Genomic DNA, 223726 nt, shown 5'->3' with positions numbered 1-223726 from the left:
CGCAACAAGCTCAAGACGCTGCTGCAGATGGCGATCGTGCTGACGTACGCGGGCAAGGTGCCGGTCGTGAAGATCGGCCGGGTCGCGGGCCAGTTCGCCAAGCCGCGTTCCAAGGGCAGCGAGACCCGTGACGGGATCGAGCTGCCCGCCTACCGGGGCGACATGGTCAACGGGTTCGACTTCACCGCCGAGTCGCGCCGGCCCGATCCGTGGCGGCTGCTCAAGGCGTACCACTCCTCGGCCGTGACCCTCAACCTCGCCCGCGCGTTCACCAAGGGCGGCTACGCCGACCTGCGCCAGGTGCACGCGTGGAACCAGGACTTCGTGGCCGAGTCGCCCGCCGGGCGCCGCTACGAGCAGCTGGCCAGGGAGATCGACCAGGCGCTCGCGTTCATGCGGGCCTGCGGGGCCGATCCCGAGGAGTTCCACACCGTGGAGTTCTACTCCTCGCACGAGGCGCTCATCCTCGACTACGACCGCGCGCTCACGCGCATCGACTCGCGTACGGGGCTGCCGTACGACGTGTCGGCGCACATGGTCTGGATCGGCGAGCGCACCCGCCAGCTCGACGGGGCGCACGTCGACTTCTTCGCCCGCATCCGCAACCCGATCGGCGTCAAGCTCGGGCCCACCACGTCGCCCGACGAGGCCGTGGGCCTCATCGAGAAGCTCAACCCGGGCAACGAGGCGGGGCGGCTCACGTTCATCACCCGCATGGGCGCCTCCAAGATCCGCGAGCACCTGCCGGCCCTGGTCAAGGAGGTCACGGCCACGGGGGCGCGGGTCGCGTGGATCTGCGACCCGATGCACGGCAACACCTTCGAGGCGCCCAGCGGGCACAAGACCCGCCGGCTCGACGACGTGCTGGACGAGGTGGCGGGCTTCTTCGAGGTGCACCGGTCGCTGGGCACGCATCCCGGCGGCATCCACATCGAGTTCACCGGTGACGACGTGACGGAGTGCGTGGGCGGCGGGCACGAGATCGCCGAGGACGACCTCGCGACCCGCTACGAGACGGCCTGCGACCCGCGGCTCAACCGCAGCCAGTCTCTCGACCTCGCCTTCCGCGTCGCCGAGCTCTACCGCGGCTGACCTCACCGCGCATTCAAGGGGACGCGCCCGCCTTCCAGGCCCGCGTCCCCTTTCTGCTGCCCGCCCCACTTCGACGCCTGCCTTGCCGCCCGCCCCACTTCGACGTGCCGCCCCTGCGCGGCCGGGGGTGCGGTGGCGGGTGGGATCTCAAGGGGCCCGCCGGGGGGCTGTGTCACGGGGTGCGAGGGATGTGGGGCGGGGGGTGATGGTGATACGTGATGTACGTCTCACTGGTGCTGCGAGTAGAACCAAATTCCGGGGAAACCGGGTAATCCACGGCTATGATCGCCCGCAAATAGGGCGATATTTCAGGAGAAATCGTGGACAGTGCCCCGGAGGGGGTGGACCCTAACGTCCCCAATGTCGCGCGGATGTACGACTACTTCCTCGACGGCAAGGACAACTTCGCGGCCGACCGGGCAGCCGCCGAGCAGATCCTGCAGACGTTCCCCAACACCAAGGAGGGCGCCCGCGCGAACAGGGCGTTCCTGCGCCGCGCCGTGCGGCACCTGGTCGATTCAGGGGTGCGGCAGATCGTCGACCTCGGCGCGGGCCTGCCGACCCAGGGGAACACGCACGAGATCGCCCCTGAGGCGCGGGTCGTCTACGTGGACAACGACCCCGTGGTCTGCGTGCACGGCAGGGCGCTGCTGGCCAGGACAGAGGACGTGCACTTCCTGCAGGCGGACGTACGCGAGACCGACACGCTGCTGCACAAGCTGGGCGACGTGATCGACTTCGATCGGCCGGTGGCGTTCCTGATGCTGGCGATCCTGCACTTCATCCCGGACTACGTCGCGTACGACATGGTGGCCAAGCTGCGGGCGGCGAGCGCGCCCGGGAGCCGGCTGGTGATCAGCCATGCCATCGACACCACGCCGGACACCACCCCGCAGGCCATCGAGATCTACCGGCGGGCCACGGCCGCGCTGAGCCTGCGGACGGGTGAGGAGATCCTGCGCTTCTTCGAGGGGTACGAGCTGGAGGAGCCCGGGCTGACGTACCCGAACGGCTGGAGGCCCGACGACCCGGACGCGCCCGGCAACGGGATCACATTCGGGTACGTCGGGGTCGCCCGCAAGCCCTGAGACCCCTGGGAAGGGTCAGTTCTGCTTCATCTCCTCGGCGAGCTCGGCCCTGATGGCGTCCATGTCGAGCGCCCGCACCTGCTTGATCAGGTCCTCCAGTGCGGGCGCCGGGATGGCGCCGGCCTGGGCGAAGACCACGATGCCGTCGCGGATGGCCATGAGCGTCGGGATCGAGGTGATGTCGAAGCCCTGGGCGAGCCCCTGCTCGGCGTCGGTGTCGATCTTGCCGAACGTGATGTCCTCGTGCAGCCCCGAGGCCTGCTCGAAGATCGGACCGAACTTCTTGCACGGCGGGCACCACTCCGCCCAGAAGTCGAGCAGCACGATCCCCTTGTCGGCGATGTCGTTGAAGTTCTGCTCTGTTACTTCGATGGTCGCCACAAGTGGCTCCTCGTCCCTCGCTGAAAACTGTCCATCGTTATGAACCCCTACCCTCTCACCGGCATTCCAGTGTCCAGGCAGACGGCCGCAGAAGGCCGGGGTCGGGCAGGACCGCGCGCCTGACGTCGTGCATCGGGGATCGGGTGCCGTCAAAGACGACCTCCCGCGGGGCCGGCTCCCTGATCAGCCGCGCCACCTCGCGCGTGCCCGATTGATCGCCACCGTCGTAGGTCCCGACGCGCGGCGCGCGCGTCCGGGGTCGATCAACGTGCGCCAATGCAGGCTCACCCTCTCCCAGGGGGGTTCGGAAGATCCATCTTATTTGCGCTGCCCCGCGCGAGACCTGGGCGGGCGGGCGTTGTGACATTCATCACCCCGGCAGGGTCAGGCCGATGACCAGCGGGTCGTGGTCGGAGGAGCGGAACGCGTCCGGCCGGTAGCGGCCGAGCGGGTTGTACTCCTGGTCGGTCCGCTGGAAGTCGCCGGTGACGACGCCCTCGACCCGTACGGTCTGGCCGGGCAGCGGGGTCGCCTCCCCGCTGCCCTGCACCTGCGCGATCCGGTGGGTGGCAGGGGTGTCACAAGGGGGTGCGGGAGCCGCCACGGCGGGCGAGGCGGAGAGCCACCACAATCAGGGCAGCAAGGGAGGCTCTGGATAAAGCGCGCATGCCGGGCACTTTAGAGCCTATTTAGAGCGCATATTTCCACATAAAAGCGGATAGAACATTAAAACATCGAACCTTGACGCCGTCTCCGGCGGGTATGACCTCTTCATGGACTGGGTCACCTGCGCGCATTCCGCTGCCTGCACCGGAATCGCCAGCCGGACGACCGGCTTCTGCCTCGCACACCTCGCACCCGACGAACTCCCCCAGGCCCTCGACGAGATCTCCCCCGGCCGCCTGCTCGACCTGCGCGGCACCACCGTCAGCGCCGAGTTGCTGTCCCGGGTGCTCCAAGCCGCCGACGGCAGGCCCGGCAGAGCCCGGCTCGACCGGGTCAGGTTCACCGGCGACGTACGGCTGTCCGGCGTGACGTTCACGGGCGACGTGTCGCTCGACGGCGCCAGGTTCGAGCGGCTGGCCTCGTTCTTCGGCGCCCGCTTCGAGGGCAACGTGTCGCTGGCCGGCGCCAGGTTCACCCGCGAGCTGTCCTTCCACGGCGTCACCGTGCGCGGGCACGTCTCCCTCGACCGGGCCGTGATGTCCCGCGACGCGCTGTTCAGCCAGGCCGTCTTCGGCCACGGGCTGTCGTGCGAGCGGGCCAGGTTCGACGGGTACGCCACCTTCGACGGGGCCAGGCTGGGCGACGGGGCCGCCTTCAGAGGGGCGCGCTTCGGCCGTACCCTGTCCTTCCGCAAGGTCAGCGGGCACGCCGGGTTCGAGGCCGCGCACTTCGCCGCCGACGCGTACCTCTCGGCCACCGGCAGGCTGTCGGCGGCCAGGGCCCGCGCCGACGGGCTCCTGGACGTGGCGGTGTCCCGGTGCGGCGTCGACCTGCGCGGCGTCGAGGTGGCGGGCACGACGACGCTGCGGCTGACCGACTCCCAGGCCGACCTGGAGGGCGCGGTGCTGCGCGGCCCCGCCACCGTGACCGGCCGGGGCAGATCCGTGCTGACCTCGCTGCGGCAGGTGAACGCGAGCGACCTGGCACTGTACGGGCTGGACCTGTCGGCCTGCAGGTTCGCCGGGCTGGCCCATCCGTCGGCGGTGCGGGTCAAGGACTGCACGTTCGCGCTGACGCCGCGCGGCCTGCGGGTGAGCCTGCGCTGGCCGATGCTGCGCTGGTTCTCCCGCCGGCGCGCGCTGGCCGACGAGCACACCATGCGCGGCTGGGAGGCGGCGGGCGACCCCGGCGCCACACCCGACCGGCTGGCCGACCTCTACGCCGGGCTGCAGCCCAGCGACCGCGCCACCTCGGCCGACTTCGCGTTCGCGGCCATGGAGATGCGGCGCCAGGCCGGTCACCGCTGGTGGCTGTCGGTCTCCTGGCTCGTGTGCGGGTACGGCATGCGCATGGGGCGGGCTGCGGGCTGGTTCGCGCTGCTACTGGCGATCACCACGGCCACCGTGATGTGGACGTCCACCTAGCACGCCGAACGCCGGGCGGAGCCGCCGAGCCCGGCCCTGAACCCTTAGGCGTCCAGCTCCTCCACGACGGCGGCGATCGCGCGGAAGTGGCGCGAGCGCCAGCCGCCGCCCATGATACGGCGGGAGAGCTGCTGCAACTCGTCGCCCGGGTCGAAGCCCTCATGGTCGAGGAACAGCCGGGTGCCCTTGCCCTCGGGCTCCAGCCGCCAGGTGACCGTCCAGTCGGCCCGCTTGTGATCGCTCCAGCTGATCTTGAGCAGCTTCTCCGGCTCCAGCTCCAGCACCTCGCAGTAGACGATCCCGTCGAAGCCCACCTGCGGCTTGGGCTCCGTGGTGAACGTGAACCGGTGCCCCACCTCCGGCTTGAAGTCGTTGGGCATGAGCCAGCGGGCGACCAGCTCGGGCTCGGTGAGCGCCCGCCACACCTTCCTCGGGGGATGCGCGATGAACTGGTCGATCCTGATCGCGCGCAGGTCCTCGGCCGCCGTGTCACGGGGCATGGTCGTCGTCCTCCATCTCGTCCAGCAGGGTCGTGAGGTCGGCCAGCTTCTCCCGCCAGAACCGTTCGTACGGGGTGAGCCATTCGCGGATCTCCATGAGCGGTGCCGCCTCCAGCCGGTAGTGCCGCTCCCGCCCCCTGCGGCTCTCGGCCACCAGCCCGGCGTCCCTGAGCACCTTGAGGTGCTCCGACACGCTGGGCCTGCTCATGTCGAACCGCTCGGCCAGCCGGCCGGCGGGCTGGGCGCCCTCGTCGAGCAGCAGGCGCAGCAGCTCCCGCCTGGCCGGGCTGGCCAGCGCGGTGAACACGTGGTCGGCCGTCATGCCTGGCTGACCACGAACCCGTTGCCGAACGGGTCCTGGAACAGCAGCTGACGCCCCCACGGCTCGTCGCTCGGCCCCTCGAACGAGACGCCGTGCTCGCGCAGCCGCGCGGCCAGGACGTCGAGGTCGGGCGCGGCCACCACCAGGCCGCCGATCGGGGCCATGCCGGGGAACCAGGAGGCCAGCAGCAGCGCGGTCCCGGACCCCTTGGGGGCGACGGTGAGCCAGCGGCCCATCGGGAACGGGTTGTCGGTGCGCACCTCGAAGTCGAGGACGCCGGTGTAGAAGGCCAGCGCCCGCTCCTGGTCGGCGACGGGCACGGTGATGGTGAGGATCTGAGATATCGGCATGTCGGACACTATACGTAGGAATTTTCCTACACATCAACCCGGCCCCGGAAATATCGGGGAATTCCCCGATGGGAGACCGAGATCGTCCTCCGTAGACTGGGGTCCATGCGTATCGACGACTACGTGGCGGAGCTCGACAGCGCCCTGGCCGGCCCGCAGGGGGCGAAGCGCGATCTGGTCGTCGAGGCGCGCGACAGCCTGACCGACACCGCCGACGCGCTGGAGGCCGAAGGGCTCGCACGGGCGGAGGCGGAGCGGGTCGCGGTGGCGGAGTTCGGGGAGGTCGCGGAGGTCGCCCCCGGCTACCAGTCCGAGCTGACCGCCGTGGCGGGGCGCCGGCTGGGCTTCCTGCTGTTCATCAGCGTGCCGATCACCGCGCTGATGTGGTCGGTGATCTGGCGCATTTATCCCGGCGACGACCAGGCCTGGCGCCTCGCGCCCGCCTGGTACCGGCCCGTCTCGCGCCTGCTCGACGTTCTGCAGCTCTGCGTCGGGCTCTACGGCGGGCTCGCGCTGTTCGCGCTGAGCCGGGGCGCCCGGTGGATCCGCCGGCCGCGGCTGGTGACCAGGTCGCTGGGCGTGCTCGTCTGGGGCATGCTGCCCGTCACCGTGGCGCTGGGCATGCTGCTGACCCTGGGCTCGAACGGGGCGAGCCATCTGGACGTCCTGCCCTCCATGCTGGCCAACGCGGTGACGTCCGCCTGCTGGGGCCTGCAGATCTACGGCGCGACGCGCTGCCTGCGCATCAGCCGGCCGCCCTTCGCGCGCCGCTGACCTCCCCGGCCTCCACGGCGTCCGCGCGGAGCACGCCGCCGATCACGCTGGCGAACTCCTGCCACGCCGAGCGCTCCCCTTCGAGCTGCTTCCTGCCCGAATCCGTCAGCCGGTAGGTACGGCGCTTGCGCCCGCCCACCGTGGCCCACTCGCTGGACAGGTAGCCGATGCGCTCCAGCCGGCGCAGGGCCGGGTAGACGGTGCCCGTCGGCACGTTCAGCGCGCCGCCGCTGCGCTCCAGCAGCGCCTCGATGATGGCGTAGCCGTGCAGCGGCTCCCGCTCCAGCACGGAGAGCAGGAGCGCGTCCATGTGCCCGCGCAGCGCGTCCGGATTCATGATTCCGATCCTAGACACCGCACGGGCGACCCGGCATGCTCCGCGCCCCGCCCCTCCGTCCGAGGGACATCGGCCGAAGTGCGGACGTGTGCGCTCATGTAGGCAGTCTACATGTAGGCTCTCTATATGTAGGCAGACACAACAACGGAGTTCGCGATGGATGTACTCGAACTGGCCCGGACACAGTTCGCCGTGACGGGAAGCCTCCACTTCCTGTTCGTCGTGCTCACCCTGGGCCTGGCGCCACTGGTGGCGATCATGAACACGCGCTGGGCGATCTCGGGCAAACCGCTCCACGAGGCCATGACCCGCTTCTGGGGTCAGATCTACGTCGTCAACTACGCGCTGGGCATCGTGACCGGGCTGGTGATGGAGTTCCAGTTCGGCCTCTCCTGGAGCGGCCTGTCCCACTACGCCGGTGACGTGTTCGGCGCGCCGCTGGCCATGGAGACCCTGGTGGCCTTCTTCCTGGAGTCCACGTTCCTGGGCCTGTGGATCTTCGGCTGGGGACGGCTGCCGAAATGGGCGCATCTGGCCTGCATCTGGCTCGTGACGCTGACCGCGTACGCGAGCGCCTTCTACATCATGCTCGCCAACTCGTTCCTGCAGAACCCGGTCGGCTCCGTCGCCCGCGGCGACCGCCTGGAGCTGGTCGACTTCGGCGCCCTGCTCACGAACAAGAGCCTGGTCTTCTCCTTCCCGCACGTCATCGGGGCCGGGCTGTTCACGGGGGCCATGGTGCTGGTGGGGGCGAGCGCGTACCAGCTGCGCCGCCGTACCGAGCACGTGGAGTTCTTCACCAGGTCGCTGCGGACCGGCGTGGTCGCGGCGGCGCTCGGGATCTTCGTCACGATCGGGTTCGGGTATGCGCAGTTCGCCGGGATCCAGGACGGGAAGTTCAGCGACAACGTGGGCGCGGCGGTCGCGCTCGGGATGATGATCGAGTTCGGGCAGTTGCTCGCGCTGGTCGTGCTGTTCGTGATGCTGCCGATGATCGCCGTGCTGCCGCGGTGGCGGTGGACGCATCCGCTGCTCATGCTGATGACGCCGCTGCCGTTCTTGCTGGCGATCATGGGCTGGCTGGCGCGGGAGGTCGGCCGGCAGCCGTGGATGATCTGGGAGAAGCTCACCGTGGCCGACGCCATGTCCCCCGGGCTGACCTCGGGCATGGTCACGGCCTCGCTCGTCGGGTTCGCGGGCGTGCTGGGGCTGCTGGCGGTCGTCGACTACGTGCTCATCGCCAGGATCGTCCGGCGCGGGCCGCGCGACGTGGCCCTGGGCGCCGTCCCCGCCGGTGAGACCCGCTCCCCCGCGCTGAGTTACTGAGTGAGGTGCCGACATGGAAGTGATCTGGTTCGTTCTCTTCGCCGTGCTGCTGGCCGGATATTTCGCCCTTGAGGGGTTCGACCTGGGGGTGGGGCTGCTGCTGCCGCTGCTGGGCAGGACCCGCGAGGGCCGCGACCGCATGGTGGCCGCGATGGCGCCGTACGTGCTGGCCAACGAGGTGTGGCTGGTGGCGGTCGCCGGGACGCTGTTCGGCGTCTATCCGCTGCTCGAGGGCGAGGTGCTGTTCAAGCTGTATCCGCTGGTGGTGGCCATGCTGCTGAGCTGGATCCTGCGGGACGCGGGGCTGTGGTTCCGGCGCAGGCTGGACGGGTTCAGGTGGCGGGGGTTCTGGGACGCGATGATCGCGTTCGGGTCTCTGGGGCTGTCGTTCGGGTGGGGCATGACGATCCACGCGGCGGCCACGGGGTTCGCGGGCCCGGTGGTGCACCCGGTGGGGGTGATGCTGGGGGCGGTCGTGACGCTGCTGTTCGCCTTCCACGGGTGGACGTTCCTGGCGTGGCGGGCGCCCGGGGTCTTCGGGGCGTCCAGGTCGGGGCGGGCCCTGGTGGTGTCCGGGGTCGTGGCGGCGGTCCCGGCGGTGGGCGTGCTCGTGGGCGCGATGCCGTACCTGCTGGCCAACAGCGCGCCGGCGGCCACGTTGAATGTGCTCAGTGTCATGGTGCTGCCGTTCGCACCCATCGTCCTGGGCGCGCAAGTATGGGTGTGGCGCACTTTCCGCCCAGGGAAGGACGCCGTCCCGCTTCCGTCGTTCTTCTGAGGGCTCGTGCACAAGGATCTCCTACGGCTCATGCGGGCCGAGCGGTCGGTCCGCCGCCACCTGGCCGTGACCATGGTCGCGGCGGTGCTGGCGGGGCTGCTCGTGCTGGTGCAGGCCGAGTTGCTGGCCGGGGTGCTGTCCGGCAGGTTCACCGCCGTCGCCCTGGCGGGGCTGGCGGCGGTGGTGGGCGTGCGGGCGCTGCTGGCCTGGACGCAGGGCGTCTTCGCCGGGCGCACCGCCACCGGCGTGAAGTCGGCGCTGCGCCACCGGCTGCTGGCCCGGCTGCGCGACCTGGGCCCCGGGCGGCTCACGCAGCACCGCTCGGGCGAGCTGGTCACGCTCACGGGGCGCGGCCTGGACGGGCTCGACGCGTACCTGACCGGCTACCTGCCGTCGATCGCGGTGGCCGGGGTGGTGCCGCTCGCGGTGCTGGTACGGCTGTTCGCCGCCGACCTGGCGAGCGCGCTCATCGTCCTGATCACGCTCCCCCTGATCCCCGTCTTCGGCGCCCTGGTCGGCATGACCACCAAGGCCGTCACCGAGCGCCAGTTCCTGGCCCTGTCGCGGCTCGGCGGCCACTTCCTCGACGTGGTGCGCGGGCTGCCCACCCTGCGGGCCTTCGGCCGGGCCCGCTACCAGGCGGGCGTCATCCAGCAGGTCGCGGACGCGCACCGGAACGCGACGATGCGGACGTTGCGGGTGGCGTTCCTGTCGTCGCTGGTGCTGGAGCTGTGCGCGTCGCTGTCGCTGGCGCTGGTGGCGGTGCCGATCGGGCTGCGGCTGCTCGGGGGGTCGCTGGATCTGACGACGGCGCTGCTGGTGCTGCTGCTGGCGCCGGAGGCGTACCTGCCGCTGCGGGCGATGGGGACGCGCTTCCACGCCTCGATGGAGGGGGTGGCGGCGGCCGACGCGGCCTTCGCCGTGCTGGACGGCGCGGACGAGCCCGAGCCCGCATATGGGCGGGTTTATCCGGCCGGGCAGGGGGCACCGGAGATCCGCCTGGAGAACGTGACCGTGCGCTATCCCGGCCGTGACGTCGCGGCTCTGGAGGACGTCTCGCTCACGATCGGCCCGGGGGAACGCGTGGCGCTGGTCGGCGAGAGCGGCGGCGGCAAGAGCACCCTGCTCCATCTCGTCCTCGGGTTCGTCCGGCCGTCGGAGGGCCGGGTGCTCGTCGACGGCACCGATCTTCGCGAGCTCGACCTGGGGAGCTGGCGGGCGCGGCTGGCGTTCGTGGCGCAGCGGCCCCACCTGTTCGCCACCTCCGTGGCCGGCAACATCCGGCTCGGGGCTCCCGCGGCCTCCCCGGAGGAGGTCCGCAGGGCCGCGGCCGCCGCGCACGCCGACTTCGTGGACGCGCTGCCGCAGGGGTTCGACACGGTGGTGGGCGAGCGCGGCGCCAACCTGTCCGCCGGTCAGCGGCAGCGGATCGCGCTGGCGCGGGCCTTCTGCCGGCCCGCGGCCTCGGTGCTGCTGCTCGACGAGCCCACGGCCCGCCTGGACGGGCGCAGCGAGGCCGCCGTGGTGGCGGCCACCTCGGACCTGGCCCAGGGCCGTACGGCCGTCATCGTCGCGCACCGCCCGGCCATGATCGACCTGGCCGACCGCGTCATCCGGGTGCACGAGGGCCGCGTCGTCTCCGACACCACCCGCGTGCACCAAAAGGCCGAGCCGGCGGCGCGGCGGGGCGAAGGGAGCGGCCGGTGAACCGGCGCATGGGCACGCGGCTCCTCTGGGCCGTGCTGGCGGGCGCGGCGGCGGACCTGGCGGGGCTCGGGCTCATCGCCGCCGCCGCCTGGCTGATCACCAGGGCCGCGCAGCAGCCGGGCCTGGCCGCCCTGAGCGTGGCCATCGTGGCGACGAGGGCGTTCGCCACGAGCAAGGGCGTCTTCCGCTACGCCGAACGCCTCACCGGCCACGACGTCGCGCTCCGCGCCCAGGCGGGCACCCGCGAGCAGCTCTACCGGGCCCTCATCCCGCCCCAGCAGCCCCGGCACGGCGGCGCGGACCTGCTCAGCCGCATGGTCGACGACACCGAGGCCGTACAGGACCTGCTCGTGCGCTGCCTGCTCCCCGCCGCGGCGGCGGCGCTGGCGGGGCTGGCGGCCGTCGTCATCGGGCTGGCCGTCCTGCCGGTGACGGCGCTCGTGCTGGTGGCCGGGCTCCTGCTGGCCGGGGTGGCGCTGCCCGCCGGTACGGCCGCCGCGGCCCGGCGCTGGTCGGCCAGGATCGCCCCGGCCAGGGCGGCGCTGGCGGGCCGGGTGGCCGACCTGGTGCACGGCTCCGCCGACCTGGCCGCCTACGGCGCCGACGAGGAGGCGCTGACCAAGGCGCTGGCCGCCGACGAGTCCCTGGCCGCGCTCGAACGCCGCCAGGCCCGCGTCCACGCCGCCGCCCTGGCCGGGGGCACTCTCGTACAGGGCCTGACGGTGGCGGCCGTCGTCCTGCTCGCTCAGGGCGCGGGCGCCGGCTCGGTCGCGACGGCCGTGCTCGCGCTGACCTCCCTGGTGGCGTTCGAGCCGGTGCTGCCGCTGGCGGCGGCGGGCGAGCGCCTGGCCGGGATCACGGCGGCGCTGCGCCGCCTGCGCGAGGTCCGCGCCGCCACCCCGGCCGTCGCGGAGCCCGCCCGGCCCGCGCCCCGGCCCGAGGCCCCGCTGACCGTCGAGATCGACGACCTGGTGGTCCGCCACGGGTCCGCGCGGGCCGCTCTGGACGGCGTGTCGCTGACGCTCACGCCCGGCAGGCGGGTGGCGATCGTGGGCCCCAGCGGGGCGGGCAAGAGCACGCTGCTGGCCGCCCTGATGCGCCTGGTCGAGCCGGAGTCGGGCAGCATCCGCGTCAACGGCGTGGACGTACGCGACCTCGGCGGCGACGACGTGCGGGCGCTCATGACCGGCCTCACCCAGGACCCGTACATCTTCCGCGCCAGCCTGAAGGACAACCTGCGCCTCGCGGGCCCGGAGGCCGGCGAGGAGGAGCTGGAGCGGGCCGTACGCGACGCCAGGCTCGACGGCTGGGTCGAGCGGACCGGGTGGAACGCCGAGCTGGGCGAGGACGGCAGGACCGTGTCCGGCGGCCAACTGCAGCGCCTGGCCCTGGCCAGGGCCCTGCTGTACGACCCGCCGGTGCTGCTGCTCGACGAGCCCGCCGAGGCGCTCGACGAGGAGACGGCCGACCGGCTGATGGGCGACCTGCTCGACGTCACGCGCGACCGCACCACGCTCCTCGTGACGCACCGGCTCAAGGGGCTGGAGAGCGTGGACGAGGTCGTGGTGCTCGAAGAGGGCCGGGTCGTCCAGCGGGGACGGCATGACGAGCTCGTCTCGGTGCCCGGCTACTACCGCGATCTGTGGGAGTCCGAGGTCCTGACCAGGCGCTGAGTCCCCCGACGAACACGGGATTGAGTTGGCGCGGCAAGCTGGTTTAAAATACAAACCAGTTTGAGAGACCGAGGAGTTTGCGATGACGAGCGACGACGACCAGGTGACCAGCCCTGAGGAGATGCTGCGCGTCATCGAGGAGCAGCGGGCCGCCACCACGAGGTGGCTGTACGGCGACCCGCTCCTGCTCTACGCCCCCTGGGGCATCGCCTGGCTGCTCGGCTTCACCGCGTTCTTCCTGCACTACGGCCTCGACGGCCGCCCGTACGCGCCGATCTCCCAGATGCAGGCGCTGGCGGTGCTGATGGGCGCGCAGATCGTGGCCGGGGCGGTGGCCGCGTTCGGGATCGTACGGATGAACAAGGGCATCCGCGGCGACCACACGGCCAGGGGCACGATGTACGGCTACGCGTGGTTCGCCGGGATGATGCTCGTGGTCGTCATCGCCACCAGGGTGAGCGACCTCCTGCCACCCGCTGAGAGCGGCCTCGTCTGGGGAGGCGCGTCGCTCATGGTCGTCGCGGTCATGCACATGGCCGGGGGCGCGATCTGGCTCAACTGGCCGATGTTCTTCATCGGGGCGTGGGTCGCGGGCGTCGACGCCGTAGGCGTGCTCCTCGGCGCCGGCTGGCACGCGCTGCTGACGGCGGTGCTGCTGGGAGGCGGCTTCATCGTCGCGGGCCTGTGGCTCAGGCGCTGCCGGTGAGCACGGACAATGCACCGCCGGAGCTCGACCCGGTGATCCACGCGCAGGCCAGGCTCCGGGTGGTCGCCGCGCTGAACGTGCTCGGCGAGGGGAACGAGCTGGCCTTCCCCGCGCTGAAGGACCTGCTGGGCATGACCGCGGGCAACCTGTCGGTGCACCTCAGCAAGCTGGAGGACGCCGGATACGTCCAGATCACCAAGACGCACAAGGGCCGCACGCCGGTCACGTTCGCGGCACTCACCAAGCGCGGACGGCTTGCCTTCGAGGACTACACCAAGGCGATCCGCGCCTTGCTCGACAATGCTGGAGGAATCTCATGACCATGCTCGCCAGGGCGATCGAGGTCACCCGTCGCTACGGCGACGTGCTCGCGCTCGACGGCGTCTCGCTCGACATCCGGGCGGGCGAGCTCGTCGGACTGCTCGGCCCGAACGGCGCGGGCAAGTCCACCCTGATCAACCTGTTCGTGGGGCTGCGCCGCCCCACCTCCGGCACGGTCGAGCTGCTCGGCGGCTCCCCGCAGGACCCGGCCATGCGGCGCGGGATCGGCGTGACCCCGCAGGAGACCGGGTTGCCCGAGTCGTTACGCGTCGGCGAGATCGTCGACTTCGTCTCCTCACATTTCACGAAAAAGGCGGATAAAGGGGAGCTGCTGGCCCGCTTCGGCCTCGACGACCTGGCCAAACGGCAGGTCGGCGGCCTGTCCGGCGGCCAGAAGCGGCGGCTGGCCGTGGCGCTGGCCTTCGCGGGCGACCCGCAGCTGGTCTTCCTGGACGAGCCCACGACCGGCCTGGACGTCGAGGCCAGGCGCTCGCTGTGGGAGGGCGTCAGATCCTTCCACGAGGGCGGCGGCACGGTCCTGCTGACCAGCCACTACCTGGAGGAGATCGAGGCTCTGGCCGAGCGGGTCGTGGTGGTGGGCCACGGCCGCGTGCTGGCCGACGACACGGTGCGGGCCGTGCGCGACATGGTGGGCGTGCGGCGCGTCTCGCTCGTCGCCGAGAACCTGCCCGAGCTGCCCGGCGTGATCGGCACCGAACACGAGGACGGCCGGACCCACCTGGTGACCACCGACCCCGACCGGCTGGTCGTCGAGCTGGTGCGCAGCGGCACCCCGTTCTCCGGCCTCGAGATCAGGCCGACCACCCTGGAAGAGGCCTTCCTCACCATCACCTCGAAGGAGACGGCCCATGCCTAGCCTGGTCCTCGCGCACACCCGCTACCTCATGCTGGAGCAGCTGCGGGTGCCCATCAGCCTCCTGGCCAGCGCGTTCTTCCCGGCCGTGTCGATGCTGGCGTTCGTGGTGCCGTTCGCGGGGCAGGATCCGAAGGGGGCCACGATGGCGACGGCGTCGCTGATGTTCTTCGGGGCCATGTCGGGGGCGTTGATCGGGCTCAGCATCACCGTCGCCCAGGACCGCGAGCAGCCCTGGAACCCGTACCTGCGCACGCTCCCGGCGGGCCCGTTCCCCCGCTTCGCCGCGCGGATCCTGACGACGGTGGCCGTCATGCTGATCTCGGTGATCCCCGTGCTGCTGGTGGCGGCGTTCCTCACGGAGGCCACCATCACGCCGGTGAAGCTGCTGCTCGGGCTGGCCGTGCTGGTCGTCAGCGGGATCCCGTTCATGCTGCTGGCCCTGTTCATCGGCTTCCGGCTGAGCTCGAAGGCGGCGATCGCCGTGTCGCAGATCCTGTTCTTCCCGCTGGCGGTGCTGGGCGGGCTGCTGCTGCCGCCCCAGGTCCTGCCCGGCTTCATCGAGGCCGTCTCCCCGTACGTGCCGACCCGGGGTGCGGCGGAGCTGCTCTGGGCGGTGACCGCGGACCGCGCCCCGAACGTGGTCGCCGTCGTCATGCTGGCCGTCTGGACGGTCGTCCTCGCCCTCGCCGCGGGCTGGGCCTACCGCCGCGACGAGGGCAGACGCTTCTCCTGAAATGGGGGGGTGTGCCGCCGAGTCCGCAGCGATCTCAACGGCACACCCGTCCGGGAGGGGGTCCTTGTTACTTCTTCTCTTCGAGGGTCACGGTGACGTCGGCCGTCTTGCCGTCCCTCATGTATGTGATCTTGACCTGTTGGCCGGGTTTAAAACCTCTGACCTGCCCAACTACAGTATCTCCCCCGTCAACCGCCTTGTCACCGATCTTGGTGATCAGATCGCCCTGCCGCAGTCCCGCCTTGGCCGCCGGGCTCCCGTCGGTGACCTGCCTGACGAGGGCTCCCGGCACGTCGCCGGTCGCGTCGGTGACGCTCACGCCGAGGAACGCGTGGCTGACCTTGCCGCTGCCGATGAGCTGCTCGGAGACCTGCTTGGCGGTGTTGACCGGGATGGCGAAGCCGACGCCGCCGCCCGCGGCGTCCGAGGCGATCGCGGTGTTGATGCCGATCAGCTCGCCCGCGGCGTTCACCAGCGCGCCGCCGGAGTTGCCGGGGTTGATGGCGGCGTCGGTCTGGATGGCGCCGGCGATCGTGGTGGTCCCGCTCCCCTGGTCCTGCTGCTGGCCCCAGCCCCAGCCGGGCGGGATCTGCTGCCGCTGCTCGCCGCCGACGGTGAGCGTGCGGTCGAGCGCGCTGACGATGCCCGCGGTGACGGATCCGTCGAGGCCGAGCGGGCTTCCGATGGCCAGTACGGGGTCGCCGACCTTGACGATGTCGCTGTCGCCGAGCGTGGCCTTGCTCAGCCCCGACACGCCTTCCGCCCTGATGACGGCGAGGTCGGTGGCCGGGTCGGTGCCGACGACGCTGGCCTTCGTGGTCTTGCCGTCGTTGAACTTGACGGTCATCTGCCCGCCGCCCTCGCCGGCGCCCACGACCACGTGGTTGTTGGTGAGGATGAGCCCGTCCTCCGACAGCACGACGCCGGAGCCCTCACCGGTCTGACCCTGGATCATCACGACGGTCGGCTGCACCTTGGCGGCCACCTGCGCGATGGTGAGCTGGTTGGAGGCCGACTTGAAGACGGGACTCGGCGTTGCGCTGCTGGCCAGCTGCGTCGGCTGGAAGGCGTTGGCGACGACGGCCCCCACGACGCCGCCGCCGATGGCCGTGGCCGCCAGGGCGAGCCCGGCGACGGTCTTGCGACCCGCGGCGAAGCCGAGCTTCTTCGGTGGCGAGGAAGGCGGGGCCGGCTGGTCCATGATCTGCGTGTCCCGCCGGGGAAAGCCCCCGGCGGCCGGCGGGTTGCTGCCGAACTGGCTCCACCCGCCGGTCCCCTGCTCGTGAGGCTCGTTCGCGTTCATCTGTCATCTCCCTCGAGTACCGATGACTCCAGGGTGCCAAGCGACGCGTAAGCGCACGTTAAGCCGCTGATCAGAGCTTTATGAGAAGTCTGAACGGGCGCCTTATCCGCCAAGGTGAAACCGTCGGGGACGGTCCGGAGGAAATGCGGAAAATTTACCCGGAAGCCGGCCAGTACTCGTCTCTGAGCAGGCGCTTGTAGAGCTTGCCCGTCGGGTGGCGGGGCAACTGCTCGCGGAAGTCCACCGACTTCGGGCACTTGTAGTGGGCCAGGCGCTCCCGGCAGTACGCGATCAGCTCCGCCTCCAGCCCCGGGCCGGCCTCGGCCATGGAGACCGGCTCGACCACGGCCTTGACCTGCTCACCCATCTCCTCGTCCGGCACCCCGAACACCGCCACGTCGGCCACCTTCGGATGCACCGACAGGACGTTCTCGGCCTCCTGCGGGTAGATGTTCACGCCGCCGGAGATGATCATGTACGAGCGGCGGTCGGTGAGGTAGAGGAAGCCGTCGGCGTCCAGGCGGCCGATGTCGCCGAGCGTGGTCCAGCCCCTGCCTTGAGGGTCTTCCGCGGAGCGGGTCTTGCCCGGGTCGTCGTGGTACTCGAACCGGCCGCCCTTCTCGAAGTAGATCGTGCCGTGCTCGCCCGGGGGCAGGTCGTTGCCGTCCTCGTCGCAGATGTGCACGATGCCGAGCAGGGAGCGGCCGACCGTGCCCTTGTGCTGGAGCCAGTCCTGGGAGTTGACGTAGAGGAAGCCGTTGCCCTCGGTGCCCGCGTAGTACTCGTGGATGATCGGGCCCCACCAGTCGATCATCTGCTCCTTGACGGGGACGGGGCAGGGGGCGGCGGCGTGGATCGCGTACGCGAGCGAGGAAATATCGTACTTTGTCCGGGTTTCCTCGGGCAGTTTGAGCATCTTGATGAACATCGTGGGCACGAGCTGCGCGTGCGTCACCCCGTACCGCTCCACCAGCGCCAGGAACTGCTCGGGGTCGAAGCGCTCCATCACCACCACCGTGGCCCCGAGCCGCTGGAACGTCAGGCTGTAGCGCAACGGGGCGGCGTGGTAGAGCGGGGCCGGCGAGAGGTAGACGCTGCCCGCCGACGGCGCGAACAGCGCCTGGACGAGCTGGAGCAGCATGCCGGGCTCGGTGAGCGGGCCGTGCGCCGAGGGGATCTTGACGCCCTTCGGCCGTCCCGTGGTGCCCGAGGAGTAGAGCATGTCCACGCCCATGCACTCGTCGTCGATCGGGGTGGCCGGCTGCTTGGCGACCGCCTCCTCGTACGACGCGAAGCCCTCGGCCGTGCCGTCCAGCATGAGCCGCAGCTCGACCCCGGGCGTGGCGTCGGTGACCGAGGTGGCGACGGCGGCCAGGTCGGCGCTGGAGATGAACGCCCGGGCGCCGCAGTTGCCGATGATGTAGGCCAGTTCGTCGGTCTGCAGGCGGGAGCTGATCGGCGTGTAGTACAGCCCCGAGCGCTGTGCCGCCCAGGCGACGGCCAGGAAGAGGGGGTGGTTGGCGAGCATGAACGCGATGTGGTCACCGGGCCGCAGCCCGGCGGCGCGGAACAGGTGGGCCAGCCGGTTCGACTCCTCGTCCAGCTCGCGGTAGGTGATGATCCGTCCGGAGCCCGCCATGATCACAGCGGGCTTGTCTGGGGTGACTGCTGCGATGGCTCCCGGATACATGACCGAACACTATTCGGTGCCCCGCGCCCACGCCAGGCCGCGCGCCCGCCCATCCCCTTTGCGTGTCGGCGGGACGGGCGACGCGGCTTCGCGCGGGTGGGGTCACTCGGCGGGGATGACGGAGCCCTCGTACTTCTGCTTGATAAAGTCCTTGACCTTCTGGTCCTGCAGCAGCTTCCCGAGCGTGACGATGTTGGCGTCCTTCTCGTGGCCGGCCTTGACGACGAGGCCGTTCACGTACGGGTTGCCCTCGGTCTTCTCCAGCACCAGCGCCTGCGAAGCCGGCTTGAGCCCCGCCTCGATGGCGTAGTTGCCGTTGATGACGGCGGCGTCCACGTCCTCGAGCGAGCGCGGGAGCTGAGCGGCCTCGAGCGGCTTGAACTGCAGCTTCTTCGGGTTGTCCACCACGTCGCGCTCGGTGGCGGCGGTGCCGACGCCGTCCTTGAGCTTGACCAGGCCGTTGTCGGCGAGCAGCTTGAGCGCGCGGCCCAGGTTGGTGGCGTCGTTCGGGACGGCCACGGTCGCGCCGGCGGCCAGCGCGGACACGGAGGTGATCTTCTTGGAGTAGAGGCCCAGCGGCTCCAGGTGCACCGGCGTGACAAAGGTCAGCTTGGTGCCCTTGGAGGCGTTGAAGTCGTCCAGGTACGGCTTGTGCTGGAAGAAGTTCGCGCTCAGCTGGCCCTCGTCGAGCTGCACGTTCGGCTGCACGTAGTCGGTGAACTCCACGACCTCGAGCTTGAGCCCGGCGGCCGGGGCCAGGTTCTGCTTGACGAAGTTGAGGATCTCCGCGTGCGGCACCGGGCTGGCGCCCACCTTCAGCACGGTGTCGGCCGACTCGGCGGCCGACCCAGTGGCCGTCGTCGCGGACTGCGACGTTCCGCATGCGGCGAGCGACAAGGCCAGCGCAACAGCACCCGCTATATAACGAAATTTCATGATTTTTCCTTATTTGTGAGATAGGCGCCGAGCGACCCAGTCGCCCAGGCTTTGCAGAAGTTGCACGATGATGAGGAGCAAGACGACGGTCACGATCATCAGCAGCGTCTCGAACCGCTGGTAGCCGTACCGGACCGCCAGGTCGCCCAGCCCGCCGCCGCCGAGCGTGCCGGCCATGGCGCTGTAGCCGATGAGCGCGACGACGGTCACGGTCAGGCCCGCGACCAGCCCGGGCAGCGCCTCGGGCAGCAGGACCTTGCGCACGATGGTGGCCCGGCTCGCGCCCATGGCCTGCGCGGCCTGCACCACGTCCGGGCCGACCTCCCTGAGCGCCGTCTCGACGAGGCGGGCGAAGAACGGCACCGCGCCGACCGTGAGCGGCACCACGAACGCGGCAGTCCCGATGGTCGTGCCGACGACGAGGCGGGTGAACGGGATGATCGCGATCATCAGCACGATGAACGGCAGGGACCGCCCGATGTTGACCACGAACCCGAGGGCCGACTTGAGCGCCGGCGCCGGCCGCAGCCCGTTCCGGTCGAACACCACCAGCGCCACGCCGAGCGGCAGCCCGAGCAGCGCCGTGAACAGCGTCGACCAGCCGACCATCTGCGCCGTCTCCAGCGTCGCCGGACCGAGCAGCGGCAGGATCTCGTCCCAGTTCATGCGCTTTCCTCCACGATCAGGCCCGCGTCACGCAGGTACGCCAGCGCGGCGGCGGTTTCGGCGCCGTCGAGCGCGACCCGCAGCCGGCCCACCGAGCCGCCGGCGAGGTCCTCGATCGAGCCGCCCAGGATGCTCAGGTCCACGGAGAACTTCCTGACCACCTCCGACACCACCGGCTGCCGCGGGTCGCCGGTGAACGTCAGCGTCACCGAACCGGCCGGGGCGGGCTCGGGCAGCGGGAAGATCTCCCTGGTCAAGCGGGATCCGGGGGTACGGATGAGGTCCGCGATGGCGCCCGACTCCTCGATGCGCCCGTTCGCCATGATGGCGACCGAGTCGCAGACGCTCTTGACGACGTTCATCTCGTGGGTGATGAGCAGGATCGTCAGGCCCAGCTCGGCGTTGAGCCGCTTGAGCAGGGCGAGGATCGACTGGGTGGTGGCCGGGTCGAGCGCCGAGGTGGCCTCGTCCGACAGCAGCACGGACGGGTTGCCCGCGAGCGCCCTGGCGATGCCGACCCGCTGCTTCTGGCCGCCGGAGAGCTGGTTCGGGCGGTCCTTGCCGCGGCCCGCGAGCCCGACCAGCTCCAGCAGCTCGGCCACGCGGCGGTCGCGCTCGGCCCTGGGCACGCCCATGATCTCCAGGGGGAAGGCGACGTTGCCCGCGACCGTGCGCGAGTTCAGCAGCGCGAAGTGCTGGTGGATCATGCCGATGCGCTGGCGGGCGCGGTTGAGCTCGGCGCTGCGCAGCGCGGTCAGGTCCTGCCCCGCGACGGTGACGGTGCCCGCGGTGGGGCGTTCGAGCAGGTTGACGCAGCGCAGGAGCGTGCTCTTGCCGGCGCCGCTCTGGCCGAGCACGCCGTAGATCTCGCCTTCGCGCACGTGCAGATCGACGCCGTCCAGCGCCACGGTGTCCCCGTACTGCTTGCGCAGGCCTGAAGCCTGGATCACGGAATATCCCCACGACTGATAGCGGCCCGTCGGCGGGCCGCGCGGAAACGTACATCACATGAAGGAAGAAAAGGGGGCCGGCGTCAGCGGGTGCCGGGGTGGAAGGGCAGGTGGCTCAGCCTGCGCAGCACGAAACAAGGTGCGATCATGGTGACCTTCGAGGAGGAACGGGCGGATCTCTGCTTCAGCTCGGCATTCGCCCCATACGACAACACGAGCCGTCCCGGTGGGCGCTCGTGTCGTACGCGTATGCCTCGTTCACGCCCGATTCAACGGATCCCTTGACTCCCCTTATTCCCTACTTCTTTGGTGATCTGAGTCACGATGCGCCAGCCGTGGCCTGGGACCACGGCCGGATCCCCCCGATCGTCCTGGAAGGCGGCCCGCGCGTCGCCGATGAGGAAGCTGTGCGGCTGGTCGCCGAGGTTCAGCAGCGTCACGACCTCCTCGCCGGGTCCCCCGCGGCTGCGGAGCGCGACGGTGGTGTTGGTGAGCTGTTCGGCGGTGGTCCGGGCTCGGTGCAGCCACGGGTGGCGCCTGCGGAAGCCGATGAGCCGCTGGTGAAGCCGGTAGACCTCGGTCCCGTACGGCGGCAGGCCGCCCGGCTCCGCGGGGAACGCCGGTCTGATCGCGTCGTCGCCGCCCGCCCGTTCCTCCTTCAGCCCCTGGAACGCCTGCTCGTCCCCGTAATAGACGCTGGGCAGGCCCGCGACGGTGAACAGCACGGCCAGCGCGTGGCCCAGGTGGCGGGGGTCGTCGAGCCGGGTGGCGAGCCTGGTGACGTCGTGGTTCCCGACGAACGTGAGCGGCACGAACGTGTCGAGCAGCTTGTCGTGGCGGTCGAGGGCCCAGGCGAGCTCGAAGAGGTTGCGGTCGTTGAGCGAGCTCCAGATGGCCTTCCACAGCTCGTACTGGGTGACCGAGTCGAGCCCCGACTCGCTGACGTAACCGGCGTAATCGCCGTGAATCACCTCGCCGCCGAACCACGCCTCGGGGTGCCGTCGGCGTACCTCCGGCAGGATCTTCCGCCAGAACCACGCCGGCACGGCGTACGCGGCGTCGAGCCGCCACCCCGAGGCGCCGCGGCGGAGCCAGTGGTCGAGCACGCCGGCCACGTACGTCTGCACGGCGGGTTGGGCGTGGTCGAGCGTGACGAGCCCGTGGTGGCCCTCGAAGACCTCGTAGCCGCCGGCGGCGCGCTTGAACCATCGTTCGCCGGCCGCGAAGGAGCGGCCCACGTGGTTGAACACGCCGTCGAGGACGACCCGCAGCCCGCGGTCGCGCGCCTTGGCGACGAGGGAGTCGAAGTCCCGATCGTCGCCGAGGCGCGGGTCGATCCTGAGGTGGTCGACGGTGTCGTACCCGTGGGACTCGGCGGCGAAGATCGGGCCGAGCTGCAGGCCCGAACAGCCCAGCTCGACCGCGTAGTCCAGCCATGACTCGAGATGCCGCAGCCGGTGCCGCACGCCCTCGGCAGGCTCTGCGGTGGCGGGGGCTCCGGCGAAACCGAGCGGGTAGACGTGCCACCAGATCGCATGTTCAGCCCACGACGGCACGAACGCTCCTTTCCCGGCGTACCACCCAGGGCAGATACCCGAGCCCCAGGGCCAGTACGCAGCCGATGGCCGTGTCCGCCAGCCGGTACCCGATCGTGGCGGGTGGCACACGTGCGCCGCCCTCCATGAGCAGCAGGACGAGCGGGGTCATGACGGTCGCGTACAGGGTGTAGTTGCGCTCCTTGAGCGCCGGCCTGACCGCGGCGAGCGCGGCGACGAGCAGCACGAACAGCCACGACGGCGGCACCCACAGCAGCGCGGCGGATCCGGCGACGACTCCGGCGGCGGTGCCGGCGGCCCGCTCGACCGACCGCCTGGCCGCGCCGTCCAGGCGGCGCCGGACGACGATCACCACGGTGACGGCGATCCACGACGCGGCCGGCTGCGGCCACAGGAGACCGACGGCCTCGGCGGCGGCGAGGCAGGTGGTCAGGCGGATGGCGTACTGCCACCCGGGCGCGCTCCCCAGCGTCCGCCACCAGCGCCGCAGCAGCGCTCTCGCCGGAGGAGGAGCCGGCCGAGGCTCCCCCGGCTCGGCGGGCCCCTTCCGGGCGTGGAGGCAGAGCGCGGTGACCAGCAGGCCCCAGGCCGCCCCTCCGGCGAAGAGCACGGCGGCGGCGACCGGCTCGACGCCCTTGGCCACGCCGGTGCTGATGACCATGAAGACGATGAAGCGGGTGCTGTGCTCGGCCATGGGGCGGCTGATGCCGCCGGCCACCGCGAGCAGGCCCGCGATCAGCACGACGGCGACGGCGGTGAGCCACCCGCGCCCCGCGACCACGACCCCGGCGAACCCGGCCACAGCCGTGCCCGCCACCGCGGCGGCGCCATGGACCAGGCCCGGCCGGGCCTCGTTTCCGAAGAGGCCGCTCACGGCGAGGGCTCCGATGGCGGCCAGGGCGCCGGACGCAGGCTGCCCCAAGGCGACTCCCCACGCGACCGGCCCGCCGAGCCCCAGCCCGGCGGCGACCATGTGTCGCAGCTCGATCCGCACGTCGGCACCTCCCGACGCGGGAGCCTACCCCAATTTCCTAAGCATTGCGTAGCAAGTCAGCACGCTTTCGGCGCTTGATGCTGTCGAATTAGTAAGTGCTATCGTAATAATCATGGACGACGAGGAACTGCGGGCCACAGCCGTGGCACTCCGCCGGGCGACCATCGGCCTGGCGCGGCGGCTGCGCGACGAGCGCCCCGCGCACGGCCTCGGCCGCCTGGCCCTCTCCCTGCTCGGCCACCTGCACCGGCGCGGCGCGATGACGGCGGGAGAGCTTGCCGCCGCCGAGCACCTCCAGCCCCAGTCCGTGACCCGCGTGCTCGCCTCGCTGGAGGAGCAGGGCCTGATCCGCCGCTCGCGCGGGGAGACCGACCGCCGCAGGCACCACATCGTCCTCACGGAGGACGGCATGGCGGCGCTCACCCAGCAGGTCGGCACCACGGATCTGTGGCTGGCCGAGGCCATGGCCGGCAAGCTCACCCCCGCCGAGTGCCGCATCCTGGCGGTGGCCGCCGACCTGCTCGAACAGCTCCGCTAGCGGTAGGGGTCGCGCAGCGGGGTGACGCGCTCGGCGAAGTCGGCCTTGATCCGCTCCATGCGGGGCCCCGGCGCGTAGAAGCGGCCCTTGGTCTCGCCGTACGGCCGGAGCCAGCCCTTGGCGGCCAGGTCGCGCAGGTCACGCGCGGCCTGCCCCTGGCTGAGGCCCTCGTCGGACTGGTAGCGGCTCCTGCGCAGCCGCCTGTTCACGAAGACCTCGTAGAGCGCGGAGACGGTACGGCTGTTGAGCCCGTCGGCGTCGACCTGCTCCTCCAGGAGCATCCAGATCTCTCCGGCTTCGGCCAGGCGCTGGCGGACCCGCTGGGCCTGCAGGTGGTGCGCCTTCAAGCAGAACCGCACCCACGGCAGCGTGTCCCCGTGAGGGCCCCATCGCCGCCCTCCTACCTCGCCCAGCACGTCGTAGTAGTCGAGGGTGACGCGCTGCTGGCCGAGCCACTCCTCGATGGAGCAGAACTCGGGCAGCAGGATCTGCTCCCGGCCGAGGACGAGCGTCTGCAGCGCCCGCGACATCCGGCCGTTGCCGTCACGCCACGGGTGGATCTTGACGAGGTTGAAGTGGGCCATGGCGGCCCGGACATAGCCGGGGACGTCGAGGTCGCCCTCGTTCAGCCAGGCGACCAGCTCGTTCATCGCGCCGGGGACCAGCTCGACGTCAGGGCCCTCGTAGACGACCTCCCCCGTGTCGGAGTCACGGATGAAGATGGCTCCCGGCCGGACGACGCCCGGCCCCTTGTTGCGATGGTGACCGATGACCATGAAGTTGAGCGCGTTGAGCATCCCGGCGTCGTAGCGGAACACCGGCGCCCGCGACAGCACCTGGATGTACGTCAGCGCCTGCTGGTAGCCCGCGATCTCCTGAGCCACCGACATCGACGTCTCCAGCGGCTCCTCACCCGCCATGATCGACTGGATGTCCTCGACGCTGGCCTGGTAGCCCTCGATCGAGTTGGAGCCCTGGATCGCCCGCGCCTGCAACTGCCTGCGCAACTGCCCGTCCCACCGATGGGTCTCGGCGAGCCGGTACTTCAGGTCGCGCCGCATCTCCTCGATCTCCTCGAGGACTGCTTTGTCCGCGGGCTCCAGCGCCGGGGTCTCGTACAACATGCCCACATAACAGCATGGGCGAATCATCCAGTCAAACGACTGAATGATTCGCCCATTTATGCCCCGATTAGGCGGCTACCGTGGCGGCCACCTGCGCCGGGGTCAGCGCGATGTCGAGGACCTCGCGCACGTCGCTCACCGCGTGGATGGTCAGCTCGTTGCGAACCTCCTCGGGCACGTCGTCCAGGTCCGGCTCGTTGCGGGCCGGGATGAGGACGGTCGTGATGCCCGCCCGGTGCGCGGCCAGGAGCTTCTGCTTGACGCCGCCGATCGGCAGGACCCGCCCGGTCAGGGAGATCTCGCCGGTCATGGCCACGTCACTGCGTACGAGACGGCCCGACAGGAGGGAGGCCAGCGCGGTCGTCAGCGTCACACCGGCCGAGGGGCCGTCCTTGGGCACGGCGCCCGCCGGGAAGTGGACGTGGACCGAGCGGTCCTTCAACGCGGTGACCGGCAGCTCCAGCTCCGCCCCATGCGAGCGGAGGTAGGACAGCGCGATCCTGGCCGACTCCTTCATCACGTCGCCCAGCTGGCCGGTCAGCGTGAGGCCGGTCTCGCCGGTCTCCGGGTCGGCCATGGACGCCTCGACGTACAGGACGTCGCCGCCTGCTCCGGTGACCGCCAGGCCCGTGGCCACGCCCGGCACCGAGGTGCGCTGGGTGGACTCGGGCAGCGACGACTCCGGCACGAACCGCGGCCGCCCGAGGTAACCCACGAGGTCGCCCTCGCCGACCCTGACGGGCAGCTCGTCCTTGGCCGCCACCTTGCGCAGGATCCTGGCAACCGAGCGCTCCAGCGACCGGACGCCCGCCTCGCGGGTGTACTCGGCGGCCAGCCTGCGCAGCGCGTCGTCCTCGACCTTGACCTCCTCGGCGCTCAGCCCGGCCAGCTCCAGCTGCCTGGGCAGCAGGTGGTCGCGGGCGATCGCGACCTTCTCGTCCTCGGTGTAGCCGTCGAGCGTGACGATCTCCATCCGGTCGAGCAGCGGCCCGGGGATGGCCTCGAGCACGTTGGCCGTGGCCAGGAACAGCACGTCGGACAGGTCCAGCTCGACCTCGAGGTAGTGGTCGCGGAACGTGTGGTTCTGGGCCGGGTCGAGCACCTCCAGCAGGGCCGCCGTCGGGTCGCCTCGGTAGTCGGAGCCGACCTTGTCGACCTCGTCGAGCAGGACGACCGGGTTCATCGAGCCGGCCTCGCGGATGGCGCGGACGATGCGGCCGGGCAGCGCGCCGACGTAGGTGCGCCGGTGGCCGCGGATCTCGGCCTCGTCGCGTACGCCGCCGAGCGCGACGCGTACGAACTTGCGGCCCATCGCGCGGGCCACGGACTCGCCCAGAGACGTCTTGCCGACTCCGGGAGGGCCGGCGAGGGCGAGCACGGCGCCGCTGCGGCGGCCGCCCACCACGCCGACACCCTTGTCCTGGCGGCGCTTGCGCACGGCCAGGTGCTCGATGATGCGGTCCTTCACGTCGGACAGGCCCGTGTGGTCGGTGTCCAGCACGGCCCGCGCGCCGGTGATGTCGTAGTTGTCCTCGGTACGGTCGTTCCAGGGGATGTCGAGCACCGTGTCCAGCCAGGTGCGGATCCAACCGGTCTCAGGCGACTGGTCGGAGGTCCGCTCCAGCTTGTCGACCTCCTTGAGCGCGGCCTCGCGCACCTTCTCCGGCAGGTCGGCGGCCTCGACGCGGGCCCGGTAGTCCTCTTCCTCGGTCTCGGTGTCGCCGTTGAGCTCCTTGAGCTCCTTGCGCACGGCGGCGAGCTGCTGGCGCAGCAGGAACTCACGCTGCTGCTTCTCCATGCCCTCCTGGACGTCCTTGCGGATCGTCTCGGCGACGTCGAGCTCGGCGAGGTGCTCGCGGGACCACTCGATCAGCCTGGCCAGCCGTTCGGCGGGGTCGGCGGCTTCGAGCAGCTCGACCTTCTGCGCCGTGGTCAGCCAGGGGGTGTAGCCGGAGCTGTCGGCCAGCACCGAGGGATCGTCGATCTGGTTGACCTGGTCGACCACCTGCCAGGCGCCGCGCTTCTGGAGGATCGTGGTGGCCAGCGCCTTGTACTCCTTGGCCAGCTCCTGAGCGCGCTCACCGGCGGCGACGGTGTCGATCGTGTCGGCCTCGACCCACAGCGCGGCACCCGGGCCCGTCGTGCCGGTGCCCACGCGGACGCGGTTGACGCCCCGGACCACGGCGGCAGGCTCGCCGCCGGGCAGCCTCCCGACCTGCTCGACAACGGCCTGCACGCCGATGGCGCCGTAACGGCCGTCGATCCGGGGAACGAGGAGGACCCGCGGCTTGTTGCCACCGGATGCACGGGCCGCGTCGATGGCAGCCCGCACCTCGGAGTCGGACAGGTCCAGCGGAACCACCATGCCCGGCAGGACGACCTCGTCGTCCAGCGGCAGGACCGGAAGGATCAGGCTCTCACTCATGCGAACTCCAAAGGTTGAGTTATACCGACTCAATTCATTGGAGCCCTCCGTTGTTCCCTCTCTTGCCGATGTTCGCTCACGGCGATCGTAATTGTGTAAGCGATACCTGAGGGGGACGTGCGGGATCAAACCCTGGTGTGACGCCTGGCGGGGCGGACGCCCGTACCCTTGACCAGGTGATCTCCGTCCCCCGCCGCCGCTTCCTCAGCCGCCGCCGTGGTCGTGGCGCGGCCGCCGAGGAGCAGGCCAGCGCGCCAGGCGGGAGCGGCGAGGAGCGGGCAGGCGTGCCAGGCGGGGGTCGCGACGAGGCGGCGGCCGAGCCGCACGACGATGACGTGGCAGCCCGGCGGCGTGGTGGCGGGGAGCGTTCGGGCGAGCGGATCGGCCGGTCACCGTCCAGCACGGACGGCGAACGGAACGGCGGCGAACGGAGCGGCGGCGAACGGGGGCTCTTCGGGCGGCTCGGGGCGTGGGCGGCTCGGGGGTTCCTCGAGCGGCAAGGGGCGTCGGCGGCTCGGGGATTCCTCGGGCGGCTCGGGGCGTCGGCGGGACGGGCCGTGTGGGCCGTTTCGGGGGCGGTCGGGCTCGCCTTCTTCCAGGGCGACGCCGATCCGCCGCCGAAGGTGCGGCGGCTGGCGTTCGGGGTGCCGCGGCGGCTCAGGCTGCTCGTCCCGTTCACCGTGATCAGCCTCGTCCAGGTGGCGGAGCTGATACTGGCGCTGCTGCTCTACAGGCAGACGCTGAGCACGGTGTGGTCGTGGTACCTCGGCCCACAGATCGGCCCTTACCGACAAGGGCCGATCTGGGAGGGCTTCGTCTACCTCACCGCCGTGGCGGTCGCGCTGCCCGTCGCCCTGCGCGACCGGTGGCCGCTGGCGGCCTGGCGGGTGTCGTTCGCGCTGATGCCCGTGGCCGTCGGGGTGACCAGGACGATCGGGTTCCCTCACGGCGAGATGCCGTACATGACGTGGCTGATCGTCTCCTATCTGCTGGTCCTCTACTCCGTGGCCGTGCGCTGCGACCGGCGGATCACGGTGGCCGTCTGGGTCGTCACGTTCCTGGCCACCTGGATCATCGACCCCAACTCGATGCCGGTCGCCATGGTCGTCGTGTCGGTGGCGGTGCTGTTCGGCTACAACGTGCGGGTCCGCCGTTCCGCCACGGCGAAGCTGAAGACGGAGGAGCGGCGCACCCGGCAGGCCGAGAGCGCGCAGGCGGTGCTGGCGGAGCGGGCCCGCATCGCCAGGGAGCTGCACGACGTGGTCGCGCACCACATGTCGGTGATCGCGATCCAGGCGGAGGCGGTGCCGCTCAAGGCCAGGGGCGATCCCGCCCAGTTGGAGGCGGGGCTGGCGGAGATCCGAGGGCTGTCGCTGGAGGCGATCGCCGAGCTGCGCCAGGTCCTCGGCGTGCTGCGCGATCAGGACGGACGCGTCGACACCGCCCCTCAGCCCGGGCTCGACCGGCTCGACGAGCTGGTCTCCAACGCCCGCGCCGCCGGGCTGGCCGTGCTCGTCAAGCGCGCCGGCCCGCTCGACCGGCTGCCTCCGGCCGTGGGGCTGTCGGCGTACCGAATCGTGCAGGAGTCGCTCAGCAACGCGATGCGGCACGCGCCCGGCTCGACGGTGGCGCTGGACGTCGCACACCGGCGGGGTGAGCTGCGGCTGCGCGTCGCCAACGGCCCGAGCGTCGCGCCCGGCGCGGGGCCCGGCGCGGGTCAGGGGGTGGTGGGCATGCGCGAACGGGCGACGCTGCTCGGCGGCACGCTCGACGCCGGTCCGGTGACAGGTGGAGGCTTCGAGGTACGTGCCACGCTGCCCGTCACCGACGCCGACGAGGAGGCCCATGAGCACCTCATCACAGGGGACGACGTCGGATGACCATAGAGAGGGAGAGGGCTTGATCCGGGTTCTGATCGCCGATGACCAGGGGATGGTGCGCACGGGGTTCACCGTGTTCCTGAGCGGGCAGCCGGACATCGAGGTCGTGGGCGAGGCGGCCAACGGGCGGGAGGCCGTGGAGCGGGCCTCGGCGCTGCGCCCCGACGTGGTGCTCATGGACGTGCGCATGCCGGTCATGAACGGCCTGGAGGCGACCAGGGAGCTCCTGTCGCGTGGCGGGGCGCCGAAGGTGCTCATCCTGACGACGTTCGACCTCGACGACTACGTCTACGAGGCGTTGCGGGCCGGGGCCAGCGGGTTCCTGCTCAAGGACGCCTCCGCCGCCCAGCTCGTGGAGGCGGTGCGGGTGGTCGCGGCCGGGGAGGCGCTCATCGCCCCGGCGATCACCAAGCGGCTCATCCACGAGTTCGCCAAGCTGGGCGCGCCGCGACCGGTGACGGGCAAGCGGCCGGCCGAGCTGACCGAGCGCGAGACGGAGGTGCTGACGCTGGTCGCGCAGGCGCTGTCCAACCAGGAGATCGCGGAGAAGCTGTTCGTGGCGGAGCAGACGGTCAAGACGCATGTCGGGCGGGTGCTGATGAAGCTCGGCCTGCGCGACCGCGCCCAGGCGATCGTCTTCGCCTACGAGACCGGCCTGGTCCGCCCCGGCGAGTAACCCTGGGGGGTGCCCGCTCCTTTGCGCGGCCCCGTTCCCCCTCGCCCGACCAGCATCCGTGCCGGCCTTCCCGCTGGCGCCCCTCCCTTACACAACCCCCGTTCCCCTTCACGGGCCGCCGCCGTACAGTCGGCGGATGGACCCGGTTGAGCTCTTCCATCAGGTGGCGGCGACCGTTCCCGCCTACAGGACCTTTCTGGCGGAGAACCACATCAACCCCGAGCAGATCTCGACATCCCAGGATTTCGTCGGGCTGCCGATGACGTCCAAGGAGAACTACACCCACCGCCACCCCCTCCCCGATCTGTGCAGGAACGGCACGATCGGGGACATCATCGCCGTGTCCTCCGGCTCGACCGGTGTCCCGTCCTTCTGGCCGCGCTCGGCGGCGGACGAGCGCGTGATCGCCGCCCGTTTCGAGGAGGTCTTCAGAGACTCCTTCGACGCCCGCGAGCGCCGTACCCTCGCCGTCGTCTGCTTCGCCCTGGGCACCTGGGTCGGCGGCCTGTTCACCGTCAACTGCTGCCGTCACCTGGCCGAACGCGGTTACCCGATCACCGTGGTCGCCCCCGGCACCGACCGGAGGGAGATCCTGCGGGTCATCCCCGAACTGGCGCCCCACTTCGACCAGGTCGTGCTCCTGGGCTACCCGCCGTTCCTCAAGAACGTCATCGACACCGAGGACCTCCCCTGGGCCGACTGGAACATCAAACTCGTCACGGCCGGTGAGGTGTTCAGCGAGGAGTGGCGCACGCTGGTCGCGCGGCGGGCGGGGATCGCGGACCCCGTCCGGGGAATCGCCTCCCTGTACGGCACCGCCGACGCGGGCGTCCTGGGCAACGAGACCCCGCTGTCCGTCGAGATCCGGCGCTTCCTGTCCACGCGCCCGGACACGGCCAGGGAACTGTTCGGCGAGTCCAGGCTTCCGACGCTCATCCAGTACGACCCGCAGGTCCGCTTCTTCGAGGAGCACGAGGGCACCCTGCTCTTCTCCGGCGACAACGGCATCCCACTGATCCGCTACCACATCGCCGACGAGGGCGGCGTGGTGCCGTACGAGGACATGCTGGGCTTCGTCCGGCGGCACGGCTTCGAGCCGGCGGCCGGAGGGCCGGAGCGGCCGTTCGTGTACGTCTTCGGCCGCAGCCACTTCACCGTGTCCTACTACGGCGCGAACGTCTACCCGGAGAACATCGCGGTCGGCCTTGAACAACCGGAGGTCAGCGGCTCGGTCACCGGGAAGTTCGTGGTGGAGGTGGTGGAGGACGCCGACCGGGACCGGCACCTGACGATCACGGTGGAGCTGATGCCCGGCGAGAAACCGACCGACGAGATCGCCCAGGCGGTGGGAGGGTCGATCCTGGCCCAGCTGCGGCGGCTGAACAGCGAGTTCGCCAACTATGTGCCCGTCCCGCAGCAGGTGCCGTTCATCCGGCTACGGGAGTCCGGCGACCCCGAGTACTTCCCCCTGGGCGCCAAGCACCGTTACACCCGCTGACCCAGGCGGGGCGATGCGGAACTCCACGACCCGCCGCTCGGCCCTGGCCAGGTCGGAGTCGTGGATGGACGGTCTCTCGCGAGTACGCACGCAGGCCGTCGCCGTACACAGTGCTCGGCACTACCGGTCGGATCGCGGCTGGGCTGGGCGGGGCGGGGTGACGGGGTACGGGCACCCGTTCCACACGACTCCACACGGCGTTCTCCGACGACGCGAGGCGACGCAGGAAGCGGCGATCTGTGGCCGGCTCGCCGAGCTGCCCTCCAAGCCTGATCCGAAGCGCCGCCGGAACGCCGCGCGCTTCCACACGCCGTTAGAAGGCCCCGGACGGGTACGCCGAGGCGGAGCCCCGTTCAAGGCGATCGCCGGGCATTAGGCCGCCGGGCACGCACCGTAGTCCCGTATCCCCCTCCGGTACTACGGGAAAGGTCAAACCCTGCGGCGACGCGGACGACAGGCCACTCTCCGTAACGTTCCCAGCATGCTCAGAAACCTTCTCCTCGCAGGGCTCGTGACGGTGGGGGCGCTCATGGTGTGGCCGGGGCAACCGGGCGGGCGGCTGGTGCGGGTCTACGGCGACCTGGCCACGGCCGACCGGGTGGCGGTCATCGTGCCCGGCGCCGACACGACGGTCGCCACGTTCGACGACGGCACAAAGCGGCCCGGAGGCGCGGCGAGGGCCCTGCTGGCGGAGGCCGCGCGGCTCGCCCCGCGCGAGCGACTGGCGGTGGTGGCCTGGCTGGGCTACGACTCCCCACCTACGCTGAGCCTGGGCGTGCTCACCAGCGACGCGGCGGTCAAAGGTGCCCGCGCACTGCGCCGCACCATCATGGAGCTCCACGCGCGCACCCCGGCTCCGATCGCGTTGCTGTGCCACAGCTACGGCTCGGTCCTGTGCGCCAAAGCCGTCCCCGGCTTACCCGTGACCGACCTCGCGGTCTTCGGCAGCCCCGGCCTCGACGCACCCTCCGCCACCGCCCTGACCCAACCAGCCCGCCCCCCGGAGACCACCCGAGCCGCCGCCCTGACCCAGCCAGCCCACACCGCGGAAGCCACCCGAGCCGCCGCCCTGACCCCTCCGGTCCGCGCCGCGGAGACGGCCCGAGCCGCCGTCAGCGCGCCGACCGCAGACACCACTCGTGGCATGACAGGCGGACACGACGCTCAAGGTGCAACAGACCCGCAGGACGCCCGCGGCACGACTGGCGCGCAGGACGATCAGGACGCGGCAGACTCATACAACGTCCAAAAGGCGACAGGCTCGGTCGGCGCACAGGATCCCAAAGGCGCGCAGGAGGCGGACTCGCCGGACACCACAGGCACGCCAAGCCCGCCCGATGCCGGGGACGCGGCAGGCTTGCCGGGCTCCTGGAGCACGGCACGCGTAAAGGGTGCTCAGGGCGGCGCGAAAGGTGCGGCGGTGGTGCCACTGCGGGTGTGGGCAGGGCTGGGGGAGAACGACTGGGTCAGGTTCGTGCCGAAGGTCAAGCTCGGGCCCGTGGGCTTCGGCGCCGACCCTATGAGCCCTTCGTTCGGAGCTCGTGTCTTCGCGGTGGGCTCGGGCGGTCACAGCGACTACTTCACCCCCGGGACCCCATCACTGCGCAACCTGACCCTCATCGCTCTCGGATACGAAGGCGAGGTGACCTCTTGACGTGGTGTTTCCTGGGTACGAGACAGAAGAACCGGATTTTGATGACATGGTGTCGTCATCAGCTTGACGCCGGATGCCGATGTTTGTGACACTTTGTCATGAAACTTCCGTGCGAGTTGAGGTAGGCCGTGAGCACCCCGTTCTCCGAAACCCTGAAGAACGCCACCTGGGCTGACCACGAGTCCGCCGAAGGCGAGAGCTATCTCGCGGAGCTCATGGGCGGCCGGCTGAGCGAGCACGAATACGGCGAGATGGTAGCTCAACACTACTTCGCGTACATAGCGCTTGACGGCGTGTCACGCCAACTTGCCGATCATCCGATGGCGGGCCGGTTCGTCTTCCCTGAGCTGTATCGGGAGCGAGCGCTGGAGCGGGACCTTGCGACGATCTACGGTCCGAGCTGGCGGAGCCGGATCGTGCCGTCCAAGGCCACCCGCACGCTGGTAGCGCGGATCCACCAGGTGGCCGATTGGCCGAGCGGCTACATCGCCCACCACTACACGCGCTACCTGGGCGATCTGTCCGGTGGTCAGTTCATCCGCATGGAGCTGCAGAAGATCTACGGGTACGGCACGGGCGGGGGCGTCGACTTCTACATCTTCGACGGGCTGGGCAGCCTGCCGAGGTTCAAGAACGAGTACCGTGCGCGGCTGGACGAGCTCGAGCTGGACGACCGGGAGCGTCAGCGCATGATCCGCGAGGTGAAGCTGGCATACCAGCTCAACACCGAGGTACTCGCCGAACTCCTCCACGTCGTCAAGACCGCCGCCTAACCACCAGCACCCCGCCGCCACGACCGCCGCCCAACGCCCGGCGACCGGCCTCACCACGCGGTCACAACTGCCAGCCGATTAGCCACGGACGCCCCTTACGTGCGCCGCCCAGCCACCAGCGGCCCTTCGTCACGGCCGCCACCCGACGACCGACGGCCCGCCCCGCCACGCCTCCGCGGCTGGCGTCCAAACACCGGCAGGCACCCTCACCACGCCACCGGAACCGGGGCCCGACCCCCGACAGCCGGGCCTCCCCCGACGTCGCAAGCACCATCCACCCCCAGCAGCCCCTCGCCACGGCCGCCACCCAACATCCGGCGGCCAGCCCAGCCACGCCTTCGCGGCTGCCATCCAAACACCGGCGGGCGCCCTCATCACGTCGTCAGGACAGCCCACCAACCACCGGCGTGCATCTCACCACATCATCAAGACCGACCACCAGCCGCCGATGGATGCCCTCGCCACATCATCAAAACAGCCCACCAACCACCGGCGCACACCTCGCCACGTCATCAAGACAAGCCACCAACCTCCGGTGGAAGCCCTGGCCACGTCATCAAGACAGGCCACCTATCACCGGCACGCACCCCCACCACATCATCAAGACCGACCACCAACCACCGGCAGGCGCCCCACCGCATCATCAAGGCAAGCCATCAACCGCCGATGGGCCGTTCTCGCTGGTCCGGTGTCCGTTGGCGGTGGGGGGATTCGGAGGGGAGGGTGAATGAGGGGAGTGCGCGTCGGCTTGTGACGATCCCGGCCTACGATGGGCGTATGCCTCGGATCTCCGCCGCCACGATCGGCGAGCATCGAACGCAGACGCGAGACCGGATCCTGCAGGCCGTCTCCCGGCTGTCCAGGGTGCACGGTATCGACGCGATCTCGATGACGGACGTGGCCGGCGAGGCCGGGATCACCAGGACCGTCCTGTACAACTACTTCCCCGACAAGGCGGCGCTGTTGCTGGCGTTCACCGAGCGCGTGACCCAGTACTTCATCGACAGCTACGAGCAGGAGCTGCCAGGCGGTGCCTCACCGGCTGATCGGCTGCGGGCGTTCGTGCGGCTGCAGTTGACCGGGCTGGTCGCCCATCCGCACCCGGGTGCCGCTGATCTCAGTGCCGCGCTCGGGCCCGACGCCTACCAGCAGCTGGCCGAGCATGTCGCGCCCATGCAGCGCATTCTGGTGGAGATCCTCGAGAGCGGGGTCGAGTCCGGCGATTTCCGGGTGCTCGACGTGCAGGCCACAGCTCGCATGATCCTCGCCGTCGTCGGCGCCGAGCGGGTTCCGCTGATCAGCGGGAGCGTGACGGTGGACCGGGCCGGGGAGCTGGTGTCCGAGTTCGTGCTCCGGGCCATCGGCGGACTCGCGTGAGCGGTACGGCTGACGGCCCGGGGACGGCGCCCGTGAACGGCCATGTCCAACTCGGGTCCGCCCGCGGCCGCTGGATCCTGGCGGCGACCGTGCTCGGCTCCGGGCTGGCGCTGCTCGACAGCACCGTGGTCAACGTCGCCCTCCCGTTCCTGGGCAAAGAGCTCAACGCGGGCATGGACGGCCTGCAGTGGACGATCAACGCGTACACGCTCACCCTCGCCGGACTGATCCTGCTGGGCGGGTCGCTGGGCGACCGGTACGGGCGGCGGAAGATCTTCTTGATCGGCACGGTGTGGTTCGCCGTGGCCTCGGCGCTGTGCGGGCTGTCGCCGAACATCGAGTTCCTGATCTCGGCCCGAGCCCTGCAGGGCGTCGGCGGGGCGTTGCTCACGCCGGGTTCACTGGCGATCATTCAGGCGTCGTTCGTGCGGCACGACCGGCCCCGGGCCGTCGGGGTGTGGTCCGGGCTGGGCGGTGTGGCCAGCGCGATCGGGCCGCTGCTGGGCGGCTGGCTGGTGCAGAGCGTGGGGTGGCGCTGGGCGTTCCTGATCAACCTGCCGTTCGCGGCGCTGATCGTGCTCGTGACCCTGCGGCACGTGCCGGAGAGCAAGGACGAGGAGGCGGCGGGGCGGTTCGACGTGCTGGGGGCGGCGCTGGCGGCGCTGGCGCTGGCCGGGATCACGTACGGGCTGATCGAGACGGGCGCGCCGATACCGCTGATCGCGGGGCTGGTGCTGGGCGCGGCCTTCGTGGTGACCGAGATCCGCAGGTCGCCCGACGCGCTGGTGCCGGTGGAGATCTTCCGCAACCCGGTCTTCACCGCCGTGAACGTGGTGACGCTGATCATGTACGCGGCCATGGGCGTGGTGTTCTTCCTGCTCGTGGTCCAGCTCCAGGTGGTGTCCGGGTTCGGGCCCATCGCGGCGGGGCTGGCGATGCTGCCGACGACGATCCTGATGCTGCTGCTGTCGCCCCGGGCCGGAGAGATCGCCAAGCGACGCGGGCCACGCTGGCCGATGACGGGCGGGATCCTGCTCGCGGCCTGCGGGTTCCTCGCGATGAGCACGATCGGGCCGGGCGCCTCCTACGCGCTGCAGGTCCTGCCCGCGGCGACCCTGTTCGGGCTGGGGCTTTCGGCGACGGTCGCGCCGTTGACCTCGACCGTGCTGGCCACCGCCGAGGAGCGGCACGCCGGCACCGCCAGCGGCGTCAACAACGCCGTGGCCCGTACCGGGAGCCTCCTCGCCGTGGCGGCCGTGCCGCCGCTGGTCGGGCTGGTGGGTGACGCGTTCAGGAACCCGCCGGTGTTCAACGCCGGGTTCCACATGGCGATGCTGGTCAGCGCCGGGATGATGGTGGTGGCGGCGCTGATCACGTTCTTCACGATCAGGACGAACGTGCTGGCGGTCGACGACGACCAGCCCGACTGAGTCCCGTCACGGCGTCAGAAGGTGAACGGCTGAGCGCGGACGCTGTTGTCGAAGTTCGACAGCAGCAGGTCGGGCTCGCCGACCGAGCGGATGTCGGGCAGCCTGGTCAGCAGCTCGCGGAACATCGTCCGCATCTCCTGCCTGGCCAGGTTGGCGCCGAGGCAGAAGTGCGGCCCGGGGCCACCGAAGCCGACGTGCGGCTTGGTCTCGCGGGTGATGTCGAACGTGTCGGCGTCGGGGAAGACCGACTCGTCCCGGTTGGCCGATCCGTAGAACAGGACGACCTTGTCGCCCTTCTTCAGCTCCAGCCCGCGCAGCGAGTAGTCCTCGGTGACCGTGCGCCGGAACTGCATGATCGGCGACACGTACCGGACCATCTCCTCGATCGCGCCGTTGATGTGCGTGTCGAAGTCGCTCATCAGCAGCTCGCGCTGCGCCGGGTTGTCGGTGAGGAGCTTGATGCCGTGAGCCATCGTGTTGCGGGCCGTCTCGTTGCCCGCGACCAACAGCAGCGAGAAGAACGAGCCGAGCTCCTTGTCGGCCAGCTTCTCCCCGTCGGGGTTGGCGTTGACCAGCAGGGACACCAGGTCGCCCTTGGGGTCGGCGACGCGCTCGTGGCCGAGCTTGATGACCATGCGCTGCAGGGCGAGCAGGGCCAGCATGTTCTGGCCGGCCATCTGGACGCTGCGGGCCAGGCTGGGGCGCACACCGGTGTACGCGGTGGAGATGTCGACGTGCTGGTGGACCTTCTCGCGCAACTCCTGCGGGATGTCCAGCATGTCGCAGATGACGTGGATGGGCAGCCGGGCGGCCACCTGGGCGACGAAGTCGCGCGGCCCGTCCCTGACGACGTCGTCGACGATGCGGGCACAGGCGGCCTCGATGTCGCTCTGCAGGCCGGCCAGCATCTTCGGGCTGAACGAGCGGGTGACGATCCGGCGCAGGCGGGCGTGGCGCGGGTCGTCCATGTTGACCATCGACTCCCCGAACACCTGCTTCACCCAGCCGGGCGGCTCCGGGTTGGTGACGGCGGGCTCGCTGGAGAAGATCTTGGCGTTGCGGCTGGCCTCGACCACGTCCGCGTGCCGTACGAGGGCGTAGAAACCCTTGCCTGAGCGCAGGAACGGCACCTTCTTCTCGGGGAAGAACACCGGATGCTCCGCCTGCCGGAGCCGGGCGAACGCCTCGTTACGCTCTTTCGGCGGCTTACGCCAGAAATCCAGATCCGCGAGATCGATGTCCACGCGTCTATCCTGGCACGTTCCCACCACGCCGTGGATCGCCAAGCGATGTGCATCCGGCTCTCCTGGGCCGTTCTCGCGCTGTTCAGGCACGGTTCGACCTGTGTGGACATTACTTCCGTTATGAACCTTCTCCTCGCCGCCTGCCTGGTTCTCCCTCTCGCCTCCGGCACGACTCCCGCCGCGGCACGGGCGTGCGGCGGGCACCCTCTCGACTTCGACGGCGACGGACGGCCCGACCTCGCCGTGGCCGCGCCCTACGACGACTCCCGGGCCGGGTCGGTGACCGTGATGTACGGGTCCGGGAAGAAGGTGAAGCTCACCCAGAACGGCGCCGAACCCGGTGACTCGTTCGGATCGGCGCTGGCCGTCGGCGACTTCAACGGGGACAAGTGCGCCGACCTGGCGGTCGGGGTGTCGGAGGAGTTCGTGGGGGCGCGGGTGCCGGGCGGAGACGGGAACGGGGTCGTCCAGATCTTCAACGGCTCGGTCGGCGGGCTGGTCCCGGGCAAGGAGCTGGCGCCGGCCAAGCCGTCCAGCGACCGGTTCGGGGCGGCGCTGGCCGCCGGTGACCTCGACGGGGACGGCAAGGACGAACTGGTCGTCGGCGCGCCCAGCCACCGCTCGGGCGGGGCGGTGACGGTGTACTGGATGAAGGGGCGCAAGCCGTACCAGATCACTCAGAAGACGTCGTGGGTGCGGCAGGCGGCGAACGTGACCGACCAGTGGGGCGCCGCGCTGGCGACCGGGGACTTCGACGGGGACGGCAAGGACGAGCTGGTCGTCGGCGCGCCCGCCGACAGCGTCACGCTGGACGGGCAGGGGTCGGTGACCGTCGTCGACGTACGGGCGAAGCGGGCGCGGCTGCTCACCCAGAGCAGCCCCGGCATCAAGGGGGCCTCCGAGAAGTGGGACGCGTTCGGGGCCTCGCTGGCCACGGGCGACTTCAACGGGGACGGGCGGGCCGACCTGGCCATCGGGGTGCCGAGTGAGGGGCTCAGCGCGAACCAGCGGGCGATGGACTACGGTGACGGCACCGTGGACGTCCTGTACGGGTCGCGCGGCGGGCTGACCACCCGCAAGAGCGAGGCGTGGTCGCAGAACACGCTCAAGGGGGTGCCCCGGTACTACGACCGGTTCGGGGCGTCGCTGGCCGCCGGGGACTTCAACGGGGACGGGCACGACGAGCTGGCCATCGGCGTGCCCGGGGAGAAGGCGGTCCAGGTGCTGGCGGGGCGGGCGTCCGGCGGGCTGACGCGGGTGGGCAACCTGCTGATCAAGGGCGAGGGGCGGGACTTCGGGGCCGCCCTGGCCGCTTTGCCGCTGAGTGGGCGTTATCGGGCGCTGGGGGCGCGGCGGCCGCTGTACGGGCTCGTGGTGGCGGCGCCGGACCAGGGGCTGGTCATGTACGCTCCCGGGTCCCGGAAGGCGGGGCTGAAGCTGGGCAAGGTGCGCCGGCTCAGCAAGGGCACGGGGCTGTACGGGTACACCTTCGGCTGAGCCGCTGACGTGCTGAGTTCCAGGGGACGGTGTGGGGCGGGGTTCGGGCCGGGCGTGACGCGGGTGGTCAGGTGGGGGGTGCGGTGGCGGTGGTGGGGAGGATGACGCGGAAGAGGGCGCCCTTGCCGGGTGAGCCTTCCGCCATCACGATCCCCCCGTGCGCCTCCACCAGCGTCGCCGCGATCGACAACCCCAGCCCCGACCCGCCCGCGCTCCGCGCCGGATCCGCCCGGTAGAAGCGCTCGAAGACGCGTTCGGCCACCTCCGGCGGGAAACCGGGCCCCTCGTCGGCCACCTCCACCACGGCCTGGTCCCCGTCCAGCCCGACCCGCACCTGGAAGGGCGTGCCGGGCGGCGTGTGGGTGAGGGCGTTCGTGACGAGGTTGTTGATCACCTGCCCGAGCCGCGACTCGTCCCCCGTCACGGTCACGTCCCCCTCACCCCCGAACAGCCGCACCAGCTCGATCCTGCGGTCCGGCGCCAGCGTCTGGGCGTCGATGACGGCGGTGGCGGCCAGGCTGAGCAGGTCCACGGGCCGCCGGGCCAGCTCCCGCCGCTGGTCGAGGCGGGCCAGCTGGAGCATGTCCTCCACCAGCAGCCCCATGCGGGCCGCCTGCCCCTCGATGCGGCTCAGCAGCCGTACGGCCTCCGCCAGGTCCTTCTCCTCCCCCAGCCGGTACAGCTCGGCGAACCCCCTGATCGACGTCAGCGGCGTGCGCAGCTCGTGGGAGGCGTCGGCCATGAACCTGCGCATCAGCTCCTCGGAGCGCCGGGCGGCCGTGGCGGACTGTCGGGCCGACTCTGCGGCCGCCTCGCGCTCGCGCGCCGCCGACTCGATCTGCGCGAGCATGCCGTTGAGGGAGCGGCCGAGCTTGCCGACCTCGGTGGTGGCCGCCCACATGGGCACGCGGCGGGACAGGTCGCCGCCCGCGATGTCCTTGGCCGTACGCGCGATCTCGCGGAGCGGGCGCAGGCTTCGGCGTACCAGCCAATAGCAGGCGAACCCGAGCACCACCAGCGTGCCGCCGCCGGCGACCCCCACGATCAGGGCGAGCTGCGAGACCGTGGCGTCCACGTCGTTCAGGTTGACGGCGATCACCCGGGTCTCGCCGTCCCGGACCGGCACGGCGGTGACGCGCCAGCTCGGGCCGCCGGCGGCGCGCGACTCGACGGTGAAGGGGTGGCCGTGGAGCTCCAGGACCGTGGCGAGGTCGAGCTTGGGCAGGGCGGGCGTGTGGTCTTCGGTGGACTCGCTGAGCGTCCTGATCGGGGCGCCGGTGGAGTCGAGGATCACGGCGTAGAACAGGCCGAAGAAACGCTGCGGGCGGGTGCCGGGACGGGGCTGGTCGGTGGGCGGCGGGGGCGGCTCGCGCAGCGGCCGGCTGGCCGCGAGCAGCTGCTGGTCCACCCGCTCGACGAGGTAGCCGCGCATCAGCCGTACGGCGAACAGGCCGGTCACGGTGATGGCGAGGGTGACCAGCAGGAGGGTCGCCGACACCAGCCGCAGCCACAGCGGGGACCTGGCCAGGTGTTTGCGGACCGCCGCGCCCTTCGCGCGGAGGTGTCGAGCGGGAGAGACGGCGCCGCTCATATGCGGGGCGGGCGCAGGATGTAGCCCACCCCGCGCAGCGTGTGCAGGTATTTGCGGTCCCCCGTGTCCACCTTCCGCCGCAGGTAGGAGACGTACGACTCGACGAGCCCGACGTCGGTGCGCCAGTCGCCGTTCCAGACGTGGTCGAGGATCTGCGTCTTGGACAGCACCCGGCCCACGTTGAGCATGAAGTACCGCAGCAGCCTGAACTCCGTCGGCGACAGCTTCACCGGGATGCCGTCGCGCCACACCTCGTGGCTCTCCTCGTCCAGCTCCAGGTCGGCCACCCGCATCCGGTTGGGCGGCGGCACGCCGCGCCGGGTGCGGCGCAGCACCGCCCGGATCCTGGCGATGACCTCCTCCAGGCTGAACGGCTTGGTCACGTAGTCCTCGCCCAGGCCCAGCCCCGCGATGCGGTCCTCGGGGGTGTCCTTCGCCGTCACGAACAGCACCGGGACCCGGCGGCCGCGGGACCGCAGCCTGCCCGCGACCGCCAGGCCGTCCAGGTCGGGCAGCATGACGTCGAGCATCACCAGGTCAGGTGAGCTCTCCTCGGCCACCCGCAGCGCCTCCATGCCGTCGGCCGCGGTCAGCACCTCGAAGCCGGCCATGCGCAGGCTGGCCGAGAACAGCTCCCTGATGTTGGGCTCGTCGTCGACCACCAGCAGCCGGGCTTCGGGCTCGCGCGTCATCGCGGGCCTCCTCCCAGGTTCCCCTGCGTGATCGACGTCGCGGTCACCGAACCGTCGCCGCCCTGCCGGCCGCGGACGACCACCGTGGTGCCGGTCTGGAGGTCGGTCACCTTCCCGGGCTTGGAGATCTGGACGGTCGTCTGGTCGTCGGTGGCGACCGTGACGGTGGAGCCGTCCATGGTCTTCACGTAGACCTTGCCGCCCTCGACCTTCTCGACGGTGCCGATGGTGCCTCCCCCGCCGCCGCCCATCCGCTGGCCTCCACCGTAACCGGGCGGCTGTCCGGATCCGCCGCGCTGCTGGCCGAAACCGCCCTGCTGCTGGCCGTACCCGCCGCCCATGGGGCGCTGCTGCGCCCCGGCGGCGGAGGCGGCCGGCGAGCCGAACAGGTTGGCGGCCTGAATGCCGATGAGGATACCGGCCACCAGCACGACGCCGGCGGCCAACGCCAGCGTGAGCTTGGAGGCGCCCTTCCGCGGCTGGACGGCGAGCTCCTCCTTCAGGTCGTCGGGGTACGGCGAGGAGTCGTCGAGCTGGGCCATGTCATTCTCCTTACTCGTGGCGCAGGGCCTGGATCGGCCTCAGCTTGGCCGCCCGGTTGGCGGGATAACTGCCGAAGAACAACCCGATCCCCACCGACACGCCCAGCGCGAGCGCCACCGACGACGGCACGAGGACCGGTTCGATGCCGGCCACGGTGAACCTGGTCCCGATGAACGCCACCAGCACCCCGGACAGCCCGCCGACCAGGCTCAGCAGCGTGGCCTCCAGCAGGAACTGGCCCAGGATCGCGCTCCTGGGCGCGCCGATCGCCTTGCGGATGCCGATCTCGCGCGTGCGCTCCGTGACGGTCACCAGCATGATGTTGGTGATGCCGATGCCGCCCACCAGCAGCGAGATCGCGGCCACGGCGCCCAGCAGCACGGTGAAGGTGCCGGTCGCCGCGCTGACGGTCTCCTGCAAGGTGGCCTGGTTGAGGATGCGGTAGTCGGCGTTGTCGTTCTTGATGCCGTGCCGCTGGTTGAGGATGGCCGTGACCTCGGCCTGCGCCGCCGTCGTGGTCTCCGCCCCGGACGCCTGCACGACGATCGAGTTGAGCGAGCCGAACCCGCTCAGGCTCTGCTGTACGGCGGGCAGCGGCGCGATGGCCACGTCGTCGGCGTCCTGCATGCCGGTGGACCCGGCCTCCTTCAGCACCCCGACGACCGTGAACGGCACGCCGGACACGCTGACCTGCTTGCCGATGGGATCGACGGTGCCGAACAGCTCCTCCACGACGGTCTGGCCGAGCACCACGACCTTCCTGGCGGCCAGCACGTCGTCGTTGAAGAAGTACGTGCCCTTCGTGACCGGCTTGTTGACGGCCTCGAAGTAGCTGGGGTAGGTGCCGACGAACTGCGAGATCGCGTGGCTGGCGGCCCCGTACGTGGCCGTCGAGGAGGAGGCGGTCACGACCGGCGAGACGCTCCTGACGGAGGGCGCCAGGGTCTTGTCGGTCAGCGCCTTGGCGTCGGTCAGGCTGAGCTGCCTGGCCTGGGTGCGCGGGCCGGTGTTCGTGCCGCCGCCGGACGCCCGCATGACGCCGCCACCACCGCCGCCGCCACCGCCGCCCGAGAACTGCGGGGAGATCGTCAGGGTGTTGGCGCCGAGGCGCTGGATGTTGCGCTGGATGCTCTGCGAGGAGCCCTCGCCGATGGCGACCAGCATGATGACCGCGGCGACGCCGATGAGGATGCCGAGCGTGGTCAGCGAGCTGCGCATCTTGTTGGCCAGCAGGCCGCGCAGCGCGAAGCGGAGGATCTCGAGCTGGTTCACCGGGCCGCTCCCGCCATCCGGGGCGGCGGGCCGTCCACCGGGCCCTGGCGGCGGTCCTCCACGATCTCGCCGTCCACCAGCCTGATCACCCGCTTGGCGTGCGCGGCCACGTCGTTCTCGTGGGTGATGAGCACGATCGTGCGGCCCGACTCGCTGAGCCGGTCCAGGATCTCCAGGACGTCGTGCGTGGAGGCGGTGTCGAGGTTGCCGGTCGGCTCGTCGGCCAGCAGCAGCGCGGGCGCGGTGACCAGGGCTCTGGCCACGGCCACACGCTGCTGCTGGCCGCCGGAGAGCTGGTTCGGCTCGTGGTGCACGCGGTCGGTCAGCCCGACCTGGTCCAGCGCCGCCAGGGCCCGCCTGCGCCGCTCGGCCTGGCCGATGCCGCCGTACACCAGCGGCAGCTCGACGTTGGCCAGCGCGCTCATGCGCGGGATCAGGTTGAACGACTGGAACACGAACCCGACCCTGCGGTTGCGCAGGATGGCGAGCTGGTGCTCGTCCAGCTGTCCCACGTCGGCGCCGTCGATCAGGTACGTGCCGGAGGTGGGGATGTCGAGGCAGCCGAGGATGTTCATGAGGGTGGACTTGCCGGAGCCGGAGGCGCCCATGATGGCGACGTAGTCGCCGCGCTCGACGTCCACGCTGATGCCGCGCAGGGCGCGGACCTTCGCGTCGCCCTCGCCGTACTCCTTGACCAGGTCCTTCACCTGCAGGACAGGGGGAACGTCCGGGGCCGTCATCGCCCGCCTCCCGGACCGCCGCCGCCGCCGGGCACCCCGCCGCCGCCGGGGAAGCCGCCCCCACCGCCGAAGCGCAGGTTGCCGCCCGTGGTGCTCGTCGTGGTCGCCGGGGGCACGATCTGGTCTCCCTCGGAGACGCCCGACTTGATCTCGGTCAGCGTCGTGCCCTGCACGCCGACCTCCACCGGGGTCCTGGTCTGCGTGCCGTTCCTGATCAGGGTGACCGTGGTCTGGCCGCCGCTGGTGGAGACCGCCGTCGAGGGTACGGTGACGACGTTGTCGGCCTGGCCGACCACGACCTCGACCGTGGCCGTCTGGCCCAGCCGCACCTGGCCCGGGACCTTCGTGAACGTCACCGTGACCGGATATTGCACGACATTGTTGCTGGTGGAGGCGACCGGCTGGATCTGGGTGACCTTGCCCGTGGCGGTCACCCCCGGCAGGGCGTCGAACGTGACCGTGGCCTCCTGGCCGTTCTTGAGCTTGCCGACGTCGGACTCGGTGAAGGTGCCCACGAGCTGCAGCTTGCCGGTGTCGGCCAGCTCGACGAAGCCGCCGGAGCTCTGAGTGCCGCCGGAGCCCGAGGACTGGCCCGTGCCCTGGCCGGAGGCCGCGCTCGAACCCGACCCGGAGCCGGATCCGGAGCCCGATCCCGAGCTGCTGCCGCCGACCGAGCCGTTCACCGCCGTGATCGTGCCCTTGAACGGCGCCTTCAGCACGGTGGCCGCGACCGTGCGCTGGGCCTCCCGGTAGGCGTTGCGGGCCTTGATGTAGGAGGCGTAGAGCTGGGCCGTCGAGGTCCCGTCGTCGACGGCCTCGTCATACGTGGCCTTGGCCGCCGACAGGCTCTCCTGCGCGGCGTCGTCGTCGATCCTGGCCAGGAGGTCGCCCTTGCTCACCTTGTCGCCGGCCTTGACGTAGACCTTCTCGACCGTCCCCGTCGTACCGAACGAGAGGGCCCTGGACTTGGAGCTCTCGACCGCGCCCGAAGCGGACACCGAGGCCACCACGGAGCCGCGGCTCGCGGTCACGGTCCTGACGGCCGTCTGGCCCGCCGCCTGTCCCGTGCCGAGCTGGGCGTACGCGAGCGCGGCACCGCCCAGCAGGAGCACCACCAGCGCTCCGTTGGTCATCAGCGCTCTGCGCCGTGTGGACACCTTCACAGGCGGTGACCCTTGCACACCAGGCTGCGCCGGAGCCGCGAGCGAGCTGAACGTTCGCTGACAACCTGAGGGTCCCTCCAGGTACACAGGTAACTCTTAGGCTGCTCGCAGCCTGGCGCGAGCCGGCTTCGCCAGGATGGGCCGCCATGAGACCGACTTTCGCGCTGGGCGGCCTCGCCCTCGCCGTGCTCGTGGCCGGGTCCGGCCTGGCGCTGGCGCTGCGCGACGACGCACCGCCCACCGTCCAGGTACGGCTCGCCGCCGCGCAGCGCGGCCAGGTCACGGCCACGGTCAGCGCGGCGGGCAACACCGTGGACGGCTCGCGCAGGGACCTGGCGTTCGGCTCTTCGGGGACGCTGACCAAGGTGTACGTCAAAGTCGGGACCAAGGTGAAGAAGGGGCAGGTGCTGGCCAGGGTCGACGGGCGGTCGGCGCGGGAGGCGTACACGGCGGCCAAGGCCGATCTCGCCGCCGCCGAGGAGGCCCTGGAGGACGCCCAGGAGAAGGCGGCGTCCCCGACCACCGCCGCCAGCCCCGCGGCCTGCACGCCGTCCGGGAACGGCGCCACGCCGGCCACGTCCGCCGGCGGGACACCTGCTGGTTCGGCGACACCCACCAGAGGCGCGACCCCCACAGGCACGGCGACATCCACGAGAGGCGCGACCCCCACGGGCCGGGCGAGCGGTGGCGTGGTCGGCGGCAACGGGGCGCTCGGGCCGACGGCGCCACCCGCCCAGGGCGTGTCCCTGAACAACGGGAGCCCGGCCACCGGCTCCACCCCCCGCCCCACCGGCACGCCGACCTCCGTGCCCACGGACCCCGGCCCCACCAACCCTGGGCCCGAGCCGCAGCCCATGGTCACGGTCACCGTGACGGCCACTGTGACGGCCACCGTCACCACGACCGTCACCGCCACCCCGACCGGCGGCGCTCCCCAAGGCGGCACCCCGGGCGGGGGCTCCGACCAGTCCGGGAGCCGTCCCACCTCGGACGCCACCCCGTCCGCCACGAGCTCCGGCAAGCCGTCCACCGGCGCGAAGCCGTCGGCGACCGGCCGCCCCACGGGCAGCGGCAAGCCGTCGGCGAGAGCGAGCACCAGGCCGACCGACGGCGCCGCCCGGCCGAACGCGCAGTCCTCCTGCAACCGCGGTACGGGCTCCGCGGGCCAGAGCCAAGGCCAGGCTCAGGGTCAGGGCGGCGTCAGCGAGGAGCAGGCCGGCGCGAACGTGGACCGCGCGCAGGCCGCCCTCGAACAGGCCGCCGACGCCGTACGGGCGACCCGCATCGTGGCCCCCGCGGCGGGCACGGTGCTGTCGCTGGCGGGCGCGGTCGGCGACCAGGCGGGCACCGGCACCTTCGTCAGCCTCGGCGACCTCAACGAGCTGCAGGTACAGGCCATGGTCACCGAGTCGGACGTGAACCGGCTCAAGCTCGGCCAGAAGGCCCGGATCACCCTGGCCACCCGGAACGGCCGGCAGTACGAGGGGACGATCACGGCCATCGCGCCGACCGCGACGGTGAGCGGCCAGCTCGTCCGCTACTCGGTCACCCTGGCCTTCGACGAGCCGCCCACCGGGCTCATGCTCGGGCAGACCGCCTCGGTGACGGTCACCACGGACACGGCCGCGGACGCGATCTACGTGCCCGCCTCGGCGGTCCGCAGCAGGTCGGACGGCGCCCAGGTGGTCACGATTCGGGCCGGCGGGCGGGACTCGGCGAAGGTGGTGCGGACGGGCGTCCGCGGCGACCAGTACGTGGAGGTGACCTCAGGGCTGCAGGAGAGCGACGAAGTGGTCATGTCGGGCGCGACGGACGGCGAGTTCCCGGACGCGAGCTGGCCCGGCGCCTAACCCCTGGACCGGCGCTTGACCCCCTGGACCGGCCCGGCACCTCCTCTCCCGCCGGGTCCCGGGCAGGGCCGCACGTGGCGCGTGCCGCCCCGGCCCGGCGCGCCCACCGGCGGCGCCACCCGGCGCCTCCGGTGGGCGCGGCAAACGCGCCCGGGAGCGCGGCCGGCCCGCCAGGCGTGTGCGCGGTTGAGCGGATTTTCAGGCTGCTCCCAGCAAACGTTCAGCCGACGCGCGGTGCGCCCGCCCGGCCGGCGGCCGCGGGACCGGTGGTCGCGGGGATGGTGAGCCGGTGAGCGGTCTTCGCCTGCGCGCCCCGCCGGGAGATGTAGTCCAATGTCCGGTAATCGACGGAAAGCTCATCCCGGGTCAGCCGCGCCATCAGATACCCCCGCCGCTGGTCGATGAAGGAGATGTGCGGGTTCTCCTGCAGCGCCTCCGCGATCCACGTCCGGTCCCGGTACCCGTCGCCGTCGCTCGCGATCGACGAGGCGATCAGCTCCTTGGCCACCACCGGCGAGTCCGGGTCGTCGAAGTCGGTCTTGAGCTCGGCCAGGTGGTGCATGTGCGCGTCCCCCGTCAGCACCACCGGGTTCTCGGTGCCCGCCAGCGACCCCAGCAGCCGCGTCCGCTCGGCGGCGTACCCGTCCCAGGAGTCCAGGTTCACCTCGCGCCCGGGCCCGACCTTGTAGTCGCGCTGCGCCATCATGATCTGCTGCCCCAGCAGGTTCCAGCGGGTGGTCGAGCCGCGCAGGCCGCTCTCCAGCCAGCGCCACTGGTCGGACCCGAGCAGCGTCCGCCCCGACGCCAGCCGGTCGTCGCACCCGGCCCGCACGCCGTCCAGGCACGCCTGGTCGTCGCGGAACTGCCGGGTGTCCAGCAGGTGGAAGCGGGCCAGCGTCCCCCAGGAGATCCGCCGGTTCACCCTGAGCACCGCCCCCTGGAGGCTGGCGCGGCGCAGCGGCATGTTCTCGTAGTACGCCCGGAACGCGTGCGTCCTGCGCGTGGTGAAGCCGGGCGCGTTCGTGCTGGAGACGGGCCCGGCCCAGTTGTTCTCCACCTCGTGGTCGTCGAACGCCACCAGCCACGGCGCCACCGCGTGCGCGGCCTGCAGGTCATGGTCGCTTTTGTACTGGGCGTGCCGCAGCCGATAGTCGGCGAGCGTCTCGCACTTGCCGGGCGTGTGGGTGCGTACGCGGCCGGCCAGCGCCGTGTAGCCGCTGGGGCCGTACTCGTACATGTAGTCGCCGAGGAACACCACCAGGTCGGGCTCCTGCTCGGCCAGGCGGCGGTAGGCCGTGTAGTAGCCGTGCTCGTAGTGCGCGCACGCCGCCACCGCGAAGTTGAGCGGTGTCTCCCCGGCGGGGGTGGTCCTGGTGCGGGCCGCCGGGGAGAGCCTGCCCTCGCTTCTGAAGCGGTAGAAGTACTCGCGCCCCGGCTCCAGCCCGTCCAGCTCGACGTGGACGCTGTGGGCGTCGCGCGACCTGGCGGTGGCCGTACCGGACCTGACGATCTTGGAGAAGCGCTCGTCGGCCGAGACCTGCCAGTCCACGTCCACGTCACGGGCGGGCATGCCGCCGCGGCCGTCGCCGGCCAGCGGGTCGAGCGCCAGCCTGGTCCACAGGACGAAGCCGTCGGCCGACGGGTCGCCGGAGGCCACGCCCAGCATGAACGGGTCGGATCTGAGGGTTCTGGCCGCTGCCGCCGGTGTGGCGGTCTGGGGGAGGAGGAGTCCGGCTGTCGCCGCTGTCAGGAAGGCTCTGCGGTCCACGTTCACAGGTATGTCCGCCCGCGCTGACCCGGCCGTGACAGCCGAGTCAAGCACGGGTGAACAGCATCAGTCGTCCTGTTCGCGAGGTTTGGCCTCGGCCGATGACCTCACTGAGCGTTCATCCGATGGCTCCGTGAACGCCAGACAACGTTCCGCGGAGCGTGGCCGCGTCCGTGAAGTGCACGCCGGTCATGCCCGCGCGCTCGGCGCCCTCGACGTTCTCCTCACGGTCGTCGATGAAGACGACCTCGGACGGGTCGGCGCCCAGCGCGCGGGCCATCGCGTCGTAGATCTCCCGGTCGGGTTTGACCAGGCCCATCCTGCCGCTGTAGAAGCGGTGGCCGACCTCGGCGATCCAGGGCAGCTCGTCCAGGCCGTCGCCGACGCAGACGGGCATGTTGGACAGCAGCGCCACGTCACGCCCGGCCCCGATCAGCTCGCCGAGCAGGGTGATCGTGCTCTCGTTCGGGTACGCCCAGCTCGCGACGTCCATGGCGACCAGGCGGGCGAGCTCGGACCGGGTGACGGGCCGGTCCAGCACGGCCGACCAGTAGTCCAGCGGGCCCAGGCTCCCCCGGTCGAACTCCAGGCGGTGCTCCCAGTAGCCGTGCCGGAACGCGTCCGGGTCCGCGCCCACCGCCCGCGCCATGGCCTCGTTGTCGGACTCGAGCTGGGGCAGGCACAGGACGCCGCCGTAGTCGAACACAATCCACGTCATGCCAGGAATGGTCGCAGATGCGGGTCGAGCGCTGGGCAACCTAGGTACTTCTCGACCGTGTGAAAGTCGATCCAGTCCAGGTTGACCAGCTCTTCGGCGTCGATGCCGGTGAAGCTGACGGCCAGGTTGGGCGGGATGGCGGCGATGTCGTCCTTGTCGGCGATGTTCACCCAGCGCCTGACGCCCGGGGGGCGTTCGCCGTGGCCGTTGATGGGGGTGGGCAGGAGGCGCTCGAAGACGACGTTGCGCATGCCGAGCGGGCTGCCCAGGGTGATCAGGAGGTCGATCCGGAGGCTGGGGTCGCCCCACAGCGTCTCGTACGCGACCACGCTGCCGAGCGAGTGGGCGATCACCACCTTGGGCCGGTTGCGCCTGATCGCGTCGGCCACGGCCTGCCGGCACCTCTCGCGCTTGCCCTCGTCCGTGAGGTACGCCGCCACCTCCGGCGCGAACAGCTTGGCGAACGCCGCCGACCTGCCGTCCAGCCGGTCGAGCAGCCAGCCGGTGAACGACTTGAGCGCCCCCGTCACGTGCTCGCCCACGCCCAGGTTCTTCGCCCAGGCGACGAGCACCTGCTGGATCTGGCCCTCCGTCGCCGCGGCGGCCCTCGCCTCCTCCTCGCCGCCCTTGCCGCTGTGCAGGTGGTGCGAGAAGTAGGCGACCTCGCTGAAGTACGGCCGCGCCTCGCCCCCGAGTGCCACCTGCAGGTAGCGGTCCCACTTGACCCGCATGGCCTCGGCCGCCCCGGTCGCGGACCGCCCGGCCTCGAGGTAGTAGTTGTACTTGCCGATCCCGTGCACGCCGACGATCGCGGTCACAGTGCCTCCCCCACCCGTGATTTTCACGCGCGATAGTGGCACACGTCACTTGCAGTCCGCCATCGAGAAAACCGGGAAAATGCCGTTGCGCGCGGCATAGATCGCCCCATTTACTGTTAATGCTGGTGAGAGAACAGGAGTCCCGCCCATGCCCGGCCCGCTGATCGTCAACGACTCGATCGTCATTCCCGACGTCGAGCTCGTCTGGCGTTTCTCACGTTCGTCGGGCCCAGGCGGCCAGGGCGTCAACACCACCGACAGCCGCGTGGAGCTCGTCTTCGACGTGGCCGCCAGCACCGCGCTGCCGCCCGCGCTGAAGGCCAGGGCGCTCGACCGGCTGGGCTCCCCGACGATCACGATCGCCGCCTCCGAATACCGCTCCCAGCTGCGCAACCGGGAGGCCGCGGCGCACCGCCTGGCCCAGCGCCTGCGCGAGGCCATCGCCCCGCCGCCGAAGCGCCGCCGCCCGACCAAGCCCAGCCGCGGCGCCGTCGAGCGCCGCATCGCCGCGAAGAAGCAGCGCTCCGACCTCAAGCGCCTGCGCCGCGAACCCTAGCGGGGCCGTGAGCCCCAACCGAGCCCCCAGCCCTAACCGGGCCCTGAGCCCTGGCCGATCAGGCGGGGCAGGTCCGTGATGGTGGTCGACAGGTAGTCCGCCACCGGCTCGGGGACCAGGTGCCGGGACGTGATCTCCGAACGGTTCAGCCGTACCCGCTCCACCTCGTACAGCCCCCGCGACGGGTCCTCGAACTCGGGCCCGTGCCGCAGCCCCGGATCCATCGCCACCAGGCGGCAGCCGTAGACGTGCTGCGTCTTGAGCTCGCCCTTCCACGGGTACGACAGCGTGACCAGGGGTGTCACCGCCGAGACGGTCGCGCCCAGCTCCTCGAGCAGCTCCCGGTGCAGGGTGTGCTCCAGCGTGTCGTCCCCCGGTTCGACATGCCCTCCGGGGATGCTCCAATAGACGTCGCGTCCCGGAACCGTACGACGGAAGATCACCAGCCGCTCGTCGTGGTCGAGCAGGACACCGCGGACACTGGGTCGCATAGGGACACCCTATTTGACCGGTATGTCCTTCCGGTAGCCTAACCTACGGTACCGTAACCTGAAGGAGAAGATCTTTTATGGCGATGACTCAGACGGAGCTGCTGCACGAGCTGGAGCCCGTGGTGGCCGTGGAGCTCGACCGCCATCACACGATGGCGAAGGAGTGGTTCCCGCACGAGTACATCCCGTGGAGCGAGGGCCGCGACTTCGACGGCATCTACGGGGGCGAGGCGTGGCAGGAAGGCGACTCCAAGATCCCCGAGGCGGCCCGCATCTCGCTCATCGTCAATCTCCTGACCGAGGACAACCTCCCCAGCTACCACCACGAGATCGCCAGCACGTTCGGCCGCGACGGCGCCTGGGGCACCTGGGTGCACCGCTGGACGGCCGAGGAGGACCGCCACGGCACCGCGCTCCGCGACTACCTCACGGTCACCCGCGCCGTCGATCCCGTGGCGCTCGAGCGCGCCCGCATGCACCACATGGAGAACGGCTTCACCACCGAGTACGGCACCATGCTCCAGCAGCTCGCGTACGTCTCCTTCCAGGAGCTGGCCACCCGCATCGCGCACCGCAACACCGGCAGGGCCTCCGGCGACGAGGGCTGCGAGCGCCTGCTCGCCAGGATCGCCGCCGACGAGAACCTGCACATGCTCTTCTACCGCAACCTGCTCAAGGCCGCCTTCGAGCTGGACCCCAACCAGACCATGCGCGCGGTGACCGACGTCGTCACCACGTTCCAGATGCCGGGCTCGGGCATCGAGGGGTTCACCCGCAAGGCCATGATCATCGCGAACGAGGGCATCTACGACCTGCGCCTGCACCTGGACGACGTGCTGATGCCGGTGCTGAAGCAGTGGTCGGTGTTCGACAAGACCGGGCTGGACGCCGAGGGCGAGCAGGCCCGCGAGCAGCTGTCCGCGTTCCTGGCCAAGACCGAGACCACGGCCGCCAGGTTCGTCGAGCGCCGCGAGGAGCGCCGGGCGCGCGCCGCCGCCCGCTGATCGGGCCCCCAAGGCACGTCGCTGACATCTGGCGAGGAGCGCCGCCGTGGAATGATCCTGCGCTATGGATCTCCCCACCCAGCTGCTCCTCAGCGTCTTCACGCTCCTGATGATCATCGGCCTGGCCACGGCGGCGCAGCGCCTGCTGGGCGTCAGGTTCGGCAGGCTGCGCACGTTCCTGGCTGCGCTGGTCGCCTTCGGGCTGGCGCAGCCGATGCTGGAGCCGATCCTGACCTCGCTCGGCCCCATCGGCCGCGAGAACCCGCCCGCCGCGCCGGCGCTGGGGATCCTGCTGCTCATCGTCATGAGCGTGGTGCTGATCCCCATGGTGATCCTGGTGATCGCCGAGGCACTGGTGCCGCCGGGCTCGGTGCCGGGGCCGCTGGAGCTCGTCAGGTCCGTACGCGGCCGCCTCTCCCGGGCCAGGCGCTACTCGCAGATCACCAGGATCGCCATCAAGCACGGCCTCGGCCCGTACCTGCGCGGCCGGGGCGAGCGGCTCGACGACCGCCCGGGGAAGGTGCGGCTGGCCAGGTCGCTGCGCGAGGCCCTCGACGAGGGCGGCGTCACGTTCGTCAAGCTCGGCCAGGTCCTGTCCACCCGGCGCGACCTGCTGCCCGCCGAGTTCGTCGAGGAGCTGGGCCGGCTGCAGGACCAGGTCGCCCCGGCGCCGTGGCCGGAGATCGAGCCGGTGCTCGCCGCCGAGCTGGGCGGGCCGGTGGACGAGGCGTTCGCCGAGTTCGACCGGACACCGCTGGCCGCCGCCTCCATCGGGCAGGTCCACGCCGCCCGCCTGCACTCGGGCGAGAGCGTCGTGGTCAAGGTGCTGCGGCCGGGCATCTGGCCGGTGGTCTCGAAGGACCTCGACATCGTCCGGCGGCTGGCGGCCACGCTGGAGTCCAGGACCCGCTGGGGCCGCTCGCTCGGGCTGCGCGACCTGGCCGACGGGTTCGCGACGGCGATCCGCGAGGAGCTCGACTTCCGGGTGGAGGCGGCCAACATGGCGGCCGTCACCGCCGGCGGCGGTGTCACGTACCCCGCCCCGATCAGCGCCATGTGCACCGAACGCGTGCTCGTCATGCGGCGCCTGTCCGGCCGGCCCGTCACCGCCGCCGCCCCCGAGCAGGGCCCGCAGCTGGCCCGCGACCTGCTCGACTGCCTGCTCAGGCAGATCCTGATCGAGGGCGTCTTCCACGCCGACCCGCATCCCGGCAACCTCATGCTGCTCGACGACGGCACGCTGGGGCTGCTCGACTTCGGCGCGGTCGGGCGGCTCGACGACTCCGTGCGCTCGGCGCTGCGGCGCTTCCTGCTCGCCATGAACCGCCAGGACCCGCTGGGCGTCACCGACGCGCTGCTCGAGGTCGTGCCCAGGCCGGAGGACATCGACGAGGCCGCGCTCGAACGGGCGCTCGGCCAGTTCATGGCCAGGCACGTGACGGCCGGCATGGACAGCGCGCAGATGTTCACCCACCTGTTCAGGATCGTCTCGGCGTACGGGCTGTCGATCCCGCCCGAGGTGGCCGCCGTCTTCCGCGCGCTGGCCACGCTGGAGGGCACGCTCGTGCGCCTCTCCCCCGGGTTCGACCTCATCGGCGAGGCCCGGTCGTTCGCCGGCCGCCATCTCGCCGAGCGGATCACCCCGGAGACGATCAAGGAGTCCGCCACCCAGGAGCTGGTCGCGCTGCTGCCGATGCTGCGCCGCCTGCCGCGCCGCGTCGAGCGCATCGCGAGCGCCGCGGAGCACGGCCGGTTCTCCATGAACGTGCGGCTGCTGGCCGACGAGCGCGACCGCCGCTACGTGACGGGCCTGCTCCACCAGGTGCTGCTGACGGTGCTCGGCGCCACGGCCGGAGTGATGGCGGTCATCCTCCTCGGGACGGCCGGCGGCCCGCCGGCGCTGGCGAACACCACGCTGTTCCAGCTCATCGGCTACAACCTGCTGGTGATCGCCGCCATCCTGGTGCTGCGCGTCCTGGCCCTGATCTTCCGCCGCCCGCGCGCCTCGGACGATCACCCGGCGCGGCGATAGGACGCGAACGGGCCCCAATCGTGTCTTGACCCGGCGCTGGTCTTGGACATCCGAGACATCGGGCAGGTTCCTGGAAACTTCGGAACCGCTCGGGAGCAGAGGGTGAAAATCATCGGGATCGCCGCCAGTCTCCACGCGGGGTCGTTTATCAACAAATTGCTGGATGCGGCGGGTGGCGAGCTGCCCGTGGGCGTCGACTTCGCGGTGTGGCCGGGGCTGGGCGAGATCCCGCCGTACGCGCACGGGCCGGTGCCGGTCATGGCGCGCGAGCTCATCGGGCTGGTCGCCGCGTCCGACGCGGTGCTGCTGACCGCTCCCGAGCACAGCCTGCTGCCGGAGGAGCTGACGTACGCGCTGGACTGGATGTCGGCGCGCAACGGGCTGTCGGGCAAGCACGTGGCGGTGATGAGCGCGAGCGCGCGGGCGTGCGGCGCGATGTGGGCGCAGGCGGAGCTCTACAAGCACCTTCAGGCGGCGGGCGCCGTCGTGATGGGGGCCGAGCTGGTGATCTCCCCGGCCTGCCCGCACTTCGACAAGGACGGCCATCTCACGGATCCCGCCCTGCGCGCCCAGGTGCGCAGGGTGATCAGCCAGCTGTGCCCCTCCGAGGTCATGGAGCCCGCGCTCTCGCTCTGACCCTCCTCAGTCCGTCGCCGGCGGCGCGTCATCCGCCGGGCGAACGAGCTCGATCCGGTGGTCCTCGACCTCGCCGCTGTCGGCCCATCCCGTGGGCAGGGCCGTCGCCTGGGCGGCCAGGCGCAGCCGCATCCAGGTGAGGCCGGTGCGGAATGTCTGCGGCAGACTCCAGCGCAGCTCCGCGGTGGTGGCGTCCTTGGCGACCTGCGCGGTGGCCCGCTCGTCGGTGTCGAAGCGGCCGTCGTGGTCGGCGTCGATCCACCCGGTGAGGTACGCGGGCGACCCGGCCCGTACGGGCACCGTCAGCGTGCCGACCCGGTCCTTGACGGTGATCTCCGCCGGGGAGCCGGTCACGGCGTCGTCCTCGTCGGCGCTCACCTCGCGGGCCGCCGTGCTCACCTCGTCCAGATGGTCGGCGGTCGCGGAGGCCCCCAGGAAGGAGTCGGTGATCGCGTGGGAGGCCGCTCCGTACGAGGCGGGCGCGTCGGAGTCGTCCTCGGCCAGCGTGATCTTGAACGCGGCCCACAGCTGCGGGCCCGGGCCCCCGAGCGCGTAGCGCACGTCACGGGCGCTCAGCCGGATCGTGAACGCGGTGACGGTGCCGTTCACCTTGGCCGTGCCGCAGGTGTAGACGACCCCGCAGGTGGTGGACTTGACGGGACGGACCGCTTCCGGCTCGATCGAGTCCGCCGTGACCCGATAGCCGGGGAAGCCGGCCGCCGCGGAGAAGGCGGGCGTGGCCGGGGTCCCGTCGACCAGGTCGACGGCGGGCCAGTAGTCGTCGCGGCCGCGCCTCGGGTCGCGCGACACGCCGCCCGTGCCGAACACGTGCAGGTGGGGGTCGCGTACCGGCCGGGAGAACGTGAACGTCAGCTTGGCCACGCCGCTCCAGCCGCCGGGCCGGGCCGCGAAGTCCTCGTAGAGGTCCATGAATCCCGCCGTCATCTTGGCGTTGGCCGGAACGAGGAATTCGTCGTCGGGCGCCCACGTGCTAGCGGTCAGCACCTCGGCGGAGGCCACGCGCGTCTCCCCGATCATGGTCTTGCGCACGGTCACCGTCACGCCGGACGGCGTCCGCCCCGAGGCCGTCGCCGGCGAGTTGGTGAAGGACGACGGCGCGTCCTCGGCGACGGCCCCCGGGACGCCGGCGAACACCGTGACCACGCAGGCCAGCACCGCGTGAAGAACCATTCTCGCTCCCCCAGAAGCAGCTCTGCCCGGATTCACGCCCGAGCTCCCCGCAGGCGGCCCACCAGGCCCCTGGTCACGCGGCGGGCGGCGAAGTCGCAGCCGCACACGAACCGCATGGCCGGTCCGAACGTCGCCGCCGCCGCGAGCCCGACCAGGTGCAGCCCCGCGACGGACGTCTCGAACGCGGGACCGAGCCGCGGCGCCGGGCCGGGCGCCGCCACCGCGCGCCGTAGGTCCTCGTGGAGGATCCCGATCCTGGCCACGTCCACCCGGTAGCCGGTCGCCGCGATGACGTGCTCGGTCTCGAGCATGGTGACCGCGCCCGCGAGGTCCCGCAGCCGCAGCCGGACCCCGTCGCGGTACTCGGAGGCCGCCAGCCGCGCCCCCAGGGTCACCTGCACGGCGCCGTCGAAGCGCTCCTTCAGCCACCAGGACCCGGCCGGCCCGAGGGTGTTGCGCACGATGTGGGCGCGGGCCGCCCTCGGCAGGTGCCTGACCGCGTACGGCATCCGCGACCAGGCCACGGAGGGCCAGCCGCTCCCGAGCGCGGAGCGGGGCGCCAGCACGCGCGACATGACCGGGCGCCGCTCGACGGGCACGTCGTTCCAGGCCAGGGCGCCGGTGCGGGCGACGAGCCGGACGGCCGCCCCCGCCTCGGCCAGCAGCGTCGCGGTCTCCAGCGCCGACTGGCCGGCTCCCAGCACGGTCACGTCCCGTCCCGCGAACCCGCTCAGATCGTGGTGGTCGGAGCTGTGCGTGGCCACCTCGGGCGGCAACGCCGCCAGGGCGCGGGGCCGGTGGGCGAACGGCAGGAATCCCAGGGCCAGCACGACGGTCCTGGCCAGCACGGACGCGCCCGACGACAGGGAGAGCGCGAACAGCCCGCCCTCGACGCCGACGGCCGTCACCTCCGTCTCCTCCAGCGCCCGGCCGACCGCCCGCTGACGGAACCACCTCCCGTAGGCGACGAACCTCTCCACCGGCACCGGCTCCCCGTAGGAGTACCGGTGGAAGGCGTCGAGGCCGTGTCTGCGATCCGGGTCGCCGAGATGGGACGCGTCCGGCTCGGACTTCAGCAGCATGCCTCTGGGCATGTGGCGTTCCCATGACCGCATCGGCTCGCCGAACACCCGTGCGTCGAGCCCGGCGTGCAGCGCGTGCGCCGCCACCGACAGCCCGTACGGTCCGGCGCCCACGATCGCCACGTCGATGACCGAGGTAGGCACATTCTCCTCCATTCGCCGTGCTAGGCCCGCTGCCGGGCCAGCCGGGTGAATCCGCGTTTCATCGCCTGCCTGGCCATGGCCACGAAGGGCCGGGGGTCGTCGGCGGACAGCCAGGCAAACTCGTCCGCCGAGCACAGGGCGCGCAGGCTCTTCGGGCCGGCGGTGATGAGGTCGTAGTTCTCCACCACGTAGGTCCGGCCGTGACCGGCCCGTCCCCGCGGCGCGCGCCGGCCGGACAGGTGCAGGTGGGCGGCCCGTACCAGGTCCAGGCCGCTGCTGTCGCTGAACAGCCGGAACTGGGCGCCGAGCCGGGGGTTGAAGTCCAGCAGGTGGTAGGCGTCCCTGCCGGCGTCGTGGCGGAAGTCGATGTCCAGCACGCCGCGGTAGCCCAGCCTCTCCGCCAGTTCGCGGGCGGTGCCCTCCACGACGGGGTTGGGCAGCCACCGCCCGTAGGTGGTGAGCCCGGCGCCCTTGGGATGGGCGCGCTCCTTGCGTCCCGCGCCGCCGTACAGGCAGCGGGAGTTCTCGTCGAAGTAGCCGTGGAAGAACCAGTCCGCGTGCGGCCCGCCGGGCACGAAGCGCTGGAACAACAGGTCGCAGCCCTCCACGTGCTGGAGCAGCCGGGGCACCTGGCTGATCCGCCGCACCAGGCTGGTGTTGCGCAGCCCGAGGCCGGCGGGCAGGAGCCACGGCTGCGCCCACTTGGCGACCAGCGGCAGCCCGAAGTCGGTGACGGCGGCCGCGGCGTCGCGTTCGCCGGTGATCAGCCGGGTCTCCGGCTGGACGACCCCGAACGCGGAACACAGCTGCGCCAGCAGGCTCTTGTCGGCGAGGGCGCGCGGCAGTCCGGGCACCTGGTCGGGGAAGAGGTAGTGCGGGCGCAGCTCGGCCGCGTGCTCCGCGACGGCGATGGCGCCCGCGTCGTCCAGGGCCAGCAGGACGGCCGGGCGGCCGATGCTCTGGGCGACCTGCGTGAGCGTCCCCACGATGTCCCCAGGGTCCCCGCCGCGCGGCCACGCATGCCCGCGCGCCAGGTACTTGGAGCGGGAGGTCGGCGAGTCCGTCTCCCCGAGGAGCCCGTGCACCTCCACTCCGGCCCTGCCGAGGGAGCGAATGGCGCCGAGGGTCCCATGATGAAAGTTATTGGGGTCCAATCGCAGCACAAGCGCCGGGACAGTGCAATCGAGCATCTTCCTTCTCCTTCGCGAAAAGCTATAAATCAGGCAAATCGCGAGTCGGATATCCGGATTGCCGAAACATGGGGTATGGAGAAGGAAGGAGAGGCGAGAATCGGGGATGTGCGATCGTGGCAGGAACGAGATATCTGCGCTTTTCGCTCGCGATAATCACGGGTGCGGCGGTGGCATCGGTCGGTCTGGGCGCGACGGCGCCCGCTCCGGCGAGCGGTCCCGCGGCGCTGGGCGTCTTCCTCGCCTCCGACGCGCGCGGTCCCGAGCTCCTGACGGGCTTCGAGGCGTGGCTGGGGCTCAGGGTGACGGTCGGGCGCACCTATCTCCCGGGCGAACGCTGGAAGTCCCTCGAGGGGGGCGACTCCGAGATCCTCGACACGTGGACGCGCTGGCGGGCCGCCCAGCCGGGCCGCGTCCTGGCGCTGAACGTGCCGATGGTCACTCCGAACGAGTCCATGATGTCCGACCGCACCGTGGCGCGACGACTGGCCAAGGGGGCGCACGGCGCCCACGACGGCCGCTTCAGGAAGCTCGCCGGGAAGCTGGTCTCCTCCGGCGCCGCCGACACGATCATCGTGCTCGGCTGGGAGATGAACGGCACCACCTACTCCAGCAGGTGCGGACCCGACCCGGAGACGTGGAAGCAGTACTGGCGGCGCATCGTGAAGACCATGCGCGAGACGCCCGGCCAGCGCTTCCGCTTCGACTTCGCCCCCAGCCGCGGGCTCGACGCGGTGCCCTGGACGCAGTGCTACCCGGGTGACGACGTGGTCGACATCATCGGCATGGACAGCTACGACCAGGGGCCCGGGCACGAGTTCGCCGAATACGTCGACCAGCCGTACGGCCTGCGGGCGCACGCCGACTTCGCCGCGCAGCACGGCAAGCCCATCTCGTTCCCCGAGTGGGGGCTGTTCCGCAACGGCGACCGTCCCGCCTACGTCGAAGGGATGCTCGACTGGATCGGTACTCACAACGTGGTCTATCACTCGATCTCCGATTACTGTCCGCACGGCGTCTGGCAGTGTTCGTCGAACCCCGGCTCGTCGGAGGCCTTCCGCAGGCGGCTGCTGGAGCACGCCTCCCCACCCAGCACGGCCAGCGTGTGCGTGGCGAGCCCGTCCAGCGCGCCGTCCACGCCGAACCCGGCCGCCAGCGTGGCGGCGGCCACCCCCTCGGCGTCGGCCAGCTCGGGCTGCCCGAGCCTGACCAGCAGCGCCTCGGCCAGCCCCGCGCTGTCCTCCGGCTGAACGAGCGCGCCGACTCCCCCGGTCACCACCTCGGTGAGCCCGGGCACCGCGCAGGCGACCACGGGCCTGCCCGTGGCCAGCGCCTCCAGCGCGGTGAGCGGCAGGCCCTCCCAGCGCGAGGGCAGCACCACCACGTCGGCGGCGGCGTACCAGGGCCGGACGTCGGCCACGCCGCCGGCGAAGTGAACGCCGGGCACGGCCCGCGACCGCAGCGCGCGCAGCATCGGGCCGTCTCCGACGATGGCCAGCCGGGCCCGCCCGTCGCGGGCGGCGACGCGCTGCCAGGCCGACAGCAGCAGGTCCTGGCCCTTCTGGCGGGTGACCCTGCCCACGCAGACCGCCAGCGGCGTGTCCTCGGCGATGCCGTGGCGGGCGCGCGCCTCGGCCCGTTCCCGCGGCCCCGCGGGCCTGAAGCGGCGCAGGTCCACGCCGTTGCGCACCACGACGAGGTCGCCGGGCACGCCGTACCGTCTGGCCAGCGCGGCTTCGCCCTCGCCCACGCAGATCACCCGGTCGGCCCAGCGCGCGGCCAGCCGTTCCCAGGTCAGCGCCGCGGCGGCGACGGCGCCCCGGGCGGCCAGCCAGGACCAGCCGTGCGGCTGGAAGAGCGTGGGCACCCGGCCCCTGAGCGCGGCCCGGCCCGCCAGCCCGGCCTTGGACGAGTGCAGGTGCACCGCGTCGGGGCCGAACTCGCGCACGATCCGCCGCAGCCGCGCCGCCTGCACGACGTCGCCGAGTCCGGGCGCGCGGCCGGCCGTCCAGTCCAGCCGGGGCACGCCCAGCCGGTCCAGCTCGCCGGCCAGCGGGCCGGCCAGTACATCGGGCGGGGGGCAGGCGACCGCGACGCGCCAGCCCCGCCGTGCCTGGTCGGCGGCGGCCATGGCCACGTACGCCCCCACGCCGCCGTCCACCGGCTGCGTGACGTGCAGGACCCTCGGTCTCACCGCCATGCCGAGACCTTCGCCGCCAGGCGCGGGCAGCGCCTCTTCAGCAGTTCCTTGCCCGTCTTGCTCACGCCCGCCAGCGCGGCGTAGGCGGCCGCGCGGGAGCCGCGCCCGAGCATCACCCGCCGGTTGACCACCGCTTCGGCCTCCCACCTGGCCTTGTGCGGCTCGGCGCCGCGCAGCATGCTGAGCACGGGCTTGCCCAGCCGGTGCGTCAGCTCCAGGTTGGTACGCAGCAGCATCGTGACCAGGTCCACCCGGGCCCGCAGGTCCGGGTGGACGCCGTACAGGTAGCCGCCCACGAAGTCCTTGCCGATCACCGCGAAGTCGCAGGCCAGCAGCCGCCCGTCCACCCGGTACTCCCACAGCGCCCCGTGGTTCTCCGCCACCAGCGCCTGCGCGGCCCCGGCCAGGTGGTCCAGGAAGCGCGGCTGCGTGTGCTGGGCGTTGATCCCCCGGCTCTTCCACTGCATGGTGTGCAACCGCAGCAGCTCGGCCGTCGACGCTCTGACCCGATCCGCCTCGACCGCCGTCACCGACACGTTCAGCGCGTCGAGCTTGCGCAGCGCGGCCCGCACATGCTGGGCCCGGCGGCTCTGGAGCCCGGCGAGGACCTGCTCGATGGGTTGTCCGGGCAGCTGGAGGCAGGTGGAGGCGGGCAGCGTCCAGGCCCTGCCGTCCCAGATCTCCGCCAGGCGGCGGATCGCCGAGCCGGGCCGCGCCTCGGGCAGGTCGATGACGTCCCAGCCCGGCTGGGCGAGCAGCCCGGCGCGCAGCTCGCGCAGGCCCGCGTCGCCCTCGGAGTCGTCCACCACGATGTCCGTGAAGTCGGACTGCCCTCCCCCTACGGGTGTCAGGACCCGGCAGCCGAGCCGGTGCTCCAGCCTGAGCGGCGCGGCCGCGACCAGGCGTCCGTCCCGGTGTGCCAGGAACACCCGCAGCCGCCCCGGGGTCCCGTAGACCCGCCACCAGGAGCTGAGCCAGCCGTACGACTGGAACGGCGTGGCGGCCGAGCTGCGCGCGTACAGATCCGCCCATTCCGCCGACAGCGCGGCCAGCTCCGCGCCCTCCCTGACGACCCGCAGCGTGAGCCCCGCGCGCGAGGTCCCCTGCCGGGCGGCCCTCACGCCGGCGCTCCGGTCAGCGCCGCCGGCTCCGGCCGCGCCTGAGGGCGGGCCTGCGGCGCGGCCAGCCGGACGAGGCCGGCCGCCAGGGCCGCCCCGCAGGCGCCGATGGCCACGCTGAGCAGCGGCAGCGGGGACGAGGGGCGCAGCGGAGGCACCGCCGAGGCGAAGGGCACCAGCCGTACGCGGGTGTCGGCGGCATGGGCGTTGGCGTAGGCGATCAGCGCGGCGGCCGCCTGGTTGACGCGGTCGGCGGCCTCCCGCGCGCCGGTCGCCACGGAGGTGAGCCGCACCAGCGGGGCGTCGGGCGAGGCCGCGGCCCGCAGGCTGTCCGGCTCGTCCGCGGCGCCGACGAGGAAGCCGGGATGACTGGATATCCGTGCGTAGGCGGCGGCGAACCCGGCCGCCTGCGCCGGGTCACCGCCGGCCACCGCGACGTAGGCCTCGGCGGCGTAGACGGTGTCGCGGGCCAGCGCGTAGGCCACCCCGCCCAGCGCCCCGAGCGCCAGGGACAGCGGAAGCCACCATCGCACGAGCAGGCCCGTGATGCGGGCCCAGGTCCATGTCATCGTCACTCCTCGGTGGGTTCGGCGCCCAGCAGGCGCAGGTAGAGCCGCTCCAGCTGGTCCGCCTGGCGGCGGACGTCGTAGAGCCGGACGGCATCGGGCGGGGGCAGCCTGAGGGGCGGGCGGGCGGCGAGGCCGGACAGCTCCGCGGCGAGCCGGTGCGGCTCGACACGCCGTGCTCCCGGGGCCGAGCCGGGCGGCAGGTCCTCGACGGCCGGGCAGGCGTCGTACAGGACGGGCAGGCCGGACGCGAGCGCCTCGACGACGGCCACGCCGAACGTCTCCTCGACCGAGGGCGCGGCCAGCACGTCCATCGCCGACATCAGGGCCCCCACGTCGGGCGACTCCCCCGCGAAGATCACCCTGTCCTCGGCCCCGGCCTCGCGGGCCAGCTCCCGCAGCCGCGGCTCGCAGGAGCCGGAGCCGACCAGGAGCAGGACGGCGTGTTCGAGCGGCGGCAGCGCCCTGATCAGCGTGTCGAAGCGCTTGCTCGGCTCAAGGCGGCCGACGCCGCCGATCACGAACGCGTTCTCGGGCAGGCCGAGCCGCTCCCGGGTGCGCCGGCGCAGGGCTGCGTCGAAGCCGAAGGCCTCGCCGTCGACGCCGTTCGGGACCACCGCGATGCGCGAGCGGGGGACGCCCCACCTCGACAGCCGGTCGGCCACCGTCGGCGAGACGGCCACGGTCAGGTGCCCGAGCAGCTCGCTGGCCAGGTACAGCGCCCTGATCGAGCGGGTCAGGCGGCGTCCCTCCACGTGCTCGTGCCCGATCGAATGCTCGGTCGCCACGATCGCCGGCACGTTCGCCAGCCGCGCCGCCAGCCGGCCGTACACGCAGGCGCGGTACAGATGGGTGTGCACCACGTCGTAGCGGCGTCCGCGCATGAGCCGGGCCAGCCGCCCGACGGCGCGCAGGTCCCTGTTGCCGCGCATGCCGACGTGGTGGACGGGCACGCCGGAGCCCTCGATGGCCTCCGCGACCACCCCGTGCCCGGTGAGCACCGCGACCTCGCACCGGGCCCGCAGGTACGGCAGCAGGGCCCGCAGCTGCTGCTCCGCGCCGCCCGCGGCCAGACCGGTGATGACGTGCAGGACCTTCACCAGCCCCACCGGACCCGGTGCCGTGCCCGCTTGGCGTGCAGCCGCAGCGCGCCGTCCCGCTCGCCCACATATGTGCGCGGCAGCGCGTACGGGCCGGTGAGCTCGGACTTCCAGATGGCGCAGGCGTAGGAGTAGCCCGTCTCGCGGACGGCGGCCAGCTCGCGGGCGTTGACGTGCCCGTACGGGTAGCAGAACCCGCTCACCTGGCGGCCCAGCAGGTCCTCCAGCGCCGCCTTGCTGCCGGCCACCTCCTGGTGGAGCTCGTCGTCGCGCAGCCCGGACAGCGAGTAGTGCCCGGCCGAGTGCGAGCCGATCTCCATGCCCTGCCGCGCGGCCCAGCGCAGGCCCTCGGTGTCCATGAGCCGCTTGCGCGGGGAACCGGCGTCCCAGGCGTTGTGCTCGCCGATCAGGCCGGTGACCACGAAGACCGTGGCCGTGAAGCCGTACTTGCGCAGCACGGGCACGACCTCGCTGAGGAAGTCGCCGTACCCGTCGTCGAAGGTGAGCCCGACCAGGCCGCGCGTGCTCCGGGCGCGCGTGAGCTCGAGCATCGAGACCCCGCTCAGGCCGCGCCGGGCGAGCCAGCGCATCTGCCGGGCGAAGCGGTCGGGCGAGACCGTGACGTGAAGCGGGTCGCTGTCGTATTTGTCCACGGAGTGGTACATGAGCACCAGCGGCATCGCGGTCATGAGCGACCTCGCATCCTGATCAAGTGGGTGATCTTGGTGGTGTCGGTGAGTGTGGCCGTGGCCCCCGAGAGGGCCGCGACAGCGGAGAAGGTGACGGCGATCGCGGCGCCGGTCGAAGCCAGGGCGATCGGCGGCGGCAGGCCCGCCAGCAGCGTCCGCGCGCCCCACCCCGCTCCGACGGCGGCCGCGGTGGCCAGCAGCAGGCCGCTGAGCGGGACCAGCGCCGTGTGGGCGGGCAGCGCGAGGGCCTGCCGCCGCAGTCCCGCGAGCAGCAGCGCGGCGGTCAGCGAGATCCCGGCCGCGTTCGCCGCGGCGATCCCCGTCACGCCCCACTCCGGGCGGGCCAGCACGACCGTCGCGGCCAGCCCCGCGCCCATCGCGAAGGCCGGGTACCAGGACCCGCGGGCGCCGCAGAAGTAGACGCGGCAGACGACCCCGACCACGGCCTGGCCGAGCAGCCCCAGCGCGTACACCCGCATGATCCGCGCGGTGGCGGCGGTGTCGGCCTCGGTGAACGCGCCGTACTGCAGCAGGAGGGCCACGACGTCCGTGGCGCAGACGAGCAGCGCCGCGGTGGCGGCCAGCACGATCGCCGAGGCGCTGACCAGGTCGTCGGCGAGCCTGCGCCGCGCCCGCGCGGTCTCGCCCGCGGCGAGCGCGCGGGCGAGCTGCGGGAAGGTCACGGTCGCCACGATCAGCGACAGGACCATCGGCACCTGGGCGATCTTCTGCGCGTAGTTGAGGTGCGAGATCGATCCTTCGGCCAGCTTCGAGCCGACGAACCTCTCGACGAAGACCTGGCTCTGGCGGACGAGCGTGAAGACCGCGACCGGCAGGAAGGCGATCATCGGCAGCGCCACACCGCGCGTGGGCCACAGGGGCACCCCGAAGCGCCGCACGAACGCCGGGACCTGGGCCAGCACCATCCCCGCCCCGCCCGCCGCCACCCCGATCGCGGCCGCGTACGCGCCCTGGTCGCGCAGGGCCCACACGCAGGTGACGATCCCCAGGTTGTAGGCCACGTAGATGGCCGCCGGCGGCGCGAACGACTGGTGCGCCCGCAACGCCGCGCTCAGGTACCCGGCCAGCCCGAACGTCAGGATCGTCACCGACGCCGCCCGCATGCAGTCCACGGCGAGGTCGGCCCGCCGGATACCCGGGGCGAGCACCCCGACCAGCCAAGGCGCCCCCGCGACGGTCAGCGCGGTCAGCACCAGCAGCCCGAGGCACAGGTACGGCAGCGTCGCCGACGCCAGGCCCCTCAGGTCCTCGCCCGCCTCCATCGCCCGGCTGAACAGCGGGACCAGCACGAACGCCATCGCCCCCTCGATCAGCAGGGGCGCGGCGGTCTCCGGGATCGTCCAGGCGACGAGGAACGCGTCGGTGCCGGCGTCGGCGCCGAAGAACCGGCCCAGCAGCAGGTCGCGGACGAAGCCGAGCAGCGAGCCCAGCCCGGTCAGCAGGATGGTGACGCCGACGGCCCGCGCCATGGGCGAGGTGGCCGGTGATGTGGACGTGGTCATCGCGCCACGCCCAGCGCGACCGGGGCCTCGCCGGCCCATCCCGTCGCCGGAGGCCGGGCGACGAGCGACAGGACCAGCCCCAGGACGACGGACATGACCACGGTCGAAGGTCCGCCGACGTCGCCGTAGAGGAAGTCGATGCCCTGCCAGGCCAGCAGCCCTGCCGCGGCCGGCACCGCCGCCCGCACGGCCCACCAGGCCATGGACCCCAGGCACGCGCCCAGCGCGGCCAGCCCGAGCAGGCCCTGCTCGCTGAGCGTCAGCAGGTACATGTTGTGCGGGGAGAGCAGCGGCATGCGCTGGAAGCCGTTCACCGGGTCGTCGGTGTCGCTGCCGGACGACAGCTCGATCGGCGCGTAGGCGTCGCGCAGCTCCGCGAACCTGCGCGGCCCGGCCCCTGTCAGCGGGTGGTCCAGCCAGATCCTCGTGGCGGTGAGCCACAGGCTGTAGCGGTCGCTCACCGACTGGTCGGGCTGGGAGACGACGGAGGTGATGGAGGCCAGCCGCCGCCCCAGCAGGTCCGGGTCCGAGCCCGCGCCCGGGCCGAGGACCAGCACGGTCGCCGCCGCGGCTCCGAGCAGGATCACCCTGGCCGCCAGCGCCCGGCTGTGCACGAAGAGCACGACCAGCGACGCGCCCAGCAGGGCGAGCCAGGCGCCACGGCTGAGCGACAGGGCGAGCGGCACGCAGAGCAGGGCGGCGCCGCCGAGCGCGGCGGCCCGGCGCCCGCCGCGCCAGGCCAGGCCCGCCGCCAGCAGGATGAGCACGCCGTAGCTGACCACGCTCGCCATCCCCATGATGTCGAGCGCGCCGAAGGTGCCGACGGCCCGTACCCGCTCCCCCGCGTACGACGCGCCGGTGCCGGTGACCGCCTGGACGCAGCCGATCAGGCCCTGCAGGGCGGCCGCCCCGACGAGCGCCCCGCCCACGATCAGGGTGTCGGTACGGTCCCGGACCGCCACCAGGACGGCCAGCGGGACCAGCACGAACACCTGGAGATACCGGACGTAGCCCGGCATGCTCGTCAGGACGTCGGGAGAGGCCAGCATCGCGATCCCGGCCGCGCCCGCGACCGGAGCGAGCACCAAGGCACGGGCGGGCACCACGGCGGATGCGGCGGCCACGGCACGAGCAGGCAGCGCGGCACCGGCAGACGCCAGGTCGCGGGCGGACAGCGGGCGTGTCAGCCGGTTCGCGAGCGCGACGGTCACCGCGATGGCGACCAGCACCAGCGAGGCCACGTCGGCGGCCGTGACCTGGACGCCGGAGGACAGGTCCTGGCGGCCCGCCGGCAGGCACGTCAGGAGCACGGTGGCGGCGGCCGCCAGACTGGGCCGCCGGCAGAGAGCGCGCATGCCTAGCCCCCGCCCGGCCGCAGCAGGGACCAGACCGTCTGCAGCATGATCTTGAGATCCGCCCGGAGGGTCCACCCGTCGATGTAGTGGTTGTCGAACCGGACGCGGTCCTCGATCGAGGTGTCGCCGCGCAGACCGTGGACCTGGGCCCAGCCGGTGATGCCGACCGGCATCCGGTGGCGCAGGCCGTAGCCCGGGATCGTCCTCGAGAACTCCTTGACGAAGTGCGGGCGTTCGGGCCGCGGGCCGACGATGCTCATGTCCCCCCTGAGAACGTTCCAGAGCTGGGGAAGCTCGTCGAAGGAGGCCTTGCGCAGCAGCCGGCCCACCGGCCCGATCCGGCTGTCGTGGGCGATGCTCCACAGGGTCTCGGACTCGAGCGCGTCGGTGGGCTTCAGCGTCCGGAGCTTGATCAGTTCGAGCGGCTCGTCCCGGTAGCCCACGCGCCGCTGCCGGAACAGCACCCCGGGGCCGGTCTCCAGCCGGATCAGCGCCGCGCAGAGCGCGAGGATCGGCGCGCTGACGATGAGTCCGGTCAGCGCGACCGCGATGTCCAGGGCCCGCTTCAGCGGCCAGGCGAGGCCGCGCTGCGCCTCCGGGCGCATCCGCACGAGCGGGAAGCTGCGTACGTGCTCGCGCAGCGTCACGAAGTCGATGATGAGCTCGCCCAGGTCGGGCGCGAGGTAGACGTCGCAGCCGAGCGACCGCGCCGTTCTCGCGATCGACTGCTGACCCTGCCCGGCGATGACCACCGCGCGCACCCCGTGGGCCTGGACGACGCGGACGACGTCGCCGGGCCCGCCGAGCACCGGGACGCACGGGTCCTCGCCCGGCGTCTCGTCCAGGAAGCCCAGCGGGAGCAGGCCGTGCTCGGGATAGGCGAGCAGGTTGCGCGCCAGCCCGTGACCGTGCGGCCCCGCGCCGACCACCAGGGTGGGCGCGGCCCTGCCGCGCCGGCGTGCCCGGCGGACCAGGAAATACAGGACGCTTCTGCCGCACACGGCGAGGAAGGTGAAGAGCAACGCGACCAGGGCGACCACGATGAGCGATGCCGTCTCCCGGAACGCGATGAGCGCGCCCACGAGTCCAGCCCCGGCGAGCCAGAAGCCCCGGTCCAGGCTGGAGGGCAGGACGCGCGGCGCGTACACGTGGCCGAGGCCGCCGACCACGACGACCAGGATCCCCGCCAGCGCGATGCGCGGCACGGCCTGGCCGGCGTTGGCCGCGGCGAACGCCATACAGATCAGATCGATACAGATCAGGCCAAGTGGCTGGACAGCCCTCCAGAGCCCTGACCTCTGCCGCCCTCCCCACCGCCTGACCCAGCGGTGGCCCCCAACACTAACAGCCACTACTTCTCCGGAAATAAACTAGTTTGACTGGATCGACAGTGAAACTGTCGATCTAATCCCCCCAAAAAGCTAATAGTCCCCCTTCAGGCAATTTGCCACCCCATATTTCCGTAGCAAGGTTTTTCCTACGGAATACGCGAACAATCGCCCAACGAAGCCTTGAGCGTAGCCGCGCGCCTCACGGAAATCGAGAACGTCACGGGCTTGGAGTCCTTGTTGTCGCGCAAGTTTTCATTGGTCCAGCGTTGGCGATATGGAGGTGGTTACCGGGTTTAAGGTCGGCTTTGGGCAGAGAGTCCGGATTGAGAGGGATGTTCCGGGGGGTGTCCGGATCCGGGGAGCCCGTTCGTCATGCTGGTGACAGCACGACACGCAAGGAGCGATCGATGAAGTACATGATGTTCGTCTGCACCGACACCGAACCGGACACGGACGCGACCGGCAGTGAGGACATCGAGAAATGGGTGGCCGACAACGACGGCCGCGGCCGGCGGCTGGACGGCAACGAGCTGGGGCCGGTGTCGGCCGCCACGACGGTCCGCGTCCGCAACGGCGAACTGCTGGTCTCCGACGGGCCGTTCGCCGAGACCCGGGAGGTGATCGTGGGCTACGACATCCTCGAGTGCGCCCATCTCGACGAGGCGATCGAGGTGGCGCGGGCGCACCCGATGGCCCGGTACGGGCGGCTGGAGCTGCGGCCGTTCGCCGGCCGGTGACGAGGGGACGCCCGGCACGGCCCCCCGCGGCGGCACAGCCCGCCGCGGGGACCGTCGCGGAGGCTGTCGCGGCGGCTGTTGCGGCAGTCGGTGCGGACTCCTACACCAGGATCGTCGCCACCCTGATCCGCGTCACCGGCGACTGGACGCTCGCCGAGGACAGCGCCCAGGAGGCGCTCGCGCAGGCCCTGGAGAGGTGGCCGCGCGACGGCGTGCCGGACAACCCCGGCGGCTGGCTCATGACCGTCGCCCGCAACCGCGCCACCGACGTGCTGCGCCGCGCGTCCGTCGAGCGCCGCAAGCTCCACGAGCTGGCGGAGCTCACGCTCACCGCCCCGGCCACGGACGACCCGGAGGAGGAGGTCGTGGACGACCGCCTGCGGCTGATCTTCACCTGCTGCCACCCCGCGCTGGCCCTGGAGTCACGGGTGGCGCTCACGCTGCGAACCGTCTGCGGGGTGCCGACCGCCGACATCGCGCGGGCGTTCCTCGTCCCCCACGCGACCATGACGCGGCGGCTGACCCGGGCCAAGACGAAGATCGCGGACGCGCGCATCCCGTACCTCGTCCCGAGCGGCCCGGCGCTGGCCGAGCGCCTGCCCGGCGTGCTGGCGGTCCTGTACGTGCTCTTCACCCGCGGCTACGACCCCGACGGCGAGCCGGGCTTCGCCGACGAGGCGGTCCGGCTGGCCCGCCTGCTCCACCGGCTGCTCCCGGACCAGCCCGAGGTCGCCGGCCTGCTGGCGCTGTTCCTGTTCCAGCACTCCCGGCGTGAGGCCCGCCGCGACGGGCGGGGCAACCTGCTCACGCTCGACAAGCAGGACCGCACCCGCTGGGACCGCGCGGCGATCCGCGAAGGGCTGGAGACGCTGGCGGCGGCGCCGGCCGACGGCCCCTACGTCCTGCAGGCGCGCATCGCCGCCTGTCACGCGACCGCGCCGGACTCCGGCGCGACGGACTGGCGGGCCGTCGCCCGCTGGTACGACGAGCTCGTGGAGATCCACCCGTCACCGGTGATCGCCCTCAACCGCGCCGTGGCCCACGGCTACGCGCACGGCCCGGCGACCGGGCTGGCGCTGATCGACCAGGTGCTCGCCACCGGCGCGCTGAAGGACTACCCGCTCGCCGTCGCCGCGCAGGCCGACCTCACGGCCCGCCTCGGCCACCGCGACCACGCCGCCGCGCTGTTCCGCCAGGCGGCCGCCCTCCTCGGCCCGGGAGCCGAACGGCGCGCCCTCCTGGAACGCGCCGACGACCTCACGAACCCCGCGCCCGGTCAGCAAAGCGGGGACCCGCACCCGAGACGTCGCGCCGGCCCGGCCGGCCGTCACATGTAGTCGTTCTTGAGCAGGCGATCGAGCTTGATGCCCAGATCGAGCAGCTCGGACCGCATGGCGTCGAACTCCTGCGCGATCTCGGCCCGGACGCTCGCGAACTGGTCGGCGATCAGCGTCGGGACGTAGTCCTCGTCGCCCCCGGCGGGCGTGGCGCGGTAGGCGTTGATCTCCCGCCTGATGGCCGCGATCTCGACATCGACGGCCGCGAACTGCTCGATCGTCTCGGTGCGGGCCATCGACGTCTCGGCCTTCATGGCCGCGAGCTGCGTCTCCAGGCGCTTGGCGCGGTCGTTGATCTCACGGAGCAGGTCCCGCTCCCCGCCGCCCCCCGGCCTGGCCTCGCCGAGCCGGTCGCACGCCTCGAGCCCATCGACACGGAGCTTCAAGTCGCGAATCTCCGCCTGTACGTCCACGGGTTTTACCTTTGCGCTCGCTGATGGTGCGACCGCCCCGACGGCGACCGCGTTTGGTCACCATATGGTTGCAGCCGGTGAGTGATTTTGGCCAGACCTCGAAGAAATCGGGCCCGATTCTTTGCCCTGCCGCCCGGCAAGGGTGTCAGCGGCGGTCCTCGATCTCCCAGAGGTGGTCGATGACGTGCCAGGCGATGCGGCGCAGCGCGTAGCGGGGCGGCCAGCCGGTCGTCTGGGGCGGCTCCCACGCGCGGGACAGCACGTCGGCCAGCTCCGCCCGCATCGCGTCCCGGTCTCCGGGCTCCTTGTACGGCTTGTACCGCACGTCCACCTTCCTGGCGAAGGCGCGCTCGGCCTCCTCCACGTGCCTGACGACCCCCGACAGGTCCCGGCCGCCTCCGCGCGGGCCCTTGCGCAGGTCCTCGGGCGAGGTGGCGGCGGTCTCGTCGAACAGGGCCCAGGCCGCACGGAGGAGCGCCACGCCGCGGGCCGCCTCGGACGCCGGCACGGGCTCCTGGTCCAGGTCGGGCACGGAGTACGGGGCGCCGAAGTCCGTGATGTCGCTGCCCGGGACGCGGGCCACGACCACCGGGTCACCCGGCGAGAAGTCCAGCCCGGCCCGGGCGGCCACCGCGCCGTACCGGGGGACGTACTCCATGAGCAGGTCGAGGGCCGCCTCCTCGCCCTTGGCGACCCGGCACCAGCCGGGCCAGTCGAGCGAGCAGGCGAACACTTTCTTCGGGCCGATCTCCAGGTAAACGCGGGTCATGGCGTCCAAGGGTGCCACCCGTACCTGTCAGAAGGGGTCAGGTTCAGATGAGGTCGATGAGGTCGGCGACCGAGTCGACCACCAGCGAGGGACGGTAGGGGAAGCGGTCGATCTCGTCGCGCTGGGTCACGCCCGTGAGGACCAGGATCGTGAACAGGCCCGCCTCCATGCCCGACACGATGTCGGTGTCCATGCGGTCGCCGATCATGGCGGTCGTCTCGCTGTGGCCCTCGATCTCGTTGAGGGCGCTGCGCATCATGCGGGGGTTGGGCTTGCCGACGAAGTAGGGGGCTACGCCGGTGGCCTTGGTGATGAGGGCGGCCACGGCGCCGCAGGCCGGCAGGGAGCCCTCGGTGGAGGGGCCGATGGGGTCGGGGTTGGTGGCGATGAAGCGGGCGCCGCCCTCGATGAGGCGGATGGCCCGGGTGATCTGGGTGAAGCTGTAGGTGCGGGTCTCGCCGAGCACGACGTAGTCGGGGTCGAGGTCGGTGAGCACGTAGCCGACCTCGTGCAGCGCCGTCGTCAGGCCCGCCTCGCCGATGACGTACGCCGAGCCGCCCGCGCGCTGGTCGTCGAGGAACTGGGCGGTGGCCAGCGCGGAGGTCCAGATGGACTCGGGGGGCACCTCGAGGCCCGCCCCGGCCAGGCGCGCCGACAGGTCGCGCTGGGTGTAGATCGAGTTGTTCGTCAGCACCCTGAACTTCTTGTCCGACTCTCTGAGCCGCTTGATGAATTCGTCCGCACCGGGGATCGGACGACCCTCGTGGACGAGAACGCCGTCCATGTCGGACAACCAGGAGTCGATCCGTTTACGCTGAGTCACACGCACATCGTACCGAGCGCGCCTTATCGACTTCCTGCCCGGTGGATGAACAATGTTCTTCATGTCCTTCACTGAATCCGCCCGTGACATGCGGGACGAACTCATCCAGCTCAGGCACTCGTTGCACACCACCCCGGAGCTCGGCCTGCACCTGCCGCGCACGCAGGAGAAGGTCCTGGCCGCGTTGGACGGGTTGCCGCTGGAGGTGAAGACGGGCACCTCGCTCAGCTCCGTCACCGCCGTGCTGAGGGGCGGCAGGCCGGGCCCGGCCGTGCTGCTGCGCGGGGACATGGACGCGCTTCCCGTGGCCGAGAAGAACGACCTGCCGTACGTCTCCCAACTCCCCGGCCAGATGCACGCGTGCGGCCACGACCTGCACACCGCGATGCTGGCGGGGGCGGCGCGGCTGCTGAGCGCGCGGCGGGAGGAGCTGGCCGGTGACGTCATCTTCATGTTCCAGCCGGGCGAGGAGGGTTACGAGGGCGCCAAGCACATGATCGCCGAGGGGGTGCTGGACGCGGCGGGCGCGCGGCCCGTGGCGGCGTACGGGATGCACGTGGTGTCGGCGATGTTGCCGCCGGGGCTGTTCGCGTCGCGGCCGGGGCCGATCATGGCGGCGGCGGACACGTTCCTCGTGACGGTCAAGGGGCGCGGCGGGCACGGCTCCAGCCCGCACCGGTCGCTGGACCCGATCGCGGCGGGCTGCGAGATGGTGACGGCGCTGCAGACCATGGTGACCAAGGGGTTCGACGTGTTCGACCCGGTCGTGGTGACGGTGGGCAGCTTCCACGGCGGGTCGGCGGACAACGTGATCCCCGACGAGGCCCGGTTCGAGGCCACGGTGCGCACGTTCAGCAAGGACAACCGGACGAAGGTCAAGCGCAGGCTGGTGGAGGTCGTGCAGGGCATCGCGGCGGCGCACGGGCTGGAGGTCGAGGCGTCGTTCGGGATGGGATATCCGGTGACGGTGAACGACGACGGCGAGGCGGCGTTCGTGGGCAGGACGGCCGACGAGCTGTTCGGGCCGGGGCGGTATTTCGTGTCGCCGCAGCCCATCATGGGCTCCGAGGACTTCTCGTACGTGCTGGAGGAGGTGCCGGGCGCGTTCGTGTTCCTGGGAGCCTGCCCGGCGGACCGCGACCCGGCCACGGCGCCCTACAACCACTCCCCCGAGGCGGTCTTCGACGACGCCGTCCTGGCCGACGGCGCCGCGCTCTACGCCACGCTCGCGCACGCCAGGCTGTCGTGACCATGCGGGCGTGGGTCGTGGCCGAGCCGGGGCCGATGGCGACGCGGCCGCTGGAGCCGGTCGAGCGGGACGTGCCCGAGCCGGGCCCGGGCGAGGTGCTGGTACGGGTCGAGGCGTGCGGCGTGTGCCGTACCGACCTGCACCTGGCGGAGGGCGACCTCCTGCCGCGCCGGCCGCGTACCACGCCCGGTCACCAGGTCGTCGGGCGCGTCGAGGGCACGGGCGAGCGGGTGGGCGTGGCCTGGCTGCGCTCCACCTGCGGCGCGTGCAAATACTGCCTGAGGGGCACGGAGAACCTCTGCCCCTCCTCGGCCTACACGGGGTGGGACGCCGACGGCGGTTACGCCGAATACCTCACCGCGCCCCGCGACTACGTCTATCCGCTGCCCGCCGACGTGCCCGCCGAGCGGCTGGCGCCGCTGCTGTGCGCCGGGATCATCGGCTACCGGGCGCTGCTGCGCTGCGACCTGCCGCCGGGCGGGCGGCTGGGGATCTACGGGTTCGGCGCCTCGGCGCACCTGACCGCGCAGGCCGCCATCGCCCAGGGCGCGGTGGTGCACGCGGTGACGAGATCCGCGGCCTCCAGGGCGCTCGCGCTGGAGCTGGGAGCCGCCTCCGCCGGGGACGAACCGCCGGAGCCGCTGGACGCGGCCATCCTATTTGCGCCGGTAGGTACCCTGGTTCCAGCAGCGCTCGAAGCGCTCGACCGTGGCGGCACGCTGGCCATCGCCGGCATCCACCTGACGGACGTGCCCGTCCTGAACTACGACAGGCACCTCTTCCAGGAGCGCACACTCCGCAGCGTCACGGCCAACACCAGGGCAGATGGGCGTGCCTATCTGGAGCTGGCGCTGGCGCACCCGCCACGCGTGACGACGAGCCTCTACCCGTTCGGGCAGGCCGCCCAGGCGCTCACCGATCTGGCAAACGACCAGGTCAGAGGGGCTGCCGTCTTGGTAATGGAATGACGTTTTACTTGACGGCGCTTAGCTCCACTCCGCACACTGATGAAGGAAAGTTACATTAGCCTCACAACCTCTGGAGATTATTGACGCGGATCAGGCACGATCGTAGTGTCCGGTCAATCCCTGCAGAGATCTTCGACAGGTCCGACATCTCCCCGGAGCGGCAAATGAAACGACTGGCAGCGGTAGTAGCGTTGCTGGGCCTTGCCACCGCGACAGCGGCGTGCAGCGGTGGTTCCACCAACAGTTCCGGCGGCTCGGGCGGCGGGGGCGGGCTCTTCACCACGATCGACGTGCTCAAGCCCGGCCTCGACGCGAGCGGCCCGGCCAACCCATGGGCGCCCAAGGGCAACTCTTTCCTGGGTTACAACGCGATGAAGCTGGGCTGGATCAAGAACCACCTGACCGACCCGAACCAGTTCTACCCAGGTATCGCCGCCAGTTGGGAGATCGCTCCCGACAACTCCTCGATCACCCTCCACATCCAGCCGAACGCCAAGTGGTCCGACGGCAAGCCGGTGACGGCCGACGACGTCAAGCTCTCTCTCGGGCTGGCCTCCACCACCGGCAGCACCGCGTTCGCGGTCACGCCGGGCGCGGCGGGCGTGGCGTCCGACGTCCAGGTGGTCGACCAGAAGACCGTCAAGGTCTCCCAGGACATGAAGAACCCGAGCATGAAGTTCGCCCGCGGCATCATGGACAACTGGGTCGTGCCCGCGCACGTCTGGAGCAGCCTGCTGCCGGCCGACTTCTGGGACAAGCTGAAGGCCGCCAGGGAAACCGGCGCCGACGCCGACAAGGCCCGCGAGGAGATCCTCGCGATCGGCCAGAAGGTGCTCGCGTTCGCGCCGCCGAAGGACGTCTCGGCCGGCCCCTTCACGCTGGAGCGGGTCAACCCCGGCGAGGCGCTGCTGGTCAAGAACAAGAACTTCTACAACGCCGCGAACGTCGCGCCCGCTCAGGTGAAGCTCCTCAACTACAACGGCAACGAGCAGATCTGGAACTACCTGAGCGCGGGCAAGCTCGACCAGGCCGGCTTCACCGCCATGCCTTCCGACGTCATGACCCGGATCAAGAACGCCCCCGGCTCCAACGTCATCAGGGGCTTCTCCCCGGTGGCCGTCGGCATGGGCTTCAACCAGTCGAAGAAGCCGTACGACAACGTGCACGTGCGGCGCGGCCTGGCCTACCTGATCGACCGCGACCAGGTGACCAAGGTGGCCTCGCCCGAGGGCGGCACGCCCGCCGTGACCACCTCCGGCATCCACCAGAAGCCGGCCCAGGAGTGGATCGGCTCCGAGCTGGCGAGCCTGAACCCGTACAAGCACGACGTGGCCAAGGCGGAGGAGGAGTTCAAGGCTGCCGGCCTGAAGAAGACGGGCGGCAAGTGGACGCTGGCCGACGGCTCGCCGTGGAAGGTCAGCATGCGCGCGCCCGCGACGTTCTCCGACTGGATCTCCGCCGAGGAGAACATCAAGAGCCAGCTCATCGCCGGCGGCGTTGACGCCGAGGTCGTGACCGTCGCCGACTACCCCGTCTACCTGGAGGAGCTCGCGGCCGGCAAGTACGACGCCGGCTTCTGGCTGCTGGCGCTCGGCCCCGCGCCGTACGACATCTTCCAGCGCCTCTACGGCGCCTCCAACGGCTGGACCAACGTCGCCGGCAAGGTCGCGCACAGCGCGCCCGGCAAGGGCGGCAACTGGATGGGCAGCGCGGAGGAGATCGACGTCGAGGGCGTGGGCAAGGTCAACCCGGGTGAGCTCACGGCCAAGCTGAACGCGGCCACCCCCGAGGAGGCCAAGCCGATCATGGCGCAGCTCGCCAAGACGGCCAACCAGGACCTGCCGGCGATCCAGCTCTGGGACTACGTGAACACGCAGTTCACCAACACCAGCCGCTTCACCGGCTGGCCGGAGCAGGACAGTGACCTGCTCCGCCTGAACGCCGGCGTCTGGATCCAGCTGGGTCTCATCAAGGCGAAGCAGTAGAGAAGAGCCTATGGTAGTAATCGCACGGCGACTCGCGGGCCACCTGGCCCGCGGGGTCGTCATGATCCTCGTCGTAGCCACGATCAGCTTCTTCATCGTCAGGAGCATTCCCGGCGACCCGGTGGCCGCGAACGTCCAGAAGCTGATCCAGCAGGGCATGGATCAGCAGGCAGCCGAGCAGGCGACGCGCGTGCTCTACGGGTTCCAGCCCAGGGGCTCGCTGTGGGAGCAGTACGTCCAGTACATGTCGGGCCTGCTCCGCTTCGACCTGGGCCAGTCGATCACCCACGCGGGCGCGCCGGTCACCCAGGTGCTGGGCGAGGCGGCCAAGTGGACCGTTCTACCGGTGCTGGTGGGAACGCTGCTCAGCTTCCTGGTCGGCATCGTGATGGGCGTCTACGCGGCCATCAAGCGCTCCGGCAAGCTCGGCGACATCCTGGCCGTCTCGGGGTCGCTGCTGCACGGCGTCCCGCAGTACGTGCTGGGGCTGCTGCTCAGCGCCGTCTTCGCGACGCTGATCCCGATCCTGCCGGGCGACGGGCCCGTGGACATCCTGTTCGAGCCCGGGTTCAACGCCGACTACATCGGCTCGCTGGCCCAGCACGCGGTACTGCCGGTGCTGACGTACGCGCTGGCGTCCTACGGCGGATGGATCCTGGCGATGAAGTCGAGCGTGGTGACGGTGCTCGGCGACGACTTCATCCTGGCGGCGGAGCTGCGCGGGATGAAGCGGTCGATCATCTTCCGCTACATCGCGCGCAACGCGATCCTGCCGCTGTTCACGATCCTCGCGCTGTCGCTCGGCCTGCTGCTCGGCGGCGCGGTGTTCATCGAGCGGATCTTCAACTACCCGGGGCTCGGCCTGCTGCTCCTCGACAGCATCACCATGCGTGACTACGCGCTGATGGGCGGGGCGTTCCTGCTGATCACGGTGTCCATCATCGTGGCGAACATCGTCGCCGACCTGTTCTACTCCGCGATCGACCCGCGGGTCCGCAGCGGGGAGGAGGTGTCGTCATGAGCGTCCTGCTCGAGAGCTCTTCGACCAGCGCCGCCATGCGCCGCAACTTCTGGGCGGGCGTCTGGCGGGTGATGAAGCGCAAGCCCAGCCGCATGGTGGGCGTGGTGCTCGTGCTCGGGTTCGTCTTCATGGGCGTGTTCGGGCCGATGTTCTACCCCGCCCAGCTGCCCCTCGACCCGACCCAGATCACCAAGCCGCCGAGCTGGCAGCACTGGCTCGGCACCGACGACCAGGGCCGGGACGTGGTGGCCCTGGTGGTCACCGGGTCGCGGTACGTGCTGCTGGCCGCCCTGGTGACCGCGGTCATCACCGTGGTCGTGGGCACCGGCATCGGGCTGTTCTCCGGCTTCAAGCGGGGCCGCTGGGACAACGTGCTCATGCGGCTCACCGACATGAAGCTGACCATCCCCGGCCTGCCGCTGCTGCTGGTGCTGTCCACGGTGTGGAAGTTCAGCAGCGCGATCCAGATGGGCCTGGTGCTGGGGCTGCTCGGCTGGGGCGGCGTGGCGCGGGCGGTGCGCTCGCAGACGCTGTCGCTGCGCGAGCGGGGCTTCATCGAGGCGGCGCGCGGGCTCGGCCTGCCCACCAGGCACATCGTGGGCAAGGAACTGCTGCCGAGCATGGCGCCGTACATCGCGATGAACATGCTCATCGCGGTCACCGGCGGCGTCTACGCGCAGGTCGGCCTGTTCTTCCTGGGCGTGCTGCCGTACGAGTCGAACAACTGGGGGCAGATGCTCAACACGGCCGTGTTCCGTTCCGGCGCGCTCCAGGTGCCGAGCGCGCTGGGCTTCCTCATCGGGCCGCTGCTGGCGATCCTGTTGCTGACGCTGGCCATCGTGCTCGTGGTGGACGCCATGGACGAGATCTTCAACCCCCGGCTGCGCGAGGAGTAGTCAATGACTCAGACAGCGCCGGGAGTGCGCATCGACGGCCTCACGGTCGTCTACAAGACCCCCGCGGGCGAGCTGCCCGCCGTCAGGGACGTCAACCTGACCCTGGAGCCGGGCTCGATCACCGGCATCGTCGGCGAGTCCGGTTCGGGCAAGTCGACGATGGCCCTGTCGCTGCTCAACGCCGTCCAGCCGCCGGGCAGGATCGCGGCGGGCAGCGTCGAGATCGACGGGCTCGGCGACGTGGTCGGCCTGAAGGGCGAGCACCTGCGCAAGGCCAGGGGCAAGCACATCGGGTACGTCTTCCAGGCCGCCCAGAACTCCCTGAACCCGCTCAAGACGGTCGGCAAGCAACTGCTCGACCTGGGCCGCTCGCACGGCGTCGAGGACCTGCGCGGCCTGGTGCGCGAGGCCAAGGAGCTGCTGTCGCGGATGGGCCTCGACGGGGCCCGGGTGCTCGACTCGCACCAGCACGAGCTGTCCGGCGGCATGCGCCAGCGGGTCGGCATCATGCTGGCGCTGGTCCTCAACGCCCACCTGGTGGTGCTGGACGAGCCGACGACCGCCCTCGACATGATCACGCAGGCGAACATCCTGAAGATCGTCCGCGAGGTGCACGCCGAGCGCGGCCTCACCACCCTCGTCATCACGCACGACATCGGCGTGGTGGCCGAGGTCGCCGACCGGCTGGCCGTCATGTACGGCGGGCGGCTGGTCGAGCAGGGCCCCACCAGGGAGGTGCTCGGCGCGCCGCGGCACCCGTACACCAGGGGCCTGATCCAGGCCATCCCCCGGCTCGTCGGCGACATCGACGAGGCCAGGGCGCTGCCCGGCCGGCCGCCGACGCTGGCGACCGTGCCGAAGGAGGGGTGCGTGTTCAGGGAGCGCTGCGCGCTGCGCATGGACGTCTGCGACACCGTCGATCCGCTGGCGGTCGCCGACGGGTCGCGGGTCGTGGCCTGCCACGCCGTGACCGCGAACGTGAAGGAGCACGCATGATCACTGGGACCGGCGTCGTCAAGACGTTCAAGCAGCGGGGCAAGATGCTCGGCGCCCGCGAGGTGCGCGCGCTGCGCGGCGTGGACTTCGCGATCCCGAAGGGCGGCGCGGCCTCGTTCATCGGCGAGTCCGGGTGCGGCAAGACCACGCTGGGCCGGATCATCGCCGGGCTGGAGACGTACGACGAGGGCGAGATCCTGATCGACGGCGTCTCCATGTCGCCGCTCAAGCAGAAGCAGCGCCAGCCGCACTTCCGCAAGATCCAGCTGATCCACCAGGACCCGTACTCGGCCCTGAACCCGACCAGGACCGTCCACCAGACCCTGTTCGCCCCGCTGTCCCTGCGGGCCGGGCAGACCGGGCGGTCGCGGTCGTGGGTCGAGGAGCGGGCGGCCGAGGTGCTGTCGCTGGTCGGCCTCGACCCGGGCACGGTGCTGTCGCGCTACCCGCACCAGCTGTCCGGCGGCATGCGTCAGCGCGTGGTCATCGCCCGCGCGCTGACCGTCGACCCGGAGATGCTCGTCGCCGACGAGGCCGTCTCCATGATCGACGTGTCGCTGCGGCTGGGCATCCTGGCGCTGCTGAAGGACCTGCGCGAGCGGCTCGGCGTGAGCGTGCTGTTCATCACGCACGACGTGGCCACGGCCCGCTACATCGGCGACGACGGCGAGCTGTACGTCATCTACCGCGGCCAGGTCGTCGAGCGCGGCGCCGTGGACACGGTCATCGCCGACCCCGTGCACCCGTACACGCAGTCTCTGCTGTCGGCGATCCCGGTGCTGCACGGCCTGGAGCTGCCCGGCGAGCAGCCGGTGACGCCGCTGGAGTCGCTGGACGAGAGCCAGTCGGACGAGGGCTGCCTGTTCGCCCGCCGCTGCCCGTTCAGGGGCGAGCGGTGCACGAGCGAGCGGCCGCTGCTGCAGCTGACGGAAGGGGTGCCGCAGGAGCACGCGTGCTTCTACCCCGAGCGCCGCAGCGTGATCGCCCGCCCGATGAGCGAGGTGTGATGTCCCACGCCGTGCGGACCTTCACGTCCGCCGCCGGATCCATTGACGGGGCCGGGGTCGCCGAGGCGGCCGAGGTCGCCGCCGCCGCGCTGACGCTGGACGCCGCCGAGGCCGCCGGCCTGGTCGGCTACCTGTCGCGCCCGCCCGCGGAGCGGCGCTGGAGCGCGCTGGCCACCGACGGCGGCGTGGTGATGGCGTCCGTGTCGGGCACGGATCCGGCGGTGGGGCACATCGACCTGCTGGCCGTGCACCCCTCCGCGCAGGGGCAGGGGCGCGGGCGGGCGCTGGTGCGGGCCGCCGAGGAATGGCTGAAGGGCCAGGGCGCGCGGCAGTCGCGCTTCGCCGGCAACCCGCCGTGCTACGTCTGGCCGGGCATCGACGTCCGCTACACCGCGGCCGCCTGCCTGGCCGAGAGCCTCGGCTACCACCGCTACGACGTCGCCTGGAACATGACGGCCGACCTGAGCGCCGACCTGTCCGTGGAGGACGACCTGGAGCGGCTGGAGCGCTCCGGCGTGCGCGTGCACGCGGCCGGCGACACCGCGGACCACCCGGCCCGCGCGCACGTCGCCGCGTTCGTCCGTGAGCAGTGGAACGAGCGCTGGGCCTGGGAGGCCGCCCACGCGGCCGGCCTGCACTACGCCGAGCGCGACGGTCACGTCCTGGGCTTCGCCGCCTGGGGCGCCCGGCCGGGCTGGTTCGGGCCCATGGGGACCTCCCCGGACGCCCGCGGGCTCGGCGTCGGACGGGTGCTGCTGCGCAGGTGCCTGGCCGACCAGCGGGCCGCTGGACAGTCCAGCGCCCAGATCGGGTGGGTGGGGCCGTTGCGGTTCTACTCGCACGCCGTGGGCGCGCGAGCGGAACGCGTCTTCTGGCTCTACCGGCGCGATCTGGTGTGATGTCAGTCGTAGATGAGTCGTCCTTCCGGCTTTCCCGGCGGCGGGCAGAGGCCCCGGGGGTCCTCGCCGGCGTCCAGGCAGCGGGTCAGGGTGTCGGAGCCCCACAGGTGGTCCATGAACAGGTCGGGGCCCCACCAGCGCAGGTCGTCCGGGTAGAGGGTGCGGGCTGCGTACAGCATGGACAGGCCCGTCAGGACGGGCCTGAACGCCTCGCGGTCGTGCACGTGGAGCTGGACGCCGCGCACGGCGACGCCCGCGTGCTTGTGGAAGGTGGGCATGAACCACGTCTCCCTGAACCGCACGCCCGGCAGGTCCAGCGCGGCCAGCGCCGGGGCGAACCGCTCGTCGGCGTACGGGGCGCCGATCAGCTCGAACGGCCTGGTCGTGCCGCGCCCCTCGGAGAAGTTCGTGCCCTCGAAGAGGCCCGTTCCGGGGTAGACCAGCGCGGTGTCCGGGGTCGGCATGTTGACCGAGGGCATCACCCACGGCAGCCCCGTCTCGGCGAACGTCATGTCGCGCCGCCAGCCCTCCATCTCGATCACGCGCAGCTCCACGTCGAACCCGAACAGCGTGGCCAGCTCCCCCGCCGTCCTGCCGTGCCGGACCGGCAGCGGGAAGCGGCCCACGAAGCTCGCGAACGCCGGGTCGAGTGCCGGCCCCTCCTGGACGGTCCCGCCGAGCGGGTTGGGCCGGTCCAGGACCACGAACCTCAGCCCGAGCCGGGCGGCCGACGCCATCAGGTCGTACATCGTCCAGACGTAGGTGTAGAAGCGCGTGCCCACGTCGGCGATGTCGAACACCAGCGTGTCCACGCCCGACCCCGCGATCGTCCGGTCGAGCGCCTCGCCCTCGAGCTTGTGCGTGTCGAAGACCGGCAGCCCGGTCCTCTCGTCCACCGTGTCGGCCTCGCTGCCGGCCGCCTGGGCGGTGCCGCGCATGCCGTGCTCGGGGCCGAACAGGGCCGTCAGGTTCAGTCCTGCGGCCAGCAGCGCGTCCGCGGTGGGGGTGAGATCGGGCAGGACTCCGGTGGGGTTCGTGATCAGGCCGAGGCGGGTTCCGCCCGCGAGGGCGGTATCCACGGCCAGCCGTTCGGCTCCGATGCGTACGTATGGCATGAAAGCCATTGTCTGAAAGATATTTACAAGTGTGAAGGAGAGGGTGGAAATTAGCGTCATGATCGATCCACTACCCGAGCTGTCCACCGAGCAGAGCGATCCCCGCTACAGCCAGATCGACCGGCTGCCGACCGAGCAGATCGCCCGGCTCATGAACCAGGCCGACGCCGCCGTGCCCGCCGCCGTCGCGGTGGTCATCCCGGCGATCTCGGCCGCCGTCGACGCGATCTCCGCCAGGATGGCAGAGGGCGGCCGGCTGCTGTACGTCGGGGCCGGCACGTCCGGGCGGCTGGCGGTGCTCGACGCCAGCGAGTGCCCGCCCACGTTCGGCACCGATCCGTCGCTGGTGCAGGGCATCATCGCCGGCGGGCCCGAGGCGCTCACCCGATCGGTCGAGGGGGCGGAGGACGACGCCGAGGCCGGCGCCTCCGCGTTGAAGGACCTGGAGGTGGGACCGCTCGACTCGGTGGTGGGCGTGTCCGCCAGCGGCCGGGCTCCTTTCGTCCTGGGCGCGCTGGCGGAGGCGGCCTCCCGGGGCGCACTCACCGTCGGCCTGTCGTGCAACGACGGCGCGCCGCTGTCGGCCGCCGCCGAGCACGCGATCGAGGTGGTCGTGGGACCCGAGGTGGTGACCGGCTCGACCCGGCTCAAGGCGGGCACGGCCCAGAAGCTCGTGCTCAACATGATCTCCACGATCTCGATGGTCAAGCTCGGCCGTACCTACGGCAACAAGATGATCGAGATGTCGGCGATGAACAACAAGCTGGCCGGGCGCGCGCTGCGCATGGTCAGCGACATCACCGGCGCCGACCTGGAGACGGCCGAGACCGCGCTGGACGCGGCCGGCGGGCAGGCGAAGATCGCCGTGCTGATGATCCAGCACGGGCTCGACGCGGAGGGGGCACGAGCGCTGCTGGAGTCGCACGGGGAGCGCCTCAGCGACGCGCTGAGCGGCTGAGGGGAACGGGGATGACCGACCGGCTGGGGGCGGCCCTGGCGGGCGCGGTGCCGCGCGTGTGCGCCGCCGCGGTCGCGCTGATCGCCGTGGACGGCTCCGTGGCCGCCGCGGCCGCCACCGGCGAGCTCGTACGCTACGCCGACGCCGAGGGGACCCTGGCCGCGGAGCGCCCGCCCGCCGGCCGCGACTCGATCTTCGACCTGGCCTCGATCAGCAAGCTCTTCACCACGGCCGTGCTGCTCTCGCTGGCCGAGGAGGGCGCGATCGGCCTGGACGAGCCGGTGGCCGCCTGGATACCGGGGCACGACCCGAGGGTCACGCCGCGCCGCCTGCTCACGCACACGGCGGGCCTGCCCCCGACCCGCCGCATCGACCTGGAGCTGCCGGGCGCGGACGCCTCCGAACGCATGGAGGCCATGCTGCGCACGCCGATCGCCCATCCGGTCGGCGGCCCGTACCTCTACAGCGACGTCGGCCTGGTCATCGCCGGCCGGGTCGCCGAGCTGGCGGGCGGCGCGCCGCTCGACGCGCTGGTCCGCGCCCGGGTCACGGACGTGCTCGGCCTGCCCGACACCGGCTACCGGCCCGCCGCGCCGTCGCGGGCCGCCCCCCTTGCGCAAGCCGCTTTTGCGCGGGTCGCCGCCACCGAGTGGAAGCCGGAGCGGACCGGGCCGGGCTGCGTGCGCGGGGAGGTCCACGACGAGACGGCGTACGCGCTGGGCGGCGTGGCGGGGCACGCGGGGCTGTTCGCCACGGCCGGGGACCTGCTGGCCTTCGGCGAGGCGCTGCGGCTGGCCGCAATCCGGCAGGGCGGGGCCGTACTGCGCCCGGGGAGCGTGGCCGAGATGCTGCGCGACCAGGGCGCCGAGGGTGCCCCCTTCCGGCACGGGCTGGGCGTGCGGATCGGCGACCCGGCCATCGTCGGGCCCCTGACCGGCGCCTTCGGGCATTCCGGCTTCACCGGCACCTCGCTGGTGGTCGATCCCGCCCGCGGGCTGACCGTGGTGCTGCTGACGAACGCCGTCCACCCCGTACGCGGGCGGGACGGCATCCGCGAGCTGCGCCACGCGGTGGCCGGGGAGGCGCTGCGACTGCGCGAGCTCCAGCCCCTGACGTAGCCTGCAGGTATGTCCGTCCAGCTGAACCACACCATCGTGCAGGCGAAGGACAGGGACGAGACCGCCGCGTTCCTCGTGGACGTCCTCGGCCTGGAGCCCGCGCCCGTGTACGGACCGTTCCGCGTCGTCTCGCTCGGCAACGACGTCTCGCTCGACGTCGTCCAGGCGGGTGAGGCCGTGGTGCCGCAGCATTACGCGTTCCTGGTCGGCGAGGAGGAGTTCGACCAGATCTGGGACCGGATCAAGAGCCGCGGCCTGACGTACTGGGCCGATCCGCACCACACGCAGGCGGAGCGGATCAACACCCACGACGGCGGCCGCGGCCTCTACTGGTCCGACCCCAACGGCCACAACCTGGAGATCATCACGGTCCCGTACGGTGGCTGGGGCTAGGGAGCCAGCGCCTCCAGCGCCTCCTCGGCCCGGCGCATCGCCTCCTCGGCGTCGAGCGTGACGAACTCGCGGTCGAAGTTGAGGTCGTGGAAGACGTCCGTCACGCCACTGGCGGCCAGCGCGTCCACGTCGCTCCTGATCTTGTCGTACGTGCCCGTCAAGGGCCGGTCGCCGGCCGCCCGGACCTGCGTGACGCCGCGGCAGACGAACCGGAACGCGGCCGCGTCGCGCCCCGACTCCGCCAGCGTCTCCTTGATGAGCCCCACCCGCGCGGCGATCGCGGACAGGTCCTCCCTGCTGGAGCTCACCCACCCGTCGGCCAGCCGGGCGGCGCGGCGCAGAGCGACCTCGGCGGTGCCGCCCAGCAGGATCGGCGGCGGCCCCGGCACGGGCTTGGGGTCGATGTGGGACGGCGGCACCCGGTAGAACTCGCCGCGGTGCTCGACCACGTCGTCGGCCCAGGCCTCGCGCAGCACCTCGACGAACTCCTCGCCCCTGCGCCCCCGCCGCTCCATGCCGACGCCCGCCGCCTCGAACTCCTCCGGCAGCCAGCCCAGCCCGAGCCCCGCCGTGAGCCGCCCGCCGGACACGGTCTGGAGGGTGGCCAGCTGCTTGGCCAGCACGACCGGCTGCACGTACGCGTTGACGACGGCCACGCCGAGCCGGATCCGCTCCGTCACGCCCGCGAGGTGGGCCAGCGTGATCAGCGGGTCGTGCACGCTGCGGTACGTCGGCCCCATCGGGTGCCCGACCGGGTACAGCAGCCGCTGGAACGTCCACAGCTCGTGGTAGCCGAGCTCCTCCGCCCGCCCGGCGACGCGGCGCATGTTCTCCGGGGTCGCCCATGGGCCTGACTGGGGCACTGCGAAACCGATCCTCATGACCCCTAGTCTGTAGCAGTGAGTCTGGAGGAGGACCTGGCGGGGATCGCCGGGGCGTACGGGGGGACGGGCGAGCCCGTGCTGCATCCGACGCGTACGGACGTCGTGGTGTTACGTAGAGGCGAGGTCGTGGTCAAGGCCCACTCGCAGCGTGACGACGTGGAGTCGTTGCGGATCCGGTTGCGGGGCGCGGCGTCGGCCGCGGTGACCGGGGTGATGCTGGCCCCGCTCGACCCTCAGGTGCTGGCGGTCGCGGGCCGCGCGGTGACGGTCTGGCCCGCCGGCCGGCCGGTCGCGCAGGAGGACCCGGACTCCGCGCCCTGGGAGGAGGGCGCCAGGCTGCTGGCCAGGCTGCACGCCGTCCCCCTCACCCTGCTGCCCGGCCTTCCCGCCGCGGGCGGGCCCGCGCGGGCCGCCAGGGCGGTGGGCCGGATGACCGGCGACGGCCCGGTGGAGCAGCTCATCAGGCGGACGTTCGAGGAGCTGCCCGAGCCCGACCCGCTGCCCGGCCTGCTCACGCACGGCGACTGGCATCTGGGCCAGCTCGTCCACCGCGACGCCTGGCTGCTCATCGACGTCGACGACCTGGGCGTCGGCGACCCGGCGTGGGACCTGGCCAGGCCGGCCGCCTGGTACGCCGCCGGGCTGCTCGACCCGGCCGTCTGGGAGCGGTTCCTGGGGGCCTACCTGGCCTCCGGCGGGCCCGCGCTCGGCCGGGGCGACGACCCGTGGCGGCGGCTCGACGTGCCGGCCAGGGCGCTGACCGTTCAGCTGGCCGCGGTGGCCGTGGTCAACGCCGAGCGCGAGGGCCGGGAACTGGACGAGGTCGAGCATTCGTTGGTTGAGTCGTGCAACAGAATCGTCCGAGCGTGACGGGGTTGCGCGCGGTAGGTTTCAACCTGAGACCTCGAAGCCAAGGAGAGCGACCTAGATGCAGTGCCCCAAGTGCCGCGGGAACATGCGAACCTATGAGCGCAACGGCGTTCACATCGAGCAGTGCGACAACTGCCGCGGGATCTTCCTCGACTACGGCGAGCTCGAGACGCTGACCCGGATGGAGACTCAGTACCACACCTCTCCCCCGCCGCCCCCCGCCCCCGGCCCGGCCTGGGGCGCCCCGCACGGCGGCGGCCACTACGGCGGCCACCACCACCGGCAGCGCAGCTGGGTGGGTATGCTGTTCTCGACCTGATCGCGACGAGGGCCGCGCACCGGTGGGGGTGTGCGGCCTTCGCGCGTTCCGCGGTCCGGATCCGCGGGTCAGCCCGGGAAGTCGTCGGGGTCCACGGGCGAGGTGCGGGCGTTGCCGCCCGCGATCGCGTGCAGCGTGATCCGCCAGTCGTGCCAGCGGATCTGTGTGGCGGTGAACGTCGTCTTGAACTTCACCGACTTCTGGAACCTCTCGAAGCTGCAGTTACGCGTGAACGACTTGCTCTTGCCGTCCCAGTCCACGCCGTGCGTGAAGTAGACCTTGTAGCTGCCGTCGCGCACGCCCTTGACCTTGAACTTGGCGTTCTTGCGCACGTACACGCTGAAGGACTTGCTCCCGCCCTTCATGATGGTCACCACGGAGTCGCGGGTGCCGCCGTTGTCGATCTCCAGCGAGCTGCGGCCATTGAAGGTGGCCCTCTTGATGAACGAGCCGTTCTTCAGCCGCCTGGTCTGCTTCTTGCCGGCCTTCACGCTCACGACGTCGGCCGGGTAGTCGCCGGCGCTCTGCAGGGCCGCACCCGCCTTGTCGAGCGCGGCCAGCTTGGCGTCGAGGTCGATGAGGACGGCCGAGGACGTGCACAGGTTCCGCGCGCCGACCTTGCCCGCCGTGGAGCCGAGCTCGCCGGCGAAGTCGCGCAGGCTGGCCACGTACGCGTCGTGCTGGGGCCGTACGGCGTCGGGTGGGGTGATGGCGGCCAGCGCGTCCGCGGCCCCGCTCAGCGCCTGCTCAGCGCGGCCGACGCGCTGGTCCAGGGCCTTGACCCCGCGCGCGCCGGCCAGGGCGCTGATGGCGTCCGCCATCGACTTGTGCCTGCCCTGGAGCTCGCCCTTGTAGGCCTCGGCCGTGAGCGCGGCCGGGCTCGGGGTTTGCGCCGCCGTGCCGCCGCCGGCGGGCACGCCGCCGCCGTTGCCGCCGGCCACCCCGCTGACCTTCGGCTCGCCTCCGGTCGGGGACGGTAACGCCGAGGAGCACGCGCTGAGCGTGAGGGTTGCCAGGGCGAGAACGCAGGAGATCAACCGGGGTCCAGCCACCTGTCACACTATCGTCCGGTTGATCCCTGCCCGTCAATCAGGATTCGGACAGTCCGGCATTGCGATCCTGTCGCAGCCACCGGGTGATCCCGATCGTCTCCAGGAACGGCACGTCGTGGCTGGCCACGACGAGCGCCCCCCGGTACGCGTTCAGCGCCTGGGAGAGCTCGTGGACGCTGGCCATGTCCAGGTTGTTCGTCGGCTCGTCGAGCAGGAGCAGCTGGGGCGGCGGCTCGGCCGACAGGAGCGCGGCCAGCGTCGCCCGGAAGCGCTCGCCACCCGACAGCGTGCCGACGGCCTGGTTGGCCCGCTCGCCCTTGAACAGGAAGCGCGCCAGGCGGGCCCGGACGTCGTTCACGGAGGCGGACGGGGCCACGGCCCGCACGTTGTCCACCACGCTCAGCGCGTCGTCCAGGAGGTCGAGGCGCTGCGGCAGGTAGCGCACCGGGACGTGGGCGCCGTGCTCGACGATCCGCTTGAGCAGCGTGGTCTTGCCGGAGCCGTTGGGGCCCAGCAACGCGATCCGCTCGGGACCGCGCACCACCAGCGTCTCCAGCACCACGCCGCGCACATCCCCTTCCGCTTCCTCCTCACTGACCTCGTGGTCCTCCGGAACGCGACGCCGCTCGGAGGCACCGGCTTCGGGAGTGCCATGGCCCGAAGGCGGGGCGAGGGGGAGGGTCAGGACCGTGCGGCCCGCCGGGACCTCGGTGCCCGGCAGCTGGATGCGGATCTCCGCGTCGTCCCGCACCGCCTGCTCGGCCTCCGTCAGCCGCCCCCGCGCCTCCTCCAGTTTCTCGATGGCGAGGTTGCGCTGCTTGCCCGCCGTCACCTGGGCCTTCCGTTTGAGCGCGTTGGCGACGATCTTCGGCGCCTTCTTGTTCTCGAACGCCTTCCGGCCGGCCCGCTGGCTGCGGTCGATCCGGGTGCGGGCGTCGATGAGCTCCCGCTGCTGGCGGCGGATCTCGCCTTCCGCGGTCCGTACCATCCGCTGGGCGGCCTCCTGCTCGGCGGCGACCTGCTCCTCGTAGGCGCTCAGGTTGCCTCCGTACATGCGCACGGCGCCGTCGCGCAGCTCGGCGATCTGGTCCACCAGCTCCAGCAGCGCGCGGTCGTGGCTGACCACCACCAGCACGCCCGACCAGGCGGCGACCGCGGCGTAGAGCCGCTCCCGCGCGTCGAGGTCGAGGTTGTTGGTGGGCTCGTCGAGCAGCAGCACCTCGGGCCGTTTCAGCAACTGGGCGGCGAGCGCGACCATGATGGTCTCGCCGCCGGACAGCGTGCCGACCGTGCGGTCCAGCCCGACGTGGTCCAGCCCGAGCCGGTCGAGCTCCGCGCGGGCGCGTTCCTCGACGTCCCAGTCGTCGCCGACGGCCGCGAAGTGCTCCTCGGCCACGTCCCCGCTCTCGATGGCGTGCAGCGCCGTCCGCGTCGCGCTGATCTCCAGCAGGTCCGACACGGTACGGCCGGCGCCCAGCGGGACGTTCTGCGGCAGGTATCCGATCTCGCCGGAGACGGACACGGATCCGGGCCGGGGGGCCAGCTCCCCCGCGATGACCTTCAGCAGGGTGGACTTGCCCGACCCGTTGGTCCCGATGAGCCCGGTGCGCCCCGCGGGGAACGCGGCGTCGAGCCCGTCGAGCACCTTGGTGCCGTCCGGCCAGCCGAAGGACACGTGATCTACAACAATGGAAAAAGACATAAGGCGGCTCCCGTCACAAAGATCGAAATTTCGTGACTTGGCGGGAAATCACCGCAAACGCGCGCAACACAAGCAGAGGATTCGGGACGACGAGGATCGCCACGAGGTCCAGGTGTGCGCGCATGCCCACGACAGGGCGGAACGGCGCGGTGCCCGCGACCTCAGATCCTCACGTCAGCTGCCCCCAGGGCTCGGCGATAAGACGTCCAAAGAGTATGCGACGCCTCGATCACCCCGCAAGGCCGCGCGCACGATGCGCCGCGACGTTGACCCGGTTGGCGCAGGCGGGAGAGCAGAACCGGCGCCGCCCGTTGCGGGAGGTGTCGACGAAGACGATCTCGCACCCGTCGCGGTCGCACCGCCCCAGCCGGTGCCTGCCCGCGAACGACATGGCCATGGCCAGCCCGCCGGCCGTGGTGTCCTTCGCCCTGGACACGACGTCCGCGCTGGGGTCGAAGAAGTGCAGGTGCGGCTCGCGCCCGTCGTGCGCGCTGACGTACGGCTTGGACGCGGTGACGTCGAGCAGATCGTTGATCAGCTTGATCTGCGTGTCCTGGTCCCGCTCCCCGAACACCGGCGACAGCCGCCCCGCCCACACCCGCAACTCCTCGGCCTGCTCGGCCGTGACGACGGTGCGAACCAGGCGGTGCTCGGTCAGCATCGCCTCGACCGCCTCGGGGCTGAAGTCGGTCGCGTTCACCAGCTCCGCCGCGAGGGCCGCCCCGTTGCCGCCGTAAGCGTTGAAATGCATAAGGCCATTACAGCAGATTGGAAGCATGCACTCCGGACACCTGCACGACCCCCTGGCCCTGGCCGTCGTCTCCTCCCACCGCACCTCCGAGGGCACGGTCTCCTACCTGCGGTGTGCCTGCGGCGTGTGGGAGGTGCGCACCTCGGGCATGGTCGCCACCGTCCCGCCCCGCGACCGTCCTCGCGCCGCCTCCCGGTAGCGCCGCTCAGGCGAAGGCGGCGACGCCCTCGTAGGCGCCTTGGCGCGCCTGGCCGGTCACCTCGTACTCCAGGAGCAGCAGGCCGTTCGGCGTGGCCTCGTGGTGGAGCAGGCGGAGGCCGGACGGGGCTCCGACGCCGGTCAGCAGCCGCCGGCCGGTCCGGACGACGGCGGGGGCGATCACGAGGCGGAGCGTGTCGATCAGGCCCGCCGCCAGCAGCGAGTCGCCGAGACGGGCGCTGCCGTGGATCTGGAGTTCGCGGCCCGGCCGTGCCTTGAGTTCGGCGACCGCGTGGACCGGGTCGCCCTTGAGGATGGTCGTGGGGTTCCAGGTCCCTTCGGTGAGGGTGTTCGTCACGACGTACTTCGGCAGGGTGTTCATCCGCTCGGTGAACGGGTCGGCCGGGTCGGTGATCTTCGGCCAGTCGCGTGCGAACGCCTCGTAGGTGCGCCGTCCGAGCAGCAGGCCGTCGGCGAGGTCGAGCCAGTCGGAGGCGCGCTGGACGAACGTCCCGTCCATGTGGGGAACGAGCCAGCCGCCACGGGTGAATCCGCCGCTGGTGTCCTCCTCCGGCGAGCCGGGTCCCTGGCTGACCCCGTCGAGGGTGAGGAACTCGGTGAGAGCGATCTTCATTGCCCGCCCTCGCTGAGAGCGGCCAGCTGGGCGGCGACCGTCCCCCAGCCGTCGGCGAAGCCGAGCTTCTCGTGATGGGCGCGGGCCTCCGGGTCGCCGTGCCGGACGACGATCCGGTAGTCCGTGCCGTCCGGGTGATCGTTGAGTGTGATCGTGGCGGTGATCGCGACCGGGGCGGGGCTCGCGGGACGCCACGCGCTGTCGATCGCGTTGGTGAACACGATCCGCTCGAGCTCGTCCACGGCGAGGAAGCACGCGTCCAGGTGCGGGCCGAACTCGGCCCCGCCGTCGCTCAGCCGCGTCACGAACGCCCCGCCGGGCCGCAGGTCCAGGCGGTCCACCCGGCAGCGGTACGGAGCCGGGACCCACCACCTCTCGAGCAGGGACGGGTCCGTCCAGGCCCTCCACACGGTCGCGCGCGGGGCGCGGATGATCCGCTCCAGGGCGAGGTCGAGATCGGGATTCACTGCGGGTTCTCCTCCAGGTAGGTGACGAACCGTTCGAGGCGGTCGGTGCGCTCCTCCCAGATCCGGCGCTGCTCGGCGAGCCAATCGTCGACCAGGGCGAGCCGCTCGCGGTTGAGCACGCAGGTGCGCACCCGGCCGGACTTGAGCGTGCGGATGAGCCCGTTCGATTCGAGCGTCCGCACGTGCTTCATGAACGAGGGGAGGGTCATCGGGAAGTCGCGGGCGAGGTCGCCGACGCTCACGGGCCCGCGGCCGAGACGCCGGACGACGGCGCGCCGGGTCGGGTCGGCGAGTGCGACGAACACCCCGTCGAGCTCCGCCGAATACTGTGCCATGCGGCTAAGTATGGCCATCCCGTAATAGTTAGCGCAAGGGCTAAGTATCGAGATTCAGACCACGATTGCCGATCAGGACGGTTCAGGGCGGCGGGTCGCCCGGCGCGAGGACGTCGTGTGGTGCCTGGAGTGGCTCGGCCTGCTGGAGGAGCTCATCAGGCAGCACGGCCGCCTGGTCGGCGCCTACCAGTTCGGCGACCACGTGTCCCTGCTGGAGCAGGCCAGGGCGGTCTACCGGTCCCGGCTGAGGTGAGGCGCGAGGCGACGAGCGTCGCCGTTTCTGGCCGTATGTGTTAAATTTTGGCCATGCGGTCAGAAATTGAACCGGACGGCCAGAAGCGCCGTTCGTTCATCGAGGAGGCCAGGCGCGCGCAGATCGTGGCGTCGGCCGTGGAGGTGATCGCCGACGTCGGGTTCGCCCAGGCGTCCCTTGCGCGCATCGCCAAGCACGCGGGCATCAGCAAGGGCGTCATCTCCTACCACTTCGCCGGCAAGGACGAGCTGATGGAGGAGGTCGTCACCCGCGCCTACACGGAGGCCGCCGATCACGTGGTGGCGGCGATGGAGGGCGTGGAGGGGGCCGGCGCCCTGCTGCGGACGTACTTCGTCGCCAACGCCGCGCACATGCGCAAGCACCGCTCGAAGATCCTGGCGCTCGGCGAGATCTTCAACAACCTGCGCGGCGCCGACGGCAAACCCCGCTACGGCGTGCACACCAGCGAGGAGATCTACCGGGCAATCGAGATGATCTTCCAACTCGGGCAGCGCACCGGCGAATTCAGGGACTTCGACCTCCGCGTCATGTCCATCTCGGTGTCGGCCGCCATGGACAGCATGTTCGGCTACTGGGCCGCCTATCCCGACCACGACCTCGACGCGCACGCGCGCGAACTCGCCGACCTCTTCGAAAGGGCATGCAGGATTTGACTTCCTCCCTCGGTCGAGAGGGATTCTCACGGTCGCCCGTGAGGCTTCCTGTTTCACCGCCGGTTGCCCGCCCGAAAGGACTCTCGTTGAGGTCTTACACCAGCTCCGCAGGCGTTTTACTTGTCCGCCAGCCCGGCGGCCAAGACGTTTCTCGCGGCGTTGACGTCCCGGTCGTGGGAGGTGCCGCAGGCGCACGTCCAGGCGCGGACCTGCATCGGCATGCTTTCGGCGAGTGCCCCGCAGGCCGAGCACAGCTTGGAGGAAGGGAACCAGCGATCCACAACCACCAGTTCCCGCCCGTACCACGCTGTCTTGTACTCCAGCATCATCCGCAGGTCCCGCCAGGCCGCGTCCGAGATGGCTCGGGCGAGCCTGCTGTTCTTCACCATGTTGCGAACGGTGAGGTCCTCGATCACGACCGTTTGGTTCTCACGGACGAGCCGAGTCGAAAGCTTGTGCAGGAAGTCACGCCGCCGGTCGGCGATCCGCGCGTACACCTTGGCGACACGCAATCGGGCCTTGGCCCGGTTCGCGCTGCCCTTGACCTTGCGAGCCAGCGCCCGCTGCGCCTTGGTCAGACGCCGCCGGTCGGTCCGCTCGTGCCCCGGATTGGTGACCTTCTCACCGGTCGAGAGCGTGACCAGCGCGGTGATGCCCGCGTCCACCCCCACCTGAGTCTCCACCGGAGCAAGCGGGGAGATCCTCTCCTCGATGAGGAGGGACACGAACCAGCGTCCGGCCGCGTCTTGGGAGACGGTCACGGTGGACGGCTCGGCTCCCTCGGGGAGCGGGCGCGACCACACGATGTTCAGGGGCGCGTCCATCTTCGCCAGGGTGAGCCGTCCATCCCGCCAGCGGAAAGCCGAGCGGGTGTACTCCGCGGACGCGCGCGACTTCTTGCGGGACTTGAACGTCGGGTACTCGGCTCGGCGCGCGAAGAAGTTGCTGAAGGCCGCCTGAAGATGGCGAAGCGCCTGTTGCAACGGAACCGACGACACCTCGCCCAGGAACGCCAGCTCGGGCGTCTTCTTCCACGCCGTCAGCGCGGCCGAGGACTCCACGTAGGAGACGCGCTTGCCTTCCAGGGTGTAGGCACGGGTCCGTTCCTCCAAGGCTTTGTTGTAGACCACGCGGACGCAGCCGAACGTCCGGGCGAGCTCTTCGGCCTGCCCGGGGATCGGGTGGAAGCGGTACTTGTAGGCCCGCTTCACGATCCGCGCCACGCCTCATTTTTATCGCGAGATCAGTTAACGCCGCCCCTGATCTGGTGAACGGCGGTTCGCTCAATGGCGAAACGCCTGCCCCTGCTCTGCTCCCCAGAGGTCCGATTTCTCCCCCACCTCAAGGTGGGGTTTCCTTGGAGGTTCCGATGAAGACCGAGCCGAGGACCCGGCTCCACTCGATCGACAACCTGCGGATCGTGCTGACCGCGCTGGTGGTGGCCCACCACGCCGCGGTCACGTACGGGAACATCCCCCTGTGGTTCTACACCGAGCCCGCCAAGGACCCGTCGGGGGTCGCGCTCGACATCCTGGTGGTGTTCAACCAGGCGTTCTTCATGGGGTTCTTCTTCCTCATCTCCGGCTTCTTCACCCCCGGCTCGTACGACCGCAAGGGCTCGCGCGCCTTCGTCCGGGACCGGCTGGTGCGGCTGGGCATCCCGCTGCTCGTCTTCCTCGTCCTGTTGCGGCCGCTGGTGAACTTCGGCGGGCTCGCGCAGCGCCCGGAGCTGCCGTACTGGCAGTACTACCTGGGTTCGTGGGACCCGGGGCCCATGTGGTTCGCCGAGGTGCTGATCGTCTTCGCGCTGGTGTACGCGTGGTGGCGGAGCCGGCGGCCGGCGGCCGATCCGCGCCCCGAGCCGCTGCGGCTCCGGTCGATCGTGCTGTTCGTCCTGGTCCTGTCCCTCGCCACGTTCCTGTGGCGCATCCCGGTGCCGACCGGCACGTACGTGCCGGTGCTCGGGCTGCCGACGCCGGACTTCCTGCCGCAGTACGTCGCCATGTTCGCCCTCGGGTGCGCGGCCTTCAGGCGCGGCTGGTTCGAGACGCTGCCCGCGCGGGCGGGGCATCTCGGGTTCGTCGTGGCGGGTGTGTCGAGCGCCGTGCTGCTGCCGCTCTCGCGGATGACCGGCGGGCAGCTCTCGTCGGCGCTGACGGCCACCTGGGAGTCGGCCTTCGCGGTCAGCATGATCATCGGGCTGTCAGTGCTCTTCAGGGAGCGCTTCGCCGAGCAGGGGCCGCGCGGGAGGTTCCTGTCCGACCACGCCTTCACCGTCTACATCATCCACCCGCTCGTGCTGGTCGCCATCGGCTACGCGCTGCGCCCGCTGGAGGCGGTCGCGGTCGTCAAGTTCGCGATCATGCTGGTGGTGGCGCTGCCGCTGTGCTGGTCGCTGGCGTACCTGGTGCGGTCGCTGCCGGGGGCGAAGCGGGTCCTGTAGCGAACGGAGTGAGTGAACCAATAAGCACAGGAGTTTCCTCACAGGGCCGACGAAGGAGGCCCTGTGAGGATCGCGGGGAGCGGGGTGGGATGGCCGTCGCGGACGCACACGTACGTGACCGTGCCGACGGCCACCAGCTCGTCCCCGCGCCGCATCGTGAACGTCATCGTGATCGACGTGGTGCCGACCCTGGCCGGCGCGCTCTCCACGGCCAGCACGTCGCCGAGGCGGGCGGGCGCGTGGTGCTCGCACCCGCTCGCCTTGACCACCAGGTCGGCGCCCTCCCGCCGGAGCCGGTCGTAGCCGCCGCGGGCCCCGATCCAGTCGAGGAACGCGTCCTCGATGTACTCGTAGTAGCGGGAGGCGTGCATCATGGCCTGGGCGTCGCAGTGCCTCGGCCGCACCGGCAGGTGGGAGATCACGACGGGATCGCTCACCCGTCGTAGAAGGAGTCGAGGGTCTTGCCGTGGCGCTCCTCGACGGCCTTGCGCTTGATCTTGAGGCTGGCCGTCAGCTCGCCCGTCTCCACGGTGAAGTCCTCCGCCAGGATCGCGAACTTCTTGACCGTGGCGTAGCTGGCCTGGTCGGCGTTGACCTGGTCGATGGCCCGCCCGACCTCCTCGCGCACGCGCGGGTGCTCGCGCAGCTCCTCGGGGTCGGACGGCAGCCCCTCGGCCTGGGCCCACGGCTTGACGACGTCCATGTCGAGCGTGACCAGCGCCGTGACGTAGTTGCGCCGGTCGCCGTGCACGAAGACGTGCGACGCGTACGGGCAGGCCGCCTTGATCCGACCCTCCAGGTACGTGGGCGCGACGTACTTGCCGCCCGAGGTCTTGATCAGCTCCTTCTTGCGGTCGGTGATGCGCAGCCGTCCGGCCTCGTCGAGTTCGCCGATGTCACCGGTGTGCAACCAGCCCTCCTCCAGCGCCCCGGCCGTCTCCTCCGGCAGCCCGTGGTAGCCGCGCATGATGCCGCGCCCGCCGATGAGGACCTCGCCGTCGTCGGCGATGCGGACCTCGGTGCCGGGCAGCGGCGGCCCGACCGTGCCGAACTTCACCGACTCCGGCCGGTTGAGGAAGCTGCCCGCCGACGACTCGGTCAGCCCGTACCCCTCCATGATCGTCAGGCCCGCCGCGTCGAAGAACTCGGCGATGTCCTGCGAGAGCGGGGCGGCGCCGGAGATGAAGAAGCGGATCCGGCCGCCGAACCGGTCGCGGAGCTTGGCGAAGACCAGGCGGTCGGCCAGGGCGTGCTCGATCCGGGTGGTGACCGGGATGTCCGCCCCGCGCTGGCGGGCCCTGACGACCCGGATGCCGGTCCGCTTCGCCCAGTCGAAGATGCGCAGCTTGATCCCGCCCTCGCGGCGCACGGTGGCCACGACCGTGTTGTGGATCTTCTCGAAGATGCGCGGCGCGGCGGCCATGAACGTCGGCTTGACCACGCCGAGGTTCTCGGCGATCTTGTCGAGGCGGCCGTCGATCGCGGTCGGCACGCCGATGTCGATCATGACGACCTCCAGCAGCTTGCCGAACGAGTGCGACAGCGGCAGCCACAGGAAGTGCAGGTCGGACTCGGAGAGCATGCCGAGCCCGCGGACGGCCTCGGAGACGTAGAGCCAGTTGTCGTGGGTCAGCTCCACGCCCTTGGGGCGGCCGGTGGTGCCCGAGGTGTAGATGAGGGTGGCCAGGTCGTCCCTGGCGATGGCGTCCACCATGGCGTCGTAGTCGCCCTCACCGCTGAGGGAGGCGAGCGTGACCACCCAGCCGTCCTCGCTGGGCGAGCCGTCGACGACCACGACGTGGGTGACGTCGGGCAGCTCCTTCTGGACGGACCTGAGCTTGGCCACCTGGTCGTCGTTCTCGGCGATGACGATCGTGCTGCCGGAGTCGGTGATGACGAACGCCGACTCGGCCGCCGTGTTGGACGGGTAGATCGTGGTCGTGGCCGCTCCGGTCGCCAGCACCGCGAGGTCGGCCAGGATCCACTCGACCCGGGTCGAGCAGAGGATCGACACCCGCTTGCCGGGCCCGGAGCCCAGCCCGGCCAGGCCGAGGGCCAGCCCGCGCACGCGGTCGCCCACCTCGCGCCACGACAGCGAGGCCCAGCCGTCGTCCGAGGGGAATCTGTACGCCTCCGCGTCGGGGGTCGCCGCGATCCGGTCGCGCAGCAGGGACGGAATGCTGGACATGCCTGAACCTCCTGGACGGTGTTGACGCCGACTCTAAAAGCAATCCCACCATTTGGGATAGACCAGCGCGCCGCGTGCTTCCCGTCTCAGGGGCGTTTGAAGGCGGACAGGAGCCGGTCGGCCGCGAGCGCGGGCGTCAGCTCGCCCGCCAGGACCTCCCGCTCGATCTCCTCGGTGATCGCCGCCACCTCGGGGTCGTGGCGCAGCTCGGACAGCAGCCGGTCGCGCACCAGCGTCCACGTCCACCCGACCTGCTGCCCGCGGCGCTTGGCGGCCAGGTCGATCGACTCCTGGTGGGTCAGCACGTGCCGCCAGAGCTTGTCCAGCCCGTCGCCGGTGAGCCCGCTGCACGTGAGCACCGGCGGCGGCGTGGAGTCGGAGCGGAGCATGCGCAGCGCGCCGGCCAGCTCCCGCGCGGCCTTCCTGGCGGGCAGCTCGTGCTCGCCGTCGGCCTTGTTGACCGCGATGACGTCCGCGAGCTCCAGCACGCCCTTCTTGATGCCCTGGAGCTGGTCGCCGGTGCGGGCCAGCGTGAGCAGCAGGAACGTGTCCACCATGTCGGCCACCGCGGTCTCCGACTGGCCCACGCCGACGGTCTCGACCAGGACGACGTCGAAGCCGGCGGCCTCCACGACGACCATGGCCTCCCTGGTCGCCTTGGTGACGCCGCCCAGGGTGCCGGAGGTGGGCGAGGGGCGGATGAACGCGGCGGGGTCGACCGACAGGCGGGCCATGCGGGTCTTGTCGCCGAGGATGCTGCCGCCCGTCCTGGTGGAGGAGGGGTCGACGGCCAGCACGGCCACCTTGTGGCCCTGCGCGGTCAGCATCGTGCCGAGCGCGTCGATGAACGTGGACTTCCCCACGCCGGGCACGCCGGAGATCCCGATCCGGCGCGCGTGGCCGGACAGCGGGGTGAGCTCGACGAGCAGGCGCTGCGCCAGGACGTTGTGGTCGGGCCTGGTCGACTCGACGAGCGTGATCGCGCGGGCGATCCACGTACGGGACCCGGCCCGTACGCCTCGGGCGTAGTCCTCCAGCGAGTGCACCCGGCTTACCCCTTTCTTCCCAGTTGATCAGCTAATCTCTGACAATTCTTGACTTTTGCCAGTAGGGTGCTGGAGTTCTGATCTCAGCCGTCACAGGAGTCACTCCCCTCATGCCCAACGTCGAACCCCTCCGCGAGGGCGACCCGGCAACGGTGGGACCCTACCGGCTGGTCGGTCGGCTCGGCGCGGGCGGCCACGGTGTCGTCTACCTCGGCCAGGCCCGCAACGGAACCCCGGTCGCCGTCAAGGTGCTGCGTGAGGGGCTCTCCGTCGACGGCCGCCTCGCCACGGAGATCGCCGCCGCGCGCAAGGTCGAGCCGTTCTGCCTCGCGCAGGTGCTCGACGCCTCGACCAGCGGCAGGCCGTACATCGTGTCCGAGTACGTGGACGGACCCTCGCTCGAGCAGGTCGGCCGGCTCGGCGGGGCGGAGCTGCAGCGGCTCGCCGTGGCGACCGCGACCGCGCTGGACGCCATCCACCAGGCCGGCGTCGTGCACGGGGACTTCAAGCCGGCGAACGTCCTGATCGGGCCCGACGGGCCGCGGGTGGTGGACTTCGGCATCGCCGGGGCGCTCGGCACCGGCGTGAAGGCGACCGGCACCTTCGTCGGCACGCCCGCGTACATGGCGCCCGAGCAGCTCGCCGGGCAGGCGGGCGGGGCGGCGGCTGACGTGTTCGCGTGGGGGTCGGTGATGGTCTCCGCGGCCACGGGGGTGCCGCCGTTCGGGGACGACTCGCTGCCCGCGGTGATCAACCGCATCCTGAAGGACGAGCCGCGCATGGGCGAGCTGCGCGGGCCGGTACGCGAGATCCTGCTGGCCTGCCTGGCCAAGGATCCGGGCTCCCGCCCCGCGATGCGTGACGTGCTGCTGCGGCTGACCGCGCCGTCCCGCCAGCAGACGGCCCCGTACCAGACCCAGCCCCACAGGCCCGATCCCCCGCTGGCGGCCTGGCAGGACACGCCTGACGCCACCCTCGACCAGGACACGCCGCCGCGCCGGGCCCGCGCCCAGGAGCCGGCCGCGGAGCAGCCCGCGGCCCCGCTGCCGCGCAGGACCTCGCGCCAGAGCCACGGCACCGACCCCCAGTCCCTGGGCCAGCCCGTGGCGGGCCAGCCCTTGTCGGGACAGCCCGTGGTGGGGCAGCCCGCTCCGCCCGCGCACCACGGCCAGGGCCCGCACTTCGGCCAGAACGCGCCCGCCCACGTCGATCAAGGCCCGCACTTCGGCCAGGGCTCGCCCGCGCACTTCGACCAAGGCGTGGCCGCGCACCACCAAGGTGCGACCGCGCCGCACGGCCAGGGGCCGGGGACGTTCCCGATGGCGGCTCCGGTCGAGGCCCCGGTTCCCCCCGCCTTCCAGCACCACGCGCCCGCCGAGCCGCCGCCGGGCTTCCCGCCCGCCGAAGGGCCGGGCGCCGCGCAGGTCGTGGCCGAGCCGTCGGTGGCCCAGCACTCGGCGCTGGTCGACCTCCTCGTGCCGGGCACGCCCCAGCCCCAGCCCCAGGCCCCGCCCCAGGCGCCCGAGCGGCCGCGGCGGTCCGGGCGGCGGCGGGTGAAGATCGTGCTCATCGCGGGCGTCGCCGGCGTGTCCGTACTGGCGCTGGCCGGCGCCATCATGTGGCTCACCCCCACCACGCCCACCCCCAAGGCCAAGAACGTCTCCGACGTGACCACCGCGCCCACGACCGAGGTGGCGACCACCCCCACCACGCGCCCGAGACGCTCGCGTACCCCCAGGCCCAGCCCGCAGACCGTCGGCACCCCGAGCAACGTCCCGACGGCGGGATCGACGGCGGACCCGACCGGCGACCCGACGGCGAGTGCCACGCCCGCCGCCGACCGGCTCAGGCTCGTCTACGTCCGCCCTGGCGGCGCGAAGAACGGCGACTGCTGGACCGGCGGCGAGGTCACGCTGCAGGCGATGGTGCAGCGCACGGGCCGGCCGCTGACCTTCCGCTACACCTGGTACATCGACAACGTCGCCGTGGGCCGCTCGTCGGCGCTCGTCACCGAGAACGGCCAGCGCTTCCTGACCTCGCCGCAGAGCCTCAAGAGCACGGGCGGCGTCCATCGCGTCACGCTCCGGATCACGTCCCCGGTCGCCACCCAGCGGACGATCTCCGTCACGATGTGCGACCGGGGAACTTACTGACGGTTCCTCAGCTGGTCGAGCAGGTCGAGGGCGGCGTCGGCGATCACCGTGCCGGGCGGGAAGATCGCGGCGGCGCCCGCGGCCCGCAGCTCGTCGTGGTCGCCGGGCGGGATGACGCCGCCGACCACGATCATGACGTCGCCGGCGTCGAGGTCGGCCAGCGCCCGGCGCAGCGCGGGCACCAGCGTCAGGTGCCCGGCGGCCAGCGACGACACGCCCACGATGTGCACGTCGGCCTCGACCGCCTGCCTGGCGACCTCCTCCGGCGTCTGGAACAGCGGGCCGACGTCCACGTCGAAGCCGAGGTCGGCGAACGCGGTGGCGATCACCTTCTGGCCGCGGTCGTGCCCGTCCTGGCCCATCTTGGCCACCAGGATGCGCGGGCGGCGGCCCTCGGCCCGCTCGAAGTCGGCGCACGCCCGGCGGACGCGCTCGATGTTGGCGGAGGGGCCTGACTCGTCGCGATACACCCCAGAGATGGTACGTACCTGCTCGGCGTGCCGGCCGAACACCCGCTCCAGGGCATCGGAGATCTCGCCCACGGTCGCCTTGGCCCGGGCGGCGTCCACGGCCAGCTTGAGCAGGTTGTGCTCCAGGCCAGGCGCGGGGTTGTCGGCGGCCTTGGTGAGCGCGTCGAGCGCGCGCTGCACGGCGCCGGGGTCGCGTTCGGCCCTGAGCCGGGCCAGCTTGTCGAGCTGCTGGGCGCGTACGGCGCTGTTGTCGACCTTGAGCACCTCGACGGCCTCGTCGCTCTCGGCGCGGTACTTGTTGACGCCGATCACGGGCTGGCGGCCCGAGTCGATGCGGGCCTGCGTACGGGCGGCCGCCTCCTCGATGCGGAGCTTGGGCAGGCCAGCCTCGATGGCCCTGGCCATGCCGCCGGCGGCCTCGACCTCCTGGATGTGGGCCCAGGCGCGTTCGGCGAGGTCGTGGGTGAGGCGCTCGACGTAGTAGGAGCCGCCCCACGGGTCGATCACCTTGGTGGTGCCCGACTCCTGCTGGATGAGCAGCTGGGTGTTGCGGGCGATGCGGGCGGAGAAGTCGGTGGGCAGCGCGAGCGCCTCGTCGAGGGCGTTGGTGTGCAGGGACTGCGTGTGCCCCTGGGTGGCGGCCATGGCCTCGACGCAGGTGCGGGCCACGTTGTTGAAGACGTCCTGCGCGGTCAGCGACCAGCCGGAGGTCTGGGAGTGCGTACGGAGGCTCAGCGATTTCGGATTTTTCGCATTAAATCCAGAAACCAGGTTGGCCCACAGCAGCCGGGCGGCCCTGAGCTTGGCGACCTCCATGAAGAAGTTCATGCCGATGCACCAGAAGAACGACAGCCGCGGCGCGAACCGGTCGACGTCCATCCCGGCGCCGACCCCGGCCCGCAGGTATTCGACGCCGTCGGCCAGCGTGTAGGCCAGCTCCAGGTCGCACGTCGCCCCGGCCTCCTGGATGTGGTAACCGGAAATGCTGATGGAGTTGAATTTCGGCATCTTCTCGCTCGTATAAGCGAAAATATCCGAAATGATCCGCATCGACGGCGTCGGGGGATAAATGTAGGTGTTGCGGACCATGAACTCTTTGAGGATGTCGTTCTGGATGGTCCCCGCGAGCTGCTCCGGCGCGACCCCCTGCTCCTCGGCCGCCACGATGTAGAGCGCGAGGACGGGCAGCACGGCGCCGTTCATGGTCATCGACACGGACATGCGGTCGAGCGGGATGCCGTCGAACAGCTGCCGCATGTCGTAGATGGAGTCGATCGCCACCCCGGCCATGCCCACGTCGCCGGCCACGCGCGGGTGGTCGGAGTCGTAGCCCCGGTGCGTGGCCAGGTCGAAGGCCACCGACAGGCCCTTCTGCCCGGCGGCGAGGTTGCGCCGGTAGAAGGCGTTGGAGTCCTCGGCCGTGGAGAAGCCCGCGTACTGGCGGATGGTCCAGGGCTGGTTGACGTACATGGTGGGGTACGGGCCGCGCAGGTAGGGGGCCACGCCCGGGTAGGTGCGCAGGAAGTCGATGCCCTCGAGGTCGTGGGCCGTGTAGAGCGGCTTGACCTCGATGCCCTCCGGCGTCTCCCACACCTCACCGGCGTGCTTCGGCGCCTGCGGCCCGTCCTTGGGCAGGGCGTTGAGCGGGATGCCGGAGAAGTCCGGGATCATCGGGTCACCTCCAGGTCGTCGAAGGTCTCGCGGAGCACGGCCAGCGCGTCGCAGCCCGCGTAGAGGTTTCCGTCCACGCCTTCGTACTCCCCCTTCCCCGCCAGCCAGACTTTCCTCGCACCGGCCTTGCGCAGTGCGGTGGCGACGGCGGCGGCGTGCTGGGCGTAGAGCTTGTCGGTCGAGCACAGGCAGGCGACGGAGGCGCCGCTCACGGCGAACGCGGTGGCGATCTGCTCGGGATCGGCCCCGGGACCGGCGGTCTCGGTGTCCAGCCCGCCCGTCTGGAACAGGTTGGCGGCGAACGCGGCCCGCGCGGTGTGGGCGGCCACGGGCCCGATCGTGGCGAGGAACACCGTGGGCCGCTCGGGCCGCGCGTCGGCCAGGTCGCGCAGGGCCTCGAACTCCTCGGCGTAGCGGACCCGGGGCAGGCCGCCCGTCTCGGAGGCGGCCTGCGCGGGCGTGGGCGGTCGTACCGGCTTCTCGTGCACGTTCGGGAACTCGCTCACGCCCGTGATGGGCAGGCGGCGGTGGGCGACGTCGTCGGCGCGGCGGGCGCGGGTGGCGGCGATCCGGTCCGCCACGAGCCCGGCGGCCCGGGCGATCCCGCCCGCCGCCTCGATCTCCTGGAACCAGGCCCACGCGCGTTCGGCGAGGTCGGCGGTGCGGCGCTCGACGTACCAGGAGCCGCCGGCGGGGTCGATGACGCGCCCGAGGCCCGACTCCTCCAGCAGCAGCGCCTGCGTGTTGCGGGCGATGCGCCGCGAGAAGGCGTCCGGCAGCCCGAGGCAGGCGTCGAACGGCTGCACCGTGACCGCCTCCGCGCCGCCGACGCCGGCGGCGAAGCAGGCCAGGGTGGTGCGCAGCATGTTCACCCAGGGGTCGCGGGCGGTCATCATGGCCGAGCTGGTCACCGCGTGCTGCCGCTGGCCGCCGTGCCCGGCGGCGCCACACACCTCGGCGACCCTGGCCCACAGCCGGCGGGCCGCGCGCAGCTTGGCGATGGTGGCGAACTGGTCGGCGGTGGCGGCGTACCGGAACTCGATCTGCCCTAGCGCTTGCTCGACAGAGAGCCCGCCGTCCGTGAGCGCCCGCAGCTCGGCGACTCCCTGGGCGATCGAGCAGCCCAGCTCCTCGGCGTCGCTGCCGCCCGCGTCGTGGTACGGGGTGGCGTCGACGGTGACGGCCCCGAGCCCCGGGAACCCGTCGACGCAGCGCCTGGCCAGCTCCAGCCCCGGACCCTCAACGGCGGAGGCGCCCAGGTTGCCCCGCACGGCGCTCCCGCGCCCGAACAGGACCTCGGCGGCCTCGCGTACCCGGTCCCCAGCCTCCAGCACGACCGGCGCCAGGTCGAGGTAGACATCCTTGAGCACTGCGCCCAGCGCGTCCACCGGGATGGCGCCGTCCCCGACGACGAGCCACAGCGAGGTGACCCCGTTCTCCAGGTCGGCCAGCACCGCCTCGGGGTCGGCCACGGCGTGCCGCTGGCGCACCTCCCAGCCGGGAGTGCCGCGGGCCCCGCGCACGTACGGCGCCTCGCCGGGCAGCCCGGGGTCGCCGGGCAGGTCGTCCAGGTCGTAGAGCGGCGCGACCGTCACCCCGTCATAGGTGGCGGTGGACAGCGCCTCCTCCGGCGCCTCCGTCTCGATGCCCGACTTGCGGAGGACCTCGACCGCCAGCGCCCGCCAGCCGTCTCGCGAGATGGACTCGAACCCCGTGGCCAGTTCCATGGTCGGATACTAGGCGGAGCTCCGAAGGCGCGGTAACCCCGGGTCCACCCCAGGCTCGGTGTGTCGCCGACCCCGGTCCACCCCAGATTCAGGGCCCAGATTCAGGACGGGGGCGCCTCCCACGTCAGCCGCCACGTCAGGGGGCCCACGACGCCGTCGTCCTCGAGGCCCTGCCGCCGCTGGAACCTGCGGCACACCTCGCGCGACCCGGAGCCGTACGCCCCGTCCACGGCCAGGTCGAAGCCGCGCTTCTTCATCTGCGCCTGCCAGGTGCGCACGTCCTCGCCGTGCATGACCGGCGGATACTTCAGCAGCCGCCCGGGGAACGGCGGCGCGGCCGGCTCCGTGGGCGGGGTCCCGCCCGGCCGGGGCGCGCCGCGCCGGATCCAGTCGTAGAGCGGGTCTCCGGGGCAGTCGGTCGAGTAGCCGTCGCGGTGTCCCTTGATCTCCTTGCCCGCGCGGCCCTTGTCGCGCAGATACCGGACGGCGTCCAGGATCGCGTGCAGCACCCCGTCGGGCGGCTGGACGAGCCCCGCGTTGCCGACGAGCCCCAGCACCGCGTAGTGGCCGGCGTTGAGCCCCGGGCCGTTCGCGGCGGGCAGGTGGTGCAGACCCCGTCCCTCGAACACCTTGCGGTGCGGGCAGGCGACCATGGTGTTGCCGGTGAAGTAGACGGTCCCCTCCCGGCGGGCCAGCCAGCTCTGGTTCTCGGTCCGGGGACACCAGATCCGGCCGCGGTAGGTCTCCCTCCGGATCCTCAGGGCCGTCCGGGGCATGACGGAGTGCCGGCGCCGGATCGTGGTCAGCCACATGCCCGTCTCCGGCAGGCGGCTCATGGCCGCTCCCGACCCCGACAGCAGCGCGGCGAACATGAACGCCTCCGCCGCCGCCCGGTCCCCGCGGGCGAGCCTGTCGCGCCCGGCGTCGCCCGCCGTCAGGGAGGTCTCCAGGAACAGGGAGAGCTGGGCCCGGGTCAGCGACAGGAGGAATGCGTACCCCGGCACCCTGCCGGGCGCCACCTCGACCAGTTGCCGTCCGGCGTCGGCCGGGAGCCGGAACTCGACGAGATCGTCCTTGACCGTCTCCCTCCAGCGGGACGCGCCCGCGGCGGGAGGGCCGAAGACCCCGTGGAGCGCGGCGCGGACGCGCATGAGATGGGCCGGGTCCCGCCGCGACCGGTGGATCGCGACCCCGCTCGCGCTCGACGCGCCCTCGGCCGCGAACCACGCGACCAGCTCCACGAAGGCGTCCGACCACTTCGCCTCGGCCGGCAGGTCGGCGCAGGGCGCCGCGACAGGGATGCGGTCCCGGTGACCGATGGTCTCGGTGGTCACCCACAGCCGCCGCGTGTCCTCCCCCGCCTGGCGCTCCACGGGCCAACGGTGATGGGGGGTGGTCAGGGAGGAGTGGGCGGGCCCCTCCATCCGGATCATCTCCCGCTCCATCGCGGGGAACACGCACACCTCTTGCACGGGCTGCCACTCGGACATGCCCGTGTCGTGGTCGAGCGTGAGCGCGACGTCGCCCGCGCGCAGGTCCCGGTACGACTTCCAGCCCTGCCGGGTGAGGAGCTCGGTCTCCTCGTCGACGCAGTAGCCGATGTCGATCCAGCCGTTGTCGTCCATGTGGAACGCCTGGATCGACCGCACCAGCGAGACGCACCCGCTGTGGTCGGAGACGATGCCGGGGTCGACTCTGCCGCCCGTGTAGTGGACCTTCACTCCCTTGGTGGAGTCGAGCTGCGTGTAGTCGCCGCGCGGCGAGCGGGCGTTCCAGTCTTTGCGTAACACCAGGTCGATGGCCACGGTGAGCTCCGAGAGTCGCTGTCGAGACCACCGAGCGTAACGCGGAGCATGCGGACGGGTCCTGAAGTTGGGTGATTTTACCTAGGGTCTGATCACCCGTTTGTCCGTCACGATCGCGGTGATGAGATCGTGCGGCGTCACGTCGAAGGCCGGGTTCAACGCCCGGGTGCCCTCGGGCGCCACGCGTACACCTCTGACCGTCACGACCTCGTCCGCCCCTCTGTCCTCGATCTCGATGTGCTCGCCGGTGGGGGTGTTCTGGTCGATCGTGGACTCGGGCGCGACCACCACGAACGGCACCCCGGCGCGCTCCGCGCCGAGCGCGAGGGCGTACGAGCCGATCTTGTTGGCGGTGTCGCCGTTGGCGGCGATGCGGTCGGCGCCGATGAGCACCGCGTCCACCTCGCCCTTGGCCAGCAGGTACGGCCCCGCCGAGTCGGCGATGAGCCGGTGCGGCGCGCCCATCCTGGCCAGCTCCCAGGTGGTGAGCCGGGCACCCTGCAGCAGCGGGCGGGTCTCCAGCGCGAGCACCTCGGTCAGCCGCCCGCGCTCGTGGAGCGTCTGCACGACGCCGAGCGCGGTGCCGCGTTCGACGGCGGCCAGCCCGCCGGTGTTGCACACGGTCATGATCCGCAGCCGGTCGCCTTCGAGCAGGTCGGCCCCGCGCTCCCCCATGGCCACGCAGGCGGCGATGTCGTCGTCGCGCACGCGCAGCGCGGCCGCGAGCACGGACGCGCGGCCTTCCCGCAGGTGGGCGGCGGCCCGGTCGACGCCCCACGCGAGGTTGACGGCGGTGGGCCGGGCGGCGCGGAGCCTGGCGATCTGCGCGGGGTCGCCGTCGGCCAGCACCACGCCGAGCGCCCCCGCCACGCCGAGCGCGGGCGCGCCGCGCACGGCCAGCCGCCGGATGGCGTCCACCAGTTCGTCCACGGTCTGGATGCGCAGCGTCACGCACTTGTCGGGCAGCAGTGTCTGGTCGACGAGCTCGACGGCGCCGTCCACCCAGTCAATGGTCCTCACACGGCAAACTGTACGTTTTTACCGCTCGGCGAGGACGATCACCGAGTCGCCTTTGTTCAGGACGATGGGTTCGGACTTGTCGGGGTTGAGGACGATGCCGTAGTGCGGCGGGTCGTTGCGCGCCAGGGCGTTGCGGTAGCCGATGGCGGTCTCGCCCCTGCGCCTGGCCGACTCCACGACCGTGGAGAAGTGCACGCGCGTCCCCGTCTTGACGTAGGAGCCGGCGGGCCTGGGGTAGATCTCCGAGCCGCGCGAGTCGAACAGGTAGCCGAACACGTCCGCCAGGTGCCGGTTCTCGGCGAGCTGGGCGAGCAGCAGGCCGATCACGGTGTCGCTGATCACGATGTCGTCGGCCTCGGTGACCTCGGCCAGGGCCCGGTTGTTCTCGTCGTGCATCTCGCTGACGATCGAGTAGTGCTCGCCGAGCGTGCTCTGCATGTCGCGGAGCTGGAGCAGCGTCATGAGCGTGCGGGTGTCGGCGTGGTGGGCGGCGAAGCGGTCGTCGGAGAGCACGATGACGTGCTGGAAGAGGCCGACGCCGAGCGACTCCAGCGCGTACCTGTCGGTGGTGTCGCAGTCCTTGACGTTCACGGTGAGGTGGCGCAGGCCCGCCAGGCCGGTGCCGGCCTTGGGGTGGTCTGCGGCGATCTCCAGCACCGAGCCGGGGGCCACGTAGCCGTCGAGGTAGCGGACGATCTGCTCGGCCCGGCCGTTCCAGTTGAGCAGGAGCGTGCGCTCGGGCTCGGTGGGCGGCGCCTCCGCCTCGACGACGGCGGACTCGTCCATGGACGGCTTGCCGGCGGCCAGGCGGATGTGGGAGTCGTCGTGGGCGATGACGATGACCTCGTCGTCGGCCTTGATGACGGTGTCCATGGGCGGGTTCAGCACGACGCCGGTCGGCCGGCGCAGGCCGATGACGGAGGCGGTCTGGTACGCGTGCAGCGCATCGCCGTACGTGACGCCGACGAGCTTCTTGGGCGTGCGCAGGTAGATCTCGCCGCCGTCGAAGTTCAGCAGGTCCATGCAGACGACGGACATGCCCGACTGGCGCGAGGACTGCACGATGAGCCGGGAGGCGGTGTCGTCGGAGTCGACGAGGTGCACGTCCTCGCCGCCGGCCAGGCGGGCGGCGGCGATGTTGCGGCTGGAGGTGAGCCCGGCGACCACCGGCGGGTGAACGCCACGGCGCTTGGCCAGCGCGAGCAGGATCTTGATGACGTGCGCGTCCGGGTCCTCGCCCTCGGGCGAGAGCACGACGACGGAACGGGCGGTGGCCAGGTTCATCATCGCGAGGTCGCGCGGCTCCGTGGGCCGCCCGGTGCGGCAGACCAGCCGGGTCCTGCCCAGGTCCCCGACGGCCTCGCGGATGTCGTCCTCCATGGCCAGCTTGTCGCGTTCCGCGAGGACGGCGATGACCGAGCCCTTCTGGCTGGCGTGCGCCTTGACCAGCTCGGCCACGATCGTGAACACCTGGTCCGACCAGCCGAGCACCACCGTGTGGCCGGACTCGACGATCCGCGAGCGTCCCCTGCGCAGGCGGTCCACCTTCTGCTTGAGCCCGTTGGACAGCAGGCCGACGAGCATGCTGACGATGAACAGGCCGCCGATCGACCCGGCGAACATCACGGCCATGTACGCGGTCGAGCCCTTGTCACTGGCGAGCTTGCCCGGGTTCAGCGCGTGCATGAGCGCGATCCAGAGCACATGTCCGGGGCCGTTCACGCCGTCGGGCTCGTTCGGCGCCAGCCAGAGCGTGAGCCCGGCCACGACCACGATCAGCCCCACCGACACCACGGCCAGCCAGCCGATCAACGAGGCGGTCCCCCTGGACATGGTGTTGTCGAACCAGTAACGCGCCCTTTCACGGAACGTCGCCTTCGACACTTCCCCGATACCTCCGCTTAAGGTGTGATTTGCCCAACGCCCCAAGGTACCGGTGGATCTTCACAAGCGCATGGCGACCGGTAACGTATCGGCCATGGCGAGCCCCCTGCTACCGGACGACCCGCCGTCCCTGGGCGGGTACACCCTGTCCGGCCGGCTCGGGGAGGGCGGGCAGGGTGTGGTCTATCTCGCCCACACCGCCGCCGGCGAACCGGTCGCGGTCAAGCTGCTGAGCACCGGCGACCAGCAGACGCGGGCCAGGCTGGCGCGCGAGCTGGACGCGCTGGAGGGCATCGCCTCCTTCTGCACCGCGCGGGTCCTCGACGTCTCGGCCGACGGGCCACGGCCGTTCGTGGTGAGCGAGTTCGTGGACGGCCCCTCGCTGGCCGACCGGGTGCGCGAGCGCGGCCCGCTGCGCGGCGGCGACCTCGAACGCCTGGCGGTCGGCACGGCCACCGCCCTGGCCGCCATCCACGCGGCCGGGATCGTGCACCGCGACTTCAAGCCGGCCAACGTGCTGCTCGGGCCCGACGGGCCCAGGGTGGTGGACTTCGGCATCGCCCGGGCCGAGGGGGCGGCCACGATGACCTCCGGCCTGATCGGCACCCCCGCCTACCTTGCGCCCGAGCAGATCAGCGGCTCGCCCGCCTCCCCCGCCTCCGACGTGTTCGCGTGGGCCTCGTCGATGCTGTTCGCGGCCACGGGCACGAGCCCGTTCGGCGCGGACACCGTGCCCGCCGTGCTGCACCGGGTGCTCCACGCAGAGCCGGACCTGTCGCCGCTGCCGCCGCGCCTGCGCGGGGTGATCGCGTCCTGCCTGGCCAAGGAGCCGTCGCGGCGGCCCACGGCCCAGCAGCTGATGATGTCCCTGGTCAACCCCAACGCCCCGCAGGGCCCTCCGGCGGCCCCTCTCCCGCGGGACGCCGCCGTACCCGAGGGACTTCGCACGGGGCCGCGCCCTCAGGCCGCGATCACCACCCAGGGGACGGGACGCTCCCGCTCGCGGGGCCTGCTCATCGGCGCGCTGGCGGGCCTGGTCGCCCTCGCCGCGACCGTCGTCACGATCCTCTCCGTGAACAGCACCCCGACCCCGCTCGCGGACCAGGACGACAGCTCCCCCTCGGCCACCCCGCCGGCCACCCCGCCCTCGACCCCACCGGCCACCCCGACGGCGTCCGCGGGCAGCGCGACGCCCACCGCCTCCGGCGGGAAGCTCAAGATCCCCGCCGCCTACGCGGGGACGTGGACGGGCCGGACGGAGAGCACCAACCCCATGGACACCGACGGGGCCGAGAACACCGTGGTGCTGAAGCCGGGCGCGTCCACCGCGCAGTGGAGCGAGAAGGACGCCGGCGCGAGCTGCCGCGGCATGATCATCCTGACCCAGGTGGAGGCGGCGCGGCTGACGTTCTCGCTGGAGGCGATGGAGGGCGGCTGCATCCCGGGCACCGTCTGGCTCGCCAAACAGGGCGACGCCCTCTCCTACACCTGGCGGGACGAGCCCGGCCCCGGCATCGTCACCCAGACCGGCACTCTGAACAAGAGCTAACCGATACCACGAATTTTCCGCAAAACCCTTCGACATGTGACGGCTGGACGCTGGATCATTAACGTTATGTCTGTGATGAGGGAGGTGCCGTTCCCCAGCCGGGAGTCTTCAGAGCTCCCCATGAACATCTGGATCGACGATGCCGACTCCGCGATCGACGTCATCGACGCCTTGGCGCTGTCGCCGTTCGCGACGGGTGCGCAACCGTGGTCCCGCCTTGCCAATCTGGAGCGCGTACGCCCTGACGCCCCGCTGAGCCCGGCCGACGGCCGCCTGCTGCGCACGGCGCGGGTCGAGGACGGCTCGGAGTCGCGGCTCATCGCCGGCGAGGGCTGGACCCTGCGCGTCGTGCGTCACCGCAACCGCACGGCCACCGTCAGCGTCACGGCCGTGGACGAGGACCTGGCCAAGAGCGTGCTCGCGCAGAGCATCGAGGGCGCCGAAGAGGCCATGCCGGAGGTGGACCACGTCGAGATGGGCTTCTGGTGGCGCGGCATGCACGGCGGCACCCGCTCGGAGAAGCCGATCACGGCCCAGCCCTGGGACGAGATCAACAAGAACTACTCGGCCAAGGTCCGCCCCGCCCTCGACCGGCTGATGTCGATCACCCCCGCCGACGTCAACGGCCGCCTGATCCTGCTGCACGGCGAGCCGGGCACCGGCAAGACCACGCTGCTGCGCACGCTGGCCAAGCAGTGGCACGACTGGTGCCAGGTGGACTGCGTGCTCGACCCCGAGCGGCTGTTCAACGAGCCGGGCTACCTGATGGAGGTGGCCGTCGGCTACGACTCCGACGAGGACACGCAGCGCTGGCGGCTGCTCGTCCTGGAGGACTGCGACGAGCTGATCAGCTCGGGCGCCAAGGCCCAGGCGGGCCAGGGGCTCTCGCGCCTGCTCAACCTGACCGACGGCCTGCTCGGCCAGGGGCGGGACGTCCTGGTGGCGATCACCACCAACGAGGACCTCGCCCGTCTCCACCCGGCCGTCGTCCGCCCCGGCCGCTGCCTGGCGCAGGTGGAGGTCGGGCCGCTGACCAAGGACGAGGCCGTCACCTGGCTGGGCTCCGCCAACGGGGTGAGCGCGTCGGGCGCGACGCTGGCCCAGCTGTACGCCCTGCGCGCGGGCCGCGAGTTCACCCCGCAGCCGGGCGACGAGTCCACGGGCCTCTACCTCTGACCGGCGCGCCGGCCAGAGGCGGTCACGTGCCGGTCACGTGACGGTCACGTCAGGTAGGTGTGCAGGCGGCGGGCCTCGCGGACGAAGTTGTTCGACGCCCGCCGCTCGGCGATCTCCGCCACGCAGGGCACCGGCCCCCGCGCTCCGGCCCACCGGGCGGCGCGCAGCGCGAACGCGAGCACCTGCGTGTGCCGGGTGTGCGGCCGTTCCTCCGGCCCCGGCAGGAACACCGGCAGGAACCCGGTCATGATCCGCCACACCTCCCACTGCGCTCCTTGCTCGGCCGCGCTCTCCAGGGTCTCGAGGACCGGGCCGGGCTTGAACCACGTCCTGCGCAGCAGCAGTCCGAGCTGCCGGCCGATCCCTTCGGCGTCCTCGTCGCCGCGCGCCGCCAGGTCCACCACCAGGCGCGCCCGCACCACGGGCAGCTTCGACCAGGACGGGTCGGCCAGGAAGAACGCCACCACGAGCGCCATCCCCTCGCCCCACGGACCGTCGGCCAGCGCGAGGGCGTACGCCTCGGGCGGCCTCGCCCCCTCCACCGGCCACCCGTACATCAGGTGCGGGACGAAGTGTTGCGCGACGACCTCCCGGTGGGACGGCAGCACGTACGGCCACCACGGCAGCAGCCCACCCTGCCCTGCCCGCCGCCGCCAGCCGGGCTCGGTGAACAGCTCGTCGACCAGCGGCAGCCCTGTCGGCGCCACCCGGATCCTGGGCTCCAGGTCGGGGGTCCGGGTGTCGGCCGGACCCCGGTCGTCGCGGTATTCGCCGCCGGGGTCCAGCCGCCCGGAGGCGAGCCAGCCGACCTCCGTGACCGGCTCGGGGCGGCCGCCGTCCATCCACCGGGCCGCCGCCCGCCCCGCCTCCGAGGCGAGCAGCCGCGCCCGCGCCACCACCTCGGGCGCCACCTCCCGCGGCAGCCGCAGCAGCGCCTGCTGCAGGTCCGCCGGCAGGGCCTCGGCACCACGTCGCTCGTAGCCCGCCAGCCGCGCCACGAGCTCCCCGGCGGCCACGTGCCCGGTGCCCTCGGTGGGCTCGGCCAGCAGGTACGGCGGAAGGGCGCCGTCCTGGAGCGCCGAGTGGACCTCGGCCCACCGCCGCAGCAGGAACAGGTGCGGCGCCGACACCGCGCCGCCCCGGGGGTCGCCCGGAGGCAGCCCGTCAGCCGCGGAGCCGCCCGTCAGGATCAGCCGGGCGATCTCCTCGCACCATTGCCAGACGTCCAGCCACGGCCGTTCGTGCGAGCGGGCGCCCAGCCGCCACTCCGACAGCCTCGCCACGAGCCCGTCCCGGTCGTCGTGGAGCAGCCGTACGACGCCCGCCAGCCACAGCTCGGCGGACTCCCATCCGCCCCCGCACGGTCCCAGCTCCACGGGCGCGGTCACCGGCCCGGGGAACGCCTCGGCGAAGCGCGGCGCGGGCAGCGGGGCAGGCGTGAAGGGCTCCGGCGGCTCCTCGGCGGCCTCCCCGCCGAACACCGCCACGAGGGTCTCCCCGAGCTGGTGCGGCAGCAGCCCGAAGGAGTCACGCAGGGCCTGCGCCCCCACCGGCGTGAACCGTTTGGCGTGCTTGACCGCGATCCGCACCGCCCGCCCCTGCACGTCGGCGGACTCGCAGGCGAACGCGGACCCCAGCGCGGGCGCCAGCTCGTCGAGGTCGCCCGGCCAGGCGCGGGCGACGGCGTCGAGCCAGGTCAGCCCGGCCGTCACCAGCTTGCGCTCCGCCCTGAACAGCAGCGCCCGCACCGCCTCCGACACGTCCGCGCGGTCCAGGTGGTCGAGCCCGCGCAGGTGGCGCAGCGCCACCTCCGCGACGGGTCCCGGCGCGGCGGGCAGCAGGCGCAGGTAGTCGGCGGCGTGCTTGCTCACCTCGTCGGGGGTCGGCTGGAGCAGCTCGTGCAGGCGGACGAAGAAGCGCAGATCGGCGGCCTCACCGCCGCGCAGGAACCGCCGTACGCACCCGTCGAGCAGCAGGTCGCGGCGGCCCTGACCGGCCAGCCTCTTGAGCGCGGCCAGCCAGGTGCCGCGCGTCAGCGGCTCCGCGCGCTCGCCCCGCAGCACCGCGCCCACGCCCTCCGCCTCGAAGAGCCGGGGAAGGAGGTGGTCGAGCAGCGGGTCCTCGCGAACGGGCGGCCGGCGTACCCAGGCCACCACGAGGGGGTCGTGCTCGGGCGGGACCACGCCGGTGCGGCACAGCATGGCCAGGGCGAGCGCGTCCATCTCGTCCGAGCGGCGGCGCCGGCGGGGCGCCGGGCGCAGCCGCAGCGCGGCGCGGGTGGCGAAGTCCTCCTGCCACGCGGCCGGGCGGGCGGACAGGACGCGTTCGAGGATCGCGGCGGTGGCGCCGCTCGCCTCCCCGCGGTCCTGGAACTCGCGGCGGTTGAGCCAGGCCACGACGGCCGCCGCGCCGCCGATGGTGGCCGCGCCCGCGACCCGCAGGGAGTCGGCCCAGTTCTCCTCGCGCTCGAGCGGCCAGGGCGGGTTCCAGGGGGTGTTCCACTCCCAGCGCTCGTACTCGTGGACGGTGCGGCCGGCGCGCTCGGCCCGGCGCACGTGCTCGCGCCAGGCGGCCTCGCTCTCGCGCTCCCGCCTGGCGATGCGCTCCAGCTCCCGGGCATGGGCCCGCTCCTCGGCCACGGCGACGTGGGCGGGGAGCAGGGCGGCCACCTCACGGCGTTCGCGCTCGCCCAGGGCGAGGACGCGTTCGGCGACCCACTGCGGGTCCCCGGTGTCGATGGCCGCCACCACCGTCTCCCATGCGGTCACGGAGCGACCTCTACGGCGACGCGGGCGGCGATCCTGGCCGCCAGCACGTGCTTGCACGGCCCCCGCGAGCCCCGGTGGTCGAACCACCACGGGCACGTGCACTCGCCGTCGGCGATCCGCACCCGCCGCACCCCGCCGTCGGTCGTCACCTCGGCCGTCTCCCCGAGCACCCGTACGGCGCCGGAGTCCACCAGCGCGCGGGCGGCCGTCAGCCGGGGGTTGAGCTCCGCCACCTGGTCCCTGTCGTAGGGCAGCTCGCGGTGGAAGTGGGCCGCCTCGTGCAGGTCGTAGCCGACGCGCCCGGCCGTGCCGAGCTGGGTGAGCGCGGCGCGTACGCGTTCGATCGCAAGCCCGGAACGGTCGGCGAGCAGCCCCAGCTCGACCGTGGGCTCGAAGTTGAGCAGCATGCCCACCACGTCGGCGTCGTCCGCGGCCTCGTCGGTGGCCAGGTCGGACAGCACCGCCCCCTCGCCGGAGAACCCGCGCCACGGCTCGGGCGAGACGGCCAGCGTGTAACGCATGCCGGGCAGCTCCAGCTCCCAGGCGCCGGCCGTGGACGAGCCGTCGGCGGGCCCGTACACCCTCAGTGCCTTGGCGAACCTGAGCAGCGGCAGCAGCGTGGCCACCCGACCGGTGCCCGACAGGCAGACCCCGCCGCGCGCGGGACCTGAGGCCACGCGCAGGTCACGGCCCGAGGGGACGGCCCAGACGGTGGAGCGGGCGCCCTTCGGCAGGGAGCGCAGGAAGCGCACGGCGTGCGGCCCGGCCAGCTCGGCCCGCAGGTCCCAGCCGGACGCGATCACCTGCACCTCCGCGAACCCGCGCAGCCACCGCGACGGCAGCGGCACCTTCTTCTCCACGACCGCGCCGTCGAGCGTGGTGACCGTCAGCTCGTCGGGGCCGACGCCCAGGTGGAGCGGATCCCTGCCGCCCACCCTGGCCAGGGACTCGCGCAGCGGGCCGTTGACGTCGACGTTGGTGGTGCCCCGGTCGAGCACGTCGCCGTCGAGCTCCAGCACGTCGAGCCGGGCATAGACGCCGCCGCACGCCGAGAACGACTCGAACCGCAGCCGCCCGCCGTCACACGTCACCACCGGGTCGCGGGTCCAGCCCGGCCTGGGCTGGTGGTAGCGGGCGAGCGCCACGTCCGCCACCGCGAGCAGCCCGGCCGCGGCCGGAGCCGCGTGGGTGAGCAGCCCGCTGAAGAAGCGCGGGTGCGTCTGCGGCCCCGATAACGCCGTGCCACCGGAGGTCGAGAGACCGAGCCTGCCGTCGGTGAGCGTGGAGGGGCCCGCGTACGAATATGCCTGTACCGCCTGAGTCATGCCCCGAACCATAGAGATCACCACCGACACAAACGGGGCTGGTACGTAAACCATCCGATGTGTGACACAGGGTGCGAAACCACAATATGGCTGGTGCTCACCGTCGACCTGGCCCGCGTCGCCTTCACCCGCTTCGCCGTACCCGCGGGTTCGCCGCAGGCGGGTTCGTGGGCGAGCGCGGAGCAGCGGATCGGCTTCGCGGCGACCCAGCTCATCCCCTCGTGGACCGCGCGCACCCCGCCGGGCTCGTGGATCGAGGTGGCGCTCCGGGCCAGGACCGAGCGGGGCGATCTCACCAAGTGGTACGTCATGGGCCGCTGGTCGGAGCACGGCACCCCCCGCACCTCGGTGCCCGGTCAGGGCGACGAGGACGGGGACGTGGCGGTGGACACCTTCGTGGCCCGGCGGCCGGTCGTGGCGTACCAGGTGCGGGTCGCGGCGCACGGCGGGGACGCGCGGGTGACCGGGCTGGGCGTGATGGCCTCGGCCGTGCCGCGCCGCCCGGTCGAGCCGAGCCCCTTCGGCGCCGCGGGGGCGGTGGAGCTGGCGGTGCCCGCGTACTCCCAGCACGCGCACGCCGGGCACCACCCGCAGTGGGACGGCGGGGGTGTCAACTGGTGCGGCCCGACCTCGGTGGCCATGGTGCTGGGCCATTGGGGCCGCGGTCCCGGGCCGGCCGAGCTGGCCTGGGTGGGGGACGGCGATCCGGCCCCGTCCGTGGATCACGCGGCCATGGGCACGTACGACGAGAGCTACCAGGGCACCGGCAACTGGCCGTTCAACGTGGCGTACGCGGGGCGCTACGGCCTGGCCGGGTTCGTGACGCGGCTGCGGTCGGCGGTGGAGCTGGAGGCGTTCGTGCGGGCGGGCGTCCCGGTGATCACGTCGCAGTCGTTCAAGGCGGCCGAGCTGCCCGGTTCCTGCTACTCCACCAGCGGGCACATCCTGGTCGTCACCGGTTTCACCGTCGAGGGCGACATCGTCGCCAACGATCCCGCGGCTCCCGATGACGCCTCGGTTCGAAGGGTCTATCCGCGGGCAGCGTTCGAGAACGTATGGCTCAGGAGCTCGGGCAGCGGGGGCATCGCGTACATCCTTCACCCGCCTGACCATCCACTTCCTCCATGTACGAATGGCAATTGGTGACTTGATGAGCATTCGACCGATCGACGTGGCCCGTACCGACGGCGGCCCGCAGTGGGTGGAGGCGGTGGCCACGCCCTCCGGCGTCGAGGTCTGGTGGGACGAGCCACGCCCGGCCGAGGGCGGACGCCGCTGCGTCGTGCGCCGCCTCCCTGACGGCACCCGTGTGGACGCCCTTCCGACGGGCTGGAACGCGCGCAACCGGGTGATCGAGTACGGCGGGCGCTCCTGGCGTCCGCTCCCGGGCGGCGGCCTGGTCTTCACGAACTGGGCCGACCAGCGCCTCTACCGCCTCGAGGGATCGGATCCGGTGGCGATCACCCCTGAGGGCCCGTACCGCTACGCGGACCTCTACCTCCCGCCCGGCCGGGACGAGGTGTGGGCGGTCCGGGAGACGGACGGCGTGCGGGACCTGGTGGCAGTGCCCCTGGACGGCGGCCCGGTCACGGTGATCGTGAAAGCCCAGCACTTCCTGATGAACCCCCGCCTGTCCCCCGACGGCCGCCACGTCGCCTGGATCGGCTGGGACCACCCGAACATGCCCTGGGACGGCACCGAGCTGTGCGTGGCCCCGCTGGGCGAGGACGGCACGGCGGGCGCGTACCGGGTGGTCGCCGGCGGCCCCGAGGAGTCGGTGGCCCAGGCCGAGTGGCGCGACGACGGCAGCCTGTACGCCGTGACCGACCCCACCGGCTGGTGGAACGTCCACCTCGTCCCCCTCGACGGCTCCCCAGCCACGAACCTCACCCCGGTCGAGCAGGAGTTCGGCGCCGCCGCGTGGAAGCCGGGCATGACGTACCTGGACATCGCGGACACGGGCGAGCTCGCGGTCGTGTACGGCACCCCGGACCTGCGCCGCCTGGGCGTGCTGAACCCGAAGAGCGGCGACATCAGGGACATCGGCGGCACGGCCACCTACTGGTCCTCGACCGTGTCGGTCGCGGGCGGCAAGGTGGCGGCCGTGGGCGCGACCCCGTACACGCCGCTGGAGGTCACCCTCGTCGACCTCGCGGACGGCACCCACGAGGTCGTGTCGCCGCGCAAGCCGCTGCCGGACCGCGACCTGCTGCCCACGCCCGAGGCCGTGACCATCGAGGGCGTGCACGCGCACCTCTACCCGCCGTCCGGCGGCCGGAGCGGCCCGAACCCGTACGTGATCTTCGTGCACGGCGGCCCGACCGGCAACCTCCCGGTCGTGCTCGACCTGGAGATCGCGTACTTCACCAGCAGAGGGCTCGGCGTGGCCGTGGTCAACTACGGCGGATCGACCGGGTACGGCCGCGCCTACCGCGAGCGGCTGCGCCACGAGTGGGGTGTGGTGGACGTGCAGGACTGCGCCAGAGTGGCGCGCGGCCTGGTCGAGATGGGCCGGGCCGACGCCGCGAAGATCGCCATCCGGGGCGGCAGCGCCGGAGGCTGGACGACGGTGGCGGCGCTCGTGCACAGCGACGTGTTCGCGGGCGGGGTCGCGCACTACGCGATCACCGACCCGGAGAGCTGGGCGGCCGAGACGCACGACTTCGAGTCCCGTTACCTGGACGGCCTGGTGGGCCCGCTGCCCGAGACCCGCGACCGCTACACCGAGCGCTCGCCGCTACTGAACGCCTACCGCGCCTCGGGCCCGTGCCTCATGCTGCACGGCCTGGAGGACGCGATCGTGGACGTGAGCCAGGCCGAGCGATTCACCGCCGAACTGGACAAACATGGCAAAGAGTGGGCCTTGCTCACCTACCCCGGCGAGCAGCACGGCTGGCGCAGGGAGGAGACTATCGTCTCGGTGCTGGAGGCCGAGCTGGCCTTCTACGGGCTGATCTTCGGCATGGAGACACCCGAGGTGCCGCCTTTGACACTGAAGGGGAGAGCGTGAAGAGCGTCGCCGAGATCTGCTCGGATCTGATCAGGTTCGACACCACCAACCCGGGCTCCGGTGAGCGGCCGGCGGCCGAATACGTCGCCACGCTGCTGGCCGACGCGGGGATCGAGCCGGTGGTGTTCGAGTCGGCTCCGAAGCGGACCACCGTCGTGGCCAGGATCGACGGCGACTCCCCCGACGCGTTGCTGATCCACGGCCACCTGGACGTGGTGCCCGCCGACCCGGCCGAGTGGCAGATGGACCCGTTCTCGGGGGAGATCGTGGACGGCTGCGTGTACGGGCGCGGCGCGGTCGACATGAAGGGGTCGTGCTCGATGACCCTCGCGACCGTGCTCGACCTGGCGGCCCGCGGCGTGCGCCCGAAGCGTGACCTGGTGCTGGCGTTCCTGGCGGACGAGGAGGCGACCGGCGACTACGGCTCGCGGCACGCCGTCACCGAGCACCGGGAGCTGTTCGACGGCGTCACGGAGGCGATCAGCGAGTCCGGCGGCTTCAGCGTGGCCTCCGGCGAGCACCGGGTGTACCCGATCGCCGTCGGCGAGCGCGGCACCGCCTGGATGAAGCTCACCGCGCACGGCGTGGCCGGGCACGGCTCCCGCCCGCCGGTGGACAACCCGGTCGCCACGCTGGTGCACGCCCTGTCGCGGGTGGCCTCCCACCGGTGGCCCGTACGCCTGACGCCGTCGGTGGCCGCCCTCATCGAGAACCTGTCGGAGATCACCGGCCGGCCGATCGACCTCGACCGCCTCGACGAGGAGGCCGCCCGGCTCGGGCCGCTGGGCGGCCTGTTCAAGAGCCAGATCCGCAACTCGGCGAACCCGACGATGCTCGACGCCGGCTACAAGGTGAACGTGGTGCCCTCCACGGCGGAGGCGCACGTGGACGGGCGTTACCTGCCGGGGTCGCAGGAGGAGTTCCTGGAGACGATCGACACGCTGCTCGGGCCGAAGATCACCCGGGAGTTCGTCAACCTGGAGGACGCGCCCGACGCGCCGTACCCGTCGGCGTTCTTCGACACGCTGGCGGGCGCGCTGGTGGCCGAGGACCCGCTCGCCCGGCCGGTGCCGTACGTGATGGCCGGCGGCACGGACGCCAAGTCCTTCGCCCGGATCGGCATCAAGGGGTACGGCTTCGCGCCCCTCATGCTCCGGCCGGACCTGGACTACTTCGGGATGTTCCACGGCAAGGACGAGCGGGTGCCGGTGGAGGGGCTCGAATTCGGCACCCGGGTCCTCACCCGTCTCCTCGCCTAGCCCCTGGGCGGGCCGAACCACGTGGTGAGCGCGGCGGCGACCCCGTCGCGCCCGCCCGCCCACGCGACATAGCCGTCGGGCCGCACCAGCAGCACCTCCGCATCCCCGTCGCCGGGCATGGTCGAAGCGTGCGCCACCCGCACGCGGTCGCGGTGGCCCGCCACGGCGGCGTCGAGCCCGCCGTCGCCGGGCGCTCCCGAGAGGGCCAGCACGAGGCCGCGCCCGTCCCGCAGCAGCTCGGCGACCGTCCGGGCCTTCGCGGGAGCCGGCTCGGGGACCGCCTCCAGGAGCGGTGCGAACCGCCCGACGAGGGGGTGCGCCGAGCCGGGCGCGTAGTCCGCCTCCGTCCCGTCGGCCATCCCCGTGAAGTGCCGCTTGGCGTCCGGCAGCTCGATCACCTCCGCCAGCACCTCCCGCAACGCCTCCACCTGCGGCCCCGGCCGCATCAGCGCCACCTGGGCCCGGGTGTTGCGCAGCACCCTGGCCGCCACCGGGTGCCGTTCGGCGGTGTAGGTGTCCAGCAGCGCCTCGGGCGCGAGCCCCCGGGCCACCAGGGCCAGCTTCCACCCGAGGTTGACCGCGTCCTGCAGCCCCAGGTTGAGCCCCTGGCCGCCGATCGGCGAGTGCACGTGCGCCGCGTCCCCCGCCAGCAGCACCCGACCCTGGCGGTACGTCCCCGCGTGCCGGGTGTTGTCGCTGTAGCGGATGCCGGTCTCCAGCCGCTTGACCACCACGTCGTGCCCCGTCACCCGCCGCAGGCTGTCCTCCAGCTCCTCGGCCGTCATCGGCGCGTCCCGGTCGCCGGGCCCGCCGTCGAACTCGATGGTGGCGATCTCCCCCGGCACCAGCGACAGGTTAACCAGGCCGCCGGGGTGGCGCAGGGACGACGTCACGGCCTCGGCGGAGGCGAGTTCGGCCACGGCGGTCCGCCCCGTCATGGTCGCCGGCGTCCCCTCGAACGCGAACCCCGACCGCTTGCGCACCAGGCTCCGCCCGCCGTCGCACCCCACGAGGTACGCGGCCCGCACCGTCCGCCCGTCGGCGAGCGTGGCGACGGCGGCGGACTCGTCCTGCGCGACGTCGCTCACCGCGCACCCCTGCCAGATCCGCACCCCCATGCCGGTGGCCCGCTCGGCCAGGACGGCCTCCAGCCGGTCCTGCTTGAGCATGAGGTATTCGGCGTCTCCGGCCTCGCCCAGCAGCGGCAGCCCGCCGAAGTGTCCCCTGATCAGGCCCTCCTGGAGCAGCTCCACCATCATGGCGACCAGGTCGGCCCCGGCGGGCTCGCGGCGCGCGGCCAGCTCGTCGAGCATCGCCCACTGCTCCCCCGCCACCGGCTCGACCAGGTCGCGCAGGGCCAGCGACTGCACGGTGCGCGCGTTGAGCGAGCGCAGGCCGAGGCTGCGCGTCCGGCGCTCCTCGCCCGTGGCCGCCTCCAGGACCAGCGGGTCGGCCCCGCCCAGCTTGAGCTCGCACGCCAGCAGCAGCCCGACCGGCCCGCCGCCGACGATGATCACGTCGGTCATCTCCGCTCCTCTACTTACGCAGTAAGCTTACGTAGTAAGTAGAACACATACACCGTAAGCTTTGTCAATCCGGGAAAGGAGCACCGAATGGCACGACGGGAGCCGCTGAACAGAGAGAGGGTCCTGGACGCGGCCCTGGAACTGGCCGACAAGGAGGGCCTGGAGGGCCTGACCATGCGGCGGCTGGCCAAGGCGCTCGGCGTCGAGGCGATGTCCCTCTACAACCACGTCTCGAACAAGGCCGACATCCTCGACGGCGTGGCCGAGCGGGTGTTCGAGCAGGTCGAGCGGCCGGACCCGGCGCTGCCGTGGCAGGAGCAGGTGCGCGAGGTGGCGCTGAGCATGTACCGGGTGTTCAGCCGCCATCCGGCGGTGCCGCTCGCGCTGGTCACCGACCAGTCCAACCCGACCTCCGTACGGGCGCTGGAGCCGCTCGACGCGCTGGTGGGGGCGCTGTTCCAGGCGGGGTTCGACGACCTGGGCGCATGGCGGGCGCTGACCGCCGTGAACAGCCTGGTGTTCGGGTCGCTGGTACTGTCGACGGGCGGGTTCACCGGCGATCCCGGCGTGCACGCGGGCGAGCAGGGGGTCAGCGCGTACGTACGCGAGATGGATCCGGCACGACTGCCCCATTTCAGCAGGCTGCTGCGGAGCACCCGGGAGGGCGTGGACCCCCTGGCGGACTTCGAGCAGGCCCTGAACATGCTGATCCACGGCCTGGCGGCCGAGGCCCCCAAATAGTGGAACAAAGCATTCCGTTCTGCTATGCTGAAAGCACCACGAAAGGGGGCTCACCAATGAGCGACACCACTGTCAGCGGCTGGGACATCCTCGACGGCTCGCACGAGGCGCTGCGCCGGGTCGTCGGCGCCGTGCCGGCCGGGGCCTGGCAGCTGCCGACGCCCTGCGCGGCCTGGAACGTCACCCAGGTCCTCCAGCACGCGGTCGGCGACCAGATCGGCTTCGCCGCCGCGCTGACCGGCGAGCCCGGCCCCACGTTCAACCCGTTCGAGCCGTCGGGCGCGCCGGAGACGGACCCGACGGCCTTCACCGAGGACGCGCTGGTCCGCTCGGCCCGGGCATGGGCGGGCGTCGACCGCAGCGCCGTCGAGGTGCCGACGCCGGTGCCGCCGCACAAGATGTCGCCGTGGTCCGGCTCGACGGCGTGCGCGCTGGACGCCGCCGTGCACGCCTGGGACATCGCGGTCGCGACCGGCCAGGCCTCGCCGCTCATGCCGGAGCTGGCCAGGCCCCTGCTGAAGGTGGCCATGGAGATCGTCGAGCCGCTGCGCGCCTGGGGCGCGTACGCCCCGGCGCTGGAGGCGGAGCCGGGCGACGACGACGTGGCGGCGCTCCTGCGCTACCTCGGCCGCGACCCGCGCTGGACCCCCTCCTCCTGACCGCGGCGGATCAGGAGAACTTCGACTTCGGGCGCTCCTGGAGCTCGCCGTCCACGTAGATGTCGAGTTTCTCGTTGTAGAACGCGATCAGTCCGGCGACCTTCGCGCTCTCCGGCAGCGGCGTGCGGTACGACCAGGCCAGGTCCTTCTGGCCGTTGACCGTCCAGTATTCCGCCGTGCCCTTGTAGGGGCAGTGGGTGGCGGTGTCGGTGTGCTCCAGCAGGTCGAGCCGTACGTCCGTCTTCGGCAGGTAGTAGCGGGCGGGCAGGCCCGTCTCGAAGAGGATGCGCGGGCTGCGGGAGTCGGCCACGGTCACGCCGTCCACCTCGACCCGCACGTGGCGCGAGCTCGCCAGGACGTCCACCCGCGTGTACGGGTCGCGCGGGTGGAAGTAGACCTCCTCGTCCTCCTCGAACCAGGCGTCCATGGCGTCCCACTCGAAGCGGACGTGGCCGCGGATCTGCTCCAGCGGCGAGTCGGAATAGACGAGCGCGGCGTCGGCCGCCTCCGCCGTGCCCGAGGTGACGGTGTGGACCAGGCCGTCTCCCCTGCTCGGGGAGTGCTTGGTCGCGCCGGTGGCCTTGAGCGCGGACTCGTCCACGTCGGCCGCCGGGAAATAGTAGGTGGGGTAGTACGGGACCTCCCACACCAGGAGGGCGGAGGTGGAGTCGGCCACCACCCGGCCGCCGAGATAGGTCCTCACACGCTTGGCCGTGGGCTCGACGCGTACCCGGCCGCGGTTCGTGACATCCATGTCACCGCCAACCCCGGACGCGGCACCGCTATTCCGGTCCTGCGTGCGGGCGGCCGGGGCTCAGCTCAGTCCGAACGCGGCCAGCGTCGCCCACGTCGCGGCCGTGCCGGCCACCGCTCCGACGATGACCTGGGGCCAGGTGTGGTGCGTGAGGCGTACGCGTGCCCAGCACACCAGCGCGACGACGGCGGCTCCGGCGGTCGCGGCCGGCCAGGCGGGCAGGACGTGCGCGAACACGACGACCGTGCCCGCCGAGACGGCGGCGTGAAAGGAGATCTTCCAGCGCAGCGTCACCGGCACGGTGACGGCCAGCGCGACCAGCATCGCGGTCACGGTGGCGACGAGCAGGGTCGGGGCGCCCATCACCACCAGCAACGCCAGCGCGACCAGCACGGCCGCCACGGCGGCGAGCAGGGGGCCGGTGCGGCGGGCCCGGTCCACGATGTGGTGGGAGTCAAGACGGCCTGTGCGCACGCCGGCCGCGATCACCGCCGCCGGCACGCCGCCGCAGATCGCCGAGGCCACCAGACCCCATGCCGCGCCGCCCCATCCCTGGGCCAGCAGGCCGACGACGGGCGGCATGGCGATCACCAGCACTTGGGGTGCCAGAAGGTTCGTCACACGCTTCGCCACCAGGTCGGCTGTCATGTCACGAAAGAGTACGCGATCATGCCCGCCCACCCCACCCACCTCTTCCACCCCACCCGCGGCCCCTTCGAGGGGCCGGTGGCGTCACGGATCCGTCGCCCCTCATGCGCGGCACCGCCGCAGGCGCGACGTCGTCCCGGCACGGCTTCCCCGGGGGCGCATCTCCATCACGGGCACAGCACCGTCGCGAGCGCGGCACCGCTCGTCATGCGGGTCGCATCCGGACGCGGCCCGTGAAGGACGGTGCGCTTGGTGGCGTGGGCAGCGGTGGTGGGACCGGCGGGCGCGAAGGGGCCGGTTGTCAGCCCTTGCCGGCCGCGTTCACGATCCGGGTGGTGGAGCGGCCGGGGATGGAGGCCATCTCCCAGCACTCGGTCCCCAGGATCGCCGCCGCCGCCGCGCGGGCGCCCGCGTGCGGGTCGCCGGCCGTGTGCGCGAGCGCCCCCGGCCGCATCGGGGCCAGGAGGTCGATGTAGTCCTCCGGCCCGTGCGCCTCGGGCGGCCCCGTCACGATGAAGACGCCGGTCACGAAGCGGAGCGCGGCCAGCACCTCGGCCCGCTCCTCCGCCGGGTTGAGCGGGCGGCTCGGCCCCTTCCAGGCCCGCACCCGGGGATCGTCCTCCACGCCGACGACCAGCGGCAGGCCGCGGTCGGCCACCGCGCCCAGGTAGCGCACGTGGCCGACGTGCAGGATGTCGAAGACGCCGGTCACGACCGCCGCCCCCACTTGGTCGTACGGTTGCACCCAGACGGCCTCCAGGCTGCTCACGCGACCTCCCACGCTCTCCCCTATAGGCCTAGACGACTCGTCGATCGCAGCGTACTCGGTCGGCGTCCGCGGTCGTGCAGCCGACCTCGGGCAAGGTCATTCCTACCTTTTCGCGATAATCTCCGGCCCCCTGTCAGCGCGTCTCATAACGTCACCGGATTTGGGGGAGGTCGCCGTGGCACCGCCGGACTTTCACAGCGTCGACGGAGGCGACTCCCGTGATCTCGTGGCCCGGCTCCCGGGCGTGCCGTCGCAGGTGGCCAGGGCCCGGGGGCTCGTGACGGCCGCGCTCGGCCGCGACCATCCCCTGTACGACGACGCCGCACTGCTCACCAGCGAACTGGCCACGAACGCGATCCTGCACACCAGGTCCGGGGCGGGCGGTTCGTTCACGGTGACCGTGAGCAGCTCGGAGACGGCGGTGCGGGTGCTCGTGTCGGACGCCGGGTCCGACGGGCCGCCGTGCGTGTGCCGTACGAGCGCGCAGTCCACCAGCGGGCGCGGCCTGCCGCTGATCGAGGCGCTCAGCCACCGCTGGGGCTTCACCCGCGAGGACGGCACGACGACGGTCTGGTTCGAGCTCCTATGGTCCCACCTCTCGGCCGGGATGGCCGTCTGACTAGACGTCCAGGCGGCACAGGCCCTCGGCGAGGGCCTTGGTGGTCAGGCGGGTACGGCTGTCGCAGCCGAGCTTGGCGAAGATGTGCTCCAGGTGGGTCGTCACGGTGCGGACGCTGAGCACCAGCGCGGCGGCGATCTGCGGGTTGGAGTCGCCGGCCGCCACCCGGGTGAGCACGTCCACCTCGCGCCCCGTCAGGTCGTACGGCAGCGGACACGGCCGCTCGGCCACCACCACGCCCTGGAGCGCCCCCTGGAACCCGACCCCGGCCCGGAGCAGCCGCAGCTCGTGCCATCGCCCCTTGCGGTCGAGCCAGAGCCCGTGCCTGCTCAGCTCCCGCGAGTCGATGAACGCCCGGGCGAACGCCGCCATCGCCGGATCCTCCCGCAGCACGGCCGACGCCTCGTGGCCCGGCACCTGGCGCCGCGTCCCCACTCGGTCGAAAGCCACCGCCCGGAAGTCCGGCGGCAGCCCGACCGGGTCGATGACGCACCTGGTCAGGTCGGTGACGTGGGCGAGCATCGGGCTGATCGCGACGACCAGCGCGCCCGTGAGCCGGGGGAAGGAGTCCTTCGTGGCCAGGTGGAGCAGCCCCGTGTAGCGGCCCTCGCTCAGGAACAGCGGCGCCGTCAGCCCCGCCCGCCAGCCGTAGGGGGCGAGGTGGCGCCGGAAGTAGCGTGCGGTGCCCGGCTCCGGCATGATCACCGGCGCGCGGGTGGCGATGGCCCTGCGGCACGCCTCCAGTCCCGCGTATTCCTCGGCCGCGTCGTGGTCGATGCGGCGGTGGCCGTCGGACACGACGCTGTGGTGCCGCCCCGTGGCCGGATCGAACGCGACGAACTCGTAGGCGTCCACCGGGACCACCCGGCGCAGCGCCGCCATCGCCGCGTGGGCGCCGCCGCTGGCCGCGACCTGGTAGCCGACCTCGGCGAACGCCTGGAGCTGGCGGACGTCAAGGGTGATCTCGGCCACCGAGCCTTTATATCATTTGCCAAACCTTGAGGTCTTCTTGAAACTTTTTTTCACGAGCACCCGGACGCCCCGGTGAGGGGCCCACCGCCGCCGGCCAAGGGCGGGCCCAGGCGCCGGGATCGGGGCCACCCCGGGCGGCGAGCGGATTCGCGACCTTTGTTCCGAGGCTTGGAGATCGAATAGATAACGGCCCCTTCCCTCCGCGCATAACCGGCTCGTAAAGTCCGCTGCAACGCCGTGTCGGGGGAGGACGTGTCTTGACCGAGCTGAGCGACCGTGAGGCCGAGCTTGTTTCCGCGCACGAACAGGAACGCCCGGCGCGGCAACTCGGCGGGCCTCTGCGGCTCGGCGTGTGGATCGTGGGCGGGCTGCTGTCGGTCTATTCGCTGGTGGTGGTGTTCCGGCCGGTGGAGGCGTTGGAACACCGGATGACGTTCCTGGCGGTGGCGCTACCGCTGGTCTTCCTCTGCTATCGGTCGGGCTGGTCGTCATTCCTGCCGCGGCTGTTCCGGCGCGGCACCGCCGCGAGCCCGCCCCCTGAAACACCGGCAGACGGCGAGCCGGAAGGGACGCGGCGGTCCGAGCGGCCGTCCGTGGCCGACTGGCTGCTCGCCGCCGCCTCGCTGGCCGTGCTGGTCTATCCGCTGCTCGACATCGACGGGTTCCGCAATCGGGGCTCCGGCGCCGCGCTGACGGACCTCGACGTCGTGGCGGGCCTGGCGCTGACGGTGCTGCTCCTGGAGGCGGTACGGCGCACCGTCGGCTGGTCCCTGACCGTCATCTGCATAGTTTTCCTGATTTATGCCTATTACGGCGCATATTTGCCGATTGACTGGACTATCGGGCACCGCGGCTTCGACCTCGGCCAAATCGTGTCCCAGCTCTACACCGGCACCGAGGGCTTCTTCGGCGTCCCCATGCAAGTGGCCGCCAGTTACATCATCCTTTTCACGATTTACGGCGCCGTGCTCGACTATTCGGGCGCGAGCAAGTTCTTCATCGACCTGAGCTTCGCCGCCTTCCGCAAGTCCCGCGCCGCCCCCGGCCGTACCGTCACCACGGCCGGCTTCCTGCTCGGCACCGTGTCGGGCTCCGGCGTGGCCACCACGGTCAGCCTGGGCAGCGTCGCCTGGCCGGTGCTGCGGCGGGCCGGCTACCCGAAGGAGCCGGCGGGCGGCATCCTCGCGGCCGGCGGCATCGGCGCCATCCTGTCGCCACCCACGCTGGGCGCGGCGGCGTTCATCATCGCGGAGTACCTGAGGGTCAGCTACCTCGAGGTGCTCCTGTACGCGACGATCCCCACGCTCCTGTACTACCTGGGCATCTTCCTGGCCATCGAGATCGACTCGCGCCGCTTCAGCACCCACGCCGTGCAGGTGGACGCGCCCAAGGCGGGCAAGCTGCTGCTGCGCTTCGGCTACCACTTCAGCTCGCTCATCCTCATCATCGTGCTGATGGCGCTGGACCGCTCGGCGTTCCAGTCCGTGGTGATCGCCACGGCCATCGCGTTCGCGCTGTCGTTCCTCGACCCGCGGCACCGCATGGGCCCCAAGCGCGTCGGGCAGGCACTGGCCAAGGGCACGCTGGAGGTGCTGCCGGTGACGGCGGTGTGCGCCGCGGCGGGCATCATCGTCGGCGTCATCACGCAGACCGGCCTCGGCCTCAACCTCAGCGCGATCATCGTGGACTTCGCCGCGGGCAACCTCGTGCTGACCACGCTCATGTCCGGCATCGCGGTCATGCTGCTGGGCCTGGCCGTGCCGGTGACCGCGAGCTTCATCATCGCCGCGGTGATCATCGGCCCGGCGCTCACGACGCTCGGGGTGACGCAGGCCGAGGCGTACATGTTCGTCTTCTACTACGCGGTCCTGTCGGAGGTGAGCCCGCCCACGGCGCTGTCCGCGGTCGCGGCGGCGGCGATCACCGGCGGCAACACGTACAAGACGATGATGATGACCTGGCGCTACACGCTGCCGGCGTTCCTGGTGCCGTTCGCCTTCGTGCTGACGCCCAACGGGCAGGCGCTGCTCGGGCAGGGGCCGATCGGCACCGTGCTGCTGATGACTGCCGTCTCGGCCGTCGCCGTGGCGGCCCTCGCGCTGGCGACCGGCGGCATGAGCGGATGGCCCGAGCGCGCGCTCGCGGCGATCGCCGCGGTGCTGCTGCTCTTCCTCGAACCCGTTCCCATCGTCGCCGGTCTGGCCGTCCTGGCCGTGGCCGTAGCCGTGCACCTCGTCAGAAGCAGGAGAAGGGACCCAGCGTGAAGCGGATCTTTGCGATAGTGGCCGTCGCCGTCCTGACCGCGGCCGGCTGCGGCGGAGGTGGCGCGGGCGGATCCGGCAACCGGCTGTCGATCGCCACGGGCGGCACGACGGGCGTCTATTACGTGTACGGCGGCGGCCTGGCCAAGCTGCTGTCGGCCAACATCCCCAACACCCAGGCCACGGCGTCGGTCACCTCGGCCTCCGTCGAGAACATCAAGCTGCTCGCCTCCGGCAAGGCCGACATCGGCTTCTCCCAGTCCGACACGGCGGCCGACGCGGTCAACGGCAAGGACACCTTCACCGCGAAGCAGCCCATCAAGGCCATCGCCCGCATCTACGACAACTACACGCAGCTCGTCGTCGCGCCCGGCGTCCGGGCCGCCAAGGTGGCCGACCTGAAGGGCAAGCGCGTCTCGCTCGGCCCGGCCAACTCCGGCACCCAGGTCGTGGCCAGGCGGGTCCTTCAGGCGGCCGGGATCAACCCGGACAACGACATCACCAAGCAGCAGCTGTCGATCAACGAGTCGGTGCAGGCCGTCAAGGACGGCACGATCGACGCGTTCTTCTGGGTCGGCGGCCTGCCCACGGCCGGCATCACCGACCTGGCCACGAGCAAGCCGGACGTGAAGGTGCTCGACACGAGCGACGTGCTGACGACGATGCAGTCGACGTACGGCCAGCAGTACGTCGGCCTCGACGTGGACCTGTCCCTCTACAAGCTGTCCGGCTCGATCAAGACCGTCGGCATCGCGAACGTGCTGCTGGTGCCCGACAAGATGAGCGACCAGCTCGCCTACGACATCACCAAGACCCTGTTCGAGAAGAAGGCCGAGCTGGCGGCCGTGCATCCGGAGGCCAAGAAGCTCGACGTCATGCTGGGCCAGCAGGTGGCGCCGGTCGAGCTGCACCCGGGCGCGGCCCGCTACTACAAGGAAAAGGCCTGACGAGGCTGCTCGCGGCCCTCGCGACGGCGCTCACAGTGGTGGCGGCGCTCTGCTCCGGCGGGAGCGCCGGCCTCCTCACCGTGAACGGCCTGCCCGTCGTCGCGGGCGCCTTCTCGATCGGGTACGTGCACTCGATCTACCGGGCGCCCTCCGCGGAGGTGTTCACCGTGGAGGGCCGCCGGTTCACCATGCGGGCGGTCGTCTCGACCAACGAGAGCGTGCTGGAGTACTACGCGCTCGACGGGACGCGGGTGCGGACCCCGGAGGGCATGTGGGTGCTGCGCCTGGCCGTGCCCGCCACGTACGAGGAGCTGTCCCTGCTCACCACGTCGATCGGCCGCCGTACCCTCATCTCGGGCGGCCGCTGCCTGCCCCTGTTTCCGGCGGCCGGCGCCGCGCGGGTGCGGCTGGCCGTGGAGGAGCGGCCGGACGCGCGGAGCGGGCCCTGCGGCCCGCCCTACGACCTGGCCGCGCTGCGATGGGCCCCGAGGGCGCTCACAGCCAGTCCTTCTTCTTGAACACCACGTACAGCATCACCGACAGGCCGGCCACCAGCATCGTGGAGATCCAGAACCCCCACGGCTGCCCTTCACCCGGGTAGGGCACGTTCTGCCCGTAGTAGCCGGTGATCGCGGTGGGCACGGCGATGATCGCGGCCCAGCTGGTGAGCCGCTTCATGATCTCGTTCAGCCGGAAGCCCTGCTGGGCGAGGCGGGTCTCGCGGGCGTTCGCGAGCATGTCGCGGATGGTCTCCACCCATTCCGCCACGCGCTGCACGTGGTCGTTGACGTCCTGGTAGTAGGGGACCATGGCGGGCTCGGCGATGAAGTCCTGGTCGCGGTGGAGCAGGGTGCCGACCACCTCGCGCATCGGCATCGAGATCTTGCGGAGCCGGGCGGTGACCTTGCGCAGCTCGTACATCCTGCGCTGCAGCGCCCTGCCGTCATGGGGGCCGTCCTCGTCGAACAGCGACTCCTCCAGCGCCTCCGCCTGCGCGTCGAGGTCCTGCACCAGGTCGAACTGGCTGTCGACCACGTAGTCGAGCAGCCCGTGCAGCAGGAACGACACGCCGTGGCCGGCCAGCCGGGTGTTGGCGTCCCAGCGCTTGACCACGTCGCGGATGTCGAAGTGGTCGTTCTCGCGGACGGTGACCAGGGCGTTCCTGGTGACGAAGATGTTCACCTCGACGGGGTCGAGCTGCCCGTCGTCGAAGTGCACCCCGTAAACGGTGATGAACAAGTGATTGTCGTATATATCGACCTTCGGCCGCTGATGGTCGGACAACACGTCCTCGACCGCCAGCTCGTGCAGCCCCAGTTCCTCACTGATCACGCCGAGGTCGCCCGGCGAGGGGCAGCACAGGTCGAACCAGACCGTGTTGCCGGGATCCTCCACATAGTCGGAGACCTCCTCGATCGGGAAGCCTTCCTTCTCGAGGGCGCCGTTCCTGTACAGACGTGTGTGCACTAGCCGAGTCTGGCAAATCGCCTCGCGTTACGCACAGCCGCTCCCCCAGGATCGTTGTTGAAATAGACGTAGACGTCCCGCCAGCCCGCCTCATGCAGGCGCTTCGCCCACGTCTTCAACGCGGTATCGCCGTACGACCAGCCGGACGGCCCCTCGTGCAGGCGCACGTAACCCCAGTCCGCCGTGCGCCAGAGCGGGCTCTGCGGCTTTCCCAGCCGGTCGGCCCAGCACAGCGCGGCCTCGTGCGCGCTCAGCAGCTCCCGGATGTCCTCCGTCCACCACGACTCGTGCCGCGGCTCCACGGCCACCCGGACGCCCGCCGGGAAGCAGCCCAGGCATCGGTCGAGCCGGTCCGCGTCGGCCTTCAGCGTGGGCGGCAGCTGCAGCAGGACCGGCCCGAGCTTGTCCTTCAGCTCCGATGCGCGGCTCATCAGGCGCCCCACCGGCTCCTCGGGGTCGGCCAGCCGCTTGATGTGGGTCAGGAACCTGCTGGCCTTGACCGCCATCACGAACCCGTCCGGCGTGCGGTCCCGCCAGGCCGCGAACGTCTCGGGGCTCGGCAGCCGGTAGAACGCGTTGTTGCTCTCGACGGTCGGGAACTCGGCCGCGTACTCCTCCAGCCAGAGCCGCTGCGGGACGTCCTGCGGATAGAGCACCCCACGCCAGTCCTTGTACTGCCACCCCGAAGTGCCCACCAGCCACGACATGCTTTTACGCCTACCCAGCGGGCCGGGGTGCAGTACTGTCTTCAGCCGAGGAAGACAGTGGCATCAGAGAGGGCTTCGATGGGCGCCGATCACGGGCATCCCCCCAGCTCCCGGCGTACGGTGATGGCCGGTCTGGCCGTGCTCGTGCCGCTGGCGATCATCACCCTCGCCGGCCTGCTGTGGCTCTGGCCGGACGGGAAAGTGAGCACCGGCACCGCCCAGTCCGGTGAGCAGTCCGGCGTGCAGCGGGTCACGGGGACGATCACCGGTGTCACGCTCAAGAAGTGCCCCGCCGCCTCGGAAGGCGCACCCCAGCCCGACCCGGCCACCTGCGGCAACGCCGACGTCCGCGTCGAGGGCGGCCAGACCGTCACGCTCCGGCTGCCCAGCGGGCCCGGGGCCCAGCACTTCGCCGCGGGCGACGACGTGATCCTGCTGCGCGACGCGGACGGCGAGCACCAGATCTCCGACCACGACCGGTCGACGCCACTGTGGCTGTTCGGGGCGGCCTTCGCGCTGGCGGTCATCGCCTTCGGCCGCTGGCGCGGGGTGACGGCGCTGGTGGGGCTGGCGGTGACGTTCGTGCTGCTGCTGACGTTCGTCATCCCCGGCATCCTGGAGGGCGAGCCGCCCCTGCTGGTGGCCATCGTGGGGGCCTCGGCGATCATGCTGCTGGTCCTCTACCTCACGCACGGCTTCTCGCTGGCCACGTCGATGGCCGTGCTGGGCACGCTGGCCAGCCTGGCGCTGACGGGCCTGCTGTCGTACGGGGCGCTGGGCTTCGCCCGGCTCAACGGCGTCACCGACGACAGCGCGCTGGCGCTGGACATGAGCCTGAAGATCGACACCCAGGGCCTGCTGCTGGCCAGCATCATCATCGGCGCGCTGGGGGTGCTCGACGACGTCACGGTCACCCAGGCGGTCACGGTGGCCGAGCTGGCCCACGCCAACCCCTCCTACGGCTTCGCCCGCCTCTACCGGGCGGCCGGCCGCATCGGCCGGGCGCACATCGCGTCGGTGATCAACACGATCATCCTGGCGTACGCGGGGGCGTCGCTGCCGTTGCTGCTGCTGTTCAGCATCGGGCAGCAGCCGCTGGGTGACGTGCTGACGACGCCGGTCATCGCCCAGGAGATCGTCCGCAGCATCGTCGGCACGCTGGGGCTCATCGCCGCCGTGCCCATCACCACGGCGCTGGCGGCCCTGACGGCCTCCCGCCACCACCCGGAGGAGGACGCCCAGGAGCCTCCCGCCCGACGGGACGCGCAGGAGAGCTTCTTCACGCCGCACGCCCACCAGCACGACCCCGCCCAACACCCGGGCGAGCGCCCGGCCCGGCACCGCCGGCGGACGCGCACCTGATCGCGGCCGCCCGTCAGAGGGCTTCGGCGCTGCCGTCCACCCGCAGCTTCCGCCGGGCCCGCTCGTAGAACGTGGTGCCCAGTCGTACGACCTTCGCCGCCCCCGGCCACGCGGCCACGGTGACGGTGTCGCCGGGGCACAGGTGGGTCACCACGGCCCCGTCGACCTCCACCGCCAGCCGCCCGCTGGTGGGCAGCACCTCCAGCGTGACCTCCTCGTCGGCGGGCAGCACCAGCGCCCGGTTGAACGACGAGTGGGCGGCGGCGGGCACCACCAGCACCGCCTCCACCCGGGGCGACACGATGGGACCGCCGGCCGAGAAGCTGTAGGCGGTCGAGCCCGTGGAGGTCGCCACAATCACCGCGTCGGCCGCGAAACGCACGAAGTCGCTGCCCGCCGGGGTGACGGCGATCGCGGCCAGCCCTTCGCCGGGGATCCGGACCAGCGCGATGTCGTTGAACGCGGTCACGTCCGCGCCGCCGAGCCGGCTCTTGATCGCCATGCGCGGCTCGATCGTGTAGCGGTGGGCGTCGATGGCCGACAGTGTGTCCGCCAGCTCGTCCACGTCGATCTCGGCCAGGAAGCCGAGTTTGCCGAGGTTGACCCCCAGGATGGGGGTGGGCCGACCGGCCAGCAGCCGCATGGTCCGCAGCATCGTGCCGTCGCCGCCCAGCCCGACCAGCAGGTCGGCCCGCTCGACGAGGGCCTCGGCGTCCACGGCCACGGCGGAGCAGTCGATCCGCCCCACTTCCTCGGGCAGCCCGAGCACGGTGGCGCCCTTGTCACCGGCCCAGCGCAGGATGGTGTCTATCGCCTTCTTCGAGTCGCGCCGTGGATGCAGCACCAGCCCGACCGTACCGACCATGCCCATGAGGCCAACACTAGGCCAGCCGCCATGGGCCTGTCGGCAGGGACCTGCCGAAGTCGTCAGCGGACGAGGCAGGGGCGCTTCGGGTCGAAGACCCAGTCCTTCACCAGATACCGCATGGCCACGGAGTCGTCGCGGGCGCCGAGGCCGTGGCGCAGGTAGAGCTCGTGGGCCTCGGCCAGGGCCGCGCGGTCGAGCTCGACGCCGAGCCCGGGGGTCGTCGGCACCTCGATCGCGCCGTCCGTGATCCGGAACGGGCTGGTCGTCAGGGCCTGGCCGTCCTGCCAGATCCAGTGCGTGTCCAGCGCCGTGATCTCCCCCGGGGCCGCCGCCCCGACATGGGTGAACATCGCCAGCGAGATGTCGAAGTGGTTGTTGGAGTGAGAGCCCCAGGTCAGCCCGAAGTCGTGGCAGAGCTGGGCGACGCGGACCGACCCGGCCATGGTCCAGAAGTGCGGGTCGGCCAGCGGGATGTCCACCGCGCCGGCGCGTACGGCGTGGGCCATCTCCCGCCAGTCGGTGGCGATCATGTTCGTCGCGGTGGGCAGCCCGGTGGCCCGCCTGAACTCGGCCATCGTCTCCCGGCTGGAGAAGCGGCCCTCGGCCCCGCACGGGTCCTCGGCGTAGGCCAGGACGCCGCCCATCCCGCGGCACAGCCGTACGGCGTCGGCGAGCAGCCAGCCGCCGTTGGGGTCGAGGGTGACGCGTGCCTCGGGGAAGCGGCGGGCCAGCGCCGTGACCGCCTCGATCTCCTCCTCGCCCGTCAGCACCCCGCCCTTGAGCTTGAAGTCGGCGAAGCCGTAACGCTCCTGGGCGGCCTCGGCCAGCGCGACCACCGCGTCGGGTGTGAGCGCCTCCTGGCGGCGCAGCCGCGACCAGCGGTCCTCTCCCGCGTCGTCCACCCGGTAGGGCAGGTCGGTCCTGCCCGGGTCGCCGACGTAGAAGAGGTAGCCCAGCATCGGCACCCGGTCCCGCTGACGGCCCTCGCCGAGCAAGTCGGCCACCGGCAGGCCCAGGTACTGGCCGTGCAGGTCGAGCAGGGTGGACTCCAGGCCGGTGACCGCGTGCACGGTGGTGCGCAGGTCGAAGGTCTGGGCGCCGCGCCCGCCCGCGTCACGGCCGGCGAACCGCTCGGACACCGACCGCAGCAGGCTGCGGTACCGGGCCACGGGCTCGCCGGCCAGCAGCGCGCCCGCCTCCTCGACGGTCCTCCGGATCGCCTCGCCGCCGGGCACCTCACCGAGGCCGGTGCGCCCGTCGGAGTCGGTGGTGATGACGACGTTGCGGGTGAAGAAGGGGCCGTGGGCGCCGCTGAGGTTGAGCAGCATGCTGTCGTACCCGGCCACCGGGACGACCTCGACGCGCTGGATGGTGGGAGACATGGCGCCCTAGCTGATCTTGTTGATGAGGGCGGCCAGTTCGGCGGACTCACCGTCGGTGAGGTTCTGCAGCGGCGGCCGGACGGGGCCCGCCGGGCGCCCGACGGCGGCCAGGCCCGCCTTGATGATCGAGACGGCGTACCCCTTCTGCCGGTCGCGGATGTCCAGGTACGGGATCACGAACTCCTTGATCCGCCGGTAGACGGCGTCCCGGTTCTGGGCGCGGACGTCGGCGTAGAAGTCGAGCGCGTACTGCGGGACGAAGTTGAAGATCGCCGAGGAGTACGTGCTCATGCCGAGCTGCAGCAGCGGCAGCGCGAACGTCTCGGCCGTGGGCAGGCCGCCGATGTAGGCCAGGCGGTCGCCGACGGTGGCGTAGATGCGGGTGAGGTGCTCGATGCTGCCGACGCCGTCCTTGAACCCGACGAGGTTCGGGTTGCGGTCGGCCAGGGCCTCGACGGAGCGGTCGTTCAGGATCGCGTTGGCCCGGCTGTAGACGATCACACCGAGGTCGGTGGCGCGGCACACCGCGGAGACGTGCTCCACCAGGCCCGCCTGCCCGGCCTCCGTGAGGTAGGGGGGCATGAGCAGCAGCCCGTCGGCCCCGGCGGCCTCGGCGGCCTGGGCCTGCGCGACGGCGTTCGCGGTGCCGCCGGTGGCGGGGGCCACGACCGGCAGCCTGCCGTTCACCTCGCTGACCGCCGCCCGCACCACCCGGTCGATCTCGGCGGGGGTGAGCGAGAAGCCCTCGCCGGTGCCGCCCGCGGCGAACAGCCCGGCCACGGGATACGCGCTCAACCAGGACAGGTGGTCACGGTAACCCGCCTCGTCGAACTCCAGCTCCTGCGTGAAATGGGTGACAGGGAACGACAGCAGGCCGCTCTTGAGCTGGGCGGCGAGCTCCTGGGGCGAGAAATTCGGCATGACCGTCCTCTGTTGACACGCGGCCCGTGGGATCCCCCGCACCGCCGGTAAAGGTTGATGCCGTCAGGCTAGGAAGGAGGGTGGATTCCTGTCCAAGCCCGATTCTGTATCTGGCGATACCGAACGAGCATCGTGACGCCCGGGGTCGGGCAGCAGCTCCAGAACGCGCCACAGGGCGGGGTTGGTGGAGCCGCGGTCCCAGATGACGTGCAGCTCCACCGGCTTGCCCGCGACGCCGTCCCCCTCGTCGAGCGGATCGCCGCCGCCCCGTATCAGGTCGCAGAAGACGATGCCGTCGATGCCGAGCGAGCGGGCGCTGGCCGGCGCCAGCGCCACGCCCCGGCCGGCGGCCACGAGCAGGGCGGCGGTGAGGATCTGGTGCACCTGCTGCTCGATCCTGGGGTGGGCGTTGGTGAGGAAGCGGACGGTCAGCTCGTGGAAGTAACGCGACTGCACGGGGTTGTAGCTGATGACCGGCAGGCCGTCGAAGTCGTCGGGCGCGAGCGGCCGGCCCAGGCCGGCCAGCGGATGGCCGAGGGGGACCACGGCACACAGCGGCTCGCGGAAGACCACGCGGGAGTCGAGCGTGGCGATGTCGAAGGGCGGGCGGGCCAGGCCCAGGTCGAGCTCGCCGCGCAGGATGCCGTCCACCTGCCCGGCGGTCACCCGCTCGTGGAGGATGACGTCGATCTCCGGCAGCTGCTCCGTGAGGCGGCGCAGGATCGTGCCGAGCATGCTGATGGCCGAGACGGCGGTGAAGCCGAGCCGTACGGTGCCCGTGGCGCCCTTGGCGATGCGGCGGGCCCGGTCGCCCGCGGTGTCGACGAGGGAGAGCATGCGCCGCGCGTCCTCCAGGAAGCCGCGCCCGGCGTCGGTGAGCACGACGCGCCGGTTGTCGCGTTCCAGGAGGGTCACGCCGATCGCGCGCTCCAACTTCTGGATGTGGCGGCTGAGCGGCGGCTGCGTCATGCGTAGCCGATCGGCGGCGCGGCCGAAGTGGAGCTCCTCGGCGACCGCCACGAATGCCCGGATCTGATCCAGTGTTAGCATGATGCCCGCAGAGTATCACCTGATACCGAATTGAGCCTGGACAGGCATCGAGGCAGGTCCCTAGTCTCCGGAGACTACAGAGCGGAAACAACCCCGTAACCTCCATAGACGCCGCTCGCACATAAGGAGAAGTCCATGCCGACATCACGGACGACCCGCCGCCGCCTTCTCGCGGGTGTCATCGGCGGCGCCGCCGCGCTCGCGCTGACGGCGTGCGGTGGCGTCAAGACCACGTCCTCCGGCGGCGGTGACGGTAAATATCCGACGGGCAACATCGAGTTCAGCGTCGGCGCGTCCGCGGGCGGTTCGACCGACCTCATCACCCGGGCGCTGGCCCAGGGCATGGGCAAGGACCTCGGCGTCTCCGCCCCGGTGCTCAACAAGCCCGGCGCGAACGGCGCGCTCAACGCCAAGGAGCTCCAGGCCGCGAAGGCCGACGGCTACAAGATCGCCGTCCAGAACGCGTCCCTGTTCACCATCACGCCGCTCACGGTCTCCCCCGCCGAGGCCACGAAGATCGACTCGTTCGACGTCATCACCGGCGTCTCGCGTGACGACTACGTCATGGCGACCAACTCCCAGTCCGGCTACAAGTCCATCGAGGACATGAAGAAGGCCGGCAAGACCATCCGCTACGGCACGACCGGCGTCGGCACGGGCGCCCAGCTCGCCTCCGCGCTGACCTTCAAGACCGCCGGCATCGAGGCCACGGCCGTGCCCTTCGACGGCGGCGCCCCCGCGCTGACCGCCCTGCTGGGCAACCAGGTGGACGTCTCCACCATGCAGATCGGCGAGGCCATCGAGAACATCAAGGCCGGCAAGCTCGTCCCGCTCGCGGTCTTCTCCGACCAGCGCATCCCCTTCCTGCCGGACGTGAAGACGGCCAAGGAGCAGGGCTTCGACGTCCTGGTGACGCAGTACCGCTTCCTGACCGCGCCCAAGGGCACGCCCGAGGACGTCAAGACCCGCCTGCTGGAGTCGGCGAAGAAGACGTTCGCCACGCCGGAGTACAAGAAGTTCAACGAGGACAACTCGCTCACCCCGATGGAGGTTTCCCCGCAGGAGGTGCTCTCTTCCCTGCAGAAGGACACCGCCACGTACAAGGAGCAGCTGAGCAAGTACGGCATCAGCCTGGCCGGATAGTCCCCTAGGAGCGAGCATGTCCATGTCTGACCCTCTTGAGGCCGGCCCTCTCGAGTCCGGCCCTGAGGTCGCCGACGACACCCGGCCACCGCACGCCGGCCCTCTCTCGCAGATCTCGGCGGCCCTGGTGGCGCTGGCGGTCGGCGTCGCCGGGGCGATCGGCTCCCTCGCGCTCGGGCTCGGCCGCATGACCCAGCCGGGCCCCGGCCTGTGGCCCTTCGCCATCAGCGTCGTCATCGTCGTGCTGTCGGCGGTGCTCGTCGTCACCGGCCGCAAGCTCGAGGACACCGAGCGGTTCTCGAAGGCGAGCCTGCTCACCGCGGCCGGCCTGGTGACGCTCATCATGCTGGCCTGGCTGCTGCCGCTGATCGGCTTCGAGATCCCCTCCCTGCTGCTGGTGTTCGTCTGGCTGCGCTGGCTGGGCAAAGAGTCGTGGCGCACCTCCATCGTGGTCAGCGTGCTGACGGTGGCGGCGTTCTACCTGCTCTTCGTCGTGCTGCTCCAGGTCCCGCTCCCGCGCCTCATCTGAGAAGACCCCATGGACATCTCCCCCATCCTCAACGGCTTCGGCGTCGTCATGGAGCCGGCCAACCTGCTCTACTGCCTCATCGGCGTGATCATCGGCATGCTCATCGGCGTGCTGCCCGGCCTCGGGCCCGGCGCGACGATCGCCATCCTGCTGCCGATCACGTACGGCATCGGGCCGGTCTCCGCGATCATCATGCTGGCCGGCATCTTCTACGGCGCCCAGTACGGCGGGACTATCACCTCGGTCCTGCTCCGCCTCCCCGGCGAGGCGTCCTCCGTCGTGACCGTCTTCGACGGGTTCGCCCTGGCCAGACAGGGCAAGGCGGGCACCGCGCTCGGCATCGCCGCCATCGGCTCCTTCGTCGGCGGCACCGTCTCGATCATCGGCCTGACGATCCTGGCTCCGGTCGTCGCCGGCTTCGCGCTCGACTTCGGCCCGCCCGAGTACGCGGCGCTGGGCGTGCTCGGCGTGCTGCTGATCTCCTCGGTCGGCAACGGCAACAAGCTCAAGGCGATCATCGCGGCCTGCGTCGGCCTGCTCATCGCGACCGTCGGCCGCGACACCTTCACCGGCGCCGAGCGGTTCACCTTCGACAGCCTGAACCTCGCCGAGGGCATCGACTTCATCCCGATCGCCATGGGCCTGTTCGGCCTCAGCGAGATCCTCTACAACCTCGAGGAGCGGCACAACCAGGTGCACGCGCCGGCCAAGGTCGGCAACGTGTGGCCGTCGCGCCAGGACCTCGGCCAGGCCAAGGGCGCGATCGGGCGCGGCTCGGTCATCGGGTTCGTGCTGGGCGTCCTGCCCGGCGGCGGCGCGGTGCTGTCCTCGCTGGCGGCGTACGCCTTCGAGAAGCGCCGCGCCAAGCAGCCCGAACGCTTCGGCAAGGGCGCCGTCGAGGGCGTGGCCGCCCCCGAGACCGCCAACAACGCCGCCGCCACGTCGTCGTTCATCCCGCTGCTGACGCTGGGCATCCCGGCGAACGCGACGATGGCGCTGATGTTCGGGGCGCTGCTCATCCAGGGCATCCAGCCGGGGCCGCAGCTCGTCACCGAGCACCCCGACGTCTTCTGGGGCGTCATCAACTCGATGTACATCGGCAACATCCTGCTGCTCATCATGAGCATCCCGATGGTCGGCGTCTTCGTGAAGATCCTTCGGGTGCGTCCCGCCATCCTGGCCCCGATCACGGTGCTCATCACGCTGCTCGGCGCGTACACCGTGAACAACAACGTGTACGACATCTTCCTGGTCATCGCCTTCGGCCTGCTGGGCTACCTGATGAAGAAGTTCGGGTTCGAGCCCGGGCCGCTGGTGCTCGCGTTCGTCCTCGGCTCGATGATCGAGAACTCGTCGCGCCAGGCGCTGCTCATCTTCGGCGGCGACCCGACCGGGTTCCTCACCCGCCCGATCTCCGGCACGGTGCTCGCCCTGGTGGTGCTCGTCGCCGTCCTGCCGCTCATCCGCAAAGCCGTACGCCGCAAGACCGCCGCCGCGGAACGCGTTCCAGTTGAGGAGAAGACGCCATGACGATCCTCGTCGGTTACCTGCCCACCCCCGAGGGCGAGGCCGCGGTCGACGCGGGCCTGCGCGAGGGCGCGCTGCGCTCCGAGCGCGTGATCATCGTGAACTCCCCGCGCCGCGGCGCCCCCGTCGACGAGCACAAGATCGACGACGACGCCTCGACCGCGCTGCTCGCCCGGGCGCGGGCCGCCGGCGTGGACGCCGAGGTACGCCAGCCGCTCCACGACGACGACCTGCCGGAGACGTTCGAGGAGCTCGTCAAGGAGACGGGCGGCACCCTCATCGTCATCGGGCTGCGGCACCGGTCGCTGGTGGGCAAGTTCATCCTGGGCAGCGAGGCGCAGCGCATCCTCATGGAGGCCAGCGTGCCGGTGCTGACGGTGAAGGCACCCCGATGACTCTTGACGGCGGGCGGATCAGCCGCGTCTCGGTCACGCCGGTCGCCTTCCGCGACCCGCCCCTCCTCAACGTCGTCGGCGTCCACCAGCCGTTCGTGCTGCGCGCGATCGTCCAGGTGCACACCGACTCGGGGCTGGTGGGGCTGGGCGAGACGTACGCCGACCAGGCCCATCTCGACCGGCTCGACGCCGTGGCCGCCGCGCTGCCCGGCCTGGACGTGTTCGACGTCCACGGGCTGCGCCGGGTCGTCGAGGAGACGCTCGGCCGCTCCACCGGCGGCGCGGGCGCGAGTTTCGGCGGGATGCTGGAGGTCTCCAGCGCCGTGGACACCGTGGCCGCGCCCTTCGAGGTGGCGCTGCTCGACCTGCAGGGCAGGACGCTCGGCCGCCCGGTCAGCGACCTGCTCGGCGGCGCCGTACGCGACCGGGTGCCGTTCTCCGCGTACCTGTTCTACAAGTGGGCCGGTCACCCGGGCCAGGACGAGGACTCGTGGGGCGAGGGCGTCACGCCCGAGCAGATGGTCGCCCAGGCCCGGCGGATGGTCGACGAGTACGGCTTCACCGCCATCAAGCTCAAGGGCGGTGTCTTCGAGCCCGGCCACGAGGTCGAGACCGTCGAGGCGCTGGCCGCCGCCTTCCCCTCTCATGCCCTGCGCATCGACCCCAACGGCGCCTGGACCGTGGACACCTCGATCAAGGTGGCGCACCGGCTGGCCGGGGTCCTGGAGTACCTGGAGGACCCGACGCCCGGCATCGACGGCATGGCGCGGGTCGCCGAGCACACCGACCTGCCCCTGGCCACGAACATGTGCGTCATCGCCTTCGAGCACCTCAAGCCCGCCGTCGCCGCGGACGCCGTGCAGGTCGTCCTCTCCGACCACCACCTGTGGGGCGGCCTGCGCCGCTCGGCCCTGCTGGGGGGCATCTGCGAGACGTTCGGGATGGGGCTGTCGATGCACTCCAACTCCCACCTCGGCGTGAGCCTCGCCGCGATGACCCACCTGGCCGCCGCGACCCCGAACCTCACCTACGCCTGCGACACCCACTACCCGTGGAAGACCGAGGAGGTCATCAGGCCGGGGGCGCTGGAGTTCCGCGACGGCAGCGTGGCCGTGCCGGCCGGGCCGGGGCTCGGCGTGGAGCTGGACGAGGACGCGCTGGGCGCCCTGCACGAGCAGTACGTGCGGTGCGGGCAGCGCGGGCGCGAGGACACGGCGTACATGCGCACGGTCGAGCCCGGCTTCACCCCCAACACGGCCCGCTGGTAACCGGACGACCACTGGGCCTGGAGACGAGCACGCGGGGCAGGACGCACAGCCGCATCCCGCCCCACCGCCAACCGCCCGCCACGAAGCCCGAAGACGGACGCGCGGAACGGGACACACGCAGCCGCAGCATGCCTACGGGTGGTCGCCCGCCGCTAGAACCCACCCGCCCCTGACCGGCTACGGGGCCTGGAGGCGGGCGCGCGAGTTGGACAGGTGCAGCCGCATCGCGGCCCGCGCCGCCGCGGCGTCCCGGTCGGCGATGGCGCGGTAGATGTTCTCGTGCTCCAGCGTCACGCGGGTGAGGTGGGTGGCGTTGGAGACGGTGTACGCGTGCTCCAGCCGGGTGCGCGGCAGCATGATCACCATGGGCCCGAAGGACGCCAGCAGGTCGGAGTAGAACCGGTTGCCCGAGGCCAGCGCGATCTTGAGATGGAACTGGAAGTCGGCCTCGACGGCGCTGCTGGGCTGCTCGCCGGAGCGCCCGAGGTCGACCAGGGCCCGCTCGATGGCCTTCAGCTGTAGATCGGTGCGACGCTCTGCGGCCAGCCCCGCCGACTCCGACTCGACGCCGATCCGGAAGTCGATCATGTCGAGGACGTCGCGATGGCTGCGGATCTGCGAGGGCTCCACCGAGAAGGCCGTGGAGGCGGGCAAGGCCAGCACGAACGAGCCCCGCCCCTGGAACGTCTCGACCAGCCCGGCCGCCTGGAGCCGCGAGATGGCCTCGCGGACCACCGTACGGCTCACGCCGAACTCCTCGACGAGCGAGGACTCGGTCGGCAGCTTCTGGCCGGGCTCGATCTCGCCGGCGAGGATGCGTTCCTTGAGCCGTTCGACGAGCTCATGCGCGAGCCCGCGCCCGCTGTCGCGGTCGAGCCTCTGATCTGGCGGCACGGCTGACAACCTACCCGGCGTCCGCACGGAACTCGACCCGCCCCGACCGCCCGCCCGCAACCGTACCGAACTCGCCCCGATCGGACCGCCCAGCCACGGCCACGCCGAACTCGACCTGATCGAGCCGCCAGGCCGCCGCCCCGTCGGCGAGGCTGAGGCCGAGGCCCGGACGGTCCGGGACGCGCATGCGTCCTCCCTCGATCTCCAGCCGCTCCTCGAACAGCGGCGACAGCCACTCGATGTGCTCCACCCAGGACTCGCGCGGATAGGCCGCGGCCAGGTGGACGTGGATCTCCATCACGAAGTGCGGCGCGACCTGCAGCTGCGCGTGATCGGCCAGCGCGGCGACCTTGAGGTAGGGCGTGATGCCGCCCACCCGCGGCACGTCGGGCTGCAGGAAGCCGACGGCCCGAAGGTCGATGAGCCGCACGAGGTCGGGCACGCTGGAGAGCATCTCACCGGTGGCGATGGGTGTGCCGAGCGCGGCGGCCAGCTGCGCGTGCCCCTCGGCGTCGTAGGCGTCCAGCGGCTCCTCGATCCAGACCAGCCCGAGCTCCTCCACCGCCCGCCCGAACCGCAGCGCCGTGGCCCGGTCCCACTGCTGGTTGGCGTCCACCATCAGCGGCACGTCGTCACCGAGGTGCTCGCGCACCGCGGCCAGCCGCCGCAGGTCCTCCCGGGTGTCGGGCTGCCCCACCTTGATCTTGATCCCGCCGATGCCGTCGCTCAGCGACTGCCGGGCCCGCTCCTTGACCTCCTCGACCGGAGCCTGCAGATAGCCGCCCGAGGTGTTGTACGTCCGGACCGAGTCGCGATAGGACCCCAGCAGCTTCGCCAGCGGCAACCCCGCCCGCTTCGCCTTCAGGTCCCACAGCGCGACGTCGACGGCCGCCAGCGCCTGCGTGGCCACCCCCGAACGCCCGACCGACGCCCCCGCCCACAGCAGCACGTCATACAACCTGCCGACGTCGGACGGATCCCGGCCGAGGAGGTTCTCCCCGACCTCCTTCGCGTGGGCGAACTGCGCGCGGCAGCCCGCCCGCGTCGTGTACGAGAACCCGAGCCCCTCGAGCCCGTCGTCCGTCGTGATCTCGCAGGTCAGCACGTCGATCTGGGACAGGGGCCGCTGGCGCCCCGTCGCGACCTTGGCGTCGCTCACCGGATGCGCCAGCGGCACGGCGTAATGCCCGAACCGCACCGACGCGACACGGTCACCCATCGGTCTCAGGCCTTCCCGAACTCGACGCTGTCCACGGTCCACTTGCGGCACTGCTCGCTGAGCGTGAACCCGAGCCCCGGCCGGTCAGGAACGATCATGCGGCCGTCGCGGGTCTCGAGCCGCTCGTTGAACAGCGGGTTGAGCCATTCGAAGTGCTCGACCCAGGGCTCGCGCGGGTAGGCGGCGGCCAGGTGGAGGTGGATCTCCATGGCGAAATGCGGCGCCAGCTGCAGCCCCGCGTGGTCGGCGAGGGTGGCCAGGCGCAGGAAGGGCGTGATGCCGCCGACGCGCGGGGCGTCGGGCTGGATGATGTCGGCGGCGCGGGCCTCGATGAGGCGGACGTGCTCGGCGACGCTGGAGAGCATCTCGCCGGTGGCGATGGGCGTGTCGAGGGCGGCGGCGAGCTGCGCGTGCCCCTCGGCGTCGTACGCGTCCAGCGGCTCCTCGATCCAGACCAGCCCGAGCTCCTCCACCGCCCGCCCGAACCGCAGCGCCGTCGGCCGGTCCCACTGCTGGTTGGCGTCCACCATGAGCGGCACGTCGTCGCCGAGGTGCTCGCGCACCGCGGCCAGCCGCCGCAGGTCCTCCTTGGTGTCGGGCTGGCCGACCTTGATCTTGATCCCGCCGATGCCGTCCTTGAGCGACTGGGTGGCGCGGGCCTTGACCTCCTCGATCGGCGCGTGCAGGAAGCCGCCCGAGGTGTTGTACGTCCGGACCGAGTCGCGATAGGACCCCAGCAGCTTGGCCAGCGGCAGCCCCGCCCGCTTCGCCTTCAGGTCCCACAGCGCGACGTCGATCGCGGCCAGCGCCTGCGTGGCGACCCCGGACCGGCCGACGGAGGCGCCCGCCCACAGCAGGGTGTCGTACACCTTGCCGATGTCGGAGGGGTCCTGGCCGATCAGGTTGGCCCCGACCTCCTTGGCGTGGGCGTACTGCGCGGGGCCGCCCGCCCTCTTGGAGTAGCTGAACCCGGTGCCCTCGTGACCGTCCTCGGTCGTGATCTCGGCGAACAGGAAGGCGATCTCGGTCATCGGCTTCTGCCGCCCGGTGAGCACCTTGGCGTCGCTGATGGGGACGTCGAGCGGAAGGGTGACGGAGGAGAGCGAGACGTGGCGGATGCGGTCGGCGGCCATGGGCGGTCCAAGAGGGTAGGCGGCGATGTTGTCAGTCATCATACGAAGCCATCACTCGTATGACAACCTCCGCGTGGACATCGCCGGCCGCAGGTGCCGGCCTTCGGCGTAGCACGAGCTGCCGGTCGCCTGGTGACGGCATGGACGTCGAGGTCCACGCGGATCGCTCGGCGATCGGCTCACCCGGGACGGTCTCGACGCGCTGTGCCGATCCAGGGCTCGGGCCTGGAAAGGCTTTGCCTCTCGCCGGGAGACTCCGCAGGTCACCCCCGCTACTGTGAGAAGTGGTTCATGCGCCGTATCCGGCGTTCCCCGGGGAGCCCTCCGTCAGCCCACATGTCACGGAGTGATCTCTGATGCTCGTACGCCTCCTCGCCGCCGCTGCCTTGGTGGCATCCACCGTCATCACCTCGGCCTCGCTCGCCACGCCGTCCGCCGGCGCGGCCACCGTCCACCAGGCTGCCACCCCGGTGGCGCAGCCTCCGATCCCCATCCCTCCCAAGCCCGTCCCGCCGGACGACGGCGACGAGGGGTAGGTCGATCGGAATCGCCGTCGCCCCGTTCGGCGAGTCCTCGCGGGGCGACGGCGGCTTCACGTACCGGCGAGGAATTCCAGCGCGGCGTCGCGGTGGGGCTCCACCTTGTGCGGGACGAGGACACCGGCGCCATGCGGCGCTGCTTCCGCACCCGGCTCTGCCGACATGGCGCGTCCTCCCGTCCTCGGCGTCGGTCAACGGCGAGGCCACCGGGCAGTGCGTCCGCCTCGATCCGTCTCAGGGCCGGGACAGCACGACGAGCAGGGCGGGGTGGTCCGTGTACGTCATGCCGGTCACCTCCGTCCGCACGAAGCCCAGGTTGGCCGCGAAGACGTGCTGCACGCTGCCGTCCCCCTTCCTGAAGAACGGCGCCGCGTTGCAGTCCTGGACGTCAGGCCCGATCAGCGGGGCGTACTTGAGGTTGAAGTCGCCCGCCAGGAACGTCTGCCGGCCCGCGACGGCCCGGTCGCGCAGCAGGGCGATCGCCGCCTTGCACTGGGCCATGGCGACGTTCCCGGTGGTCGACAGGTGGGTGCCGCACCCGACGAGGTCGGCGAACTCGGCGCACACGTAGACGCGCTTCTCGCTGCCGCTGTCCTGGGTGGCGTACTGGCCGGAGAAGACGGTCCCGGTGACCGGGGAGCGGAAGATCAGGCCGTTGCCGTACTCGTCCCCGTTGGTGCAGCGCACGGGCGTGCCATCGGGACGGCGGGCGGGGGCGAACGTGGAGAAACCGTTGCCCATGGCGGGGGCCAGCTGGGGCAGGTCGTTCCTGCAGATCTCGTTGAGGGAGACGACGTGGGGCTGCTTGGCGGCGATGACCGCGTTCGCCTCCTGGAGGGTGGCGGCGCCGTTGAAGCAGGAGGTGTTGACGCCGCTGTGGCACAGGTTGAGCTGCAGCACGCGGAACTCCTGCGCGGCCGCCGCGGGCGCGGCCACGGCGCTCAGCGCGATGAGGACGATCACGAGAAGCAGTCGGACACGAGGCATGGATTGCCCTTCCTTTCGCCCGTCGATGACCATGACAGCGTCTCAACGGATCTCCGATACCGTCGAGAGCATGCGGCTTCACGTGGGATGCGCGATGTGGACTCATGCGCGCTGGCAAGGTCGATTCCTCCCCGGCCACCTCCCGCCCAGGGAGCGCCTGCGCTCGTACGCGACCTGGTGCGACGCGGTGGAAGGCAACACGACCTTCTACGCGACCCCCACGCGCGCCACGGTGGAGTCGTGGGCCGGCCAGACCGCCCCCGACTTCCGCATGGTCGTCAAGCTCCCCAAGCCCATCACCCACGAGCACCGCCTGATCGGCGCCGACGAGCACCTCCACGCCTTCCTGGACGCGATCGAGCCGCTGGGCCCGCGAGCCCACGCGCTCTGGATCCAGCTGCCCGGCTCCTTCTCCCCCACCGACCTCGGCACCCTCGCGGCCTTCCTGCACCGGCTCCCCCGCTCCCACAGGTACGCCGTCGAGGTCCGCCACCGCGCCTTCTTCGAGGACGAGCGATCCGAACGGCTCCTGGAGCGCGTCCTGGCGGCCGCGGACGCCGAGTGGGTCCCGTTCGACACCACGACGCTCTTCCAGAGCCCGCCGACCAGCGACGCCGAGCGCGACGCGTGGACCAAGAAGCCCCGCGTGCCCCGCCGCACGCGCGCCCTCACCGGCCACCCGATCGTCCGCTACCTGGGCCGGGACGCCGAGGCCCGCACCGTCGAGGGCTGGCGGCTGTGGCTGGACGTCGTCACGGACTGGCTGCGGGAGGGCCGCTCCCCCACGTTCTTCGTGCACACGCCGGACAACGCCGACGCGCCGAAGCTGGCCCGCGACTTCCACGAGGCGGTACGCGCCCGCCTCCCCGGCCTGACCCCGCTCCCCGAGCCCGAGCCCGCGGACCCGCTGACCCTCTTCTAGCTGTCCAGGCATCCAGAATGGGACGATCTCTGCTCATGGCGAAGAAGATCCTCGAGGCCCTGACGAGGGCGAGAGATTCCGGCAAGCCGGTGCGAGTCAGCCGTGACATCGACGGTGCCGATCGGCTCGACGCGTATGTGGTGGGCATCGGCCGCAAATGGGTGCTTCTGCACACCATCTCCGACGAGTACCGGCTGGACGGCTACTCGGCCGTGCGACTGCGCGACATCGCCCATGCCACCCGTTCCGGTTGGAAGGGCGCGATGGTGGCCCATCGAGCCCTGGCGCTGCGCGGGGAACGTCCCCGGCTGCCGGCAGGCGCCGACCTGGACTACACCAAGGGCTTGATCCAAACGCTGACCACGGCGTTCCCCCTCATGGCCGTGCACGTCGAGAGAGTCGACCCCCACGTCTGCTACATCGGCCGCGCCCGAGGGATCGACCGGGGGAAACGGCTGCGTCTCCAGGAGATCGGCCCGGCGGCGGACTGGGCGCGTACGCGCTCCACGACCAGGACGGCGGACATCACGCGGTTCGACGTCGGCGGCGGGTACATCGACGCGCTCCACGCCGTGAGCGGACGTCCACCAGAACGCTGACCGGCCGCGGAACCGCCTACGGGTGCGAGGCACGTTTCCGGGCTCGCCACTGGTTCGGGGTCCTCATCCCCTTGGGCCGTAGGCCGTCATGAGGATGTGCACGAGGATGAGGACGACGATCCAGAACATGGCGCGTCCGGTCGGCGGAGGACCGCTGCGCAGCACGGATACGCCCAGGGGAATGAAGGCGACGCAGAGGCCGCCCACGGCGATGAAGGACTGCGGTTCGGTGCCTTTGAGCGTCCCGAGCGCGAGCGCCGACATCAGGCCGAGCGCGACCGAGCGGCCCAGCCCCAGGGCGCCGGAGCGGTAGGCGCCGACGGCCAGCACGACCCAGCCGAAGAAGGCCGGTCCGGATATGGCCCTGAACGGATTCCAGATCGCGTCCCGCCATGCCAGGTAATAATCGTCGATGCCCTTGAGCATCGTTTGCAGGCCGAGGCTGTCGGTCAGGTAGAAGGCCAGGTGATCAGTGCCGAACTGGAAGGTCCGGGTGAACAGGCCGACGATCACCAGGCAGCCGCCCCACAGGCCCCACAGCGGGCTGGTGGCGGCGATCCTCTGCGCCAGCGTCATGACCGCCGGCCACAGCAGGACGAACCCCGCGGCGAAGCAGGTATAGGCGGCCCTGATGAGCGCGGGGTGCTGGGCGTAGGCGGCCAGTTGGTAAGGAACGAAGTAGTAGAACTGGGAGCGCAGGACAGTCCCGGTCATGATGAGGGCGGGGCCGCCGATCAGCGAGACGGCGCTCACCCATCGTCCGGGAAACGGGGGTTGCCTGTCCAGGTTGGCCGCGGCGTTGGCGGCGCGCCGGTCCGCGGCGGCCTGTCGCCATCGTGTGATTCGCCCCCGAAGATCGACGTTCATCGGTTCCTCCCAGATTTGTCGCTCTCGGCCCGGTATGCCGGGTGCACCAGCATGGTGATGGGCTGTGGTGTGCGGGCGCGTCTGGCTCGGGTGGCATCTTGGCCGGCATACATGAGCCGGTGCTACGACCCCAGACCGATGCGGATGTCCGACCGTGGGCAGATGCCGGTTGATCGGGAAAGGCGATAACTTCTGGTCATGGTTCGGGCTCGGCGGCTCGGTGGGCACGGCGTTGCCGACGCTGTGGTGGCGGTCATCGTGGCGCTGACCGTCGGCTATGCCATCGTCGATCCGCCGGGCCCGTCGTCGTGGTGGCCCGCTTGGTCGGCTTGGCCGGTAGCGGCGGTCATGAGTTTTCCGGTCGCGTTCCGGCGGCGCCGGCCGCGGGCCATGCTGGGGCTCGCGTGCGCCGCGGCAGTGCTGGCGACGGTGGCCGGTGCCGTCGCGGCGGGCGCGATCTGGGTGTCCTTCGTGCCGACCGTGCTCGTGCTGTACCTGGTGGCCTCCACCGCCTCGGTCGTGTGGTCGTTGGGCGGCCTGTCGGTGTGCGTGGCCGGCTCGGTGACCGCCATCCTGATCTTCTACGAGCAGGTGCTCCCCGGCCTTCCACCCGCGGCGGCGCCCAGCGAGTTGCCGCCGTACTGGCCGGTCGAGATCGGCGCGATCTGTGTGCTGCTGACGGCCGGATGGGCCATCGGGACGGCCGTCCGCTGGAAGCGGGACACGACCGCCCGCCTCGTCCGCCACCTCGCCGAGGCGGCCGTGGCCGACGAACGCAGGCGCATCGCCCGCGAACTGCATGACGTCATCGGCCACAGCATGAGCGTGATCGCCGTCAAGGCCACCGTCGCGAACCATGTCGCCGACGCCCGCCCGCACGAGGTGCGCGCCGCACTGGACGTCATCGAGCAGACCAGCCGAAGCACGCTCGCCGAGATCCACCGGGTGCTCGGCCTCCTGCGCTCCGACGGCGATCCCCACCAGACCCACCTGCCCGTTCCCGGCATGGCGGACCTGCCCGAGCTGGCCGCCCATGCCCGCTCGGCCGGGGTGGAGGTGGATCTGACCGTCCGCGAAGAGGCCGTGCTGCCTCCCGCGGTCGCGATGTCGGTGTACCGCATCGTGCAACAGGCTCTGACCAACGTCATCACCCACGCGGCGCCCACCCGCTGCGCCGTCACCGTGGAGATCGACGGGCGGGAGGCCACGATCGAGGTCATCGATGACGGCCCCCGCCACGGCCGGCCGCCGCGCGCGGGCCACGGCGGACACGGCCTGATCGGCATGCGCGAACGGGCCAAGATGTACGGAGGCACGTTCAGCGCGGGGCGCCGGCCCGAAGGAGGCTTTCACGTGACGGCTCGCCTGCCCTACGACCCGAACGGCACCAGGACATGACCGCCGACGCCACCGCACACGATCCGCCCCCGCCCGTCCGGGTCCTGCTGGCCGAGGACCAGGTCCTGGTGCGCGACAGCCTCAAACTCCTCATCGACACCACACCGGGGCTGGCCACCGTGGGCGAGACCGGCACCGGCGCCGAAGCCGTGCTCCTGGCCCGCCGGCGGCGACCCGACGTCATCCTCATGGACGTGCGTATGCCCGACATGGACGGCATCGAGGCGACCCGGCGTATCTGCGCCGACCCGGACAGCGCCGGCGTCCGCGTGCTGATCCTCACCACGTTCGATCTGGACGAATACGTGTACGCCTCGCTCAGGGCCGGCGCCAGCGGATTCCTCGTCAAGAGCGCGACGGCGATCGAGCTCCTGGCCGCCATCCGGGTCGTCGCCTCCGGCGAAGCGCTGCTCGCGCCCACCGTGACCCGCCGGCTCATCGCCGATTTCCTGCGAGGCCCGCACTCCGCCCCGGTCCTGCGAGACCTCAGGGACATCACCCAACGCGAGCGCGAGGTGCTCACCCTCATCGGCAAGGGCATGTCCAACTCCGAGATCGCGGAGCACCTCCACCTCACCGTCGGCACGGTCAAAACCCACATCGGCCGTCTCCTGGCCAAACTGCACGCCAGGGACCGAGCCCAGCTCGTCATCGCCGCCTACGAAGGCGGGCTCATCACCATCTGAGACCTGGTCGTCGTCATTGCGGGGCGGGGTCGGGGTTCAGGCCGGCCCACAACGTACGCCGAGCCTTCCGGAAGATCGTCAAGGCCGCAGGGATGCCCGCCTCCCGCTGGACCCATCGCGAGACGCGCCACAGGTTTGTCTCGCTGCTCTCCGACTCCGGCGTCCCCCTGGAGGACATCGCCCGCCTCGTCGGCCATAGCGGGACGGCCGTCACCGAAGCCGTCCACCGCGAGCAGATCCGCCCCGTACGCCTGCAAGGAGCTGCGACGACGGGCACCCCAGCACACCCGAACCCCGCCGCGTCCGATCACGCAACGGCATCACGGGCATCAACTCGCGAACCGCCCTCTGATCTGGTTGGTCAGGCGCAGATCTTCACTGCGTCAGTCATGTTGTCCGCCGACTGTGGCATGTCGCCCTTCGCACCGTCGGGCACGTTCACGAGTAGCTGCCATTCGGCACCCGTCCAGTTGTACAGTGCGACGCTCTTGCCAGTCCGGTTCTGATACGAGGTCACCCGGTCCCCCAAGCCGGCGCTCCCGATGTCATACATGCTGCAGGTGGCCTCCTTTTGAACGATCATGGCGCCCTCACCTTGAGCGTCATCCCATCCGCAGAACAGTCCACCGGGGCAGCTCCACCCCGCCGCGCCGTTGGTCGGCTTGGATGATTGCTTGGAGGAGTTGTGGCTACTCTTGGGGTTGCCTGCTGAGGCGGAGTGGCTACCGCCGTCCTGGCAGACCCCGACTGCCCGGCATACCGGTTCGCCCCACAGCGGTGAGGTCACGAGGGCCGTGATCAGGCCGATAACGGCGACCACTATGGGTATCAGCGAGCTGCTACTTTCTCTCCCTGTCATGCAGACTCTCCTGGTTTGGGGGTGGGGGGTTGTGGCCCGGTTAGGGCATGGCGTGTTACCTGGTGCATCGGGGGTCCTGTCCCGGATGCGTGGTCTAGTGATCTACCGCGCAGGTGAAGACCGTCTTGGCCGTGCTCGGCGGCGTTTCGGGCAGCAGGAACGTCTCGGCGGCCTCGAGGGAGACCTGGTAGCCGAGGTCCTGCGGGGCAATACCCCCGCCATGACCCTGAGGTCGTCGATCGCTGCGAGGCCGGGCATCCGCATCTCAGGCAGATCTCCCAGGATGATCTGCACCCAGCGATCGGCCGCACCCTTGAACGCCGCTTTCTGCGTCTCCGACAGCCCGCCCAGGAACTCGACCTCGACGAGTGGTGATTCCGTATCTGCGAGCATCTTCACCCGCGTGACGTCAGCGATTGCCCTGTACGTCTCGTTGGTGGCCACGGGCCACTCCCTCCGTTACCTGCTCTGTGAAGGTAGACCGGCAACGATCTGCACGCCTGAGTAGCCCATACTCAATTCGGCCGGGCGGGAGGAGGCGCGGCGAAGGGCGGCGGGCGAGAAGTGGCAGGATCACGGGCTCGTCTTCGCCTTGCTCGTCGGCACGCCGCTCGACGTCCACAACGTCCGACGTGCCTTCCGGGAGATCATCAAGGACGCGGGGATGCCCGCCTACCACTGGACTTCTCGCGAGACGAGACGAGACGCGCCACAGCTTCGTCTCGCTGCTCTCCCACCCCGGCACATCGCCCGGCTCGTCGGCCACAGCGGGACGGCCGTCACCGAAGCCGTCCACCGTAAGCAGATCCGCCCCGTCCTCCTGCAAGGAGCTAGGCGATGGACACCCTCTTCGCCCCGTTAGTCACCCACCCATGCGAAAGGGTGCCACCCTATTGAGTGACACCCTCATCGACCAGCGAGAACATGGTCGGGACGACAGGATTTGAACCTGCGACCCCTTGACCCCCAGTCAAGTGCGCTACCAAGCTGCGCTACGTCCCGGTCGCGCCGACCGCCCCCTGCGGAGCGGAACGTCACAACCTTAGCGCACATCCGAGGTGCGAGATCATGGACAGTAACGCTGTAACGCCTCCATCGCGCGCAGTGATGAACACCGTGACGGCGTCGCACGCGAGGAGGGCCCGGCGGAATGTCCTGGCGGAGCTCGCTGGCCGAGATCATCGTCACCGTGTTCCTGCTGGGATCGCTCTGCGCGTGCGGAGACGGACAGGTGGACGCGCCGGCGTCGGGGACGCCGGTCGCGTCGAAGTCGAAGACTCCGACGCGGTCAGTGAAGAAAGGCGTGCGCACCCCCGAACCGACGCGGTCCAGGCGCAGACCATGCCCGACCGGCGGTGGTGAAGCGCCGTTGCCATGCCCCTCGATCGCGCCGCCCGGCACCCCGTCTCCCACCATCACGGTCCCGCAGCCCACGACTACGGCCCAGCCCCTTCCCGAGGCGTCCCCGGAGCCGTCGCCGGAGGCTCTCACCGCCACTCCGCAGGCTCCGTAGCCGTGCAGGAAAGCGGGCAGGGCGAGTCGCGTCCACTCGACGCGATCGGGCTGATCACCGCGCTGATCACCGTCAGCGCGGCGGTGCTCATCTACATGGGATGGGCCTACCTGGAGGGTTACCTTCAGTATTTCAGTCTGAGGGCCACCGACCTGAGGTACGGCGCCGACGAGTACGCCATCTACGGCGTCAACCTCTTCGACACCGGTTTCCTGCCGTGGATGGTGGCGATCCCGCTGGCGCTCGCCGTCGCCGCCCACCGGGCCCTGCTGGTCCGGTTCGTGCCGCAGTGGCTGCGGGGGGCCGGGGCGCGGCTGAAGAGCCGGGTGCCGGTCGTGGCGGACCGCAGGGTCGTGGGAGGCGGGCTCGCGCTCGCCGGGCTCGTCTGCGCCGTCGCCGTGCTCAACCGATGGTGGCAGATGGGTACGTACCAGCTGCTCGCGCTGCCGGCCCTCGGTCTGCTCTTGCTGACCTGGCCGTCGCCGGCCCGGAAATCCAGCCGGATCGCCTTCGCCCTCAGCGTGGCCATGGCCGTCTTCTCACTGCTCTGGGCCGCGTCCCTGTACGCCAACGGGCGGGGGACGAGGACGGCCGAGCAAGCCGTGCGCGATCTGCCCGAGCGGACCCAGGTGGTGATCTGGTCGAAGGACGACCTCTCGATCAACCCCACAGGCGTCGAGCACCAGAAATACAAGACCGGGAAATACCGGCACTCCTACACGGGAATGCGGCTTCTCCTCGTCCGTGACGACCGTTACTATCTCGTGCCGCCGGTGAGCGAGAAGGACTGGCGGGACGGCGGGGGCCGTACGTACGTCCTCCCGCAGAACGACGACATCCGCATGGAGATCCTGCCGGGCAGGCAACCCGGCAGGGGAATCTGATCAGATGGCAGCCTGGAACGAGCTGGCGCGCATGCCGGCCAGCAGGCCCGCCGTCTGGTCCGGCGTGTAGCGGCGTACCGGGTCGTGGTGGAGCAGGCCCTCGATGAGCGGCCGCATCACCCCGGCCCGCCGGGGCGGTGGGTACGGGCCGCTGCGGGCCATGCCGAGCACCGTGGCCGCGTCCTGGCCCGGGTAGGGTGGCTGGCCCTCGACGGCGCTGTAGAGGGTGGCGCCGAAGGACCACATGTCGGCCTCCTTGCTGGCCGGCCCCCCGTGCAGCCGCTCGGGCGCCATGAACGCCGGAGTGCCCCGCAACCGCCGCGACCTGGTCATCCGGATGTCGCCCTCGGCGGTCGCTATGCCGAAGTCGGTCAGCACCACCCGGTCGCCGGTCAGCATCACATTGGCGGGCTTCACGTCGCGATGCAGCACTCCGGCCTGGTGGGCGGTCCGTAGCGCGGCGAGCAGATGCTGCCCGATCGCGGCGACCGACTGGGCCGGTAAGGTGCCCACCTGGGAGAGCAGCTGGTGCAACGAGAGCCCGTCCAGGTATTCCATCACGATCCAGAGCTTGCCGCCCTCTTCGATCAGGTCGTGGACCGTAACGATGTTAGGGTGCGTCAGCCCGGCAGCCATCCTGGCCTCACGCAGCACCCGGCGGCGCACCATCTCGGCCTCACCGGCCAAGGTCAGCTCCTTCAGCGCCACCGTACGGTGGAGGAGCTGATCGAACGCACGCCAGACGACACCCATACCCCCACGACCGGCCTCCTCGTTCAGGAGGTACCGTCCGCCGATCTCCCGCATACCATCCCCTCTTGCTCGGGGATAATCATGTCACTTCAGCACAGGCCGTAGGGTGCCTAACGTGATCCTGATATGTCGGAAAGTGCGGGTGCGCTGGTCAACGGCCTAGAAATTCGATCAGACAACGCGCGCCACACCAGTCCGACGCCCCCCAAACATACTCCAGTGGCGCCCACGAGGACGGCACCAAGCCCCGCAAACTCGGCCACGACGCCTCCCAGAGCCGCCCCGAGCGGCATCCCACCCATGCCGACGAGGCGGTATGCCGAATTGACCCTTCCGAGCAATTCGGCCGGGATCAGCCGCTGCCGGGCCGAGATCACCAGGACGTTGCCCGCCGCGCCCACCACGCCCCACAGCACCGCCGTCGGGTAGAGCGTCCACGGGGAGGGCACGACCACCGGCACGATGAGCAGGAGGCTGGTCGTCAGCCAGCACCCCACGAGCGCGCGGAACTCCCCGAAGCGTCCCGCGACCCACCCCGACAGCAGGGACCCCGGGAGCGCCCCGACGGCGAACGCGGTCGTCATAAGGCCGTACTCGCCCGGCTCCAGCCCGATCCGCGACCCGTCGCCGACGGCCCACAGCACGAAGACGGCGAAGTAGGCGGCGTTGGCGAGGTTGAGCAGCCCGGCCGTGATGGCCAGGCTCCGCAGCACCCGGTGGGACCACAGGTACCGCAGCGCCTCGCCGATGTCCCGCCGCAGCGGCCGCCGCCCCTGCGCGCGAGGGGCGTCCATCCGGTACGTGCCACGCATGCCCAGCAACAGCAGGCCCGCGGCGCCGTACAGGAGGGCCGGGGCGCCGAAGACGACGGCGGGGAGGGTCACGACGAGCAGGCCCGCCAGCGGCGCCCCGACGAAGTCGTTGCCGATCATCTGGGCGGTGGAGACGCGGCCGTTCGCCCTGGTCAGGTGGCCCTGAGGCACGGTCATGGGCAGGATCGACTGCGCCGAGACGTCGGCGAAGACCTCGGCCACCCCGGCCAGGAGCACGGCCGCCAGCAGCACCCACAGGTCGAGCAGGCCGAGCAGGGCCGCCAGCCCGGCGAGGGAGAGGATCGCGGCCCGGGCGACGTTGGCCACGACCATGATGCGGCGGCGGTCGAGCCGGTCGGCGAGGGCCCCGGCGTGCAGCGCGAGGAGCAGCCACGGCACCGTCGCGGCCGCCCCCGCCAGCGACACCAGCGTGGGCGAACGGGTCATCGACACGGCCAGCAGCGGCGCCCCGACCTTCAGCACGCCGTCGGCCAGGTTCGACAGCGCGGTGGAGGACAAGAGAAATCCGAACGAACGCCCCACGGCTCACTCCGATAGTGTGTGAGGGAAAGTGTGCATAGTTTTCTTTGCAAAGATAGGCTTGCATAGCATGCAGAGCAAGAGCTTCTCCGCCCGCACGCTCGACGCGAACGCCCTGAAGTCGTTCGCCCACCCGCTGCGGCTGCGGATCTACGAGCTGCTGGACGAGCACGGCCCCTCCACGGCCACCAAGCTCGCCGCCCTGCTCGGGCAGAACACCGGCGCCACGAGCTACCACCTGAGGGAGCTGGCCGGGCACGGCATGATCGAGGTCGTGCCGGGGATGGGGCGCGGCAAGGAGAAGTACTGGCGCATCACGCCCGGCGGGTTCTCCTTCGGGGAGCCGGGCTCCGACCCCGAGACGGCCAGTGCGATGGAGTTCCTGCTGGACGACCTGGTGCGCCAGCGCGGCGCGGAGCTGGCCCGGTGGCGCGAGGAGGAGGCGCGGGCGCCCGAGGAGTGGGTGCGCGCGAGCGGCTACGGGCGGCGGTCGCTGCGGCTCACGCCGGAGGAGAGCGCGGCGCTGCGGGACGAGGTGTTCGAGGTGCTGGAGCGGTATCGCGCGCTGTCGGACCGCAGGGAGATCGCGTCGCCGGACTCCCGCGATCCGTCGACGGGACGCGTGGTCATCCACTTCGACGTGCTGCCGGTGGGAGCCGGTCAGGAGGAGGGCACGCCTCAGGGCCGCCCATAGCCCGGGCGGCCCTGAGGCGGACCAGTACACTGACCGCCGTGGCGCTCTACGCTCTCTTGAAGCGCTCCCCACGGATGAATCCGGGGGATTCCAGCCGTCCCAACCGTGCGGCTACGCGCATGGTCGCGACGCTGTTGCTTGGCGATTCACCTTCCGGCCCCGCTTTCGCGGGTTTCCACGCCCCAACACGCGCACTCGGTCTGAGTTGTGCGTGCTCCGCCCTCCCAGCGGCGAGTAGATCCTTGCCCGGTCCCCCTCGCGAGCTTGGTTATCACTCACGTGTTCGACCGCGACCCACCATACTCACGCCGGGCACGTCACCGCGGTCGATTCCCGTCAATGCACGCTCGCGCCCTGGCGGGCACTCCCGCGCCGGGCTTACCCCCGTGGCTGAAGCCAGGGGTCCGCGCTCGGCATTCTCGATCGAGAAGGTCAGTGAGGACGCCGGCCAGGCCCGGTATCAGTACTCCGAGGGCACGGGGTTCGTCCTCGGACACGTGATCCTCGACAAGGCCGGCGAACGGCTGTGGATCGAGGACGGCGAGGAGACGTACCTCTCCCGGGCCGTGGTGCGGAAGATCGCGGTCCACTGGGCGACCCACGGCGTGGCGCCCGTGAAACTGGCCGTGCATTCGTAGCGGGTCAGCCGATGAGCTTGAGCGCCAGCTCGGTCAGGCCCTCCGGCGCCGTCCTGGGCGACCCGGCGTCGAACGGCGGGTGCGGGTCGTACTCGATCACGAGCTGCACCGACTGCGCGGTGGTCTCGTCGGTGGCCTGGGCCAGCAGCGTCAGCGCCATGTCGATCCCCGCCGACACCCCCGCAGCGGTCACGATCCGGCCCTGGGTGACGACGCGCTCGCTCACCGGCTCGGCCCCGTACTGCGGCAGCATGTCGAGCAGGGCCCAGTGGCTGGTCGCCGTCAGCCCCTCCAGCAGCCCCGCGGCCGCCAGGACGAACGAGCCGCTGCACACCGAGGTCGTCCATTGACTGTGCTCGTGGGCCTCCCGCAGCCAGCCCAGCAGCGCCTCGTCGGACATGACGTCGAACGTCCCCGGGCCGCCCGGGACCACGATCACGTCGGGGTGGGGCAGGTCCTCGTAGGAGGCCGTGGCGGTGAGGGTGAGCGTGCCCTGGTCGTCGGTGACCGGCCCGGGCTCGGCCGCGACGAACGTGACCGTCCAGCCGGGCGCGAAGGCCAGCACCGTGTACGGCCCGACCGCGTCGAGCGCGGTGAAACGGGGATAGAGCAGGATCGCCACATGCATCGCTTACTTCTCCTTCGATCGGAACCTGCGACGGTGGTCGCCGGGTGAGATCCGCCAGTGGCGGCGGAAGACGCGGTAGAGGGTCTCCGGCGTGCCGAGCCCCGACTCCCTGGCCACCCGGTCCAGCGGGTGGGCGGTGACCTCCAGGAGCCGTCTGGCGGCCTCGGCGCGGCTGCGTTCGACGTACCGGCCGGGCGACAGGCCGGTCTGCTCGGTGAAGACGCGGGAGAAGTGGCGCTCGCTCATCCCCACCCGGTCGGCGAGCGCGGGGACGCTCAGGTCGGCGGCGGGGTTGGCGTCGATGTAGGCCTGCAACTCCCTGAGCGGCTCGCTGCGCGGCGTCATGGCCCGCATCGGGGTGCTGAACTGGCTCTGCCCGCCCGGCCTGTGCAGGTAAACCACGAGGCCGCGGGCGACGTCGCGGGCGAGCGCGTGGCCGTGGTCCCTGGCCACCAGCGCGAGCGCGAGGTCCACGCCGGAGAGCACGCCCGCCGAGGTCCAGACGTTGCCGTCCTCGATGTAGAGGGGGTCGGCGTCCACCTCGACGCACTCGTAGCGGGCGTCCAGCTCGCCAGCGGCGAGCCAGTGCGTGGTGGCCCGCCGGTGGTCCAGCAGCCCGGCCTCGGCCAGCAGGAACGCCCCGTTGCAAACGGACGCGACCCGCCGCGCGCCCGCGGCCAGCCGGGCGACGGCTTCGACGAGCTCCCGGTCGCCCAGCTGCTCGGGGAGCGACATCCCGCCCACGACCATCAGCGTGTCGACGGGCCCGGTGACCTCGCCGAGGGCGCGGGCCGTGACGGCGATCCCGTTGCCGGAGGGCACGGGACCGGCCCGCACGGCCGCCACCTCGACCTTGTAACCGTCCTGAGGCGCCAGCAGCGCCGCCGTCGCGAACACGTCGGACGGCCCGGCCAGGTCGAGCAGCTGGAAGCCGGGGAAGACGACCATGAGAACCCGTCGCTGCATATCTTCATGCTGGTGGCGGGCCTGTCAAGGCGTCAACGACACAAATATTGCACATTACGCCATGAGCCCCCCGGGGCAGGACCGGGGGGCTCATGGGCTTGCTGGGCTGAAAAATCAGCCCATGTGCGGATAACGATGGTCGGTGGGCGGTACGAACGTCTCCTTGATCGTGCGGGCGTTCACCCAGCGGATCAGGTTGAAGATCGAGCCCGCCTTGTCGTTGGTGCCCGAGGCGCGGGCGCCGCCGAACGGCTGCTGGCCCACGACCGCGCCCGTCGGCTTGTCGTTGACGTAGAAGTTGCCCGCCGCGAAGCGCAGCCGGTCGGACGCCGACGCGATGGCGTAGCGGTCCTGGGCGATGACCGAGCCGGTCAGCGCGTACGGGGCGATGCCCTCCATCTGGTCGAGCACCGTGTCGAAGTCGCGGTCCTCGTAGACGTGCACGCCCAGGATGGGCCCGAAGTACTCCTTGACGAAGATCTCGTCCGTGGGGTCCGCCGACTCCAGGATGGTCGGCTTGACGAAGTAGCCGACGCTGTCGTCGTACGAGCCGGTGAGGACGTCGATGTTCGCGGCCGCCCGCGCCCGGTCGATGGCCTCCTTGTGCTTGGCGAAGGCCCGGGCGTCGATGACCCCGCCCATGAACGTCGACAGGTCGCCCGACACGTCGCCCACGGTCAGCGACTCGGCGGTGGCCACGAAGTCGTCGCGCATCCGGTTCCAGACCGAGCGCGGCACATAAGCCCGCGAGGCCGCCGAGCACTTCTGTCCCTGGTACTCGAAGGCGCCCCTGACCAGCGCCGTCGAGAGCACGGCCGGGTCGGCGGACGGGTGGGCCAGCACGAAGTCCTTGCCGCCGGTCTCGCCGACGAGGCGCGGGTAGCCGTGGTAGGAGGCGATGTTCTGGCCGATGGTGCTCCACAGGTGCTGGAACGTCGCCGTGGAGCCGGTGAAGTGGATCCCGGCCAGGGCCGGGTGCGCGAGCGCCACCTCGGAGACGGCCTGGCCGTTGCCGGTGACCATGTTGATCACGCCGGGAGGCAGCCCGGCGGCCTCCAGCAGCCGCATCGTGAAGTGCGCGGCGAACTGCTGGGTGGGCGACGGCTTCCAGACGACGACATTCCCCATCAAAGCCGCAGAAGTCGGCAGATTTCCGGCGATGGCGGTGAAGTTGAACGGCGTGATCGCCAGCACGAAGCCTTCGAGCGGCCGGTACTCCATCCGGTTCCACACGCCGGGCGACGAGATCGGCTGGTCGGCGTAGAGCTGGCGCGCGTAGGCGACGTTGAAGCGCAGGAAGTCGATCAGCTCGCAGGCCGAGTCGATCTCCGCCTGCTGCACCGACTTCGACTGGCCCAGCACGGTCGCCGCGTTGAGCGTGGCCCGCCACGGCCCGGCCAGCAGGTCGGCGGCCTTGAGGAAGATCGCCGCCCGCTCGTCGAACGACAGGGCCCGCCACGCCGGCGCCGCCCGCAGCGCCGCGTCCACGGCGTCCTGCACGTCCCGGGCCGTAGCGTCGTTGGTACGGCCCAGGACGGCAGCGTGGTTGTGCGGTTGCACCACGTCGATGGGAGCGCCCGCGCCGAGGCGCTGCTCGCCGTCGATCGTCATGGTCAGGTCGATCGACGACCCGGCCAGCTCCTTGATGCGGTCCTCCAGCGCCGACCGCTCGGCGCTGCCCGGCGCGTACCCGTAGATGCGCTCGTTGGCAGGAACGGGGACGTTGCTGATGGCATCCATTACTTACCCCCAAGGGCGCGAAGGAAGAAGGCGACGTTGGCGGGGCGCTCCGCGAGGCGGCGCATGAAGTAGCCGTACCAGTCGTCGCCGTAGGGGACGTAGACGCGGACCGTGTGGCCGGCCCCGGCCAGGGACTCCTGCAGGTCGGTCCGGATTCCGTAGAGCATCTGGAACTCGTGGTCGCCGATCGTCCGCCCGAACCGGTCGGCGAGCACCTCCGTGATCGCGATCATGCGATCGTCGTGCGTCGCCACCATGGGGTACCCCTTCCCCGCCATGAGGATCCGCAGGCATCGCACGTACGCCTTGTCCACGGCGCCGCGGCCCTGGTGCGCGACGGAGGCGGGCTCGCGGTAGGCGCCCTTGACCAGGCGCACCCTGGAGTCCTCGGCGGACAGGTCGCGGCAGTCGGCCTCGCTGCGGAACAGGTACGCCTGGATCGCCACACCGGTCGACGGGTAGTCCTCGCGCAGCTTGCGCAGGATGGTCAGCGTCGAGTCGACGGTGGTGTGATCCTCCATGTCGAGCGTGACGGTCGAGCCGTTGCGCGCCGCCGCGGCGCAGATCTCGCGGGCGTGTTCCAGCGCCATCGCGTCGTCGAGCCGCTGCCCCACGGCCGACAGCTTCACCGACACCTCGCCCCGGACGCCGAGGTCGAGCGGCCTGACGGCGTCGAGCAGCGTGAGGTAGGCGTCCGCGGTGGCCTCGGCGGCCCGCGCGTCGCGCGTCTCCTCGCCGAGGTGGTCGACGGTGACGGCGAGTTTCATGTCGCGCAGGCGCTCGATGGCGTCGCGGGCCTCCTGGACGCTCTCGCCCGCGACGAACCGATCGACCACCTTCCTGGTGAGCGGGAAGGCCGACACGGCACGACGTACGACGCCGCTCCCGGACGCGGCGAGGAGCACTTGACCCAGCATGCCTCAAGTCTAAAAACGCAGCTCAGCGGGGGCCATCGACGTGCGTAACGGCCGATGTGGCAGGCTGTCATACAAATGCACAACACGGCAGACCTGCAAGAGATCGTCGACGAGATCGCCGCCCGGCTGGGGGCGTCCGCGACGCTGGAGGACCGCTCGTTCCGGCTGCTGGCGTACGGGGCGCAGCACGGCGACATCGACACGGTCCGCCAGGAGTCGATCCTGCGCCGGCGCGCCACCGGAGAGGTGCGCGACTACTTCGAGCGCTACGGCATCGCCAAGGCCCCCGGCCCGATCCGGATCCCCGCCGACGCCGAGCTCGGGGTCCTGGCCAGGGTGTGCTGGCCGCTGCGCCACGGCGAGGTCACCTACGGCTATCTCTGGCTGCTCGACTCGGGCTCGCTCACCGCGCTCGAACCCGTCGCGCCGCTGGTGGCCAGGGCCGCCGCCGCCCTCGCCCAGGAGGCCAGGAGCCGGCAGGACCTCGGCCGCGGCCTGCTCGCCCTCTTCTCGGCCGACCCGTCCGAGCGGGCGGGCGCGGCCATCGAGGTGCCGGGCCCCGTCGCGGCGATCGCCGTACGCGAGTCGGCCGAGCGCCTCGCCGCCCTCTGGACGCTGCCGCGCGGCGTCTTGGCCCGCCCCGGCTCGCCCGTCGCCCTGCTCGCCCCCGCCCACCTCGCGGGCGAGGTGGCGCAGACCCTGCAGAGCGCGTACGGCACCGCCGCCGGCATCGGCGCGCCCCGGGCGGACCCGGCCGACGCCTGGCTGAGCTGGCGCGAGGCCCGCCACGCCCTGCGCGTCGCCGAGCACTTCCCCCGGTACGCGCCCGTCGCCCGCTGGGAGGACCTGGGCGTGCACCGCCTGCTGGCCAGGCTCGGCCAGGCGGACCTGCGCGAGCTGGCGGCCGAGACCGCGGTCCTGGACGGCGAGCTGGCCGAGACCGTGGAGGCCTACCTCGACCACGGCGGCCACGCCCAGAAGACGGCCGCCGAGCTCGGCATCCACCGCCAGACGCTCTACTACCGGCTGGGCAAGGCCGAGCGCCTCACCCACCGGGATCTTTCGGACGGCGACGACCGCCTGGCCGTGCACCTGGGGCTCAAGGCCGCCCGGCTCTGCGGATCCTGACCATGTCAAGGTGCCGGGTCATGGTGCCGGCAGGCGGCTGCTGCCGCCTGCCGGGGTTTCGGTGCTTCAGGCGCAGGCCGCCTCGTACACCCGTACCAGTTCCTGACTCACCCGCTCCCAGGAGTAGCGCGAGCGCGCCCGGTCGGCGCCGGCGTAGCCCAGCGCGGTCCGCAGGGTGGGGTCCCACAGCAGCTCGCGGGCCAGCCGCGCGGTGCGCGCCGGCCGGTCCGGAGGCACGAGCAGCCCGGTGACGCCGTCGATGACGGAGTCCAGGTGGGCGCCGACGGCCGAGGCGATCACCGGTACGCCGCAGGCCATCGCCTCCAGCGCGACGATGCCCGTCACGGCCTCGCGCGGCACCGACACCACGGCGTCCGCGCTGCGCATGAGCTTCGGCACGGTGGACCGCTTGACCTGGCCCAGCAGCGTCACCTGGTCGGCGACCTCGAGCTGCTCGGCCAGCGCGCGCAGCCGGCGGGCGTCCTGGTCGGTGTCGAGGTCCTCGGGCTCGGGCCCGCCCGCGATGACCAGCTCGACGTCGCCGAGCCCCGGCAGCGCCCGCACGATGGTGTCCGCGCCGCGATCCACCGTCAGCGGCCCGACGTGCAGGAGCCGCTTGCGCGTGCCCTTCGTGGCCACCGCGCCGCGGCGCTGGAAGCGCTCGGTGTCGACGCCGTACGGGACGACGGCGATGTGGTTGCGCGGCACGCCCAGGCGGATCAGCGCCGACTCCTCGTCCCCGGAGCCCGCGATGACCGCGCTGGCCCGGCGGCCGAGGGCCAATTCCAGCTCCTTGTGCATGGCGTCGACCGTGTGGAACGTCTGCGTGACCGGCACCCCCAGCCCGTTGGCGCCCGCCACCGCGACCAGCCCACCGGTCCACGAATGCGCGTGGATCACGTCTGGCCGATCCTGGCTCCACCGCCGCATCAGGTGCTCGCCGACGTCGTTCAGGTACGGCACGACGCCGTCGGCCGACAGCTCCTCGGCCGGGCCCACGTCGATCTGCTCCAACGTGACCCCCGGGGCCACCCGCGTCTTGGGCTTGCCCTCAATGCTGTCACGACGGGAGTAGACGGTGACGTGATGTTCGCGGCCGAGCTCACGGGCGACGGAAAGGATGCGGTCACGCCGGTTGCTCTCGGCGGAAGCTACGATCGCGATATTCATGGCACACCTCAGCGAAGAAAGACTGAAAGGTGCGCCTGCGTCTTAGGCACATGTCTACGCTTCTGACGATACCCAGGTTTGACTCGATCGCAAACCCCCAAAAATCAGACATCCTGACTTCGCAGGTCAGACACCCCGGAGCGCGAGGATCACGATCTCGTCCCACACCTGACCGCCCGAGAACGCGTGCCTGTCGGCCTCCAGCGCCTTGACCACGGTGGACGGCGACTGCCCCGCGCACCGGCCGAGCACGTCGGCCAGCCGCTCCTCGCCGTACGGCTCCCCCTGGTCGCTCCTGGAGGAGATCAGCCCCTCCGAATACAGCACCAGCGTCTCGCCCGCGGCCACCGTCAGCCGCTCCACGGCGGTCTCCGCCTCGGGCGCGAGGCCCAGCGGCACGCCGCCGCCCGCGGCGAAGCGCACGCCGCCGTCGGCCTGCAGCAGCGCGGCGGGATGGTGCCCGGCCGACGACAGCCTGATCTCGCGCCCCTTCACGAAGCCCGCCACGGCCATCACGAACATGCCGGCGCCCTGCGCGACCAAGGCCTCGTTGACCTTGCGCATCACCAGGTCGGGGTCGGACTCCCAGGTGCCCAGCACCCGCAGGCCGCCGCGTACCATCGCGCTGACCGACGCGGCCTCCTCACCCTTGCCGACGGCGCCGCCCAGCGCGAACCCCCACCCGCAGGACACCGGGAACACGTCGTAGAACTCGGCGCCCACCGACGCCCCGGGATGGTAGACGGCCGCCGCCTCGTAACCGGGCACGTCGGGCAGCTTGCGGGGCGCGACGCTCGCCGACAGCGCGTCCGCCGCCCGCGAACGGGTCTGGAAGCTGGTTTGGGCCCGTACCGCCAGCCCGAGCTGCAGCCCCACCTCCTGCATGACGGCCAGGTCGGCCAGCGCGAACGGGCGCCGGTCGTGCGCGCGCACCAGCGTGAGCACGCCGTCGCCGGAGCCGATCGGCACGCACAGCATCGAGCCCGCGCCCATCGCCGTCAGCAGCGGCCCGTCCGCGCAGAACCCGAGCAGGCCGTCGTCGTCCAGCATCTCCTGCACCACGCCGGAGCCGCGCTCCAGCACCTGCATCACGACCTGGCTGCCCGCCGGATCCGCGGATTCCACCTGCCGGACCAGATCGCCCAGCGGATGGTTCTTCGGCGCCACCACGACCGAGCGGCGCGGCACCCCGCCGCGCACCATGTCCGCGATCACCCAGTCGGCCCACTCGGCCGCCAGCAGCCGCGTCGCCCTCGGCAGCGCGACCGGGCGCAGCAGCGCCTCCTCTTCGAGCAGCAGATTGGCCATCTTGACCAGCAGGTCCTGCCGCTTGGCCGCCGCCAGCAGCAGAGCCCCGTCGGACTGCTCGGGCCGCCCCGCGCCCGGCTCGGGCAGCTGCACCTCGGTCGGCAGCGCCACCGCCGCCACCATCTGCTGCGGCTCGCCCGGCATGGTCATCCTGGTCAGCGCCAGCTGGACGGTGTGCGTGCGCCCCTGATGCGCCAGCCGCGTCTCGAACGCCGACGGCTGGCCCGTCTGCAGCACCGCCGTCAGATGCGACCGGAACGCCGCCCGCCGCGACACGTCCACCAGCAGCGGGAACGACCGGCCCACCAGGTAGCCGTCGGGGCTGCCGAGCATCTGCGAGGTCTCGGGGTTGATCCGCCTGACCACGCCACCGCTGTCCAGCACGATGACCGGCACCGGAAAGGCCCGGAACACCTGACGCAGCAGCTTCAGCTCCCGCTGCGTGCCATCCTTCTTGCCGCCCGCCCGCTTGGGCGCCTTCTGCAGCGCCTCGCGGGCCTCGGCCAGCAGCTCGGCCGCGGTGTCGAGCTCGGCGAGGGCGGCGTCGAGCGTGGGCGCGAGGTCGGCGGGATAGGCGGTCCGCGCCTCGCGAAGCGACGAAACGCGTCCGGCCAGCGCGTCCAGCGCTTGCTCGAGGTCCGGCATGGTCACCCTCTGACGCTACGTCACAAGGGATACGGGAGGCCATATCGGGTAGGGGCTTCCTGCTATGAAATCAACTGCGATGATCACCCCCGGTCTCGCCCGCGACCTCGCCGCACTCGGCCGGCTGGGCGAGGACACCTCCACGGAACGCGTGCTGCGCGAACTCACCACGGCGCTGGCCGCCGGCGTACCGGGCTGCTCGGGAGCCTCGGCCGAGCACTGGCGCGACCACCGGGTACTGGTGTCCGGCTCCCACAGCGAGCTGATCATGCTCGTCGAGGGCGAACGCGCGCTCGGCGAGGGCCCGTCCGTCGAGGCCCGGCAGAGCGGCGGCCGCGCCGGCGTGACCGACGTGCTCAACGAGCCCCGCTGGCCCCGCTACGACGCGCTGGCCAGCCGCTGGGGCGTGCGCTCCGTGCTGGTCGTCCCCATCGACGTGGCGCCCGCCCTACTGCTGGTCGGCCTCTATTCGGTACGCCCCGGGGCGTTCTCCCCCCAGAGCGCCCACTCGCTGGCCGACATGCTGACCGAGCAGGTCGGGGTGGCGATGGCCAACATGTGGGAGTTCGAGGAGGTGCGTACGGACGCCGCGCAACTCCAGGAGGCGCTCGCCGGACGGGCGGTGATCGACCAGGCCAAGGGCATCATCATGCAGACCAGCGGATGCACCGCCGAGGCCGCGTTCGAGGAGCTTCGCAAGATCTCCCAGCACCACCAGGTCAAGGTGGCCGACCTCGCCAGGCTCCTGGTCGACGAGCACCAGCGCAAGTCGAGACGCTGACCTCCGCGGCCCTGCCGCGGCCCTGCCGCCGCCCTCAGCCGATGGCCGCCAGCGCGTCGTCGAGCGTGTCGTAGAGGGGCAGCCGCTGCGCCAGCCCGGTGATCCACATCACCTTGGACTTGGAGTATTCGACCCCGATGAGCGCGAACCTGGCGCCCGACGCCAGGCTCGTCTGCCAGTGGTGGACGATGAGCCCGAGCGCGCGAGAGTCCATGAACGTGACCCCTGCCAGGTCAAGAATCAGGTCCGACCCCGCCAGGGACAGGTAGTCGGCGAACTGCTCGCGGGTCGTGGCATCGAGGACGCCGTCAACCTTGATCACGGTGATCTCGTCCACCGTCGACGACGTCAGGGTCAGGGCCGCCACGGGCCCCTCACCGTTATCCGGCATTGTCACGGAGCAACCCTACTGTCACCACAGGAGGGAGGAATACTTCCCGCGATACGGGGGACACTTGATGCGGAGTCCAGCAGCGGGCTTTCGTCTCGAGAGTTGAGCGAGGCGTGCCTCTGCCTGGGCTTTTTTGCTGGGAGAGGGCGCCTGCGACCCATAGAGGAGCAGCGATGGCTGTGCAGGAATACGTCCTCGAGGAGATGACAGCGGAAGAGCTCCTGGCCGAAATGGTCAGGGAAGAGACCCCCGACAGTCACAGAGAGCGACTGCGAGAGCGCATCGTCGAGATGCACCGGCCGCTCGCCATGGAGATCGCCCGACGCTACCGCTACCGCGGCGAGCCCTTGGAGGACCTTCTCCAGGCCGCGTACGTCGGCCTGATGAAAGCCGTCAACGGCTTCGACCCGACCCTCGGCCACGCGTTCCGGGGCTACGCGGTCGTCACGATGACCGGCGAGGTCAAGCGCCACTTCCGCGACCGCACCTGGGCCATCCGGGTGCCGCGGCTCTACCAGGAGCGCCGCTCGGAGCTCAACCGCCTGGTCGCCGACCTCAGCCAGGATCTCGGCAGGTCGCCCACGGTGGCCGAGCTGGCCGCCAAGATGAACATCACCGAGGAGGACGTCCTGCTGACCCTCGACGCCTCCGCCGCCTACAGCACCCTGTCGCTCGACGCGCCGCTCGGCACCGACGACGACGCCGCCTCCCTCGGCGACGTCATCCCCGAGGACGACGACACGCTGAGCACCATGGTCGACCGGGAGGCCGTCAAGCCGCTCATCGACGCGCTGCCCTCCCGCGAGAAGCACATCCTGCTGCTGCGGTTCTTCGGCAACATGACGCAGGCCGAGATCGCCGCCGAGTTCGGGATCTCCCAGATGCACGTCTCACGTATCCTCCGCAAGGTTCTCGACCAGCTGCGCTCCGAGCTGGTCGGCTGAGAAGAAGGTCGCCGGGTGAACGAGGACGGAGAGCCTCAGTCGGGCTACACGAGCCCGCCGCCCGGCGCGCCCGTGAAAGAGCTCCGCTTCCGACTGCCGGACCTGCCGCAGGTCCGGCAGTTCGCTGAGGACGAGGCCCGCGACGCCGGCATGCACGAGGACGTCATCGAGGACTTCGTCATCGCGGTCAACGAGGTCGCCACCAACGCCGTCACCCACGGGGCCGACCGGGCCTCCATGCGTACCTGGACGGTGAACGGCGACCTGATCGTGGAGGTGCACGACGGGGGCGCCTGGAAACCCGGGCCCAGACCGGGCGCGGTGGGCGGGATGGGGCTGTGGGTGGCCCGCCTGGTGTCGGCGGACCTGACCCTGCGGGTCGGGAACGGCGGCAGCACCGTCATCATGCGCTTCCCCGGCAAGGAGTGACGGGAGGCCGCCGTCCTCGGCGACCTCCCGTTTTCGGGGCCTCACCGGCTGGGGCCTTTTACCGGTGGGCCCTTGGCCGGCTCCTACCTGCGCGCCCGGCCACGCCAGTTGCTGTAACCGGTACGGATTCCGGCCGTGCCGACGCCCGCCTGATGCAGGGCCAGCAGCGTCAGGCCGAGCAGGACGAACGTCATGCCGGAGAATCCGCCGGGGATCCGGGCGCCGACCAGGTCGAGCAGGAACCCCAGTCCGAAGATGATCGCTGCGACTACCGCGAGCATGTCAGGTCACCTCTTTCCCCAGGTCTGGAGATGGGTCCGGGTCGTCTGGGTCCGGGGCTGGTTCTGTTGGCCGGAGAGGGCGAGCAGGCGTTCCAGGACGCTCCTGTAGTCGCGCAGCGCCAGGCGCATCTGCTCGGTGTCGGCGGCCTCGGTGTCCTTCCAGCGGTCGCGCAGGCCGTTCGTACGGGTGGCGAGGCTGCTGGTGAGGGCGTCGACGACCTCGCCGACCAGCCCGTCGGCGCGCCGCACGGCCTCGCCGGGGTCGTCGACGAACGACGCCTGCAGGTCGCGCCAGCGGGCCTGCACCTGGTCCGGGTCCTGGTCGAACAGGACGACGTCCTCGGGGGCGGCGTGCGCCGGGATCTCGCCCGGCTCGGTGTCTGGTCCGGCCGTTGTGTCCCCGCCGGTCCTGGCGTAGGGGTCGCGGTACGTGCCGTCGTCGTACTCGGCGTCGTACTCGGCCGTGGGCGGCGTCACGGCGCCGGGCACGGCGGCGGCGTACTCGTCGCCGGCACGCGGACTGTGCCTCTCCGGCTCGCCGTCGCCCGCGACACGGACGTCGCCCGGGACGTCGCCCGGGACGTCGCCCGGGACGTCGCCCGGGACACGGTCATCGCCCGCGACACGGACGTCGTCCGAGCCGTCGTCGGCGAGCTTGCGATCGTCCGCGTACTCACCGGCGCGGGCGTCCTCATCGGCGCGCTCGCCGGGGTGCTCGTCGGCTCGGAGGTGCTCATCGCGCTGAGCGCGCTCCTCCCCGCTGCCGCTCCTGGGGGTGCTGGGGGTGCTCATGTCCTCGTTCACCGTCCTCGTGTGGTCTCCTGCAGCAGTTCCTCGAACAGCGCGCGATAGTGCACCATGGCCTGCCGCAGGTCCTCCGTGGAGGCCTCCTTCCTGGCCGCGCGCCCGCTGATCTCGTGGGCCGTCCGGTAGTGGTCGAGAGTCTTCGCGTGCCCCACCGAGAGGGTGGACAGCCGCTCCTCGTAGTTCTCCGTCGGGTAACCCCGTTCCGCCATGACCGCGGTGACCAGCTGGTCGGCCTCGGTCACCGCGAACCCGGGTGCGTCGACGAAGCGCTCCTGCACCTCGGTCCACTGGTTCGCGTAGGTGTCGCGCGACTCTTCCGTCAGGGGATGGATGCCGAGCTCCGCATGCCGGCGCTCCCGGTCGAGCAGCTCCTGCTCGGCCTCGTGGCGGGTGTCGTGCTCGGAGACTATGCGTTCGTACTCCGGGCCGAAACGTTCGCGGAGATGGTCGCGGCGCCTCTGCTGCAGCACGGCGTAACCCACTGCGACGAGCGCCACCACCACGACCGCGACGACGGCCACCCAGATTAAGGTGGTCATGTTGTTCGCCTCCGGTCTCTGTCTTGAGACCAGCGACTGCCCTCGAACAGGTGGGTCGAAACTCCCCGCCTCAGCGGGCTTCCAGCGCCTCCCTGGCCGCGGCCAGCACGGCTGCGACATGTGAGCCCGTTGGTGCGGCGGGGATCTCGCTGAACCCCTCAGCCGCGTCGTACCGCACGTCGAGCCCCGCGTCGACGAGCCGCTGAGCCCACCGCAGAGCCGTGTTCAGCCTCTCGGCCGCGGGCGGCTTCCCCTGCGCGGCCGCCGACAGATTGCGCAGATTGGTGGCGGGCCCGGACTGGGAGTGCTCGCGGGCCAGCTTCCACGGCACGGCCCGGCTGTGGTCGAGCATCGGCTTGGCCAGCCCGGCGGCCCGCTTGGCCTGCAGCACCCCGGACTCGCTGACCCCGAAGTGCGCGGCCAGCTCCTGCACGTTCATCCCCTCGGCCGCCAACCTGGCCAGCTCCCGCCGATCGATGGTCGGTTTCCGCCCCACTCGGCCCCCTCCGCCCCAGCTCTCCATGTACGCGTGCACCTCCGATGTGCGCTAAGGTTATGACGTCCCGCTCCGCAGGGAGCGGCCGACACAACCGGGACGTAGCGCAGCTTGGTAGCGCACTTGACTGGGGGTCAAGGGGTCGCAGGTTCAAATCCTGTCGTCCCGACCAGATATCGCTGGTCGATGAGGGTGTCACTCGTCAGGGTGACACCCTTTCTCATGCTTGAGCGGCGTCCGCCGCGGCTGTCCGCCGGCGCTCGGCCAGGCGGCCCCATACCGATACGACCGCGATGGAGACGATCAGCAGCACGACGCTCCCGGCGATGTCGAGCACGTAGTGGTTGCCCGTGGTGAGCACGACCGCGACCATACCCAGCGGAAAGATCCACGCCAGCAACGCCGGCCGTGGGTGGGAGGCCCGCAGCGCGGACCACACGGCGTACGCGCACCACAACGACCACCCCACGTGCATGCTCGGCATCGCCGTCAGGTTCTGGCCGTTCCCGATCTCGCGTGAGGCATGGCCGCCCAGGAGGTCGTGCTCGGCGATGATGTCGACGACGCCCGGCAGGGCGAACCGTGGGGGCGACATGGGCACCGCCCAGTAAACGGGCAGCACGAGGACGAGCATCGCGACGAGGGTCCAGCGGACCTTGGCGTAGACGGCGGCGTGCCGGACGAAGACCCACACCAGCACCCCGATGACCACGAGGTAGTACAGGCGGTAGTAGTACACCGCCGGCTGGATGAGGGCCGGATGCTCGGTCAGCCACCGGTTCGCGCTCAGCGCGATGTCCAGGTGGAGGGCCCGTTCCATGGACTGCAGGGCCAGAGCGTTGGCGGTGGCGGCCGCGGTGTCGTTCCCGGCGGCGGCGTGAAGTCGTGCGAAGAGCAGGATCACGAGCAGCAGACCGGCCACTTCGACCAGCGGGGCGGGGCGCCCGCCCATCCTCCCGGCGAGTGCGGCCGAGCGGGCGCGCGCCACCAGGCGCGATGATCGGCCGGCGGCCACCTCACGCGGGCTCACGCGAGTCACCCTAACTCACCGCTCCGGCATGGAACGTGTTACAGAACGACCACCTCAGCCACTTCCTCCACCTCAACAACTTCCGGCGGCCTCACCGCCCCGGTAATCTTGCGGGATTCTCTGACTCCGGTGGAGGGTCGTCGTGGGCTCCGGTGCTCGCCATGCCGATCAGCGCGCTCGGGCTGGGCTTCGACTTCTTCCTGGCCGGACCCGTGGAGTGACCGCCCCAGGGCCGCTGCAGGTCCTGCACCCCTCAACCCCCAGGAGGTAGAGCCGTGGGCTCTGGCAAGAAGACGTGGACGGCAGCGTTGCTGGCCACTGCTGTGCTGGCGATCACTGCGGCCTGCGGCAGCGAAGGCGCCGACGGTGCGATCACGTTACGTTTCTCCTACTGGGGCAGTGACGCACGGCAGAAGATGACGCAAGAGGCGATCAAGAGGTTCGAGGCGAAGAACCCGGACATCGACATCGAGGAAGAGTTCTCCGGCTTCGGCACCTACTACGACACGCTGGCCACGAAGGTCGCGAGCGACGAAACACCTGACGTCATCACCCTTGAGATCCGCGGCCTGCGGGAGTACGCCGAACGCGGCACGCTCGCCGACCTGTCCAGCGCGGTCGACACCGCCGACATCGACGCCAAGGTGCTGGCCACCGGCGCCATCGACGAGAAGCAGTTCGCCATCCCCACCGGCGTCAACGCCTGGTCCCTGGTCGTGGACCCGAAGGCGGTCAAGGACGCGGGGCAGAACCTGCCCGACGACACCACATGGACCTGGGACGACTACGTCGACCTGGCGGCGAAGATCACCGCGAGCACCGGCGGCAAGGTCTACGGCACGCAGCAGGCTTTCAACCCGGCGTTCCTGCAGATCTTCGCCGCTCAGCGGGGCGAGTCCCTCTACAAGGGCAACAAGATCGGTGTCTCGCCCGGGACGCTCAAGGCGTGGTGGGCGGTCCACCAGAAGCTGATCAGGAGCAAGGGCTCTCCCGATGCCGCCAAGAGCATCGAGCTCGCGACCCAGAGCGAGGACCGGTCGCTGTTCGCCACCCGCAACGGCGCGATGGGGATGTGGTGGAGCAACCAGCTCGGCTCGATCAACAAGGCGTCCGGCGGCAAGGAGGTGGACCTGCTGCGGATGCCCAAGGCGCAGGGCGCCACCGCGGGCGGCATGTTCCTGCAGCCCGCGATGTTCTACACCGCCTCGGCGAAGTCCGAGCATCAGGCCGCGGCGGCCAAGTTCATCGACTTCATGATCAACGACCCGGAGGCGGGCGCGATCATCCTCAGCGACCGCGGCCTGCCGGCCAGTTCCAAGGTGCTGGCGGTGGTCAGGGACAAGCTTCCGGAGACCGACAAGAAGACGCTGGCCTTCCTCGACAAGGTCAAGGGCGAGCTCACGGACTCGCCCGCCGCCCCGCCGAAGCGCGCCAGCGCCATCGAGGCCATCCTCACGCGGTACACGAATGAGGTCCTGTTCGGTCGGATGACGCCTGACGAGGCCGCTCAGAAGCTCATCACGGAGGCCAACGCCCTCATCGCGGGCTAGTGGGCCCGGTTCGCGGGGATACGCAGGGCTGAGCGGTGGGCCCAGGTGACCCAGCGCCAGAGCCACTCGACGGGACCCTGGCGGTGGCGGCGCAGCCAGAGGGTGGCGAACAGCCACTGGGCGGCGAGGATGACTCCCGCGGCCGCGTACGCCGCCGTCAGGGATCGGCCGATCGGTAGGCCGAGGAGGCGACCGGCCGCCAGCACGAGGAGCGTGGCGGTCAGGTAATTGGTCAGCGCCATCCGGCCCAGTGGTGCGAAGAGGGCCGCCAGCGCCGGTCGCAGCGGCGTTCTGAGCAGGACCAGCAGGGTGCACACGTACACGCCGGCGAGCAGCAGATCGGCCAGGCTGGACGTGAAGGACGGCGCACCGGTCCCGGTCCGTGCCCACAGGGCTGAGGCCGCCCCCGCCGCGAAGGCCAGGCCCAGCAGGAGTGGCCCTCGAGTGGACCGCTCGATCTTCTCGATCTTCCCGTACCGGACCAGCGCCGAGCCCAGCAGGAACAGCCCGGCGATCATCAGGGGCCCGCCACCCCCGCCGCCGATCAGCGCCGCCGCCACGAGCGCCGGGGCGAGGCCGGCCACGGCCCACCGCGGCAGCCAGGTGGAGGGCAGCAGCACCAGCAGGCCGACGACGGCGTACGAGGTCAGGATTTCGCCCCGCCACAGCAGCGAATGCGCGAGGCCGATCGCGAGCAGCGCCAGAAGCCGGCGCAGCAGGACGAGCCGCGGGCGGGGGACGCGGTTCGCGGCGGAGTCCAGCAGCAGCGAGAACCCGATGCCGAACAGCAGGGAGAAGATCGGGAGCCCGAGCCACGGGTCCCAGTCGCCCATGGGCTGCGTCGTGACGGCTCTGTCGCCGTCGGCTATCAGCTGGATGTTGGCGAGCAGGATCTCGCACAGCGTGAACCCGCGCAGGACGTCGAGCGCGGCGATACGCGGCCGGCCGGCGGATGCCGTCGTCCCGGCGCGGGTGGAAGGGGCTCCGGGACCTCGGACCGGTCCCGGAGCGTGATCTCGATAGGGCATGCACCTCATCCTGGGGACGGGGCCCGGTGCGGACATCGACCACCGGTGGGGGCTCGCGGTCCGCCGACGGTACTTTCGGCCGATCCTCGTTCTCGACGGTGCCCCACCGGGCCGTCGGTCAGTCCGGCTGGTCCGGGATGAGAGGACGCGTCAGGCGTAGGAACCCTCGACGAGATCGGCCACGATGCCGGGGCGGGAGGGCTGCCAGCCGAGCGTTTCGCGGGTACGGGTCGCGCTGACGCGCTGGCTGATCGCCAGAGCCTGGGCGAAGCCCTCCCCGAGCTCCCGCGCGGCCTCCTCGAGCGGCCAGGGCTCGGCCGTCTCCTTGACGCCCGCCGACCTGGCCGCCGCCTCGGCCACGGCGGTGACGGGCACCGCCTCCTCGCTGATGGCGTGGTAAACGGCCGCCTCCCCCTTCTCCACGGCGGCCACGATCAGCTCGGCCACATCGTCCACATGCACGAAGGTCCACGTGGGCGTGGTGCCGCCCGCGGTGACGTACACACCGGTCCCGCGCCGCGCGGCCTGGGCCTTCAGCAGCGCCGCGATGCCCGTGCCGCGCCCGTGGACGACGCCGGGACGCACCACGGAGCCGCCGCCGTCGATCACCAGCCGCTCCACCTGGTCCCGGTACGCCACCAGGGGGATCGGGTCGGCCGGGCTGTCCTCGTCGGCCCCGTCGGTCTCGCCGAGCACCCACACACCGCTGACGTAGACGACCTTCTGTGACGCTCCGGCGAGCACGCCGATCGTGGCCAGATCGGTCTCCTGGTCGCCGGTCAACTGGCCGGCGTGCACGATCGCGTCGAGGTCCGCGGTGATCGCCCTCTCCAGCGCGGCGGCGTCCGCCAGATCCCCGTACCGGACGTCGGCCACACCCGGCACCCGCCGCTCTCCCTCCGCCGCGGGCCGCACGTAGGCCGCCACCTCATGCCTCTGCGCGACCAGCCGCTCCACCAGGGCACCACCGATGTACCCCGTCGCGCCAAGCACCAGCACCTTCATTGTCCCACCTCAAAAATTTCGACATTGAACATTTCCACGTAGGACGATAACCCACGACATCGAACATTTCAATGTCGTACGATTGCCGCCATGGGAGATGCAGTCGACGCGATCCTCGGGCAGTGGGCCCGCACCCGGCCCGACGTGGACGTGTCCCCGATGGGCGTGATCGGCCGGGTGTCGCGGGCCTCGCGGCTCCTGGAGCGGGGGGTCAAGGAGTTCCTGGGCGAGCACGGGCTGGAGGCGTGGGAGTTCGACATGCTGGCCACGCTGCTCAGGAACGAAGCCGACTCCATGTGCATGAAGGACCTGTCGGCGGCGGCCATGGTCAGTCCCGGCGCGCTCACCAACCGCATGGACCACCTGGTGGAGCGCGGGCTGGTCGACCGCTGGCCGGCGCCGGACAACCGGCGGATGACGCTCGTGGCGCTGACGGACGAAGGGCGGCGGGTGGCCAACGACGTCCTGGAACGTCACGCGGCCAACGAGGCCCGCCTCCTGTCCGGCCTCTCCCCCACCGACCGCGACGCCCTGGCCGGCCTCCTCCGCAAACTCCTCGTCTCTCTAGGCGACACCGTGTAGATGGCTGCTCCCGGGGCTCGACACCTGCCTTGGGGCGGTCCGTCGAGGCTTCCCTTTTCTGCGCCTGTACGGCCCCGCATCCGGTGGCCCTCTCTGGGGCTACTCCGGAAGGTCGAGCTCGTCGTAGGTCGCCACCTGATCGGCCGGAGGCGCTTGGATGTCGATCGGCCGGCCCCACCGGGACAGACGGACGTCGTCGACGTAATGGACGGGTTCGTCGCTCAGCTTCGGGATGCCGGGTTGCCTGGAGTCGCTGTGGCATCGGCGGACGAGCTGGTCCCGTCCGATCCAGAGCTTCCAGTCGACCCGGACACGGGCGTACTTGCCCGTGGGCCTGTGGCGTCCGGCGATACGGAAGTCGGGGTCCGCCTTGGCGAGCTCGCCCAGCGTGATGGACCCCTCGTAGAGGGTGGTGCGGGTGCCGTCGTACACGCTGGAGGGGCGTTTGACCTTGGTGGCGGCGAGCAGGGCCTTGAGCGTGCCGGGATCGCTCAGCCGCATCTGGCCGCAGTGCAGGGCGAGGGACTGCTTCTCCTCGGCGACCACCCAGCTCTTGCCTTCCGGAAGATGCTTGCGCAGGGTGGCCGACTGCTCGTAGTACCGGTCCGGGAACTCGTTCCGGCCTCACCGACTCCACCAGCAGCGCAACCGCCCGGGCCGCGCGGCCTCGCACCACGGCCCGCAAGCGCGGTCGAAGGCCGACCCCGCGCAGCGAACGGGCGCGGCCTCGACCGGCTCGGGTCGCGCCCGCGCCCAGTCGCCGCTGCCGGGGCGATGCGTTGCGCCGCGACCGGGTGGATTCGATTCGCGCTGCGCTTGTTGATCTTGTCCGGGCCTGTCCGTCGTATCAGAGTCGCATCAGAATGGCGGCCATGAGTCGCGGGGTCCTGGAGCAGTGGATGGCAGCCGTGGCGCGCGGCGACCTGGCGGACCCACCGGCCGCGCCGACGGTCGAGGACTGTACGGCCGCGGGCCTGGCGCCGTACGGGAGGTCCTACCGGCGCTCTCGCGGAGGCGTGACGTTCCGCGCTTACTTCACCCCCGACCGGCGGCATCACGCCATGCTGCTGGCCGGGCCCGAGCTCCTGCTGTGGATGAACGGCCGGAGCGCGCCCGTCCCGACCGGCGTCGGGGGCGAGCCGCAGGGCGCTGCATTGGAGCGCTGGCTGGAGCATCGGTTCTCGATGGGCGGGATGGACGATCCGGTGCGGGTCCTGGCGATGTGGGCCTGGACGGGTGCGGCCGGGCGCGTCGCCGCGCGTGACGGTGACAGGTGCGGGCGGACCTACCCGGCTCCACCGGCCGGGGTGACGCCCGCCGAGTACGGGGAGATCGGCTGGGAGTTCACGGACGAGCGGTGCGCGTACAACTTCCTCGACACCGCGGGCAAGGGCGTGGTCCGCGTCGCCTTCGCGCCCGGCCTGCGGCGCCAGGCCCTGACGATCCGCGCTCCCGACTGGATCGGCGCGCAGTTGTGGGTCGACGGCGAGCCGGTGCCCGTGCCGTGTGAGCGGGACTGGGGCCCGTTGTGCGACGAGCACGTCACGTGGCTGGACGACCGCTTCGTGCACGCCGAGGTGGGCGGTCTGTGGAGCCATCCTCTGTACGACCCCGTCAAGATGGATCTCCTCGGCGACATTCGCGGGCTGCTGATCTGGGACGCGGCGGAACGCGTCCGGCACCTCCACCTCCCGGCGCCGGCCGAGGCGTGGACGAGCCCGATCCTGCTGCGGCGGGGCGATGCGTGGTGCATCTATCCGGACGGCGAGGCATACCGGGCGGATCGTCCCGATCGCACCCTTCCGATCCCCCGCTGAGAGCCCGGTGCCCGCGCCGCTCGGGGCCGCGCCGCTCGGTGGGATGGTGGCCCACCGGCTCGGGTTGTGGGCAGGCGCGCGGAGTCGCCCGTGCTGATCCGCGCGACGCGTCCTGACAAAAGGCCGGGTCTACTCATTCCTTATTGGCGCGGGCCTCGGCCTCGGCGGCGTCCATGGCCTCCGCCTCCTCCGGCGTCGGGGCCGTGCCGCCCAGGTGGGCGGGCTGCCACCACACCCCCTGCGGCACCTCCGGGTACGTGCGCTGCGCCTGGTCCACCAGGCCCGACAACCGCTTGTGCAGGTCGGCGGTGTGGTCGTTGACGTTCTCGCCGCGCTTGGGGTGCATCGGCTCCCCCACCACGATGGTCAGCGGGATGTGCCGTTGCGTGAGCTTGCGGGGCCGGCCCTTGGTCCAGAAGCGCTGGCTGCCCCACAGCCCGACGGGGATGATGGGCGTGTTGGTGGCCTGGGCCATGCGGATGGCCCCGTTCTTGATCTCCTTGACGGTGAACGACCGGCTGATCGTCGCCTCCGCGAAGACCCCGACGACCTCGCCGGCCTTCAGCATGCGCAGGGCCGTGGCGTACGAGCCCGCGCCCGCCCCCCGGTCCACCGGGATGTGTTTCATACCGCGCATCAGCGGCCCGGAGATCCGGTGCTCGAAGACGTCCTGCTTGGCCATGAAGCGCACCAGCCGCCGCGCGGGCAGCGCGGCGAATCCCGCGAAGATGAAGTCGAGGTAGCTGATGTGGTTGCTCACCAGCACCGCTCCCCCGGTCTGCGGCACGTGCTCCGTACCCTCCATGTGGAACCGGACGTCGAGCACGCGAAACAGGGTCCGCGCGGCGGCGATCACCGGCGGGTACACGATCTCAGCCATGAGCAGAAGGTAGCCTACTCAGGCGGGTGCCACGGTAGTCGGGAGCCGGACCATCCCGCGCACGTTCCCGTGCGAGATGCGCCGGATGCCGTCCGGGTCGATCTCGTACGAAGGCGAGACGGCCTTCGTCAGCTCCTCCAGCGCCACCCGGGCCTCCAGCCGGGCGAGCGGACCGCCGAGGCAGTAGTGGCGGCCGACGCCGAAGCTGATGGACCTGGAGGTGTCGCGGCCCAGGTCGTAGACGTCGGGGTGGGGGAAGACCGACTCGTCCCTGTTGGCGGAGCCGATCAGGATCCACACCTTGGCGTCGGCGGGGACCTGGACGCCGTGCCACTCGGCGGGCTCGGTGAGGCGGCGGGCGATGCCGTGCGCGGGGGTGTCGTACCGCAGCGACTCCTCCACCCACTGCGTGATCGCCCCGCCGAAGGCGGCGGCGCACTGGCCGGGGTGGCGCCATGCCCAGTACCAGGCGGCGCTCAGCAGGTGGGTGGTGGTCTCCGAGCCCGCCCCGATCAGCAGGAACAGGAACGCCACGATCTCCTCGGGGCTCAGCCCGCCGTCGGCGACGAGCGCCGAGACGAGGTCGTCACGCGGTGCGGCCCGGCGGTCGGCGACGATCGAGGCGTAGTAGTCGCCGAGGGACAGGATGCTCCTGAGCCCCGTGTCCGCCATCTTGCCCTGAGGGTCATATTTCACGAGGATGTCGGACTTGCGGCGGACGTCCGCCCGATCGGACGGCGGCACCCCCACCAGCTCGGAGATCACGTCGAGCGGCAGCTTGGCCGCGAAGTCGCGGACGAAGTCGAACGTCCCCCGCTCGATGCCCTCCTCGATGTAGCCCCGCGCGATCTCCCTGATCATGGGTTCGAGCGCGGCCACCCGGCGCGGGGTGAAGGCCCGCGAGACGACGGCCCGCATGCGGGTGTGGTCCGGCGGGTCCATGGCCACGAACGACAGGTACGTACGCGCCTGCGGCCCCCACGCGGCCGGGTCGAGCACGGGGCCGTGGTCGCTGGACAGCAGGGCGCTGTCGCCGAGCGCGGCGGACACGTCGGCGTGCCGCGACAGTGCCCAGAAGCCGTGCTCGGCGTTGTGATAGACCGGCGCTTCCCGGCGTAACCGCGCGTAGACGGGGTACGGATCGTTGTTGACCGCCGGGTCGTAGGGGTTGTAGACGACCTCCATCCCGCCCACGCTACGACGCTTGCGCCCTCGTGAAAATGGGCAGATCTTCTCACCATGAAGAAGCTCATCAACACGGCCGACTCCGTCGTCGATGACGCGCTGAACGGCATGGCCGCGGCCCACCCCTCGCTGCGAATGCGCGACCGCGTGGTCTACCGGGCAGAGGGACCGCGGCCGGGCAAGGTCGGCCTGGTCTCGGGCGGCGGCTCGGGGCATGAGCCGCTGCACGCCGGTTTCGTCGGGTACGGCATGCTCGACGCGGCCTGCCCCGGCGAGGTCTTCACCTCACCGGTCCCCGACCAGATCATCGACGCGACCAGGGCGGTCGACGGCGGCGCCGGGGTCCTGCACATCGTCAAGAACTACACCGGCGACGTGCTGAACTTCGAGATGGCCGCCGAGCTGATCGAGGACGTCGAGGTGGCCAGCGTGCTGGTCGACGACGACGTGGCCGTACAGGACTCCCTCTACACGGCGGGCCGGCGCGGCACCGGGGCCACGCTGTTCGTGGAGAAGCTCGCGGGCGCGCTGGCCGAGCAGGGTGCACCGCTGGCCCAGATCGCCGCGGTGGCAGGCGAGGTGGACGAGCGCAGCAGGTCGTTCGGCATCGCCCTGACGTCCTGTACGACGCCGCACGCGGGCAAGCCGACGTTCGACCTGCCGGAGACGGACGTGGAGCTGGGCATCGGCATCCACGGCGAGCCGGGGCGGGCCCGGGTGCCGATGGTGTCGGCGCGCGAGCTGGCCGCGATCGCCATGGAGGCCATCCACGGCGACCTGCCGCTCCGCGGCGACCTGCTGGTCATGGTCAACGGCATGGGCGGCACCCCGCTCATGGAGCTGTACGTGGTGTTCGCGGAGGTCGCGGCCTTCGTCAGGGGCAAGGGTGCGCGGGTGTCGCGCTCGCTCGTCGGCAACTACGTGACCAGCCTCGACATGCAGGGCTTCTCCGTGTCGATCTGCCTGCTCGACGACGTGCTCACCCGCCTGTGGGACGCTCCGGTCGAGACGCCGGGGCTGCGCTGGGGGCGCTGATGGACACCGACGTGTTCGTGGCCTGGTTCGAGGAGGCGGCCAGGCTGGTGCACAGGGACCGCGACCGGCTGACCCGGCTGGACGCGGCGATCGGCGACGCCGACCACGGCACGAACCTCGACCGCGGCCTCACCGAGGTCCGCAAGACGCTGGCCGAGTCGCCGCCGGGGACTCCCGGCGAGGTGCTGGCCGCGGCGGGCGCGACGCTGATCCGCCGCGTCGGGGGCGCCTCCGGGCCGCTGTACGGGTCCGTGTTCCGGCAGATGGGCAAGTCGCTGGAGTCACCGGTGACGCTGGCCGGGTTCTCGGGGGCGTTCGAGGCCGGGGTGGTGGCGCTCGAACGGCTGGGTAAGGCCGCGCTGGGCGACAAGACCATGGTGGACGCGCTGGTCCCGGCCTCCCGGGCGCTCGCCCTGGCCGTACGTGACGGGATCGGGGTGAAGGAGGCGCTCGAACGGGCGGCCGAAGCGGCCGAGGAGGGGGCGAAGGCCACGATCCCGATGCAGGCGCGCAAGGGCCGGGCCAGCTACCTGGGCGAACGCAGCATCGGACACGAGGACCCGGGGGCGGCGTCGGCGGCCCTGTTCATGGCGGCGCTGGCGTCGGTGGTGGCGTGATGGGCGGGCCCGGTGATCGTGTGATCCCACGCGGAGCCGGGTGATGGTGGGGCTGGTGCTCGTCGCGCACAGCGCGGGGCTGGCGGCGGAGGCTGCGGCGCTGGCTCGCGGGATCGCCGGAGCCGACGTACCCGTGGCGGCCGCCGGGGGCACCGAGGACGGCGGGCTGGGCACGAGCCTGGACCTCATCGAGGCGGCGCTGCGCAGCGTCGACCAGGGTGACGGGGTGGTGCTCATCCCCGACCTGGGCAGCTCGGTGCTGACCGCCCGCCTGCTGGAGGAGGACGGGCGGGTGGTGGTGGCGGACGTGCCGTTCGTGGAGGGCGCGATCGCCGCGGCGGTGGCGGCGGGCGCGGGCGTGCCGCTGGCCGACGTGCTGGAGGCGGCCGAGGAGGCCCGCACCTACCGCAAGCTGTGAGCTCAGTGGGCGCTCGCGCCTGACACAAGCTGTGAGCTCAGTGGCCCTTGAAGGCCTCCTCCAGCCACCAGGACCCGTGCTCCGCCGTGACCTTGGCGTGCACCAGGAGCGGCCGGTCGCGAGGCCCGTCCACCCATTCGGCCACGCCCGCCAGGTCGCCGGGCCCGCCGACCGTCACGGCGGCGCAGCCGTGACCCCGGGCGATGGCGGCGAGGTCGGCCGGTGGGAACGTGACCGTCCCGAGCGGGTGACCTTGCGGCCCGAAGTGGTGGACCTCGGCCCCGTACGCCTCGTCGTCGTACACCACGATCACCATGGGCAGGCCGAGCCGGACGACGGTCTCCAGCTCCGCGATGCCCATGAGGGCGCCGCCGTCGCCGAGCGCGGCCACCGGCAGCCGGTCCGGCCGGGCGATCGCCGCGCCGATCGCCGTCGCCAGGCCCAGCCCGATCGACTGGAACGCCTGCGTGAAGCAGAACCCACCCTCATCCGGGACATCCACGAACATCGACGGATATCCCATGAAATTTCCGGAATCGATGGCGACGATCCGCTGCCGCGGCAGGAGGTCGTCCAGCCCGATGCTGAGCGTCCGGGGGTCGATCCGGCCGCCGCCGCTCTCGTCCTCGTACGGCACGTCCCGCCAGCGCCCCTCGGCCCGCACGCGGGCGGCGAGCTCCGCCGACCGGTAGCCCGGGCGGGGCGCGACCTGAGCGGCCAGCGCCGCCGCGACCCGCGCCACGTCACCCGCCACACCCAGGTCGGCGGGCACATGGGTCTTGAACGCCGCCGGGTCGAGATCGACCTTCACGACCTTCGCGCCCGGCGAGACGAGCGTGCCGTGGCGGGTGGTCCACATGTTCAGCGCGCATCCCCACGCGACGACCAGGTCGGCGCCGCGGATCAGCTCGGCGGCCAGCGGCGTCGCGAAGCCGCCGCTCACGTCGAGGTCCCACGGGCTGCCGCGGAACAGCCCCTTCGCGACGGCCGAGGTGGCCAGCAGGGCGCCCGCGAGGTCGGCCAGCTCCTCCAGCTCCCGCCGCGCGTGCCGGGCACCGCGCCCCGCGATGAACACCGGCCGCTCGGCCGCGCCGAGCAACCGCGCCAGCTCCCCCATCTCCGCCACCGAAGGACCTGCCGAAGGAACCGCCGAAGCGATCGCGGGCGGCATCACGTCAGCAGGCCCCTCGAAGGGGGCGGCCTGGACGTCGAGCGGCAGGTTCAGCAGGACCGTGCGCCGCTCCTCCACCGCCACCCGGTACGCCTCGGCCGCCCGCGACACCGCCTCCTCCGCCGAGGTGACGCGCATCGCCACCGCCCCCACCGCCGTCGCGAGCGCGGCCTGGTCGATGTGGAAGTTGGACTGGACCTCCGTGGCCTCCCCCGCCAGCACGATGAGCGGCGTACGGCTCTTGGCCGCCTCGGTCAGACCGGTCAGGGCGTTGGTGAGCCCCGGCCCCTGGTGCACCGACACGACGCCGACCCGCCCGCTCATCCGCGCGTACGCGTCGGCCATGGTGGCGGCCCCGCCCTCGTGGCGGGCGGCGACGAAGCGCACGCCGCCCGCCACCAGGGCGTTGGTCACGTGGAAGTTGCCGCTGCCGACCACCCCGAAGGCGGTCCCGACGCCGCAGGCGGCCAGGGCCCTCCCCACGGCCTCCGCGACGATCAACGTTCCACCAGGGCCAGCACGCGCACGGGGCTGCCGGAGCCGCCCACGATGGGCAGCGGCGGCGCGACCACGACGGCGCCGGTCACGGGCAACCGGTCGAGGTTGCGCAGCTGGGTCAGGCCGTACTTGCCCGCCCCCAGCAGGAAGGAGTGGCAAGGGAAGGCCGGGTCGAAGGAGTGGGCGGCGCCCGCGTCGGTGCCGACGGTCTCGACGCCGATCCCGGCGATCGGGGTCTCGGAGGCCAGCCACTTGGCGCACTCCACCGAGATGCCGGGCGTGTGGGGGCCGGAGGCGTCGGCGTTCAGGAAGGCCGCCTGGTCGGCGGAGCGGGTGTCCCAGCCGGTGCGGTAGAGCAGCCAGCCGCCGTCGGGCAGCGGGCCGTTGGCGCGTTCCCACTCCTTGACGTGGTCGATCTGGAGGAGGAAGTCGGCGTCCTTGGACGCCTCGGCGGCGAAGTCGAGCACGACGGCGGGCGCGATGAGGCTGCGCACGGGCACCTGGGAGACGTCCTGACCGTCGCGGGCGGTGACCCAGTGGACGGGAGCGTCGAAGTGGGTGCCGGTGTGCTCGCCGGTGTGGATGTCGTTCCAGTACCAGGCGGGGCCGCGGTCGTCGTAGCGGCTGATCTCCTCCAGGCGGAACGGAATCGTGTTGCCGAACGGCTCGGGCAACTGGAGGATCGGCGTCTCGGACGAGAGGGGCGCCGTGAGGTCGATCACCTCGATCGCCCCGCTGCGCACGCTGTCAACGAAGCTCTGCAAGACCGACATGTCATCCTCCCGGTGGGCTGTGGGGTGGGCTGTGCGCATCCTCCTACGCACACCCCACCACTGCCAACAACCTCAGCCCTTGAGTCCGCTGAAGCTCATCGTGGCCACGAAGTGCCGCTGCGCCAGGATGAACGCGAGCACGAGCGGCAGCACCGCGATCACGTTGCCGGCCATCAGCGCCGACCACTCGGTGTGCCGGGCGCCGGCGAAGGTGGCCAGCCCGAGCTGCAGCGTGTAGCCCGACTCCGACGAGATCGCGATGAGCGGCCAGATCAGGTCGTTCCAGGCGCCGAGCAGCGTGAACACCACCAGCGTGGCCAGCGCGGGCCGGGCCAGCGGCAGCACCACGCGGAAGAACACGCCCAGGGGGGAGCAGCCGTCGATGATGGCGGCCTCCTCCAGTTCCTTGGGCAGCGACAGGAAGAACTGCCGCATGAGGAACACCCCGAACGCCGACGCCAGCCACGGCACGATGGCCGCCCCCAGCGTGTCGATCAGGCCCATGTTCTTGAACAGCAGGAACGTCGGGATCATCAGCACCTGGGTCGGCACCATGATGGTGGCCATGACCGCCGCGAAGGCGACCCCGCGGCCGCGGAACTTGATCCGGGCGAAGCCGTACCCGGCCAGGGAGCAGAGCACCACGTGCCCGAGCACCGCCGACCCGGCCACGATCACCGTGTTGGCCAGCCAGAGCGGGTACTCGTCCTCGGTGAAGATGCGCCTGAACCCGTCCAGCGTGAAGTGCTCGGGCCAGAGCTTGGGCGGGTAGGTGTTGATGTCGGCGTCCGGCATGAACGCGGTCAGCGCCATCCACACCAGCGGCGCCACGAACAGCAGCGCGAGCGGCATCAGGAAGAGATGGGCGAGGCTGCGGCGCGTCACTTCGCACCCCTCCACAGGACCGCGCCCGACACGGCGAGCGTCACGATGAACAGGACGTAGGCGATGGCCGTGCCGTAGCCGGAGTGGAAGAGCTGGAACGCCTGCCGGTAGAGGTAGAACACGATGGTCGTCGTGGAGTCGAGCGGCTGGCCCTTGGTGGTGGTGTAGACGAGGTCGAACAGCTGCAGCGCGGTGATCGTCTGCCAGATCAGCAGGAAGACCGTGGCCGGCCGCAGCTGCGGCAGCACGACGTGGCGCAGGACGTGCCGACCGGCGCCACCGTCCGCCCGGGCCGCCTCGATCAGCTCGCGCGGGATGTCCTGCAGAGCGGCCAGGTAGACCACGGCGGGCATGCCCACGCCGCCCCAGAGCGAGATCGCGACCAGGGTGAGCATCGCCTGGTCGGGGTCCTGCAGGAACCCCATCGCGGGCAGGCCGAGCGCCTTCAGCCCGGCGTTGACGATGCCGAAGTCGGGGTCGAAGACGAAGTTCGACAGGATGCCCGTGGCTGCGGCGGAGACCACGTACGGGACGAAGAAGCACGTACGGTAGAACCCGATGAGCCGGATCTTGAGGTTGAGCGCCAGCGCCAGCGCCAGCCCGAGCACCACCGAGCCGGGCACGAAGAGCACGGTGTAGAGCAGCGTGTGCCCGGCCGACGCGGCCAGCTCGGCGTCGCCGAGCATGTCGCCGTAGTTCGCCAGCCCGACGAAGTCGCCGCCGGTGAGCAGGTCGCCGTCCCGCAGCGAGAGCAGCAGCGCCCACACCGCGGGGAACAGGCTGAGCCCGACGATCACGAGCGTCGCGGGGAACACGAAGCCCCACCCGGTCAGCTGGGGGACCAACCGGCTCCGCCGCGCGGACGGCGCGCTCACCCGCGCCGCCCTGCTCATCGTCGGGGCTGTCATCGCGAGCGCCCCAGCACCGCGTCGGCCTCGGTCGCGGCCTTGGTGAGGGCCTGCTGCGCGGGCGTGCCGCCGACCAGCGACTGGGCGATCGCGTTGCCGACCTTCTCGGAGAACTCCGGGTACGCCGGCAGGGGCGGCCTGGCCTGCTTGGCGTTCTCGAGGTTCGCGGTGAAGACGTCGATGCCGGGGAAGTCCTTGACGAACTTCTGGTACGCCGGCAGCGCGGTCGTGGCCTTGCGCAGCGGCAGGTTGCCCAGGCCGAGCGACCACCGGGCGTCCTGCTCCGGCCGGGTCAGCCAGGTCAGGAACTCGGCGGCGGCCTTGGCCCGGCGCGAGCCGTTGTCGAACACGACCCAGTTGTCCGGGCCGGCGACCGTCTCGTGGTTGCCGTTGTAGCCGGGCAGCACCTGCACGCCGTAGGAGATCTTGTGGTCGATGATGTCCAGCAGCGCGTACGGCGCCGCCGCGATCATCCCGATCTTGCCGCTCTGGAACAGCGGCACGAACTTCTCACCATTTTGATCGAGATATACGGACTTATCCTGCTGGGCCATGGCACTCCACAGGTCGAGCGCCTGCGTCGCCTGCGGCGTGTTGAACGCCGACTTCTTCCCGTCCGGCGTCAGGATCGACCCGCCCTGCTGCCAGATCATCGGCCAGAACCGCCACACGGTGTCCTCGAGACCGGTCACGGGGTACGCGGTGCCGTACACGCCGCCGCCGGTCAGCTTCTTCGCCGTGGCCCGGAAGTCGTCCCAGGTCCAGTCCTTGGACGGGTACGGCAGCCCCGCCGCGTCGAACAGCTTCTTGTTGTAGATGACGGCCAGGTTGTCGACCAGCGCGGGGACGCCGACGACCTTGCCGTTCACCTCCGACACGGCCCGCTCCGACGGCCAGAAGTCGTCCCACCCGAACCCGGGGGCCTTCACGGTGGCGGCCAGGTCGTACACCTTGGGGTTACGCGCCAGGTTCGGCATCCACGTGCCGTACATGTACGCGATGTCGGGCGCCTTGCCGCCGGCCAGCACCGCCTGGACCTTCTGCAGCATGTCGTCCACGTTCGTGGACCCGACGGCGGGCGTGATCTTCACGTCCGGGTGGGCCTTGGAGTACTCGGCGGCCAGCTCCTCGATGACCTTGGCCTGCAGCTCCGTCTGGCCGTGCCACCAGGTGATCTCGACCGGGCCCGAGGCGTCGTCGGAGGAGGAGCCGCAGGCCGTCACCAGCGCGGCGACCAGGACAAGCACCGCCATACTCTTCATGACCGGCTCCTGAGGGACTCGGGCATCAGCTCGCCGTGGGCCTCGATCAGCGCGCCGCACAACTCGTCGATCTGCTCGACGGTGAGGGTGGCGGCGGTGTTCGGGTCGGCCATCATGGCGTGCCGGACGTGCTCGGGCCGCCCCTCGGTGACGGCGCGCACGGTCAGCTCGTTGACGTTGACGTAGGCGCGGTTGAGCGCCACGCACTGCGCGGGCAGGTCGCCGACGGCCATCGGGCGGACGCCGAGCGCGTCGGCCACGCACGGCACCTCCACCACGCAGCCGTCCGGCAGGTTTGCGACCAGGCCCCTGTTCTGGACGTTCCCGTAGACGACCCGGCTGGTGCCGGTGGTGACGCTGTGGATGATCTGCGGGGCGTATTCCATGGTCCCCTCCACGGTGATCGGCCGGCCCGCGCGCAGCGCGTCGCGGGTGGCCTCGTACTGGCGCACGTTCTCCTCGCTGATGCCGATGTACGCGCCCACGGGGATCCGCAGGCGCTCGATCTCGCTCTCGTCGTGCAGGTACCAGGGCACATACTCGGCCGAGTGCTCGCTCGTCTCGGTCGGGTAGTAGCCGAGCCTGCGGTACATGTCCACGCGCACCCGGCGCAGCAGGCCGGGGTCGCGCTCGATGGCCTCGTCCAGGCGCGGGTAGAGGTCCTGTCCGCCGGACTCGAAGCGCAGCATCCACGACTGGTGGTTGACGCCCGCCGCCAGGTACGACACCTCCTCCAGCGGCACCCCGACCAGTTCGGCCAGGTCGTGGGCGGTCCAGTAGATGGAGTGGCAGAGCCCGACGACGTTGCGCACGGGGGTGGCGGCGGCCAGGTACCAGACGTTCATGGCCATCGGGTTGGTGTAGTTGAGCAGCCACGCGTCCGGGCACACCTCGGCCATGGCCCGCCCGATCCGGTCGAGCGCTGGGAAGGTGCGCAGGGCGCGGAAGATGCCGCCCACGCCGATGGTGTCGGCGATCGTCTGGCGCAGCCCGAACCGGGCGGGCACCTCGAAGTCGACGCGGGTCGCGTCGATCATGCCGACCTGGATCATGTTGATCGCGAAGTCGGCGCCTTCGAGAGCCTGGCGCAGGTCGAGGTGAGCGGAGATCTTGACGGGCCGCCCGGCCGCGATGACGCGGGCGGCGGCCTCGGCGGTGTCCAACCGCTCGGGGTGGATGTCGTGCAACGCCACCTCGAACTCCCCCAGATCGGGGAAGGCGACCAGGTCCGCCAGCAGCCCTTGAGTGAACTCGACGCTCCCGGCGCCGAGAAAGACGATCTTCATATTTCCTTCCAGGTGGGCTGGGCGGCGGTGCCGCCGGCGGCCTGGGTCGAAAGGGATCCGCAGGTCACGGCCACGCGCAGGCATTCGCGCAGGCTCATCCCGCGCAGCCGCGCGGCGAGGAGGCCGGCGTTGAAGCTGTCGCCGGCGCCGACGGTGTCCACCGGCTCGACGGGGACGGCGGGGGCCCGGGTCAGCTCGCCCGCCTGCCACGCCAGCGCGCCGTCGCCGCCGTCCTTGACGACCACGGTGGGGCCGAGCCCGCCGATCCGGGCCGCCGCGGCCTCGAGGCATTCGGGGCCGGTGTCGAAGAGCCGGGCGGCTATGGCCCGGGCCTCGGCGGCGTTCGGGAGGAACACGTCCACCTCGGCCAGCACCTCCCCGAGCCCTTCCCACTCCCCGGCGGGGTCGTCGTTGGTGTCCAGCGAGGTGGTCGCGCCCGCGCGCCGCTCCTCCGCCAGGAAGCCCGGCAGTCCGGGCGCAAGCCCCGGTTGCAGGAAATATGACGACACGTGGACGTGGCGGGCCACGCCGCGCGGCAGGTCCTCCACGGTCAGGTACGGCAGGCAGCCCGGCGAGGTGAGGATGGCCCGGTCCGAACCGTCGGCCAGCACCACGGTCATGGCCGTGGGCCGGGAGTCGATCACGCAGCGGGAGACGTCCACGCCCCGGTCGGCCAGGGCGTCCAGCACGAAGCGCCCGGCCGCGTCGTCGCCCACGCGTCCCGCGAAAGCGGTCCGCAGGCCCAGCCGGGCCGCCCCGCACGCGGTGATCGCGCCGGACCCGCCGAGCACCAGGTCGCCGCCGGAGACGAGCTGTTCACGCTGGCCGTACGCCAACCCGCGCGGCGCTCCGGAGAGCACCACGTCGGGGTTGGCGTCACCGACGACCAGCAGGTCGAAGTCACGCGCCACGGCAGGGCACGCGGTAGGCGTCGAGCTCGTACTTCTTCTTCAGCGAGTTGAAGTTCTGAGCGTTGGACTTGGCGCAGAAGGCCGAGGTGGCGAGGTTGTACTCGACGTTGAACACGGCCTTGCCCGCCTTGACGAACTGGTCGTATCCGTAGTCGTCGTTCTGCGCGGTGGTGCACTCGGTGTGCTCCCAGCACTCCTCGTTCACCGCGAAGTCGAAGTACGGCAGCAGCGCCGGGATCTGCTCGATGTCGTTCTTGAGCGCGACCGACAGGCCCCTCTTGTGGGCCTCGTTGGCGAACCAGGTGTTGTAGGCGAGCTGGTCGGCGGCCTTGAGCGGGAAGCCGCTGGCGTTGCTGTAGCCGTCGACGTTGTCGGGCTCCACGGCGTCGAACCCGGCGGCCTTGCACATGTCGAGCCGGGCCTTCATGATCTGGCCGAGCTTGCCGGTGTATGTGCGGATGTCGAGCCAGCGCTCACCCGGCCAGTCCTCCAGCGGCTTGCCGAGCACCTCGGCAGGGAACTGGCTCGCGTCCGGGCGCCAGTCCTCGAACGTGCCCGCGCTGATGTAGCAGACGACGCCGCGACTCGGCTTGTCCGCCTTGAGCGACTTGACGATCGCGCCGTCCTTGGCGGCGAAGCCGTCGATGTCGAACATCTGCACGTTCGGGTACGGCTTGGCCGGCAGGGACGAGAGCTGCCACTGCCAGGACGTGTTCAGCGCGGGCTTCCAGCAGCCGTTGCAGGCGACAGGAGCGGGCAGCGCCCTGGCCTCGGTGGTCGCGGCGGCGGCGGGGGCGGTGACGAGAGCGGTGGCGGCCAGGGCGGCCGCAGAGATCAGAGCAGGGAGACGGCGCAACAGGCACTCCTCGCGAACGGAACAGGTGCGGATCAATGGCGCTGCGCGCTGTTCCGCACTCTCCGAGTCGCGTCCTGGCCAGGGACACCGGAGTGGCGTGGCCCATAACCGTAGGACGTCACGCCAGCACGCTCCAGGCGTGCCTCCCTTCTTACTTGCCGCACAGAATTGCGCATTCCTGCTCTTTTGTCCAGAGTTTGACGCACAAAAGCATCATGCTCTGATCCACTCCGCGCATCCGGCGGTCCTGAACGCCTTGTCCGTGGCCAGGATGGTGACGCTGACCGAACCTGTCGGCATGCCGCTCGCGATCTCGCCCCCCGTGGCGCTCCGCAGCCTGGCCCAGTAGCACATGGGGATCCCCGCGGTCGGGCCCGCCGTGCGGTAGGTGCCCGGCTGGATGTCCGTGCCCACGACGAGCGTCCGCATGGACACGTTGTTGAACGCGGGACTGCCGGTCCCTCCGCTCGGCGGGCCGGTCTGACCCGGCGGGTTCTGGCTGGGCGCCGTCTGACCGGGCCCGGGCGGGGTGGCGCCCGGCTGGGTGGCGCCCGGCTGGGTGGCCGGTGGCTGCGTTCCCTGCGGCGGCGTGGGCTGCGTGGGCTGCGTGGGCTGGACCGGCGACGACGGGCCGGGGCCGGTGGCCTCGGGCTCCGGCGGCTGCGTGCCCTCGACCGTGACCGTGACCCGGGGGGCGGGCTCCTCGGACGACTCGGACGCGCCGAACCCCACGAAGACCCCCAGCAGGAACCCGAGCAGAGCGGCGAGTCCGGCCACGAGCACGATGATCGTCGGACTGCTTGTCGCCCGCGGATACTCAGGCGGATATTCAGGAGGCCCGTACATCACGGACCAAGGGTGCCATCCCTATCAACGGTGGAGATAGTCGACGAGCGACGCCTTCTCCGTCTCCAGCTCCTCGATCGCGCTCTTGACCACGTCGCCGATGCTCACGATGCCCACGAGCCGGCCGTTCTCGACCACCGGCATGTGCCGGAACCGCTGCGTGGTCATGATCTGCCGCAGCGAGTCCACGTTCTCGCCGGGCCCCACCGTGCGCACCTGAGTGGTCATGATCGCGGATACCGGGCCGTCGAGGATCGCCGGGCCGCGGTCGTGCAGGCGGCGCACGACGTCGCGTTCGGACGCGATGCCCTCGATGGTCAGGCCGTCGGTGGAGACCACCGCGGCACCGATGTTGCGCTCGGCGAGCGTGGCCAGCAGCTCGCGCACTGTCGCCCCGGGCGACACGGTCGCCACATCACTTCCCTTGGCGCGAAGAATCGTCCCGATGAGCATGTTGCACCACCTCTTGCACCTCAGTCTTCCAGGCCTTGCGTACAGGCAAACAACCCCAGGGGGATGACGTCAAGGGGAGCCGGGTTGTAACGGGGCGGTCACTTTTCGTGCCTGGCTGACAACATGTGACCTGCGTCTCATACCTTTCGCGCAAATTCCCACGAAAGCATCGACTACTAGACAACCCGTCAGTAGGGTTGCCACTCATCTCATCCGTAGGCGGCGGAGGTGGTCATGGCGGTAACCCGAGGTCGCCGATGACCCTGTCCGGGTACATCGGACGCCGGGCCGGCTCGACGCTCGGCCAGATCGGTGAGCTGTTCGTCATCGTCCTGGAAGGGCTGCGCAGGACCTGGGACATCAGGCGCTGGTGGTGGGAGTTCGTCGAGCAGTGCTGGTTCCTGGCCCGGGTCACCAGCGTCCCGGTCCTGCTGGTCGCCCTGCCGCTGGGCGCCACCGTGGCGCTCCAGGTGGGCGAGCTGGCCAGGCAGCTCGGCGCCAGCTCCGCGACCGGCAGCGCGGTCTTCGTCGGGCTCATCCGCGAGGTGGCGCCGCTGGCCAGCGCGCTGCTGATCGCCGGGGCCGGCGGCAGCGCGATGACCTCCGACATCGGCGCGCGCCACATCCGCGACGAGCTGAGCGCGATGGAGGTCATGTCGGTCAACCCGATCCACCGCCTGGTCACGCCGCGCATGTGGGCGGCCAGCACGGTCGCGGTCTGCCTGTGCCCGCTGGTCATCCTGGCCGGCGCGAGCGGCGGCTACTTCTTCAACGTCGTCGTGCAGGGCGTCACCCCGGGCGCGTACTTCGACGGCGCGTTCTCCCTGGTCGTCGCCTCCGACCTGTACGTGACGCTGTTCAAGGCGTGGATCTTCGGGTTCATCGCGGCGGCGGTCGCCTGCTACAAGGGCATGACGTGCGCCTCCAGCCCCGTCGGCGTGGGGCGGGCGGTCAACCAGGCGACCGTGGTGACGTTCATGCTGGTGTTCGCGTTCAACTACGTGATCTCGGCCGTCTACTTCCTGGCCTACCCGCCGAGGTCGCTGTGATGATGGTGACGCGCACGGCCGGCCTGCGGCTCGCGCTGCGGGGGCGGGACGTCGCCGAGCGGTTCGCGACGCTGGCCGACTGGCCGCTGTTCGTGTGGAAGGTGCTGTTCTACTCCGTACGCGACGTCGTCCTGCGGCTCAAGTTCTTCAAGGTCGTCATCAGGCAGGTCAGCGACGTCGTGGTGGGCGTCGGCGCGACCGTCATCGGCGGCGGCATGATCTTCGTGGTGTTCACGATGGCGTTCGTCGTGGGCGCGACCGTGGGCCTGCAGGGCTACCAGGGGCTGCAGGCGATCGGCGCGGAGTCGTTCATGGGCCTGGTGGGCAGCTTCGCGAACGTCCGCGAGATCACCCCGATCATCGCCGCGACGGCGCTGGCGGCGCAGGTGGGCTCGTCGTTCACGGCGGAGCTGGGCGCGATGCGGATCTCGGAGGAGATCGACGCGCTGGAGGTCATGGGCATCAACGCCTTCACGTACCTGATCTGCACCAGGGTCGTGGCGGCGCTGCTGGCGCTGGTGCCGATCTACCTGATCGCGCTCTTCGCCAGCTTCTTCGCCACCCGGCTGATGTGCACGGTGCTGTTCGGCCTGGCGCCGGGGGTCTACGACTACTACTTCTATCTGTATCTGCCGGTCCGGGACATCGCGTTCAGCGTCACCAAGGTCGGCGTGTTCGCCTTCGCGGTCATCGTGATCCACTGCTACCACGGCTTCCACGCCACCGGCGGCCCGGTGGGCGTGGGCGTGGCGGCGGGCCGCGCCATCCGCCAGTCGATCGTCACGATCGTGCTGCTCAATCTGCTGCTGTCGTACCTGTTCTGGGGCAGCGGCGGCAACATACCGCTGACGGGGTGAGCCGGTGGGCCGATTCCAACTCTCCCTCGCCGCCCGGGTGGGCATCGCGTTCGCCGTGCTCGTCGTGCTCGCCGCGGCCACCCTGTACGTCGTCCGCACCGCCACCGAGCTGAGCGGGACCAGGATCGACGCCGTGTTCGCCAGGGCCGGGCAGGGCATGGACGCCGGCTCCCCCGTCAAGATCCGCGGCATCACGGTCGGCAAGGTGACGAGCGTGTCGCTGGACGCCAAGGGCCGGGCCGTGGTGACCATGCACCTCGACCCCGGCGTCAAGGTGCCGGGCTCCACGGTCGCCTCCGTCGAGCCGGCCTCGGTGTTCGGCCCCAAGTTCCTCGACCTCAAGCCCGGCTCCGGCGAGACCACCGGCCCCTACCTGGCCAGTGGCGCCGTCATCACCGACACCGAGGGCCCCCTCGACCTGTCCGACACGCTCGGCGCCGCCTACCGCGGCCTGGACGCCGTCGACCCGCGCGAGGTCACCGTCATCGTGCACACCCTGGCCCAGGGCCTGGACGGCGAGGGCGAGAACCTGCGCGAGCTGATCGGCGACGCCGGCACGCTCGTCGGCGTCGCGCACCGGCAGCGCGGCCGGGCCCGGCAGTTCCTGCACGACGCCGCCCTGCTGGGCACGGCCCTGCAGGACAAGGGCGACGACCTGGTCTCGATCTCCTCCGACGTCAACGTCATCACCCCCGACCTGCTCGCGCGGGCCGACAAGGTGCGCGCGCTGCTGGACGAGGTCACCTCGGTCTCCGGCCTGGCGGCGCACGGGCTGGCCAAGCACCGTCAGGACCTGCGGGCCGGCGTGCACTCCACCGAGCGGGTGGCCGCGCTCATCTACGCCCAGCTCGGCCTGGCCGGCGACGGCGTACGCGGCCTGAACAGGCTGGTCGACCTGCTCAACGAGCTGATCGAGGCGCCCGGGCCGGGCAACACCCGTCAACTCCAGGTCGAGGCGTTCGTGGCGACCGACGTCTGCGAGCTGATCGTCGGCATTTGCGGCCCGACCGACGGGAGGCGCTGACATGCGCCGGGCCTGGACGTTCGCGCGGTTCGCGGTCTTCGTCGGCGTGTGTGTGGCGCTGATCGCAGTGATCGGCGTGCAGATCGCCCGGGTGAGCACGGGCGCCGGCTACCCGCTGGTCGCCGTGTTCGACGACGTGTCGGGGCTGAACGAGGGCGACCAGGTGAAGATCGCCGGAGCGCCCGTGGGCCAGGTGGACACGATCAAGGTGGTGGACGGGCGGGCCGAGGTGACCATGGAGGTGCAGCAGGGGATCACCGTGCCCGCCGACACCGAGGCCGCCATCCGCTGGCGCAACGCGGTCGGCCAGCGCGTGGTCTACCTGCTGCCCGGCACCGCGCCCGGAAAGCTGACCCCCGGGGCGCGCATCACCCGTACGTCCTCCGTCGTGGACATCGGCCAGCTGGTCAGCGACCTCGGCCCGCTCACCCGCAGCCTGGACCCCGACCAGATCAACCAGCTCCTCACCGCCGCCGCCAGGTCGCTCAAGGGCAACGAGCGGAACATCCCGAGGCTGCTCGACAACGTCAACGCCATCACCACCACGGTCACCGAGCGCAAGAAGACCATCGAGCAGTTGCTGAAGGACTACGCCACCGTCACCGGCGTGGTCGCCCGGCGCGACAAGCAGATCGAGCAGCTCGTCGACAACCTCGTCACGCTGTCGGAGGCGTTCGCCGACAACCGCGAGCTGATCGACGAGTCGCTGGTGGAGCTGTCGACGACCGTGCACACCTCCAACGAGGTGCTCGGCAAGAACGCCGACGAGCTCGGCCGGCTGGTCGACAACCTGTCGGGGCTGACCGGCGGCATCAGGCGGCACGTGAACGAGATCGACAGGACGGTCAGCACGTTCCAGCCGCTGTTCGCCCGCGCCTACCAGACCGTGGACCGCGGCCGCTACTTCATCACCGCGGTCCCGTGCGTGGCGCTGAGCGCCGCGCCCTGCCCGTACGGGATGCAGGCGCCGCCGCCGCTGCGCAACACCCGGGTCCAGAGCACGAAGGACCTGCAGAAGCTGCTGGTGGGCGAGTGATGGCGCTCAAGTCCTTCCGCGACCGCAACCGGATCGTCGTCGGCCTCGTGTCGCTGGCCACGCTCGCCGCGATCCTCGTCGGCACGTTCCTGGTCGGCAACCTGGGGCTGCTGGAGGGCGGCTACTCCATGTCGGGCGTGTTCGTGGACTCCGGCGGGCTGCGCACCGGCAACGACGTCAGGGTCGCCGGGGTGCGCGTCGGCAAGGTCACCGAGGTCCGCGCCGACTACGCGCAGGGCGACGTGGTGGTCACCTGGAAGGTGGACGACGGCGTACGGCTCGGCCGCGGCACCCGGGCCGACATCGCCCTGTCGAACCTGCTCGGCGGCCGGTACGTCAAGCTCACCGGCCCCGTCACGGCCCCGTTCATGGACCAGCTCCCCGAGGGGCAGCGGCGCATCCCCGTGACGCGGACCGGCGTGCCCACCCTGATCAACGACGCCATCAAGGACGCCACCCGGCTGGTCCAGCGCCTGGACACCGACGCCGTGGACGACCTGCTCACCGAGCTGGACAAGGTCGACCTCGGCAAGCGCGGCCGCATCACCCGGCTGCTGCGCAACATCGGCGACCTGTCGGACACGATCAGCAAGAGCGAGCCGCAGCTCCAGCGGCTCATCGACAACGGCACCCGGATCATGAACGTCCTGGAGAAGAAGGACAGGCAGCTCGCGCGGCTCATCGACGCCATCGGCGTCATGCTGGCCGAGCTGCGCCGGCGGCGCGAGGAGCTGCGCACGCTGCTGGGCGACGGCAGCGACCTGGTGCGCAGCACGACCAAGCTGATCAACGAGCACGAGAAGACCCTCGTCCAGGTGCTGGACGACAACGCGGCCATCACGACACGGCTCAGCGGCAGCAACAAGCAGTTCAATTCGCTCCTGGCATGGGCGGGCCCGACGTTCTCCGGCCTGTCCACGATGGGCGGTCAAGGCCCGTGGCTCGAGGCCATAGCCACGGGCCTCGGCCCCATCAACCCGGAGGTGCTCGCCGCCATCTCCAAGGACAGGAAGAGCGCCAAATGAGACGACTCGTGGCGGTCCTGCTGGCCGTGGCCGGGGTGTTCCTGACGTCGGGGTGCACCGTGCTGGGGCCGGAGCCGTACCGGCTGGTGGCGATCTTCCGCAAGGCGCCCTCCCTGTACGAGCAGGCGCGGGTCAAGGTGATGGGGCTGGACGCCGGATACGTCGAGAAGATCCGGATCGATGGGGACAAGGTGAGAGTCGACCTGCTGGTGGACCGGCAGGTGCCGCTCCCGGCCAAGGTGAAGGCCGTGGTCGCGCCGCAGAACACGCTCGGCGAGCGGAACGTCGTCCTCTATCCCCCGTGGAAGCCCGGCGACCAGAAGGTCGCGCCGGGGACGGTCATCCCCCTGGAGCGCACCGACCTGCCGGTGGAGATCGACGACGCGCTCGACGCGTTCACCAAGCTCACCGACGCGCTCGACGACAAGAAGCTGGGCTCCGTGGCGAGCGACCTGGCCGACGGGGTCAGGGGGCGCGGCAAGACCATCAACAACGCCATCGACGACACCTCTCGGCTCACCGGCACCCTGGCCAAGCAGGACCAGCAGCTCGTCGACCTGGCCAAGGGGCTGAACCGGCTGGCCACCGGCCTCAACCGGCGCGAGAGCCAGGTGACGGGCGCGATCGACGCGTTCGCCGAGGCCAGTTCGATCCTGGCGGAGGAGCGGCGGCGGCTGCGCGACTTCATCACCGGCATTTCGGACTTCGTACGGCGCGGCGACGTGATCATCGAGCAGTACTCCGAGCGGCTCCCCCAGGCCGCCGGGACGCTGGCCGAGCTGGTGCTGACCATGCGGGCCAACAGCGCGTCCGTGGCACAGGCGATCAAGGGCGCGGCCGACTTCGCCGACGTGGTGATCGACTCGTGGGACAGGAAGCAGCACGTGCTGAAGATCCGCGTCGTGCTCAACGCGATGACCAAGGCGTGGCTGACGCCGCTGTTCCAATCGCTGAACCTGGGGCGGGTGCCGTGCCTGCCCGCCGGGCTGAGCAACTGCCCCTACGAGCAGCAGGGGAGGCGGCGATGAGGGCCCGCCTGCTCGCCGCGATCCTCGCGCTCGCCGTGACGGCGTCGTGCTCGCTCCAGACGCTCGGCGCGACCACCGGCGACCTGACCCTGCACGCGGTCTTCGACGACGTGCAGAGCCTGGTGGCCGGACACAGCGTGCAGATCTCCGACGTACGGGTGGGCACGGTCACCGACATCCGGCTGGAGGGCTACCGGGCCAAGGTGACGATGTCGATCGTGTCCAAGTACCGGGTGCCCGAGGGCAGCACGGCCACCGTGGCCAAGACGTCGGTGCTGGGCGAGAACTACGTCCTGCTCACGCCGCCCGCGGGCAAGGACCTGGCCACGGGGCCGTACCTGAGCAACGGCGCCACCATCGCCGACACGTCGGTCGAGCCGGACATCGAGCAGGTCACCGCGAAGGCCGGGCCGCTCATCGAGGCACTCGGAGCGCAGGACGTGAACGCCATCCTCGACGCGGCCTCCACCGCCTTCGCCGGGAAAGGCGACGACGTCAACAAGCTGATCAAGCAGACGGCCGAGGTCACCGACGCCTACGCCGCGGCCCGCCAGGACCTGGGCACCAGCATCGACGCCCTGGCCAAGCTGGGCGACGACCTCGCCAAGGGCAGCGGCGAGCTGGACCGGCTGCCGGGCACGCTGGCCGCGGCCACCGCGCGGATCGCGCACGGGCGCAAGCACGTCAAGAAGACGATCATCGCGCTCACCCGGCTGGCCAAGGAGGCCAACCTCACCGTCTACCCGCGCCACGCCGCCCGGCTACGGACGCTGCTGCTGGAGCTGGAGGCCATCTCGTCGGCGATGCAGCGGGGCAAGGAGGACCTGAAGACGCTGGTGGCGCGGCTGCAGAAGTTCATCGACGCGCCGCCGATCACGGCCAACGGGCAGGTGCTGATCTACCTGTGGCTGAAGGGCGTCCTGCTGCCCAGGAAATCGTCGCAGGGCCTGCTGCCGAACCGGATCGAGGACTTCCGCCTGCTCCTGGAGCCGCCGCGATGAAAAACCGGATCTATCTGAACCTGGGCGTCTTCGCCGTCCTGGGCGTGGTCATGACCGTCTGGGCGTTCAGCACGATCATCCGGCTCGACGCCATCGAGCGGCCCTACCGGGTCTCGGCCGAGTTCGTGTCGTCGCCGGGGCTCATCCGGGGGTTCGACGTGGCGTACCTGGGGGTGCGGGTCGGCAAGATCGGCGACGTGCGGCTGGCGCCGGGCAAGATCGTGGTCGGTCTCGACATCGACAGGGGGATCCGGCTGCCCCAGGGCGCCACGGCCGAGGTGCGGCGCAAGTCGGCCATCGGGGAGCCGTACGTGGAGCTCTCGCCGCCCGCCACCGGCGTGAAGGGCCCCACGCTCGCGGCCGGGGATACGATCCCGCTGGCCAAGACGTCGGTGCCGCTCGACTACAAGAAGCTGTTCGAGGGCGTCGGCAAGCTGCTGAACGCGGTGCCGCCCCGGGACGCGAAGACGATCACCCATGAGCTGGCCGTCGCGCTGGACGGGCGGGCCCCGGCGATCAGGAACATCATCGACGACGCCCACTCCCTGACCGGCACGCTGGCCGACAACGCCGCCGTCCTCGACGACCTGTCGGTGCAGCTCACCCGGCTCACCCACACGCTGGCCGGCAAGCGGGGCGAGCTGGCCTCCGGGATCACCGACCTGAGCACGGTGACGAGCACGCTGCGCGCCTCCCGCGCCGACCTGAACACCTTCCTCGACCGGGGACCGGGGGTGTTCGCCCGGCTGGACGCGGCCGTCAAGAAGTCCAGGCCGGGGTTCTCGTGCCTGCTGACGGCGCTGGGGCAGCCGCATCGACCGGCGTTCTCGGCGCAGACCGAGCGGAACGTGCACCACCTGCTCAGCATCGTCCCGACCGCGCTCAGCCTGGCGGACGACATCAGCGACCGGCACGGCGACACCGTCTACGGGAGGGCGGCGTTCATCTTCAGCGTGCCGGGCGGGCCGACCCCGGCCGAGGAGTACGCCGGCGCGGTCGGGCCTCCGACGGTGCCCACCCTGCGCTCCTGCCCCTCCCCCGCCGCTTCCCCGGACTCCGACGACTCCCGCGCAGATCGCCGTACAGATCCGCATCAGGACGCCGCCGGACCGGCGGACACCGCCTCACCCGCCTCGCCCGCCGAGTCCGCGCGTCCGGTGGCGAGGAACACCGAGAAACCGAAACAGCGGCCCGAGGCCACCCCGTCGCCCAGCGGCGCGGCGGCCGCCGGGCCCGCGTCCCGCACCCCGCCGAACGCCACCCCGCTGATTGCCGGGATATTCCTCGCCGTGGTGGCCGGCGGTGGCATCGTGGGCTGGATCGCGACGGGCCGGGCCGCCCGCCGCCGTGAGGAGTCGAAATGACCACCAAGCAGGACCTCGCCGAGGACGCCCGCACCGATGAGGCCCCCTCCGAGGAAGAGCAGCCTACGGTGGCGGAGGCGGCGTCCACCCAAACCGAAGAGGCTCCGGACGAAGAGGCGGCGGGCGGCAAGGGCGGTGGGCGCGTCACGCGGGCCCGGGTGCTCGGGACGCTGGCGGCGATGCTGGTGGCCGCGCTGGCCGCCACCGCCGTGCTGCAGTGGATCTCCGCCTCGCAGGCCGAGGACGCGCGGGCCAGGCTCGAGTCCGAGCGCGCGCTGCGCCTGGAGGTGTCGGGGGCGGCGAGCGCGTTCAGCAAGGCGCTGCTCAGCTACGACTACCAGAACCTCCAGAACACCCGCTCCACCCTCGCCGCCCAGGCCACGGGCGACTTCCTGGCCACCTACGACGCGGCGTTCGGCGGGGCGATGGCGCAGGTCATCGTCAAGCTCAAGGCCACCTCGCAGGCCACGGTGCGCGAGGTCTACCTGGCCGACGTGGACGAGGCCACCGCGCACGCCATCGTCGTGGTGGACCAGCAGGTGAACACCTCCGAAGCGATCCGCTCCGTCAAGGACTCGCACCTTAAGATCAGCCTTGTGAAGGAGAAGGGGACCTGGAAGATCCATGACGTGACCGTTCTCGGCGCGGCCTCGGAGGACCAGTACAACCTCACCGGCGACAAGAAGAAGGACTGACCATCGGTTCTTTAGCGATGGGTGGCCGCCCCGACGAGGTGCGCGCCCCGGAAGACTGGCTCACCGAGGTGGAGACCGAGCGGGCCGGGCGCTTCAGGTTCGAGGCGGATCGGGCCAGTTTCGTCGCTGCCCACCTGCTCGTACGGCTGTGCGCCGCCGCCGTGCTCGACGTCGAGCCGCAGGGGCTGACCCTGCTGCAGCGCTGCGAGCTGCACGGCCTCGGGCACGGGAAGCCGTACATCGAGGAGGCGCCTGAGCTGGGCGTCAGCTTCAGCCACACGCGCGGCTACGTGTGCGCGGCGGCCGGCCCCGGCAAGGTCGGCGTGGACGCGGAGCACGTGCCGCCGGGGCCGCTGGACCCGCTGCTCGCCGACCGGGTGCTCACCCCGCGCGAGCGGGCGATGGTCACCGGCAACGACGAGCTGATCCGGCACTGGACGCGCAAGGAGGCGCTGATCAAGCGCGGCGAGCTGACGCTCGACAGGCTCCGCGCGGGCGGTGACGACCTCGAGGGCCGCCACCTGCTCGAGTGGAGCGTGGGGCCGGACATCAGAGTGGCCGTTGTCACGGACACCCCCGCGAGGAGGGTGCCCCTCCCCGGATAGACTTGTCCACATGTTCTACCGGAAATCCCTGGAGGAGCGGATCGCCGACCGCATGGCCCAGCGGCGGCCCCTCGAAGAGGGGAAGACGTTCGAGCACGGGCCGGCCAAGTTCGTGTTCATCTCCTTCATCGTCATCGTCGTGCTGATGCACGTGATCGGCGTCGCGATCGCCATGCACTACTTCAGCTGACCCGTCCCCTTCCCCCGTCAGCGGCGGCGGGTCGGGGTGGGGTCGAGGAAGACCTGGCTGATCCCCGAGAAGCGCTCCCGCAGCCGCCGGTCCACCTCGTCGCAGGCGATCTCCACACCCGCCGCGCTCGCCACGTCCACGAAGTCGATCTTGGCGGCCACCAGGATGGAGCCGGGCCCGATCATCATGGTGAGCAGCTCGACCACCTCCTCCACCTCCGGCTGGGCCGTCAACTCGGCCCGGATGCCCTCCTCCACGTGCGCGGGCGCGGCCTGGCCGATGAGCAGCGAGATGTTCGACCGGATCAGGATGAGCGCCACCACCAGCAGGAGCAGGCCGATCCCGGCCGACGCCAGGCCGTCCCACAGCGCCGAGCCCGTCAGCTGCGACCCGGCCAGCCCGGCGGCCGCGATGACCAGGCCCACGAGGGCGGCCGCGTCCTCGAACAGCACGGCCTTCAACGGGGTGTCGGAGGTGATCCGCACCAGCCGGACCGGGTCGAGCTCGTGCCTGGCGGCCTGCCTGCGCAGCTGGGAGAGGGCCTTGGTGAACGAGACGGCCTCGACGGCGAACGCGACGGCCAGCACGATGTACGACGGGGTGAGGTTCCTCAGCTCCTCGCCCTTCTCGATCACGTGCAGTCCGTGCGTGATCGAGAACCCGGCCCCGCCCACCAGCGTCGCGACCGCCGCCATCATGGCCCAGAAGAACCCGCTCTTGCCGTGGCCGAACGGATGCCGCCGGTCCGGCGGCCGGCCCGCGCGGCGCACCGCCACCAGCAACAACAGCTCGGTCACGGTGTCGGCGGCCGAGTGGGCCGCCTCCGACAACATCGCCGCCGAGCCGCTGAGGAGACCCGCGAAGAGTTTGGCCACGGCGATCGTCAGATTGGCCGCACCCGCCACCAGGACGGTGCTCAGGCTCTCTCCCGAATCCCGCTGCTCCATAGCGCTTCACTCTACGTGCGCTAGATTGGAGATCATGAGCGCGCCTCGTTGGCTTTCACCCGCCGAACAGCGTGCCTGGCGCACGCATCTGGCGCTGCACAAGCTTCTCATGCACCGGCTCGACCGGGAGCTGCAGGAGCACCAGCTCTCGTTGAACGACTACGAGATCCTGGTCAACCTCTCGGAGAACGAGGGGCGGCGCATGCGGATGAGCGACCTGGCCGACGCGACGATCCAGTCGCGCAGCCGGCTGTCGCACCAGATCTCCCGCATGGAGGCCAAGGGTCTGGTGACCAGGGAGGACTGCCGCGACGACCGGCGGGGCACGTTCGCGGTGCTGACCGACGAGGGCTGGGAGACGATCCAGCGGGTGGCGCCGGACCACGTGGCGAGCGTGCGCGAGCACTTCGTCGACCGGCTCACCGACGAGCAGCTCGAAGCGATCGACGCGGCCTACGGGCCGATCGTCGAGCGCCTGAAAAAACTGCGCTGAAAAACTGCGCTGAAGAAGTTGCGCTGACACCCAACCGATATCCGCGACGCCGCACGGCGTTCCCAGGCGGTGGATACGATCCGCACATGCTCAGAAAGCTTCTGATCGTCGCCGTTCTCGCGCTGGTGTCGGCGTGCTCGTCGGGCGGCGGCGGCGAGCTGCCCGCCGGTCCCGACCTGATGAAGAAGGCCTCCGAGGCCATGAAGGGCGTCAAGTCGGCCAGCTTCTCGATCGCGACCGAGGGCAAGCCCAAGGTGCCGGTCAAGAAGGCGGACGGCAGGCTCACCGCCGCCGGTGACGCCGACGGCACGATCACGATCGACATCCTGGGCAGCCTGCAGGAGGTCAGCTTCGCCCTGGTCGGGGACACCGTGCACTTCAAGGGGCCGACGGGCGGCTTCCAGAAGATGACGCGGCAGCAGCTCGCGCAGTTCTACGACCCCTCGGTGATCCTCGAGCCGACCAAGGGCATCGCGCAGCTGCTCGCCTCCGCGACCGAGCCCCAGGTGGAGGCGCTGGAGGGCGACGCGTACCGGGTGGCCACCGCGTTCCCCGGGCAGGCCATCGGCCAGATCATCCCCGGCGTCACGCAGGGCGTGAACGGCAAGGTCTGGCTCGACAAGGCCACCAGCCGCCTGACCAAGGCCAGCCTGCCGCTGCAGGGCGGCACGGTGACGGTGTCGTTCAGCGACTACGACGCGCCGGTCACGATCACGCCGCCCGCCGCCGGATGAGACGCGCCCGCCGGGTCGTCCTCGGCGCCGGGGGTGCGGTGGTGCTGCTGGCCGCGCTCGACGCGTACGTGGTGGTCACGGTCCTCATCGACATCGCCGAGGACGTGGGCATCCCGCTGAACCACCTGGAGCGGGCCACCCCGATCGTGACGGGGTTCCTGCTCGGGTACGTCGCCGCGATGCCGCTGCTCGGCCAGCTCTCCGACCGCTACGGGCGGCGGCCGCTGATCCACGCCTGCCTGGCGGCGTTCGCGCTCGGCTCGGTGCTGACGGCGCTGGCCGCCGGCGAGGTGATGGTGGTGGCCGGGCGCACCGTGCAGGGGGTGGCGGGCGGGGCGCTGCTGCCGATCACGATGGCGCTCATCGGCGACCTGTGGGACGAGCGCGAGCGGCCGGTGGCGCTGGGGGCCGTGGGGGCGGCGCAGGAGCTCGGGAGCGCCCTCGGGCCCCTGTACGGCGGGGTGCTGGCGCTGATCCCGAGCACCGTGGTGGCGGGGGTGGAGCTGGGCGGCTGGCACGCCATCTTCTGGATCAACCTCCCGCTCGCCGCCCTGGCCGCCGTCGCGGTCCACTTCACCGTCCCCTCCGGCACCCCTGACGCCGCACCCTCCACGACCTCCACCGGCGGCACGGCCGACCAGGTCGAGCCCGGCGGAGCCGCAGGCAAGGCGGCCACCGGTGCCGACACGGCGGCACATCGCGCGGGCGACTCCGGCGCCGGGCGGGTGCAGGTCGCCGGTGCCGACGCGGCGGCCCATCGCGTGGGCGACTCCGGCGCGGTCACGGGGACGGCCGCCGGTGCCGGGCGGGTGGAGGTCGCCGGTGGGAAACGGCGTGTGGACGTCGTCGGCGGGGCGCTGCTGGCCCTGGCGCTCGCGCTGCTGGTCGTGGGCCTGTACAACCCCGACCCGGCCAAGACCGTGCTCCCCCCGTGGGGCCTGCCCGTGATCGCCGCCGGAGCGCTGGCGGCCGGGATCTTCGTGTGGTGGGAGATCCGCTCCCCCGTACGCCTGCTCGACCTCTCAGCCACCCGCAAGGGCCCCCTGCTCGCCACCCTGGCCGTGAGCTTCCTGGCCGGGGCGGCGCTCCTGGTGACCATGGTGTTCGTCCAGTTCACCGCCCAGACCCTGCTCGGCGAGGACGCGCTGGGAGCGTCGCTGGTCCTGGCCAGGTTCCTGGCCGCGCTCACCGTGGGCGCCCTGCTGGGCGGCCTCCTGGCCCGCAGGCTCGGCGACGGCGTCGTCGCGGTGGCGGGCATGGTGCTGGCGGCGGCCGGCTACTGGCTGATGAGCCGGTGGCCGCTCGAGCTGGAGAGCGCCGGGTTCCTCGTGGACGTAGACCTGGTGGTCGCCGGTCTGGGGCTGGGCCTGGTCATCGCCCCGGTCTCGTCGGCGGTGCTGCGCGTGACCTCGGCGACCCAGCACGGCGTGGCGTCGGCGGCGGTCGTGGTGGCCAGGATGATGGGCATGCTGATCGGCATCGCGGCGGTGTCGGCGTGGGGCTTCTACCGGTTCCAGTCGCTGACCGCGCATCTGGACACGCCCCTGCCGTTCGGCGTGGACACGGTGACGTACCAGCGGCAGCTGGCCGAGTACACCGCGAAGGTGCAGGCGGCGCTGCACACGGAGTACACGGAGATGTTCCTGGTCACGGCGTTCATCTGCCTGCTGGGCGCGGCCGTCGCGCTGCTGATGCCCCGCTCCCGGCGGGACGCGCCCTCCGCGCCCGCCTGAGAGGCGGGCGCGGAGAGCCGTCGGTCACGGGGACAGGCGGTGCAGGTCGCGGGGGAAGGCGGTGGTCTGGCGGATGTTGGCTGCCCCGGTCAGCCGCGCCGTCCACCGTTCCAGCCCGAGCGCGAACCCGCCGTGCGGCGGCATCCCGTACCGGAACGCCTGCAAGTACCCCTCGTACGCCTCCAGGCCCTCGCCCCGGGCGGCCAGCGCGGCCACGTAGTCCGGGTACCGGTGCAGCCGCTGCCCGCCGGTGACCAGCTCCAGACCCCTGAACAGCAGGTCGAACCCGTTGGAGTAGCCGGGCCGCGCGGGGTCCGGGTGGGTGTAGAAAGGCCGCTTGGACATCGGGTAGCCGGTGACGAACAGGAACTCCGACCCGTGCTCCTTCGCCGCCCACTCGCACAGCCACCGCTCCTGCGCGGGCGACAGGTCCGGCTCGGCCGAGCCGGTCAGCTCCTGCGCCTCGGTGAAGTGGATGGCCGGGATCTCGGCGGGCACCTCGGGCAGGACCGCCCCGGCGCGTTCGACGGCGGACGGGGCTCGGCGCCGTACCGACTCCAGCATGCCCGCCACCACCTCCCGCAGCACCGCCATCACGTCGCGGTGGTCCCGGACGAAGCCCAGCTCGGCGTCGAGGCTGGTGTACTGGGCCAGATGGCGTACGGTGTCGTGCGGCTCGGCGCGGAAGACGGGACCGACCTCGAAGACCCGCTCGAACACCCCCACCATCGCCTGCTTGTAGAACTGCGGCGACTGGGCCAGGTAGGCGCGGCTGCCGAAGTAGTCGATGCCGAAGACGTTCGCGCCCGACTCGGTGGCCGAGGCGACGATCTTCGGCGTGTGGATCTCGGTGAACCCGAGCCCGTCGAGCGTCTCGCGGAAGCCCGCCACGCTCGCGGCCGAGATCTCCAGCGGCGCGCTGAGCAGCGGATGCCGCAGCGCGACCGGCGCGTGGTCGAGGATCGTCGGCAGCCCGGCCGACACGACGGGCCGGTAGAGGTCGAACGGCGGCGCCGCGCACGGCTCCGTCACCACCTCGATCTCCGGCTCGACCAGCTCGACGCCTCCCGGCGCCTGCGGGCTGGCGGTCACGGTGCCGGTGACCTCGACGACGCTCTCCTCGCCGGGCAGGTCGCTCGCGGCGACCACCTGGGCCAGGCCGGTACGGTCCCTGACGACGAGGAAGGACACGGATTTCAGCTGCCGGCGGCGATGGACCCAGCCGGCGATCGTCACTCGTTGGCCGGCGTGCTCAGCGAGCTCCGCCGACATGACACGAGAGATCATCACAGCTCCTCACGAGGAATTGCATGACCCCTTGGGAGTGCGGGGGAGAAGGGTTGCTCCCGGTGCCACCGCACTTTCGCCGCCTCAGTGGAGGCGGCCTCGACGACCCGATGACGGGGGTCAGGCCGGCGGGGCATTTCCTCCCCGCACTCGGGAGTGTCTTCACCAGCGGAGCACGGGACCGCCTTCGCAGCTACCGGCGGCTCTCTCGACCCCTGCGGACCTCTGGCTACTCGTCTCCGTCGACGCGTTGCCGTAGATTTTACGGCCGCGCCCAGAGGAACGGCAAAGCCATTCCCCCGGGCGCAGCGCGTTACTTGTCCTTCTTGGCCCGCTTCTCCCGGATCTTCATCGTGACCTCGATCGGCGAGCCGGCGAACCCGAACTCCTCCCGGATGCGCCGCTCGATGAAGCGCCGGTAGGTGTCCTCCAGCCATCCCGACGTGAACAGCACGAACTTCGGCGGCTCCACGGAGGCCTGCGTGGCGAAGAGGATCTTGGGCTGCTTGCCGCCCCGCACCGGCGGCGGCGTCTGCTGCACCAGCTCCGTCAGGAACGCGTTGAGGCGGGCGGTGGGCACCCGGGTGGACCAGGAGTCGAGCGCCTTCTCCAGGGCGGGCACCAGCCGGTCGATGTGCCGGCCCGTCAGGGCGGAGATGTTGACCCGCAGCGCCCACGGGGTGCGGACGAGCTGCCGGTCGATCTCCTTCTCCAGGTAGTAGCGGCGGTCCTCGTCGACCAGGTCCCACTTGTTGAAGGCGACGACCATCGCCCGGCCCGACTCGATGACCAGGCCGATGATGCGCAGGTCCTGCTCGGTGAGGATCTGGCTGGCGTCGATGAGCACGACGGCCACCTCGGTGCGCTCCAGCGCGGCGCGGGTGCGCATGGCCGCGTAGAAGTCGGCCCCCTGCAGCTCGCGGTCGCGCCGCCGGATGCCGGCCGTGTCGACGAACCGCCAGGTGCGCCCGCCCAGCTCGATCAGCTCGTCGACCGGGTCGCGGGTGGTGCCGGCCATGGGGTCGACCAGCACGCGCTCCTCGCCCGCGAGCTTGTTGAGCAGCGAGGACTTACCGACGTTGGGCTTGCCGAGCAGCGCGACGCGGGCGGGGCCGCGCTCGGTCTCGAAGCCGAGCGCGGGCGTCTCGGGCAGCGCGTCGAGCACCACGTCGAGCAGGTCGCCGCTGGAGCGCCCGTGCAGGGCCGAGACGGGGTACGGCTCGCCGAGGCCGAGCGACCACAGCGCGGCGGCCTCCAGCTCGAGCTGCTGGTTGTCGACCTTGTTGGCGGCCAGGACGACCGGCTTGCCGGACTGCCGCAGGATCGAGCCCACGATCTCGTCGGCGTCGGTCGCGCCCACGGTGGCGTCGACGACGAACACGATCACGTCGGCCAGCTCGACGGCGACCTGGGCCTGCTCGGCGATGCGCAGGTTCATCCCGGTGGCGTCGGGGTCCCAGCCGCCGGTGTCGACCACCGTGAAGCGGCGGCCACGCCAGTTGGCGTCGTACGTGACCCGGTCGCGCGTGACGCCCGGCACGTCCTCCACGACCGCCTCGCGGCGGCCGATGATGCGGTTGACCAGCGTGGACTTGCCTACATTAGGCCGCCCCACGATGGCGACGACCGGCAACGGCGTAGTGTCGCCGTGCTCGGTGATCTCAAGGTCGTCGAGGCCGGCCTCGACCCAATCCCCCGTTGGCACGAAATTTCATCCTTTGTGAGTACCGCACCCTCAGGTGCGCTCGTGTACATGGTCGCGGCCGCTTCGGAACCCGTTGGCTCCGCTCTCTCCTTCCGAGCTCCTCCGCTCTGCGACCAGTCTCAACACCTCAGCGATGACCTCTTCCAAGGTCAACGGCGTGGTGTCGAGCTCGACGGCGCCATCCGCCATCGAGAGTGGGTCCGTCTTGCGGGTCGAATCGAGGGTGTCACGCTTGGCCATGGCCTCCTGCTGCGCCGCCACCGTCGAGCCGGCCAGCTCGGCGTTGCGCCGCCGGGCACGGGCCTCCGGACTGGCCGTCAGGTAGACCTTGACGGCAGCCTCGGGCCAGACGGCCGTGCCGATGTCGCGGCCCTCGACCACGATGTCACCGGCCCCGATGAGCTCGCGCTGGAGCGCGACCAGGCGGGCCCGGACCTCGGGGACGGCTGCCACGGCGGAGACCGCGCCGGTGACCTCGGACTCCCTGATCGGACCCGCCACGTCGACGCCGTCGACGTGGATCGTGGGACCGTCGGGGTCCATGCCGGACTCGATGCGCGGCTCGCCGCAGCGGGCGGCCACGGCGGCGGGGTCGGTCAGGTCGACGGACTGCCGGAGCATCCACCAGGTCATCGCCCGGTACATCGCCCCGGTGTCGAGGTAGCGCAGGCCCAGCGCCCGGGCGACCCCGCGCGACGCGCTCGACTTACCCGACCCCGAAGGACCGTCCATGGCGACGACCAGACCGGTCACGGCCTCTCCCTCTTCACGAGCTTCTCAAGAACCCCAACCTGAAGAGGCTACCGTGTCCGGCTCAGTCGGCGATCCAGCTTCCGTGGAAGCCGAGCGGGACGCGGGCCGGCAGGTGGACGGTGGCGACGGGCTCGCCGGTGAAGTCCTGCGCGGACAGGATCATCAGGTCGGCCGCTCCCCTGGCCTCGTTGTTGACGAGGGCGAGCACGTACCCGTCGTCCTCGGCCGCGCCGGAGGCCACGAACGCGGGCTCGCCGACGTACGCGCCCCGCCCGAACTGCCGCCACTCCTGCGTCCCCCGCACCAGGTCGTGCTTGATGAGCGTGTTGTCGAAGGCCTGGTCGGGCAGGTCCTCCAGCTCGCTGTCGGCCCGGTAGAGCACCTCGTGAAGGTCGCGGGCGGCCGAGGTGTAGCCGTAGCGGTACGGCCGGCCGGTGCGGCGCTCGTCCATGCGCGGGAACTCCTGCGGCCGGTCGTCCAGCCGCGTCCGCCGGACCTTGCCGGCGGCCGGGTCGATCGTCCACCGGTCGAGCGTCGGCAGTCCGCCCAGGTCGAGCCGGGCGTCCACGAACCGCTTGGGGTAGCGGACCACGTCCACGACCACCTCGTCGCCGTCGTCGTAGGCGTTGAGCGTGTGGAACACCCAGCACGGGTCCACCTCCACCCACCGCACGTCGCCGCTCTCGCGCGACATGAGCCCGATCCGGGCGCCGTGGGCGTCGTTCCACGCGTACGGCAGCGGAACGCCCTTCTCCGCATGGGCCTGGCTGAACGTGACCGGCAGGTCGTAGATCACCACGTACCGCTCGGTGAGCGCGAAGTCGTGCAGCATCGGCGCGTCGGCGATCGGGATGTCCCTGATCCGCGTCACCGAGCCCTTGGGGTCGATCACGATGTGCTGGTGGTGGTCCCAGCCGAAGAAGTAGGCCAGCGCGTGCAGCTCGCCGCTGACCGGGTCGAGGTGGGTGTGCGCGGCGAACCCGCCGGGCAGGCCGCCGTCGAAGTCGCACGTGCCGACGGTGTCGAGCTCGTAGTCCAGCTCGTACGGCAGGGGCCCCGCCTCGACGGTCGCGAACGTGCGCCCGGCCAGCCCGATGACGTGCGTGTTGGCGGCGAAGTCCCAGTTCTTGTGCAGCGGCCCCGGCCGGGGCGGCTCGCCGAGCCGTTCGGCGACGCGGGCGCTGCGTACCCAGCGGTTGCGGTACCACTCGGCGCGGCCGTCGCGCAGCCGCACGCCGTGCACCATGCCCTCGCCGAGGAACAGATGGCTTGCCGTGGGGTCGTCGAGGCTGAGCGGATTGGGGCCGTTGCGCAGGTAGCGGCCGTTCAGCTCGGCCGGGATGCGGCCGGTGACCTCCAGGTCGAAGGCCGTGATCTCATCGGTCACGGGCGCGAACCCGCCGGTGAAGGGCGTCATGTCACGTTCCTCTCGTGGGTCAGGCGCCTTGGGCCAGGAAAGGCGCGAGGACCGAGGCGCAGAGCAGCTGGTAGCGCTGTGCCACCTCGCCGGGCTCGAAATAGCCAGAAATTTCCAGACTTACGGCGCCGTGCATGGCCATCCACAGCACATCGGCGATCTCCCGGGCCGCTCCCCCACGCAGCACCCCCGCCTCCAGGCACTCCTCCACGCGCCGCAGCAGCAGGTCGAACGTCCGCCTGGCGGCCTGCACCGACTCCTGGTCCGGCTTGAACCCCGGCATCGCCCCCTGGAACATGACCCGGTAGTAGTCGGGCTCGGCCAGCGCGTAGGCGCGGTAGGCCGCCATGCCCTTGCGCAGCCCGGTCAGGGGATCGTCCGGGCCCATCCCTTCGAGCAGCCACCGCTCGAACCGCGCGAACCCCTCCAGCCACACCGCCTGGCTGAGCCCGTCCTTGCCGCCGAACAGCGTGTAGATCACCTTGGTCGAGCAACCGACCTCGCCGGAGATCCGCCGCACGGTCAGCGCCGCCGGCCCCTCGGTGGCGAGCAGGTGCGTGGCGACGTCGAGGATCGCGGCCCGGACGACGCTCTGCCCCTCCTGCTGGGCCTGCTGGTACGCAGTGCTCACGGTAACGCCGTTTCCTCTCGGTAACGCTGTTACCGCCCTTGATACCCCTTTCCGGGGAGCACGTCAAACGAGAGGAGTAAGAGAGCGCGGCGCGGTAAGTGGCCCTCTGTGAACGATCCGCGCGTCACCGTGGTCGTGGCCTGCAAGGACAGGCTGCGGGCGCTGGCCCGCACGCTTCCCCTGCACCCGCCCCCGGTGATCCTCGTCGACAACGGCTCGACCGACGGGACGGCGGGGTTCGTGCGGCGCCACTTCCCGGACGTTCACGTGGTGGAGGCGGGCAGGGACCTGGGCGCGCCGGCCCGCAACCTCGGCGTCCGCCTGGCCGAGACCCCGTACGTGGCCTTCGCCGACGACGACTCCTGGTGGGCGCCGGGGGCGCTGGAGCGGGCCGCGGACGTGCTGGACGCGTATCCGAGGCTGGCCATCCTGGGGGCACGCGTGCTGGTGGGGCCGGAGGAGCGCCCGGACGCGGTGTCGGAGGCGATGCGCGACTCACCGCTCGGCGTGGAGCCGGACCTGCCGGGGCCGAGCGTGCTGGGGTTCCTGGCGTTCGGGGCGGTGGTGCGCAAAGAGGCGTTCCTGGAGGCGGGCGGGTTCGACGACGTGACCTTCTCCTTCGGCGAGGAGGAGCGGTTGGCCGTGGACCTGGCCGCGAAGGGGTGGGGGCTGGCGTACGTGGACGAGGTCGTGGCCCACCACCACCCGCCCCGGCCCGGGGACCCGCGCGACAGGCAGGTGCTGGCCACGTGCGACGCCGTGCTGACCGCGGTGCTGCGCCGCCCGTGGCGGGTGGTGGCGCGGCGGTCGCTCGACGCGCTCCGCGCCGGCCCGGCGGGCTGGGAGGGGCTGCGTACGGCCGCGCCGAGGCTGTCGCGGGCACTGGCCGAGCGGCGGGAACTGCCGGCCGAGGTGGAACGGGCACGGCAGCGACTGGAACGGCACGATTACTGACCGAATGTTACATATCGTGACAGTCGGGCAGCACAGAGTTATGACAACGATACCGAACCCGATCGACCTGCTCAAGAACCTGAGCGGCGTGGAATTTCCGGCCAACAAGCAGGACCTGATCAGGGCCGCTCGCGAGCGCAAGGCGAGCAAGGAGATCATCAAGGCCCTGGAGACCCTGCCCGACCACGAGATGTTCGACGACCCGAGTGACGTGACCGAGGCCCTGACGACCAGGCGCTGATCACGGAAGAACGCGACGGGCGGGGCCCCGGGCCCCGCCCGTCGTGCTGTTCACCCGAGCCCTCCGGTCAGCGCGAACGCCCACACGGGCACCAGACCCCGCTTCAGCAGCCTGAACGTGGGGATCGGGCTGCTGCTGACGGTCTCCTTGTACGTGATCGCCGCCCGGCCCTTCAGGTACCACCTGCGCGGGCTGTCGTCCCGCCGGGTGAACTGGATGACCGCGTCCTTCCGCCCCAGGGAGAGGGGCTGATGCACGTACCCGAACCGGAACGCCTTCGGGGTCCTGCCGTGCAGGGTCGCGGCGAGCGAGTCGGCGGCGTGCAGGCCGGTGGGGATGCCGCCCTGGCAGGTGCCGTGCAGCACGCCGTACGGCTGGCTGACCGCGGCGGCGTCGCCGACGGCGTACACGTCGGGGTGGGACACCGAGCGCAGCGCGGAGTCCACCACGATCCGGCCGCGGGCGTCGACGGTCAGCCCGGACTCGGCTGCCAGTGGCAGGCCCCTGGTGCCGGTGGTCCACAGTGTCGCGTCGGAGTGGACGAGCTCGCCCCCGGCCAGCTCGACGCCCTCCGGCAGCACCTTGGTGATGTCCGCGCCGGTGCGCACCTCGACGCCCAGCCGCTCCAGCACGGCGTCCAGGTGGGCGCGGGCCCGTTCGCCCATCATGGAGCCGGGCCGCCCCCTGGTCAGCAGGACCACGTGCAGGTGCGGGTGCGCCTCCGCGATCTCCGCCGCCGACTCGACGCCGGTCAACCCGCCGCCGGCCACGACCACCGTGCCCGCGATGGGGTCCGAGGTGAGGGCGGTGAGGCGTTCGGCGAGCCGTACGGTGCCCGCGTAGTCGTCGTAGACGAAGGCGTGCTCGGCGACGCCGGGCACCGAGGCGTCGGTGACGGTGCCGAGCGCGTAGATCAGCTTGTCGTAGCCGAGCACGCGCCCGTCCGCCAGCCGGGCCTGCCGCCGCTCAACGTCCAGCCCGGCCACCCGGCCCTGGACGAACTCGATGCCGGTGCCCGCGACCACGTCCTCCAGCGGGAAGTCCGTCAGCCGCTGCCCGGCCGCCGTCTGGTGCAGCCTGAGCCGCTCGGTGAACCTCGGCGAGGCGTTCACCAGCCGCACCCGGCCGCCCGTGCGGCGGGTCCTGACGGCGGTCCTGATGGCCGCGACGACTCCGGTGTAACCGGCTCCGAGTACCAGAATGTCGGTCATTGTCCTTACCTCCTCGATCCGGCCTGAAGACGGATCGAGGAGGCTCGGATGTGACATCGGGACCGGGGCTAGCCGGCGGCGGGCACGGCGGGCTTGTCGTCGGTCCAGCCGACCTTGTACGTCTCGACCGCGGTCTTGCCGGCCAGTTGCTTGCCGCCGTCCTGGAGGTCGGTGTAGTGGGCCAGCAGCGTCATCGTCCGGGTGTCCACGATGAACTGCTCCTTGAGCACCGAGCTCTTCCGCTCGTAGACCGGCAGGGCGACCTTCTGACCGGGCCGGTTCAGCGGGTCCTTCACCTGGCCGAGGTCACCGACGCCCTTGGTGGTCCTCAACGCCTGGTACGCGGCGGACCTGACCTTGAACGGCACCGGGTTCTCGTAGAGCAGCCGGGTCATGTACTCGGCCACGTACCGGTCGAAGTGGACCAGCCAGTCCTCCTTCTTCGCCTTCGGGTCGGAGGTCTTGGCGTCCTCCACGGCCCAGTCGATCCAGGCGCGCACGTCCGCGACGGCGCGCGCCCTGAGGGCTTCGGACTCGGTCGGCAGGGCCTGGAGCTGGGCATACGGCACGTACGTCTATGACGTCGGCGACCCGTTGGCCCGCCAGCGCATCGCGCCGTCGAAGACGTTCCGTCTGGTGACATGACGTGTCTTCCGCGTCGATATTCAGCTGGGGATCATAGACCAGGCGATAGAGTGTTCGATAACCAGTGGAAGGGAGGCGGGCGGGGTGCTGGCAGGGCGCCGGTACCGGCTGGAGTTCTCGCCCGACCAGGCGGCCTTTGCCGAACGCGTCGGCGGGATCTGCCGCAGCGTGTGGAACACCGGCCTGCAACAGCGGCGCGCATATCGGCAGCGGGGGGCGTTCATCGGGTATGCCGAGCAGTGTCGCCAGCTCGCCGAGGCCAAGACCGAGTTCGGCTGGCTGGCTGAGGCTCCCTCCCAGGTGTTGCAGCAGACGTTGAAAGATCTGGACTCCGCCTGTTCCCGCCATGGCGCGTGGAAGATCAGGTGGCGTTTGGCCCGCCGCTGGAAGCCAGCGTTCCGGTTCCCCTCACCCGAGCAGATCAGCATCCAGCGGCTCTCGCGACGCTGGGGCCGGGTAAAGCTGCCGAAATTCGGTTGGGTGCGGTTTCGCTGGTCACGCCCGCCGGGCGGGACTGTCCGCTCGGCAACGGTGTCCCATGATGGCGGGCGCTGGTTCGTGGCGTTCCTGATCGAGGACGGACAGGCTTCCCCTGCGGCGCATCCAGGCCCGTGGGCCGGGATCGACCGCGGCGTGATCGTGGCCGCCACCACCTCTGATGGCGACTTCCATAACCGCGCCTACATCGCGACCGGCGAGGCTGAACGCTACCGCCGTTTGCAGCAGCAACTTGCCCGGACCCGGCGCGGCAGCAACCGGCGCAGGCGCGTGATCGCGAAGATCGGGGCGGTGATGCGGCGGGTCCGGCACCGTCGGGCTGATTTCAACGCGCGCACCGCAGCGAGCCTGTGCGAGCAGTACGGCACGGTAGTGCTGGAGGACCTCAAGACGGCGAACATGACCAAGTCAGCGTCCGGCACCATCGAGTGTCCGGGCAGGAGCGTGGCCGCCAAGTCCGGCCTGAATCGGGCCATCTTGGACAAGGGCTGGTACGGGCTGGAGCTTGCGCTCACCAGCGCGGCGCGCCGTACAGGCACTCAGATCGTCAAGGTCAACCCGGCGTACACGAGTATCACGTGCTCGACCTGTGGGGCGGTGGACGCGAAATCGCGCGAGAGCCAAGCGCGGTTCTCCTGCACCTCCTGCGCAATGGTCGCACACGCTGACGTGAACGCCGCCATCAATATCAAAAACGCGGCCGGGCAGGTCGTGTCAGGACGTGGAGACTTGGCTGTTGGGCGGTCTGTGAAGCGTCAACCACCCCGGACGCGAGCGCGGCCCCACGCGCCGGCTGCACGGGGAATCCCGGTCGTTCAAGGCCAGGAGGAAGTCAATCAACCGATGGGGCGTTTTCTTCTCCCCACACCGGTTGCGCCAGGGCTCTGCCAGGACGATCCGCCTCTTTAGGGAACTTCCCAGCCGCGCTCGCGCAGGGCCTCGACCAGCATGGACACGGCGTCGGGCTCGACCGACAGCTCGGCGATGCCCAGGGGCAGCCCGGGGGCGTGCTCCAGGCGCACGTCCTCGACGTTGACCCCGACCTCGTCGCACACGTGGAAGAGGCGGGCGAGCTGGCCGAGGCGGTCGCCGATGACGACCTGGACGACGGCGTAGGAGGAGGCCGGGCCGCCGTGCTTGCCGGGGATGCGGTCGTGGCCGACGACGCCGCGCTTGAGCAGCTGGGTGATGTCGTTGGTGGCGGTGCCGTCGCCCTCGGCCAGGGCGCGCAGGGCGCTGGCGGCGTCGGCCAGGTCGGCGGCGACGGCTTCGAGCACCTCGGCGACCGGGGAGGCGTTGCCGGACAGGATGCCGAGCCAGAGGCTCGGGTCGCTGCCCGCGATCCTGGTGACGTCACGCACGCCCTGACCGGCCAGGCCGAGCGCGACGTCGGTGGCGTCGGCCAGGCGGGCCGCCACGGCGGAGGCGGCGACGTGGGGCGCGTGGGAGACGACGGCGACCGCGCGGTCGTGCTCGGACGCGCTCACCTCGACCGCGTTGGCCCCGCACAGCTCGATCAGCCGCAGCACGGTCGCCTTGGCCTCGGGGTCGGCCTCGTCGGTGGGGCACAGCGCCCACGGCCGGCCCAGGAACAGATCGGCCCTGGCCGCCCCCGGGCCGGACTTCTCGCGGCCCGCGAGCGGGTGGGAGGCGACGTAGGAGGTCAGGTCGCAGCCGAGCTGCGCGGCCCGGTGCAAGGGCTCGGCCTTCACGCTGGCGACGTCGGTGTAGAACCTGGCGGCGTTGATCCGCTGCAGCTCCAGCAGCTCGGTCGCCACATGGGCCGGGGGGACCGCGATGATCGCCAGGTCCACCTCGCCGGTGTGCTGCTCGTCCGGGTCCCAGTCTTCGCCCGCGCCCAGCTCCCGTGCCAGCCGTACGGCGGCTTGATCGCGGTCGGCGAGCAGCACGCGTACGCCGCGCTTGCGCAGCGCCAGGGCAGCGGAAGTGCCGATGAGGCCGGTGCCGACGACGAGCGCGGTGCGAAGTTCCATCTCGGTGTCCTGATTTATCGGGCCATAGTGGGCGTGAGTATGCCCTGACGTAATCGCCGGGCGTTACTGGGCGATATCCTGCCGCAACTTCACCGCGCCACGCAGGTAGACATGCTGGATCGCGGAGCGCGGGCGGTCGAGGTCGACGTGGGCCATGAGGCGTACCACCCGGGGCAGCGCGCCCGGCACGTCGATCTCGGTGCAGCAGATCAGCGGCACCTCGTGGAAGCCCAGCTTGCGCGCCGCGAGCGCCGGGAACTCGGCCGTCAGGTCGGGCGTGGCCGTGAACAGCACGCTGATCACGTCGTCGGTGGTCAGCTCGTTACGCTCCATGATCGCGGTGACCAGCTCGGTCGTGCCTGCGATGATCGAGTCGCGGTCGTTGGCTTCCACCTGGATCGCCCCGCGGATCGCCCGCACCATGTGGTTTGTCCCCTTCCATAGCGGGAGAGCCCGTGCGGAGATTCGCACGGGCTCCTGCGTCCGGCCAGATTACAGCTTCACGGCCGCGTAAAGCTCACCGACCTCTTTCAAGGTCAGCGCCCTGACCGTCCCGGCTTTGGTACGGCCCAGCTTCACCGGGCCGAACTCGATCCTGGCCAGGTCGATCACCCGGTGGCCCGCCACTTCCAGCATGCGCCGGACGACGTGCTTGCGGCCCTCGTGCAGGACGACCTCGACCAGCGCCTGCTGGCCGTGCTCCTGCACGATCGCGAAGCTGTCGGCCTTGACGATGCCGTCCTCCAGCTCGATGCCCTGCTTGAGCCTGCGGCCCAGGTCGCGCGGGATCGGGCCCGGCACCTTGGCCCAGTACTTCTTCTGCACGCCGTAGCTGGGGTGCGTCAGCCGGTTGGCCAGCTCGCCGTCGTTGGTGAGCAGCAGCAGGCCCTCGGTCTCGGTGTCCAGCCTGCCCACGTGGAACAGCCTCGGGGCCAGCTCCTCCACGTAGTCGGCCAGGCACGGGCGGCCCTGCGGGTCGCTCATGGTGGAGACGACGCCGATGGGCTTGTTCATGGCGTAGTAGACGAGGTCGGGGGCGGTGGGGACACGCTTGCCGTCCACGTGGATGACCTGCGTCGCCGGGTCCACCTTGGCGCCGAACCGCCGCACGACCTGGCCGTTCACGGTGACCCTGCCGTCGCCGATCATCTCCTCGCAGGCCCGGCGGCTGGCCACGCCAGCCTGGGCGAGCACCTTCTGCAGCCGCACCCCGTTGGGGACCTCGGTGGTGTCGCGCTCGTCGGTGTAGTCGTCGGGGTAGAAGTCGCGGTCGCGTAGGGGCTGGCGAGCGGCCTTCACGCGGTCGCGCTGGGGGCTGCCGCTGCCGATCGTCTGCACGTCGTCGCGGCGGGGGGTACGGGGGGCGCGGTCGGCGGTGCGGGGGGCGGTGCGGGGGGCATCGCCGTCCCGCCTGCCGAACCGGGCACGCGAGGAAGCCGGAGCTCCCCCGTCCCTGCGCCCACTCCGATCAACCCGGAACCCGCCACCGCCACTGCGCTCATCACGCCGCCCGGCACCGTAACCGCCGCGCTCGTCACGCTGCCCGGTACCGGAACCACTGCGCTCATCACGCCGGCCGGCACCGAAGCCGCCGCGCTCATCGCGCCGTCCAGCGCTGTAACCGCCACGGTCATCGCGTCGGCCGGCCGAGTACCCGCCGCGCTCGTCACGCCGCCCGGCACCGTAACCGCCACGCTCGTCACGCTGCCCGGTACCGGAACCACTGCGCTCATCACGCCGGCCGGCACCGTACCCGCCACGGTCCTCACGTCGGCCGGCACCGTAACCGCCGCGCTCGTCACGCCGGTTGGCCGTGTAACCGCCACGGTCGTCACGCCGGCCGGCGCCGTACCCGCCGCGCTCGTCGCGTCGGTCGGGGCCGGAGCCGCCGCGCTCGTCGCGGGAACCGCGGGCGCGCTCGCCGCCGGAGTCGTCACGACGCCCGGCGCCGTAACCACGGCGGTCGTCACGGAACCCGCCGCCACGCTGGCCGCCGCGCTCGTCGTCGCGGCGCTCGGAACGGTATCCGCCCCGGTCGCCGTAGGGCCGCTCCTGGCGCTCACCGCGCCCGTTGCGGTCGTCGTACCGGTTTCCCCGGTCTTCGTACCGGCTCCCACGGTCGTCGTTCCGGCCGGTGCGGTCTTCGGCCCGGTTGCCGCGGTCTTCGTAACGGCTGCCGCGGTCGTCACGCGCCGGGTAGCGCTCGCCGCGGGGTTGCCTCTGCTCGCCGCCGCCGGACCCGGCACGCGAGCCGCTCCGGTCGGCGCGGAGGGAGTCCCCGGACCCGCCGCGGAAGCCGCCGCCGGAACGGGACCCTGAACTGGAATCGGAGCGGAAGGCGGGACGTCCCGCTCGGCCCTGACCCGAGCCGCCGGTACGTCCACGACCGCGTCCATCACCGGACGGGGTGCTACGCCTGTTGATCACTTTGTTGTCTCCTCGAGGTTTTCCACGTCGTCGGGGAGGAGGGGCGCGAGCTCGGGGAGCTCGCTGAGGTCCCGCAGTCCCAGACGTTCAAGGAAGTATGAGCTTGTCCGGTAGAGCACTGCCTGGCTCTCCGGGTCGGTGCCGGCCTCTTCGACCAGCCCCCTCGCGACGAGCGTCCGCATGACGCCGTCACTGTTCACGCCGCGTACCGCGGCGACGCGGGCCCGGCTCACCGGTTGCCGGTAAGCCACGACCGCAAGTGTTTCCAGCGCGGCCTGGGTGAGCCGCGTCTGCTGGCCGTCGCGTACGAACCGCTCGACCAGGGGCGCGCAGTCGGCACGCGTGTAAAAACGCCAGCCGCCCGCGACATCTCTCAAGTCAAAACCTCGGCCGGCGGCGGTATATTCCGCCGCCAGGCCCCGCAATGCGGCGGCGACCTCGTGGGTGGGCCGCTCCAGCACCTGGGCCAGGGTGATCTCGGCCACGGGCTCATCGACGACGAGCAGGATGGCCTCCAACGCCGCCGCCAACGTCGGCCCTTCCCCCGCGCGCTCCTGCCCCTCCTCCGCGTCCCCGGGCTCCTCCTCGAGGCCTTCCGCGCCCCGCCCCGGACCCGCGCCCGAGGGAACCGCGGCCGGGGTGGCGGAGGGAGCGTCCGGCGCCGGTGCGCTGTCCGATGGCGCCTCCCGCGAAGGCGGTCCGTCAGCCGAAAGCGCCTGATCCGCGAGCGCCGCCCTGTCCGTCGATCCCGCCACATCCGTCAGCAGCGTCCCGTCGGTCGATCCCGCCTCATCCGCCGATCCCACCTCGTCCATCGGCGGCGTCCCGTCAGCCGGTCGGGCGTCGTCCGTTGGCGGGGCGTCGTCCGGTTGCACGGCATCGTCCGTAAACGCGGCGTCGTCCGGTTGCGGGGCGTCGGCCGGGGGCGGTGGTGGGGGCGGGGATGGGGGTTCGGCTGTGTCCTCCGCCTCAGGGGGTGAGGGTTGGGCGAGGGAGCCGGGGAGGCTCATCCAGGCGGGGAGCGGGGGCTCGGAGTCCGGGGATCGGCGAGGGGTGGGCAGTGGGTTGTCAGTCATTGCGTGGTTTCTCCGCGGATTCCTCGTAATCGTCCCCCACCGCGACGTCCCCGTCGTCAGCGCCCGTCCAGGTTACGTGCAAGTCCCCCAGCGCTTCGACCTGTTCGAAGGTAACCGCCGACTCCCGGAAGAGCTCCAGCACCGCCAGGAACCGGGCGATGACCTCGAAAGTGCCCGAGCAGTCGGCCACCAGCGTGCGGAAGGTGGCGCGCCGGAGGCGGCGCAGGTGCATGACGAGGATGGCCGCCTGCTCCTTGACGCTCGCCAGGGGCTGGTAGATGTGCCCGACACTGACGGTGGGGGGCAGCTTGGGGGTGAAGGCCTTGGCGGCGATCCTGGCGAGCTGCTCGGGCCCGATGCCCAGGATGAGCTCGGGCAGGAGGTTGGCGAACTGCGGCTCCAGCGGCACCGTACGGGGAAAGCGCAGCGCCTCCTCCGCCATCCGCCCCGCGAAGAGCTTCGCCACCTCCTTGTACGCCTTGTACTGCAGCAACCGCGCGAACAGCAGGTCCCTGGCCTCCAGCAGCGCCAGGTCCTCCTCGTCCTCGACCTCGCCCGAGGGCAGCAGCCGGGCCGCCTTCAGGTCGAGCAGGGTCGCCGCGACCAGCAGGAAGTGGCTGGTCTGGTCGAGGTCCCACTCAGGCCCCCGGGAGCGGATGTACGCGATGAACTCGTCGGTGACCTTGGAGAGCGAGACCTCGGTGATGTCCAGCTTGTGCTTGGCGATGAGGCCGAGGAGCAAGTCGAAGGGTCCCTCGAAGACATCCAGGTGGACCTGGAACCCTTGGGGCTGCTCGGCGTCGGTCACCTGGCCATTGTGGCAGGCGCCGACCAGCGCGAGAGCACCTCGCGGGCCAGCTCACGGTAAGCGTTCGCACCGAGCGAGGACGGGTCGAAGGTGGTGATGGGCTCACCGGCGACCGTCGCGTCGGGGAAGCGGACCGTACGGTTGATCACCGTGTGGAACACCTTGTCGCCGAACGCCTCCACCGTGCGCGCCAGCACCTCGCGGCCGTGCAGCGTACGGGCGTCGTACATGGTGGCCAGCAGGCCCTCGATCTCGAGGTCCTCGTTGAGCCGCTCCTGGACCTTGGAGATCGTGTCCATGAGCAGTGCCACGCCGCGCAGCGCGAAGAACTCGCACTCCAGCGGCACCATGACGCCGTGGGCGCAGGTGAGTGCGTTGATCGTGAGCAGGCCCAGCGACGGCTGGCAGTCGATGAGGCACACGTCGTAGTGCGGCAGCAGCGGCTTGATCACCCGGCCGAGCACCTGCTCGCGGGCGACCTCGGTGACGAGCTGCACTTCGGCGGCCGACAGGTCGATGTTGCTGGGCAGCAGGTCGAGGCCCTCGACGCCGGTCTCCAGGAGCACGTCCTCGGCGGTGACGCCCCGCTCCATGAGCAGGTTGTAGACCGTCAGGTCGAGCTGGAGCGGGTTGATGCCCAGGCCGACGGAGAGCGCGCCCTGCGGGTCGAAGTCGACCAGCAGCACCTTGAGCCCGTATTCGACGAGCGCGGCGCCCAGGTTGATGGTGGTCGT

The 223726-nt window shown here is 71.3% G+C and carries 217 protein-coding genes, 2 tRNA genes and 2 pseudogenes (2 of these 221 only partly in view); 101 read left to right on the top strand and 120 right to left on the bottom strand.

The annotated features are described in order from the left end of the window. Nucleotides 1-1092 carry the 3' portion of a class II 3-deoxy-7-phosphoheptulonate synthase gene (locus ACWDRB_RS06650; RefSeq protein ID WP_449892118.1) on the top strand. It extends 246 nt beyond the left edge of the window, so only the last 1092 of its 1338 coding nucleotides appear in the window; its start codon lies beyond the left edge, outside the window; its stop codon occupies nt 1090-1092. Between the two features lie 320 nt (nt 1093-1412). Further along, nucleotides 1413-2180: an SAM-dependent methyltransferase gene (locus ACWDRB_RS06645; RefSeq protein WP_449892117.1), complete on the top strand. Its 768-nt coding sequence runs from the start codon at nt 1413-1415 to the stop codon at nt 2178-2180. A 15-nt stretch (nt 2181-2195) separates the two neighbouring features. Here the strand turns inward: ACWDRB_RS06645 and ACWDRB_RS06640 are convergent, their stop codons facing one another. Both ACWDRB_RS06640 and ACWDRB_RS06635 read right to left on the bottom strand, forming a co-directional pair. Continuing rightward, on the bottom strand, nt 2196-2561 hold the full coding sequence (locus ACWDRB_RS06640) for a thioredoxin family protein (protein ID WP_449892116.1): 366 nt from the start codon (nt 2559-2561) through the stop codon (nt 2196-2198). Nucleotides 2562-2931: 370 nt separating this feature from the next. Continuing rightward, nucleotides 2932-3192: a hypothetical protein gene (locus ACWDRB_RS06635; RefSeq protein ID WP_449892115.1), complete on the bottom strand. Its 261-nt coding sequence runs from the start codon at nt 3190-3192 to the stop codon at nt 2932-2934. A 142-nt stretch (nt 3193-3334) separates the two neighbouring features. Between ACWDRB_RS06635 and ACWDRB_RS06630 the strand changes: the two genes are divergently transcribed. After that, on the top strand, nt 3335-4651 hold the full coding sequence (locus ACWDRB_RS06630) for a pentapeptide repeat-containing protein (RefSeq protein ID WP_449892114.1): 1317 nt from the start codon (nt 3335-3337) through the stop codon (nt 4649-4651). Nucleotides 4652-4695: 44 nt separating this feature from the next. Here the strand turns inward: ACWDRB_RS06630 and ACWDRB_RS06625 are convergent, their stop codons facing one another. From ACWDRB_RS06625 to ACWDRB_RS06615, 3 genes are read right to left on the bottom strand one after another with little or no spacing between them, the layout of a single operon-like run. Then, nucleotides 4696-5151: an SRPBCC family protein gene (locus ACWDRB_RS06625; RefSeq protein ID WP_449892113.1), complete on the bottom strand. Its 456-nt coding sequence runs from the start codon at nt 5149-5151 to the stop codon at nt 4696-4698. Continuing rightward, the gene (locus ACWDRB_RS06620; RefSeq protein ID WP_449892112.1) at nt 5141-5473 is read right to left on the bottom strand and encodes an ArsR/SmtB family transcription factor; all 333 of its coding nucleotides are present in this window, start codon (nt 5471-5473) and stop codon (nt 5141-5143) included. Before ACWDRB_RS06620 ends, ACWDRB_RS06625 begins: the two co-directional genes overlap by 11 nt. Then, entirely contained in the window at nt 5470-5823 is a 354-nt protein-coding gene (locus ACWDRB_RS06615) for a VOC family protein (protein WP_363964212.1), read from the bottom strand. The genes ACWDRB_RS06620 and ACWDRB_RS06615 overlap by 4 nt, the downstream gene beginning before the upstream one ends. 105 nt (nt 5824-5928) lie before the next feature. Here ACWDRB_RS06615 and ACWDRB_RS06610 point away from each other — a divergent pair, with 105 nt between their 5' ends. After that, nucleotides 5929-6597, top strand: a complete 669-nt coding sequence (locus ACWDRB_RS06610; protein ID WP_350726788.1) for a permease prefix domain 1-containing protein — start codon at nt 5929-5931, stop codon at nt 6595-6597. Here ACWDRB_RS06610 and ACWDRB_RS06605 read toward each other — a convergent pair. Further along, the gene (locus ACWDRB_RS06605; protein WP_350726786.1) at nt 6569-6934 is read right to left on the bottom strand and encodes a PadR family transcriptional regulator; all 366 of its coding nucleotides are present in this window, start codon (nt 6932-6934) and stop codon (nt 6569-6571) included. The two genes, ACWDRB_RS06610 and ACWDRB_RS06605, sit on opposite strands and share 29 nt — an antisense overlap. Before the next feature lie 156 nt (nt 6935-7090). Here ACWDRB_RS06605 and ACWDRB_RS06600 point away from each other — a divergent pair, with 156 nt between their 5' ends. The 8 genes from ACWDRB_RS06600 (at nt 7091) to ACWDRB_RS06565 (ending at nt 15055) form a co-directional block, all read left to right on the top strand. Next, nucleotides 7091-8260 (top strand): cytochrome ubiquinol oxidase subunit I, encoded by a 1170-nt coding sequence (locus tag ACWDRB_RS06600; protein WP_449892111.1) that lies wholly within the window; start codon nt 7091-7093, stop codon nt 8258-8260. 13 nt (nt 8261-8273) lie between these two features. Next, nucleotides 8274-9038 carry a cytochrome d ubiquinol oxidase subunit II gene (locus ACWDRB_RS06595; protein ID WP_350726782.1) on the top strand — a complete coding sequence of 255 codons (765 nt, stop codon included), beginning with the start codon at nt 8274-8276 and terminating at the stop codon, nt 9036-9038. A 6-nt stretch (nt 9039-9044) separates the two neighbouring features. Then, nucleotides 9045-10745, top strand: a complete 1701-nt coding sequence (cydD, locus tag ACWDRB_RS06590) for a thiol reductant ABC exporter subunit CydD (RefSeq protein ID WP_449892110.1) — start codon at nt 9045-9047, stop codon at nt 10743-10745. Further along, nucleotides 10742-12418 carry a thiol reductant ABC exporter subunit CydC gene (cydC, locus tag ACWDRB_RS06585; protein ID WP_449892109.1) on the top strand — a complete coding sequence of 559 codons (1677 nt, stop codon included), beginning with the start codon at nt 10742-10744 and terminating at the stop codon, nt 12416-12418. The genes cydD and cydC overlap by 4 nt, the downstream gene beginning before the upstream one ends. 82 nt (nt 12419-12500) lie before the next feature. Continuing rightward, complete coding sequence (locus ACWDRB_RS06580) at nt 12501-13124, top strand: hypothetical protein (protein ID WP_449892108.1); 624 nt, start codon at nt 12501-12503, stop codon at nt 13122-13124. Next, complete coding sequence (locus ACWDRB_RS06575; protein ID WP_449892107.1) at nt 13121-13444, top strand: transcriptional regulator; 324 nt, start codon at nt 13121-13123, stop codon at nt 13442-13444. The genes ACWDRB_RS06580 and ACWDRB_RS06575 overlap by 4 nt, the downstream gene beginning before the upstream one ends. Continuing rightward, the gene (locus ACWDRB_RS06570) at nt 13441-14322 is read left to right on the top strand and encodes an ABC transporter ATP-binding protein (RefSeq protein WP_449892106.1); all 882 of its coding nucleotides are present in this window, start codon (nt 13441-13443) and stop codon (nt 14320-14322) included. The genes ACWDRB_RS06575 and ACWDRB_RS06570 overlap by 4 nt, the downstream gene beginning before the upstream one ends. Continuing rightward, nucleotides 14315-15055 carry an ABC transporter permease gene (locus ACWDRB_RS06565; RefSeq protein WP_364247138.1) on the top strand — a complete coding sequence of 247 codons (741 nt, stop codon included), beginning with the start codon at nt 14315-14317 and terminating at the stop codon, nt 15053-15055. The genes ACWDRB_RS06570 and ACWDRB_RS06565 overlap by 8 nt, the downstream gene beginning before the upstream one ends. A gap of 67 nt (nt 15056-15122) precedes the next feature. Here the strand turns inward: ACWDRB_RS06565 and ACWDRB_RS06560 are convergent, their stop codons facing one another. The 7 genes from ACWDRB_RS06560 to ACWDRB_RS06530 form a co-directional block, all read right to left on the bottom strand. Beyond that, the gene (locus tag ACWDRB_RS06560) at nt 15123-16358 is read right to left on the bottom strand and encodes a S1C family serine protease (RefSeq protein WP_449892105.1); all 1236 of its coding nucleotides are present in this window, start codon (nt 16356-16358) and stop codon (nt 15123-15125) included. 154 nt (nt 16359-16512) lie between these two features. Beyond that, entirely contained in the window at nt 16513-18048 is a 1536-nt protein-coding gene (locus tag ACWDRB_RS06555; RefSeq protein ID WP_449892104.1) for an AMP-binding protein, read from the bottom strand. Nucleotides 18049-18150: 102 nt separating this feature from the next. Continuing rightward, nucleotides 18151-18984: a MetQ/NlpA family ABC transporter substrate-binding protein gene (locus ACWDRB_RS06550; RefSeq protein ID WP_449892103.1), complete on the bottom strand. Its 834-nt coding sequence runs from the start codon at nt 18982-18984 to the stop codon at nt 18151-18153. A gap of 9 nt (nt 18985-18993) precedes the next feature. After that, nucleotides 18994-19650 carry a methionine ABC transporter permease gene (locus ACWDRB_RS06545; RefSeq protein WP_363964193.1) on the bottom strand — a complete coding sequence of 219 codons (657 nt, stop codon included), beginning with the start codon at nt 19648-19650 and terminating at the stop codon, nt 18994-18996. Continuing rightward, a complete protein-coding gene (locus tag ACWDRB_RS06540; RefSeq protein ID WP_355192227.1) occupies nt 19647-20600 on the bottom strand; it encodes a methionine ABC transporter ATP-binding protein in 954 nt (317 codons plus the stop codon). Before ACWDRB_RS06540 ends, ACWDRB_RS06545 begins: the two co-directional genes overlap by 4 nt. 269 nt (nt 20601-20869) lie before the next feature. Further along, entirely contained in the window at nt 20870-22156 is a 1287-nt protein-coding gene (locus tag ACWDRB_RS06535) for an alpha-amylase family glycosyl hydrolase (protein WP_449892102.1), read from the bottom strand. Then, nucleotides 22140-23150 carry an FUSC family protein gene (locus ACWDRB_RS06530; protein ID WP_449892101.1) on the bottom strand — a complete coding sequence of 337 codons (1011 nt, stop codon included), beginning with the start codon at nt 23148-23150 and terminating at the stop codon, nt 22140-22142. The genes ACWDRB_RS06535 and ACWDRB_RS06530 overlap by 17 nt, the downstream gene beginning before the upstream one ends. Nucleotides 23151-23262: 112 nt before the next feature. Here ACWDRB_RS06530 and ACWDRB_RS06525 point away from each other — a divergent pair, with 112 nt between their 5' ends. Beyond that, nucleotides 23263-23688 (top strand): MarR family winged helix-turn-helix transcriptional regulator, encoded by a 426-nt coding sequence (locus tag ACWDRB_RS06525; RefSeq protein WP_449892100.1) that lies wholly within the window; start codon nt 23263-23265, stop codon nt 23686-23688. Here ACWDRB_RS06525 and ACWDRB_RS06520 read toward each other — a convergent pair. Next, a complete protein-coding gene (locus ACWDRB_RS06520; protein ID WP_449892099.1) occupies nt 23685-24812 on the bottom strand; it encodes a Fic family protein in 1128 nt (375 codons plus the stop codon). The genes ACWDRB_RS06525 and ACWDRB_RS06520 overlap by 4 nt on opposite strands. A 67-nt stretch (nt 24813-24879) precedes the next feature. After that, nucleotides 24880-27237: an endopeptidase La gene (lon, locus tag ACWDRB_RS06515; protein ID WP_449892098.1), complete on the bottom strand. Its 2358-nt coding sequence runs from the start codon at nt 27235-27237 to the stop codon at nt 24880-24882. Between the two features lie 176 nt (nt 27238-27413). On the opposite strand from lon, the gene ACWDRB_RS06510 reads away from it, so the two are divergent. The 7 genes from ACWDRB_RS06510 to ACWDRB_RS06480 all read left to right on the top strand — a co-directional run bounded on the left by ACWDRB_RS06510 (nt 27414) and on the right by ACWDRB_RS06480 (nt 36525). Next, the gene (locus tag ACWDRB_RS06510; RefSeq protein ID WP_449892097.1) at nt 27414-29117 is read left to right on the top strand and encodes a sensor histidine kinase; all 1704 of its coding nucleotides are present in this window, start codon (nt 27414-27416) and stop codon (nt 29115-29117) included. Nucleotides 29118-29136: 19 nt separating this feature from the next. Next, a complete protein-coding gene (locus ACWDRB_RS06505) occupies nt 29137-29793 on the top strand; it encodes a response regulator transcription factor (protein ID WP_350726749.1) in 657 nt (218 codons plus the stop codon). A 136-nt stretch (nt 29794-29929) separates the two neighbouring features. Further along, nucleotides 29930-31291, top strand: coding sequence for a phenylacetate--CoA ligase family protein (locus ACWDRB_RS06500; protein WP_449892096.1), 1362 nt, complete (start codon nt 29930-29932; stop codon nt 31289-31291). 481 nt (nt 31292-31772) lie between these two features. Continuing rightward, nucleotides 31773-32945, top strand: coding sequence for an alpha/beta hydrolase (locus tag ACWDRB_RS06495; protein ID WP_449892095.1), 1173 nt, complete (start codon nt 31773-31775; stop codon nt 32943-32945). Nucleotides 32946-33073: 128 nt separating this feature from the next. Continuing rightward, entirely contained in the window at nt 33074-33718 is a 645-nt protein-coding gene (locus tag ACWDRB_RS06490) for a biliverdin-producing heme oxygenase (protein ID WP_449892093.1), read from the top strand. Nucleotides 33719-34495: 777 nt separating this feature from the next. Beyond that, nucleotides 34496-35095, top strand: a complete 600-nt coding sequence (locus ACWDRB_RS06485) for a TetR/AcrR family transcriptional regulator (RefSeq protein ID WP_350726742.1) — start codon at nt 34496-34498, stop codon at nt 35093-35095. Nucleotides 35096-35127: 32 nt separating this feature from the next. Beyond that, on the top strand, nt 35128-36525 hold the full coding sequence (locus ACWDRB_RS06480) for an MFS transporter (RefSeq protein WP_449892092.1): 1398 nt from the start codon (nt 35128-35130) through the stop codon (nt 36523-36525). A gap of 14 nt (nt 36526-36539) precedes the next feature. Here ACWDRB_RS06480 and ACWDRB_RS06475 read toward each other — a convergent pair whose 3' ends face one another. Beyond that, nucleotides 36540-37769: a cytochrome P450 gene (locus ACWDRB_RS06475; protein ID WP_449892091.1), complete on the bottom strand. Its 1230-nt coding sequence runs from the start codon at nt 37767-37769 to the stop codon at nt 36540-36542. A gap of 120 nt (nt 37770-37889) precedes the next feature. Here ACWDRB_RS06475 and ACWDRB_RS06470 point away from each other — a divergent pair, with 120 nt between their 5' ends. After that, nucleotides 37890-39266 (top strand): FG-GAP and VCBS repeat-containing protein, encoded by a 1377-nt coding sequence (locus ACWDRB_RS06470; RefSeq protein ID WP_449892090.1) that lies wholly within the window; start codon nt 37890-37892, stop codon nt 39264-39266. A gap of 67 nt (nt 39267-39333) precedes the next feature. Here the strand turns inward: ACWDRB_RS06470 and ACWDRB_RS06465 are convergent, their stop codons facing one another. The 6 genes from ACWDRB_RS06465 to ACWDRB_RS06440 are packed head-to-tail and all read right to left on the bottom strand — an operon-like array spanning nt 39334 to nt 45237. After that, the gene (locus ACWDRB_RS06465) at nt 39334-40857 is read right to left on the bottom strand and encodes a sensor histidine kinase (protein WP_449892089.1); all 1524 of its coding nucleotides are present in this window, start codon (nt 40855-40857) and stop codon (nt 39334-39336) included. Continuing rightward, the gene (locus ACWDRB_RS06460) at nt 40854-41549 is read right to left on the bottom strand and encodes a response regulator transcription factor (RefSeq protein ID WP_350726732.1); all 696 of its coding nucleotides are present in this window, start codon (nt 41547-41549) and stop codon (nt 40854-40856) included. Before ACWDRB_RS06460 ends, ACWDRB_RS06465 begins: the two co-directional genes overlap by 4 nt. After that, nucleotides 41546-42091, bottom strand: a complete 546-nt coding sequence (locus tag ACWDRB_RS06455; RefSeq protein WP_363964164.1) for a hypothetical protein — start codon at nt 42089-42091, stop codon at nt 41546-41548. The genes ACWDRB_RS06460 and ACWDRB_RS06455 overlap by 4 nt, the downstream gene beginning before the upstream one ends. Before the next feature lie 10 nt (nt 42092-42101). Beyond that, nucleotides 42102-43364, bottom strand: a complete 1263-nt coding sequence (locus ACWDRB_RS06450) for an ABC transporter permease (RefSeq protein ID WP_350726728.1) — start codon at nt 43362-43364, stop codon at nt 42102-42104. Next, nucleotides 43361-44104, bottom strand: coding sequence for an ABC transporter ATP-binding protein (locus ACWDRB_RS06445; RefSeq protein WP_449892087.1), 744 nt, complete (start codon nt 44102-44104; stop codon nt 43361-43363). Before ACWDRB_RS06445 ends, ACWDRB_RS06450 begins: the two co-directional genes overlap by 4 nt. Continuing rightward, nucleotides 44101-45237 (bottom strand): efflux RND transporter periplasmic adaptor subunit, encoded by a 1137-nt coding sequence (locus ACWDRB_RS06440; RefSeq protein WP_449892086.1) that lies wholly within the window; start codon nt 45235-45237, stop codon nt 44101-44103. The genes ACWDRB_RS06445 and ACWDRB_RS06440 overlap by 4 nt, the downstream gene beginning before the upstream one ends. Before the next feature lie 176 nt (nt 45238-45413). On the opposite strand from ACWDRB_RS06440, the gene ACWDRB_RS06435 reads away from it, so the two are divergent. Further along, the gene (locus tag ACWDRB_RS06435) at nt 45414-47117 is read left to right on the top strand and encodes an efflux RND transporter periplasmic adaptor subunit (RefSeq protein WP_449892085.1); all 1704 of its coding nucleotides are present in this window, start codon (nt 45414-45416) and stop codon (nt 47115-47117) included. Nucleotides 47118-47337: 220 nt separating this feature from the next. Here the strand turns inward: ACWDRB_RS06435 and ACWDRB_RS06430 are convergent, their stop codons facing one another. From ACWDRB_RS06430 to ACWDRB_RS06420, 3 genes are all read right to left on the bottom strand, one after another. After that, nucleotides 47338-48885: an alkaline phosphatase D family protein gene (locus ACWDRB_RS06430; RefSeq protein ID WP_449892084.1), complete on the bottom strand. Its 1548-nt coding sequence runs from the start codon at nt 48883-48885 to the stop codon at nt 47338-47340. Nucleotides 48886-49003: 118 nt separating this feature from the next. Further along, nucleotides 49004-49603, bottom strand: a complete 600-nt coding sequence (locus ACWDRB_RS06425; RefSeq protein ID WP_397366284.1) for an HAD family hydrolase — start codon at nt 49601-49603, stop codon at nt 49004-49006. After that, entirely contained in the window at nt 49600-50421 is an 822-nt protein-coding gene (locus ACWDRB_RS06420; protein WP_449892083.1) for a hypothetical protein, read from the bottom strand. Before ACWDRB_RS06420 ends, ACWDRB_RS06425 begins: the two co-directional genes overlap by 4 nt. Before the next feature lie 148 nt (nt 50422-50569). On the opposite strand from ACWDRB_RS06420, the gene arfB reads away from it, so the two are divergent. Next, nucleotides 50570-50977: an alternative ribosome rescue aminoacyl-tRNA hydrolase ArfB gene (gene arfB / locus ACWDRB_RS06415; protein WP_185073280.1), complete on the top strand. Its 408-nt coding sequence runs from the start codon at nt 50570-50572 to the stop codon at nt 50975-50977. A 32-nt stretch (nt 50978-51009) separates the two neighbouring features. On the opposite strand, the gene ACWDRB_RS06410 is transcribed toward arfB, so the two are convergent. After that, complete coding sequence (locus ACWDRB_RS06410) at nt 51010-51468, bottom strand: NUDIX domain-containing protein (protein WP_449892082.1); 459 nt, start codon at nt 51466-51468, stop codon at nt 51010-51012. 77 nt (nt 51469-51545) lie between these two features. Between ACWDRB_RS06410 and ACWDRB_RS06405 the strand changes: the two genes are divergently transcribed. From ACWDRB_RS06405 to ACWDRB_RS06395, 3 genes are all read left to right on the top strand, one after another. Next, nucleotides 51546-52472 carry an acyl-ACP desaturase gene (locus tag ACWDRB_RS06405; protein ID WP_449892080.1) on the top strand — a complete coding sequence of 309 codons (927 nt, stop codon included), beginning with the start codon at nt 51546-51548 and terminating at the stop codon, nt 52470-52472. 64 nt (nt 52473-52536) lie between these two features. Beyond that, nucleotides 52537-54504 carry an ABC1 kinase family protein gene (locus ACWDRB_RS06400; protein WP_449892079.1) on the top strand — a complete coding sequence of 656 codons (1968 nt, stop codon included), beginning with the start codon at nt 52537-52539 and terminating at the stop codon, nt 54502-54504. A 102-nt stretch (nt 54505-54606) separates the two neighbouring features. Then, the gene (locus ACWDRB_RS06395) at nt 54607-55140 is read left to right on the top strand and encodes an NADPH-dependent FMN reductase (protein ID WP_449892078.1); all 534 of its coding nucleotides are present in this window, start codon (nt 54607-54609) and stop codon (nt 55138-55140) included. A 6-nt stretch (nt 55141-55146) separates the two neighbouring features. Here ACWDRB_RS06395 and ACWDRB_RS06390 read toward each other — a convergent pair whose 3' ends face one another. From ACWDRB_RS06390 to ACWDRB_RS06380, 3 genes are read right to left on the bottom strand one after another with little or no spacing between them, the layout of a single operon-like run. Next, entirely contained in the window at nt 55147-56331 is a 1185-nt protein-coding gene (locus tag ACWDRB_RS06390) for a GEVED domain-containing protein (protein WP_449892077.1), read from the bottom strand. 32 nt (nt 56332-56363) lie between these two features. Next, nucleotides 56364-57557, bottom strand: coding sequence for an NAD(P)-binding domain-containing protein (locus tag ACWDRB_RS06385; protein WP_449892076.1), 1194 nt, complete (start codon nt 57555-57557; stop codon nt 56364-56366). Between the two features lie 20 nt (nt 57558-57577). Then, nucleotides 57578-58642, bottom strand: coding sequence for an ATP-grasp domain-containing protein (locus tag ACWDRB_RS06380; RefSeq protein ID WP_449892075.1), 1065 nt, complete (start codon nt 58640-58642; stop codon nt 57578-57580). A gap of 173 nt (nt 58643-58815) precedes the next feature. Here ACWDRB_RS06380 and ACWDRB_RS06375 point away from each other — a divergent pair. Continuing rightward, nucleotides 58816-59538: pseudogene (locus ACWDRB_RS06375) on the top strand (glycosyl hydrolase); the annotation flags it as partial. A gap of 209 nt (nt 59539-59747) precedes the next feature. On the opposite strand, the gene ACWDRB_RS06370 reads toward ACWDRB_RS06375, so the two are convergent. Genes ACWDRB_RS06370 through ACWDRB_RS06335 form a run of 8 tightly spaced genes read right to left on the bottom strand, consistent with a single transcriptional unit; the run spans nt 59748 to nt 68536 of the window. Further along, complete coding sequence (locus ACWDRB_RS06370; RefSeq protein ID WP_449892074.1) at nt 59748-60947, bottom strand: glycosyltransferase; 1200 nt, start codon at nt 60945-60947, stop codon at nt 59748-59750. After that, nucleotides 60938-62068 carry a GNAT family N-acetyltransferase gene (locus tag ACWDRB_RS06365; RefSeq protein WP_397366274.1) on the bottom strand — a complete coding sequence of 377 codons (1131 nt, stop codon included), beginning with the start codon at nt 62066-62068 and terminating at the stop codon, nt 60938-60940. Before ACWDRB_RS06365 ends, ACWDRB_RS06370 begins: the two co-directional genes overlap by 10 nt. Continuing rightward, complete coding sequence (locus ACWDRB_RS06360; protein ID WP_449892073.1) at nt 62065-62634, bottom strand: hypothetical protein; 570 nt, start codon at nt 62632-62634, stop codon at nt 62065-62067. Before ACWDRB_RS06360 ends, ACWDRB_RS06365 begins: the two co-directional genes overlap by 4 nt. 2 nt (nt 62635-62636) lie before the next feature. After that, a complete protein-coding gene (locus ACWDRB_RS06355; RefSeq protein ID WP_449892072.1) occupies nt 62637-63731 on the bottom strand; it encodes a glycosyltransferase in 1095 nt (364 codons plus the stop codon). Then, nucleotides 63728-64420 carry a polysaccharide deacetylase family protein gene (locus tag ACWDRB_RS06350; protein ID WP_355192162.1) on the bottom strand — a complete coding sequence of 231 codons (693 nt, stop codon included), beginning with the start codon at nt 64418-64420 and terminating at the stop codon, nt 63728-63730. The genes ACWDRB_RS06355 and ACWDRB_RS06350 overlap by 4 nt, the downstream gene beginning before the upstream one ends. After that, nucleotides 64417-65943, bottom strand: coding sequence for a lipid II flippase MurJ (locus ACWDRB_RS06345; protein ID WP_449892071.1), 1527 nt, complete (start codon nt 65941-65943; stop codon nt 64417-64419). Before ACWDRB_RS06345 ends, ACWDRB_RS06350 begins: the two co-directional genes overlap by 4 nt. After that, entirely contained in the window at nt 65940-67298 is a 1359-nt protein-coding gene (locus tag ACWDRB_RS06340; protein WP_449892070.1) for an O-antigen ligase family protein, read from the bottom strand. The genes ACWDRB_RS06345 and ACWDRB_RS06340 overlap by 4 nt, the downstream gene beginning before the upstream one ends. Nucleotides 67299-67300: 2 nt before the next feature. Beyond that, complete coding sequence (locus tag ACWDRB_RS06335) at nt 67301-68536, bottom strand: sugar transferase (RefSeq protein ID WP_449892069.1); 1236 nt, start codon at nt 68534-68536, stop codon at nt 67301-67303. Nucleotides 68537-69036: 500 nt separating this feature from the next. Between ACWDRB_RS06335 and ACWDRB_RS06330 the strand changes: the two genes are divergently transcribed. Both ACWDRB_RS06330 and ACWDRB_RS06325 read left to right on the top strand, forming a co-directional pair. Then, nucleotides 69037-69366 carry a YciI family protein gene (locus tag ACWDRB_RS06330; protein WP_449892067.1) on the top strand — a complete coding sequence of 110 codons (330 nt, stop codon included), beginning with the start codon at nt 69037-69039 and terminating at the stop codon, nt 69364-69366. Continuing rightward, nucleotides 69363-70703, top strand: a complete 1341-nt coding sequence (locus ACWDRB_RS06325; RefSeq protein WP_449892066.1) for an RNA polymerase sigma factor — start codon at nt 69363-69365, stop codon at nt 70701-70703. Before ACWDRB_RS06330 ends, ACWDRB_RS06325 begins: the two co-directional genes overlap by 4 nt. Here the strand turns inward: ACWDRB_RS06325 and ACWDRB_RS06320 are convergent. The 3 genes from ACWDRB_RS06320 to ACWDRB_RS06310 all read right to left on the bottom strand — a co-directional run bounded on the left by ACWDRB_RS06320 (nt 70694) and on the right by ACWDRB_RS06310 (nt 72708). Beyond that, nucleotides 70694-71089, bottom strand: coding sequence for a hypothetical protein (locus tag ACWDRB_RS06320; RefSeq protein WP_449892064.1), 396 nt, complete (start codon nt 71087-71089; stop codon nt 70694-70696). The two genes, ACWDRB_RS06325 and ACWDRB_RS06320, sit on opposite strands and share 10 nt — an antisense overlap. Before the next feature lie 172 nt (nt 71090-71261). After that, nucleotides 71262-71885 carry a hypothetical protein gene (locus ACWDRB_RS06315; RefSeq protein ID WP_449892062.1) on the bottom strand — a complete coding sequence of 208 codons (624 nt, stop codon included), beginning with the start codon at nt 71883-71885 and terminating at the stop codon, nt 71262-71264. A 43-nt stretch (nt 71886-71928) separates the two neighbouring features. Next, nucleotides 71929-72708, bottom strand: a complete 780-nt coding sequence (locus ACWDRB_RS06310; RefSeq protein WP_185073261.1) for an HAD-IIA family hydrolase — start codon at nt 72706-72708, stop codon at nt 71929-71931. A gap of 61 nt (nt 72709-72769) precedes the next feature. Here ACWDRB_RS06310 and ACWDRB_RS06305 point away from each other — a divergent pair, with 61 nt between their 5' ends. From ACWDRB_RS06305 to ACWDRB_RS06270, 8 genes are all read left to right on the top strand, one after another. Beyond that, complete coding sequence (locus tag ACWDRB_RS06305; protein ID WP_449892060.1) at nt 72770-73957, top strand: M20 metallopeptidase family protein; 1188 nt, start codon at nt 72770-72772, stop codon at nt 73955-73957. 2 nt (nt 73958-73959) lie between these two features. Continuing rightward, a complete protein-coding gene (locus tag ACWDRB_RS06300; RefSeq protein ID WP_355192146.1) occupies nt 73960-74925 on the top strand; it encodes a zinc-dependent alcohol dehydrogenase family protein in 966 nt (321 codons plus the stop codon). A gap of 164 nt (nt 74926-75089) precedes the next feature. Continuing rightward, on the top strand, nt 75090-76910 hold the full coding sequence (locus ACWDRB_RS06295; RefSeq protein ID WP_449892059.1) for an ABC transporter substrate-binding protein: 1821 nt from the start codon (nt 75090-75092) through the stop codon (nt 76908-76910). Between the two features lie 10 nt (nt 76911-76920). Further along, complete coding sequence (locus ACWDRB_RS06290) at nt 76921-77931, top strand: ABC transporter permease (RefSeq protein WP_449892058.1); 1011 nt, start codon at nt 76921-76923, stop codon at nt 77929-77931. Continuing rightward, complete coding sequence (locus ACWDRB_RS06285) at nt 77928-78827, top strand: ABC transporter permease (protein ID WP_364247016.1); 900 nt, start codon at nt 77928-77930, stop codon at nt 78825-78827. Before ACWDRB_RS06290 ends, ACWDRB_RS06285 begins: the two co-directional genes overlap by 4 nt. A 3-nt stretch (nt 78828-78830) precedes the next feature. After that, on the top strand, nt 78831-79823 hold the full coding sequence (locus tag ACWDRB_RS06280; protein WP_449892056.1) for an ABC transporter ATP-binding protein: 993 nt from the start codon (nt 78831-78833) through the stop codon (nt 79821-79823). After that, nucleotides 79820-80830 carry an ABC transporter ATP-binding protein gene (locus ACWDRB_RS06275; protein WP_449892055.1) on the top strand — a complete coding sequence of 337 codons (1011 nt, stop codon included), beginning with the start codon at nt 79820-79822 and terminating at the stop codon, nt 80828-80830. The genes ACWDRB_RS06280 and ACWDRB_RS06275 overlap by 4 nt, the downstream gene beginning before the upstream one ends. Next, entirely contained in the window at nt 80830-81729 is a 900-nt protein-coding gene (locus ACWDRB_RS06270) for a GNAT family N-acetyltransferase (RefSeq protein ID WP_449892054.1), read from the top strand. Before ACWDRB_RS06275 ends, ACWDRB_RS06270 begins: the two co-directional genes overlap by 1 nt. A gap of 2 nt (nt 81730-81731) precedes the next feature. On the opposite strand, the gene ACWDRB_RS06265 is transcribed toward ACWDRB_RS06270, so the two are convergent. Further along, nucleotides 81732-82844, bottom strand: coding sequence for an exo-beta-N-acetylmuramidase NamZ family protein (locus ACWDRB_RS06265; RefSeq protein ID WP_449892053.1), 1113 nt, complete (start codon nt 82842-82844; stop codon nt 81732-81734). 58 nt (nt 82845-82902) lie between these two features. Between ACWDRB_RS06265 and murQ the strand changes: the two genes are divergently transcribed. From murQ to ACWDRB_RS06250, 3 genes are read left to right on the top strand one after another with little or no spacing between them, the layout of a single operon-like run. Further along, a complete protein-coding gene (gene murQ / locus ACWDRB_RS06260; protein WP_449892052.1) occupies nt 82903-83802 on the top strand; it encodes an N-acetylmuramic acid 6-phosphate etherase in 900 nt (299 codons plus the stop codon). Nucleotides 83803-83813: 11 nt separating this feature from the next. Further along, on the top strand, nt 83814-84920 hold the full coding sequence (locus ACWDRB_RS06255; RefSeq protein WP_449892050.1) for a serine hydrolase domain-containing protein: 1107 nt from the start codon (nt 83814-83816) through the stop codon (nt 84918-84920). A 9-nt stretch (nt 84921-84929) separates the two neighbouring features. Next, nucleotides 84930-85313: a VOC family protein gene (locus tag ACWDRB_RS06250; RefSeq protein WP_449892049.1), complete on the top strand. Its 384-nt coding sequence runs from the start codon at nt 84930-84932 to the stop codon at nt 85311-85313. Here ACWDRB_RS06250 and ACWDRB_RS06245 read toward each other — a convergent pair. Then, a complete protein-coding gene (locus ACWDRB_RS06245) occupies nt 85310-86194 on the bottom strand; it encodes a TIGR03619 family F420-dependent LLM class oxidoreductase (protein WP_449892048.1) in 885 nt (294 codons plus the stop codon). The genes ACWDRB_RS06250 and ACWDRB_RS06245 overlap by 4 nt on opposite strands. An 18-nt stretch (nt 86195-86212) precedes the next feature. Between ACWDRB_RS06245 and ACWDRB_RS06240 the strand changes: the two genes are divergently transcribed. After that, on the top strand, nt 86213-87067 hold the full coding sequence (locus ACWDRB_RS06240) for a phosphotransferase (protein WP_449892047.1): 855 nt from the start codon (nt 86213-86215) through the stop codon (nt 87065-87067). A gap of 58 nt (nt 87068-87125) precedes the next feature. After that, nucleotides 87126-87386 (top strand): TFIIB-type zinc ribbon-containing protein, encoded by a 261-nt coding sequence (locus ACWDRB_RS06235; RefSeq protein ID WP_350726654.1) that lies wholly within the window; start codon nt 87126-87128, stop codon nt 87384-87386. 68 nt (nt 87387-87454) lie between these two features. On the opposite strand, the gene ACWDRB_RS06230 is transcribed toward ACWDRB_RS06235, so the two are convergent. From ACWDRB_RS06230 to ACWDRB_RS06220, 3 genes are all read right to left on the bottom strand, one after another. Then, nucleotides 87455-88438 carry a hypothetical protein gene (locus ACWDRB_RS06230; RefSeq protein ID WP_449892046.1) on the bottom strand — a complete coding sequence of 328 codons (984 nt, stop codon included), beginning with the start codon at nt 88436-88438 and terminating at the stop codon, nt 87455-87457. 37 nt (nt 88439-88475) lie between these two features. Continuing rightward, nucleotides 88476-90140, bottom strand: coding sequence for an ABC-F family ATP-binding cassette domain-containing protein (locus tag ACWDRB_RS06225; RefSeq protein WP_449892045.1), 1665 nt, complete (start codon nt 90138-90140; stop codon nt 88476-88478). Between the two features lie 229 nt (nt 90141-90369). Further along, nucleotides 90370-90891, bottom strand: coding sequence for a CGNR zinc finger domain-containing protein (locus ACWDRB_RS06220; RefSeq protein ID WP_350726648.1), 522 nt, complete (start codon nt 90889-90891; stop codon nt 90370-90372). 25 nt (nt 90892-90916) lie between these two features. On the opposite strand from ACWDRB_RS06220, the gene ACWDRB_RS06215 reads away from it, so the two are divergent. Next, entirely contained in the window at nt 90917-91090 is a 174-nt protein-coding gene (locus ACWDRB_RS06215) for a hypothetical protein (RefSeq protein WP_397366244.1), read from the top strand. A gap of 6 nt (nt 91091-91096) precedes the next feature. Here the strand turns inward: ACWDRB_RS06215 and ACWDRB_RS06210 are convergent, their stop codons facing one another. The 3 genes from ACWDRB_RS06210 to ACWDRB_RS06200 are packed head-to-tail and all read right to left on the bottom strand — an operon-like array spanning nt 91097 to nt 92525. Beyond that, nucleotides 91097-91723: a dihydrofolate reductase family protein gene (locus ACWDRB_RS06210; protein ID WP_397366243.1), complete on the bottom strand. Its 627-nt coding sequence runs from the start codon at nt 91721-91723 to the stop codon at nt 91097-91099. Then, entirely contained in the window at nt 91720-92190 is a 471-nt protein-coding gene (locus ACWDRB_RS06205; RefSeq protein ID WP_397366242.1) for an SRPBCC domain-containing protein, read from the bottom strand. Before ACWDRB_RS06205 ends, ACWDRB_RS06210 begins: the two co-directional genes overlap by 4 nt. After that, nucleotides 92187-92525: an ArsR/SmtB family transcription factor gene (locus tag ACWDRB_RS06200; RefSeq protein ID WP_397366241.1), complete on the bottom strand. Its 339-nt coding sequence runs from the start codon at nt 92523-92525 to the stop codon at nt 92187-92189. The genes ACWDRB_RS06205 and ACWDRB_RS06200 overlap by 4 nt, the downstream gene beginning before the upstream one ends. 115 nt (nt 92526-92640) lie before the next feature. Here ACWDRB_RS06200 and ACWDRB_RS06195 point away from each other — a divergent pair, with 115 nt between their 5' ends. Beyond that, a complete protein-coding gene (locus tag ACWDRB_RS06195) occupies nt 92641-92778 on the top strand; it encodes a hypothetical protein (protein WP_449892044.1) in 138 nt (45 codons plus the stop codon). 53 nt (nt 92779-92831) lie between these two features. Beyond that, nucleotides 92832-93452, top strand: coding sequence for a TetR/AcrR family transcriptional regulator (locus ACWDRB_RS06190; protein WP_449892307.1), 621 nt, complete (start codon nt 92832-92834; stop codon nt 93450-93452). A gap of 30 nt (nt 93453-93482) precedes the next feature. Here the strand turns inward: ACWDRB_RS06190 and ACWDRB_RS06185 are convergent. After that, nucleotides 93483-94675, bottom strand: a pseudogene (locus ACWDRB_RS06185) (RNA-guided endonuclease InsQ/TnpB family protein); the annotation flags it as partial. A 146-nt stretch (nt 94676-94821) separates the two neighbouring features. On the opposite strand from ACWDRB_RS06185, the gene ACWDRB_RS06180 reads away from it, so the two are divergent. Continuing rightward, nucleotides 94822-95895 carry an acyltransferase family protein gene (locus ACWDRB_RS06180; RefSeq protein WP_449892043.1) on the top strand — a complete coding sequence of 358 codons (1074 nt, stop codon included), beginning with the start codon at nt 94822-94824 and terminating at the stop codon, nt 95893-95895. A gap of 38 nt (nt 95896-95933) precedes the next feature. On the opposite strand, the gene ACWDRB_RS06175 is transcribed toward ACWDRB_RS06180, so the two are convergent. From ACWDRB_RS06175 to meaB, 3 genes are all read right to left on the bottom strand, one after another. Next, complete coding sequence (locus ACWDRB_RS06175; protein WP_449892042.1) at nt 95934-96332, bottom strand: acyl-CoA thioesterase; 399 nt, start codon at nt 96330-96332, stop codon at nt 95934-95936. Beyond that, nucleotides 96329-98083 (bottom strand): AMP-dependent synthetase/ligase, encoded by a 1755-nt coding sequence (locus tag ACWDRB_RS06170; protein WP_449892041.1) that lies wholly within the window; start codon nt 98081-98083, stop codon nt 96329-96331. The genes ACWDRB_RS06175 and ACWDRB_RS06170 overlap by 4 nt, the downstream gene beginning before the upstream one ends. 86 nt (nt 98084-98169) lie before the next feature. After that, nucleotides 98170-99129, bottom strand: coding sequence for a methylmalonyl Co-A mutase-associated GTPase MeaB (gene meaB, locus ACWDRB_RS06165; RefSeq protein ID WP_357727993.1), 960 nt, complete (start codon nt 99127-99129; stop codon nt 98170-98172). Between the two features lie 110 nt (nt 99130-99239). Between meaB and ACWDRB_RS06160 the strand changes: the two genes are divergently transcribed. Next, a complete protein-coding gene (locus tag ACWDRB_RS06160) occupies nt 99240-101282 on the top strand; it encodes a serine/threonine protein kinase (protein WP_449892040.1) in 2043 nt (680 codons plus the stop codon). Here ACWDRB_RS06160 and scpA read toward each other — a convergent pair. From scpA to ACWDRB_RS06135, 5 genes are all read right to left on the bottom strand, one after another. Continuing rightward, nucleotides 101276-103423, bottom strand: coding sequence for a methylmalonyl-CoA mutase (scpA, locus tag ACWDRB_RS06155; RefSeq protein ID WP_449892039.1), 2148 nt, complete (start codon nt 103421-103423; stop codon nt 101276-101278). The genes ACWDRB_RS06160 and scpA overlap by 7 nt on opposite strands. Continuing rightward, nucleotides 103420-105150 (bottom strand): methylmalonyl-CoA mutase family protein, encoded by a 1731-nt coding sequence (locus tag ACWDRB_RS06150; RefSeq protein ID WP_449892038.1) that lies wholly within the window; start codon nt 105148-105150, stop codon nt 103420-103422. The genes scpA and ACWDRB_RS06150 overlap by 4 nt, the downstream gene beginning before the upstream one ends. Before the next feature lie 101 nt (nt 105151-105251). Beyond that, nucleotides 105252-106955, bottom strand: a complete 1704-nt coding sequence (locus ACWDRB_RS06145; protein ID WP_449892037.1) for a peptidoglycan-binding protein — start codon at nt 106953-106955, stop codon at nt 105252-105254. Between the two features lie 81 nt (nt 106956-107036). Then, complete coding sequence (mtnA, locus tag ACWDRB_RS06140; protein ID WP_350726623.1) at nt 107037-107975, bottom strand: S-methyl-5-thioribose-1-phosphate isomerase; 939 nt, start codon at nt 107973-107975, stop codon at nt 107037-107039. A gap of 18 nt (nt 107976-107993) precedes the next feature. Continuing rightward, on the bottom strand, nt 107994-109859 hold the full coding sequence (locus tag ACWDRB_RS06135; protein ID WP_449892036.1) for a CASTOR/POLLUX-related putative ion channel: 1866 nt from the start codon (nt 109857-109859) through the stop codon (nt 107994-107996). Between the two features lie 94 nt (nt 109860-109953). Between ACWDRB_RS06135 and ACWDRB_RS06130 the strand changes: the two genes are divergently transcribed. Then, a complete protein-coding gene (locus ACWDRB_RS06130) occupies nt 109954-111408 on the top strand; it encodes a serine/threonine-protein kinase (RefSeq protein WP_449892035.1) in 1455 nt (484 codons plus the stop codon). A gap of 66 nt (nt 111409-111474) precedes the next feature. Continuing rightward, on the top strand, nt 111475-112584 hold the full coding sequence (locus ACWDRB_RS06125; RefSeq protein WP_363964063.1) for a DUF5925 domain-containing protein: 1110 nt from the start codon (nt 111475-111477) through the stop codon (nt 112582-112584). A gap of 44 nt (nt 112585-112628) precedes the next feature. On the opposite strand, the gene ACWDRB_RS06120 is transcribed toward ACWDRB_RS06125, so the two are convergent. Beyond that, nucleotides 112629-115352, bottom strand: coding sequence for a hypothetical protein (locus ACWDRB_RS06120; RefSeq protein WP_449892034.1), 2724 nt, complete (start codon nt 115350-115352; stop codon nt 112629-112631). Then, nucleotides 115349-116677 (bottom strand): SWIM zinc finger family protein, encoded by a 1329-nt coding sequence (locus ACWDRB_RS06115; RefSeq protein WP_449892033.1) that lies wholly within the window; start codon nt 116675-116677, stop codon nt 115349-115351. The genes ACWDRB_RS06120 and ACWDRB_RS06115 overlap by 4 nt, the downstream gene beginning before the upstream one ends. A 93-nt stretch (nt 116678-116770) precedes the next feature. Here ACWDRB_RS06115 and ACWDRB_RS06110 point away from each other — a divergent pair, with 93 nt between their 5' ends. The 3 genes from ACWDRB_RS06110 to ACWDRB_RS06100 are packed head-to-tail and all read left to right on the top strand — an operon-like array spanning nt 116771 to nt 120946. Continuing rightward, nucleotides 116771-117823, top strand: coding sequence for a C39 family peptidase (locus ACWDRB_RS06110; RefSeq protein WP_449892032.1), 1053 nt, complete (start codon nt 116771-116773; stop codon nt 117821-117823). A 4-nt stretch (nt 117824-117827) separates the two neighbouring features. Beyond that, the gene (locus ACWDRB_RS06105) at nt 117828-119687 is read left to right on the top strand and encodes a prolyl oligopeptidase family serine peptidase (protein WP_449892031.1); all 1860 of its coding nucleotides are present in this window, start codon (nt 117828-117830) and stop codon (nt 119685-119687) included. After that, entirely contained in the window at nt 119684-120946 is a 1263-nt protein-coding gene (locus tag ACWDRB_RS06100; RefSeq protein WP_449892030.1) for a M20/M25/M40 family metallo-hydrolase, read from the top strand. The genes ACWDRB_RS06105 and ACWDRB_RS06100 overlap by 4 nt, the downstream gene beginning before the upstream one ends. On the opposite strand, the gene ACWDRB_RS06095 is transcribed toward ACWDRB_RS06100, so the two are convergent. Continuing rightward, nucleotides 120943-122472 (bottom strand): FAD-dependent monooxygenase, encoded by a 1530-nt coding sequence (locus tag ACWDRB_RS06095; protein ID WP_449892029.1) that lies wholly within the window; start codon nt 122470-122472, stop codon nt 120943-120945. The genes ACWDRB_RS06100 and ACWDRB_RS06095 overlap by 4 nt on opposite strands. Before the next feature lie 87 nt (nt 122473-122559). Between ACWDRB_RS06095 and ACWDRB_RS06090 the strand changes: the two genes are divergently transcribed. Further along, a complete protein-coding gene (locus ACWDRB_RS06090) occupies nt 122560-123213 on the top strand; it encodes a TetR/AcrR family transcriptional regulator C-terminal domain-containing protein (protein ID WP_364246927.1) in 654 nt (217 codons plus the stop codon). 56 nt (nt 123214-123269) lie between these two features. Beyond that, a complete protein-coding gene (locus ACWDRB_RS06085; RefSeq protein WP_449892028.1) occupies nt 123270-123872 on the top strand; it encodes a TIGR03086 family metal-binding protein in 603 nt (200 codons plus the stop codon). Between the two features lie 10 nt (nt 123873-123882). Here ACWDRB_RS06085 and ACWDRB_RS06080 read toward each other — a convergent pair whose 3' ends face one another. From ACWDRB_RS06080 to ACWDRB_RS06070, 3 genes are all read right to left on the bottom strand, one after another. Continuing rightward, nucleotides 123883-124626 carry a DUF427 domain-containing protein gene (locus ACWDRB_RS06080; protein WP_449892027.1) on the bottom strand — a complete coding sequence of 248 codons (744 nt, stop codon included), beginning with the start codon at nt 124624-124626 and terminating at the stop codon, nt 123883-123885. A gap of 60 nt (nt 124627-124686) precedes the next feature. Next, the gene (locus ACWDRB_RS06075; RefSeq protein ID WP_449892026.1) at nt 124687-125274 is read right to left on the bottom strand and encodes a hypothetical protein; all 588 of its coding nucleotides are present in this window, start codon (nt 125272-125274) and stop codon (nt 124687-124689) included. Nucleotides 125275-125575: 301 nt separating this feature from the next. Further along, nucleotides 125576-126043 carry an adenylyltransferase/cytidyltransferase family protein gene (locus ACWDRB_RS06070; protein ID WP_449892025.1) on the bottom strand — a complete coding sequence of 156 codons (468 nt, stop codon included), beginning with the start codon at nt 126041-126043 and terminating at the stop codon, nt 125576-125578. A gap of 175 nt (nt 126044-126218) precedes the next feature. Between ACWDRB_RS06070 and ACWDRB_RS06065 the strand changes: the two genes are divergently transcribed. After that, nucleotides 126219-126662 (top strand): ATP-binding protein, encoded by a 444-nt coding sequence (locus ACWDRB_RS06065; protein WP_355192081.1) that lies wholly within the window; start codon nt 126219-126221, stop codon nt 126660-126662. Here the strand turns inward: ACWDRB_RS06065 and ACWDRB_RS06060 are convergent, their stop codons facing one another. Further along, nucleotides 126663-127634 carry a response regulator transcription factor gene (locus tag ACWDRB_RS06060; protein WP_449892024.1) on the bottom strand — a complete coding sequence of 324 codons (972 nt, stop codon included), beginning with the start codon at nt 127632-127634 and terminating at the stop codon, nt 126663-126665. A 257-nt stretch (nt 127635-127891) separates the two neighbouring features. Here ACWDRB_RS06060 and ACWDRB_RS06055 point away from each other — a divergent pair, with 257 nt between their 5' ends. The 3 genes from ACWDRB_RS06055 to ACWDRB_RS06045 are packed head-to-tail and all read left to right on the top strand — an operon-like array spanning nt 127892 to nt 131360. After that, nucleotides 127892-129898, top strand: coding sequence for a TRAP transporter permease (locus ACWDRB_RS06055; protein ID WP_449892023.1), 2007 nt, complete (start codon nt 127892-127894; stop codon nt 129896-129898). After that, a complete protein-coding gene (locus ACWDRB_RS06050; protein ID WP_355192077.1) occupies nt 129895-130842 on the top strand; it encodes a TAXI family TRAP transporter solute-binding subunit in 948 nt (315 codons plus the stop codon). The genes ACWDRB_RS06055 and ACWDRB_RS06050 overlap by 4 nt, the downstream gene beginning before the upstream one ends. A gap of 38 nt (nt 130843-130880) precedes the next feature. Continuing rightward, nucleotides 130881-131360 (top strand): DUF1850 domain-containing protein, encoded by a 480-nt coding sequence (locus ACWDRB_RS06045; protein WP_449892022.1) that lies wholly within the window; start codon nt 130881-130883, stop codon nt 131358-131360. On the opposite strand, the gene ACWDRB_RS06040 is transcribed toward ACWDRB_RS06045, so the two are convergent. Continuing rightward, a complete protein-coding gene (locus tag ACWDRB_RS06040) occupies nt 131338-132309 on the bottom strand; it encodes a magnesium transporter CorA family protein (RefSeq protein WP_449892021.1) in 972 nt (323 codons plus the stop codon). The two genes, ACWDRB_RS06045 and ACWDRB_RS06040, sit on opposite strands and share 23 nt — an antisense overlap. Beyond that, nucleotides 132309-133016: a DUF72 domain-containing protein gene (locus ACWDRB_RS06035; protein ID WP_449892020.1), complete on the bottom strand. Its 708-nt coding sequence runs from the start codon at nt 133014-133016 to the stop codon at nt 132309-132311. Before ACWDRB_RS06035 ends, ACWDRB_RS06040 begins: the two co-directional genes overlap by 1 nt. 78 nt (nt 133017-133094) lie before the next feature. Between ACWDRB_RS06035 and ACWDRB_RS06030 the strand changes: the two genes are divergently transcribed. Next, nucleotides 133095-134378, top strand: a complete 1284-nt coding sequence (locus ACWDRB_RS06030; protein WP_449892019.1) for a YibE/F family protein — start codon at nt 133095-133097, stop codon at nt 134376-134378. Nucleotides 134379-134391: 13 nt separating this feature from the next. On the opposite strand, the gene ACWDRB_RS06025 is transcribed toward ACWDRB_RS06030, so the two are convergent. The 4 genes from ACWDRB_RS06025 to ACWDRB_RS06010 all read right to left on the bottom strand — a co-directional run bounded on the left by ACWDRB_RS06025 (nt 134392) and on the right by ACWDRB_RS06010 (nt 138599). Next, nucleotides 134392-135249, bottom strand: coding sequence for an NAD(+)/NADH kinase (locus ACWDRB_RS06025; protein WP_355192069.1), 858 nt, complete (start codon nt 135247-135249; stop codon nt 134392-134394). Between the two features lie 56 nt (nt 135250-135305). Then, nucleotides 135306-136628 carry an enolase C-terminal domain-like protein gene (locus ACWDRB_RS06020; RefSeq protein ID WP_449892018.1) on the bottom strand — a complete coding sequence of 441 codons (1323 nt, stop codon included), beginning with the start codon at nt 136626-136628 and terminating at the stop codon, nt 135306-135308. Between the two features lie 6 nt (nt 136629-136634). Further along, nucleotides 136635-137549 carry a 5-dehydro-4-deoxyglucarate dehydratase gene (gene kdgD / locus ACWDRB_RS06015; RefSeq protein ID WP_355192065.1) on the bottom strand — a complete coding sequence of 305 codons (915 nt, stop codon included), beginning with the start codon at nt 137547-137549 and terminating at the stop codon, nt 136635-136637. Between the two features lie 63 nt (nt 137550-137612). Continuing rightward, nucleotides 137613-138599 (bottom strand): LysR substrate-binding domain-containing protein, encoded by a 987-nt coding sequence (locus ACWDRB_RS06010; RefSeq protein WP_449892017.1) that lies wholly within the window; start codon nt 138597-138599, stop codon nt 137613-137615. A 135-nt stretch (nt 138600-138734) separates the two neighbouring features. Between ACWDRB_RS06010 and ACWDRB_RS06005 the strand changes: the two genes are divergently transcribed. The 5 genes from ACWDRB_RS06005 to ACWDRB_RS05985 are packed head-to-tail and all read left to right on the top strand — an operon-like array spanning nt 138735 to nt 143461. Further along, nucleotides 138735-139742: a tripartite tricarboxylate transporter substrate binding protein gene (locus ACWDRB_RS06005; protein WP_449892015.1), complete on the top strand. Its 1008-nt coding sequence runs from the start codon at nt 138735-138737 to the stop codon at nt 139740-139742. A gap of 22 nt (nt 139743-139764) precedes the next feature. After that, complete coding sequence (locus ACWDRB_RS06000) at nt 139765-140271, top strand: tripartite tricarboxylate transporter TctB family protein (protein WP_350726573.1); 507 nt, start codon at nt 139765-139767, stop codon at nt 140269-140271. A gap of 9 nt (nt 140272-140280) precedes the next feature. Further along, on the top strand, nt 140281-141801 hold the full coding sequence (locus ACWDRB_RS05995) for a tripartite tricarboxylate transporter permease (RefSeq protein WP_449892014.1): 1521 nt from the start codon (nt 140281-140283) through the stop codon (nt 141799-141801). Further along, a complete protein-coding gene (locus ACWDRB_RS05990; RefSeq protein WP_350726569.1) occupies nt 141798-142193 on the top strand; it encodes a universal stress protein in 396 nt (131 codons plus the stop codon). Before ACWDRB_RS05995 ends, ACWDRB_RS05990 begins: the two co-directional genes overlap by 4 nt. Beyond that, nucleotides 142190-143461, top strand: a complete 1272-nt coding sequence (locus tag ACWDRB_RS05985) for a glucarate dehydratase family protein (RefSeq protein WP_449892012.1) — start codon at nt 142190-142192, stop codon at nt 143459-143461. Before ACWDRB_RS05990 ends, ACWDRB_RS05985 begins: the two co-directional genes overlap by 4 nt. 177 nt (nt 143462-143638) lie before the next feature. On the opposite strand, the gene ACWDRB_RS05980 is transcribed toward ACWDRB_RS05985, so the two are convergent. Genes ACWDRB_RS05980 through ACWDRB_RS05970 form a run of 3 tightly spaced genes read right to left on the bottom strand, consistent with a single transcriptional unit; the run spans nt 143639 to nt 146707 of the window. Then, on the bottom strand, nt 143639-144355 hold the full coding sequence (locus ACWDRB_RS05980; RefSeq protein ID WP_192792423.1) for a FadR/GntR family transcriptional regulator: 717 nt from the start codon (nt 144353-144355) through the stop codon (nt 143639-143641). Between the two features lie 10 nt (nt 144356-144365). After that, nucleotides 144366-145574 carry an L-talarate/galactarate dehydratase gene (locus ACWDRB_RS05975; RefSeq protein ID WP_449892011.1) on the bottom strand — a complete coding sequence of 403 codons (1209 nt, stop codon included), beginning with the start codon at nt 145572-145574 and terminating at the stop codon, nt 144366-144368. 5 nt (nt 145575-145579) lie between these two features. Beyond that, nucleotides 145580-146707, bottom strand: coding sequence for an L-talarate/galactarate dehydratase (locus ACWDRB_RS05970; RefSeq protein ID WP_355192712.1), 1128 nt, complete (start codon nt 146705-146707; stop codon nt 145580-145582). A gap of 356 nt (nt 146708-147063) precedes the next feature. On the opposite strand from ACWDRB_RS05970, the gene ACWDRB_RS05965 reads away from it, so the two are divergent. After that, a complete protein-coding gene (locus ACWDRB_RS05965; RefSeq protein WP_364246855.1) occupies nt 147064-147243 on the top strand; it encodes a hypothetical protein in 180 nt (59 codons plus the stop codon). Nucleotides 147244-147480: 237 nt separating this feature from the next. Here the strand turns inward: ACWDRB_RS05965 and ACWDRB_RS05960 are convergent, their stop codons facing one another. Next, nucleotides 147481-148233 (bottom strand): endonuclease/exonuclease/phosphatase family protein, encoded by a 753-nt coding sequence (locus ACWDRB_RS05960; protein WP_449892010.1) that lies wholly within the window; start codon nt 148231-148233, stop codon nt 147481-147483. Nucleotides 148234-148303: 70 nt separating this feature from the next. Between ACWDRB_RS05960 and ACWDRB_RS05955 the strand changes: the two genes are divergently transcribed. Both ACWDRB_RS05955 and ACWDRB_RS05950 read left to right on the top strand, forming a co-directional pair. After that, nucleotides 148304-149155: a DUF72 domain-containing protein gene (locus tag ACWDRB_RS05955; protein WP_449892009.1), complete on the top strand. Its 852-nt coding sequence runs from the start codon at nt 148304-148306 to the stop codon at nt 149153-149155. A gap of 35 nt (nt 149156-149190) precedes the next feature. Then, nucleotides 149191-149754 carry a hypothetical protein gene (locus ACWDRB_RS05950; protein ID WP_449892008.1) on the top strand — a complete coding sequence of 188 codons (564 nt, stop codon included), beginning with the start codon at nt 149191-149193 and terminating at the stop codon, nt 149752-149754. Nucleotides 149755-149817: 63 nt separating this feature from the next. Here ACWDRB_RS05950 and ACWDRB_RS05945 read toward each other — a convergent pair whose 3' ends face one another. Continuing rightward, on the bottom strand, nt 149818-150621 hold the full coding sequence (locus ACWDRB_RS05945; protein WP_449892007.1) for a hypothetical protein: 804 nt from the start codon (nt 150619-150621) through the stop codon (nt 149818-149820). 198 nt (nt 150622-150819) lie between these two features. Between ACWDRB_RS05945 and ACWDRB_RS05940 the strand changes: the two genes are divergently transcribed. Beyond that, entirely contained in the window at nt 150820-152019 is a 1200-nt protein-coding gene (locus tag ACWDRB_RS05940) for a sensor histidine kinase (RefSeq protein WP_449892006.1), read from the top strand. Next, nucleotides 152016-152705: a response regulator gene (locus tag ACWDRB_RS05935; RefSeq protein ID WP_449892005.1), complete on the top strand. Its 690-nt coding sequence runs from the start codon at nt 152016-152018 to the stop codon at nt 152703-152705. Before ACWDRB_RS05940 ends, ACWDRB_RS05935 begins: the two co-directional genes overlap by 4 nt. 361 nt (nt 152706-153066) lie before the next feature. Here the strand turns inward: ACWDRB_RS05935 and ACWDRB_RS05930 are convergent, their stop codons facing one another. Continuing rightward, nucleotides 153067-153564 (bottom strand): peptidase inhibitor family I36 protein, encoded by a 498-nt coding sequence (locus tag ACWDRB_RS05930; protein WP_449892004.1) that lies wholly within the window; start codon nt 153562-153564, stop codon nt 153067-153069. A 925-nt stretch (nt 153565-154489) separates the two neighbouring features. Beyond that, nucleotides 154490-154566: transfer RNA gene (locus tag ACWDRB_RS05925), tRNA-Pro, on the bottom strand. 513 nt (nt 154567-155079) lie between these two features. Between ACWDRB_RS05925 and ACWDRB_RS05920 the strand changes: the two genes are divergently transcribed. Next, on the top strand, nt 155080-155961 hold the full coding sequence (locus ACWDRB_RS05920; protein ID WP_449892003.1) for a hypothetical protein: 882 nt from the start codon (nt 155080-155082) through the stop codon (nt 155959-155961). Here ACWDRB_RS05920 and ACWDRB_RS05915 read toward each other — a convergent pair whose 3' ends face one another. Both ACWDRB_RS05915 and ACWDRB_RS05910 read right to left on the bottom strand, forming a co-directional pair. Beyond that, nucleotides 155962-156768 (bottom strand): serine/threonine-protein kinase, encoded by an 807-nt coding sequence (locus ACWDRB_RS05915; protein ID WP_350726540.1) that lies wholly within the window; start codon nt 156766-156768, stop codon nt 155962-155964. A gap of 56 nt (nt 156769-156824) precedes the next feature. Then, nucleotides 156825-158069 carry an MFS transporter gene (locus ACWDRB_RS05910; RefSeq protein WP_449892002.1) on the bottom strand — a complete coding sequence of 415 codons (1245 nt, stop codon included), beginning with the start codon at nt 158067-158069 and terminating at the stop codon, nt 156825-156827. Between the two features lie 67 nt (nt 158070-158136). On the opposite strand from ACWDRB_RS05910, the gene ACWDRB_RS05905 reads away from it, so the two are divergent. Both ACWDRB_RS05905 and ACWDRB_RS05900 read left to right on the top strand, forming a co-directional pair. Continuing rightward, on the top strand, nt 158137-158760 hold the full coding sequence (locus tag ACWDRB_RS05905) for an ArsR/SmtB family transcription factor (protein ID WP_449892001.1): 624 nt from the start codon (nt 158137-158139) through the stop codon (nt 158758-158760). Nucleotides 158761-159146: 386 nt separating this feature from the next. Continuing rightward, a complete protein-coding gene (locus ACWDRB_RS05900) occupies nt 159147-159398 on the top strand; it encodes a hypothetical protein (protein ID WP_449892000.1) in 252 nt (83 codons plus the stop codon). 4 nt (nt 159399-159402) lie between these two features. On the opposite strand, the gene ACWDRB_RS05895 is transcribed toward ACWDRB_RS05900, so the two are convergent. From ACWDRB_RS05895 to ACWDRB_RS05880, 4 genes are all read right to left on the bottom strand, one after another. Beyond that, nucleotides 159403-160026: a DJ-1/PfpI family protein gene (locus ACWDRB_RS05895; protein ID WP_449891999.1), complete on the bottom strand. Its 624-nt coding sequence runs from the start codon at nt 160024-160026 to the stop codon at nt 159403-159405. Nucleotides 160027-160029: 3 nt separating this feature from the next. After that, nucleotides 160030-160992 (bottom strand): GlxA family transcriptional regulator, encoded by a 963-nt coding sequence (locus ACWDRB_RS05890; protein WP_449891998.1) that lies wholly within the window; start codon nt 160990-160992, stop codon nt 160030-160032. A gap of 114 nt (nt 160993-161106) precedes the next feature. Beyond that, complete coding sequence (gene pruA, locus ACWDRB_RS05885; RefSeq protein WP_449891997.1) at nt 161107-162732, bottom strand: L-glutamate gamma-semialdehyde dehydrogenase; 1626 nt, start codon at nt 162730-162732, stop codon at nt 161107-161109. Next, entirely contained in the window at nt 162732-163649 is a 918-nt protein-coding gene (locus ACWDRB_RS05880) for a proline dehydrogenase family protein (RefSeq protein WP_449891996.1), read from the bottom strand. The genes pruA and ACWDRB_RS05880 overlap by 1 nt, the downstream gene beginning before the upstream one ends. A 75-nt stretch (nt 163650-163724) precedes the next feature. On the opposite strand from ACWDRB_RS05880, the gene ACWDRB_RS05875 reads away from it, so the two are divergent. Next, the gene (locus ACWDRB_RS05875; protein ID WP_355192025.1) at nt 163725-164777 is read left to right on the top strand and encodes a PucR family transcriptional regulator; all 1053 of its coding nucleotides are present in this window, start codon (nt 163725-163727) and stop codon (nt 164775-164777) included. Between the two features lie 66 nt (nt 164778-164843). On the opposite strand, the gene ACWDRB_RS05870 is transcribed toward ACWDRB_RS05875, so the two are convergent. Together ACWDRB_RS05870 and ACWDRB_RS05865 are read right to left on the bottom strand one after the other, a co-directional pair. Continuing rightward, a complete protein-coding gene (locus ACWDRB_RS05870; protein ID WP_350726523.1) occupies nt 164844-165947 on the bottom strand; it encodes a glycosyltransferase in 1104 nt (367 codons plus the stop codon). Between the two features lie 126 nt (nt 165948-166073). Beyond that, nucleotides 166074-167900, bottom strand: a complete 1827-nt coding sequence (locus ACWDRB_RS05865) for a SpoIIE family protein phosphatase (protein ID WP_449892306.1) — start codon at nt 167898-167900, stop codon at nt 166074-166076. Nucleotides 167901-167979: 79 nt separating this feature from the next. Between ACWDRB_RS05865 and ACWDRB_RS05860 the strand changes: the two genes are divergently transcribed. Continuing rightward, complete coding sequence (locus tag ACWDRB_RS05860; RefSeq protein ID WP_449891995.1) at nt 167980-168681, top strand: ANTAR domain-containing protein; 702 nt, start codon at nt 167980-167982, stop codon at nt 168679-168681. 34 nt (nt 168682-168715) lie between these two features. Here ACWDRB_RS05860 and ACWDRB_RS05855 read toward each other — a convergent pair whose 3' ends face one another. Next, the gene (locus tag ACWDRB_RS05855; protein ID WP_350726908.1) at nt 168716-169072 is read right to left on the bottom strand and encodes an STAS domain-containing protein; all 357 of its coding nucleotides are present in this window, start codon (nt 169070-169072) and stop codon (nt 168716-168718) included. Between the two features lie 173 nt (nt 169073-169245). On the opposite strand from ACWDRB_RS05855, the gene ACWDRB_RS05850 reads away from it, so the two are divergent. Both ACWDRB_RS05850 and ACWDRB_RS05845 read left to right on the top strand, forming a co-directional pair. Then, nucleotides 169246-170016: a SigB/SigF/SigG family RNA polymerase sigma factor gene (locus tag ACWDRB_RS05850; RefSeq protein ID WP_350726519.1), complete on the top strand. Its 771-nt coding sequence runs from the start codon at nt 169246-169248 to the stop codon at nt 170014-170016. A 15-nt stretch (nt 170017-170031) separates the two neighbouring features. Beyond that, nucleotides 170032-170445 carry an ATP-binding protein gene (locus ACWDRB_RS05845; RefSeq protein WP_350726518.1) on the top strand — a complete coding sequence of 138 codons (414 nt, stop codon included), beginning with the start codon at nt 170032-170034 and terminating at the stop codon, nt 170443-170445. Nucleotides 170446-170528: 83 nt separating this feature from the next. Here ACWDRB_RS05845 and ACWDRB_RS05840 read toward each other — a convergent pair whose 3' ends face one another. The 4 genes from ACWDRB_RS05840 to ACWDRB_RS05825 form a co-directional block, all read right to left on the bottom strand. Next, nucleotides 170529-170726 (bottom strand): hypothetical protein, encoded by a 198-nt coding sequence (locus ACWDRB_RS05840; RefSeq protein WP_185073178.1) that lies wholly within the window; start codon nt 170724-170726, stop codon nt 170529-170531. A gap of 6 nt (nt 170727-170732) precedes the next feature. Beyond that, nucleotides 170733-171518 carry a hypothetical protein gene (locus ACWDRB_RS05835; protein WP_449891994.1) on the bottom strand — a complete coding sequence of 262 codons (786 nt, stop codon included), beginning with the start codon at nt 171516-171518 and terminating at the stop codon, nt 170733-170735. 8 nt (nt 171519-171526) lie between these two features. Then, a complete protein-coding gene (locus ACWDRB_RS05830) occupies nt 171527-172072 on the bottom strand; it encodes a hypothetical protein (RefSeq protein ID WP_449891993.1) in 546 nt (181 codons plus the stop codon). Between the two features lie 70 nt (nt 172073-172142). Then, nucleotides 172143-172568 (bottom strand): hypothetical protein, encoded by a 426-nt coding sequence (locus ACWDRB_RS05825; protein ID WP_449891992.1) that lies wholly within the window; start codon nt 172566-172568, stop codon nt 172143-172145. A gap of 95 nt (nt 172569-172663) precedes the next feature. Here ACWDRB_RS05825 and ACWDRB_RS05820 point away from each other — a divergent pair. Further along, a tRNA-Pro gene (locus tag ACWDRB_RS05820) sits at nt 172664-172740 on the top strand. 48 nt (nt 172741-172788) lie between these two features. Here the strand turns inward: ACWDRB_RS05820 and ACWDRB_RS05815 are convergent. Continuing rightward, nucleotides 172789-173598 (bottom strand): phosphatase PAP2 family protein, encoded by an 810-nt coding sequence (locus ACWDRB_RS05815; RefSeq protein ID WP_449891991.1) that lies wholly within the window; start codon nt 173596-173598, stop codon nt 172789-172791. Between the two features lie 35 nt (nt 173599-173633). On the opposite strand from ACWDRB_RS05815, the gene ACWDRB_RS05810 reads away from it, so the two are divergent. Continuing rightward, nucleotides 173634-173819 carry a hypothetical protein gene (locus ACWDRB_RS05810; protein WP_449891990.1) on the top strand — a complete coding sequence of 62 codons (186 nt, stop codon included), beginning with the start codon at nt 173634-173636 and terminating at the stop codon, nt 173817-173819. Between the two features lie 54 nt (nt 173820-173873). After that, nucleotides 173874-175148 carry an extracellular solute-binding protein gene (locus tag ACWDRB_RS05805; protein WP_449891989.1) on the top strand — a complete coding sequence of 425 codons (1275 nt, stop codon included), beginning with the start codon at nt 173874-173876 and terminating at the stop codon, nt 175146-175148. On the opposite strand, the gene ACWDRB_RS05800 is transcribed toward ACWDRB_RS05805, so the two are convergent. Both ACWDRB_RS05800 and ACWDRB_RS05795 read right to left on the bottom strand, forming a co-directional pair. Further along, nucleotides 175145-176176, bottom strand: coding sequence for a DUF418 domain-containing protein (locus ACWDRB_RS05800; RefSeq protein WP_449891988.1), 1032 nt, complete (start codon nt 176174-176176; stop codon nt 175145-175147). The genes ACWDRB_RS05805 and ACWDRB_RS05800 overlap by 4 nt on opposite strands. A gap of 150 nt (nt 176177-176326) precedes the next feature. Further along, the gene (locus ACWDRB_RS05795) at nt 176327-177181 is read right to left on the bottom strand and encodes an NAD-dependent epimerase/dehydratase family protein (RefSeq protein WP_449891987.1); all 855 of its coding nucleotides are present in this window, start codon (nt 177179-177181) and stop codon (nt 176327-176329) included. 90 nt (nt 177182-177271) lie between these two features. Here ACWDRB_RS05795 and ACWDRB_RS05790 point away from each other — a divergent pair, with 90 nt between their 5' ends. Beyond that, nucleotides 177272-177763, top strand: a complete 492-nt coding sequence (locus ACWDRB_RS05790; protein WP_449891986.1) for a MarR family winged helix-turn-helix transcriptional regulator — start codon at nt 177272-177274, stop codon at nt 177761-177763. A 99-nt stretch (nt 177764-177862) separates the two neighbouring features. On the opposite strand, the gene ACWDRB_RS05785 is transcribed toward ACWDRB_RS05790, so the two are convergent. After that, on the bottom strand, nt 177863-178309 hold the full coding sequence (locus ACWDRB_RS05785) for a hypothetical protein (RefSeq protein ID WP_449891985.1): 447 nt from the start codon (nt 178307-178309) through the stop codon (nt 177863-177865). 326 nt (nt 178310-178635) lie between these two features. On the opposite strand from ACWDRB_RS05785, the gene ACWDRB_RS05780 reads away from it, so the two are divergent. Continuing rightward, nucleotides 178636-179580 carry a hypothetical protein gene (locus ACWDRB_RS05780; protein WP_449891983.1) on the top strand — a complete coding sequence of 315 codons (945 nt, stop codon included), beginning with the start codon at nt 178636-178638 and terminating at the stop codon, nt 179578-179580. Nucleotides 179581-179713: 133 nt separating this feature from the next. Here ACWDRB_RS05780 and ACWDRB_RS05775 read toward each other — a convergent pair whose 3' ends face one another. After that, entirely contained in the window at nt 179714-180460 is a 747-nt protein-coding gene (locus tag ACWDRB_RS05775; protein ID WP_449891982.1) for a lysophospholipid acyltransferase family protein, read from the bottom strand. An 18-nt stretch (nt 180461-180478) separates the two neighbouring features. Next, entirely contained in the window at nt 180479-181645 is a 1167-nt protein-coding gene (locus tag ACWDRB_RS05770) for a cytochrome P450 (RefSeq protein WP_449891981.1), read from the bottom strand. Nucleotides 181646-181699: 54 nt separating this feature from the next. Between ACWDRB_RS05770 and dhaK the strand changes: the two genes are divergently transcribed. From dhaK to ACWDRB_RS05755, 3 genes are read left to right on the top strand one after another with little or no spacing between them, the layout of a single operon-like run. Further along, a complete protein-coding gene (gene dhaK, locus ACWDRB_RS05765; RefSeq protein ID WP_364246783.1) occupies nt 181700-182680 on the top strand; it encodes a dihydroxyacetone kinase subunit DhaK in 981 nt (326 codons plus the stop codon). Then, complete coding sequence (dhaL, locus tag ACWDRB_RS05760; RefSeq protein ID WP_364246780.1) at nt 182680-183297, top strand: dihydroxyacetone kinase subunit DhaL; 618 nt, start codon at nt 182680-182682, stop codon at nt 183295-183297. Before dhaK ends, dhaL begins: the two co-directional genes overlap by 1 nt. A 43-nt stretch (nt 183298-183340) precedes the next feature. Further along, a complete protein-coding gene (locus tag ACWDRB_RS05755) occupies nt 183341-183715 on the top strand; it encodes a PTS-dependent dihydroxyacetone kinase phosphotransferase subunit DhaM (RefSeq protein WP_355191994.1) in 375 nt (124 codons plus the stop codon). A 37-nt stretch (nt 183716-183752) separates the two neighbouring features. Here ACWDRB_RS05755 and ACWDRB_RS05750 read toward each other — a convergent pair whose 3' ends face one another. The 10 genes from ACWDRB_RS05750 to ACWDRB_RS05705 all read right to left on the bottom strand — a co-directional run bounded on the left by ACWDRB_RS05750 (nt 183753) and on the right by ACWDRB_RS05705 (nt 193564). Next, entirely contained in the window at nt 183753-185387 is a 1635-nt protein-coding gene (locus ACWDRB_RS05750) for a thiamine pyrophosphate-binding protein (RefSeq protein WP_449891980.1), read from the bottom strand. After that, nucleotides 185384-186157: a cyclase family protein gene (locus ACWDRB_RS05745; RefSeq protein WP_355191990.1), complete on the bottom strand. Its 774-nt coding sequence runs from the start codon at nt 186155-186157 to the stop codon at nt 185384-185386. Before ACWDRB_RS05745 ends, ACWDRB_RS05750 begins: the two co-directional genes overlap by 4 nt. A gap of 72 nt (nt 186158-186229) precedes the next feature. Continuing rightward, nucleotides 186230-187042 carry a carbohydrate ABC transporter permease gene (locus tag ACWDRB_RS05740; RefSeq protein ID WP_350726481.1) on the bottom strand — a complete coding sequence of 271 codons (813 nt, stop codon included), beginning with the start codon at nt 187040-187042 and terminating at the stop codon, nt 186230-186232. Beyond that, the gene (locus tag ACWDRB_RS05735) at nt 187039-187950 is read right to left on the bottom strand and encodes a carbohydrate ABC transporter permease (RefSeq protein WP_363963949.1); all 912 of its coding nucleotides are present in this window, start codon (nt 187948-187950) and stop codon (nt 187039-187041) included. The genes ACWDRB_RS05740 and ACWDRB_RS05735 overlap by 4 nt, the downstream gene beginning before the upstream one ends. After that, nucleotides 187947-189212: an ABC transporter substrate-binding protein gene (locus ACWDRB_RS05730; RefSeq protein WP_449891979.1), complete on the bottom strand. Its 1266-nt coding sequence runs from the start codon at nt 189210-189212 to the stop codon at nt 187947-187949. Before ACWDRB_RS05730 ends, ACWDRB_RS05735 begins: the two co-directional genes overlap by 4 nt. Further along, nucleotides 189209-190498, bottom strand: coding sequence for an alpha-galactosidase (gene melA, locus ACWDRB_RS05725; protein ID WP_449891977.1), 1290 nt, complete (start codon nt 190496-190498; stop codon nt 189209-189211). Before melA ends, ACWDRB_RS05730 begins: the two co-directional genes overlap by 4 nt. Then, the gene (locus ACWDRB_RS05720; protein ID WP_449891976.1) at nt 190495-191409 is read right to left on the bottom strand and encodes a carbohydrate kinase family protein; all 915 of its coding nucleotides are present in this window, start codon (nt 191407-191409) and stop codon (nt 190495-190497) included. Before ACWDRB_RS05720 ends, melA begins: the two co-directional genes overlap by 4 nt. After that, the gene (locus tag ACWDRB_RS05715; protein WP_449891975.1) at nt 191399-192265 is read right to left on the bottom strand and encodes an endo alpha-1,4 polygalactosaminidase; all 867 of its coding nucleotides are present in this window, start codon (nt 192263-192265) and stop codon (nt 191399-191401) included. Before ACWDRB_RS05715 ends, ACWDRB_RS05720 begins: the two co-directional genes overlap by 11 nt. A gap of 213 nt (nt 192266-192478) precedes the next feature. After that, entirely contained in the window at nt 192479-193042 is a 564-nt protein-coding gene (locus tag ACWDRB_RS05710; RefSeq protein ID WP_449891974.1) for a hypothetical protein, read from the bottom strand. A gap of 93 nt (nt 193043-193135) precedes the next feature. Continuing rightward, entirely contained in the window at nt 193136-193564 is a 429-nt protein-coding gene (locus tag ACWDRB_RS05705; RefSeq protein WP_350726467.1) for a CBS domain-containing protein, read from the bottom strand. Nucleotides 193565-193821: 257 nt separating this feature from the next. On the opposite strand from ACWDRB_RS05705, the gene ACWDRB_RS05700 reads away from it, so the two are divergent. The 11 genes from ACWDRB_RS05700 to ACWDRB_RS05650 are packed head-to-tail and all read left to right on the top strand — an operon-like array spanning nt 193822 to nt 203438. Next, nucleotides 193822-194613 carry an MlaE family ABC transporter permease gene (locus ACWDRB_RS05700; protein WP_350726465.1) on the top strand — a complete coding sequence of 264 codons (792 nt, stop codon included), beginning with the start codon at nt 193822-193824 and terminating at the stop codon, nt 194611-194613. Continuing rightward, entirely contained in the window at nt 194613-195470 is an 858-nt protein-coding gene (locus tag ACWDRB_RS05695) for an ABC transporter permease (protein WP_313045386.1), read from the top strand. The genes ACWDRB_RS05700 and ACWDRB_RS05695 overlap by 1 nt, the downstream gene beginning before the upstream one ends. A gap of 4 nt (nt 195471-195474) precedes the next feature. Next, a complete protein-coding gene (locus ACWDRB_RS05690) occupies nt 195475-196494 on the top strand; it encodes an MlaD family protein (RefSeq protein WP_363963938.1) in 1020 nt (339 codons plus the stop codon). Nucleotide 196495: 1 nt separating this feature from the next. Then, on the top strand, nt 196496-197530 hold the full coding sequence (locus ACWDRB_RS05685; RefSeq protein WP_449891973.1) for an MCE family protein: 1035 nt from the start codon (nt 196496-196498) through the stop codon (nt 197528-197530). Beyond that, a complete protein-coding gene (locus ACWDRB_RS05680; protein WP_350726459.1) occupies nt 197530-198555 on the top strand; it encodes an MlaD family protein in 1026 nt (341 codons plus the stop codon). Before ACWDRB_RS05685 ends, ACWDRB_RS05680 begins: the two co-directional genes overlap by 1 nt. Next, nucleotides 198552-199583, top strand: a complete 1032-nt coding sequence (locus tag ACWDRB_RS05675) for an MCE family protein (RefSeq protein ID WP_355191969.1) — start codon at nt 198552-198554, stop codon at nt 199581-199583. Before ACWDRB_RS05680 ends, ACWDRB_RS05675 begins: the two co-directional genes overlap by 4 nt. Further along, nucleotides 199580-200584, top strand: coding sequence for an MCE family protein (locus ACWDRB_RS05670; RefSeq protein WP_350726456.1), 1005 nt, complete (start codon nt 199580-199582; stop codon nt 200582-200584). The genes ACWDRB_RS05675 and ACWDRB_RS05670 overlap by 4 nt, the downstream gene beginning before the upstream one ends. Further along, nucleotides 200581-201948, top strand: a complete 1368-nt coding sequence (locus ACWDRB_RS05665) for an MCE family protein (protein WP_449891972.1) — start codon at nt 200581-200583, stop codon at nt 201946-201948. The genes ACWDRB_RS05670 and ACWDRB_RS05665 overlap by 4 nt, the downstream gene beginning before the upstream one ends. Next, nucleotides 201945-202643 carry a hypothetical protein gene (locus ACWDRB_RS05660; RefSeq protein WP_449891971.1) on the top strand — a complete coding sequence of 233 codons (699 nt, stop codon included), beginning with the start codon at nt 201945-201947 and terminating at the stop codon, nt 202641-202643. Before ACWDRB_RS05665 ends, ACWDRB_RS05660 begins: the two co-directional genes overlap by 4 nt. 17 nt (nt 202644-202660) lie before the next feature. Beyond that, nucleotides 202661-203248: a 4'-phosphopantetheinyl transferase family protein gene (locus ACWDRB_RS05655; protein ID WP_449891970.1), complete on the top strand. Its 588-nt coding sequence runs from the start codon at nt 202661-202663 to the stop codon at nt 203246-203248. Nucleotides 203249-203258: 10 nt separating this feature from the next. Further along, nucleotides 203259-203438 (top strand): hypothetical protein, encoded by a 180-nt coding sequence (locus tag ACWDRB_RS05650; RefSeq protein WP_350726448.1) that lies wholly within the window; start codon nt 203259-203261, stop codon nt 203436-203438. Between the two features lie 17 nt (nt 203439-203455). On the opposite strand, the gene ACWDRB_RS05645 is transcribed toward ACWDRB_RS05650, so the two are convergent. Further along, a complete protein-coding gene (locus ACWDRB_RS05645) occupies nt 203456-204385 on the bottom strand; it encodes a cation diffusion facilitator family transporter (RefSeq protein ID WP_449891969.1) in 930 nt (309 codons plus the stop codon). A 34-nt stretch (nt 204386-204419) separates the two neighbouring features. Here ACWDRB_RS05645 and ACWDRB_RS05640 point away from each other — a divergent pair, with 34 nt between their 5' ends. From ACWDRB_RS05640 to ACWDRB_RS05630, 3 genes are all read left to right on the top strand, one after another. Then, nucleotides 204420-204878 carry a MarR family winged helix-turn-helix transcriptional regulator gene (locus ACWDRB_RS05640; protein ID WP_363963920.1) on the top strand — a complete coding sequence of 153 codons (459 nt, stop codon included), beginning with the start codon at nt 204420-204422 and terminating at the stop codon, nt 204876-204878. 86 nt (nt 204879-204964) lie between these two features. Then, a complete protein-coding gene (locus ACWDRB_RS05635; RefSeq protein WP_363963918.1) occupies nt 204965-205612 on the top strand; it encodes an LppX_LprAFG lipoprotein in 648 nt (215 codons plus the stop codon). Then, nucleotides 205609-207345 (top strand): MFS transporter, encoded by a 1737-nt coding sequence (locus tag ACWDRB_RS05630; RefSeq protein WP_449891968.1) that lies wholly within the window; start codon nt 205609-205611, stop codon nt 207343-207345. The genes ACWDRB_RS05635 and ACWDRB_RS05630 overlap by 4 nt, the downstream gene beginning before the upstream one ends. A 24-nt stretch (nt 207346-207369) precedes the next feature. Here ACWDRB_RS05630 and aspS read toward each other — a convergent pair whose 3' ends face one another. From aspS to ACWDRB_RS05605, 5 genes are all read right to left on the bottom strand, one after another. Next, nucleotides 207370-208632 (bottom strand): aspartate--tRNA(Asn) ligase, encoded by a 1263-nt coding sequence (gene aspS, locus ACWDRB_RS05625; protein ID WP_350726440.1) that lies wholly within the window; start codon nt 208630-208632, stop codon nt 207370-207372. Between the two features lie 313 nt (nt 208633-208945). Next, on the bottom strand, nt 208946-210337 hold the full coding sequence (der, locus tag ACWDRB_RS05620) for a ribosome biogenesis GTPase Der (protein WP_397366161.1): 1392 nt from the start codon (nt 210335-210337) through the stop codon (nt 208946-208948). Nucleotides 210338-210367: 30 nt separating this feature from the next. After that, nucleotides 210368-211090 (bottom strand): (d)CMP kinase, encoded by a 723-nt coding sequence (gene cmk / locus ACWDRB_RS05615; RefSeq protein WP_449891967.1) that lies wholly within the window; start codon nt 211088-211090, stop codon nt 210368-210370. A gap of 61 nt (nt 211091-211151) precedes the next feature. After that, nucleotides 211152-212507, bottom strand: a complete 1356-nt coding sequence (locus tag ACWDRB_RS05610) for a carotenoid oxygenase family protein (protein WP_449891966.1) — start codon at nt 212505-212507, stop codon at nt 211152-211154. 19 nt (nt 212508-212526) lie between these two features. Then, entirely contained in the window at nt 212527-213138 is a 612-nt protein-coding gene (locus tag ACWDRB_RS05605) for a TetR/AcrR family transcriptional regulator (RefSeq protein WP_449891965.1), read from the bottom strand. A gap of 108 nt (nt 213139-213246) precedes the next feature. Here ACWDRB_RS05605 and ACWDRB_RS05600 point away from each other — a divergent pair, with 108 nt between their 5' ends. Together ACWDRB_RS05600 and ACWDRB_RS05595 are read left to right on the top strand one after the other, a co-directional pair. Then, a complete protein-coding gene (locus ACWDRB_RS05600; RefSeq protein WP_449891964.1) occupies nt 213247-214092 on the top strand; it encodes a glycosyltransferase family 2 protein in 846 nt (281 codons plus the stop codon). A gap of 40 nt (nt 214093-214132) precedes the next feature. Continuing rightward, nucleotides 214133-214333, top strand: coding sequence for a DUF2795 domain-containing protein (locus tag ACWDRB_RS05595; RefSeq protein ID WP_350726430.1), 201 nt, complete (start codon nt 214133-214135; stop codon nt 214331-214333). Nucleotides 214334-214383: 50 nt separating this feature from the next. On the opposite strand, the gene ACWDRB_RS05590 is transcribed toward ACWDRB_RS05595, so the two are convergent. Both ACWDRB_RS05590 and ACWDRB_RS05585 read right to left on the bottom strand, forming a co-directional pair. Further along, on the bottom strand, nt 214384-215544 hold the full coding sequence (locus tag ACWDRB_RS05590; RefSeq protein ID WP_449891963.1) for an NAD(P)/FAD-dependent oxidoreductase: 1161 nt from the start codon (nt 215542-215544) through the stop codon (nt 214384-214386). A gap of 68 nt (nt 215545-215612) precedes the next feature. Continuing rightward, on the bottom strand, nt 215613-216113 hold the full coding sequence (locus ACWDRB_RS05585) for a hypothetical protein (protein WP_449891962.1): 501 nt from the start codon (nt 216111-216113) through the stop codon (nt 215613-215615). A 160-nt stretch (nt 216114-216273) separates the two neighbouring features. Between ACWDRB_RS05585 and ACWDRB_RS05580 the strand changes: the two genes are divergently transcribed. Further along, nucleotides 216274-217596, top strand: a complete 1323-nt coding sequence (locus ACWDRB_RS05580; protein WP_449891960.1) for an RNA-guided endonuclease InsQ/TnpB family protein — start codon at nt 216274-216276, stop codon at nt 217594-217596. Here ACWDRB_RS05580 and ACWDRB_RS05575 read toward each other — a convergent pair. From ACWDRB_RS05575 to ACWDRB_RS05550, 6 genes are all read right to left on the bottom strand, one after another. Then, complete coding sequence (locus ACWDRB_RS05575) at nt 217593-218681, bottom strand: prephenate dehydrogenase (RefSeq protein ID WP_449891959.1); 1089 nt, start codon at nt 218679-218681, stop codon at nt 217593-217595. The genes ACWDRB_RS05580 and ACWDRB_RS05575 overlap by 4 nt on opposite strands. A 63-nt stretch (nt 218682-218744) precedes the next feature. Beyond that, nucleotides 218745-219104: a chorismate mutase gene (gene aroH / locus ACWDRB_RS05570; protein WP_185073133.1), complete on the bottom strand. Its 360-nt coding sequence runs from the start codon at nt 219102-219104 to the stop codon at nt 218745-218747. 69 nt (nt 219105-219173) lie between these two features. Next, nucleotides 219174-221108, bottom strand: coding sequence for a pseudouridine synthase (locus ACWDRB_RS05565; RefSeq protein ID WP_449891957.1), 1935 nt, complete (start codon nt 221106-221108; stop codon nt 219174-219176). Continuing rightward, nucleotides 221105-221638 (bottom strand): SMC-Scp complex subunit ScpB, encoded by a 534-nt coding sequence (gene scpB, locus ACWDRB_RS05560; RefSeq protein WP_350726906.1) that lies wholly within the window; start codon nt 221636-221638, stop codon nt 221105-221107. The genes ACWDRB_RS05565 and scpB overlap by 4 nt, the downstream gene beginning before the upstream one ends. Nucleotides 221639-222176: 538 nt before the next feature. Further along, nucleotides 222177-222992 carry a segregation and condensation protein A gene (locus tag ACWDRB_RS05555; protein ID WP_350726414.1) on the bottom strand — a complete coding sequence of 272 codons (816 nt, stop codon included), beginning with the start codon at nt 222990-222992 and terminating at the stop codon, nt 222177-222179. Then, on the bottom strand, nt 222989-223726 hold the 3' portion of the coding sequence (locus ACWDRB_RS05550) for a ParA family protein (protein WP_350726412.1). 204 nt of this gene lie beyond the right edge of the window; 738 of the gene's 942 nt are visible here — the last part of the coding sequence; its start codon lies beyond the right edge, outside the window; its stop codon occupies nt 222989-222991. The genes ACWDRB_RS05555 and ACWDRB_RS05550 overlap by 4 nt, the downstream gene beginning before the upstream one ends.

The sequence above is a fragment of the Nonomuraea sp. NPDC003707 genome, from assembly GCF_053587055.1.
The sequence above is the reverse complement of the archived record's forward strand: the minus strand, read 5'-3'. Positions and strand labels throughout refer to the sequence as shown.

Excerpts from the sequence above, each read along its gene's own strand:
- ACWDRB_RS06565 (WP_364247138.1), top strand. The coding sequence starts at position 14,315 with ATGCCTAGCCTGGTCCTCGCGCACACCCGCTACCTCATGCTGGAGCAG.
- ACWDRB_RS05705 (WP_350726467.1), bottom strand. The coding sequence starts at position 193,564 with ATGCTCATCGGGACGATTCTTCGCGCCAAGGGAAGTGATGTGGCGACC.
- ACWDRB_RS06250 (WP_449892049.1), top strand. The coding sequence starts at position 84,930 with ATGTCCGTCCAGCTGAACCACACCATCGTGCAGGCGAAGGACAGGGAC.
- ACWDRB_RS06210 (WP_397366243.1), bottom strand. The coding sequence starts at position 91,723 with ATGAAGATCGCTCTCACCGAGTTCCTCACCCTCGACGGGGTCAGCCAG.
- ACWDRB_RS06160 (WP_449892040.1), top strand. The coding sequence starts at position 99,240 with ATGCCCAACGTCGAACCCCTCCGCGAGGGCGACCCGGCAACGGTGGGA.
- ACWDRB_RS06595 (WP_350726782.1), top strand. The coding sequence starts at position 8,274 with ATGGAAGTGATCTGGTTCGTTCTCTTCGCCGTGCTGCTGGCCGGATAT.
- ACWDRB_RS06225 (WP_449892045.1), bottom strand. The coding sequence starts at position 90,140 with ATGTCTTTTTCCATTGTTGTAGATCACGTGTCCTTCGGCTGGCCGGAC.
- ACWDRB_RS06555 (WP_449892104.1), bottom strand. The coding sequence starts at position 18,048 with ATGTATCCGGGAGCCATCGCAGCAGTCACCCCAGACAAGCCCGCTGTG.
- ACWDRB_RS06125 (WP_363964063.1), top strand. The coding sequence starts at position 111,475 with ATGTCTGTGATGAGGGAGGTGCCGTTCCCCAGCCGGGAGTCTTCAGAG.
- ACWDRB_RS06400 (WP_449892079.1), top strand. The coding sequence starts at position 52,537 with ATGGATCTCCCCACCCAGCTGCTCCTCAGCGTCTTCACGCTCCTGATG.
- ACWDRB_RS05965 (WP_364246855.1), top strand. The coding sequence starts at position 147,064 with ATGCTCGTACGCCTCCTCGCCGCCGCTGCCTTGGTGGCATCCACCGTC.
- ACWDRB_RS05840 (WP_185073178.1), bottom strand. The coding sequence starts at position 170,726 with ATGCTCGCGGTAGTCGCAGCGATCATCTTCGGACTGGGGTTCCTGCTC.
- scpA (WP_449892039.1), bottom strand. The coding sequence starts at position 103,423 with ATGATCCCGGACTTCTCCGGCATCCCGCTCAACGCCCTGCCCAAGGAC.
- ACWDRB_RS06265 (WP_449892053.1), bottom strand. The coding sequence starts at position 82,844 with ATGCCATACGTACGCATCGGAGCCGAACGGCTGGCCGTGGATACCGCC.
- ACWDRB_RS05755 (WP_355191994.1), top strand. The coding sequence starts at position 183,341 with ATGGTGGGGCTGGTGCTCGTCGCGCACAGCGCGGGGCTGGCGGCGGAG.
- ACWDRB_RS06080 (WP_449892027.1), bottom strand. The coding sequence starts at position 124,626 with ATGGATGTCACGAACCGCGGCCGGGTACGCGTCGAGCCCACGGCCAAG.
- ACWDRB_RS06090 (WP_364246927.1), top strand. The coding sequence starts at position 122,560 with ATGGCACGACGGGAGCCGCTGAACAGAGAGAGGGTCCTGGACGCGGCC.
- ACWDRB_RS06630 (WP_449892114.1), top strand. The coding sequence starts at position 3,335 with ATGGACTGGGTCACCTGCGCGCATTCCGCTGCCTGCACCGGAATCGCC.
- aspS (WP_350726440.1), bottom strand. The coding sequence starts at position 208,632 with ATGATCTCTCGTGTCATGTCGGCGGAGCTCGCTGAGCACGCCGGCCAA.
- ACWDRB_RS05630 (WP_449891968.1), top strand. The coding sequence starts at position 205,609 with ATGAGACGCGCCCGCCGGGTCGTCCTCGGCGCCGGGGGTGCGGTGGTG.
- ACWDRB_RS06085 (WP_449892028.1), top strand. The coding sequence starts at position 123,270 with ATGAGCGACACCACTGTCAGCGGCTGGGACATCCTCGACGGCTCGCAC.
- ACWDRB_RS05660 (WP_449891971.1), top strand. The coding sequence starts at position 201,945 with ATGACCACCAAGCAGGACCTCGCCGAGGACGCCCGCACCGATGAGGCC.
- ACWDRB_RS06000 (WP_350726573.1), top strand. The coding sequence starts at position 139,765 with ATGTCTGACCCTCTTGAGGCCGGCCCTCTCGAGTCCGGCCCTGAGGTC.
- ACWDRB_RS06435 (WP_449892085.1), top strand. The coding sequence starts at position 45,414 with ATGAGACCGACTTTCGCGCTGGGCGGCCTCGCCCTCGCCGTGCTCGTG.
- ACWDRB_RS06075 (WP_449892026.1), bottom strand. The coding sequence starts at position 125,274 with ATGACAGCCGACCTGGTGGCGAAGCGTGTGACGAACCTTCTGGCACCC.
- ACWDRB_RS05780 (WP_449891983.1), top strand. The coding sequence starts at position 178,636 with ATGAGTCGCGGGGTCCTGGAGCAGTGGATGGCAGCCGTGGCGCGCGGC.
- melA (WP_449891977.1), bottom strand. The coding sequence starts at position 190,498 with ATGAAGATCGTCTTTCTCGGCGCCGGGAGCGTCGAGTTCACTCAAGGG.
- ACWDRB_RS05870 (WP_350726523.1), bottom strand. The coding sequence starts at position 165,947 with ATGAATATCGCGATCGTAGCTTCCGCCGAGAGCAACCGGCGTGACCGC.
- ACWDRB_RS05650 (WP_350726448.1), top strand. The coding sequence starts at position 203,259 with ATGTTCTACCGGAAATCCCTGGAGGAGCGGATCGCCGACCGCATGGCC.
- ACWDRB_RS06005 (WP_449892015.1), top strand. The coding sequence starts at position 138,735 with ATGCCGACATCACGGACGACCCGCCGCCGCCTTCTCGCGGGTGTCATC.
- ACWDRB_RS05595 (WP_350726430.1), top strand. The coding sequence starts at position 214,133 with ATGACAACGATACCGAACCCGATCGACCTGCTCAAGAACCTGAGCGGC.
- ACWDRB_RS06220 (WP_350726648.1), bottom strand. The coding sequence starts at position 90,891 with ATGCATTTCAACGCTTACGGCGGCAACGGGGCGGCCCTCGCGGCGGAG.
- ACWDRB_RS06470 (WP_449892090.1), top strand. The coding sequence starts at position 37,890 with ATGAACCTTCTCCTCGCCGCCTGCCTGGTTCTCCCTCTCGCCTCCGGC.
- ACWDRB_RS05860 (WP_449891995.1), top strand. The coding sequence starts at position 167,980 with ATGATCACCCCCGGTCTCGCCCGCGACCTCGCCGCACTCGGCCGGCTG.
- ACWDRB_RS06290 (WP_449892058.1), top strand. The coding sequence starts at position 76,921 with ATGGTAGTAATCGCACGGCGACTCGCGGGCCACCTGGCCCGCGGGGTC.
- ACWDRB_RS06425 (WP_397366284.1), bottom strand. The coding sequence starts at position 49,603 with ATGACGTGGATTGTGTTCGACTACGGCGGCGTCCTGTGCCTGCCCCAG.
- ACWDRB_RS05995 (WP_449892014.1), top strand. The coding sequence starts at position 140,281 with ATGGACATCTCCCCCATCCTCAACGGCTTCGGCGTCGTCATGGAGCCG.
- ACWDRB_RS06465 (WP_449892089.1), bottom strand. The coding sequence starts at position 40,857 with ATGAGCGGCGCCGTCTCTCCCGCTCGACACCTCCGCGCGAAGGGCGCG.
- ACWDRB_RS05830 (WP_449891993.1), bottom strand. The coding sequence starts at position 172,072 with ATGACCACCTTAATCTGGGTGGCCGTCGTCGCGGTCGTGGTGGTGGCG.
- ACWDRB_RS06200 (WP_397366241.1), bottom strand. The coding sequence starts at position 92,525 with ATGGCACAGTATTCGGCGGAGCTCGACGGGGTGTTCGTCGCACTCGCC.
- ACWDRB_RS05855 (WP_350726908.1), bottom strand. The coding sequence starts at position 169,072 with ATGCCGGATAACGGTGAGGGGCCCGTGGCGGCCCTGACCCTGACGTCG.
- ACWDRB_RS06570 (WP_449892106.1), top strand. The coding sequence starts at position 13,441 with ATGACCATGCTCGCCAGGGCGATCGAGGTCACCCGTCGCTACGGCGAC.
- ACWDRB_RS06615 (WP_363964212.1), bottom strand. The coding sequence starts at position 5,823 with ATGCCGATATCTCAGATCCTCACCATCACCGTGCCCGTCGCCGACCAG.
- ACWDRB_RS05875 (WP_355192025.1), top strand. The coding sequence starts at position 163,725 with ATGCACAACACGGCAGACCTGCAAGAGATCGTCGACGAGATCGCCGCC.
- ACWDRB_RS05670 (WP_350726456.1), top strand. The coding sequence starts at position 199,580 with ATGAGGGCCCGCCTGCTCGCCGCGATCCTCGCGCTCGCCGTGACGGCG.
- ACWDRB_RS05575 (WP_449891959.1), bottom strand. The coding sequence starts at position 218,681 with ATGGAACTTCGCACCGCGCTCGTCGTCGGCACCGGCCTCATCGGCACT.
- ACWDRB_RS06525 (WP_449892100.1), top strand. The coding sequence starts at position 23,263 with ATGGACGACGAGGAACTGCGGGCCACAGCCGTGGCACTCCGCCGGGCG.
- ACWDRB_RS06275 (WP_449892055.1), top strand. The coding sequence starts at position 79,820 with ATGATCACTGGGACCGGCGTCGTCAAGACGTTCAAGCAGCGGGGCAAG.
- ACWDRB_RS05640 (WP_363963920.1), top strand. The coding sequence starts at position 204,420 with ATGAGCGCGCCTCGTTGGCTTTCACCCGCCGAACAGCGTGCCTGGCGC.
- ACWDRB_RS05745 (WP_355191990.1), bottom strand. The coding sequence starts at position 186,157 with ATGTCGGTCTTGCAGAGCTTCGTTGACAGCGTGCGCAGCGGGGCGATC.
- ACWDRB_RS06500 (WP_449892096.1), top strand. The coding sequence starts at position 29,930 with ATGGACCCGGTTGAGCTCTTCCATCAGGTGGCGGCGACCGTTCCCGCC.
- ACWDRB_RS05645 (WP_449891969.1), bottom strand. The coding sequence starts at position 204,385 with ATGGAGCAGCGGGATTCGGGAGAGAGCCTGAGCACCGTCCTGGTGGCG.
- ACWDRB_RS06270 (WP_449892054.1), top strand. The coding sequence starts at position 80,830 with ATGTCCCACGCCGTGCGGACCTTCACGTCCGCCGCCGGATCCATTGAC.
- ACWDRB_RS06495 (WP_449892095.1), top strand. The coding sequence starts at position 31,773 with ATGCTCAGAAACCTTCTCCTCGCAGGGCTCGTGACGGTGGGGGCGCTC.
- ACWDRB_RS06300 (WP_355192146.1), top strand. The coding sequence starts at position 73,960 with ATGCGGGCGTGGGTCGTGGCCGAGCCGGGGCCGATGGCGACGCGGCCG.
- ACWDRB_RS06215 (WP_397366244.1), top strand. The coding sequence starts at position 90,917 with ATGCACTCCGGACACCTGCACGACCCCCTGGCCCTGGCCGTCGTCTCC.
- ACWDRB_RS05590 (WP_449891963.1), bottom strand. The coding sequence starts at position 215,544 with ATGACCGACATTCTGGTACTCGGAGCCGGTTACACCGGAGTCGTCGCG.
- ACWDRB_RS06335 (WP_449892069.1), bottom strand. The coding sequence starts at position 68,536 with ATGGCGTTCGCCGCGGCCAACGCCGGCCAGGCCGTGCCGCGCATCGCG.
- ACWDRB_RS05890 (WP_449891998.1), bottom strand. The coding sequence starts at position 160,992 with ATGCAGCGACGGGTTCTCATGGTCGTCTTCCCCGGCTTCCAGCTGCTC.
- ACWDRB_RS05655 (WP_449891970.1), top strand. The coding sequence starts at position 202,661 with ATGGGTGGCCGCCCCGACGAGGTGCGCGCCCCGGAAGACTGGCTCACC.
- ACWDRB_RS05960 (WP_449892010.1), bottom strand. The coding sequence starts at position 148,233 with ATGCCTCGTGTCCGACTGCTTCTCGTGATCGTCCTCATCGCGCTGAGC.
- murQ (WP_449892052.1), top strand. The coding sequence starts at position 82,903 with ATGATCGATCCACTACCCGAGCTGTCCACCGAGCAGAGCGATCCCCGC.
- ACWDRB_RS06025 (WP_355192069.1), bottom strand. The coding sequence starts at position 135,249 with ATGGGCATGGTCGGTACGGTCGGGCTGGTGCTGCATCCACGGCGCGAC.
- ACWDRB_RS06285 (WP_364247016.1), top strand. The coding sequence starts at position 77,928 with ATGAGCGTCCTGCTCGAGAGCTCTTCGACCAGCGCCGCCATGCGCCGC.
- ACWDRB_RS05940 (WP_449892006.1), top strand. The coding sequence starts at position 150,820 with ATGGTTCGGGCTCGGCGGCTCGGTGGGCACGGCGTTGCCGACGCTGTG.
- arfB (WP_185073280.1), top strand. The coding sequence starts at position 50,570 with ATGCCCGGCCCGCTGATCGTCAACGACTCGATCGTCATTCCCGACGTC.
- ACWDRB_RS05915 (WP_350726540.1), bottom strand. The coding sequence starts at position 156,768 with ATGCGGGAGATCGGCGGACGGTACCTCCTGAACGAGGAGGCCGGTCGT.
- ACWDRB_RS05685 (WP_449891973.1), top strand. The coding sequence starts at position 196,496 with ATGCGCCGGGCCTGGACGTTCGCGCGGTTCGCGGTCTTCGTCGGCGTG.
- ACWDRB_RS05905 (WP_449892001.1), top strand. The coding sequence starts at position 158,137 with ATGCAGAGCAAGAGCTTCTCCGCCCGCACGCTCGACGCGAACGCCCTG.
- ACWDRB_RS05985 (WP_449892012.1), top strand. The coding sequence starts at position 142,190 with ATGACTCTTGACGGCGGGCGGATCAGCCGCGTCTCGGTCACGCCGGTC.
- dhaK (WP_364246783.1), top strand. The coding sequence starts at position 181,700 with ATGAAGAAGCTCATCAACACGGCCGACTCCGTCGTCGATGACGCGCTG.
- dhaL (WP_364246780.1), top strand. The coding sequence starts at position 182,680 with ATGGACACCGACGTGTTCGTGGCCTGGTTCGAGGAGGCGGCCAGGCTG.
- ACWDRB_RS06315 (WP_449892062.1), bottom strand. The coding sequence starts at position 71,885 with ATGACCCGCGTTTACCTGGAGATCGGCCCGAAGAAAGTGTTCGCCTGC.
- ACWDRB_RS06560 (WP_449892105.1), bottom strand. The coding sequence starts at position 16,358 with ATGAACGCGAACGAGCCTCACGAGCAGGGGACCGGCGGGTGGAGCCAG.
- ACWDRB_RS05895 (WP_449891999.1), bottom strand. The coding sequence starts at position 160,026 with ATGCATGTGGCGATCCTGCTCTATCCCCGTTTCACCGCGCTCGACGCG.
- ACWDRB_RS06280 (WP_449892056.1), top strand. The coding sequence starts at position 78,831 with ATGACTCAGACAGCGCCGGGAGTGCGCATCGACGGCCTCACGGTCGTC.
- ACWDRB_RS06370 (WP_449892074.1), bottom strand. The coding sequence starts at position 60,947 with ATGGCGGTGAGACCGAGGGTCCTGCACGTCACGCAGCCGGTGGACGGC.
- ACWDRB_RS06580 (WP_449892108.1), top strand. The coding sequence starts at position 12,501 with ATGACGAGCGACGACGACCAGGTGACCAGCCCTGAGGAGATGCTGCGC.
- ACWDRB_RS06295 (WP_449892059.1), top strand. The coding sequence starts at position 75,090 with ATGAAACGACTGGCAGCGGTAGTAGCGTTGCTGGGCCTTGCCACCGCG.
- ACWDRB_RS06035 (WP_449892020.1), bottom strand. The coding sequence starts at position 133,016 with ATGTCGTGGCTGGTGGGCACTTCGGGGTGGCAGTACAAGGACTGGCGT.
- ACWDRB_RS06520 (WP_449892099.1), bottom strand. The coding sequence starts at position 24,812 with ATGTTGTACGAGACCCCGGCGCTGGAGCCCGCGGACAAAGCAGTCCTC.
- ACWDRB_RS06345 (WP_449892071.1), bottom strand. The coding sequence starts at position 65,943 with ATGACCACGTCCACATCACCGGCCACCTCGCCCATGGCGCGGGCCGTC.
- ACWDRB_RS06180 (WP_449892043.1), top strand. The coding sequence starts at position 94,822 with ATGAAGACCGAGCCGAGGACCCGGCTCCACTCGATCGACAACCTGCGG.
- ACWDRB_RS06410 (WP_449892082.1), bottom strand. The coding sequence starts at position 51,468 with ATGCGACCCAGTGTCCGCGGTGTCCTGCTCGACCACGACGAGCGGCTG.
- aroH (WP_185073133.1), bottom strand. The coding sequence starts at position 219,104 with ATGGTGCGGGCGATCCGCGGGGCGATCCAGGTGGAAGCCAACGACCGC.
- lon (WP_449892098.1), bottom strand. The coding sequence starts at position 27,237 with ATGAGTGAGAGCCTGATCCTTCCGGTCCTGCCGCTGGACGACGAGGTC.
- ACWDRB_RS06190 (WP_449892307.1), top strand. The coding sequence starts at position 92,832 with ATGCGGTCAGAAATTGAACCGGACGGCCAGAAGCGCCGTTCGTTCATC.
- ACWDRB_RS05850 (WP_350726519.1), top strand. The coding sequence starts at position 169,246 with ATGGCTGTGCAGGAATACGTCCTCGAGGAGATGACAGCGGAAGAGCTC.
- ACWDRB_RS05635 (WP_363963918.1), top strand. The coding sequence starts at position 204,965 with ATGCTCAGAAAGCTTCTGATCGTCGCCGTTCTCGCGCTGGTGTCGGCG.
- ACWDRB_RS05950 (WP_449892008.1), top strand. The coding sequence starts at position 149,191 with ATGGCGAAGAAGATCCTCGAGGCCCTGACGAGGGCGAGAGATTCCGGC.
- ACWDRB_RS05865 (WP_449892306.1), bottom strand. The coding sequence starts at position 167,900 with ATGCCGGACCTCGAGCAAGCGCTGGACGCGCTGGCCGGACGCGTTTCG.
- ACWDRB_RS05680 (WP_350726459.1), top strand. The coding sequence starts at position 197,530 with ATGGCGCTCAAGTCCTTCCGCGACCGCAACCGGATCGTCGTCGGCCTC.
- ACWDRB_RS06545 (WP_363964193.1), bottom strand. The coding sequence starts at position 19,650 with ATGAACTGGGACGAGATCCTGCCGCTGCTCGGTCCGGCGACGCTGGAG.
- pruA (WP_449891997.1), bottom strand. The coding sequence starts at position 162,732 with ATGGATGCCATCAGCAACGTCCCCGTTCCTGCCAACGAGCGCATCTAC.
- ACWDRB_RS05775 (WP_449891982.1), bottom strand. The coding sequence starts at position 180,460 with ATGGCTGAGATCGTGTACCCGCCGGTGATCGCCGCCGCGCGGACCCTG.
- ACWDRB_RS06350 (WP_355192162.1), bottom strand. The coding sequence starts at position 64,420 with ATGACCGCGATGCCGCTGGTGCTCATGTACCACTCCGTGGACAAATAC.
- ACWDRB_RS06130 (WP_449892035.1), top strand. The coding sequence starts at position 109,954 with ATGGCGAGCCCCCTGCTACCGGACGACCCGCCGTCCCTGGGCGGGTAC.
- ACWDRB_RS05945 (WP_449892007.1), bottom strand. The coding sequence starts at position 150,621 with ATGAACGTCGATCTTCGGGGGCGAATCACACGATGGCGACAGGCCGCC.
- ACWDRB_RS05735 (WP_363963949.1), bottom strand. The coding sequence starts at position 187,950 with ATGACAGCCCCGACGATGAGCAGGGCGGCGCGGGTGAGCGCGCCGTCC.
- ACWDRB_RS05970 (WP_355192712.1), bottom strand. The coding sequence starts at position 146,707 with ATGGCCGCCGACCGCATCCGCCACGTCTCGCTCTCCTCCGTCACCCTT.
- kdgD (WP_355192065.1), bottom strand. The coding sequence starts at position 137,549 with ATGCCGAATTTCTCGCCCCAGGAGCTCGCCGCCCAGCTCAAGAGCGGC.
- ACWDRB_RS05730 (WP_449891979.1), bottom strand. The coding sequence starts at position 189,212 with ATGAAGAGTATGGCGGTGCTTGTCCTGGTCGCCGCGCTGGTGACGGCC.
- ACWDRB_RS05930 (WP_449892004.1), bottom strand. The coding sequence starts at position 153,564 with ATGACAGGGAGAGAAAGTAGCAGCTCGCTGATACCCATAGTGGTCGCC.
- ACWDRB_RS06485 (WP_350726742.1), top strand. The coding sequence starts at position 34,496 with ATGCCTCGGATCTCCGCCGCCACGATCGGCGAGCATCGAACGCAGACG.
- ACWDRB_RS06445 (WP_449892087.1), bottom strand. The coding sequence starts at position 44,104 with ATGACGGCCCCGGACGTTCCCCCTGTCCTGCAGGTGAAGGACCTGGTC.
- ACWDRB_RS06245 (WP_449892048.1), bottom strand. The coding sequence starts at position 86,194 with ATGAGGATCGGTTTCGCAGTGCCCCAGTCAGGCCCATGGGCGACCCCG.
- ACWDRB_RS06150 (WP_449892038.1), bottom strand. The coding sequence starts at position 105,150 with ATGGAACTGGCCACGGGGTTCGAGTCCATCTCGCGAGACGGCTGGCGG.
- ACWDRB_RS06235 (WP_350726654.1), top strand. The coding sequence starts at position 87,126 with ATGCAGTGCCCCAAGTGCCGCGGGAACATGCGAACCTATGAGCGCAAC.
- ACWDRB_RS06340 (WP_449892070.1), bottom strand. The coding sequence starts at position 67,298 with ATGCGCGCTCTCTGCCGGCGGCCCAGTCTGGCGGCCGCCGCCACCGTG.
- ACWDRB_RS06610 (WP_350726788.1), top strand. The coding sequence starts at position 5,929 with ATGCGTATCGACGACTACGTGGCGGAGCTCGACAGCGCCCTGGCCGGC.
- ACWDRB_RS06360 (WP_449892073.1), bottom strand. The coding sequence starts at position 62,634 with ATGACATGGACCTGGGCCCGCATCACGGGCCTGCTCGTGCGATGGTGG.
- ACWDRB_RS05795 (WP_449891987.1), bottom strand. The coding sequence starts at position 177,181 with ATGAAGGTGCTGGTGCTTGGCGCGACGGGGTACATCGGTGGTGCCCTG.
- ACWDRB_RS06620 (WP_449892112.1), bottom strand. The coding sequence starts at position 5,473 with ATGACGGCCGACCACGTGTTCACCGCGCTGGCCAGCCCGGCCAGGCGG.
- ACWDRB_RS05835 (WP_449891994.1), bottom strand. The coding sequence starts at position 171,518 with ATGAGCACCCCCAGCACCCCCAGGAGCGGCAGCGGGGAGGAGCGCGCT.
- ACWDRB_RS06105 (WP_449892031.1), top strand. The coding sequence starts at position 117,828 with ATGAGCATTCGACCGATCGACGTGGCCCGTACCGACGGCGGCCCGCAG.
- ACWDRB_RS06030 (WP_449892019.1), top strand. The coding sequence starts at position 133,095 with ATGGGCGCCGATCACGGGCATCCCCCCAGCTCCCGGCGTACGGTGATG.
- ACWDRB_RS05665 (WP_449891972.1), top strand. The coding sequence starts at position 200,581 with ATGAAAAACCGGATCTATCTGAACCTGGGCGTCTTCGCCGTCCTGGGC.
- ACWDRB_RS06330 (WP_449892067.1), top strand. The coding sequence starts at position 69,037 with ATGAAGTACATGATGTTCGTCTGCACCGACACCGAACCGGACACGGAC.
- ACWDRB_RS06600 (WP_449892111.1), top strand. The coding sequence starts at position 7,091 with ATGGATGTACTCGAACTGGCCCGGACACAGTTCGCCGTGACGGGAAGC.
- ACWDRB_RS06605 (WP_350726786.1), bottom strand. The coding sequence starts at position 6,934 with ATGAATCCGGACGCGCTGCGCGGGCACATGGACGCGCTCCTGCTCTCC.
- ACWDRB_RS05975 (WP_449892011.1), bottom strand. The coding sequence starts at position 145,574 with ATGGGTGACCGTGTCGCGTCGGTGCGGTTCGGGCATTACGCCGTGCCG.
- ACWDRB_RS05800 (WP_449891988.1), bottom strand. The coding sequence starts at position 176,176 with ATGCCCTATCGAGATCACGCTCCGGGACCGGTCCGAGGTCCCGGAGCC.
- ACWDRB_RS05610 (WP_449891966.1), bottom strand. The coding sequence starts at position 212,507 with ATGACGCCCTTCACCGGCGGGTTCGCGCCCGTGACCGATGAGATCACG.
- ACWDRB_RS06390 (WP_449892077.1), bottom strand. The coding sequence starts at position 56,331 with ATGGTTCTTCACGCGGTGCTGGCCTGCGTGGTCACGGTGTTCGCCGGC.
- ACWDRB_RS06170 (WP_449892041.1), bottom strand. The coding sequence starts at position 98,083 with ATGTCCAGCATTCCGTCCCTGCTGCGCGACCGGATCGCGGCGACCCCC.
- ACWDRB_RS06115 (WP_449892033.1), bottom strand. The coding sequence starts at position 116,677 with ATGACTCAGGCGGTACAGGCATATTCGTACGCGGGCCCCTCCACGCTC.
- ACWDRB_RS06440 (WP_449892086.1), bottom strand. The coding sequence starts at position 45,237 with ATGACCAACGGAGCGCTGGTGGTGCTCCTGCTGGGCGGTGCCGCGCTC.
- ACWDRB_RS06020 (WP_449892018.1), bottom strand. The coding sequence starts at position 136,628 with ATGTCTCCCACCATCCAGCGCGTCGAGGTCGTCCCGGTGGCCGGGTAC.
- ACWDRB_RS06455 (WP_363964164.1), bottom strand. The coding sequence starts at position 42,091 with ATGGCCCAGCTCGACGACTCCTCGCCGTACCCCGACGACCTGAAGGAG.
- ACWDRB_RS06305 (WP_449892060.1), top strand. The coding sequence starts at position 72,770 with ATGTCCTTCACTGAATCCGCCCGTGACATGCGGGACGAACTCATCCAG.
- ACWDRB_RS06010 (WP_449892017.1), bottom strand. The coding sequence starts at position 138,599 with ATGCTAACACTGGATCAGATCCGGGCATTCGTGGCGGTCGCCGAGGAG.
- ACWDRB_RS05675 (WP_355191969.1), top strand. The coding sequence starts at position 198,552 with ATGAGACGACTCGTGGCGGTCCTGCTGGCCGTGGCCGGGGTGTTCCTG.
- ACWDRB_RS05935 (WP_449892005.1), top strand. The coding sequence starts at position 152,016 with ATGACCGCCGACGCCACCGCACACGATCCGCCCCCGCCCGTCCGGGTC.
- ACWDRB_RS05880 (WP_449891996.1), bottom strand. The coding sequence starts at position 163,649 with ATGCTGGGTCAAGTGCTCCTCGCCGCGTCCGGGAGCGGCGTCGTACGT.
- ACWDRB_RS06550 (WP_449892103.1), bottom strand. The coding sequence starts at position 18,984 with ATGAAATTTCGTTATATAGCGGGTGCTGTTGCGCTGGCCTTGTCGCTC.
- ACWDRB_RS05700 (WP_350726465.1), top strand. The coding sequence starts at position 193,822 with ATGACCCTGTCCGGGTACATCGGACGCCGGGCCGGCTCGACGCTCGGC.
- ACWDRB_RS06255 (WP_449892050.1), top strand. The coding sequence starts at position 83,814 with ATGACCGACCGGCTGGGGGCGGCCCTGGCGGGCGCGGTGCCGCGCGTG.
- ACWDRB_RS06405 (WP_449892080.1), top strand. The coding sequence starts at position 51,546 with ATGGCGATGACTCAGACGGAGCTGCTGCACGAGCTGGAGCCCGTGGTG.
- ACWDRB_RS06095 (WP_449892029.1), bottom strand. The coding sequence starts at position 122,472 with ATGACCGACGTGATCATCGTCGGCGGCGGGCCGGTCGGGCTGCTGCTG.
- ACWDRB_RS05695 (WP_313045386.1), top strand. The coding sequence starts at position 194,613 with ATGATGGTGACGCGCACGGCCGGCCTGCGGCTCGCGCTGCGGGGGCGG.
- ACWDRB_RS05990 (WP_350726569.1), top strand. The coding sequence starts at position 141,798 with ATGACGATCCTCGTCGGTTACCTGCCCACCCCCGAGGGCGAGGCCGCG.
- ACWDRB_RS05955 (WP_449892009.1), top strand. The coding sequence starts at position 148,304 with ATGCGGCTTCACGTGGGATGCGCGATGTGGACTCATGCGCGCTGGCAA.
- ACWDRB_RS05790 (WP_449891986.1), top strand. The coding sequence starts at position 177,272 with ATGGGAGATGCAGTCGACGCGATCCTCGGGCAGTGGGCCCGCACCCGG.
- ACWDRB_RS05770 (WP_449891981.1), bottom strand. The coding sequence starts at position 181,645 with ATGGAGGTCGTCTACAACCCCTACGACCCGGCGGTCAACAACGATCCG.
- ACWDRB_RS06625 (WP_449892113.1), bottom strand. The coding sequence starts at position 5,151 with ATGCCCCGTGACACGGCGGCCGAGGACCTGCGCGCGATCAGGATCGAC.
- ACWDRB_RS06460 (WP_350726732.1), bottom strand. The coding sequence starts at position 41,549 with ATGACGCGCGAGCCCGAAGCCCGGCTGCTGGTGGTCGACGACGAGCCC.